235 protein-coding genes, 4 tRNA genes, 1 pseudogene and 1 CRISPR repeat array (2 of these 241 cut by a window edge) are annotated in these 223,678 nt (G+C 63.4%); of the genes and pseudogenes, 118 read left to right on the forward strand and 122 right to left on the reverse strand.

Annotated features, from left to right (window positions below; translation table 11 throughout):
• From cas1 to SG26_RS14250, 3 genes are all read left to right on the forward strand, one after another.
• Nucleotides 1–951, forward strand: partial view of a CRISPR-associated endonuclease Cas1 gene (gene cas1, locus SG26_RS14240; protein ID WP_050037908.1) — the 3' portion only. It extends 45 nt beyond the left edge of the window; the window shows 951 of its 996 coding nt (coding positions 46–996); the start codon falls outside the window, past its left edge; its stop codon occupies nt 949–951.
• A complete protein-coding gene (gene cas2, locus SG26_RS14245; protein ID WP_050037909.1) occupies nt 948–1,220 on the forward strand; it encodes a CRISPR-associated endonuclease Cas2 in 273 nt (90 codons plus the stop codon). The genes cas1 and cas2 overlap by 4 nt, the downstream gene beginning before the upstream one ends.
• A gap of 116 nt (nt 1,221–1,336) precedes the next feature.
• A CRISPR array of direct repeats spans nt 1,337–3,976; the repeat unit is 37 nt; unit sequence GTCGCGACGGGGCAGAAACCCAATGCGGGATTGAAAC.
• A gap of 111 nt (nt 3,977–4,087) precedes the next feature.
• A complete protein-coding gene (locus SG26_RS14250; RefSeq protein WP_050037910.1) occupies nt 4,088–4,684 on the forward strand; it encodes a site-specific integrase in 597 nt (198 codons plus the stop codon).
• A 199-nt stretch (nt 4,685–4,883) separates the two neighbouring features.
• Here the strand turns inward: SG26_RS14250 and SG26_RS14255 are convergent, their stop codons facing one another.
• Nucleotides 4,884–5,141, reverse strand: a complete 258-nt coding sequence (locus SG26_RS14255; RefSeq protein WP_050037911.1) for a hypothetical protein — start codon at nt 5,139–5,141, stop codon at nt 4,884–4,886.
• Nucleotides 5,142–5,296: 155 nt separating this feature from the next.
• Between SG26_RS14255 and SG26_RS14260 the strand changes: the two genes are divergently transcribed.
• From SG26_RS14260 to SG26_RS21990, 18 genes are all read left to right on the forward strand, one after another.
• Entirely contained in the window at nt 5,297–5,476 is a 180-nt protein-coding gene (locus SG26_RS14260) for a hypothetical protein (RefSeq protein WP_050037912.1), read from the forward strand.
• Nucleotides 5,473–6,069 carry a hypothetical protein gene (locus SG26_RS21985; protein WP_050037913.1) on the forward strand — a complete coding sequence of 199 codons (597 nt, stop codon included), beginning with the start codon at nt 5,473–5,475 and terminating at the stop codon, nt 6,067–6,069. Before SG26_RS14260 ends, SG26_RS21985 begins: the two co-directional genes overlap by 4 nt.
• On the forward strand, nt 6,066–6,323 hold the full coding sequence (locus SG26_RS14270) for a hypothetical protein (protein WP_050037914.1): 258 nt from the start codon (nt 6,066–6,068) through the stop codon (nt 6,321–6,323). Before SG26_RS21985 ends, SG26_RS14270 begins: the two co-directional genes overlap by 4 nt.
• On the forward strand, nt 6,316–6,462 hold the full coding sequence (locus SG26_RS21165) for a hypothetical protein (RefSeq protein WP_154020799.1): 147 nt from the start codon (nt 6,316–6,318) through the stop codon (nt 6,460–6,462). Before SG26_RS14270 ends, SG26_RS21165 begins: the two co-directional genes overlap by 8 nt.
• Entirely contained in the window at nt 6,459–7,973 is a 1,515-nt protein-coding gene (locus SG26_RS14275; protein WP_050037915.1) for a hypothetical protein, read from the forward strand. The genes SG26_RS21165 and SG26_RS14275 overlap by 4 nt, the downstream gene beginning before the upstream one ends.
• A gap of 43 nt (nt 7,974–8,016) precedes the next feature.
• The gene (locus SG26_RS14280; RefSeq protein ID WP_050037916.1) at nt 8,017–8,463 is read left to right on the forward strand and encodes a hypothetical protein; all 447 of its coding nucleotides are present in this window, start codon (nt 8,017–8,019) and stop codon (nt 8,461–8,463) included.
• Between the two features lie 43 nt (nt 8,464–8,506).
• A complete protein-coding gene (locus tag SG26_RS14285; protein ID WP_050037917.1) occupies nt 8,507–8,887 on the forward strand; it encodes a hypothetical protein in 381 nt (126 codons plus the stop codon).
• Complete coding sequence (locus tag SG26_RS14290; RefSeq protein ID WP_050037918.1) at nt 8,884–9,366, forward strand: hypothetical protein; 483 nt, start codon at nt 8,884–8,886, stop codon at nt 9,364–9,366. Before SG26_RS14285 ends, SG26_RS14290 begins: the two co-directional genes overlap by 4 nt.
• Entirely contained in the window at nt 9,366–9,677 is a 312-nt protein-coding gene (locus SG26_RS14295) for a hypothetical protein (RefSeq protein WP_050037919.1), read from the forward strand. The genes SG26_RS14290 and SG26_RS14295 overlap by 1 nt, the downstream gene beginning before the upstream one ends.
• A gap of 70 nt (nt 9,678–9,747) precedes the next feature.
• Nucleotides 9,748–10,197 (forward strand): hypothetical protein, encoded by a 450-nt coding sequence (locus SG26_RS14300; protein WP_154020800.1) that lies wholly within the window; start codon nt 9,748–9,750, stop codon nt 10,195–10,197.
• A gap of 33 nt (nt 10,198–10,230) precedes the next feature.
• The gene (locus tag SG26_RS14305) at nt 10,231–14,214 is read left to right on the forward strand and encodes a hypothetical protein (RefSeq protein WP_050037921.1); all 3,984 of its coding nucleotides are present in this window, start codon (nt 10,231–10,233) and stop codon (nt 14,212–14,214) included.
• Nucleotides 14,214–15,971: a hypothetical protein gene (locus tag SG26_RS14310; RefSeq protein WP_050037922.1), complete on the forward strand. Its 1,758-nt coding sequence runs from the start codon at nt 14,214–14,216 to the stop codon at nt 15,969–15,971. Before SG26_RS14305 ends, SG26_RS14310 begins: the two co-directional genes overlap by 1 nt.
• Entirely contained in the window at nt 15,971–16,801 is an 831-nt protein-coding gene (locus tag SG26_RS14315) for a hypothetical protein (RefSeq protein WP_050037923.1), read from the forward strand. The genes SG26_RS14310 and SG26_RS14315 overlap by 1 nt, the downstream gene beginning before the upstream one ends.
• 2 nt (nt 16,802–16,803) lie before the next feature.
• Nucleotides 16,804–17,946: a hypothetical protein gene (locus SG26_RS14320; protein WP_050037924.1), complete on the forward strand. Its 1,143-nt coding sequence runs from the start codon at nt 16,804–16,806 to the stop codon at nt 17,944–17,946.
• A gap of 292 nt (nt 17,947–18,238) precedes the next feature.
• Nucleotides 18,239–18,574, forward strand: coding sequence for a hypothetical protein (locus SG26_RS14325; protein WP_050037925.1), 336 nt, complete (start codon nt 18,239–18,241; stop codon nt 18,572–18,574).
• Nucleotides 18,571–20,397 carry an ATP-binding protein gene (locus SG26_RS14330; protein ID WP_050037926.1) on the forward strand — a complete coding sequence of 609 codons (1,827 nt, stop codon included), beginning with the start codon at nt 18,571–18,573 and terminating at the stop codon, nt 20,395–20,397. Before SG26_RS14325 ends, SG26_RS14330 begins: the two co-directional genes overlap by 4 nt.
• Complete coding sequence (locus tag SG26_RS14335) at nt 20,394–20,939, forward strand: hypothetical protein (protein WP_050037927.1); 546 nt, start codon at nt 20,394–20,396, stop codon at nt 20,937–20,939. The genes SG26_RS14330 and SG26_RS14335 overlap by 4 nt, the downstream gene beginning before the upstream one ends.
• A gap of 224 nt (nt 20,940–21,163) precedes the next feature.
• Complete coding sequence (locus SG26_RS21990) at nt 21,164–21,556, forward strand: hypothetical protein (protein ID WP_050037929.1); 393 nt, start codon at nt 21,164–21,166, stop codon at nt 21,554–21,556.
• A 42-nt stretch (nt 21,557–21,598) separates the two neighbouring features.
• Here the strand turns inward: SG26_RS21990 and SG26_RS14350 are convergent, their stop codons facing one another.
• The 8 genes from SG26_RS14350 to SG26_RS14380 form a co-directional block, all read right to left on the reverse strand.
• Complete coding sequence (locus SG26_RS14350) at nt 21,599–21,967, reverse strand: hypothetical protein (RefSeq protein WP_050037930.1); 369 nt, start codon at nt 21,965–21,967, stop codon at nt 21,599–21,601.
• A 127-nt stretch (nt 21,968–22,094) separates the two neighbouring features.
• Nucleotides 22,095–22,313, reverse strand: coding sequence for a hypothetical protein (locus SG26_RS14355; protein ID WP_050037931.1), 219 nt, complete (start codon nt 22,311–22,313; stop codon nt 22,095–22,097).
• Nucleotides 22,314–22,648: 335 nt separating this feature from the next.
• Nucleotides 22,649–24,283, reverse strand: a complete 1,635-nt coding sequence (locus SG26_RS14360) for a helix-turn-helix domain-containing protein (protein WP_050037932.1) — start codon at nt 24,281–24,283, stop codon at nt 22,649–22,651.
• Nucleotides 24,280–24,810, reverse strand: a complete 531-nt coding sequence (locus SG26_RS14365) for a hypothetical protein (protein ID WP_050037933.1) — start codon at nt 24,808–24,810, stop codon at nt 24,280–24,282. The genes SG26_RS14360 and SG26_RS14365 overlap by 4 nt, the downstream gene beginning before the upstream one ends.
• Nucleotides 24,810–25,091: a hypothetical protein gene (locus SG26_RS21170; protein ID WP_154020801.1), complete on the reverse strand. Its 282-nt coding sequence runs from the start codon at nt 25,089–25,091 to the stop codon at nt 24,810–24,812. The genes SG26_RS14365 and SG26_RS21170 overlap by 1 nt, the downstream gene beginning before the upstream one ends.
• Nucleotides 25,092–25,424, reverse strand: a complete 333-nt coding sequence (locus SG26_RS14370) for a hypothetical protein (protein ID WP_050037934.1) — start codon at nt 25,422–25,424, stop codon at nt 25,092–25,094. It lies immediately after the preceding gene.
• Between the two features lie 226 nt (nt 25,425–25,650).
• Nucleotides 25,651–25,721 (reverse strand) — tRNA-Pro (locus SG26_RS14375).
• A gap of 95 nt (nt 25,722–25,816) precedes the next feature.
• Nucleotides 25,817–26,902, reverse strand: coding sequence for a nitrous oxide reductase family maturation protein NosD (locus SG26_RS14380; protein ID WP_050037935.1), 1,086 nt, complete (start codon nt 26,900–26,902; stop codon nt 25,817–25,819).
• A 113-nt stretch (nt 26,903–27,015) separates the two neighbouring features.
• On the opposite strand from SG26_RS14380, the gene SG26_RS14385 reads away from it, so the two are divergent.
• Together SG26_RS14385 and SG26_RS14390 are read left to right on the forward strand one after the other, a co-directional pair.
• Nucleotides 27,016–28,350, forward strand: a complete 1,335-nt coding sequence (locus SG26_RS14385) for a DEAD/DEAH box helicase (protein WP_050038293.1) — start codon at nt 27,016–27,018, stop codon at nt 28,348–28,350.
• Between the two features lie 90 nt (nt 28,351–28,440).
• Complete coding sequence (locus tag SG26_RS14390; RefSeq protein ID WP_050037936.1) at nt 28,441–30,018, forward strand: DUF790 family protein; 1,578 nt, start codon at nt 28,441–28,443, stop codon at nt 30,016–30,018.
• A gap of 79 nt (nt 30,019–30,097) precedes the next feature.
• On the opposite strand, the gene SG26_RS14395 is transcribed toward SG26_RS14390, so the two are convergent.
• The 4 genes from SG26_RS14395 to SG26_RS14410 all read right to left on the reverse strand — a co-directional run bounded on the left by SG26_RS14395 (nt 30,098) and on the right by SG26_RS14410 (nt 33,368).
• The gene (locus SG26_RS14395) at nt 30,098–31,321 is read right to left on the reverse strand and encodes a nucleotidyltransferase family protein (protein ID WP_050037937.1); all 1,224 of its coding nucleotides are present in this window, start codon (nt 31,319–31,321) and stop codon (nt 30,098–30,100) included.
• Entirely contained in the window at nt 31,315–32,229 is a 915-nt protein-coding gene (locus SG26_RS14400) for a hypothetical protein (RefSeq protein ID WP_050037938.1), read from the reverse strand. Before SG26_RS14400 ends, SG26_RS14395 begins: the two co-directional genes overlap by 7 nt.
• A 424-nt stretch (nt 32,230–32,653) precedes the next feature.
• On the reverse strand, nt 32,654–33,169 hold the full coding sequence (locus SG26_RS14405; protein ID WP_318526335.1) for a lasso peptide biosynthesis B2 protein: 516 nt from the start codon (nt 33,167–33,169) through the stop codon (nt 32,654–32,656).
• Entirely contained in the window at nt 33,072–33,368 is a 297-nt protein-coding gene (locus SG26_RS14410) for a PqqD family peptide modification chaperone (protein ID WP_023843231.1), read from the reverse strand. The genes SG26_RS14405 and SG26_RS14410 overlap by 98 nt, the downstream gene beginning before the upstream one ends.
• Nucleotides 33,369–33,518: 150 nt before the next feature.
• Between SG26_RS14410 and SG26_RS14415 the strand changes: the two genes are divergently transcribed.
• On the forward strand, nt 33,519–35,327 hold the full coding sequence (locus SG26_RS14415) for an ABC transporter ATP-binding protein (RefSeq protein ID WP_050037939.1): 1,809 nt from the start codon (nt 33,519–33,521) through the stop codon (nt 35,325–35,327).
• A 33-nt stretch (nt 35,328–35,360) separates the two neighbouring features.
• On the opposite strand, the gene SG26_RS14420 is transcribed toward SG26_RS14415, so the two are convergent.
• On the reverse strand, nt 35,361–35,861 hold the full coding sequence (locus tag SG26_RS14420; RefSeq protein ID WP_050037940.1) for a hypothetical protein: 501 nt from the start codon (nt 35,859–35,861) through the stop codon (nt 35,361–35,363).
• Nucleotides 35,858–36,769, reverse strand: a complete 912-nt coding sequence (locus tag SG26_RS14425) for an RsmB/NOP family class I SAM-dependent RNA methyltransferase (RefSeq protein WP_050038294.1) — start codon at nt 36,767–36,769, stop codon at nt 35,858–35,860. The genes SG26_RS14420 and SG26_RS14425 overlap by 4 nt, the downstream gene beginning before the upstream one ends.
• 51 nt (nt 36,770–36,820) lie before the next feature.
• Between SG26_RS14425 and SG26_RS14430 the strand changes: the two genes are divergently transcribed.
• The 4 genes from SG26_RS14430 to SG26_RS14445 are packed head-to-tail and all read left to right on the forward strand — an operon-like array spanning nt 36,821 to nt 40,506.
• Nucleotides 36,821–37,594, forward strand: coding sequence for a proteasome assembly chaperone family protein (locus SG26_RS14430; RefSeq protein WP_079980829.1), 774 nt, complete (start codon nt 36,821–36,823; stop codon nt 37,592–37,594).
• Entirely contained in the window at nt 37,594–38,589 is a 996-nt protein-coding gene (gene sppA / locus SG26_RS14435; RefSeq protein ID WP_050037941.1) for a signal peptide peptidase SppA, read from the forward strand. The genes SG26_RS14430 and sppA overlap by 1 nt, the downstream gene beginning before the upstream one ends.
• Nucleotides 38,590–38,629: 40 nt before the next feature.
• On the forward strand, nt 38,630–39,751 hold the full coding sequence (locus tag SG26_RS14440; RefSeq protein ID WP_050037942.1) for a DUF373 family protein: 1,122 nt from the start codon (nt 38,630–38,632) through the stop codon (nt 39,749–39,751).
• A 35-nt stretch (nt 39,752–39,786) separates the two neighbouring features.
• Nucleotides 39,787–40,506 carry a diphthine--ammonia ligase gene (locus SG26_RS14445; RefSeq protein WP_014040163.1) on the forward strand — a complete coding sequence of 240 codons (720 nt, stop codon included), beginning with the start codon at nt 39,787–39,789 and terminating at the stop codon, nt 40,504–40,506.
• A 28-nt stretch (nt 40,507–40,534) separates the two neighbouring features.
• Here the strand turns inward: SG26_RS14445 and SG26_RS14450 are convergent, their stop codons facing one another.
• Complete coding sequence (locus SG26_RS14450; protein WP_050037943.1) at nt 40,535–41,503, reverse strand: sugar phosphate nucleotidyltransferase; 969 nt, start codon at nt 41,501–41,503, stop codon at nt 40,535–40,537.
• Between the two features lie 84 nt (nt 41,504–41,587).
• Here SG26_RS14450 and SG26_RS14455 point away from each other — a divergent pair, with 84 nt between their 5' ends.
• On the forward strand, nt 41,588–42,235 hold the full coding sequence (locus SG26_RS14455; RefSeq protein WP_050037944.1) for an NUDIX hydrolase: 648 nt from the start codon (nt 41,588–41,590) through the stop codon (nt 42,233–42,235).
• Between the two features lie 25 nt (nt 42,236–42,260).
• Here the strand turns inward: SG26_RS14455 and mce are convergent, their stop codons facing one another.
• Both mce and SG26_RS14465 read right to left on the reverse strand, forming a co-directional pair.
• Complete coding sequence (mce, locus tag SG26_RS14460; protein WP_014040166.1) at nt 42,261–42,650, reverse strand: methylmalonyl-CoA epimerase; 390 nt, start codon at nt 42,648–42,650, stop codon at nt 42,261–42,263.
• Between the two features lie 81 nt (nt 42,651–42,731).
• Nucleotides 42,732–44,414: a methylmalonyl-CoA mutase gene (locus SG26_RS14465; protein ID WP_050037945.1), complete on the reverse strand. Its 1,683-nt coding sequence runs from the start codon at nt 44,412–44,414 to the stop codon at nt 42,732–42,734.
• A gap of 128 nt (nt 44,415–44,542) precedes the next feature.
• Here SG26_RS14465 and SG26_RS14470 point away from each other — a divergent pair, with 128 nt between their 5' ends.
• Complete coding sequence (locus tag SG26_RS14470) at nt 44,543–45,016, forward strand: peptidylprolyl isomerase (protein ID WP_014040168.1); 474 nt, start codon at nt 44,543–44,545, stop codon at nt 45,014–45,016.
• Between the two features lie 19 nt (nt 45,017–45,035).
• Here the strand turns inward: SG26_RS14470 and SG26_RS14475 are convergent, their stop codons facing one another.
• Nucleotides 45,036–45,620, reverse strand: a complete 585-nt coding sequence (locus SG26_RS14475; protein ID WP_050037946.1) for a GNAT family N-acetyltransferase — start codon at nt 45,618–45,620, stop codon at nt 45,036–45,038.
• A 108-nt stretch (nt 45,621–45,728) separates the two neighbouring features.
• On the opposite strand from SG26_RS14475, the gene SG26_RS14480 reads away from it, so the two are divergent.
• A complete protein-coding gene (locus SG26_RS14480) occupies nt 45,729–46,433 on the forward strand; it encodes a helix-turn-helix domain-containing protein (protein ID WP_050037947.1) in 705 nt (234 codons plus the stop codon).
• A 28-nt stretch (nt 46,434–46,461) separates the two neighbouring features.
• On the opposite strand, the gene SG26_RS14485 is transcribed toward SG26_RS14480, so the two are convergent.
• From SG26_RS14485 to SG26_RS14505, 5 genes are read right to left on the reverse strand one after another with little or no spacing between them, the layout of a single operon-like run.
• Nucleotides 46,462–47,199 carry an ABC transporter ATP-binding protein gene (locus SG26_RS14485; protein WP_014040171.1) on the reverse strand — a complete coding sequence of 246 codons (738 nt, stop codon included), beginning with the start codon at nt 47,197–47,199 and terminating at the stop codon, nt 46,462–46,464.
• Entirely contained in the window at nt 47,192–47,947 is a 756-nt protein-coding gene (locus SG26_RS14490; protein WP_014040172.1) for an ABC transporter ATP-binding protein, read from the reverse strand. The genes SG26_RS14485 and SG26_RS14490 overlap by 8 nt, the downstream gene beginning before the upstream one ends.
• Nucleotide 47,948: 1 nt before the next feature.
• Complete coding sequence (locus SG26_RS14495) at nt 47,949–49,097, reverse strand: branched-chain amino acid ABC transporter permease (protein ID WP_050037948.1); 1,149 nt, start codon at nt 49,095–49,097, stop codon at nt 47,949–47,951.
• Nucleotides 49,097–50,041 carry a branched-chain amino acid ABC transporter permease gene (locus tag SG26_RS14500; protein ID WP_050037949.1) on the reverse strand — a complete coding sequence of 315 codons (945 nt, stop codon included), beginning with the start codon at nt 50,039–50,041 and terminating at the stop codon, nt 49,097–49,099. The genes SG26_RS14495 and SG26_RS14500 overlap by 1 nt, the downstream gene beginning before the upstream one ends.
• Nucleotides 50,042–50,050: 9 nt before the next feature.
• Complete coding sequence (locus tag SG26_RS14505; protein ID WP_050037950.1) at nt 50,051–51,400, reverse strand: ABC transporter substrate-binding protein; 1,350 nt, start codon at nt 51,398–51,400, stop codon at nt 50,051–50,053.
• 245 nt (nt 51,401–51,645) lie between these two features.
• Between SG26_RS14505 and SG26_RS14510 the strand changes: the two genes are divergently transcribed.
• Entirely contained in the window at nt 51,646–52,515 is an 870-nt protein-coding gene (locus SG26_RS14510) for an SDR family oxidoreductase (RefSeq protein WP_050037951.1), read from the forward strand.
• 143 nt (nt 52,516–52,658) lie between these two features.
• The gene (locus SG26_RS14515; RefSeq protein WP_050037952.1) at nt 52,659–54,680 is read left to right on the forward strand and encodes an AMP-binding protein; all 2,022 of its coding nucleotides are present in this window, start codon (nt 52,659–52,661) and stop codon (nt 54,678–54,680) included.
• Here the strand turns inward: SG26_RS14515 and SG26_RS14520 are convergent, their stop codons facing one another.
• Entirely contained in the window at nt 54,681–55,871 is a 1,191-nt protein-coding gene (locus SG26_RS14520) for an MFS transporter (RefSeq protein WP_050037953.1), read from the reverse strand.
• Between the two features lie 702 nt (nt 55,872–56,573).
• Complete coding sequence (locus tag SG26_RS14525) at nt 56,574–57,551, reverse strand: phosphoadenosine phosphosulfate reductase family protein (RefSeq protein WP_005534748.1); 978 nt, start codon at nt 57,549–57,551, stop codon at nt 56,574–56,576.
• A gap of 136 nt (nt 57,552–57,687) precedes the next feature.
• Between SG26_RS14525 and SG26_RS14530 the strand changes: the two genes are divergently transcribed.
• Complete coding sequence (locus SG26_RS14530; RefSeq protein WP_014040179.1) at nt 57,688–58,305, forward strand: stage II sporulation protein M; 618 nt, start codon at nt 57,688–57,690, stop codon at nt 58,303–58,305.
• Nucleotides 58,306–58,378: 73 nt separating this feature from the next.
• Here the strand turns inward: SG26_RS14530 and SG26_RS14535 are convergent, their stop codons facing one another.
• Together SG26_RS14535 and SG26_RS14540 are read right to left on the reverse strand one after the other, a co-directional pair.
• A complete protein-coding gene (locus SG26_RS14535) occupies nt 58,379–58,981 on the reverse strand; it encodes a hypothetical protein (RefSeq protein ID WP_008309489.1) in 603 nt (200 codons plus the stop codon).
• Between the two features lie 195 nt (nt 58,982–59,176).
• Complete coding sequence (locus SG26_RS14540) at nt 59,177–59,509, reverse strand: 2Fe-2S iron-sulfur cluster-binding protein (RefSeq protein WP_014040180.1); 333 nt, start codon at nt 59,507–59,509, stop codon at nt 59,177–59,179.
• A gap of 183 nt (nt 59,510–59,692) precedes the next feature.
• On the opposite strand from SG26_RS14540, the gene SG26_RS14545 reads away from it, so the two are divergent.
• Both SG26_RS14545 and SG26_RS14550 read left to right on the forward strand, forming a co-directional pair.
• A complete protein-coding gene (locus SG26_RS14545) occupies nt 59,693–61,111 on the forward strand; it encodes a geranylgeranyl reductase family protein (RefSeq protein ID WP_050037954.1) in 1,419 nt (472 codons plus the stop codon).
• Nucleotides 61,112–61,354: 243 nt separating this feature from the next.
• Nucleotides 61,355–61,807 carry a type IV pilin gene (locus tag SG26_RS14550; RefSeq protein WP_079980830.1) on the forward strand — a complete coding sequence of 151 codons (453 nt, stop codon included), beginning with the start codon at nt 61,355–61,357 and terminating at the stop codon, nt 61,805–61,807.
• A gap of 5 nt (nt 61,808–61,812) precedes the next feature.
• Here the strand turns inward: SG26_RS14550 and SG26_RS14555 are convergent, their stop codons facing one another.
• Both SG26_RS14555 and SG26_RS14560 read right to left on the reverse strand, forming a co-directional pair.
• A complete protein-coding gene (locus SG26_RS14555; RefSeq protein ID WP_050037956.1) occupies nt 61,813–63,084 on the reverse strand; it encodes an amidohydrolase in 1,272 nt (423 codons plus the stop codon).
• 64 nt (nt 63,085–63,148) lie between these two features.
• Nucleotides 63,149–63,481, reverse strand: coding sequence for an uS10/mL48 family ribosomal protein (locus SG26_RS14560; protein ID WP_008309480.1), 333 nt, complete (start codon nt 63,479–63,481; stop codon nt 63,149–63,151).
• Between the two features lie 95 nt (nt 63,482–63,576).
• Between SG26_RS14560 and SG26_RS14565 the strand changes: the two genes are divergently transcribed.
• From SG26_RS14565 to SG26_RS14575, 3 genes are all read left to right on the forward strand, one after another.
• Nucleotides 63,577–64,008, forward strand: coding sequence for a bis(5'-nucleosyl)-tetraphosphatase (locus SG26_RS14565; RefSeq protein WP_008309479.1), 432 nt, complete (start codon nt 63,577–63,579; stop codon nt 64,006–64,008).
• 367 nt (nt 64,009–64,375) lie between these two features.
• Nucleotides 64,376–65,041 (forward strand): DUF4013 domain-containing protein, encoded by a 666-nt coding sequence (locus SG26_RS14570; protein ID WP_225306753.1) that lies wholly within the window; start codon nt 64,376–64,378, stop codon nt 65,039–65,041.
• Nucleotides 65,042–65,081: 40 nt separating this feature from the next.
• Nucleotides 65,082–66,128 carry a DUF5787 family protein gene (locus SG26_RS14575; RefSeq protein WP_050007300.1) on the forward strand — a complete coding sequence of 349 codons (1,047 nt, stop codon included), beginning with the start codon at nt 65,082–65,084 and terminating at the stop codon, nt 66,126–66,128.
• Nucleotides 66,129–66,151: 23 nt separating this feature from the next.
• Here SG26_RS14575 and SG26_RS14580 read toward each other — a convergent pair whose 3' ends face one another.
• From SG26_RS14580 to SG26_RS14590, 3 genes are read right to left on the reverse strand one after another with little or no spacing between them, the layout of a single operon-like run.
• Nucleotides 66,152–66,631: a DUF5797 family protein gene (locus tag SG26_RS14580; protein ID WP_004516865.1), complete on the reverse strand. Its 480-nt coding sequence runs from the start codon at nt 66,629–66,631 to the stop codon at nt 66,152–66,154.
• Nucleotides 66,632–66,677: 46 nt separating this feature from the next.
• Entirely contained in the window at nt 66,678–67,913 is a 1,236-nt protein-coding gene (locus tag SG26_RS14585) for an ABC transporter permease (RefSeq protein WP_050037957.1), read from the reverse strand.
• A complete protein-coding gene (locus SG26_RS14590; RefSeq protein WP_050037958.1) occupies nt 67,913–68,620 on the reverse strand; it encodes an ABC transporter ATP-binding protein in 708 nt (235 codons plus the stop codon). The genes SG26_RS14585 and SG26_RS14590 overlap by 1 nt, the downstream gene beginning before the upstream one ends.
• 116 nt (nt 68,621–68,736) lie before the next feature.
• Between SG26_RS14590 and SG26_RS14595 the strand changes: the two genes are divergently transcribed.
• Nucleotides 68,737–69,756 carry a hypothetical protein gene (locus SG26_RS14595; protein ID WP_050037959.1) on the forward strand — a complete coding sequence of 340 codons (1,020 nt, stop codon included), beginning with the start codon at nt 68,737–68,739 and terminating at the stop codon, nt 69,754–69,756.
• Between the two features lie 24 nt (nt 69,757–69,780).
• Here the strand turns inward: SG26_RS14595 and SG26_RS14600 are convergent, their stop codons facing one another.
• The 3 genes from SG26_RS14600 to SG26_RS14610 are packed head-to-tail and all read right to left on the reverse strand — an operon-like array spanning nt 69,781 to nt 72,428.
• A complete protein-coding gene (locus tag SG26_RS14600) occupies nt 69,781–70,245 on the reverse strand; it encodes a Mut7-C RNAse domain-containing protein (protein WP_023843238.1) in 465 nt (154 codons plus the stop codon).
• Nucleotides 70,238–71,974 (reverse strand): DNA polymerase/3'-5' exonuclease PolX, encoded by a 1,737-nt coding sequence (polX, locus tag SG26_RS14605; RefSeq protein ID WP_050037960.1) that lies wholly within the window; start codon nt 71,972–71,974, stop codon nt 70,238–70,240. The genes SG26_RS14600 and polX overlap by 8 nt, the downstream gene beginning before the upstream one ends.
• A gap of 1 nt (nt 71,975) precedes the next feature.
• Nucleotides 71,976–72,428: a DUF5788 family protein gene (locus SG26_RS14610; protein ID WP_014040192.1), complete on the reverse strand. Its 453-nt coding sequence runs from the start codon at nt 72,426–72,428 to the stop codon at nt 71,976–71,978.
• 226 nt (nt 72,429–72,654) lie between these two features.
• On the opposite strand from SG26_RS14610, the gene SG26_RS14615 reads away from it, so the two are divergent.
• The 5 genes from SG26_RS14615 to SG26_RS14635 all read left to right on the forward strand — a co-directional run bounded on the left by SG26_RS14615 (nt 72,655) and on the right by SG26_RS14635 (nt 79,018).
• On the forward strand, nt 72,655–74,739 hold the full coding sequence (locus SG26_RS14615; RefSeq protein WP_050037961.1) for a caspase family protein: 2,085 nt from the start codon (nt 72,655–72,657) through the stop codon (nt 74,737–74,739).
• Nucleotides 74,740–75,351: 612 nt separating this feature from the next.
• On the forward strand, nt 75,352–76,296 hold the full coding sequence (locus SG26_RS14620) for a response regulator (RefSeq protein ID WP_050037962.1): 945 nt from the start codon (nt 75,352–75,354) through the stop codon (nt 76,294–76,296).
• A gap of 86 nt (nt 76,297–76,382) precedes the next feature.
• Nucleotides 76,383–77,327 carry a rhomboid family intramembrane serine protease gene (locus SG26_RS14625; protein WP_050037963.1) on the forward strand — a complete coding sequence of 315 codons (945 nt, stop codon included), beginning with the start codon at nt 76,383–76,385 and terminating at the stop codon, nt 77,325–77,327.
• Between the two features lie 2 nt (nt 77,328–77,329).
• Nucleotides 77,330–78,151 carry an endonuclease V gene (locus SG26_RS14630; RefSeq protein ID WP_174878658.1) on the forward strand — a complete coding sequence of 274 codons (822 nt, stop codon included), beginning with the start codon at nt 77,330–77,332 and terminating at the stop codon, nt 78,149–78,151.
• A gap of 42 nt (nt 78,152–78,193) precedes the next feature.
• Entirely contained in the window at nt 78,194–79,018 is an 825-nt protein-coding gene (locus tag SG26_RS14635; RefSeq protein ID WP_050037964.1) for an SDR family oxidoreductase, read from the forward strand.
• Nucleotides 79,019–79,050: 32 nt separating this feature from the next.
• On the opposite strand, the gene SG26_RS14640 is transcribed toward SG26_RS14635, so the two are convergent.
• The 5 genes from SG26_RS14640 to mct form a co-directional block, all read right to left on the reverse strand.
• Nucleotides 79,051–80,139, reverse strand: a complete 1,089-nt coding sequence (locus SG26_RS14640; protein WP_014040199.1) for a TRC40/GET3/ArsA family transport-energizing ATPase — start codon at nt 80,137–80,139, stop codon at nt 79,051–79,053.
• A gap of 288 nt (nt 80,140–80,427) precedes the next feature.
• On the reverse strand, nt 80,428–82,875 hold the full coding sequence (locus SG26_RS14645; protein ID WP_050037965.1) for an ATP-dependent DNA helicase: 2,448 nt from the start codon (nt 82,873–82,875) through the stop codon (nt 80,428–80,430).
• A gap of 146 nt (nt 82,876–83,021) precedes the next feature.
• A complete protein-coding gene (locus tag SG26_RS14650) occupies nt 83,022–83,582 on the reverse strand; it encodes a TATA-box-binding protein (protein ID WP_004516850.1) in 561 nt (186 codons plus the stop codon).
• 203 nt (nt 83,583–83,785) lie between these two features.
• The gene (locus SG26_RS14655) at nt 83,786–84,226 is read right to left on the reverse strand and encodes a TRAM domain-containing protein (RefSeq protein ID WP_014040201.1); all 441 of its coding nucleotides are present in this window, start codon (nt 84,224–84,226) and stop codon (nt 83,786–83,788) included.
• A gap of 70 nt (nt 84,227–84,296) precedes the next feature.
• Nucleotides 84,297–85,487 (reverse strand): succinyl-CoA:mesaconate CoA-transferase, encoded by a 1,191-nt coding sequence (gene mct, locus SG26_RS14660; RefSeq protein WP_050037966.1) that lies wholly within the window; start codon nt 85,485–85,487, stop codon nt 84,297–84,299.
• Between the two features lie 121 nt (nt 85,488–85,608).
• Here mct and glmS point away from each other — a divergent pair, with 121 nt between their 5' ends.
• Genes glmS through citE form a run of 5 tightly spaced genes read left to right on the forward strand, consistent with a single transcriptional unit; the run spans nt 85,609 to nt 90,879 of the window.
• Nucleotides 85,609–86,049, forward strand: coding sequence for a methylaspartate mutase subunit S (gene glmS / locus SG26_RS14665; protein ID WP_050037967.1), 441 nt, complete (start codon nt 85,609–85,611; stop codon nt 86,047–86,049).
• 2 nt (nt 86,050–86,051) lie between these two features.
• The gene (locus SG26_RS14670; protein WP_050037968.1) at nt 86,052–87,515 is read left to right on the forward strand and encodes a methylaspartate mutase subunit E; all 1,464 of its coding nucleotides are present in this window, start codon (nt 86,052–86,054) and stop codon (nt 87,513–87,515) included.
• Complete coding sequence (locus SG26_RS14675; protein ID WP_050037969.1) at nt 87,505–88,773, forward strand: methylaspartate ammonia-lyase; 1,269 nt, start codon at nt 87,505–87,507, stop codon at nt 88,771–88,773. The genes SG26_RS14670 and SG26_RS14675 overlap by 11 nt, the downstream gene beginning before the upstream one ends.
• Nucleotides 88,766–89,842, forward strand: a complete 1,077-nt coding sequence (mch, locus tag SG26_RS14680; RefSeq protein WP_050037970.1) for a 2-methylfumaryl-CoA hydratase — start codon at nt 88,766–88,768, stop codon at nt 89,840–89,842. The genes SG26_RS14675 and mch overlap by 8 nt, the downstream gene beginning before the upstream one ends.
• Nucleotides 89,839–90,879 carry an L-malyl-CoA/beta-methylmalyl-CoA lyase gene (gene citE, locus SG26_RS14685; RefSeq protein WP_014040206.1) on the forward strand — a complete coding sequence of 347 codons (1,041 nt, stop codon included), beginning with the start codon at nt 89,839–89,841 and terminating at the stop codon, nt 90,877–90,879. The genes mch and citE overlap by 4 nt, the downstream gene beginning before the upstream one ends.
• 15 nt (nt 90,880–90,894) lie before the next feature.
• Here the strand turns inward: citE and SG26_RS14690 are convergent, their stop codons facing one another.
• Both SG26_RS14690 and SG26_RS21685 read right to left on the reverse strand, forming a co-directional pair.
• A complete protein-coding gene (locus SG26_RS14690) occupies nt 90,895–92,013 on the reverse strand; it encodes a pyridoxal phosphate-dependent aminotransferase (protein ID WP_050037971.1) in 1,119 nt (372 codons plus the stop codon).
• Nucleotides 92,014–92,051: 38 nt separating this feature from the next.
• Nucleotides 92,052–92,195: a hypothetical protein gene (locus SG26_RS21685; RefSeq protein WP_004961837.1), complete on the reverse strand. Its 144-nt coding sequence runs from the start codon at nt 92,193–92,195 to the stop codon at nt 92,052–92,054.
• Between the two features lie 79 nt (nt 92,196–92,274).
• Here SG26_RS21685 and SG26_RS14695 point away from each other — a divergent pair, with 79 nt between their 5' ends.
• Together SG26_RS14695 and SG26_RS14700 are read left to right on the forward strand one after the other, a co-directional pair.
• Nucleotides 92,275–92,784 (forward strand): CinA family protein, encoded by a 510-nt coding sequence (locus tag SG26_RS14695; protein ID WP_050037972.1) that lies wholly within the window; start codon nt 92,275–92,277, stop codon nt 92,782–92,784.
• Nucleotides 92,785–92,820: 36 nt separating this feature from the next.
• Nucleotides 92,821–93,327: a metal-dependent hydrolase gene (locus SG26_RS14700; RefSeq protein ID WP_050037973.1), complete on the forward strand. Its 507-nt coding sequence runs from the start codon at nt 92,821–92,823 to the stop codon at nt 93,325–93,327.
• Here SG26_RS14700 and SG26_RS14705 read toward each other — a convergent pair.
• A complete protein-coding gene (locus SG26_RS14705; RefSeq protein ID WP_008309438.1) occupies nt 93,324–94,085 on the reverse strand; it encodes a PHP-associated domain-containing protein in 762 nt (253 codons plus the stop codon). The genes SG26_RS14700 and SG26_RS14705 overlap by 4 nt on opposite strands.
• A 115-nt stretch (nt 94,086–94,200) precedes the next feature.
• On the opposite strand from SG26_RS14705, the gene SG26_RS14710 reads away from it, so the two are divergent.
• A complete protein-coding gene (locus SG26_RS14710) occupies nt 94,201–94,500 on the forward strand; it encodes a hypothetical protein (RefSeq protein WP_004516837.1) in 300 nt (99 codons plus the stop codon).
• Nucleotides 94,501–94,627: 127 nt separating this feature from the next.
• On the opposite strand, the pseudogene SG26_RS21175 reads toward SG26_RS14710, so the two are convergent.
• The 8 genes and pseudogenes from SG26_RS21175 to SG26_RS14745 form a co-directional block, all read right to left on the reverse strand.
• Nucleotides 94,628–94,699 (reverse strand): annotated as a pseudogene (locus SG26_RS21175) (transcription elongation factor Spt5); the annotation flags it as partial.
• 134 nt (nt 94,700–94,833) lie between these two features.
• Entirely contained in the window at nt 94,834–95,271 is a 438-nt protein-coding gene (locus SG26_RS14715; RefSeq protein WP_004516836.1) for a transcription elongation factor Spt5, read from the reverse strand.
• 4 nt (nt 95,272–95,275) lie between these two features.
• Nucleotides 95,276–95,455, reverse strand: coding sequence for a protein translocase SEC61 complex subunit gamma (locus tag SG26_RS14720; protein ID WP_004592944.1), 180 nt, complete (start codon nt 95,453–95,455; stop codon nt 95,276–95,278).
• 146 nt (nt 95,456–95,601) lie between these two features.
• A complete protein-coding gene (locus SG26_RS14725; RefSeq protein WP_050037974.1) occupies nt 95,602–98,055 on the reverse strand; it encodes a methyl-accepting chemotaxis protein in 2,454 nt (817 codons plus the stop codon).
• On the reverse strand, nt 98,052–99,290 hold the full coding sequence (locus SG26_RS14730; protein ID WP_228841561.1) for an ABC transporter substrate-binding protein: 1,239 nt from the start codon (nt 99,288–99,290) through the stop codon (nt 98,052–98,054). The genes SG26_RS14725 and SG26_RS14730 overlap by 4 nt, the downstream gene beginning before the upstream one ends.
• Before the next feature lie 128 nt (nt 99,291–99,418).
• Nucleotides 99,419–100,579 (reverse strand): cell division protein FtsZ, encoded by a 1,161-nt coding sequence (gene ftsZ / locus SG26_RS14735; protein ID WP_004592941.1) that lies wholly within the window; start codon nt 100,577–100,579, stop codon nt 99,419–99,421.
• A 103-nt stretch (nt 100,580–100,682) separates the two neighbouring features.
• Nucleotides 100,683–102,038, reverse strand: a complete 1,356-nt coding sequence (locus SG26_RS14740) for a D-aminoacyl-tRNA deacylase (RefSeq protein WP_050037976.1) — start codon at nt 102,036–102,038, stop codon at nt 100,683–100,685.
• Entirely contained in the window at nt 102,038–103,399 is a 1,362-nt protein-coding gene (locus tag SG26_RS14745; protein ID WP_007190461.1) for a sodium:calcium antiporter, read from the reverse strand. The genes SG26_RS14740 and SG26_RS14745 overlap by 1 nt, the downstream gene beginning before the upstream one ends.
• A 133-nt stretch (nt 103,400–103,532) precedes the next feature.
• On the opposite strand from SG26_RS14745, the gene SG26_RS14750 reads away from it, so the two are divergent.
• From SG26_RS14750 to SG26_RS14770, 5 genes are all read left to right on the forward strand, one after another.
• Nucleotides 103,533–104,330: a shikimate dehydrogenase gene (locus tag SG26_RS14750; protein ID WP_050037977.1), complete on the forward strand. Its 798-nt coding sequence runs from the start codon at nt 103,533–103,535 to the stop codon at nt 104,328–104,330.
• 50 nt (nt 104,331–104,380) lie between these two features.
• A complete protein-coding gene (locus tag SG26_RS14755) occupies nt 104,381–104,968 on the forward strand; it encodes a helix-hairpin-helix domain-containing protein (RefSeq protein WP_050037978.1) in 588 nt (195 codons plus the stop codon).
• A gap of 70 nt (nt 104,969–105,038) precedes the next feature.
• Nucleotides 105,039–106,508 carry an aminodeoxychorismate synthase, component I gene (gene pabB / locus SG26_RS14760; protein WP_050037979.1) on the forward strand — a complete coding sequence of 490 codons (1,470 nt, stop codon included), beginning with the start codon at nt 105,039–105,041 and terminating at the stop codon, nt 106,506–106,508.
• Nucleotides 106,505–107,254: an aminodeoxychorismate/anthranilate synthase component II gene (locus SG26_RS14765; RefSeq protein ID WP_014040216.1), complete on the forward strand. Its 750-nt coding sequence runs from the start codon at nt 106,505–106,507 to the stop codon at nt 107,252–107,254. Before pabB ends, SG26_RS14765 begins: the two co-directional genes overlap by 4 nt.
• On the forward strand, nt 107,239–108,111 hold the full coding sequence (locus SG26_RS14770) for an aminotransferase class IV (RefSeq protein ID WP_050037980.1): 873 nt from the start codon (nt 107,239–107,241) through the stop codon (nt 108,109–108,111). Before SG26_RS14765 ends, SG26_RS14770 begins: the two co-directional genes overlap by 16 nt.
• Before the next feature lie 75 nt (nt 108,112–108,186).
• On the opposite strand, the gene SG26_RS14775 is transcribed toward SG26_RS14770, so the two are convergent.
• Nucleotides 108,187–109,488, reverse strand: coding sequence for an alpha-amylase domain-containing protein (locus SG26_RS14775; RefSeq protein ID WP_014040218.1), 1,302 nt, complete (start codon nt 109,486–109,488; stop codon nt 108,187–108,189).
• A 259-nt stretch (nt 109,489–109,747) separates the two neighbouring features.
• Nucleotides 109,748–110,806 (reverse strand): trans-acting enoyl reductase family protein, encoded by a 1,059-nt coding sequence (locus tag SG26_RS14780; protein ID WP_050037981.1) that lies wholly within the window; start codon nt 110,804–110,806, stop codon nt 109,748–109,750.
• A 217-nt stretch (nt 110,807–111,023) separates the two neighbouring features.
• On the opposite strand from SG26_RS14780, the gene SG26_RS14785 reads away from it, so the two are divergent.
• Nucleotides 111,024–111,440, forward strand: a complete 417-nt coding sequence (locus SG26_RS14785; protein WP_050037982.1) for a Rieske 2Fe-2S domain-containing protein — start codon at nt 111,024–111,026, stop codon at nt 111,438–111,440.
• A 36-nt stretch (nt 111,441–111,476) separates the two neighbouring features.
• Here SG26_RS14785 and SG26_RS14790 read toward each other — a convergent pair whose 3' ends face one another.
• Nucleotides 111,477–111,767 carry a transcriptional regulator gene (locus SG26_RS14790; protein WP_004592932.1) on the reverse strand — a complete coding sequence of 97 codons (291 nt, stop codon included), beginning with the start codon at nt 111,765–111,767 and terminating at the stop codon, nt 111,477–111,479.
• Nucleotides 111,768–111,892: 125 nt separating this feature from the next.
• Between SG26_RS14790 and SG26_RS14795 the strand changes: the two genes are divergently transcribed.
• Nucleotides 111,893–112,759 (forward strand): universal stress protein, encoded by an 867-nt coding sequence (locus SG26_RS14795; RefSeq protein ID WP_050037983.1) that lies wholly within the window; start codon nt 111,893–111,895, stop codon nt 112,757–112,759.
• A gap of 71 nt (nt 112,760–112,830) precedes the next feature.
• On the opposite strand, the gene SG26_RS14800 is transcribed toward SG26_RS14795, so the two are convergent.
• Nucleotides 112,831–113,466, reverse strand: a complete 636-nt coding sequence (locus SG26_RS14800) for an FAD-dependent oxidoreductase (RefSeq protein WP_050037984.1) — start codon at nt 113,464–113,466, stop codon at nt 112,831–112,833.
• Between the two features lie 205 nt (nt 113,467–113,671).
• On the opposite strand from SG26_RS14800, the gene SG26_RS14805 reads away from it, so the two are divergent.
• The 4 genes from SG26_RS14805 (at nt 113,672) to SG26_RS14820 (ending at nt 118,804) form a co-directional block, all read left to right on the forward strand.
• Entirely contained in the window at nt 113,672–115,432 is a 1,761-nt protein-coding gene (locus SG26_RS14805) for a 2-oxoacid:acceptor oxidoreductase subunit alpha (protein WP_050037985.1), read from the forward strand.
• The gene (locus tag SG26_RS14810) at nt 115,429–116,292 is read left to right on the forward strand and encodes a 2-oxoacid:ferredoxin oxidoreductase subunit beta (RefSeq protein WP_014040224.1); all 864 of its coding nucleotides are present in this window, start codon (nt 115,429–115,431) and stop codon (nt 116,290–116,292) included. The genes SG26_RS14805 and SG26_RS14810 overlap by 4 nt, the downstream gene beginning before the upstream one ends.
• 256 nt (nt 116,293–116,548) lie before the next feature.
• Complete coding sequence (locus SG26_RS14815; protein ID WP_050037986.1) at nt 116,549–117,334, forward strand: methyltransferase domain-containing protein; 786 nt, start codon at nt 116,549–116,551, stop codon at nt 117,332–117,334.
• 99 nt (nt 117,335–117,433) lie between these two features.
• A complete protein-coding gene (locus SG26_RS14820) occupies nt 117,434–118,804 on the forward strand; it encodes a deoxyribodipyrimidine photo-lyase (RefSeq protein WP_050037987.1) in 1,371 nt (456 codons plus the stop codon).
• A 22-nt stretch (nt 118,805–118,826) separates the two neighbouring features.
• Here SG26_RS14820 and SG26_RS14825 read toward each other — a convergent pair whose 3' ends face one another.
• The 3 genes from SG26_RS14825 to SG26_RS14835 form a co-directional block, all read right to left on the reverse strand.
• The gene (locus SG26_RS14825; RefSeq protein ID WP_014040227.1) at nt 118,827–119,312 is read right to left on the reverse strand and encodes a metal-dependent hydrolase; all 486 of its coding nucleotides are present in this window, start codon (nt 119,310–119,312) and stop codon (nt 118,827–118,829) included.
• Complete coding sequence (locus SG26_RS14830) at nt 119,312–119,860, reverse strand: hypothetical protein (protein WP_050037988.1); 549 nt, start codon at nt 119,858–119,860, stop codon at nt 119,312–119,314. Before SG26_RS14830 ends, SG26_RS14825 begins: the two co-directional genes overlap by 1 nt.
• A 68-nt stretch (nt 119,861–119,928) precedes the next feature.
• The gene (locus SG26_RS14835) at nt 119,929–121,095 is read right to left on the reverse strand and encodes a hypothetical protein (RefSeq protein WP_008309399.1); all 1,167 of its coding nucleotides are present in this window, start codon (nt 121,093–121,095) and stop codon (nt 119,929–119,931) included.
• 111 nt (nt 121,096–121,206) lie between these two features.
• Between SG26_RS14835 and SG26_RS14840 the strand changes: the two genes are divergently transcribed.
• The 4 genes from SG26_RS14840 to SG26_RS21180 all read left to right on the forward strand — a co-directional run bounded on the left by SG26_RS14840 (nt 121,207) and on the right by SG26_RS21180 (nt 124,124).
• Nucleotides 121,207–122,442 (forward strand): digeranylgeranylglycerophospholipid reductase, encoded by a 1,236-nt coding sequence (locus SG26_RS14840; protein ID WP_014040230.1) that lies wholly within the window; start codon nt 121,207–121,209, stop codon nt 122,440–122,442.
• A gap of 54 nt (nt 122,443–122,496) precedes the next feature.
• Nucleotides 122,497–123,210, forward strand: a complete 714-nt coding sequence (locus SG26_RS14845; protein ID WP_050037989.1) for an NAD(+)/NADH kinase — start codon at nt 122,497–122,499, stop codon at nt 123,208–123,210.
• A gap of 41 nt (nt 123,211–123,251) precedes the next feature.
• A complete protein-coding gene (locus SG26_RS14850) occupies nt 123,252–123,713 on the forward strand; it encodes a hypothetical protein (protein ID WP_008309394.1) in 462 nt (153 codons plus the stop codon).
• Between the two features lie 234 nt (nt 123,714–123,947).
• Nucleotides 123,948–124,124, forward strand: a complete 177-nt coding sequence (locus tag SG26_RS21180; protein ID WP_129755103.1) for a UPF0175 family protein — start codon at nt 123,948–123,950, stop codon at nt 124,122–124,124.
• Nucleotides 124,125–124,168: 44 nt separating this feature from the next.
• On the opposite strand, the gene SG26_RS14855 is transcribed toward SG26_RS21180, so the two are convergent.
• The 8 genes from SG26_RS14855 to SG26_RS14890 all read right to left on the reverse strand — a co-directional run bounded on the left by SG26_RS14855 (nt 124,169) and on the right by SG26_RS14890 (nt 129,348).
• Nucleotides 124,169–124,438 (reverse strand): hypothetical protein, encoded by a 270-nt coding sequence (locus tag SG26_RS14855; RefSeq protein WP_004517812.1) that lies wholly within the window; start codon nt 124,436–124,438, stop codon nt 124,169–124,171.
• Between the two features lie 10 nt (nt 124,439–124,448).
• Nucleotides 124,449–124,748 carry a hypothetical protein gene (locus tag SG26_RS14860; RefSeq protein WP_050037990.1) on the reverse strand — a complete coding sequence of 100 codons (300 nt, stop codon included), beginning with the start codon at nt 124,746–124,748 and terminating at the stop codon, nt 124,449–124,451.
• A 110-nt stretch (nt 124,749–124,858) separates the two neighbouring features.
• Nucleotides 124,859–125,623: a cytochrome bc complex cytochrome b subunit gene (locus tag SG26_RS14865; RefSeq protein ID WP_014040233.1), complete on the reverse strand. Its 765-nt coding sequence runs from the start codon at nt 125,621–125,623 to the stop codon at nt 124,859–124,861.
• A 4-nt stretch (nt 125,624–125,627) separates the two neighbouring features.
• Nucleotides 125,628–126,431, reverse strand: a complete 804-nt coding sequence (locus SG26_RS14870; RefSeq protein ID WP_008309387.1) for a cytochrome bc complex cytochrome b subunit — start codon at nt 126,429–126,431, stop codon at nt 125,628–125,630.
• A 3-nt stretch (nt 126,432–126,434) separates the two neighbouring features.
• Nucleotides 126,435–127,301: a Rieske 2Fe-2S domain-containing protein gene (locus SG26_RS14875; RefSeq protein WP_014040234.1), complete on the reverse strand. Its 867-nt coding sequence runs from the start codon at nt 127,299–127,301 to the stop codon at nt 126,435–126,437.
• A gap of 1 nt (nt 127,302) precedes the next feature.
• Nucleotides 127,303–127,722, reverse strand: coding sequence for a hypothetical protein (locus SG26_RS14880; protein ID WP_050037991.1), 420 nt, complete (start codon nt 127,720–127,722; stop codon nt 127,303–127,305).
• Complete coding sequence (locus tag SG26_RS14885; protein ID WP_014040236.1) at nt 127,722–128,378, reverse strand: halocyanin domain-containing protein; 657 nt, start codon at nt 128,376–128,378, stop codon at nt 127,722–127,724. The genes SG26_RS14880 and SG26_RS14885 overlap by 1 nt, the downstream gene beginning before the upstream one ends.
• A gap of 64 nt (nt 128,379–128,442) precedes the next feature.
• Entirely contained in the window at nt 128,443–129,348 is a 906-nt protein-coding gene (locus SG26_RS14890) for a hypothetical protein (protein WP_014040237.1), read from the reverse strand.
• Nucleotides 129,349–129,435: 87 nt separating this feature from the next.
• Between SG26_RS14890 and SG26_RS14895 the strand changes: the two genes are divergently transcribed.
• Both SG26_RS14895 and SG26_RS14900 read left to right on the forward strand, forming a co-directional pair.
• Nucleotides 129,436–129,918, forward strand: coding sequence for a hypothetical protein (locus tag SG26_RS14895; protein ID WP_008309382.1), 483 nt, complete (start codon nt 129,436–129,438; stop codon nt 129,916–129,918).
• 90 nt (nt 129,919–130,008) lie between these two features.
• A complete protein-coding gene (locus SG26_RS14900) occupies nt 130,009–130,515 on the forward strand; it encodes a universal stress protein (RefSeq protein ID WP_050037992.1) in 507 nt (168 codons plus the stop codon).
• 15 nt (nt 130,516–130,530) lie between these two features.
• Here the strand turns inward: SG26_RS14900 and nth are convergent, their stop codons facing one another.
• Complete coding sequence (gene nth, locus SG26_RS14905; protein ID WP_050037993.1) at nt 130,531–131,214, reverse strand: endonuclease III; 684 nt, start codon at nt 131,212–131,214, stop codon at nt 130,531–130,533.
• A gap of 117 nt (nt 131,215–131,331) precedes the next feature.
• On the opposite strand from nth, the gene SG26_RS14910 reads away from it, so the two are divergent.
• Nucleotides 131,332–131,850 (forward strand): GNAT family N-acetyltransferase, encoded by a 519-nt coding sequence (locus SG26_RS14910; RefSeq protein WP_044951813.1) that lies wholly within the window; start codon nt 131,332–131,334, stop codon nt 131,848–131,850.
• A gap of 55 nt (nt 131,851–131,905) precedes the next feature.
• Entirely contained in the window at nt 131,906–132,445 is a 540-nt protein-coding gene (locus tag SG26_RS14915) for a GNAT family N-acetyltransferase (RefSeq protein ID WP_044951815.1), read from the forward strand.
• Here the strand turns inward: SG26_RS14915 and SG26_RS14920 are convergent, their stop codons facing one another.
• Nucleotides 132,446–132,901: a redoxin domain-containing protein gene (locus tag SG26_RS14920; protein WP_014040242.1), complete on the reverse strand. Its 456-nt coding sequence runs from the start codon at nt 132,899–132,901 to the stop codon at nt 132,446–132,448.
• A gap of 285 nt (nt 132,902–133,186) precedes the next feature.
• Between SG26_RS14920 and SG26_RS14925 the strand changes: the two genes are divergently transcribed.
• Complete coding sequence (locus tag SG26_RS14925; RefSeq protein ID WP_008309371.1) at nt 133,187–133,486, forward strand: PRC-barrel domain-containing protein; 300 nt, start codon at nt 133,187–133,189, stop codon at nt 133,484–133,486.
• Here SG26_RS14925 and SG26_RS14930 read toward each other — a convergent pair.
• Complete coding sequence (locus tag SG26_RS14930) at nt 133,483–134,946, reverse strand: DHH family phosphoesterase (protein WP_023843248.1); 1,464 nt, start codon at nt 134,944–134,946, stop codon at nt 133,483–133,485. The two genes, SG26_RS14925 and SG26_RS14930, sit on opposite strands and share 4 nt — an antisense overlap.
• 255 nt (nt 134,947–135,201) lie before the next feature.
• On the opposite strand from SG26_RS14930, the gene SG26_RS14935 reads away from it, so the two are divergent.
• Nucleotides 135,202–135,275 (forward strand) — tRNA-Lys (locus tag SG26_RS14935).
• Nucleotides 135,276–135,708: 433 nt separating this feature from the next.
• On the opposite strand, the gene SG26_RS14940 is transcribed toward SG26_RS14935, so the two are convergent.
• Together SG26_RS14940 and SG26_RS14945 are read right to left on the reverse strand one after the other, a co-directional pair.
• On the reverse strand, nt 135,709–136,500 hold the full coding sequence (locus SG26_RS14940; RefSeq protein WP_050037994.1) for a YihY/virulence factor BrkB family protein: 792 nt from the start codon (nt 136,498–136,500) through the stop codon (nt 135,709–135,711).
• A 136-nt stretch (nt 136,501–136,636) separates the two neighbouring features.
• Nucleotides 136,637–137,077 (reverse strand): GNAT family N-acetyltransferase, encoded by a 441-nt coding sequence (locus SG26_RS14945; RefSeq protein ID WP_050037995.1) that lies wholly within the window; start codon nt 137,075–137,077, stop codon nt 136,637–136,639.
• Nucleotides 137,078–137,164: 87 nt separating this feature from the next.
• Between SG26_RS14945 and SG26_RS14950 the strand changes: the two genes are divergently transcribed.
• Nucleotides 137,165–137,389, forward strand: a complete 225-nt coding sequence (locus SG26_RS14950; RefSeq protein WP_014040247.1) for a hypothetical protein — start codon at nt 137,165–137,167, stop codon at nt 137,387–137,389.
• Between the two features lie 205 nt (nt 137,390–137,594).
• On the opposite strand, the gene guaB is transcribed toward SG26_RS14950, so the two are convergent.
• Nucleotides 137,595–139,079 (reverse strand): IMP dehydrogenase, encoded by a 1,485-nt coding sequence (guaB, locus tag SG26_RS14955; RefSeq protein WP_050037996.1) that lies wholly within the window; start codon nt 139,077–139,079, stop codon nt 137,595–137,597.
• A 413-nt stretch (nt 139,080–139,492) separates the two neighbouring features.
• Between guaB and SG26_RS14960 the strand changes: the two genes are divergently transcribed.
• From SG26_RS14960 to SG26_RS14975, 4 genes are all read left to right on the forward strand, one after another.
• Nucleotides 139,493–140,380 carry a DUF5794 domain-containing protein gene (locus SG26_RS14960; protein ID WP_014040250.1) on the forward strand — a complete coding sequence of 296 codons (888 nt, stop codon included), beginning with the start codon at nt 139,493–139,495 and terminating at the stop codon, nt 140,378–140,380.
• A gap of 41 nt (nt 140,381–140,421) precedes the next feature.
• Nucleotides 140,422–140,649 carry a DUF5795 family protein gene (locus tag SG26_RS14965; protein ID WP_050037997.1) on the forward strand — a complete coding sequence of 76 codons (228 nt, stop codon included), beginning with the start codon at nt 140,422–140,424 and terminating at the stop codon, nt 140,647–140,649.
• Nucleotides 140,650–140,703: 54 nt separating this feature from the next.
• Nucleotides 140,704–140,884: transfer RNA gene (locus tag SG26_RS14970), tRNA-Trp, on the forward strand.
• 304 nt (nt 140,885–141,188) lie between these two features.
• Nucleotides 141,189–141,869, forward strand: coding sequence for a carbonic anhydrase (locus SG26_RS14975; protein ID WP_050037998.1), 681 nt, complete (start codon nt 141,189–141,191; stop codon nt 141,867–141,869).
• A gap of 5 nt (nt 141,870–141,874) precedes the next feature.
• Here SG26_RS14975 and SG26_RS14980 read toward each other — a convergent pair whose 3' ends face one another.
• Both SG26_RS14980 and SG26_RS14985 read right to left on the reverse strand, forming a co-directional pair.
• Nucleotides 141,875–142,168, reverse strand: a complete 294-nt coding sequence (locus tag SG26_RS14980) for a chorismate mutase (RefSeq protein WP_008309354.1) — start codon at nt 142,166–142,168, stop codon at nt 141,875–141,877.
• Nucleotides 142,165–143,043 carry a shikimate kinase gene (locus tag SG26_RS14985; protein ID WP_014040253.1) on the reverse strand — a complete coding sequence of 293 codons (879 nt, stop codon included), beginning with the start codon at nt 143,041–143,043 and terminating at the stop codon, nt 142,165–142,167. The genes SG26_RS14980 and SG26_RS14985 overlap by 4 nt, the downstream gene beginning before the upstream one ends.
• 139 nt (nt 143,044–143,182) lie before the next feature.
• Here SG26_RS14985 and SG26_RS14990 point away from each other — a divergent pair, with 139 nt between their 5' ends.
• On the forward strand, nt 143,183–143,620 hold the full coding sequence (locus SG26_RS14990; RefSeq protein WP_050037999.1) for a hypothetical protein: 438 nt from the start codon (nt 143,183–143,185) through the stop codon (nt 143,618–143,620).
• Between the two features lie 148 nt (nt 143,621–143,768).
• On the opposite strand, the gene tnpA is transcribed toward SG26_RS14990, so the two are convergent.
• The gene (gene tnpA, locus SG26_RS14995) at nt 143,769–144,167 is read right to left on the reverse strand and encodes an IS200/IS605-like element ISHma7 family transposase (protein WP_007190416.1); all 399 of its coding nucleotides are present in this window, start codon (nt 144,165–144,167) and stop codon (nt 143,769–143,771) included.
• A gap of 95 nt (nt 144,168–144,262) precedes the next feature.
• Here tnpA and SG26_RS21690 point away from each other — a divergent pair, with 95 nt between their 5' ends.
• Both SG26_RS21690 and SG26_RS15000 read left to right on the forward strand, forming a co-directional pair.
• A complete protein-coding gene (locus SG26_RS21690) occupies nt 144,263–144,406 on the forward strand; it encodes a hypothetical protein (protein WP_023843275.1) in 144 nt (47 codons plus the stop codon).
• Nucleotides 144,403–145,677: an RNA-guided endonuclease TnpB family protein gene (locus tag SG26_RS15000; protein ID WP_050038000.1), complete on the forward strand. Its 1,275-nt coding sequence runs from the start codon at nt 144,403–144,405 to the stop codon at nt 145,675–145,677. The genes SG26_RS21690 and SG26_RS15000 overlap by 4 nt, the downstream gene beginning before the upstream one ends.
• 51 nt (nt 145,678–145,728) lie before the next feature.
• On the opposite strand, the gene SG26_RS21995 is transcribed toward SG26_RS15000, so the two are convergent.
• Nucleotides 145,729–145,863: a hypothetical protein gene (locus SG26_RS21995; RefSeq protein WP_255355527.1), complete on the reverse strand. Its 135-nt coding sequence runs from the start codon at nt 145,861–145,863 to the stop codon at nt 145,729–145,731.
• A 132-nt stretch (nt 145,864–145,995) separates the two neighbouring features.
• On the opposite strand from SG26_RS21995, the gene SG26_RS15005 reads away from it, so the two are divergent.
• Nucleotides 145,996–146,679, forward strand: coding sequence for a TrkA family potassium uptake protein (locus SG26_RS15005; RefSeq protein ID WP_014040256.1), 684 nt, complete (start codon nt 145,996–145,998; stop codon nt 146,677–146,679).
• A gap of 1 nt (nt 146,680) precedes the next feature.
• Nucleotides 146,681–148,375, forward strand: coding sequence for a potassium transporter TrkG (locus SG26_RS15010; RefSeq protein ID WP_050038001.1), 1,695 nt, complete (start codon nt 146,681–146,683; stop codon nt 148,373–148,375).
• Nucleotides 148,376–148,391: 16 nt separating this feature from the next.
• Here the strand turns inward: SG26_RS15010 and SG26_RS15015 are convergent, their stop codons facing one another.
• Nucleotides 148,392–148,751 carry a hypothetical protein gene (locus tag SG26_RS15015; RefSeq protein ID WP_014040258.1) on the reverse strand — a complete coding sequence of 120 codons (360 nt, stop codon included), beginning with the start codon at nt 148,749–148,751 and terminating at the stop codon, nt 148,392–148,394.
• 73 nt (nt 148,752–148,824) lie between these two features.
• A complete protein-coding gene (locus tag SG26_RS15020) occupies nt 148,825–150,360 on the reverse strand; it encodes a TrkH family potassium uptake protein (RefSeq protein WP_050038002.1) in 1,536 nt (511 codons plus the stop codon).
• Nucleotides 150,361–150,632: 272 nt separating this feature from the next.
• On the opposite strand from SG26_RS15020, the gene SG26_RS15025 reads away from it, so the two are divergent.
• Both SG26_RS15025 and SG26_RS15030 read left to right on the forward strand, forming a co-directional pair.
• Nucleotides 150,633–151,073, forward strand: a complete 441-nt coding sequence (locus SG26_RS15025; protein ID WP_050007113.1) for a universal stress protein — start codon at nt 150,633–150,635, stop codon at nt 151,071–151,073.
• The gene (locus SG26_RS15030) at nt 151,070–153,334 is read left to right on the forward strand and encodes an amino acid permease (RefSeq protein ID WP_050038003.1); all 2,265 of its coding nucleotides are present in this window, start codon (nt 151,070–151,072) and stop codon (nt 153,332–153,334) included. The genes SG26_RS15025 and SG26_RS15030 overlap by 4 nt, the downstream gene beginning before the upstream one ends.
• Nucleotides 153,335–153,346: 12 nt before the next feature.
• Here the strand turns inward: SG26_RS15030 and SG26_RS15035 are convergent, their stop codons facing one another.
• The 4 genes from SG26_RS15035 to SG26_RS15050 all read right to left on the reverse strand — a co-directional run bounded on the left by SG26_RS15035 (nt 153,347) and on the right by SG26_RS15050 (nt 157,827).
• On the reverse strand, nt 153,347–153,769 hold the full coding sequence (locus tag SG26_RS15035; protein ID WP_050038004.1) for a hypothetical protein: 423 nt from the start codon (nt 153,767–153,769) through the stop codon (nt 153,347–153,349).
• A gap of 22 nt (nt 153,770–153,791) precedes the next feature.
• Complete coding sequence (locus SG26_RS15040; protein WP_050038005.1) at nt 153,792–154,538, reverse strand: cell surface protein; 747 nt, start codon at nt 154,536–154,538, stop codon at nt 153,792–153,794.
• A 45-nt stretch (nt 154,539–154,583) separates the two neighbouring features.
• Entirely contained in the window at nt 154,584–157,250 is a 2,667-nt protein-coding gene (locus SG26_RS15045) for an alkaline phosphatase PhoX (protein ID WP_050038006.1), read from the reverse strand.
• A 289-nt stretch (nt 157,251–157,539) separates the two neighbouring features.
• Complete coding sequence (locus SG26_RS15050) at nt 157,540–157,827, reverse strand: hypothetical protein (protein WP_014040264.1); 288 nt, start codon at nt 157,825–157,827, stop codon at nt 157,540–157,542.
• A gap of 87 nt (nt 157,828–157,914) precedes the next feature.
• Here SG26_RS15050 and SG26_RS15055 point away from each other — a divergent pair, with 87 nt between their 5' ends.
• Both SG26_RS15055 and SG26_RS15060 read left to right on the forward strand, forming a co-directional pair.
• Nucleotides 157,915–158,205, forward strand: coding sequence for a PadR family transcriptional regulator (locus SG26_RS15055; RefSeq protein ID WP_023843250.1), 291 nt, complete (start codon nt 157,915–157,917; stop codon nt 158,203–158,205).
• Between the two features lie 87 nt (nt 158,206–158,292).
• The gene (locus tag SG26_RS15060) at nt 158,293–158,547 is read left to right on the forward strand and encodes a hypothetical protein (RefSeq protein WP_050038007.1); all 255 of its coding nucleotides are present in this window, start codon (nt 158,293–158,295) and stop codon (nt 158,545–158,547) included.
• On the opposite strand, the gene SG26_RS15065 is transcribed toward SG26_RS15060, so the two are convergent.
• Both SG26_RS15065 and SG26_RS15070 read right to left on the reverse strand, forming a co-directional pair.
• Nucleotides 158,544–159,692, reverse strand: coding sequence for an acyl-CoA dehydrogenase (locus SG26_RS15065; protein WP_050038008.1), 1,149 nt, complete (start codon nt 159,690–159,692; stop codon nt 158,544–158,546). The genes SG26_RS15060 and SG26_RS15065 overlap by 4 nt on opposite strands.
• 105 nt (nt 159,693–159,797) lie before the next feature.
• Nucleotides 159,798–160,655 carry a 3-hydroxyacyl-CoA dehydrogenase family protein gene (locus SG26_RS15070; RefSeq protein WP_014040268.1) on the reverse strand — a complete coding sequence of 286 codons (858 nt, stop codon included), beginning with the start codon at nt 160,653–160,655 and terminating at the stop codon, nt 159,798–159,800.
• A gap of 269 nt (nt 160,656–160,924) precedes the next feature.
• Between SG26_RS15070 and SG26_RS15075 the strand changes: the two genes are divergently transcribed.
• Entirely contained in the window at nt 160,925–161,800 is an 876-nt protein-coding gene (locus tag SG26_RS15075) for a class 1 fructose-bisphosphatase (RefSeq protein WP_050038009.1), read from the forward strand.
• Between the two features lie 16 nt (nt 161,801–161,816).
• On the opposite strand, the gene SG26_RS15080 is transcribed toward SG26_RS15075, so the two are convergent.
• Complete coding sequence (locus SG26_RS15080) at nt 161,817–163,826, reverse strand: PKD domain-containing protein (RefSeq protein ID WP_050038010.1); 2,010 nt, start codon at nt 163,824–163,826, stop codon at nt 161,817–161,819.
• A 107-nt stretch (nt 163,827–163,933) separates the two neighbouring features.
• Here SG26_RS15080 and SG26_RS15085 point away from each other — a divergent pair, with 107 nt between their 5' ends.
• The 5 genes from SG26_RS15085 to SG26_RS15105 all read left to right on the forward strand — a co-directional run bounded on the left by SG26_RS15085 (nt 163,934) and on the right by SG26_RS15105 (nt 169,378).
• Complete coding sequence (locus tag SG26_RS15085) at nt 163,934–165,697, forward strand: acyl-CoA carboxylase subunit beta (RefSeq protein WP_050038011.1); 1,764 nt, start codon at nt 163,934–163,936, stop codon at nt 165,695–165,697.
• 128 nt (nt 165,698–165,825) lie between these two features.
• Nucleotides 165,826–166,209, forward strand: a complete 384-nt coding sequence (locus SG26_RS15090) for a DUF5658 family protein (RefSeq protein WP_050007112.1) — start codon at nt 165,826–165,828, stop codon at nt 166,207–166,209.
• Nucleotides 166,210–166,518: 309 nt separating this feature from the next.
• Nucleotides 166,519–167,775: a Glu/Leu/Phe/Val dehydrogenase gene (locus SG26_RS15095; protein WP_014040272.1), complete on the forward strand. Its 1,257-nt coding sequence runs from the start codon at nt 166,519–166,521 to the stop codon at nt 167,773–167,775.
• A gap of 63 nt (nt 167,776–167,838) precedes the next feature.
• A complete protein-coding gene (locus tag SG26_RS15100) occupies nt 167,839–168,324 on the forward strand; it encodes an SRPBCC family protein (protein WP_014040273.1) in 486 nt (161 codons plus the stop codon).
• Nucleotides 168,325–168,475: 151 nt separating this feature from the next.
• Nucleotides 168,476–169,378, forward strand: a complete 903-nt coding sequence (locus SG26_RS15105) for a DMT family transporter (protein WP_050038012.1) — start codon at nt 168,476–168,478, stop codon at nt 169,376–169,378.
• 17 nt (nt 169,379–169,395) lie between these two features.
• Here SG26_RS15105 and SG26_RS15110 read toward each other — a convergent pair whose 3' ends face one another.
• Entirely contained in the window at nt 169,396–170,190 is a 795-nt protein-coding gene (locus SG26_RS15110; RefSeq protein ID WP_014040275.1) for an RIO1 family regulatory kinase/ATPase, read from the reverse strand.
• 83 nt (nt 170,191–170,273) lie between these two features.
• On the opposite strand from SG26_RS15110, the gene SG26_RS15115 reads away from it, so the two are divergent.
• Entirely contained in the window at nt 170,274–171,413 is a 1,140-nt protein-coding gene (locus SG26_RS15115) for an acyl-CoA dehydrogenase family protein (protein WP_014040276.1), read from the forward strand.
• 15 nt (nt 171,414–171,428) lie between these two features.
• On the opposite strand, the gene SG26_RS15120 is transcribed toward SG26_RS15115, so the two are convergent.
• Both SG26_RS15120 and SG26_RS15125 read right to left on the reverse strand, forming a co-directional pair.
• A complete protein-coding gene (locus SG26_RS15120) occupies nt 171,429–171,845 on the reverse strand; it encodes a universal stress protein (RefSeq protein ID WP_050038013.1) in 417 nt (138 codons plus the stop codon).
• 55 nt (nt 171,846–171,900) lie between these two features.
• Nucleotides 171,901–173,364 carry an RNA-splicing ligase RtcB gene (locus SG26_RS15125; RefSeq protein WP_050038014.1) on the reverse strand — a complete coding sequence of 488 codons (1,464 nt, stop codon included), beginning with the start codon at nt 173,362–173,364 and terminating at the stop codon, nt 171,901–171,903.
• 220 nt (nt 173,365–173,584) lie between these two features.
• Here SG26_RS15125 and SG26_RS15130 point away from each other — a divergent pair, with 220 nt between their 5' ends.
• From SG26_RS15130 to SG26_RS15145, 4 genes are all read left to right on the forward strand, one after another.
• On the forward strand, nt 173,585–174,109 hold the full coding sequence (locus SG26_RS15130) for a DoxX family membrane protein (protein ID WP_050038296.1): 525 nt from the start codon (nt 173,585–173,587) through the stop codon (nt 174,107–174,109).
• Nucleotides 174,110–174,123: 14 nt separating this feature from the next.
• A complete protein-coding gene (locus SG26_RS15135; RefSeq protein ID WP_050038015.1) occupies nt 174,124–174,420 on the forward strand; it encodes a hypothetical protein in 297 nt (98 codons plus the stop codon).
• A 191-nt stretch (nt 174,421–174,611) separates the two neighbouring features.
• Nucleotides 174,612–175,304, forward strand: a complete 693-nt coding sequence (locus tag SG26_RS15140) for a metal-dependent hydrolase (RefSeq protein WP_023843252.1) — start codon at nt 174,612–174,614, stop codon at nt 175,302–175,304.
• Between the two features lie 70 nt (nt 175,305–175,374).
• Nucleotides 175,375–176,061: a protein sorting system archaetidylserine synthase gene (locus SG26_RS15145; RefSeq protein ID WP_050038016.1), complete on the forward strand. Its 687-nt coding sequence runs from the start codon at nt 175,375–175,377 to the stop codon at nt 176,059–176,061.
• A 25-nt stretch (nt 176,062–176,086) separates the two neighbouring features.
• Here SG26_RS15145 and SG26_RS15150 read toward each other — a convergent pair whose 3' ends face one another.
• The gene (locus SG26_RS15150) at nt 176,087–176,863 is read right to left on the reverse strand and encodes an alpha/beta fold hydrolase (RefSeq protein WP_050038017.1); all 777 of its coding nucleotides are present in this window, start codon (nt 176,861–176,863) and stop codon (nt 176,087–176,089) included.
• 147 nt (nt 176,864–177,010) lie between these two features.
• Here SG26_RS15150 and SG26_RS15155 point away from each other — a divergent pair, with 147 nt between their 5' ends.
• Both SG26_RS15155 and SG26_RS15160 read left to right on the forward strand, forming a co-directional pair.
• Nucleotides 177,011–177,256, forward strand: a complete 246-nt coding sequence (locus SG26_RS15155; protein ID WP_014040284.1) for a hypothetical protein — start codon at nt 177,011–177,013, stop codon at nt 177,254–177,256.
• Nucleotides 177,256–179,529: a CDC48 family AAA ATPase gene (locus SG26_RS15160; protein WP_050038018.1), complete on the forward strand. Its 2,274-nt coding sequence runs from the start codon at nt 177,256–177,258 to the stop codon at nt 179,527–179,529. Before SG26_RS15155 ends, SG26_RS15160 begins: the two co-directional genes overlap by 1 nt.
• Before the next feature lie 77 nt (nt 179,530–179,606).
• Here SG26_RS15160 and SG26_RS15165 read toward each other — a convergent pair whose 3' ends face one another.
• Nucleotides 179,607–180,359: a TrmB family transcriptional regulator sugar-binding domain-containing protein gene (locus tag SG26_RS15165; protein ID WP_050038019.1), complete on the reverse strand. Its 753-nt coding sequence runs from the start codon at nt 180,357–180,359 to the stop codon at nt 179,607–179,609.
• 131 nt (nt 180,360–180,490) lie between these two features.
• Between SG26_RS15165 and SG26_RS15170 the strand changes: the two genes are divergently transcribed.
• Nucleotides 180,491–182,026, forward strand: coding sequence for a histidine kinase dimerization/phospho-acceptor domain-containing protein (locus tag SG26_RS15170; RefSeq protein WP_050038020.1), 1,536 nt, complete (start codon nt 180,491–180,493; stop codon nt 182,024–182,026).
• 61 nt (nt 182,027–182,087) lie between these two features.
• The gene (locus tag SG26_RS15175; RefSeq protein ID WP_014040288.1) at nt 182,088–182,648 is read left to right on the forward strand and encodes a DUF420 domain-containing protein; all 561 of its coding nucleotides are present in this window, start codon (nt 182,088–182,090) and stop codon (nt 182,646–182,648) included.
• A gap of 85 nt (nt 182,649–182,733) precedes the next feature.
• On the opposite strand, the gene SG26_RS15180 is transcribed toward SG26_RS15175, so the two are convergent.
• The 5 genes from SG26_RS15180 to SG26_RS15195 all read right to left on the reverse strand — a co-directional run bounded on the left by SG26_RS15180 (nt 182,734) and on the right by SG26_RS15195 (nt 186,297).
• On the reverse strand, nt 182,734–183,294 hold the full coding sequence (locus tag SG26_RS15180; RefSeq protein ID WP_050038021.1) for a GNAT family N-acetyltransferase: 561 nt from the start codon (nt 183,292–183,294) through the stop codon (nt 182,734–182,736).
• A gap of 61 nt (nt 183,295–183,355) precedes the next feature.
• Nucleotides 183,356–184,798, reverse strand: coding sequence for an amidophosphoribosyltransferase (gene purF, locus SG26_RS15185; protein WP_050007107.1), 1,443 nt, complete (start codon nt 184,796–184,798; stop codon nt 183,356–183,358).
• A gap of 14 nt (nt 184,799–184,812) precedes the next feature.
• A complete protein-coding gene (locus SG26_RS20780; RefSeq protein WP_004517916.1) occupies nt 184,813–184,986 on the reverse strand; it encodes a 50S ribosomal protein L37e in 174 nt (57 codons plus the stop codon).
• Entirely contained in the window at nt 184,983–185,165 is a 183-nt protein-coding gene (locus SG26_RS15190; protein WP_004517917.1) for an LSM domain-containing protein, read from the reverse strand. The genes SG26_RS20780 and SG26_RS15190 overlap by 4 nt, the downstream gene beginning before the upstream one ends.
• Before the next feature lie 73 nt (nt 185,166–185,238).
• Complete coding sequence (locus SG26_RS15195; protein WP_050038022.1) at nt 185,239–186,297, reverse strand: M20/M25/M40 family metallo-hydrolase; 1,059 nt, start codon at nt 186,295–186,297, stop codon at nt 185,239–185,241.
• 114 nt (nt 186,298–186,411) lie between these two features.
• On the opposite strand from SG26_RS15195, the gene SG26_RS15200 reads away from it, so the two are divergent.
• Nucleotides 186,412–186,693, forward strand: coding sequence for a hypothetical protein (locus SG26_RS15200; protein ID WP_050038023.1), 282 nt, complete (start codon nt 186,412–186,414; stop codon nt 186,691–186,693).
• Between the two features lie 478 nt (nt 186,694–187,171).
• On the forward strand, nt 187,172–188,122 hold the full coding sequence (locus SG26_RS15205; RefSeq protein WP_014040293.1) for a zinc-dependent metalloprotease: 951 nt from the start codon (nt 187,172–187,174) through the stop codon (nt 188,120–188,122).
• Nucleotides 188,123–188,158: 36 nt separating this feature from the next.
• On the opposite strand, the gene SG26_RS15210 is transcribed toward SG26_RS15205, so the two are convergent.
• A complete protein-coding gene (locus SG26_RS15210) occupies nt 188,159–188,689 on the reverse strand; it encodes an Rrf2 family transcriptional regulator (protein WP_023843253.1) in 531 nt (176 codons plus the stop codon).
• 76 nt (nt 188,690–188,765) lie between these two features.
• Nucleotides 188,766–190,310, reverse strand: a complete 1,545-nt coding sequence (locus SG26_RS15215) for an alkaline phosphatase family protein (protein ID WP_050038024.1) — start codon at nt 190,308–190,310, stop codon at nt 188,766–188,768.
• A 121-nt stretch (nt 190,311–190,431) separates the two neighbouring features.
• Between SG26_RS15215 and SG26_RS15220 the strand changes: the two genes are divergently transcribed.
• Entirely contained in the window at nt 190,432–190,857 is a 426-nt protein-coding gene (locus SG26_RS15220; RefSeq protein ID WP_050038025.1) for a DUF5796 family protein, read from the forward strand.
• Between the two features lie 41 nt (nt 190,858–190,898).
• Here SG26_RS15220 and SG26_RS22000 read toward each other — a convergent pair whose 3' ends face one another.
• Nucleotides 190,899–191,033 carry a hypothetical protein gene (locus SG26_RS22000; RefSeq protein WP_004517924.1) on the reverse strand — a complete coding sequence of 45 codons (135 nt, stop codon included), beginning with the start codon at nt 191,031–191,033 and terminating at the stop codon, nt 190,899–190,901.
• An 85-nt stretch (nt 191,034–191,118) separates the two neighbouring features.
• On the opposite strand from SG26_RS22000, the gene SG26_RS15230 reads away from it, so the two are divergent.
• Nucleotides 191,119–193,236 carry a CDC48 family AAA ATPase gene (locus SG26_RS15230; RefSeq protein ID WP_050038026.1) on the forward strand — a complete coding sequence of 706 codons (2,118 nt, stop codon included), beginning with the start codon at nt 191,119–191,121 and terminating at the stop codon, nt 193,234–193,236.
• A gap of 264 nt (nt 193,237–193,500) precedes the next feature.
• Here SG26_RS15230 and SG26_RS15235 read toward each other — a convergent pair whose 3' ends face one another.
• The 5 genes from SG26_RS15235 to SG26_RS15255 form a co-directional block, all read right to left on the reverse strand.
• Entirely contained in the window at nt 193,501–194,520 is a 1,020-nt protein-coding gene (locus tag SG26_RS15235; RefSeq protein WP_050038027.1) for a DUF4349 domain-containing protein, read from the reverse strand.
• A 78-nt stretch (nt 194,521–194,598) separates the two neighbouring features.
• Entirely contained in the window at nt 194,599–195,417 is an 819-nt protein-coding gene (locus tag SG26_RS15240) for a carbon-nitrogen family hydrolase (RefSeq protein ID WP_050038028.1), read from the reverse strand.
• Entirely contained in the window at nt 195,414–195,845 is a 432-nt protein-coding gene (locus SG26_RS15245; protein ID WP_008309269.1) for an SRPBCC family protein, read from the reverse strand. The genes SG26_RS15240 and SG26_RS15245 overlap by 4 nt, the downstream gene beginning before the upstream one ends.
• A 67-nt stretch (nt 195,846–195,912) precedes the next feature.
• Nucleotides 195,913–196,140: a hypothetical protein gene (locus SG26_RS15250; RefSeq protein WP_004592831.1), complete on the reverse strand. Its 228-nt coding sequence runs from the start codon at nt 196,138–196,140 to the stop codon at nt 195,913–195,915.
• A 63-nt stretch (nt 196,141–196,203) separates the two neighbouring features.
• Nucleotides 196,204–196,407, reverse strand: coding sequence for a hypothetical protein (locus SG26_RS15255; RefSeq protein WP_004961543.1), 204 nt, complete (start codon nt 196,405–196,407; stop codon nt 196,204–196,206).
• A 114-nt stretch (nt 196,408–196,521) separates the two neighbouring features.
• Here SG26_RS15255 and SG26_RS15260 point away from each other — a divergent pair, with 114 nt between their 5' ends.
• Entirely contained in the window at nt 196,522–197,709 is a 1,188-nt protein-coding gene (locus tag SG26_RS15260; RefSeq protein ID WP_050038029.1) for an LEA type 2 family protein, read from the forward strand.
• A gap of 24 nt (nt 197,710–197,733) precedes the next feature.
• Here the strand turns inward: SG26_RS15260 and SG26_RS15265 are convergent, their stop codons facing one another.
• The 6 genes from SG26_RS15265 to SG26_RS15290 form a co-directional block, all read right to left on the reverse strand.
• Nucleotides 197,734–197,964, reverse strand: coding sequence for a HalOD1 output domain-containing protein (locus SG26_RS15265; RefSeq protein ID WP_050038030.1), 231 nt, complete (start codon nt 197,962–197,964; stop codon nt 197,734–197,736).
• 143 nt (nt 197,965–198,107) lie between these two features.
• Entirely contained in the window at nt 198,108–199,142 is a 1,035-nt protein-coding gene (locus SG26_RS15270; RefSeq protein ID WP_004592822.1) for a phosphate uptake regulator PhoU, read from the reverse strand.
• A gap of 106 nt (nt 199,143–199,248) precedes the next feature.
• On the reverse strand, nt 199,249–200,319 hold the full coding sequence (locus SG26_RS15275) for an ATP-NAD kinase family protein (protein WP_050038031.1): 1,071 nt from the start codon (nt 200,317–200,319) through the stop codon (nt 199,249–199,251).
• 196 nt (nt 200,320–200,515) lie between these two features.
• The gene (locus tag SG26_RS15280) at nt 200,516–201,211 is read right to left on the reverse strand and encodes a molybdopterin-binding protein (protein WP_008309260.1); all 696 of its coding nucleotides are present in this window, start codon (nt 201,209–201,211) and stop codon (nt 200,516–200,518) included.
• An 80-nt stretch (nt 201,212–201,291) separates the two neighbouring features.
• A tRNA-Glu gene (locus SG26_RS15285) sits at nt 201,292–201,366 on the reverse strand.
• Nucleotides 201,367–201,506: 140 nt separating this feature from the next.
• Entirely contained in the window at nt 201,507–202,715 is a 1,209-nt protein-coding gene (locus tag SG26_RS15290) for a hypothetical protein (protein WP_050038032.1), read from the reverse strand.
• 319 nt (nt 202,716–203,034) lie between these two features.
• On the opposite strand from SG26_RS15290, the gene SG26_RS15295 reads away from it, so the two are divergent.
• Genes SG26_RS15295 through SG26_RS15310 form a run of 4 tightly spaced genes read left to right on the forward strand, consistent with a single transcriptional unit; the run spans nt 203,035 to nt 207,005 of the window.
• Nucleotides 203,035–204,150, forward strand: coding sequence for a branched-chain amino acid ABC transporter permease (locus SG26_RS15295; RefSeq protein ID WP_014040303.1), 1,116 nt, complete (start codon nt 203,035–203,037; stop codon nt 204,148–204,150).
• A complete protein-coding gene (locus SG26_RS15300) occupies nt 204,147–205,430 on the forward strand; it encodes a branched-chain amino acid ABC transporter permease (RefSeq protein WP_014040304.1) in 1,284 nt (427 codons plus the stop codon). The genes SG26_RS15295 and SG26_RS15300 overlap by 4 nt, the downstream gene beginning before the upstream one ends.
• Entirely contained in the window at nt 205,423–206,253 is an 831-nt protein-coding gene (locus SG26_RS15305) for an ABC transporter ATP-binding protein (RefSeq protein ID WP_050038033.1), read from the forward strand. The genes SG26_RS15300 and SG26_RS15305 overlap by 8 nt, the downstream gene beginning before the upstream one ends.
• Nucleotides 206,250–207,005, forward strand: a complete 756-nt coding sequence (locus SG26_RS15310) for an ABC transporter ATP-binding protein (RefSeq protein ID WP_014040306.1) — start codon at nt 206,250–206,252, stop codon at nt 207,003–207,005. Before SG26_RS15305 ends, SG26_RS15310 begins: the two co-directional genes overlap by 4 nt.
• Nucleotides 207,006–207,029: 24 nt before the next feature.
• Here SG26_RS15310 and SG26_RS15315 read toward each other — a convergent pair whose 3' ends face one another.
• The 3 genes from SG26_RS15315 to SG26_RS15325 form a co-directional block, all read right to left on the reverse strand.
• Nucleotides 207,030–208,397 carry an ABC transporter substrate-binding protein gene (locus tag SG26_RS15315; protein ID WP_050038034.1) on the reverse strand — a complete coding sequence of 456 codons (1,368 nt, stop codon included), beginning with the start codon at nt 208,395–208,397 and terminating at the stop codon, nt 207,030–207,032.
• A gap of 188 nt (nt 208,398–208,585) precedes the next feature.
• Nucleotides 208,586–209,197, reverse strand: a complete 612-nt coding sequence (sod, locus tag SG26_RS15320; RefSeq protein WP_008309249.1) for a superoxide dismutase — start codon at nt 209,195–209,197, stop codon at nt 208,586–208,588.
• A 182-nt stretch (nt 209,198–209,379) separates the two neighbouring features.
• Complete coding sequence (locus tag SG26_RS15325; RefSeq protein WP_050038035.1) at nt 209,380–210,777, reverse strand: deoxyribodipyrimidine photo-lyase; 1,398 nt, start codon at nt 210,775–210,777, stop codon at nt 209,380–209,382.
• Nucleotides 210,778–210,820: 43 nt separating this feature from the next.
• Here SG26_RS15325 and SG26_RS15330 point away from each other — a divergent pair, with 43 nt between their 5' ends.
• Nucleotides 210,821–211,678, forward strand: a complete 858-nt coding sequence (locus SG26_RS15330) for an enoyl-CoA hydratase/isomerase family protein (protein ID WP_014040309.1) — start codon at nt 210,821–210,823, stop codon at nt 211,676–211,678.
• Between the two features lie 149 nt (nt 211,679–211,827).
• Complete coding sequence (locus tag SG26_RS15335; RefSeq protein ID WP_014040310.1) at nt 211,828–212,346, forward strand: Lrp/AsnC family transcriptional regulator; 519 nt, start codon at nt 211,828–211,830, stop codon at nt 212,344–212,346.
• An 80-nt stretch (nt 212,347–212,426) separates the two neighbouring features.
• On the opposite strand, the gene SG26_RS15340 is transcribed toward SG26_RS15335, so the two are convergent.
• The gene (locus SG26_RS15340) at nt 212,427–212,708 is read right to left on the reverse strand and encodes a UPF0058 family protein (RefSeq protein WP_004517945.1); all 282 of its coding nucleotides are present in this window, start codon (nt 212,706–212,708) and stop codon (nt 212,427–212,429) included.
• A 71-nt stretch (nt 212,709–212,779) separates the two neighbouring features.
• On the reverse strand, nt 212,780–212,995 hold the full coding sequence (locus SG26_RS15345; protein ID WP_004517946.1) for a ribbon-helix-helix domain-containing protein: 216 nt from the start codon (nt 212,993–212,995) through the stop codon (nt 212,780–212,782).
• Between the two features lie 267 nt (nt 212,996–213,262).
• Here SG26_RS15345 and SG26_RS15350 point away from each other — a divergent pair, with 267 nt between their 5' ends.
• Nucleotides 213,263–214,600: an isochorismate synthase MenF gene (locus SG26_RS15350; RefSeq protein WP_050038036.1), complete on the forward strand. Its 1,338-nt coding sequence runs from the start codon at nt 213,263–213,265 to the stop codon at nt 214,598–214,600.
• Nucleotides 214,597–216,375 (forward strand): 2-succinyl-5-enolpyruvyl-6-hydroxy-3-cyclohexene-1-carboxylic-acid synthase, encoded by a 1,779-nt coding sequence (menD, locus tag SG26_RS15355; RefSeq protein ID WP_050038037.1) that lies wholly within the window; start codon nt 214,597–214,599, stop codon nt 216,373–216,375. Before SG26_RS15350 ends, menD begins: the two co-directional genes overlap by 4 nt.
• 3 nt (nt 216,376–216,378) lie before the next feature.
• Here the strand turns inward: menD and SG26_RS15360 are convergent, their stop codons facing one another.
• Nucleotides 216,379–217,332 carry a J domain-containing protein gene (locus SG26_RS15360; protein ID WP_014040314.1) on the reverse strand — a complete coding sequence of 318 codons (954 nt, stop codon included), beginning with the start codon at nt 217,330–217,332 and terminating at the stop codon, nt 216,379–216,381.
• Nucleotides 217,333–217,386: 54 nt separating this feature from the next.
• On the reverse strand, nt 217,387–217,704 hold the full coding sequence (locus SG26_RS15365) for a hypothetical protein (protein WP_050038038.1): 318 nt from the start codon (nt 217,702–217,704) through the stop codon (nt 217,387–217,389).
• 95 nt (nt 217,705–217,799) lie between these two features.
• Here SG26_RS15365 and SG26_RS15370 point away from each other — a divergent pair, with 95 nt between their 5' ends.
• Nucleotides 217,800–218,717, forward strand: a complete 918-nt coding sequence (locus SG26_RS15370; protein WP_050038039.1) for a 1,4-dihydroxy-2-naphthoyl-CoA synthase — start codon at nt 217,800–217,802, stop codon at nt 218,715–218,717.
• A 39-nt stretch (nt 218,718–218,756) separates the two neighbouring features.
• On the opposite strand, the gene SG26_RS15375 is transcribed toward SG26_RS15370, so the two are convergent.
• The 5 genes from SG26_RS15375 to SG26_RS15395 are packed head-to-tail and all read right to left on the reverse strand — an operon-like array spanning nt 218,757 to nt 223,445.
• Complete coding sequence (locus tag SG26_RS15375; protein ID WP_004517952.1) at nt 218,757–219,107, reverse strand: hypothetical protein; 351 nt, start codon at nt 219,105–219,107, stop codon at nt 218,757–218,759.
• A gap of 27 nt (nt 219,108–219,134) precedes the next feature.
• Nucleotides 219,135–219,872, reverse strand: coding sequence for an NRDE family protein (locus tag SG26_RS15380; protein ID WP_050038040.1), 738 nt, complete (start codon nt 219,870–219,872; stop codon nt 219,135–219,137).
• Between the two features lie 51 nt (nt 219,873–219,923).
• Entirely contained in the window at nt 219,924–221,450 is a 1,527-nt protein-coding gene (locus SG26_RS15385; RefSeq protein WP_050038041.1) for an AMP-binding protein, read from the reverse strand.
• Entirely contained in the window at nt 221,443–222,489 is a 1,047-nt protein-coding gene (locus SG26_RS15390; RefSeq protein WP_050038042.1) for a mandelate racemase/muconate lactonizing enzyme family protein, read from the reverse strand. Before SG26_RS15390 ends, SG26_RS15385 begins: the two co-directional genes overlap by 8 nt.
• Nucleotides 222,486–223,445, reverse strand: a complete 960-nt coding sequence (locus SG26_RS15395; RefSeq protein WP_050038043.1) for a 1,4-dihydroxy-2-naphthoate polyprenyltransferase — start codon at nt 223,443–223,445, stop codon at nt 222,486–222,488. Before SG26_RS15395 ends, SG26_RS15390 begins: the two co-directional genes overlap by 4 nt.
• A 134-nt stretch (nt 223,446–223,579) precedes the next feature.
• Between SG26_RS15395 and SG26_RS15400 the strand changes: the two genes are divergently transcribed.
• On the forward strand, nt 223,580–223,678 hold the beginning of the coding sequence (locus SG26_RS15400) for a long-chain-fatty-acid--CoA ligase (RefSeq protein WP_050038044.1). The gene runs 1,521 nt beyond the window's last position; 99 of the gene's 1,620 nt are visible here — the first part of the coding sequence; it begins with the start codon at nt 223,580–223,582; its stop codon lies beyond the right edge, outside the window.

A 223,678-nucleotide genomic window follows, 5' to 3' on the forward strand; every position in this document is an offset into this window, starting at 1 on the left:
ACCACACAGGGAACACAGGTCCGAACAGACGGTGGTCAAATTGTCGTTCACGATGTCGATGGTGGTGAAGGTGAACTAGGAACCTTTCCAACTGCCAAAGTAGAGACCATCAACGTCTTCGGTGGCGTAAACTTCTCTACACCCTTCGTCGCCGAGGCGAACGAACATGGCATTGTCCTCAACTACTTTACCCAGAACGGGAACTACCGGGGGAGTTTCGTTCCCGAGCGGAACACGATTGCTGAGGTTCGACGTGCCCAGTACGCGTTGGACGATCAGATGGAACTTGAGGTTGCAAAAGCGATGATCCGGGCGAAAATACGGAATGCACGCACACTACTCTCACGGAAGAGCGTCGCTGGCACGGACGTTTTACGAGACTTAGGTGAGCGTGCCACCCAAGCAGAGTCTAAAGATGATCTCCGCGGAACCGAAGGTGAGGCCGCCGAACGGTATTTTGACCGGCTCGACGAGACATTAGTAGAGGGGTGGACATTCGAGACGCGGAGCAAGCGTCCACCAGAAGATCACATCAACTCACTGTTATCGCTGACCTATGTGATGATGAAAAACGAGGTGCTCACTGGGCTCCGGAGCTACAACCTTGACCCGTTCCTTGGAGTCCTGCATGCTGACCGCCATGGACGACCATCACTGGCGCTTGACCTTCAGGAGGAGTTTCGGCCGCTGTTCTGTGACTCGTTCGTTACGCGTGTGGTGAACCGTGGAACGTTCAGCCACGACGACTTCCGAGACGACAATCACCTTCGTGACGAAGCCTTCCAGACATACCTCTCGAAGTTCGACGCGTACATGGAGGAGACACTGACTCACCCGTATTTTGAGTACGAGGTGAGCCGACGAAAAGCGATCCACCAGCAATCGATTCTCCTTCGAAAAGCGATCACTGGGGAGCTTGATGCATACCACCCGTTGGAGGTCAGTCGGTGAGACTCGCAATTACCTATGATGTTAGTGACGACGCGAACCGGCGCCGAGTGTACCAGACGCTCGAACGGTATGGCGCGTGGCGGCAGTACAGCGTCTTTGAGGTTGATGTTTCGAAGGCGGAACGGGTCGAGTTAGAGGACGAACTTTCGAATCAAATCAACGAGAGCGACGGTGATCGGATCCGAGTGTATCGTTTATGCGAGTCGTGTCTTGATGATATCACTGACCTCGGTTCCGGCCCGCCCGATGACCAATCGAACGTGATCTAAGGGTAGTCTTCGTGGACCTTTTTTAATTCTGTGTACAGCAGGGGTCCACGAAGAACAGTTCTTGAATGACTCACCAAGCGCAATCTATAGGGCCTATGAAAGATATATTACCCCCTGTCGCGACGGGGCAGAAACCCAATGCGGGATTGAAACGGGTTCCACGTCACGTCAGTCCAGGCGATGTCTGATGTCGCGACGGGGCAGAAACCCAATGCGGGATTGAAACTCGCCCGTAACGGTATAGAGCTTCTCTGTACTGAGCGGTCGCGACGGGGCAGAAACCCAATGCGGGATTGAAACCGGTCTTGATGGCGCGACGGTGGGATTCGCGCGTGCGTCGCGACGGGGCAGAAACCCAATGCGGGATTGAAACTCCGTAGTCGGCTGGGCTGCAACGACGTTCCAGACGTCGCGACGGGGCAGAAACCCAATGCGGGATTGAAACTATCCGAACCCCATGCCCGATCTCGAGCAGCAGGAGTCGCGACGGGGCAGAAACCCAATGCGGGATTGAAACATCACGACGTTGATTACCATAACGATAGCCAGCGCGGTCGCGACGGGGCAGAAACCCAATGCGGGATTGAAACCCGTCCTCGAAGCCGTCAAAAACGACAGTCTGGTCGCGACGGGGCAGAAACCCAATGCGGGATTGAAACTGTTGTTCATGTGACTCTCTCCGCCGTCTCACGGGTCGCGACGGGGCAGAAACCCAATGCGGGATTGAAACCGCAACTTCGCGAGCGACGTTCTCGAACCCGGCGCGGGTCGCGACGGGGCAGAAACCCAATGCGGGATTGAAACATCGTTCGCGGCGCGGAGGACTCCAACGGCAACCGGTCGCGACGGGGCAGAAACCCAATGCGGGATTGAAACCGACCAAATCATCTCCCGTCACCCTCCGGTTCGGGTCGCGACGGGGCAGAAACCCAATGCGGGATTGAAACGCGTCTTCGCGAGTGTCAAGCCGCGCGACGGTGTTGTCGCGACGGGGCAGAAACCCAATGCGGGATTGAAACTTATCATAGTGCGCTGGCTCATCGCAATAGATGTCGCGACGGGGCAGAAACCCAATGCGGGATTGAAACATGGCGAGTAACACCGACCGTACCGGCGGCGCAATCGAGTCGCGACGGGGCAGAAACCCAATGCGGGATTGAAACCGTTCTCCGACGCGATCAACCAGGTCGAGCAGGTGTCGCGACGGGGCAGAAACCCAATGCGGGATTGAAACGTCCTGTTGGCCGACCACAAAGGGTATGAGTTTGGTCGCGACGGGGCAGAAACCCAATGCGGGATTGAAACAGCAGGCGTGAGCCTATCAGACTACGGAGCGCGGTCCGTCGCGACGGGCAGAAACCCAATGCGGGATTGAAACTCGTTGGAGCGAGCGGATACGCGCCATATGTCCCGGTCGCGACGGGGCAGAAACCCAATGCGGGATTGAAACATGGCGATGAGTGAGAACGAACTTGAGGAGGTGCGTCGCGACGGGGCAGAAACCCAATGCGGGATTGAAACCGTCGGTATCGAACTCGGTGCCACACTCGTCGCAGCGGTCGCGACGGGGCAGAAACCCAATGCGGGATTGAAACACACGCGTGATGGGGCCGCCACGCTGGTCGTCGCTATGTCGCGACGGGGCAGAAACCCAATGCGGGATTGAAACTGCTAGCCGTCACAGTGTTCTCGGCGGCGCTCGTGGTCGCGACGGGGCAGAAACCCAATGCGGGATTGAAACCGGTTTTGCGAACAACTCGCCAACCGCCGCGATGACGTCGCGACGGGGCAGAAACCCAATGCGGGATTGAAACAGGCCCGGGGCGGTTCTCCTGCGGCCACGTCTCAAGTCGCGACGGGGCAGAAACCCAATGCGGGATTGAAACAGGATGTCCTGCTTGCCCCGTGGGCCAAAGAAGGTCGCGACGGGGCAGAAACCCAATGCGGGATTGAAACATTATCTTCAAGATAGCTACCACCGAGGTAGCCAACAGTCGCGACGGGGCAGAAACCCAATGCGGGATTGAAACGGGCCGTCCGACTCGCGGAGCTTTTCGAGCAGGTCGCGACGGGGCAGAAACCCAATGCGGGATTGAAACGCTAAGTGGCTGTATCACCGAAACTGGGTAACAGTCGTCGCGACGGGGCAGAAACCCAATGCGGGATTGAAACCATATACGGCGGTTTAAGCCGCCGTCCGTTGCTCTGTCGCGACGGGGCAGAAACCCAATGCGGGATTGAAACGCGTCGTATCGCGACGCTGGCGTTCGGTAGCTATGTGGTCGCGACGGGGCAGAAACCCAATGCGGGATTGAAACGCGTCGTATCGCGACGCTGGCGTTCGGTAGCTATGTGGTCGCGACGGGGCAGAAACCCAATGCGGGATTGAAACAGACTCCGTTAGATGCGGTTTGTAGCCGCCAGAGCGTCGCGACGGGGCAGAAACCCAATGCGGGATTGAAACCATCTCCGCGAGTGGGAAATCGAACTCGTCGAACGTCGCGACGGGGCAGAAACCCAATGCGGGATTGAAACATCACCCTCGGGTCGGAGGGAAACGACTGTGCGGCCGGTCGCGACGGGGCAGAAACCCAATGCGGGATTGAAACTCTCTGGCCTCACTGTGTCGGATAACGCAGGGGCCTCGTCGCGACGGGGCAGAAACCCAATGCGGGATTGAAACAGCATGGCAATGATGGCGCTGGTCGTTCGCTCCGCTGTCGCGACGGGGCAGAAACCCAAACCGGAATTGCGACTTATTAAACAAGTCGTAACAGATAGTCCGATTTCCACTCGAAACACGCTGTGTCTACGCACTGATCACGCCGTCCGCAACCACTATCCTAACGGAAACTGAAGTAATCGTAATGCGAATCGAAGCTACCGACGGGAACGAACACAAGGTCTGGCTCACCGACAGCGAAATCGAGGACCTTCGCCGCGCCACGAACAGCCAGCGCGACGACCTTATCATCCAACTGGGCGCGTTCGTCGGTCTCCGCGCTTTCGAGATTCCACAGGTCCGCCCTGTTGACGTGAAGGCGACCGACAGCGGACAGTACCGCCTCCGGGTTCGCGCCGGCAAGGACACCAGCGGCAACGGCGGGAAGCCCCGTGACGCCTATCTCCCCGACAGCGTCGAGCGGGACCTCCAGCGCTACCAGAACGAGCACAACATCGCTCCGAAGGACTCGTTCATCGACCTGAAGCAACCCGGCGTCCGCGCGGTCGTCCGGCGCACCGCTGCCCGAGCTGCCGACGCCACTGGTGACGACGACTTCGAAAAGGTGAGCACGCACGATCTCCGCCGTCGCTTCGCCCAGCGGCTCCTAGTCGACGAGCAGGTGAACCCGCGTGTCGTGATGGCTGTCGGCGGCTGGGACTCCTTCGCCGCTATCGAACCGTACCTGAACGCTCCGAGTGAAGACGTTATCGACGATGCGTTTGAGGAAATTGGACTATGAAATGGAGTAAATCGCTACAATTCGGGCGATAGGTAACTTCTGCCCTGGCGGTTGCAGAGACCAGAAGATTGATGGCTGTTTTGAAGCTACGTCGGGCACAGGCATCATATCTTGAATCCATCTGGTGTCTGTAACCCCACCCCCACCCCATCGGTGCCGGCACTGGCCGGCACTTTTACTGCGTTCGTTCAGAAGGTACTTACTCGCCTTGTTGCTGTCCGAACACGTCTTCGTCGAGCATCCGTTCGGCAGCAATACGTTGGATGGCTTCACACTCGGTGAGTTCAGGTACGTCACCGTCACACACTCGTACAACGTAGGCTCGCTCACCCAGTCGGTCAACAGTCAGATGTGCATCGTCGGGTTCGCCGGCGTCGTCGACTAACCCGTCTCGTTCGAGAAAGGTCTTTGGCAGTGTCACCAGTCCAGACCCGCCCCGGTTCTGTAATTTCTGCATAATTGAAGAGTTGTATACTGGTTATTAAACGTAGCTTCTCTGGGGATATCATGTAACAACAGTCCCTCTTTTCTGTATTTCAGCGCTGCATATAACCCCTGATGGGGACATCGCCGGCCAACCCGCGGCCCAGCCGCGGGGGAGTACCCCTACCCATGACAAATAAACGGGCCGGCGGCCGAAGTTCGCCGGATAGCGCGGCCGAGACCGCGCATCGACCGTATCGAATCGACTGGCACAACGTCGACGAGCGCCGCCGCGAGCGAGCCCGGCACGAAGCCGCCGGTGCGAGTCGCGAACTCCCAACCGCGGAACTGGCCGGAGGTGGCGCGTGAGCCTCATCGAAGTCGACACTGCCCGCAGGTCAGACCTCTCCGTGCTGGGTTGGCTAGGCGTCAGCCTCACTGTCGGCGGCCTGGCCTACGCCGCCTGGACGCTCATGACTGCAGTGACCGTCGGCGGCGGGGTCGTCGAGGGACTCCTGGTCGGCACTGGAGCCGTCCTGCTCGGCGGGGCGGTAGCCTACGAAAGCGCCACACCGGAGATGGACGCCTTGTGCGACCACTGCGGCGACCGAGTGGTCGCTCACTCCAGTCACGACGGCCACGAAGAGCACATCGAAGCCTACTGCAGTTCGGACCCGCGGCGGGGCCGACTGGGACCGCTCTCGGTGGTGCTCCAGCGCCGGACGGCGACTTTTCACTACTGCTCTGGTGACTGCGCTTCGGCCGATGCTGACCGACGTCGGATGCAGATCCCATCCCGAACCGACACGGAGTCGACACCGGCCGCCCGTCTCGCGGCAACTGATGGTGGCGCCGACCGAGTCGACCAGCTCATCGAAGTCGTCGACCAGGAGGGTAGCGGTTCCGTCCGCGACGATGTCCTGCTTACCGAGCTCGAGCGCCTTCGGGAGGGCCAGCCGTGACTGAGACCATCAGACGCGTTCGCGATGGTTGGGGCAGTGTTGACGAGTCCCTGCATACGGCTGCAGACCGACTCATCAACTCGTTTGCTGGAGCGGCTGTCGCCGGGATCAACCTCGGTTTTGGGTTTTTCTTCGTGCTGGCTACCGCGAGGCAATCGGTGTCGACTTCGCCGGCGATGACGGCCCTCGCTGGTCTCCTCTCGCTGAGTATCCTCCTATCAGGATTCATGCTCGCGTGGGGTGACGATGTCTGACCTACCGGACATCCGGATGTCCGATGCGTTCCGGGAGTACATCCGCGAACTGCGTGATGCGGAGTTGTTCGACTTTTCAGACGTACATGCCGACAACCAGGGGATCGCCCACCCGACGACGGGCACACAATTCAAATGACTAACAAACCATTCACAGCAGCCCGCTCGCTGTTTCTGGTCGTCTTACTGGTCGTCTCGGCAGTCGCCGGGACCGGCACGGTGGCGGCCCAGCAGAGCGGAACGCCCGTAGCGGACACAACTACCTCTGGCGAGGTCACGATCCAGTCGTATAACGTCAGCTGGGATCCTATCCAGTACGAGAACAACAACGGCGAGCTCGTCGCCCATCCTTCGCATGTGAACGAGTCGGTCGACAACCCGTACTCGTTCGTCGCGACGGACATCGAGGTTGCTGACTACGGCGTCTTCCCACGGAAGAGCGCCGAATCCGACAACTCGGCGAGTGCGCTCGACGCGAGCGAGTGGTCGACCACGGTCAGCGACACGACGAACACGGCCCTCTCCGCGAGCGACGTTGAGACCGCACCCGGCGTCGACGCGGTGAACATCGCAACGGGTGGCTCGATGGGGGCGGGCGATACGGCCACGGCGACCTATTCGAACTTCTCGGTCACGAGTGACGAGAAGAAGCGATATCTGCAGGTCGCGATGGACGTCAACCAGCTTGACACCGCCGCCACCGTCGACGTGCGAGTCGTCGACGAAAACGGTGACTACTACGTCGCCGAGGTGAACGCCTCCCGGAGCTCCGGCGAGGACCTCATCGGAAGCGCGCAGGGCGAGGGCTACGTGTTCCAGCGCCAGCTTGGCGATATGGAACTCGTTGCAGCCGGTGACGGGACCTTCGACAACATCGAGAAGACGGAAATCGTCATCGCCGATGCTGACGCGGATGTCTCCGTCGCGGCGGTGAACGTCCAGAAGATGTCAACCTGGGACCTCGGAACCCAGCTGGAAGACACGGACGGCGACAGCGAGCTCGAGGAGTCGGACATCTTGGAGATCTCGTCGCCGGGCGCTGTGTCGATCACCTCGCTGGATTCGATGGGGCAGACGTTCCAGAAAGGAACCATCCACGACCTCACGATTGACTTCGCCAGCAACCGGAGCGACCGCGATGCTGACGAAATCGTGACCGAATTCAACCAGACCAACCAGCGGCCCGGGTACTACGGGACGGCGACGATCTACATGCCCACCGGCCTCCCATCAGCGTACGAACTGTCGTACGCGGACGTCAAAACGACCCAGACGCAGGCGTTCCTCGCCGACCGGTACATCGAGGTCAGCTACGCCGAAGGGGTAGGTGACACAGCGCCGAAGAACATCAGCTCCTGGACGGACATCACGTCCTCGTTCAGCTCGCAGGGCGCAAACGTCACCGTCGACGACACGCTCCAGCCGGGCCAGACGAACTACGTCGTTCTCAATCTCCAGTTGCAGGAGAACGAGTTCAAGAACACCAAGAATGCCTTCGCGACCGCTGGGGCCGCCGTGATGGGTCCCGGCGGTAGCGGTGGCGGCCTCGGTAGCATCCCGCTTGTTGGTGGCGCGCTGGCCACGCTGGGCAGTCTCTGGGCGTACGTCAAAGGCCTCGTTCCGTTCATTGGGCCATCGCGAGGGGCGTGATTCCGATGACGGACGCCACACCCCCGCCAGGAGGTGAGCGCTGATGGGGAAGTGGACAGATCGGCTCAGGGAGATTGCGAACGTGTCCAACGGTAACTGGACGAATATCCTCCCGAAGACGCTACTGCTGCCGGTGATTGCGTTCTTCGCGTCGTTAGCGGACGCAATCGGGGCGTTCTTCGATATCCCGATCAACACCGGGCTCGCGCTCGGCGAAGGGATCGGCGGCCTCATCGATTCGTTCCTTGGTGGCGGCGCGAACATCATCCAATCCGGTGCAGCAGAGTCTGCATCATCGCTTGGCAGTGGTATCTGGGCCCAGTTTGGCCCGTTGACGTTCGCTGTCGCAATCGGTTCGGTGGTCCTCGGCGCGCTCATCATTGCTCGGGCCCGCAGCGAAGAGTCGACGTCGAACATCTTCCCCGGGGCCGGTGGCATCGACGCGCCAGAATGGCTCCCCTTCGTCGGAGCAGAGGAGGGCGAGGAGTGATGGTTCGGGGGCCGTCGGCGTCGAGACGCGGAGGTGAGGCCGAGTGAGTGGTGACAGCGGCCGCGCTGCGAGGTTGCTCGACGGCTCCACGAATCCGTTGACGACCGACGGTGGGACCTCGGTTGACTGGAGAAGTGTCCTGATGGCGTCTCTGGGGGCCATCTCGACAGCGTATTTCTCGTCGGCCGCCGATCTCATTGGGACGTTCTTTCAGTCCTGGATCATCGGCCCGGCCAGCGAGTATGCGACGGTAATGGAGAAAGCCGTCGGGTTGCTGGTCCAGAGTCCCGGCGTGGCTGTCGATGCGGCATTCCAGCAGACCGAACAATTCATCGATGGCCTCGGAATCTTCGCGTTCATCGGCGCGCTCGCGTTCGTCGTGCTGATGGCACTCGTGCTTGCGGAGGCGCGGTCACGACTATGAGCGAACAGTCGTTAGTCGACAAGGCCGTAGACAGGGTACTCGACTCGAGCGAACTGGACAAGCTCATTAGTCGCCGGATCACTGAGTACGTGATCGGCGCAGTCGCGGCGCTCGTGTTCCAGATTGTGGGTGTCATTGAGAGCGGCTACGGAATCGTCGAGAATGCTATTAGCGCTGCTGGCGGGTCCTTGTCCGAGACTGTGTCCATGTTCGGTGACGGACTGACGCTGATGGCAGAGGGTTGGCAGTCGTTCCTCGTCTCCATCGCTGTCGCGTTCGGGCCCGCAGCGCCGCTCGTGTTGTTGCTTCTCTGGACGGCGACGTTTGTCGCGATCGTGCTGGCCATCGTTGCGTTCGGACCAGCAGTCACGGACCTCCTGGGTGCGATCCCAGTAGCTGGGTCGGTCCTGGATGCAGTGCTGACGTTCGTCCAGGAATGGGCGTATCGTCTCATCGAGTTCGCACGAGGTGACGGCTGATGGGTGTCCGAGAGTTCCTCAAGACAGTGTCTCGCCATCCGCTCGCGAAGGCAACCGGCGTCTCTGCGCTGGTTGGCATCATCATCAAACTCCCGCTGGTGGTCGCACTGGTCGGGACGCTCTGGGCACAACTCGGGACGCTGTTCACGGCGTTCTCAGTGACGGCGTTCTCGATTGCACCGCGTGTCCCGTTCATACCGACCGGGATCGCTCAGAACACTGCGCTGGTCATCGGCGGCCTGTTCGTGGTGAAACTGGTCGTCGTGAAGGTGCTGCACAGTTTCTACAAAGAAATTCAGAAATCAAACTAAGGAACATGACAACTCAAGACACCGCACAACTGACGAACCGAGAACAGACGCCGAAGGGAGGTGAGTAGTCGTGGCACTGGACGTGCTGATGGGACTCCTTACCGGGTCGTTCGTCGCTACGATCATCGGCCTGCTCGCCGTGGGGGCGCTGGCCCTCTGGGCCTTCGAAGAGTACGAGGAGGCCGATGACAACACGGAACTGGTCGAACGCGTTGGCGAGCGGGCCCGCGTGACCACCGGTGGAATCACAGGCGGCTTTGGTTCGCTGGCGGTGGTCGTCACGTCGATCATGGTGACGATCGGCCGGGAGCTAGCGATGGCGGGCGGCGAACTTGCTCCGCTCATCAAGGCCGCACCGGCACTGACCGGTGAAATTCTCCTCGGCGTGCTGGCCTATCTCCAGATCAAGGGCTATGTCCCACTGCAACCGTGGCAGCTCGGAGCCATCGTCATCGCCGTCCTGGTCGTGACGATTGTCGCTCGGTACGGTACGAGCGGAGCCAGCACACGGAGGGCCTAACGCGCCTGTCGGGCATTCCATTCCTTTCAGTACATGACCTCAAAACTACTCACGACTCTGGCGGTTGCGCTGGTGGTGCTGGCTGGGATTCCAGCCGGGAGCATCGGTGCTGTGGCGGCGGACAGTGGTCCCTCCGGTATGTCCGCGGTTCCGGATGGGAATATCGATGTGGACGTGCCCGACGGACAGACGCCGGCCATCCCGGCGGAATCGCTACGCGGAGCGACCTATGCCGGGTCGAATGCGTCCTCGATGTCGGTGACGGTGACGACACCCGATCGGGCTGAGGACCTTGTTGGTTTGAACGCGAATCTCATCGGCGCGGGCGACCTCGCGCTCATCCTTGGTGACGACCAGCACCACGCTGGTCGTGAGGTCGCGCTGCCAGCTGGGGCCGTGCATGAGCAGCTGGGGTACACGCCGAAACAGGTCCGAGGTGTCCACTCCAGCGGGTCGACTTGGACACGAGAAGTTGCCTACGAAAACGGATATCTCGTCTTTGAAGTACCTGAGTTCAGCGAGAACGGCATCACGTTCTCCGGTGAAGTCCAGATCACGGCTTCGCCGGCGACAGATGGATTCATATCCGCCTACGGCGTGGGCGACAAGGACGCGGTCAATGACTTCACTGCCGATGTGACTGGCATCACGAATACGGAAACGGACACGGAGAGTGCATCGTCGCTGACTGATGGTGACACGCTCTCGTTGTCTGTCGCGGGGAATCTCCCACCGACCGGCCCATCAACGAACAACGAACCAGAAATTGTCTTTGAAGGGACCGAGAAAAAAACAGAGTGGTCGGCGTCGGCGACGTCGTCGAGTAGCGGGTCGACGAAGTCTGTCTCGGTTCCTGGTAACGTCGATCCGTCGAGTGAATCAGTCGAGTTCGTTGGAAACGAACAGACGACGGCGCGAACCGTCTCGGGGTCGAGCCTCGCTAGTGGCGATACACTCTCGTATAATGTGGGCGGAAATATCCCGGCGACGGGTGCGGAAGTTACGTTTACCGGCGGTTTGTCATCCACATCCACCTCCGCGAGCGGCACGGGTAGCGGGTCGGTCAGCGTCGGCGGCAACATTGACGCGGTTGACGAGGGTGTTTCGGTCACGGGACGCGAAAGCACTTCCAGCGCGTCGGCCTCCGGCTCTCTCTCGCCCGGCAATTCAGAGTCACTCAATCTTAACGGCAATCTGGACCCGACAAACGAGCAACTGACCGTTACTGCTGGCCAGAGCGTTAGCCAAGGTGTAGACAATTACCAATACGCCATCTTAGATGACAATGCAAAACTCCAATCCGAGTTTTCGCTGGAACCAACGCCCAGCGAACCCATTACGTCACTCAAATTACCGAATGACGCCGCTGGCGACGGGTCCGGCAAGGCCGACATATATCTCGTCCGCGAAGGAGTTGACACAACACAAAAAGAGGGGACGTTAGTCGCCAGCGACGTGCAATTTACGACTTCCAATGAGGAAGTTGACATCGATGCATGGGACCCGAATGGGGCGTCCGAAGTCACCGTCGAAATTGTCCAAACGAGCCTAGCGAGTACGACTATCACAGTGGGGAGGAGCGACGGTACCGACGCCGCAGACGGTAAAGTCTACGGCCACGCGGACGATAGCCCCAGCGATTCGACCGCCACCGCCACCTATAGAACGGGCGCAGATGTGACGGTTGAAGCGGCCGATACCGGGGCTTCAAAATCGTTCTCCGTCGGTGGTGGCAACTCGGAAACAAAATCGTTCAGCGTCAATCGGGCCGATACCATATCCGCTAGCGGGTCCGGGAGTTTCGACTACACGCTCGATTACACCGCCCACACTGGCACGGAGGACCCGAGCGTCGACGTTGACGGCGACGGGTCCGCTGAGGCGTCGTGGTCAGGCGTGTATACGTCCGGCGAGACACCATCGAGCAAGAGCGTCGACGGCCTATCACCGGGAACGAACAGTATCAGCACCGAAACGACGAACGGCCCACAACCGGACTGGACCCTGTCGTGGACTGAGCGCACAGCCACCGAGGACCCGTCGATTGACGTCGACGGCGACGGCTCGACGGACGCGAGTTATACGGGGGTTCTGAAATCGGGAGAGACCCACACCGCGAGCGTTTCGGACCTCCCGACCGGCTCGCACACGGCCAGCGTCTCGACGGGTCATAAGGTCGACGTCGATATTGATATGACCGAGCGAACAGCGACCGAGGACCCAGGCCTCGATCTCGACGGCGACGGGGCGACCGACGCGAGTTACTCGGGTATCCTGACTTCGGGACAGTCGATGTCTGTCTCGGCCGAGACACTGTCGAACGGCGACTCGACTGTCGAGACCTCGCTGACGGCCGGGACTGTCGACTATACAATCTCCGCTGACGGGACCTACCACACGGAAGACCCTGCAGTCGATGTCGACGGAGATGGCGTCACTGAAGCGGGCTACTCGGGTATGCTCGCACCTGGCGAGACGGCGACGGCCGAACTCCCCAGCATCGACCGGCAAACGAGTGATGTGAAGATATCGACTGTCGGAGGATCGGCTACGACCGCCCAGGTGACGTATACAGAACGGACCGAGACAGAGGACGTCAGTCTCTACGTCAACGGCAACGAGACGAGCTATGCAGGCCGTTTGGGCGATGGTGAAACCACGTCGCTGACGACTGACTCTGCGTGGGTTCGTGAAGGGACGAACAACGTCACGCTCGGGCTGGCTCAGCAGTCGGCGGATGCGCCGGCAACACAGGTCCAGCTGACCTATCGCCACGAGGTCCAGGACAAGCAGACGGTCACCTACACTGCGGAACAGTTGACCTCTCGCTACAACGTCTCGAAGTCCTTCGCCGGCGACCGCTCAGCGGCATCGCTGACGATCCCCTTCGAGCGCAACGTCTACGAGGTCCGTAATCTCGAAGTCCGAACCAACGGCGGGACGTGGTCAGAGGTAGCTCCGGCAGACTACGAGCTCAACGACACGACGCTCAACGTAGAACTTGGCTCGGTCAGTGCAGGCGACACGGTTACTGTCCGAGCGGACGGGTCGATGGCACGGGTCAACAACGGCTCGATACAGGTTGTTGACCCGAGCGTCCGGGGATCGACGTTGGACTCCCGTGTCAAACTGACCGACTGGAACGGCGACTCGTACATGCGGCTGCCAGACGGTGCTGAGCGGATTCACTACGCCTACGACGAACCGTGGGCCGACGAGAGCGGGGAGTACGCGACAGTCGAGGCCAACGGCACGCAACGGCTCTACCTGCCGCCGTCCGATGCTGGCTACGAGTTCCAGCTTGCGACAGTGCCCGTGACCGCGACGCCGACCAACGGCGACGTCCAGATATCGGTCACCGACGCCCCAGATACGAACGAACCGTCGCTTGAGATCGGGGCGGGCAGTACCTACGGCGACGAGGTGGAGTTCACTTTCGTCGACGCGAAAGACGACCAGAAGTACATCCTCTACAGTACGTCCCAGGGCGTCGTTCGGGACTCTGGGACGGCGAATTCGCCGCTGACGCTGTCCGACGACGACAGCGACGAGACCCTGCAGTTCCAGGAAGAGAACACGACGTCTTCGGCGACCGATTCGACGAGCGGTCCCTTCAACGGGCCGACGATGGGACCGATCACGGCTCCCGAGGAAGGGATTCCAATTCCGCTCATCGTCGGCGTCGTACTCCTGTTGGCACTGGCTGTGCTGGTCCGGCGGTTCGAGTTCATTACGCTCCCGTCGGCAGTCCCAGAAGGCACACTCCCGGCGGCTGCGGCCGTCTTGGTCGTGGTTTATATCATCGACTGGGCCAGCGGGCACGTCATCACGCAGTCACTCGGCAGCGGCCTACAGCCGCTCGTCCCACTGGCAGGCCTAATCGGGCTCTTACTGACGGCATACTACCTCTATAAGACCTATATCAAGGGGCAGGGACCACGGCCCATCCAGATCGTTTCGAACGGCGCGAGTAGGGTTCGTGACGGCTCGAATCGACTTCGCGGAGGGAACAACTGATGTTCGGACGGAAAACTCAACACGGCTTGCTTGTCGTACTGCTTATCATCAGCGCGCTGTCGGTCCCGCTGTCTGTGAGTGCTGACGCACAGTCATCGACGGACCAAGAGTGGACGCTGCAGGAACTCCAGACCCAGGGCACAGTCACCGACGAGCGCTATCCCTCACTCCGGACGGCCGGTGAGATGACTGCCTTCTGGATGGTCCGGTATCCGCCGCGTGGTACCGGAACATACGGCCAGCGCTCGTCACAGGAGTTCCTGACGCCCACGACGACGGTTCACCGGAATCAGGTGCGGCTGTATGGAAGCTTCCCGTTCGACGGCCAGAATCGTACCTTCTCGCTCACGAAGATCTACTGGCATCCGGACACGCGCAAAACGGAGACCTCCAACGGGACGGTCATCACCGAGCGCTACGCGAACGTCACGGCGGTTGGCGAGCAGGAAGTAACTTTCCAGTCGGGGATGCGACGGCACAACGACATCCCCCTACGTGGCCATTATGACGACGCTGAGCGGGTGACGATGCTGATGGACCTGCCCAGCGGTGACACACTCCGCTGGACGTTCAAGCACAAATCCATCGCGACGGCGAAGGCTGCACCCGATATCAACACTCGCGGCGACCTGAACGAGTACATCCTGCTGTGGGTGGTTCTACCGACGATCGTGCTGTCGCTGCTCAGCTATACGTATGTCCCGAAGTTCCGCCGGAAGGCTCTCGCTGGGACCGGCCGAGGCGCGATGGCGTGGATCGCCATCGGCTTCATATTCGCCGTGGGTGCGTACTTCGTGGGCTACTACGCGCTGGCGTCGCTGACTGCCCACTTCCCGATTGTGTTCAGCGTGTTCATCGCCTATGTCGTGGCGGTGATGCAGCTCGAGGACCACGACGACGCTATCGAGAACTGGGGCTTCATTCGGATGGACCCGGAGACCGCTACCAGCCCACTCGACGACAAGAGCGAGATTCTCGATTCTGGTGATATCGAGATCGAGGGCTACGATGTCGTGTTCGACGAGGACGGCGCGCCGGTGCTGTACTCGGAGGGCCTGCTGTCGATGTGGGCCCGTTACAAAGGCTGTTACGCTCGGCTGAACATCAACAACAAAGAAGCTGAGTGGGACTGTGTCGGCGACTACGACAAGGTCGTCATCGTCGACCAGGACGCACCGGGGCTGGTCGAACACCTGCCTTCGCGTGTTATTTTCACATGGCCGTGGCGGACCTACCAGCCACCCCGCAACGACGAAGGCACTCTCCTCGAGGACGAACTGGACCCGGGAAAGCTGCGAGCGCTGCCCGAGTCGATTGGGAAAGAACAGTACTTCCAGGCCGCCGGGATGCTCGTGATTCCAGCCATCTCAGCGTACGCATCGCTGGATTTCGTCGGCGCGTGGCAGTGGGGCCTTCTGGCGTGCCTGCCGTTCGGGCTCCTGTTCGCCGAGCCCATCGAAGGGAAGGCCCAGTCGTGGGTCGCTCCGGGACAGGCGCGGAAAGCGTGGACCACGGCCTGGTACGTAGACTTGAACGTCCGCCGGTTCGGGACGATCGACGCGGTCCTGGAGAAACTCATCGAGAGTGAGAACAAGCAGTACGACGTCGAAAAGTGGCTGCAGGACCTTCGCGATGAGGGCCTCATTGACGAGGCACACAACCGGGAGGGCAAACCGTTCGACTCGGTCTTGTCCGATGAGGACCCAGCACTGGACCGCGACGAGCGACCGTCTGCCGCTGCGGGAGGTGACGACTGATGTCGAGCCATTCCATCCGGACATCGCTCGATAAGGTTCTCCAGGAAGTTCAGGAGGACGACTCTGCTGATGTCGCGACCTCCGAGATTTCGTTCACGCCAGCGCTGGACAGCCTCAATCAGGACCAACACGACTGGCTCCAGCGCTGGACCGTCGAAGGCTATGACTCTCGTCGAGAGCTGGTGCTGTCACTCCATCAGATGCAGTTCTGGGCGCTGGGTCGGGTTCCGGACGGCTGGTTTGTGAACGTCTGTTCCCGGCCTGTGCCGCTGTCGGTAGTCATCACGTCGGAGAACCGCCAGCAGTGGCGGGAAGACCCAGTCGGGCTCGCGACAGCCGAGCGAGAGCGCCGTTACCTTGCGGCCAAATACGTCCGACCGGCGTTCCGGGCCGCCTACCGGACGCTTCGGACCGACGCCCAGCAGTACACCAACCAGTCCGAACGTGTCGAGAATCCCGATAAGACGGAGTTCTTCGCCATGCGGCCAGCGCTGGATGAACTTTACCGAAAACAGAGTGACTTGCTGGTCTCGCTGCTGGACGGCTTCGAGGACATGACCGCCGTCGACGAGTGGCTGTCTCGGTTGGACCGGGGCACGCTCGGTGAGCTGTATCGTGTTGAACCGGACTTCGACTGGAAAATCCATGACCGGGCCAGCGCCCAGCGTGTGTTACTCCGGGACGGGGAGAAGTTCGCCCGCGAACGCGAACTGTGGGCAGCGACCTACCTCCTGCCGGCGTACAACCGCGCTGTCGAACGCTGGGCTGGCGAGGCTGACGAACACCGCGAGGACGAGAACGGCGAGCACGAACCAGCGAGGACGATGTAACCATGTCTGAGATGCACGATCCACAGGATCTGGGATTCGAAGAACCGCACTACGGAAGCGAACAGTGGACCGATGACAGCCGCCGGCATTCGGATGGCCGCCACCTTCGCCGGCTCCATGGTATGCCGAAGTTTAATCCCGACCAGTTCGACGAGGATGGTCTCGTTCCGGCCTTCTGGGACCACACATGGGACGGCGGCCGGAACCAGCCCAGTGGCGGTGTCGAGTGGTTCGCGACAGGCCCGCCGAACTCGGGGAAGACGACGCTTGCACTCCGGGCCGCCCAGATTGACATGGAAGTCAACAACTCCCGTGTGGTCTGGCGAGCTGCGACGGGTTCGCGGTCGGAGTGGCTCCCCTACGCGCCGGTCGCACATGTGTGCCTCCCCAAGGGGTACGAGGTGACCGCGCGTGTCGTCCCGAAGGGAGGGAACCGGAACTCGATGGGCAAAGAGGTCCCGCTCGAGGACGTCGTTCGGAAGGTCACGTACTACAGCGATATCATGGACCTGAACCTGAACGTTTTGCAGGACGGTGTGTTTCACGTCGTCTACCCAGACCCGAAGATGCGAGGGTGTCAGTGGGTCTACGAGGAATCTGACAAGGTCATCGACGGCGTCGAGTTCCAGGAGGGCGACCCGGTCGACCACTGGTGGTTCGGCTGGGCGCTATCACTCGTCGAACGCGGACCCTTCGACTGGACGACTTGGATTTGCGACGAGGTCGCGTCGCTCGCTCGGGAGGGCGTCTCGAAGGACAAGTATGCCACACTCCAGAAAGTCCAACTCGCTGGGACGGCCGTCGAGGACTTCCGGAAGAACGGGATCATCGGCCTGTTTTTCGGCCACAAGGACAAACACCTCCACAACCTCTGGACGGACCGGATTCGCTGGCGTGTCGCGATGAACGGTACCGCGAACCCTCACGGCGGCTCCGCGCCGAAAGGATTTGAGACTGTCCAGATGGAGGAAGACCTAACTTCCGATCTTGACATCGGCGAGGCTGTCCTCTACAACGAACAAGCGTTCACTTGGCCGCCGATCACATGGCCGGAGATTTCGAAGCCAATCCACGGCGACCTGAAAGTGTATCTCTCCGAGACGAACTCAGAACGAGCTGCAGTCCCGGGGGGTGCGTCGGCATGATCGGCCCGACCCCAGAGTCCAGTCGTCGACGATCTTCCTCGGCGCCACAGAGTCTCGGCTGTAATCTCTCAGTTTTCGAAGACGAACCCAGGGGGCCGGACTACCGGAAACCGTTCCCCGCACCGATTTCGCGGCGAGCGGCGAGATTTTTCGCGCGCGCGGAATTCCAGACAAGACATGAGTACCCCCCCGTGTGGGCAGGCGCATTATGCGACGCGAACGTGCGTCGCTGGCTGGTCGCGAGCAACACTCGAAAATCTGAGAGTTTTCGACGAGTCGGAGGTGTCCAGTAGTGCTGATTACGCCGCTCGATTTGCTTCGCAGCCTGTTGCAGTTCGGACTTGAGAACTTCGGACTGACTGGGCTCGGCGTGGGCGTTGGGACGTTGATGACGACCGGACTCTGGCTGTGGTGGGGCTTCAAACTGAAAGGGATCGCTACACTCGTCGCGACGGTCGGGCGGACGGCAGCTCGGCACGCGCTCGTTTCGGTCCTCTTTTCGGCAGGGCTGTTCGGACTGCTGTTCTGGACAGGCATCATTCCCGGCTTCGACATCCAGGCGACCATTGACATCCTCAGTGCTGGCGTCGACGTGATCGTGGAGAGTCTCAAGGAGATGATGAAATGAGCGTCGACGCTGACTCGCTCCCGATTGTCGACGACGTCGATGTCTACCATGTCGGCGAACACTACGCACGCACCGTCAGCCAGACAATCGCCGTTCGCGGCCAGATCCGACAGCGGTCCTCGGTAGATCCAAAACTTGAGGAGGCGACCTTCGAGTGCCACCGTTGTGGAACCCTACATCGCATTCCGCAGGGCTTCGGTGCGATTCGCCAGCCAACGGTCTGCGAAGGCTGTGAGAAACGCGGTCCGTTCAGATTGGTCAACGAACAGTGTCTTTACGTCGATTACCAGGCACTCCGACTCCAGCCCGTTCCCGAGCGCGTTGAGGAGGGCACGGAGACGATTGACGCTCATCTCACCGAACAACTGGCGCGACGCGGAGTCGAGTCCGGCGAAGTCGTGACACTCGTCGCGGAGTACAAGGCCGTCCATCCTGACGGCTCGACGGTCGGTGAGAAGATCCTCGATGTCGAGGAGGTCATCGTCGAGGAATCGGCCCGACAGCAGATCGACCGTGACGCTCACCGTGACGTTATCGACGAACTCGCCGATATCCATGATCCAATCTCAACGCTGGTCGCATCGATTGCGCCGACGCACTACGGCGATGAGCACATCAAAGAGAGTCTCATTCTCCAGTTGGTACGTGGCAATTCGCCGGACGCTGAAGGGACGAATCATCGTGGCTTGATCCATCAGTTGCACCTGGGCGACCCTGGAACAGGGAAAACGGACTTCGGCGAGGCGCTGACAGCGCTGAGCCCGCGTGCCCAGAAGACATCGGGCAACGAGGGCACGTCGGCCGCTGGCCTGACCGCCGCGATGACGAAAGATGGGTTCGACGACCGCGATCTGACCGTGACTGCCGGCGCGATCCCGAAGTGTTCCGGCGGCGCCGTATTCATCGACGAACTCGACAGCGCCGGAAGTGCCGAACAGAACGCGCTCCTGGAGGCGATGGAATCGGGCAAGGTGACCATCGAAAAAGCCGGCGAACGTGCGGTGTTGAACGCCGAGACGGCTATCCTAACGGCGGCCAACCCAGAGGACGGCCACTTCCGAACCGACGAAAGCCCGATTCAACAAACGGATATCATCTCCCCGCTGCTGGACCGGTTCGACCTGATGTGGGTGCTCCGGGAGCGGACCGACCGCGATGAAATCGACGACCTGGCTGGCCACATCATCGACGGGCGAGATGTTGCCACGAGACAAGAGCGGGGCGACGAGGTTCCCGATGAGCTCCTTGAGGACGTTGACGGCGAGCTTCCGATGGACGCGCTGCGGGCGTACCTGCAGTCTTGTCGCGAACTCACGCCCACGTTCGCGAGCGACGCGGTGAAAGACGCGCTACGCGAGTGGTACGTAGCCGTGAAGACGCGACTGGTCGCTCGGGAAGACGAGGAGGGACGCACGATCCCGGTCACACCGCGGTCGCTACTGGACCTCATCAGGCTGGCCGAAGCGTCGGCGAAGGCCCGTCACTCCGAAACCATCGAGATGGTCGACGCCGAGCGAGCCACGCGGCTGAAAAGCCGGTCGTTCCGCGAACTGGGCCTCGATCCGGGCCCGGACGTGGAAGTCGAAACCGACGACGACGGCCAGCTTGTCGTTACCTCGGATGCGCCGACCGCCGTCGTGACCGAGGTCGTCGAGGAACTCAAATTCGACGGCGCTGGCTACGGCGCGGACCGAGGCGACGTGGTTGACGCTGTCGTCGAGGAGGCCGACGACGTAGATCACGACGAGGCCGAACAGCTTGTTGAGGAGATGCTGACAGCCGAGACGATTGATGAAACTCCTGACGGGAGACTCATTGCATGATACAAGCACTGAACTCGCTCTTTTCCACGGTCGTACAGGGCGCGACTGACGCGACTGGCGTTGATGACGGATTCATTACAGCGGGTGGTATCCTCACCGCACTGCTGGTTTTGATTCTCATCCTGATCCAGCACTTTACTGAGCGAAACATCTGGAACTTCTTGGCTCGGATCGACGGCATCGGTCTCATCGCTATCGGGACAGCTGGGACAGTGCTGGTGACCGTTTCGAATGCCGATTTCGGCGCCCTTCGTGTCTACGGCGCATTCGTCGCCGGTGGACTCGTCTTGCTGGTCGCTTGGCGGTCCGATGCTGTCGATACAGTCCCAGAATACGTCTGGTGGTTCAGTATCGGCGGCGCCCTACGGATGATACTCGTCGGGTCGATGGTGACGACACTCATCACCTTGCTCACACGCGGGCCGTCAGGAATCGGGCCGATATCGTACCTTTCCGGGTTTCCAGTAGCTGGGATTGCGATGCTTATCACAGTCGCGACTACCCGGATAAGCGACCTCACAAACCCGTTCACAGACGACTAGGAGTTACGGAAGGAATCCTCGTACCGGTCGGCAAACAACCCTCTGTTCAAAATATCCGAGAAACTACGCCCGTCGTGCATCTCTCGTGCTATCAACACCCCATAAAAAATGAAAACTAAGAAAATCCCTATCAGAGATGCCATGAGCTCAGTCGTCATCTCGAGGCCAAGGATCATACTAAATCGTAGTAGCGGACGAATCTTAGAAGTTCGGGTGAGACGCCGATGATCGACGGTCTCTGGCTCATTGTAGCGGGATTGTGGGCCGTCGCAGTACTCGTTTCGCAGGTCGAAGATGTGATCGACCGCGTCACTGGTTGGGTGACAGGCGATGACCCGGAGCCGACCGCCGTCGACGAGGTTCATCAGCTGTACCTGAACGACGAAATCGACGAGGACGACCTCGAGGAGCAACTTGAAGTTCTTGTCGACGATCGGGCGCGCACGATTCGAGACCTCGCTGACGACGAGCATGGGATTGGGGACGAAATCTCTTGCAGGGTGGCTCGTGAGTTCAACACCGTTGGAGAGTTTGTTGCTGCCGATGTTGAGAATCTCAAAGTAATCGACGATGTCGGCCAGGAACGCGCTGAAACGTTAGCTCGGGTTGACAGGTAGAACTGAGGACACCACGGCTTCCGCTGTTCTCTATCTACAGGCTTACAGTCGTTCCTGACAGCCGGTAATGAACGATTTGAGACGTGATCCGACAGTTGGATCCACACTCAATAGGATGCTGTGACACTGTTCGTGCGGGAATTGGAAGACGTAAGCTTCCTCGTGGTAGTGGACAAGTGACTGCTTGCTGCCCAGAGGCGCGTCTTCAGTTTTTGACTCTGTTAGTTCTGGAATCTCTCGAAACGTATCGGCAACTGCGTAGTACTCTTCTTTTGAGTACTTGCCTTTGAGATTATCCCGGATATAGACTACTTCACAGCCATCTTCGTACAATATAGCTATTGTCCGTAGAGCCTCATCCACAGTACTGTGGGCGTAGTCTTCTAATTCAGCGGTGGACTCGTGGGGCATGTATGAAACTCTCTTGACCACTCACTTAGATGTGCAGGCAACTACCACTGTTTCGCTCGCTTCAACCGGTGTTTCAGTGCGCGGTAGAAGTTGTGAAGCGGACCGTCGAAAAATGGTCTGAGACCTGCTATTCTTCCGGATGATCTACGAGTGAGGTGTAGACAGCGGGCTCTCTACCCTTACCGCCTTGTTTCGCTAATACTCCTGACTCGTGCATCGTTTCGAGACAGTCCCTTGCTGTTCTCTCACTGACACCGATTGCGAGAGCGAAGGCTTCGGGACGAATTTCATCGGTTTTCTTGAGCGCAGTGTTCCATATCTTGTCTCGGTTGGTCCACTTGGTCATGTGGAAGATATCTTCTTCACAGGGTTGTAAAGATTTGGAATGATCTGCTGTTAGTGATCTCAAGAGGCGATAAAACAAACGTTGGAATATATCTTCTACACAACCGATAGCGGAACGGTGCGGTGTGTATTTTTGCGCCCCGCAGGGGCGTGGCCTTAGCCACACCCGCTAAGGGGGTTTGCCCGCCGGGCGGGAACGAGACCAGCAACGAACTGCTGAGAGACGCAACACTAGACAAGAAGCGACTCGAAGCAAGACCGTGGTCCGTGGTCAAACGCGAGATTACTTATAAAAGAACACACCGTAGAACAGTGATGCCTCTCAGCTGTCGGACGTTACCGGAGGGTCCGAACCGGGCGCTCCCGTCGCGAGCCGTCGATGCTGACCTCGACAGTTGCGTCCAGCAGGGTCTCTGGGTCTCGACTGTCCTTCCGCCACGCACGCATCATTTCGGTGATGACCTCTCCGACGAGCGGCTTATCCGTTGACCGCAGCTCGGACAGCACTGTATCGATGCGAACGACGGGGCGCTGTCCGTCGTGATCGGGGGCTTCGAACTCAGCTCCGTACTTGGCGAGCCATCGGTCGAACGCGCTCGATGCCGACTGTCGCACATCGATGTCGACGATGCGCGCCGCCCGGTCGGCGGCAGAGTCTATCGCGTGCTCGACCGATTCGACAAGGCCACGAACCTCCTGCCGGAGCTTCTCGGAGACGAACCGAACGTGCCCGTTGTCACTGGTGACGACTCCCTCTAATCGCTGCAACATTCGATAGACAGTCGACAGCGACGTGTCCGTGGCGTCGGCAAGGTCCTGGGCGGGCATCCCACCGTCGGTGGCAAGCGTCTCAGTCAGGTCCTTATCTGACGGCGTCATGTCGCGCAGGACGGACATCAGGATATGTTCTTGCTGTGCCTCCAGGCGGGGCAGCGGGTCCTCGTGGATCGGGACCGGAGAGTCTGCGGAGGCTGCCTCGAAGTGATCGTCGACGACGAACGTGGTTCCGCCAGCCTCGGTCGGCACGTCTGCCCACGAAAGTAGCGACAGTAGACGTTCATCGAGTTCCTGAAGCACGTCGTGGCGGTCTGTCCACGAGACCGAACCCGTCGACGTCCGCCCCGAGACGAACTTCACGCCGAGCTTTGGATGATACAGTGGATCGTCGGGACTGAAGTTCTCGGGATTCTCTGGCAGATAGCTCTTGATTTGCCCGCCAAGACGGTGGTTCGGAACCAGTTCGCGGGCGCTGACAGACCCGTGTCTGAGTGCGTGGTGATGGCCGCGTTCCTCTTCGTTGTCCCACTTGTACTCGCCGACGGTGCCATCCGCGTCGGACAGCAGCATCGTCAGCCGGTCGAGGACGCCACCAGTCCCGATGAGCTTCTCGTTCATCGAGCGCGTGAGGCGAATATACCGCTCGACAGCTGTGATATGACCGTCGAAGGGCGCGTCGAAGTACCCGTGGTAGAGACCAACGCCAGCGTCGTCGGCCAGCTCGAAGATCGCCCGCGCCAACAGGCTCGGGAGTTCGTCGAGGTCGATGTTCGATGGCTGGGCGTGAACACTCACACCGGATTCAGCTGAACTGTGGTGGAACGGGAACGTCAGCACTTCACCGTCCGGTTTCCGCATCTCCGGGAAGCGCGGTGAGACGTTGAAATTGCACTTGCGCTCGCCCTCCCCGTCGACGTGGATGTCGAACTCGTACAGCGTGTCACTGTCGACGGGATCGGTCGGCCGTGGTGCGATACCAGAAGCCGAGTAGTTCAGCCGGAGGTCGCACACTTCGCCGTCGATGACGACCTCGGAGACCTCAGCGTAGCCGTCGCACTCGTTGATAAGCAAGTTGGCGAGCGCCCAGTATGGGTCGAGACCGTCGTAATCGTCGGCTTTGCTGTTGCCGGCGGCGACCGGGCCGTAGTACAGCCACGCGTCGGCCTCGTGGATGTGTGGCTCGACGTGCGTCACTGTGCTTCGCCCCCGTCGGTCGCGAACGCCCCGAGCGTCGACGCCTCCGTTTCCGGACTCGTCTCACTCGTATCGACGCCGCCGGCTTGGTAGCTCTCAACGAGTCGCTGGGCAGCCGCCTCATCGCGTTCCCGCAAGTCCTCGGGCGTGACCGCAGACTCCCCATCGCAGCAGTCACACGGCCGACGTGGGCCACAGGGCAGCCGATCTGGTCGCTCGCCGTGGAGTTCGAGCCACTCTTCGCGCTGTTCCAGACGCTGCATGATCTTCGCCCGCGGTTTTTCGAGCGGGTTTCGCGCTTTCTCGGCAACACGGTCGCTTGCGAGTTTTCGCTCAGTGCCTCGCCAAGCACGGATCCGCTCGATACTGTCGATGCCGTCGATGAGCGAGAAGACCAGTTTGCGGCGATCCGGGTGCGACAGCAGGTCCTGATCCAGCCACCGGGCCGGATCCTCGCCGATATCCTCTACGAGCTTGGGACAGCGCAGTCGCTTGCGGCGGTCTCCCGCTTGGTTTTCTGACGGCATTACGCACCGTCTCCTCCGGGGCAGTCAGATTCCGTGCGGACTGTATCCCCACTGTCGGGCACCGCCTCGCCGCCGTCAGGATGGGCACGTCTCTCGCGATTTGCTTTCGCGCGAACGCGATTGGCCTGTCGGGGCTGAGATTCACAGAACCACCGCCAGATGTAGGTCCAGCGCCGTTCGCAGGGGCCGCACATCTCGCGGGTCTCGCCATCGGGCCACCGCATTCGACAGGTTCGACCGACGGAGCCGCAGGAGTCACACTCGTCGTCGTGGGAGACCATTTACGCGTCACCTCCCTGCTTGTCCCACTCGAACTCGTGATCGAGCGACGCACCGCCAGCGAGTTTGGCGGCGAGCGTCTCGTCGGGATAGTCGTGATTCCCGAATTGGCTGGTGTCAGCGTCGTCGCCGGTGTCGATGCTTCGGTGGAGCTTCGACCCGTTTTTCGCTGTAAACAGGAACGTCCCGACGTCTTTCTCGGAAACTGTGTCCCAGCCGTCAGGGAAACACTGCCCACAAAGGTCGAATTCGGCGACGCGTGTCGAGTCGGCCGGGAGCCGCTGCCAGTGTCCGTTCGCTAGACACGGAGTTTCCAGCGTAACCTCGAGCGTCATGGCCGACACACCCCCTCGGTAAGAGCGAGGCAGTCCTGCCCCTCCTCGGTGATGGGGAAGCCGCAGAACTCGCAGATGAGGTGGCTTTCTTCCCCACTGGAGGTGTGCGAACTCATGCTGCCCACCCCCTACTTAAACGAGGGTGTTCTATTCGTCGCGGAACGAATAGGAATTTGGTTAGCGAAGCGCTATACTGCTCGTAATTTCCATCCGGGTAGAAATGTAGTGGGACCGCCGAGATTCGAACTCAGGTCCGACGGACCCCATCCGCCGAGGATACCGCTACCCCACGGTCCCGCACTCTGGGAGAGGGGGGTGTTTTAATTAAGGGCTTCGCTTTAGTGACGAGAGTGGCAGCCCGTGACGGGGAAGCCAGTGTCGGCACGGGCCCTTCATTCGGCGACTTCGATACCGGGACTGTCGATGGTAACGTCATTGAGCGACCAGCCATCGCTCGCGGCCCGGGCGTCGACACCGATGGCATTCTGCTCGGCGGTCACGGAGATGGTCGACCCAGAGACAGTCCACGACGCGTTGGTCTTGACGGCGTGAATGCCCTGTTGTCTGCTTTCGATGGTCGTATTCTGGATGGCCCACGCGCCGGTCGTTCGAGCGGTGAATACCCCGATATCCCGGGTTTCGAGGGTGGCATTTTCGAGCGTCCACGCACCGCCCGAGAAGGCGGTCACGAGGCCGGTGTCGCTCCGCCGGACCGTCAGGTCGGTCACCGACCAGTCTCCACCGCTGTCGATAGCTTTGACGCCGGTATCGCTCCGGCGGACCTCCGTGTTCTGGACCGACCAGTCACCAGTTGTCCCGGAGGCGTCGACGCCGTCCGCGCCGGACCGGTCAACGACGACTGCTGCGACCGTCCAGTCGCCGGAAGACCTGCGGACGTCGGCACCGTCGCCGCCGACAGCGACGAAGCGAGTGTCGCGAATCGTCCAGTCGCCGCTGGTCCCGCGGGCGAACACGCCGCTGTAGGTCGTGCTGGCGACGGCGGCGTCCTCGATAGTCCAGTTCCCGGACGAATTCGGCGCGTAGACGCCGACGTCGGCAGCGATAACGGTCGTATTACTGACCGTCCAGTCGCCATTGGTCCCGTTGGCCATGACACCGAAGCGGTAGTTCCGCACGGTAAATCCGGTGACGGTCGGTTCGGCTGGGCCGGCCACCGTAACGCCGGTACCGTTGACGAACCGCGAGCCGTCCAGTATCGCCCGGTCGGGTGCGACGAGGGAGATGTTCTCGTTGATTCGGACTTCTTCGTAGTAGGTGCCCGGCCGGACCTCGACGGTGTCACCGCTATCGGCGGCGTCCACGGCGGCCTGTATCGACCGGTAGTCGGCACTCCCGTCTTTGTCGACGGTTAGTGTCTCCTGTGCCGTCTGTGTTCCTGCTACGCTTGCCGGTACCACGGCGAGGGTCAGCACTGCCGACAGCAAGAGGGCAATTACTGCTGCTCGTGCGTCGTCCATACTAAGAATAGTGGGTGCGAACGGACGTAAACTGTATTGTTATTTTACCCGGTGGTGCCCCCGGCGATGTGGCCCACGAAAGCGTTATCGGCCGGACCGGCGAACCCCGGAGTGTGCTGGAGTTGACGTACGAGTCGGGGACCATCCGCGTGACGGGGGACCCGTCGTCGGACCTGCCCGGCGTCGAGTACGACGAGCGCTCGCAGACAGATCGAGCGCCGGCCTACCGGTACGCCGAACTCGTGAACGCACTCGACGAGCGCGGGCTGGCATACGAGGACCACGTCAGTTCGCTCCCGTCGCTGTCGCTCTCGACGACGTACGACCTCAGAGCGTACCAGCAGGCAGCGCTGGACGCTTGGCGAACGACCGGCGATAGAGGCTGTCTGGAACTCCCGACGGGGAGCGGCAAAACCGTCATCGGCATCGCGGCGATGGTCGCGCTGGGGACGCCGACGCTGGTCGTGGTCCCGACTATCGACCTGCTGGAGCAGTGGCAGCGCGAGCTACAGCGGGAGTTCGACCAGCCGGTCGGCCGCATGGGCGGGGGCGAACAGCGCGTCGAGGACATCACGGTGTCGACGTACGACTCGGCGTACCTGCGGGCCGACGAACTCGGGGACCGATTCGGACTCGTGGTCTTCGACGAGGTCCACCACCTCGGCGGGGAGGGGTACCGGGACATCGCTCGGCTGCTCGCCGCGCCGGCACGGCTCGGGCTGACGGCGACGTTCGAGCGCCCGGACGGAGCCCACGAGGTTATCGAGGACCTCGTCGGGCCGCTCGTCCAGCGAGTCAGCGTTGACGACCTGGCGGGCGAGCACCTCGCGGACTACGATATCAAACGAATCGAAGTCGCGCTCACGCCGGACGAGCGGGACCGCTACGAGGAGTCTCAGAGGACGTTCACCGACTACCTGAAGCAGTCCAACATCCAACTCCGGTCCGGCAGCGACTATCAGGAACTCGTGAAGCGGTCCGGCAACGACCCGGCGGCCCGGGAGGCGCTGCTGGCGAAACAGCGCGCCCGCGAAGTGATGATGAACGCCCAGCGGAAGGTCGACCGGCTGGCGACGATTCTGGACCGCCACCGTGAGGACCGCATCATCGTCTTCACCGCCCACACTGACCTCGTGTACCGCCTCTCCGAGCGGTTCCTTATTCCAGCGATAACACACGAGACCGGTGCGAGCGAGCGTCGGGAGATCTTAGAGCGGTTCCGCGACGGGACCTACTCCCGGGTCGTGACGGCGAACGTCCTCGACGAGGGTGTGGACGTGCCCGACGCCAACGTCGCCGTCGTCCTCTCGGGGAGCGGGTCAGAGCGGGAGTTCACCCAGCGACTCGGCCGGATTCTGCGGCCAAAAGCCGACAGCGGGCGGGCGCTGCTGTACGAACTCGTGACTGAGGAGACCGCCGAAGAGCGCGTCGCCAGGCGACGCAGATAGCGGGCGTCGCAGCATCGAGGTGCCCCTAAGTATGTTGAGAGATTGCCCTGACTCCCCGTGTTTTTGTCGTTCCGTCGCGGAGACACGCGTGTGCTGACGAAAGACCTCCTGCGGGTGTCTCGGGCGGGCGGCGGCTATCACCTGCAGTTCGCCGATGCCGATGTGGAGCGACTGGCGGCCCGCGTGCTCGGTATCTACCAGGGCCACGTCGGCGAATCCCGTGAGACGCTGGAGACGGCGCTCGCGGACGTAGAGCGAGAGGCCGACGATTTCAAACTCGTCCGCGGGCTGGCGAAACTCGTCGAACGGGAGGCTGCCTTCGAGACGCAAGCTCTGGTCGACCCTGTCCGCGCCCGCCGTCGGGTGTTCGAAGCCGCTGCGGACGTCGGCGTCGTGACCGAGGCCGAGCGCCAGCAGGCACTCTCCGAGGCGGCCGACCACTTCGGCACGGATGCCGAGACGCTGGCCGACACACTGTACGCCGACCGCGACTCACGACAGATTCTCACCGATGTCGACTCGCGCTGGGGGCCGGCCGAACTGCGGACCCAGTACAACCTCTCGCTGGCGCAAACGGCGCTGTTCGACGCGACCGAGGTTCGGGTCCGCTCGTCAGACCCGAACACGCTCGTCTCGGCGGTCAAACGCCTCCGGCTGATGTACGAGATCCGGCGGACAGAAAGCGGTCGGGAGGTCGTGGTCACGGGCCCGGACGCGCTGTTCTCGAATACACGCCGGTACGGCACCCGCTTCGCTCGTCTCCTTCGGACAGTCGCGGCCGCGAGCGAGTGGGAATTGACGGCGACCATCGATGACCGGGGTACCGAGCGGGAACTCACCCTTTCAGATGCGGATGTCTCCGTTCCCGGCGTCGAGCCCGTAACTGAGGTCAGCTACGACAGCGGTGTCGAAGCCGACTTCGCCGGGCGGTTCGCCGCGCTGGACCTCGACTGGGACCTGATCCGGGAACCGGAGCCTCTAGCGGCAGGGGAACACGTCATCATCCCGGATTTCGCCTTCGAGTGGCGACCCGGCGCTGATACCGGCGTTCGGGACACCGGGCGCAGTGGCGGGGGCTCGGACGGGGCTGACGGGGCCGCCAGTGACGCTCCCTTCCGGATTTTCTTCGAAATTATGGGTTTCTGGACGCCGGAGTACGTCGAGAAGAAGCTCGCCCGCCTCGACGCGCTGGCGGACGTGGAGATGCTGGTCGCCGTCGACGAATCGCTCGGTGTCGGGGACGAAATCGAAGCGACGGATAACCGAGCGATTCCGTACGCCGGGACGGTCAGCGTGAAAGACGTGCGGGATGCCCTGCGACCCTACGAGGAGCGGCTGGTGCGCGAGAGCGCCGCGGAGATACCCGATGAACTCCGGCCGGATGCCGACGTTACCTCGCTCGCTGACCTCGCCGCGGAGTACGGCGTCAGCGAGGATGCGCTGGAAGACGTGGCCTATCCGGCCCACGAGCGCGTCGGGCGCACGCTCGTTTCCCCTGCCGTGTTAGACGACCTGGCCGAGGAGATCGAGCCCGGAATGGCGTACGAGGCGGCGAGCGACAGACTGGCAGACTACGGTATCGAGGATGACAGCGCCGCCCTCGCACGCCTTGGCTACCGCGTTGCCTGGGAAGGGCTGGGTGAGGGGACAATCCAGCCACGGGAGTGAGCCGCCTGTGGGATACCGCTGAGAATCAGCCCCCAGATACAGCGAATCGTCGCCGGAACGAAGCGAGCGACTCGGCTGTTCAGGTCGCTTCGTCAAGTGGCTCTTCGGACCGCTGTCGCTGCCACTGTGGCACTTCGAGGAGGAGTCGGAGCGGCCAGATGACGTAGTACAGCGGATGCAGCGGACCGGGGAGCGGGCAAAACTGGTACTCCGAGTAAGTCGGGTGAAGCGACGAATGCAACAGCAGGAGCGGCACCAGCGCAGTTGCCGAATCGCTGGCAGCCAGGTGAAACTGAGCGGCCTCGAACTGCGTGGGTGCCTGTGGCGTCCCAGCGGCCAGCGATTCGACGACGGCCTCGGTTAACTCGGTGACGCGGTCGTCCGTGCGAAGGCGATCCAGTATCGGCGTTGGGAGGGCATACCCGAAGACAGTACGTGCGAGCGCGGCCCCGAGCAGTAGGTTCCGCTGGACGCCAGTTTCCCGCGCCCGAGCGAGGACGTGTGACCAGTCGGCTTCCGTCGACTCCAGCGCCGCAACGAAATCACAGAGCCACTTCAGGAGATACCAGCGGTGCTTGGTTCCGTGGAACGCTAACACGAGTAGCCGGTCTGGCTGTGCAAGCGCCGGAAGCGGTTGGCCGCCGACCGCGACTGTGTCGCGGCGGTCCCAGAGTTCACCGAACGGTGTGGTGAACGGTCGCTCGGCGTCGCCCACGCGCCAGCGGAGTTCCACGTCGAACTCCGGACCTCGCATCTCGTACTCGTGAACGATTGCCTTCGTCACGGGACCGCCCAACAGCGCGGCGTCGTCCAATCGCGGCGTGCCCCCGCGCCACTCGTAGCCTCGCTCTTCCAGAATATCCGCGGCGACAGTGATATCTTCAGGATGGACGAGCAGATCCAGATCGTTGTACTCCCGCACCGTTGCGTCGTCGTAGGTGGCGGCCGAAAGCACCGGTCCCTTGAACGGTACCGCGCGTACACCGCGTGTCTCAAAACTCTCGATTATCTCCTGTAGCTCGGTCGTGAACGCGAGATTCCGCATCCGCTTTCCCTGTACTGTGCTGTTAAGTCGTGTCAACACGGACTCTGGCACGGTGAACGCAGCACTGCTCTCGCGTGCCATCGGTTCCAGCCCCTGATAGAGGAGTTGCACGACGCCGTGATACTGAGCGAGTTCAACGACGCGGTCCCAGTCTGGCGTGTCATCCAGCGCGGGAAGCTCGGGGGAAGCGTCGGTGACGATTGCGGTACGAACACAGTCGACTACCAATTGGAGTTCGGGTTCAGCCTCCGTTAGCATGGCTTACTCTCGAGATCAGACTGAATCCGGTCTACGACCTCCGGGAGTATATCGAGATCGAACGGTCGGCGGAGCCGTTTTATATCTGTCATATCGACGATCTCCCCGCAAGCACTGAAATTGGCCACGGCCTGGCCGTCGGCATCCAGCGCGCCCAGCGTGTACGTGTTATCGACGAGCGCCATGACCTGTTCGTCCGGCCTGACTGAGTCCACCCCGATAGATTCACCGTCTTCGAGCAGATAGATGCGTTCTAGCGGCACCGGAGTCGCGGGCTGGTCGTGTCTGAGCCCGTAGAAGTGTCGCGGGCGCCCGCTGTGGACCTGTTCCGGCGGCTCGACCGGGGGGTCAAACGCCGCAACTGCCTCCGGGTCGAGTTTCATCGATGGGTAGCCGCTCCGAACGACTGGTCCCGCATTATCCAGCGTTATCGCAGCCACGTCGTCGCTCAGGACACGGTGCCCGTCAAGCAAACAGGCCATCGCAGTCGTCGTTTTTCCGACCCCGGACTCCCCGACGAACGCCACTGCACGCCCGTCGATGCTGACAGTACTGGCGTGCAGTACGAAGTAGCCCCGCTGGTCCAGCAGGTGGTTCAACGCCGGGCCGACCAGTACGTGGCGGAGGACTTCGCTTGGCACGTCCGAGGCCGGGTCTACAGCGATGGACGTCCCGTCGAGAATTCTGACCGTTGCGGCGTCGTATAGAAGGTAGTATTCGCGCTCGTCTACCGCGTGAAAGGTCGATTCGGAGTCAGCCGACAGTGGGCGAGGGAGCCGTTCTTCAGTGATGGTGACGTCGGCCCGCCCGTCGGGCTCTGTCTCAGCGGGCGGAAGCTCCGGTATGTCGAATGCCGAGCGGACTGTCAGTCCAAAAGCTTCGTACGTGGCTGTGCTTACTGTTGCCATCCTGCTAGGTCCCTCCCTGCGTAGTTGTCCATCGATTCCGTCCGTGCTGAAACACACCCCATCTACGACACCCCTGGTTCATACCAGATCGCTTGACTGCTGTGGTGGATAAGAATGCGCTCTCTACTTCCGACACACAGCCACGAAACCGTCACGACGTAGCCATTGACCGGTGCCAGTGTCGAGGATCAATAAAGGAGGGATCAGTTAGATACGTGAACCGACTGCGGACTTTAACTCCACTTCCCGTATCCGTCGTCGTGGTCCCACCAGTTCGTCTTTTCTTCGACAGTTCCATACGTTTCGACCGACGGCGTTTCGTATTCCTTCATGGGTTACCCCCGCCTCTGGTTTCAGATGTAGGTGTATTTGTTATAGTATCCATTACCGTTGAATTCACACAGAATAGCGTGTTTACTATCCGTTAGCCACGTACTTCGCGTTCCGTGAGTGTGCGGAAGCGCCCGAAGTCGTCGACATCCCCGATAAGGACAGCCCCGTTAGACTCGATCCAAGCGTGAGCCTCGAACGTCTCGGACTGGGTGTCCACGCCGAAGCGGAGACGATGCGGCAGGTTGTTGGCTACCAGCAGTGTGCTACCAGTGAGCGCTCGGTCAAGACAATCGTAGGTACCCGGAAGACGTGATCCCGCTGTCAGAACCGCCCACCGCACTGACTCTGGTGACCCGGACTGACGATGACACGGGAGGTACTGAGAGACTATACCGAAATATCGCTCTGCGTCCTCCAGCCCAGCGACTGCAAGCAATACCTTGCTCGCAACGATCAGTACCACAGCTTCACAGAGCAATAGCTTCTGCGCCCGTGGCAACGCCCTGAACTCACGGAGTCGGGCTCGCATCGATCTTGACGAGTTGCTCCGCGGCAAGCGTTTCCAGGAATCGTTCCACGTCAGTTGCCACTCGGTCTCTGTCGACATCGTACTCCTCGACTAGCGTTGAAACGATAGCCGCTGGTTCCGTCGGTTCCTGGATTCGGTCCCAGATGTCCGGGCCGACGCCCGACAGGCCCTGGTACCGCCCCGTCTCGTTGTTGAGCAGCACGATCTCGCCGTCGATAGTCGTGGTCACACAGTTATCAGTTGCGACGACAGTCGATCCAGAATCTATCGCGACCATATGAGGACTCCAGGGATACTCGCACTATTTGTTATGGCCTCTTTTCGTCGCCGTCACAACCCAGACAGGTGGTAGACGCTCCCTTCGCTCCCGTACTGCCCAACCGTAGTGAGTCGGTAACTATGTTACATAGCACTCGCATCCGGAACAATGACTGATACTCCCTCCGTCAGTGAAAAATACGCATCGCTGCGCCGTGTGGCACTGTATCGTCCGGCGCTGACGGGGAGTATCGTCGCCGCCAGCCTCTTCGTGATGCTGCTGGAGGGCGTTGGCCTCTCGTTCCTGTTTCCCATACTCGACGCTGCACAGGGCGGGCAAGGCCTCCCACTGCAGGCGGACGGCGTCACCGGCCAGTTCCTGTCCGCGTACGCCGCCGCCGGACTGCCGCTCACGCTCGAATCCCTGTTACTCGGTCTCGCGTGCGTGATGGTCGTCCGGTTCACGGCATCGTTTGCGGTGAAGTGGCTCGCGGCGAAGCTTACACAGACGTACGAACGCGATCTCAAGAACAGGGCCTATGAACTGGCGATGGGCGCGTCGGTCGCCTACTACGACGACAAGGGCTCCGACGACATCATGAACACGATTCTGACACAGACCCGGTACGCTGGCCGTGTCATCGGCCGGATTATCCAGTTCTTCCAGCAGGCAATCCTCTGTCTAGTGTATATCGGGATCGCACTCGCTATCGCTCCGGTGCTGGCAGTCGGTGCAGCTGTCGCTCTCGGCGGTGTCACGGCGATCATCAGATACGGCATCGAGCCCGGGTACGCCGTCGGCGACCGTGTGGCGACGGCAAACGAACGGCTGCAGGAGACAACACAGGCGGGGACACAGGGTATCCGTGACGTGAAGCTGTTCGGTATGCGCGACGGACTGCTTGCCGAGTTCCGGGCCACGCTCGACCGATACACCTCGACCAGCATCGCCGTTCGCCGGAACGAGGTCGCAATCGGTAGCTTCTATCGGCTCTCGGTCTCGCTGCTCCTGTTTGGGCTCGTCTACGTCGCAATCAGTTTTCGGGCGCTGTCTATCGCGGAACTCGGCGTGTTCCTGTTCGCGATGCTCCGACTCGCGCCCCGACTGAGTTCGCTCAATTCTACCATCTACGCCGTCGAGGGAGAGCTCCCACATCTGGTTCGCACCCACCAGTTCATCGACCGCCTCGAAACCCAGCAGGAGCCCACTGGCGGGCAGCCAGTCCCGGACTGCATCGAGGAAGTCGCGTTCGAGAACGTCTCGTTCGCCTACGAGGACGAGCCAGTGCTCGCGGACTTCTCGATGGCTGTCGAGCGAGGCGAGTTCGTCGGTATCGTCGGTGAGTCCGGTGGTGGCAAATCGACAGTCGTCTCGCTGCTCACTCGGCTCTATGCGCCGGATAGCGGTGACGTTCTGGCGAACGGGACGCCGATTTCGACCTATGCCCTCGACGAATGGCGTGACGCTGTTGCGATGGTCCGACAGGACCCGCATATCTTCAACGACTCCTTGCGGTACAACCTCACCGTCGGCAGGGATATCTCCGACGAGACGCTGTACGAGGTCGCCGAGAAGGCCCTCGTCCTCGAATTTCTCGATGACCTTCCGCAGGGGCTCGACACGGTGCTGGGCGACGACGGCGTGAAACTCTCCGGCGGGCAACGCCAGCGCGTCGCACTGGCCCGCGCGCTGCTGACGGACGCAGAGATACTCGTACTCGATGAAGCCACCAGCGACCTCGACTCGAACCTGGAACGGCAAATCCATCGAACCGTCGAGACGCTCGACGGGGACCAGACCGTGATCGCAATCGCCCATCGGCTCTCGACCGTCTCTAACGCCGACCGAATCTACACCGTCGAGGACGGGCAGGTCACAGAACGGGGCAGCCACGCCGAACTGCTTGACGACGACGGCACGTACGCGGAGTTGTACGCGATGCAGGGAACGCCGGCCGCGAAGTCTTCCAGCGGTTGAGCCGCTCTCACCTGCCCGGTTGTACCGCCCGGTTCAGACCTCTCGCCGACGACCCTTCGGCACCTGGGACCTGAGTTCGCCGTACACGTACAGGCCGACGCCGACCGGTTCGGCCTCGCCGGCGAGGTCGTGGGTAACGACGAGATACCCCCAGTCGCCGTCCCAGTCGAGTTCCTGATCCTCGCCCGCGACGAACGCTCGGGCAGTGTCCTCGTCGAGGTGAATGACGTTCTGGCTGGCGTGCTCGCCGAATCGCTGGACGGCCTCCAGCGTCGGCTTCCAGTGTTCCTGGCGCGTCCGCAGGAACGTCATTCCAAGGCCCTCGATGTCGACAGGCGATGGCGGACTCCCCTGATACAGCCACAGTTTGCCAGCGCCGCGTTCCCAGAACGTGTATCCCTCGAAAGTCTCCGGCGGGACGCCGAACCGCTCGGTCCAGAAGTCGAGGACTTCCTCGCGGGTCGCCCGCTCGGGGCCTTCTCGCTCTTCGTCTGTCTCTGGGAGCCGTGTGAACTCCGTGCTCTGGTCGCTCATTCCGCGGGTACCTCCAGTTTCGCACAGAAGAACCCGCCCGTGTCGTTGTGATGCGGGTAGATGCGCTTGGCGTCGGCGACGCTGGGGTCGAATGTCTCGTCCTGCCACTCGGTGATGCCGGGGGCGTGGTCGAGCGGGAGGTCGTAGTCCACAATTTCGCAGGCCGTCTCGCCGAGAACGAAGTCCAGTACGGCCTCGTTTTCCTCCGGGGCAAATGTGCAGGTGGAGTAAACGACGGTTCCGCCGGGTTCGGTCACTTCGACGGCTCGCTTGAGGATTCCTTTCTGGACGCCGGAGATGCCTTCGACGTGCGAGAGCGTCCAATCTTCCAGCGTATCGGGGTTCTTTCGAATGGTCCCTTCACAGGAACAGGGGACGTCGACGAGTGCCCGGTCGTATCCCTCGCCGCCGAAGGGCTTGAGCGAGTGGTTGCGCCCGTCCTCGTGGGTGACAGCGACCGTGGTCGCGCCCAGCCGCTCAGTGTTGGTCCGTAGCGCCGAAATCCGTCCGAGGTTGTTGTCGGTTGCGACGACTTCGCCGGTGTCCTCCATCAGCGCGGCGAGCTGAGTCGTCTTGCTCCCCGGTGCCGCACAGGCATCCCAGACTCGCTCGCCAGGCTGGGGGTCCAGTACGGTCGCCGGAATCACGGACACTTCCTCCTGCCCGTGAATCCAGCCGTGGAAGTACGGCCAGTTCGCGCCGGGGGAGTCCTCGGGCAGGACGAACAGGCCGTCGTGCCAGTCGACGGGTTCGTAGGCGATGTCCGCGTCCGCAAGCGCCGTTCGGACCCTCTCGACGGAGGCTTTGATGGTGTTGACCCTGACAGCCGACGGTAGCGGGCGTTCACATGCGTCGATGAACGCCTCGAAGTCGTCGATGATGGGTCGGTAGCGGTCGAGTGGTTCCATTGTCCGGCGTTCGCTGGCGGTCGGTTTGTGGGTTTCGAACGGCACTGGCCCATGGCTTTCAAGCCGCCGGCGGCCGATACCACAGACATGGCACACATACAGGTCCACCGCGACGACATTTCGCTCGATTCCCCGACACTGGTCGAGGGGCTCCCGGGCGTCGGACTCGTCGGCAAGATAGCCGCCGACCATCTCGTCGACGTCTACGATATGGAGTACTACGCGTCAGCCCACTGCGAGGGACTGCCAGAAATCGCCGTGTACGGGACGGACGATCCGGACGTTCGCCCGCCGGTCCGACTGTACGCGGATGAGGGCCGTGACCTGCTCGTCCTCCAGAGCGATGCACCGATCTCCCCGTCCGGCGCGAAGGAGTTCGCCGGCTGTATGGTCAGCTGGTTCGAGGCCAACGACGCGACGCCGATCTACCTCAGCGGCCGTCCTGCCGAGAAAGACGGTGTACCGGACGTGTACGGCGTCTCAACCGGCGACGGGGCGGCGATGCTGGAGGAGGCGAACGTGGACTCGCCCTCGGAGAACGGCGCGATCACCGGGCCGACCGGGGCGCTGGTCCACGAATCACAGCGGGTCGGGCTGACGAGCATCGGGCTCATCGTCGAGGCCGATCAGCGCTTTCCTGACCCGGAAGCGGCGCGGGCGCTCCTGCAGACGGCGATAAGCCCGCTGGCCGACTTCGAGGTCGATACCGAGGCACTGGTCGAGCAGGCCGAGGAAATCGGTCGAGCCAAGGCGCAACTCGCACAGCAGCTTCAGGAAAATCAGGAGGAGAGCACGAGCGCACAGCCGCTCGGGATGTATCAGTAATGGCGGGCACAGACGACATCGTTCGTGGGTTACTGGTCGTAATTGTGGTCGGTATCGGCACGGTCCTGGGCTGGGTGCTGTTCGTCAGAACGCCCGACAACCTCGCCCAGTTGCTCGGCGTCCTGCTGGTCGTCGCTGTCGCCGTCGCCACCGCCCGTATCGGCAGCAACATCGCCGGTTCCCTCCTCCCGGCACACAACGTCGCGGAGGTCGCCGTCGAAGGGCCGATCAGCCGTGACGGCGGTGGCGGCATCACCAGTCCACCGGTGGGCGCGTCGGCCGACGACATCGTCGAACAGATAGACCGTGCCGACGCGGACCGGGGCTCAGAGGCGCTGCTCCTGAAACTGAACACGCCGGGCGGCGAAATCGTCCCCAGCGAGGACATCCGCATCGCCGCCGAGGAGTTCGACGGCCCGACCATCGCCTACGCCACGGACGTCTGTGCCAGCGGCGGCTACGACATCGCCGCCGGCTGTGACGAGCTCTGGGCGCGCGAGGGCTCTATCGTCGGCTCGATCGGCGTCGTCGGCTCGCGGGTCAACGCCAAGGAACTGGCAGACCGCCTGGGCCTCTCCTACGAGCAGTTCACCGCCGGCGAGTACAAGGACGCCGGCGTGCCGTTGAAGGAGATGACCGAGGACGAGCGCGAGTACCTCCAGGGTATCGTCGACGACTACTACGATCAGTTCATCGACACCGTTGCCGAGGGCCGCGAGATGGACGCTGAGACGCTCAAAGATACCGAAGCGCGCATCTTCCTCGGCGACGAGGCGGAAGAACGTGGGCTCGTCGACCGGCTCGGCACGCGTGATGACGTCGAGGCGAGCCTGGAGCAACGGCTGGGCGAGGCTGTGACAATCAAGGAGTACGAACCCGAGCGCGGCCTGACCGGCAAACTCCGCGGAGGCGCACAGCAGGTCGCCTTCGCCCTCGGCGCGGGTATCGCCGGCGTCGCCGACGGCGATATCGAGGGCCTCTCCTTCCGGCGATAGCTCGGGAGGTTTTTTATTCGGGGACCGCCTTCGCCGTAGTGTGACTACGCTGGTGGTGTGTATCGACAGGGACAGTCCGGCCGCAGCGGCGTGTCCCGTCGTCGGCCGCGACGCCGTCGAGTCACTCATCACGCAGACGGGCGTCGTAGACCCGGAAGACAGCCGGGTCAACTGTTTGCTGGAAGGGCTCGCGGTCGCGGACGAACTCGAAGCCGAGGGGTCCTCGCCGGTGCTTGCCGTCGTCGGCGGCGGGAGCGACAGTGTCGGCTCGGACCGGGAGATCGCCAGCCAGATCGACGACCTGGTCGCCAAGCACGACCCGGACTCCGCGGTCGTCGTCGTCGACAGTGCCGACGACGAGCGGCTGGTTCCCATCATCGAGAGTCGCGTCCAGGTCGACGCCGTCGACCGGGTCGTCGTTCGTCAGGCCCGCGACATCGAATCCACGTACTACCTGCTCAAGCAGTTCCTGGCCGACGAGGAACTGCGCAAGACGGTGCTGGTCCCCGTCGGGATCATCATGCTCGCGTTCCCGCTGTTGCTCGTCGTCACCAGCCCGACCATCGCCGTCGGCGCTATCGCGGCCGCCGTCGGCGTGTTCCTCATCTACAAGGGACTGGGTATCGACGCATACCTCTCCCGACTTCCCAGCCAGACCCGGGAAGCCCTGTACTCGGGACAGGTGTCGCTCGTGACCTACGTCGTCGCCGCCGGCCTCTCGCTCGTCGGCATCTTCGCCGGCGTGCTGGGCGTCTCGGCGGTCGGCGATATCAGCCCCTTCCTGCTTGCGAACCGCTTTGCCTTCGCGTCCGTGCCGTGGCTGACCGGCGCGGCGCTGGCCGCTTCGCTCGGTCGCCTGCTGGACGAACTCATCCAGCAGGAAGGGGTCCGGAGCGCGTACGTGAACCTCCCCTTCGGTGCGGTCGCGGTCGGGCTGGTCGTTCGCGGCTTTTCTGCGTACTTCCTCGAACGCGGTGGCGTGTTCGAGCCGTTTCAGGTGCCGGAGACGAACCTCGGCATCGTTCAGGTCCAGGGGTTCATACTGGAGGCGGGGACCCGCCTCGGGCTGTTCATCCTCGCAGGTATCCTCATCAGCATCGTCGGCGTCCGGGTGGCGACCTACGTCAGCCACACCGATATCGAGGACGAACTGGTGGAATAGACAGCGATTTACGCCGCCGCCGGCTACCGGCGGCTATGACAGACGGCGCGTGGGTTTCGCTGTTCTCCGGCGGCAAAGACTCCTCGTGGGCGTTGTACCGGGCACTGGAACGGGGCCACCCTGTCGAACATCTGGTGACGGTCCACCCGGAGGGCGACTCCTACATGTACCACGTTCCGGCGACTCGACTGGCCCGCCTGGCCGCCGAGAGCATCGGTATCCCACTGGTGGAAATCGAGCCCGATGACTTCGAGGCCGACGACGTGCTCGACTCCGGCGACCAGGGCGACGCCGAACTCGAACCGCTGGAGGCCGCGCTACGCGAACTCGACGCCGAACTGGACGGCGGCATCACCGGCGTCACCGCTGGCGCAGTCGAGAGCGAGTACCAGACGACCCGCATCGAATCGATGGCCGACCGCCTCGAAGCCAACGTGTTCGCGCCGCTGTGGCAAGAGAACCCACGCGACCTCGCCGACGCGATGCTCGACGCCGGCTTCGAGATACGGATCATCCGCGTGGCCGCCTACGGGCTCGATGAGTCCTGGCTGGGTCGCACGCTCGATGCCGACGCGCTCGACGAACTGGAGGCGCTCAACGACGAGTACGGCGTCCATATTCTCGGCGAAGGCGGCGAGTTCGAGACGCTCGTCACCGACGGGCCACACATGGACCGCCGGATCGAACTGGAGTACGAGACGGAGTGGGACGGCAGTCGCGGGACGCTACAGATCGAAGACGCGTGGCTGGCGTAATCGGGAGAATCAAGACGGCTAGGCGGAGTCAGTCGCCGTTCGTCAACTGTGTGTGTGCGCCGATGAGCGCTCCGGCGAGGTCCAGACTCTCGACCTGCGTATCCCGGTCGATAATCGACTCGCGGATGTCCGAATCGAGGATGGTCGTGTCCGGGAACACGATGGTGCCGTCGAGGCTGGAGTTGACGATTTCTGCCCCCGAGAGGACGTGGACGTTCTCGCCGAGCGTGGTGTTCTCGATGGTGGCGTCCTCTGCGACGACGTTGTCGCCGTCGAGTTCCCACGCGACGGCCTCCAGATAGCTTTCGGGCGTCCCGATGTCGTACCAGGCGTCGTCGAAGGTGAACGCCCGGACCGGACCGTCGTCGACGAGCCACTGGATGAACCAGCCGGGTTCGTCGGGGTTGTTTCCATCTTCGAGATACTCGTTGAAGCGAATCGCATCGGCCGGGAACGCGTAGCAGGCAATCGAGACGAGCGTGCTGTTGGGGTCGTCGGGCTTCTCTTGAAAGTCCATGACTTCCTCGCCGTCCAGTTCGATGAGGCCGTAGGAACTCGCCTTCTCCCGCGAGCCGACGTCGTAGGCGGCCAGCGTGGGGTCGTCGTACTGCTCGAAGTAATCGACGAAATCGGCGATGTCGAAGCTGATGAGGTTGTCGCCAGCGATGACCAGCAGGTCCTCGTCGCCGAGCCCCTCCCGGTCGACCAGTTGGGCGAGCGCGCCGACGACGCCGAACTTCTCGTCCTCTTCGGCGGTTTCCTCGACGGTCAGGGACGGCTTCTCGAAACTACTCGCGGCGATGTGGTCCCGGAAGTCGTCGGCAAAGCGCTGATTCGTACTGACGAACACGTCCGAGATGCGATCGTCCTTCTCCAGTTCGCCCAGAATCCGGTCGATGACAGTCGTCTCACCGACTGGAAGCAGCATTTTGGGCCGGTTCTTGGTGACAGGCCAGAGCCGGGTGGCGTACCCGCCTGCGAGGACAATCGCTTTCATGTCCGGAAGCAGACAACCAGAATACAAGTTCTTTTTCATCGGCTGGACCGCGGCACTTATCGGTGGCCCGCAGTATCACCTCGTATGACTGGCGACGACACCCCGGCCGACGCGGAGGCCGGCGACGCGAACCTCACAGAGAAAATCAACCAGACGAACGTCGACAAGCGCATTGCGAGCCTGGAAGCGGCCTACGACGAGGTTCCGGTCACCGAGGAGGCCTTCGAGCTGTCGCCCGACGAATACGCTAACGTGTTCGCTGCGACACGCGGGACCGGCTACTCCGGAAACAGCGTCGTGTTCGTCACTCGGGACGGCTCCGAGTTCCCGGAGCTAAGCGACCAGATACCCGATCAGGCGGCCGGCGACACCCGCAACCGCGTTCTGCTGGTGCTGGGCCGCGGCGCTGATATGTGGGCGCTGCCGGGCGGCGGCAAAGGCGACGAATACGAATCGGTACAGGGGACCGCCGTCCGCCGCGTCAACGAACAGACCGGCATCCGCTGTACGGTCACCGGCGTCGCAGAGGTCGTTCACTCGAAGTACTATCCGGATACCGACGCACAGGGATCGGTACACACGCTAGACATCTACCTCGAAGCGGAGTACAAGAAGGGAAGCCTCGATGTGGACGAGTCGGAACTCGTTGGAGCGGCGTGGTTCGCGGAGCCGCCCGAGCGGCTCACGCCCGGTGCCGAAGAACGGTTTGCAGCGTTGCTCGACGACGAGTGAATCCGGGCCCGGGACGAGAAGCCGATTAGTGTTCGACTAACTCCACGAGCACCCCGCCGGTCGTCTTCGGATGGAGAAAGGCCACGTCGTGTCCCCACGCGCCGGGCCGCGGCTTCTCGTCTATGAGGTCGATGCCGCAGTCACTGACTGTCTCTAGCGCGGCAGCGATGTCGTCTGTCTCCAGGGCGACGTGATGGATACCCGGGCCGTTGCTGTCGAGATATCTGGGAATCGCGCCGTCGGCGTCCGGCAGCGGTTCCAACAGTTCGAAGTACCCGTTGCCCATCTCCAGAAACGTCACCTGCAGGCCGTCGAACGTCTCCTCGTGGACGACCGGTGTTTCGAAAGCCTCGGCGAACAGTTCCACGAGCGGAGCGGCGTCGTCAGTTGCGATACCGGCGTGGTCGAATCGCATGGACGGCCGTACACCGGGGTAGCTTATAATTCTGGAGCACAGATGGCTCGAAAACAGGACGGTCCCGCGTTTCGACCGACCTTACATCGACGAACCGGGCTGGTACTCGCCGAACACGTCCCGGAGCACGTCACACACCTCGCCGGTCGTGGCGTACACCTTCACGGCGTCGATGATGTAGGGCATGACGTTCTCGTCGCCCTCGGCGGCCCCCCGGAGCGCGTCGAGTTTCGCCTCGACGGCCTCCTCGTCGCGCTCCTCCCGGACGGTGGCCACGTTGTCTTGCTGGGCCTGTTCGACGGCCTCGTCGACTTCCTCGATGTCCTGTTCGCCCTCTTCTTCGACCTGATACTCGTTGACGCCGACGATGATGCGCTCGCCGGCCTCCTGTTCGCGCTGGCGCTCGAAGGCCACGTCCTGGATCTGGCGCTGGACCCACTGCTCCTCGATGGAGCGGCGCATCCCGCCGCGGTCGTCGACCTCCTCGATGAGGTCGCGGGCCTCGGCTTCGAGTTCGTCGGTCAGCGACTCGACGTAGTAGCTGCCGGCTAACGGGTCGATTGTGTCGGCCGCGCCGGATTCGTGGGCGAGTATTTGCTGGGTCCGCAGCGCAGTCCTGACAGACTGCTCGGTCGGCAGGCCGATGGCCTCGTCCTTGCCGTTGGTGTGGAGGCTCTGGGTCCCGCCGAGGACCGCCGCGAGTGCCTGGTAGGACACGCGTACGACGTTGTTCTCGATCTGCTGGGCGGTCAGCGTCGAGCCGGCGGTCTGAGTGTGGAACTTCAGTTGCTTGGACTTGGGGTTCTGGGCGTCGAAGCGCTCGTCCATGATTTTCGCCCAGAGGCGACGCGCGGCCCGGAACTTCGCCACCTCCTCGAAGATGTTGTTGTAGGAGGCGAAAAAGAACGACAGTTGCGGGGCGAACTCGTCGACATCGAGGCCGGCCTCGATGGCTGCCTCGACGTACTCGATGCCGTCCCCCAGCGTGAACGCGATTTCCTGAGCAGCCGTCGAGCCGGCCTCGCGGATGTGATACCCCGAGATGGAGATGGTGTTGAACTTCGGCGTCTCGGCGGCGCAGAACTCGAAGATGTCGGTGATGAGCCGCATCGACGGCTCCGGCGGGTAGATGAACGTGTTCCGGGCGATGTACTCCTTGAGAACGTCGTTCTGGATGGTCCCGCGGAGTTCCTCGCGGTCGACGCCCTGCTTGTCGCCGACGGCGATGTACATCGCCAGCAGCACCGACGCGGGGGCGTTGATGGTCATGCTGGTCGACACCTCGTCCAACGGGATGCCGTCGAACACGGTCTCCATGTCGTCCAGCGAGTCGATGGCGACGCCGGTTTTGCCGACTTCGCCGGCAGCCATCGCGTGGTCGGAGTCGTAACCCATCTGCGTCGGGAGGTCGAACGCCATCGAGAGCCCAGTCTGGCCCTGGTCGAGTAGGTAGTTGAACCGCTCGTTGGTCTCCGTCGCAGTTCCCATCCCGGCGTACTGGCGCATCGTCCAGAGTCGGCCTCGATAGCCGGTCGGATACACGCCGCGGGTGTACGGTTCCTGGCCGGGGAAGCCCAGATCCTCTTCGTAGTCGAGATCGGAGATGTCTTCAGGGGTGTACAGACGGTCTACTTCGTGTCCCTCGGTGTCCGTGGTGAACGTCTCCTTGCGTTCGCCAAAGCGGTCGACGGTGGGCTGGACGTCGTCTTCCTCCCACTGAGCCTTCGACTCCCGTATCTCTTCCAGCTCGTCGGGGTCAAACATGGACGGATTGTCGGACGGCGGAGGCTTAAGGGTTCTTAAATCCTTCACGGTTTATAATGCATCCCGTCACGATACGGCAGCGCGCTGTTCCGAGGTGGGTTTATATCGTCGGTATCTATCGAGGACGTATGCCAATCGAACCGGGAGACGGCGTCACCATCGAGTACGTCGGCCGCTTCGAGGACGGGAGCGTCTTCGATACGTCACGTCCCGAAGTCGCCAGAGAGCACGGACTCATCGAGGCACAGGGCGTCGAGGCGAGCGAGTACGCACCGCTTTCCTTCACCGTCGGTGCAGGGGATATCATCGAAGGGATCGACGAGGCCATCGTCGGAATGACTGCGGGTGAGGAGGCCACTGTCACGGTGCCTCCGGCGAAAGCCTACGGGGAGTTCCAGGCCGACCGCGTCCGCGAGTACGACCCCGAGACGTTCGAGGGTATGGTCGGAAAAGAGCCGGAGGTCGGGCTCCACGTCGAGGCCGAGAACGGCCTCCACGGGGACGTGACTGCGGTCCGAGACGACGCTGTCGAGGTGGATTTCAACCACGAACTGTCCGGCAAGACGCTCGTGTTCGATATCGAAGTCGTCGACGTCAGATAATCCGTCCGTCGTCGGATAATCAGTCGCCCGTGTCGTACTTGTAGGTCGCTTCGTCGGGATCGATGCCGAAGTCCTCGGGTCCCTCCTCCGGCTCGGGTTCCTCGGACTCGCCGGCACTGGCCTGCTTGAACCGTTTGCGGAGGTGCCCCGGTACTTCGAAGCGGTCGATGGCCACCCGGAGCGGCACCGCGTCGGGCTGGATGTTCTCCTGTTTGGTCGCGAGCCGGTCCCGGAGCCGGTCGGGGAGTTGCGCCGGTTCGATGCGCTCGAAGCCGAACTGGGAGAGATACTCCGAGGCGTTCGTCAGCGAGTAGACTGTGTCGAACCCCTCGTCGCCGGCGTACTCGACCAGGCGCTCGATGACGTGTGCGCCGACCCCCTGGTTGCGCCACTCCGGCAGCACGCCGATACTCGTCAGTTCACAGACGGACTCCTCGTCGCTCTTGTGAATACGGATACGGCCGAACCCCGCCTTCTCGTGGCTCTCCTCGTCGATAGCGACGACGTAGTCCCGGGATCTGAAAGCCGTCTCGTCCAGCCCCATCTCCTCGATACGGTCGAGCAACCAGACTTCCTCTCGGTTTTTCGCATCCCGGACGTACATACTCGAAAGTTAACTGCCGCAGTCAAAAGGGTTTGCGGCGTGACTGGCACGGTCGGGTTACGTGGCGGATAGGCAATCACTAAGAGAGTTCAACATGATTGATTACCCATGATCTCGCTCGAGATGGACATGGTCCAGTACGACTGTCCGTATATCGACACAACACGGGACTACGAAGTGTCGTTTCTGGCCAAGCAGTGGGATTTCCACCCTGTCGAGCGGGAGTTGGAGACGCGGATCATGGTCAACGGCGCGGACCGGGAGGAACTGGATCGCGGGCTGAACGCACTGGAGACGCACGACCACATGGAGTCCTATCAGCTTCTCCGCCGGAAGGGCGACCTGGCGCTCATCCGCTCACGAATCGACGAGACGAACGCGATGAGCGTCATCCGCGACCACAGCGGCTACATTACCGGGCCGTTCCGCATCCGGAACGGGTCGGAAATCTGGCACGTCGGCTTCGATACCGAACGCGTCGCGGAGGGCACCCTGTCTGAACTGGAGCGGGACAACGACTACACCATCCGGTCCCGCGAATCGGTCGACCTCGAAGACTACTACGACCTGCTGCAGAACATCGACTCGGCAAAGCGGCTGGTCGATGGCTGCCGGGAGCTGTCGGATGTGGAGCGGGACACGCTGGAGAAAGCCGTCGAGGGCGGCTACTTCGACACGCCGCGGGACGCCACCCTGTCGTCGCTCGCCGAGGAGTTCGATGTCTCTAAGATGGCTATTTCGAAGAATCTGCGCCGCAGCCAGCGGAAAATCCTCGACCGCGTCACGACGGCGATGAACGACGTGACCGAGTAGGCCACCGATCCGGCGCTCCGGTTTTCCGCTACTCCGTACCGCTCCCCTGCATCAATTTCTGGATGTCTTCGTCGGCCGCCAACTCCTCCGGGTCGCCGCTGGCGACGATGTCGCCCCGTTCGATGACGTACAGGCGGTCGACGACATCGGGGACGTGCGTGACGTTGGACTCCGCGATGAGCACCGCGATGTCGCGGTCGTTAATCTCCCGGATGTAGCGTTTGAGGCTCTCGACGACGACCGGGGCTAGCCCCTCTAGCGGTTCGTCGAGGATGAGCAGGTCGGGCTGAAGCGCTAGCGCCCGGCCAATAGCGACCATCTTTGCCTGGCCGCCACTGAGGTTCTGGACCTTCGCGTCCCGGCGGTCGTCGAGTTCGGTCAGCACGTCGTAGACGCTCTCGATGACCGCGTCCTCGTCGTCGATACCGCGGGCCTTCCCACTGGTCCAGATGGGGAGCCGGAAGTTTTCGTCGACAGTCATCCCGGTGAACAGCTTCCGGTCCTCGGGCTGGTAGCCGATGCCCCGCTTGGGAATCAGCTCCGATCGGATGTCGGTCAGCTCCTCGCCGCGGAACCGGACCGAGCCGCTCCAGACTGGCGTCAGGCCCATGATGCCCCGGAAGGTACTCGTCTTGCCGGCCCCGTTCCGGCCGACGAGGCCGACCGCCTCGCCGGCGTTTACGTCGAGGTCGACGTCCTCGGTCACCTGAAACCCCTCGACGGCGGCGTTGAGACCGCGGACGGACAGCAGGGCGTCGCTACTCATCGTCACCCACCCCCAGGAGGAGCCGTCGGAGTTCGTCGTCCGTTTCGAGCATCGTCGGCGGACCGACCCCGTGGACGGTCCCCTGATGGAGGGCGACGACGCGGTCGGCGTACTCGGTGACGATGTCCATGTCGTGCTCGATGGTGACCGTCGTGACGCCCTCGGCTCGGCCGACCTCGACGATGGTCTCGATGACGTACTCCTTCTCGCGGGTCGACACCCCGGAGGTCGGCTCGTCGAGCAGGAGGTAGTCCGGGTCGAGACCGAACGACATCGCTACGTCCAGTAGCTTCCGGTCGCCGTGGGGCAGTTCCTCGGCAATGGTATCGGCCGCGTCTTCGAGCCGGAACTTCGCAAGCAGTTCATCGACCTGTTTTTCGACCTCCTCGTGACCGTCGGCCATCGAGAAAAGGCTCCAGGTCTTGCCCTGTTCGGTCAGCACCACCGTCCGGAGGTTCTCCCGGACCGTCATCTCCTCGAACACCTTGACGACCTGGAAGCTCCGGGCGATGCCGGCGTCGACGCGCCCGTTTGCCGACATGCCGGTGATGTCGTCGCCGTCGAGGACGATGGAGCCCTCGTCCGGCGAGAGAAAGCCGGTCAGCAGGTTGATGAACGTCGTCTTCCCGGCCCCGTTCGGGCCGACGATGAAGACGAGTTCGCCGTCCTCTTTCCCGAACTCAAGCGTGATGTCGTCAGTTGCGACCAGTTCACCGAAGGACTTCCGCAGATTGCGTGCTTCGAGCATATCAGTCGACTCCGAAGAGGATTATTCGCAGGCTGGTCAGCGACTCGGCCACCTTCTGCTCTATCGATTGCACGGCGGTCCGGCCCCACGATGACAGGACGGAGGGCTCTCGACGCAGTTCATTGAGCCGCGTGTTGACGATGCCGCCGGACCGGAGCGAGCCGACGATTCCCCGCGGGAAGCCGTACACCAGGATCAGGAGCACCACACCGGTCAGGAACTCGTAGTACTGGGTCACGTCTTGCCCCACGTCCTGCAGGAAGACGAGGACGACACCGCCGATGAGCGGGCCGACCAGCGTCCGGAACCCGCCCAGTATCGCCATGAACAGGATGTCGCCCGACCGGAGGAAAAACAGCGTCCCCTCCGGGCGAACGTACTGGCGGACGACGGCGTACAGCCCGCCCGCGACGCCGCCGTAGATGCCCGAGATGACGAACGCGGCCCAGACGTAGCGGCGGACCGGCAGGCCGATGAACCGCGCCCGGGTCCGTTCCTGCCCGATGGCGTCGAGGGCGTTTCGGAACGGCGACTGCGTGATGCGGTACATCACGAACAGGCCGATGAGGATGACGACCACTGTCAGGTAATACGTCAAGATCTGGTACACGTCGGGGCTAAACGCGGTCCCGAACAGGAGCGGCTGGTTCGCCGGCCCCGGCCGGATCGGGAGCCCGTCGCTCCCGCCGAGCGCGCTCTGGCCGAGCGCGATGGCGTACAGGAGCTGGCCGAAGGCCAGCGTCAGGAGGGCGAAGTACAGCCCGGTGTGTCGCAGGGATAGCACTCCGATGATGGCCGCCATCACCGTCGCGGCGGCGATGGCCCCGAGCAACAGCAGGCCGACGCTCTGGACGCCGGCGTAGCGGGCCAGCACTGCGGTCGCGTACGCGCCGGTGCCGAAGAAGGCCGCGTGGCCGAACGACGTGAGCTTCGTGTGGCGAAGCAGGAGGTTCAGCCCGACCGCCGCGAAGCCAAACAGCAGGCCCTGGTGGATGACGCTGAGCTGGAGGCTGTCCGAGAGGCTCGCGACGTCGGGAATGATGAACAGGAACACCACCCCGAGGGCGAGGAAGGCCGCCTCCCGGCGAGTCACTTCGACCCCGAGGAAGCGGTACGCCGGCGTCCCGTCGCGGTCGACGCGCTCCGGCATCACGCCGTCTCACCCCACGTCCCGAACAGCCCTTCGGGCTTGACTAGCAGGATTAGCGCCATGATAGCGAACGGGGCGGCGATCTCGCCCGGCGGGTACAGCGTAATCATCCAGCTCCGGATGACACCGACCAGGAGCGCGCCGACGAATGCCCCCCGGAGGCTGCCGAGGCCGCCGATGACGATGACGACGAACGAGAGCACCAGCGGGTTGGTGCCCATCTCCAGGGTCGCCGACGTGGGCGGGACCGCCATTGCACCGGCGAAACCGGCGAGGAAGGCTCCGAGCGCGAACACCAGCGTGAACACGCGGTCGGTGCTGACGCCGATGGCGGTGGCCATCTCGCGGTCGATGGCCGTCGCGCGGATGATGCGCCCCGTCTTTGTGCGCTCGAAGAACCAGAACAGGCCCACGACGACGACCGAGCCGACGAGGATGACGAACACGTTGTAAGTCGGGTAGTTCAGCCCGACGAGTTCGCTCGTCGGAATCGTGTTGATGGCGCTGTACACGGCGTCGGTCCGTATCGAACTGTCCCCCCAGATGAACTTCTTCACGTCGAGGAGGATGAGCAAGAGGGCGAAGGTCAGCACCAGCTGGTACACCTGGTCGCGGTCGTAGATCTGCCGGAGGAACACCGCCTCGAAGAGGGTCCCGACGGGGAGGAGGATGGCTGCTGTCACCAGAACGGCTGCGAGAACCGCGAGAACGAACACGGCGGTACCGACGACGTCGCCACCCGGTGGGCCGACGACACCGATAATAAACCCGAACACACCGATGGCGGTGTACGCGCCGATGGAGAACAACTCTCCGTGGGCCAGGTTCAGGACGTCCAGGATGCCCAGGATGACGGTCAGGCCCGAGGCTATCATGAACAGAATGAACCCGAACTGGATGCCGTTGAGCGTCTGGACGAGCGCGGCTGTGGGTGTTACGGCCATGGCTCGGTATCAGGCGCTCCAGCTGTCCAGCCAGTCGCTGCCGGTGACGCCCGGCGGCGGCGCGGTCTCGGTCGCCGCGTAGGTGTTCACGTCGTCGAGCCTGGCCGCGCCGAGGTCGTCGTCGTACACCATCTGGCCGGCGAAGGAGTTCGACGCGCCCTGGTGGTCCTCGGCCATGTTGTGGTAGCCGGCCGGTGTGAAGAAGCCGTGACCCTCCAGAACCTGCGCGATTTGCTCCTGGCTCGGGTAGGTGCCCAGCAGGTCGATGGCCTTCTCAACGGCCGTCGCCCACGCGGTGACCGCGCCGTAGCCGCTCATGTAGTGAGCCGTCGGGACCGTCACGCCCTCTTGCTGTGTCGCGGCGTCGAACAGCTCCCGGCCGGGCTGCCAGTTGCCCAGCGCCGGCTTCCCCCAGTAGTAGTTGCGCGACCCGGAGTAGATATCCGCCCCGGCCAGCGCGTCGCCCGGTACGTCGCCGGCCGCGCTGTACAGCGTCGTGCCGAACACCGTCGTGTTCTCGAACATGTCGTTGGCGTTCGCTTGTCGCACGAATGTCGTCACGTCGCCGCCCCACAGGCTGGAGAAGGTCACGTCCGGCTCCTCGTTGTTGATCGAGGTGATGTGGTTCGACATGTCGCTGGCTCCGAGTTCCGGGAACCCCTCGTAGACGATTTCGGCGTCCGTGAGTTTCTGGATTGCCTGCGTGAACACCCGCATCTCGTCCTCGCCGAAGGAGTAGCCGGGGTTGACCCCGGCGACGGTCGAGATGTTGTCCGCACCGATGCGCTCGACGGCCTCGCGGGCCATCGTCACCACCTCCATGATGTCGTAGTTCTGGAAACGGAAGGAGTAGGTCGGGTCAGGGACGGTCTCCTCGTAGAGCGTCGTCACCGTCCCGTCGGTGCTGACGTTGATGATCTCGTTTTTCTCGACTTCGGGGGCGATCTGGCTGTGCGTGCCGCTGGAAATCGGGCCGAACGTGACCTCTTTTCCCTCCTCGATGAACTGGTTGTAGCTGTCGAGCGGGTTCGACCCCTCGTTGACGACGTCCAGTTCGATTTCGCGTTGTCCACCGACACCGCCGGCTTCGTTGATGCGCTGGACGGCGAGTTCGGCCCCGCGCTGGGCCTGGATACCGAGTACGCCCGGTGCGCCACGTGTGAACGTCAACAACCCGGCCTGTATCGGTTCGTCGGAAATCTCACCGCCGGACTGCTCGCCCTGATCCGCTGTTTCACCGTCGCTCAGCAGCGTCGAGCAGCCAGCGAGTGCTGCGGCGACGGCCGAGCCGCCGACGGCGGAGAGCAGTTTTCGCCTGCCGATGCCACCAGTGTCATGGTCCGTTGTCGTTTGTTCCATAGGTGTGTCCCAATACGCCCCGGATGAGTCCGGGATGTCTGGTCACGCGGTGTGTGCCACGCTCACAGGGATGACTGATTCTTCCGACGTAACCCCCGAATAACGGGAGGTTTACACGTAAACCACGTCGTCGGTGAGACAGCGGAGCAGCGTTCTCGCGCCGGGCTGTGACAGCACCACACGGTCAGTCGGGTATACATGTCAACCCGCCCCTATTCGGACATGTCTAGAGAACGTGTGACTGAATGGCATCCAGCACCTCTCACGAACGGCTCGAAGTCGAGCCCATCGACGAGTCCTCGATACTGTTCGTCGACGACGACCACTACACGAGCGACACTGTCTGTCTGGTGACCGGCGGCGGATCGGGCATCGGCCGGGCGACAGCGCTGGCGATGGCCGCCAACGGGGTGACTGCCGTCGCCACGGATATCGACGAAGACGGTCTCGCTGAGGTCGCGGACACGGCGGCGGACCTCGACCTTGATGGGGCCGTCGAGACCGTGGCCGGCGACCTCGCGAACGACGCGGATATCGAGTCCATCGTCGAGACCGCGGCCTCCCACGGCACCATACGGTATCTCGCGAACATCGCCGGCCTCCAGCACATCGACGCCATCGAGGACTTCCCGATGGAGACGTACGACCAGATGCACGACGTAATGCTTCGCGCGCCGCTCGCGCTGTCGAAGCGCGTCATCCCTCACATCCGCGGGACCGACGACGGCGTAGGTGCCATCGGGAACATGGCATCGGTCCACGGCCATTACGTTACCTCGGATAAGGTGGCCTACAACGTCTCGAAGTTCGGCCTGCGGGGACTGACACAGTCTATCGCCGCGGAAGGCGGTGACGGGCTCCGTGGGTTCTCTATCAGTACCGGCTACGTCAAGACGCCGCTGGTGGTCGACCAGATTCCCGACACCGCCGAGCAACGTGGCATCAGCGTCGACGAGGTCATCGACGACGTGATGCTGGGCCAGGCGCGGGTCAAAGAGATGATGGACCCCATTGACGTGGCGAACCTCTTCGTGTTCGGGCTCTCGACACACGCCGACCATCTCAACGGCGGGGACCTGCTGTTCGACGGCGGCATGACAACGACCTACGAGTGAGACAGTGGTGTGTGGACATGCACTGTCCCTGCGCCACACACAAGCGACGCGGAGTCGGGCTACCCCGACCGACCAACGGACGCACGGGGCAGCGGCGGTACGAGTTTATACCAGACGGCCAAACACTACGGAATACTGACGCTATGAGTGAACAAGACCACGTAGACTCCATCGTCCACGAACCGAGCCACGCGTTCGTCGAGTCGACGAACGTCTGGGAGTTCATGCAGGAATACGACATCGACAACTACGACGAACTCATCGAGCGAACGACCACGGACCTGCCAGAGGAACCAGAATCCGGCGTCGAGTGGTTCTGGGACCTGCTCCCGGAGTACCTCGACATCGAGTTCTTCGACGCGTACGACGAAGTCCGAGACGATAGTGAGGGACCACAGTTCACCGACTGGTACCCCGGCGGGACCATCAACGCCGCCCACAACGTTCTAGACCGCCACGCTGCGCGGGACAGCCCGACTCGAAACACAGTCGCGCTCATCTGGGAGGGTGAACCCGGCGACGTTCGGGAGGTCACGTACCACGAACTGAACCGGCAGGCCAGCAAGGTGGCGAACTACCTGGAATCCGTCGGCGTCGGCACCGGCGACACTGTCGGCCTGTACATGCCGATGGTCCCCGAGGTGGCGTCGATACTGTACGGCTGTCTCAAGGTCGGCGCGATCGCCGTGCCGATCTTCTCCGGGTTCGGCGTCGACGCGACGGCGACCCGCATCGCCGATGCCGAGTGCTCCGTCCTGTTCACTGGTGACGGCTTCTATCGCCGGGGCTCCGGTGTCCACCTCAAGGAAAGCGCCGACGAGGCCATCAAGCAGGCCGGCGAGGAACTCGTGACGACACCGGTCGAACACACTGTCGTCTATGACCGCCTCGGTATCGCGGACGACCCCGACGAGACCATCCGCTGGACCCGCCGCGACGAGTGGTGGGACGAAGCGATAGAGACCGCCAACGACGAGTACGCGGCGAAGGAACTCCCGAGCAACCAGGAGTCGATGCTGCTGTACTCCTCCGGGACGACCGGGAAACCGAAGGGCATCGTCCACACGCACGCCGGCGCACTCATGCAGGCGGCCAAGGAGATCTACTTCGGCTTCGACCACAAGCCAAGCGACCGTTTCTTCTGGGTAAGCGACATCGGCTGGATGATGGGGCCCTGGACGCTGCTCGGGAACCACGCCTTCGGCGGCACCGTCTTCATGTACGAGGGTGCGCCGGACCACCCCGAACCGGACCGCTTCTGGGAAATGATCGACCGCCACGACATCACCACCTTCGGTGTCTCGCCGACCGCGATTCGGGCGCTCCGAAAGAAGGGAGACGAGTGGCTGGAGGGCCACGATCTCTCCAGCCTTCGGCTGCTGGGATCGACCGGCGAACCCTGGGACCCCGAGAGCTGGCAGTGGTTCCACGAAAACGTCGGGAACGAGGACTGTCCAATCATCAACATCTCCGGCGGGACCGAGATAATGGGCTGTTTCCTCATGCCGATGCCGATTCAATCGCTCAAACCCTGCACACTCGGCGGTCCGGGACTGGGGATGGATATCGACATCGTTGATTCCGATGGCGAATCGATAGCCGACACCCACGAGCGCGGCTATCTGGTCGCCAGGGACTCTTGCCCGTCGATGACCCGGTCGCTCTGGTCGGGCGACGACCGCTACCTGCATGAGTACTGGTCGACCTGGGACGACGTCTGGGACCACGGCGACTGGGCGCAGAAAGACGAGGACGGCCTCTGGTTCCTCCACGGCCGATCGGACGACGTGCTCAACGTCGCCGGGCGGAAGGTCGGGCCGGCGGAGGTCGAGGGTGCGGCGATGGAACACGACGCCGTCAATCAGGCCGCCGCCGTCGGTGCGCCGGACGACACCACCGGCACTGCCGTCGTCCTCTACGCCGTGCTGGAACCCGGCTACGAACCCGACGACGACCTCCGGGACGACATCCGCGCCGCCGTCGGCGAGGAACTCGGCAAGCCGTTCCGGCCCCGAGAAGTACTGTTCGTCGATGAGTTCCCCAAGACCCAGAGCGGGAAAATAATCCGCCGGGCAATCGCCGGCGTCTACCGCGGCGAGGACCTGGGCGACATGTCCAGCATCGAGAACCCGGACGCACTGGACGAGGTCCGCGAGGCGTCGTAGTCAGCCCCCGACGGCGTCCTCGGCCGGCTTCTCCAGCCGGAGTAATCCAGGGAGCGCGAGCACCGCGAGGACGACTTCTGTCCCGCCGGCGACAAAGAACGCGACTGCGTAGCCGAAGGCTCCCGCGACGGTACCGCCGATGAGGATGCCGGCGAGGAAGCCGACGCTACCGAAGATGTTGAACCCGGCCATAGCGGTCCCGCGCTCCGTCTCGCCGGCGAGGTCCGAAACGAGCGCCATTGTCGCCGGAGCCATCAGTGCGCCGATGACACCGGTCAGTACCATCCCCGCACCGGCGATGGTCACCGTCGGCGCTTGCCCGACGCCGATAACGGTGAGCCCGTACAGTACCGATCCGGCGACGATGGGTGCGGTTCGACCGATGCGGTCCGAGAGCACGCCGAAGGGGTACTGCAGGAGGGCGAACGGCGCGAAAAACAGCGCCAGCATGACGCCGGTTTCGCCGGGTCCCAGTTGGAACGTCTCCCTGAAGTACAGGGTTCCGACAAGCGCGAAAAATCCCGCGGTGAGCCGGTCGATGAACCCGAAGGCGTACGGCACGCCGAGGGTCGGTCGCTGTTTGAGCCCGGACACGGTCGCAGCCAGGCCCGACCGCCCGTCCGACGGTGCGCGGTCGGTCACGAGCAGGGCGGCCACTGCGACGACGAGCGACAACGCGCTCGCCACGTACAGCGGGAGCGTGGTCTGGATTTCGTACAGTTGGCCGCCCAGTGGCGCACCGAGCGCCGTTCCACTGCCGATAGCGATGCCTGCCGCCCCCATGTTCTTGCCGTGGCCGCCGCCGAGATCCATCAGCATCGTCATCGCCAGCGAGAACGCCGCGATGGTGGCTCCGCCCTGAAGCGCTCGCAGGACCAGTACGCCGGCAAACGGGAGCGAGACAGCGCCGGGGAGCCACGCGATGAGGGCGTACAGCACTGCGCCGGCGCCCGCCCCGCCGATGATGAACGGCGTGCGCCGTCCGGTGGCGTCGCTGAGCACGCCCCATACGCCAGCGAAGACGACGAAAGACCCGAACTCAGCGGCCAGGAACCACATGCTCGCGTTCAGGTCCGTCGTCGCACCCAGCGACCGGACGAGCCTGTCGATACCCGGATACAGCAAGACCTGCGCCAGTAAAACGGCGAAGATAACGCCCGCGAGAACGCCCCGGTCTGTGCGGTCCGTCACAGACAACGGATACAGCGAGCCGAGAAAAATAGATGTCGACCCGAATACGTGACGCTAATCGTAGGATTCCACAACTATCTACCACAGAACGTCGCAGCCGCTAACTCGGGCCAAACCGCCTTACTCAGCGCTATGCGGCGGAACGAAACCGCAGTCCGAACAGCCGTTGTGCTTCGTCGTCTGGTAACTCAGTTCCGCCCCGCAGTTTGGACAGTTATACTGGTCTGAACTCATTCACCTACTCGTAATGTTCGACAGTACCTAAACCTTTTCTCGACAATCGTCTATAACATTTTTTCGGCCGCGTTACGGGACGTAGCGAGGCTTAGACTGCAATCAACCGGCTTGTGGGACGGATAATTGCATCGTTCAGAAAGGATGAACAAGGGTCTAAAACGGGTATTGGTCGCCGCCTGTAGCCGTTGCCGCGCACATAACGGCAGCCGTGTCCACTCTGTGCGTTCGACCACACCGGGTTCGGGATTGCTGCCGGCGCGGAATACATCGACTCCTGTCGAAGTGTTAGAGTGACAATATTCAGTGCTGATAGGGGCTTCTGTGCTCCGGGGGTCAGCTACCGGCGACCACTCGTCTCGGTCGACAGGCGGATTCGGCCGTGTATTTACTGTTTGTCGTGGCGAACGTCGCTACTGAGACAGCAAGAGAAACAGCGATACGGAACCGGCGTCGTTCCGTGGCCGTTTACATGTAGCCGAGGTCGCGCAGGCGCTCCATCAGGTCTTCCTTGTCCTGGGCGCGGCCGGCGCGCTCGGTCGTGTTCGCCATGTCCTGCAGCCAAGCGGGCTCTTCGGCGGACTTGTCGGTGCTGACCTCGCTCCCGAGCGAACGGAATCCGGCGAAGTACTTCGGCGAGACCGGCACGTCTTCCTTCTCGATGCCCTCAGGCAGGTCGTCCTGTCCCTGCGGGACGTAGCCGTCGTCCGGGTAGCCCTCGACGGTGTCCGGGACGACGAAGTTCCAGAAGGCCTCCCACACATCGGCTTCCGCGAACTGGAGAATCGACTGGATGCGGTCGTGCGGTGGGTAGATGTCCGGGTCGTGACGCGGCGAGAAGAACGTCTCGTCGGCGCGGGACTCCTGCTCGTCCCAGCGGATGCCCGACAGGATGCCGTCGACGTCGTGCTCCTCGATAGTGTCGTTGAGCGCCACCGTCTTCAGGAGGTGGTTGCCGACGTAGGTGTCGAGCAGGAACGGGAACGTGTCCTCCTCGTATTCGAGGATGTTCCGAATGTGGTGCTGGTTGTGCTCAGAGAGTTCGTCGACGGGGATGTCGTCACCCGGTTCGAGGCCGTTTTCGTCGACGTAGTTGCCCACGTCCTCGTTGCGCGCCCAGATGACGTCGAGGTCCCACTCGTCGGCCCAGTGTTCGACGAAGTCGATGAGTTCGTCGAAGTGCTGATAGTGGTCGATGAAGACGACCGGGGGTACTTCGAGGTCGAAGCGCTCGGCGACTTCCTTGACGAAGTACAGCGTCAGCGTCGAGTCCTTGCCGCCGGTCCACATCACGACAGGGTTCTCGTACTCTTCGAGGCCGGTCTTCGTGACCTCGATTGCCTTCTCGATCTTGTGGTTGACAGTCGGGTACTCTTCGGGGTCTTCGCCTTCCCCGTCAGTGTAATCAACGTCCAGATAGTCCGGGAACTCTGCTGATTCGGACATAGTGTAATGAGATATAATTACGAGTGCCAAGTACTTTTTGGATGGCCGACAGGTGTGTGAGGCGGTGGCAAATAAAACGGCGGCCGCGCCCGTTCAGGTCACTCGGGTTTTTTGCTGCCGGCGCGAAAGGCGTGGTATGGACGACCGCCCAACCCTCCCGGCTCGCCTCTTTCACCGCTGGCTGTTGCGCTATGTCCCTGTAGCCGCGCTGATCCTGATAGTCAGTGGACTCCTCGGGTACGGACTCGGCAGTCAGGTACCCGCCGAGTGGCTTCAGAACCCCGGAACGACCGGCGAGAATCCCTTCATGCCGGCTGAGCTCACGACAGTCTCTCTGACCGTTAACAACCTCGGGGCGTTGCTCGTGATGGCACTCGGCGCTATCTCGCTCGGTTCGATGACGGTCCTGTCGCTCGTCTTGAACGGCCTGCTCATCGGGGTCGTCGTCGGTATCGCACTCAAGCAGGTCTCGCCCGTCGTCGTCGCCGCACTCATCGTTCCACACGGCCTCATCGAGATCCCCGCACTGCTCATCGTCGCCGCCGTCGGTCTGCGGTTCGGATGGCGTACGATACAGTACATCCGCGGCCGCACGGACGAACTGGTCACCGGACAGGATCTCCGGGAAGCCGGCTGGCTGCTTGCGACGGCCGCCGTGCTAATCGTGATTGCGGCCTACATCGAAGCGAACCTCACAATCGAAATCGCGTCACGGTTCACGGACGCCGATCTCTCGGGCATCACGCCAGCGTAGCGGTTCGGACCGTCCGCTATTCTGTGTTGAGCTACGGCTCAGCAAAATTGAATCCGTGACCGGACTACGCGCGTTACGAGATGAACTCGTTGTCGCGCCAGTTGACGCCCTCTTCTTCCTCGCCGTCGCGGGGTTCCTCTGCAACGTTGATCGCGGCGGGCCGCTCTTCCCCATCGACGATGCGGACGGCTTCGAGTTCCTCGTCGACCGCCGCAATCGCCGTCAACGTTCCTTTCTCAGCGACTTTCGCGACCTCACACAGAACCTCGAACATCGCGTACTGAAGCGCGGTGTTCTGGAGCACGGTCTCGCGGTCGCCCTTGAAACAGGCGTACTCGACGAGTTCGGACTCGATTTCTTCCTCTTCCTCTTCGAGTGCGCCCCACTGAGGGCCACCGCCCGAGCTTCCGGTACTCGCGGCCCCGGGCGGTCCCATCTCGTCGGGGTCCTCCTCGTACACCCGATTCTCCGTGACGCTGGCCTTGAGCTGGGCCGTCGGGGTGTACTTACTCATGGAGTCGTCTTTGGCGACAGCGCTGACGATTAGCGTATTGTTTCGACGGGTGATGTCGATGTCAGCGATTTCGGGGGGAAGGTCCGGATCCTCGAAGAAATCGTAGGCGTCTTCCAGTGGCAGTTCAAGTGTCGAGTGAAGTCTGTATACGCGGCTGGTCATGGTTGGGGAAGCGTGTATCAGTCGTCGAAGGCCGTCCGCTGACGCTGTAGTCACTACTCTATAGGGGCCACTTGCTTATATGACCTGTCCTTCATTCGCGGTTTCACCGCTCTATATCAGGCAATATATCAGGCGTATGTTAAAGGTATTTACAGACCTTCTAGCAGGCTATATGGTAGTGGTATTCAGTGCCTACTAGTCGTCCGCAGGCGTGGGATCGCCGTCCTCCAGGTCGACATCCGCTTCAATACTGGGCGGGTACTTCCCGCGGTCGAGTTTCAGGTCCGACTGCGGCCGCGCCATGCAAGTCAGTGCGTAGTCCTCCCGTTCCCGGTCGGTCAGTCCGCGGGCGGCAGGCTGGGTAACCGACCCCTCGACAATCTTCGCCGAGCAGGCCAGGCACATCCCCACGCGGCAGGAGTACTCCTGGGCGATACCCTCCTCGATACACCGCGAGAGAATCGTCTCCTTCTCGGAGACGGTGATTTCCTCGCCCGTCCCCACGAACGTCACCGTGTACTCGGTCATGCTCGGCCCTTTGACACCCCCCAGCAAAACTCTTTATCACCGCTGTCCCGGAGTGAAACGGACCGCTGTCCGTCAATGCCGCATGACGCACCCGTAGTCGGCTGTGCATCGCAGAAACAGTTATAGCAGTGCGTAAAACCGATAGTCGGAATAATTTTCTCTCTCCGGGCAGGACGGGAGTGCATGACCACACACCAGGACGGCAACGCCGGCGGAGCGTCGGCGACTGCACGGACCGTTTCCGTGGACGTTGTCGTCGTCGGGGCCGGGACATCCGGCTGTTACGCCGCAGCGACCATTGCGGACGCGGGCTACGACGTCGTCGTCGTAGAGCGAAAGGACGAGACCGAGGCCGGCCACATCGCCTGCGGGGACGCGCTCAAGGGAGCCAGCGACTTCCCTGAAGCGATTCCGAAGTCACAGCTCGAACCGGCGTTTACCAACACCGATGTCGACCACGGCCGGTTCGAGATTCCACAGGAGGACACCGTTCTCGAAATTCCCGTGCCGGGCGAACTCGCCGTCATCGACCGCTGGGAGTACGGTCGCTGTCTCATCGAGGGTGCAAACGACAGCGGTGTGGAGTTCCACTACGACACGGTCGTTCAGGACGTGTTGCAGGACGACAGCGGCCGCGTGACAGGCGTGAAAGCCATGCGGAAAGGCGACCCCGTCACATACGAGGGTGACATGGTCATCGACGGGGCCGGCGCGCTCTCGATTCTGCAGGACAAGACCGACCTCGAAGACGCGACCTTCGACACGAACGTCCAGTACTCGCAGTTTTGCTCTGCCTACCGGGAGATTATCGAGGTTGACGAGCCGGTCGAGTGGGACGACGCGCTCGTGTTCAAGCCGACCGAGCGCTCCGCCGGCTACCTCTGGTACTTCCCGCGTACGGACACGGAGATCAACGCCGGCCTCGGTTTCCAGATGAACGAGGAGCCGATGGAACTGGTCGACGACCTCAAGCGCGACCTGCAGGGCCGAAGCGAGTTCAAGGGCGCGGAGGTACAGGATAAACTCGGCGCTGCGCTGCCGACGCGCCGGCCATACGACTCCGCCGTCGCGCCCGGATTCATGGCCGTCGGGGATGCCGCTGGACACGTCAATCCAACCACCGGCGGCGGTATCGCCGGTGCGGCCTACGCCGGGACCTACGCCGCCGAACAGGCAATCGAGGCTATCGAATCCGGCCGGACGGACGACGAAGCCGCGCTCTGGGAGTACAACGAGCGCGTGATGGAGCACTTCGGCGCCCGGTACGCGGCGCTTGACGTGTACAACATCTTCACCACCGCCTACGACGTCGACGACCTGATGGCGCTGCTGGCCGCGTTACCCGGCGAGAAGCTCGCCGAGGCGCTGTACGGCGGCTCGACCAGCATCGGGCTCGGACTCAAAATCAAGATGGCAGTCAAGAGCATTGGCCACCTCGGGACCATCCGGGACCTCTACCAGACGAAAAAGGCTGCCGACCGGCTGCTGGACCATTACCAATCCTACCCCAGCGACCGCAGCGGCTTCGAGGCCTGGCAGCGCGAGCGTGATTCGATTATGGACGATATCTACGAAGTCACTGGCGCAGAGCCCAAGTACTGATTCCGCGGCTCGTTGCGTTTTCCGTTTGATTCTGATATTCTGGCGCGGGGTTGCCAGCAGCAGCGACGGCGTTTCGAACAGCTATTCGGATAGTAGTTGCTGAAATCATGAACTATAGTTCTGAACAACAAGTTTTATTATTTAACAACATGATATCAAAATGAAGTCACACTGGGGTCGGTCGACCGGGGGGTCACCGAGACGGAGACAGCGTGTCGACCGTCGCCCGAGTGGGGGTCAATCATGCTAGCACGCAGATTCCAATCCGACGATAGTGCAGTCTCGCCAGTTGTTGGTGTCATTCTAATGGTTGCAATAACAGTGCTGTTGGCGGCGACAGCAGCGACGTTCTTCCTCGATTTCGGTTCTGGGAGTCTCGGCCAAAGCGCGCCACAGGCGGCGTTTACGTTCGATTACGACGCGGGTAGTCCCGACAGCCTGACAATCGAGCACCGGAGCGGCGACTCTATTCAGGCCGGGAATCTGTACATCACCGTTAGCGGGGCTTCAACCGCCAACGGACAGCACGATTTCCCGAGTCTCGGCGGCGCACCGGCGGCCGGTTCGGAAATCACAGCCGGGTCGAAGGTAACGTTTTCGAAGGCCGCTGATCTCTCGGATGCGACGGTCACGCTGAACTGGAAGTCGCCGGATAGCGGCAAATCGATCCAACTCGCCAGCTGGGAAGCGCCGTAGCGTATTCACTCACTCAGTTGGCTAATCGCTTTACTGACGACATCGATACCGATTGCCAGTGAATTCTCGTCGACGTCGAACGTGGGCGTGTGGTGGCCGCCGGGGTGGTCGGTCCCGATACCGACGAACGTCGCCGTCCCGCTGCGGCCCTGGACGCGGTCCATCAGATAGGTCGCGTCCTCGCTCCCACCGAGGTCGTCGGTCCGAAGGCGGCTTGTGACGCCGGGAACTGATTCTGCTGCGTCGTACACTACACCCGCAAGCGCGTCGTCGCTCACCGCACTCGGCGCTTCTGCGGTCGTCTCGACAGCGACTTCGCAGTCGTGCATCTCGGCCGCGGACGACATGACGGTGTCCGCCCGTTCGCTCATGTATTCCTTGAGCGAGGTCGTCTCACCCCGGACTTCTCCTTCCAGCGTCGCTTCCTCGGGGACGATGTTCGTGGCTGTGCCACCCTCGACGACCCCGGCGTTGACCCGGGTCGCGCCGTCGCCGTGCCGTCGAATCGCGTGAAGGTTCTGGACGGCAGTCGCCAACGCTTGTACGGCGTCCCGTCCCTGTGCGGGATGCCCTCCAGCGTGCGCCGTCTCGCCGGTGAACGTCGCCTCGAACTGCCGAACTGCGAGGAAGCCGCCGACGCCGGCGACGATCTCACCGGTCGGATGATCGAGACCGATATGTATCGCCAGCAAGTGGTCCACGTCATCCAGATGTCCACTCTCGGCGACGGCCTTCCCGCCGCCGATAACCTCTTCGGCCGGCTGGAAGACGACTTTGAACGTCCCCTTGAAATCACTCTCTTTCACTGCCTCCAGCACGCCAAGGCCAATCGTCGCGTGGGCGTCGTGCCCGCAGGCGTGCATGTACCCCTCGTTGGCTGAGCGGAACTCCTCCGTCACCGGGGCATGTGCCACGCTGTCTGACTCCGTTATCGGAAGCGCGTCGATGTCGACCCGGAGCGCGACGGTCGGCCCATCGCCCTGTTCGAGCACAGCGAGGGCACCGGTGAATCCCCCAGTGGCGGCCTCCAGCACGTCCTCACGAGCCCCGGCCTCTCGGGCCTTCGCCTGCCAGTCTTCGAGTTCATCAGCGTCCGGGACTGCCATCCGCGCGTCGCCGTCCACGACATCCTGACCGAGATGCAACTGGTCGACGCCGATCCGTTCGAGTTCGTCGACGATGCGACTGGTGGTGTAGAACTCCCGCCACGCGGGTTCGGGATAGCTGTGTAAGTCGCGCCGAACGGACCTGAGCCGTTCCTGTTGAGACTCGTTCATGCCGGCGAAACGGGGCACAGCTACTTATACGAATCCACAGGAGCGGACGACAGTCACTCCGGGGCTACGACCCGCTGCCGACCTGCGTCCGCTGTTCGACGCCGGCCTCGACGTGGATGGCGTTCGGGAAGGTTCGCTGAGTAACGTTCCGAGCGAACTCCTCGTACCCGACGATCTCTATCGTTCGGGTGTAGACGGTGTGAGTCCAGGACTCGAAGCGGCCGCCGCTTGGCCCCAGTGACTTCGACTGAGGAACCCGCAGCTCCTGTGGCTGCTTCGGATGCGGGCCTTTCAGTTCGACCCCCTTCTGTTCGGCGCTCTCTTTGATCTCTGTGACAATGTCCTCGAGGCGGTGTCGGTCCCCACTGGTGAAAGTCAGCGTCGTGACGAAGGGCATCTGTAGACGAACACTCAGCCGCGAGTGACAAAAGGCCATCTGTTTCCGTTGTGTCTCCGATATTCTCTTAAGTAGCGGTGTCATAAAATCCGATAATGATAGAGGCCACGAGCGCGGGAGCCATCCTCTTTCGCGATACGCGTGGCCGGCGGGAGTACCTCCTGCTCAAGAGCCGACCCGGCGATTGGGAGTTCCCCAAGGGCGGCGTCGAGGGCGAGGAAGAGCTCCAGCAGACCGCCATACGCGAAGTGAAAGAGGAGGCCGGCATCGGTGATTTCCGGCTTTTAGACGGGTTCCGCGAAGACTACGACTACGTGTTCGAGGCGAACGGCAACACCATCCACAAGACGGTCCACCTGTTCGTCGCGAAATCGTTCGAAGCGTCAGCCGAACTGTCCACAGAACACCGCGACCTGCAGTGGCGCGACTACGAGCAGGCCATCAACACAGTCACGCAGGACGGCCCCCGCGAGATACTCGAACAGGCAGACGAGTTCCTCGACGAACGAGCGGACGACGAGGAGTAGAGAGAGCGGCGACACTCGGCCGGATTCATCCAGCACCGACGCGGCGCTCTGGATAGCTACCGCTCCGTCGTCGCTTGCTGACCGGCTCAAGTGACCTCACCGGATAACCAGCCCATGAACACAGATCCCCTAAACTACCATATAAATTAAAATACAGAATTACATTCGATAGTAAAATGCACGACTGCCCACCCCATATGTAGCCTAACCTTTATTTCCGCGATATCATCTGCCGTTGAGATAATTACGAATGGGGATTTATTTTATAAACAGTATTTCCCCCAATACTAACAGTATTTTTAAATAGGATAAGATTACAGTTTTCAAAGAGGCGTCTAAAATGTTAGAAGACGGACTATCGTACCCAATGCAAGGCGACAGTTGGATAGCACAGATGTTGATCGGCGGCGTACTGCTGGTGTTCTTTTTCCTCCTGATCCCAGTGTTCGCGTTCAACGGCTACTTGCTTCGTGTGATCGGAACGACCGTCGAGGGCGAATCCGAACCACCTGCCTGGGACGACTGGGGTGAACTCATCATCGACGGAGTCAAGTTCAGTATCGTCGGTCTCGTGTACTCTATCGTTCCCATAGCTGTCATCTTCGGTATCGGGAGCGTCCTCCTCGGATTGGGTGGTGCTGCTGGGAACTCTGGCGGCGGAATCATCGCCGGCTTCGGGCTCATGACACTGCTCCTTCTGATTCCGGTAATGTTTCTCATTTACTATATTGTCCCGGCAGCACTCGCCAATATGGCGGTCGAAGGCAGCCTTGGAGCAGCGTTCGACTTCTCGCTGCTGAAAAATGTCGTCCTTACGAGTGACTACTTCATCGCAGTCCTGATGCCGATTGTCGTTGGCATTATTACGAACCTCATCAGCAATATTCTGGCGTTTACTGTCATCGGACTCGTTCTCGTTCCGTTCGTCACCTACTACGGGCAGGTCGCCGTCTTCCGTATGTTCGGAACGGCATTCGCAAGCCAGACGAACAAGAGCGCACAGCAGGTAACAGGTCCGACCACGTCAGCCTAACCCAGCAGTTCTTACGCGGCCGGCTATTTTTTCGAGATACGTGACATCGAGTGGTGGAGCCGATTCAGACTCCGAGTTCGCCTTCGAACTGGCCGTCTGTCAATGGGCCGAGCGAGCGTGGTCGCCGTCCGACGATGCGGCGGTGCTGATCGCCAGACAGTTCGGGACGAAACACCGACGCTGGGACACGATTGTACTGGAGTGTGACCCCGACGGACTCCGCGAGCGAGCGACGTTCGGCGGAGACGCGTTCGACTCGGACCTCCTGCACGTCCTGCAGAACGCGCCGGCCGACTGGACGTACTACCGCGACGCGCTGCCTGACCCGGGCTATCCGTGGCGGTACGTCCGGGAGTCGATTCACGAGGCGGCCGACCGGGACGCCATCGAGACCCGAAAGCGGGGCAACCGCATCGAAATCCGTCGGGTGCGACCCTATCCCGACTGGCTCCGTCGGGTCGTCGCCATCGAGAACAAGCCCGACCTGACGGCCAGCGCCGCCAGGAATCTCGTCCCACAACTGGAGCGGGACATCGCGCTGTCGCTGGCCGACGAGGTGTGGGTCGCGACGGCGACGACCGACGAGCGCGTGGAACCGGTCCTGCTGGCGGACCTGCCCGCGGCCGCCGGCGTGCTGACTGTCGATCCCGAATCCGGCACAGCCGAGGCGGTCTGGCAACCGCGGTCGCTGTCAGTGACCGACCCCGGAACGCGCATTCTGGACCGACCGGACGACGACACCAGCGCGGCGCGGTTCGAGTACGCGAGTCCTGATTGGAAGCAAGAGCGGCGGCTCGCCATCGCCGAACGGGCATACGATCGCGGCTGGCGCGCGTACGCGGACACGATGCGCCCCGACTGCAGGCACTTCCAACTCAGCGCCGACGAAACTGGCGTCTATCCACACTGCGCCGCGAAAGGGTGTCTCCCGACGGCGGCGGAGTGTCGGGGGCAGTGTCCGTCTTACGAGCCGGAACCGCCGGCGTGGCGGTCGAAGGACTGGCCGCTCGACGGCGGGCCGGGCAAAGCAATAAAACGGGTGTTAGCGCGGCGACGCCGCCGCCAGCGGCCGGGGCTGTCGGAGTAGCGGACCGACACCGCGACCCGGACTTATTCTTCGGATAGCTCGATGTCGAGTTCGTCCCGGGGAACGGCGAGCCTGAACGTCGGCACCGTCTTCTCGACCGTCTCCACGATACCTTTGTCTGCGAGGCTGCGGAGCGCGGAGCGAACATCGTCGGTGTCGCGGTCCTCACCGACCTCACGGAGGGCGTGTAACACGGCGACGACGCTCTGGCTCTCCTCGTCGGGGCCGGCAATCACGTCGACGATAGCCTGCTGGAGCGGGGTGACTGTCACCGTCTGTATCCGTTCGGAGTCCTCCCCGTCGATGAGCGTCGTCGCCTCCGGCGTCGCACAGATGAGGCTGTTGTCGTTGCGGTAGTAGTACTCCTTGAGTTCGGATTCGAGGTACTGGTGGACCTCGCTCCCGCTGTCCATGTCCCAGCGCTCCTGTAGCTCGCCGTTTTTCGTCGGCTGGAGTTCGACGATGTCGGCAAGCCGTTCGCGGGCCTCCTCCGAGAGGGTCATCGCCCGACGGTACGATGACCACGTATTTCGGTGTTCTGAATCCCGCTCACTCGTGTCTGAGCGCGTCGATGGGGTCGACCCGCGCCGCTCGCCACGCCGGGTAGAGGCCGGCGACGACGCCGACCAGCACGCCCACGCCGACTGCAAGCGCCATCCACAGCGGCGCGAGCGAGAACGCGACCTCGGCGTACCGGGTCGCACCGTAGCCGACGACCAGGCCGAGCGGGACGCCGAGAAGCGAGCCGATAGTCCCGAGCAGTGCGGCCTCGACGAGGAACACCTGCATCACGTCGCGGTTGCGCGCCCCGACGGCTTTCATGATGCCGATTTCGCGGGTCCGTTCGGTGACGCTGACGAGCATCACGTTGGCGATGCCGATAGCGCCGACGACCAGTGCGATGACGGCGATGCCGGTGACGAAGCGCGTGATGCGCTCGATGACGTCACTGATCTCCTCGACGAAGTCGTTGCCCGAGCGAGCGACCAGTTCCGTGTCGTCGGCCGACAGCGACCGCGCGTCAGAATTACCGGAGAGGTACGTCTGAATCGCCGACTGCGTTTCCGGGATCGCCCGAGGATCGACGACGAGGGTCACCTGCGGATACGCACGCTGTCGCACGCCCGCCGAAGGACTCTCGACGACGGAGTCGTAGAACGGGTCGATGGGGACGTACACCCGTGGCTGACGAGCGAACTCGCTGACCGGGACCTCGCCGCGGGTCCCGTTGACGACGCCGACGACGGTGACAGTCCGCTCACTACCGTCGGGCATCGTCATCGTGAGCCGTTCGCCGGTCGTGAGGTTCTCGGAGAACGACCCGGCCATGCGCTCGTTGACGACGACTGCTTCTTCGTCAGCCTCGAAGGAACGGCCCTCGACGAGGACACCGTCGGTGATGCTGGCCGGTCGCGTCGCCGTGACCTGCTGTCTGGCGAGCGTCCGATTCCCGTGCTGTATCGATTGTGTCTGGACGATCCCGCGCGGGAGCACCGCCTGTACGCCCTGGATTCCTTCTAACTGCTGAATGTCGTACTCCGTGAACACCGGCTGGAGCGTCCGGTCGAAATCGTCGTCCTCCGCCGGCGTTCCGAACACGTAGATGTTGCCCGCGTTTGACGTCTCGATGTCACCGACGATCTCGGCCTCGACGCTGGCCCCGAACGTGGCGAAGGTGATGACCGACGCGATGCCGATGACGACGCCGACGACAGTCAGCGCCGACCGGAGCTTGTGCGCCCTGATTGACCGGAGCGTGATGCGAACGCTCTCGCCGGTGTCCATCAGTGCTCGCCTCCGGAAACGTCCTCGACGGACTGGATGTGGCCGTCCTCGACGTGGACGATGCGCTCGGCCCGCTCGGCGACGTGGCGCTCGTGGGTCACCAGCAGGAACGTGTTGCCCGCCGCGTGGAGGTCGTCGAACAGGTCGAGTATCTGCGCGCCGGTGTCCGTGTCGACGTTACCGGTGGGCTCGTCGGCGAGTATCAGCGCCGGGTCGGTCGATAGTGCGCGGGCGATTGCGACCCGCTGGCGCTGGCCGCCGCTGAGTTCCGAGGGGACGTGGTCGGTACGGTCGGCGAGCCCCACCTCCGAGAGGAGCGACACTGCCCGTTCGCGGCGACGGTCGCGGTCCCAGCCGTCGAAGACGAGCGGCAAGGCGACGTTCTCCACCGCGGACAGTCGCGGCATGAGGTTGAACGTCTGGAAGACAAAGCCCACCTCGGTGCCGCGGATGTCAGCCCGTTCGGCCTCGCTAGCCGACGAAACGTCCTGTCCGTTGACCACGACCTGCCCCGACGACGGCGTGTCCAGCCCGCCGATGAGGTTCAGGAGCGTGCTCTTGCCGGAACCGCTTGGACCCATCACCGCCGTGTACGACCCCGCCGACAGGTCCAGGCTCACGTCGTCCAGCGCCGTCACCGTCCCGCCGAGGTCGTACTGCTTGCTGACGCCGTCGACGCGGACAGTCGTGTTCGCTGACTCGCTCACAGCCCGGCGTACGGACTGGACAGCAATGAGGGGTTCGCCGGGTGCAGATTCCGCCGGATACAGTCCGTTTTCTGACAAGAGGAACCCACTTACCACTCCAGTCCTAAGGCCGGGCAATGACAGCCGATACCGGACGGAGACTGGCTATCGTCGCGGTGTTCGTCACCATTGGACTACTGGCTGCTGGGGCGGTCGCCGGCGTGTCCGGCCTCAGCGAAATGGGGCAGCCGTCCGGCGACGACGTGCTCGACCGAACCGAGCAGCGCTACGATGCGGCCGAGACAATTACCGGGACCGCGACAGTGACCGTCACGAACGACTCGGAATCGAAGACTTCGACGGTGGAGTACGCTGCCGCTGAGCCGAACAAGACGTGGGCCGCCGTCACGAGTGAGAACCGGTCCTACGAGATGGGGACGAACGGAACCGTCGTCTGGGCGGTCGGCGAGAACCAGTCCTACGGCCGCGAACTGCCCGAGGAAGCCGCGGCGATGAACGACACTACGGACCCGGTTCCCGAGGAGAACGTCACTGCGACGCTCCGCGGGACCGCCGAAGTCGACGGCGAGTCGACGTACGTCCTGGACCTCGAACCGACGAACGAGAGCATCGACGCGCCGAACACGACGCTATGGGTCGATACCGAGGACTACCGGGTCCACAAGCTGACCACCGACGACGGGACGAACCGGACGGAACTCACCGTTGAGGAGACGAACTTCAACGTCAGCATCGACGACAGCCAGTTCGCTCCACCGGCTGACCGGGTCGCCGTTACGACCGTCGAGAGGTACGACTCCTACGACGCGGCCCAGTCCGCGACGGACCTGGACCTGCCGAAGTACGAGAACGGGACGTTCGAAGAGGCACGGTACATCAGCCGGCCCGAGAGTACGGCTGTGGCCCAGCAGTACGACGCTGACGGGGAGAACGTGACAGTTCTGACCGCTACCGGCGCGTCGAGCTATCTTGACGACGTGGAGAACGGGACGGCAGTGCAGGTGAACGGGCAGAACGCGACCGCAATCGAGCGCGACGACAGTGCTGTCGTCTACTGGACCGAGGACGATGTCACGACCGGCGTGGTCGTCGAGGGGACGACCGAGGAGGCCGTCGCCGCGGCTGAAGAACTGTAGCGACGCCCGCTGACTTTCTACGTTCTACAGGCCGTCCAGCGTCGCCTGAACTGACGCCCAGTGGCTCCCTTTCCAGAAGTGCTGCCCGCAGTCGGTACAGCGCCAGACCGTCTCGTCGTCCGCGTTCGGTGCGTACTCCGGCGTCGGTGCCACCGGATCGACCTGTTCGACCGGCCCGTTGCAGACGCCACAGTGGGCCGGCTCCGGAGCGAGTGAAAGATGAAAGCCGGCATCGGCGAGTTCCCGCAACTGGTCCTCGACTGCCCGCTCGGTGAGGAGCACGCTCTCGGGTGCGCGGGCGGCGAGGTCGCTGTCCCGAGTAATCACCAGCCGGTCCTCACGTTCCGCTATAGCGAGGAGGTCGTCATCAGCCTCGGCGTCCCGGTCCAGCGCGTACGCCGTGTCGTAGCCACACATCCGCAGATAGGTGGCGAGCTTGCCGAGCATCGCATCGAGCACGAGCCGGTCGCTTGGGGAATTCTCAGGCATCGAGGAACTCGCGGAGGTCCTCGGCGTCGCGGGTGTTCAGCACGTCGTCCGTCTCGACCCAGCCCCGCCGCGCCGTGTGGACGCCGTAGCGCAGGAGTTCGAGATCGCGTGGGCTGTGTGCGTCCGTGTTGATGGCGATTGTCGCCCCGGCTTCGAGGGCCTGCTTGACCGCGCCGCCGCCGAGGTCCAACCGGGCGGGGTTGGCGTTTATCTCCAGCGCTGTGTCGCTGGCAGCGGCGACTTCCGCGAGGCGCTTGATGTCGACGTCCAGCCCCTCACGACGGTTGAGATACCGGCCTGTCGGATGGCCAATGACGTTCACGTCGGGGTGTTCCGCTGCGGCGACGAGGCGGTCCGTGCCGTCCCCGTCCAGCGCGGCGTGTGGCGAGGCGACGACCACGTCCAGGTCCGCCAGCAAGTCGTCGGCGACCGAGACGCTGCCGTCCGCGGCGATGTTGGCCTCGACGCCGGTGAACACGTCGATGTCGGCGTCCGCCGCGACCGACTCGACCTCTACTATCTGCTCGCGGAGTTTCTCGTCCGGGACGCCGACGCCGCCGACCATCCCCGGCCCCGTCGCGTGGTCCGTGACCGCGAGGTAGTCGTGACCGAACGCGGCGGCCCCTTCGACCATCTCCGCAATCGTGTTGCTGCCGTCCGACCAGTTCGTGTGGGTGTGGATATCGCCGCGGACCTCGCCCTCGGCGAGGAGGTCCGGGAGCGACCCGTTGGCGGCGGCTTCGACCTCGCCGCGGTTCTCGCGGAGTTCCGGCGGCACCCACTCCATGCCCAGCGCGTCGTACACTGCGTCCTCGGTTTCGCTGGCCACTAGTTCACCGGCCCGCTGGTCGTCATCCTCAACGCCCTCGACATCGAAGACCCCGTACTCGTTGACCTTCAGATCCCGCTCGATAGCGCGGTTGCGGACCGCCACGTTGTGGTCCTTGCTGCCGGTGAAATACTGCAGCGCCGCGCCGAACTCCGATGGGTCGACGATCCGCAGGTCGACCCGAACGTCGTCCGCGTAGGCGCTCGCTTTCGTCTCGCCGGACTCGATGACCCGGTCGAGTCCCTCCCAGTCGGCGAACCGCTCGACGACGGCCTCGGGATCGGTGCTCCCGACGAGCACGTCCACGTCGCCGATGGTCGGTCGCCAGCGACGAATCGATCCACCGAGCGCGCACTCCTCGACGGCGTCGCCGCCGGTCATGTACTCTCGAATCCGGTCGCCGTACGGCCGCGCCTCGCCGAGCAGCGACCGCTCGTGGGCCTCGCGGGCGAAGTCGATGTTGTCGAGGATGTTCTGCTCCGTTTTCGCCCCGAAGCCCGAGACTTCCTGTATCCTGCCGGCTTCGGCAGCCGACTCCAGTTCGTCGAGGGTGGTGATGCCAAGCGCCTCGTACAGCGAGCCGACGGATTTCGGTCCCACGCCCTCGACCGCCGTGAGAGCATCCATCTCGACGGGGAGTTCCTCGCGGAGTTCGGTTAGCTCCTCGATTTCGCCAGTGTTGACGTATTCAACGACCTTCGAGGAGATTGCATCGCCGACGGCGTCGATTTCGCCGACGCTGTCTTCCCCCTCCGCGGCGAGGCCCTCAATAGCCCCGGGGAAGTCCCTGATGTTCTCGGCCGCCCGGCGGTAGGCTCGGGGCTTGTACTCCACCCCTTTCGCGTCCAGCAGGTCGGCAAACTCTTCGAGCAGTGTCGCGATTTCGTCGTTCCGGCTCATATTAGTAGCTCCGCCCGGCACGACCCGTGCCGGAGTCCGCGTCCTCGTGACCCAGTGCTTTCTGGAGGAACTTCATCCAGCGCTTCCTGTCGGCCGTCTCCTGGGTCTGCGCTTCCTGTTCGATGTTGGCCGCACCGAGCTGTTCGAGCGCGTTGAGCGCCCGGTCGATACCGATGATGGCCGTGGCAAGCTCTTCGCCGCGCTCGTAGCTCACTTCGTTGTCCTCGATCCGCTGCTTGCGCTGGAGGCGCTCGCGCCGCAGGTTCTTTTTCGCCTGCTCGACGCGTTCGCGCTCGCCCCGCGGAATCGTCTCCCGACGCTTGATTTCGAAGACGAACGACTGGAGTTCGATCTCCTCGCCCTGCACGGTGATCTCATCGGGGATATCCGCACCGACGGTCGCGCTGTCGCGTTCGATGCGCTCCAGCAACTGTTTGCGCTCGAACTCTTTCACTACCTGAGTGTTAGACCGGGGTGCCCTTACCCGCTTCGCCCATCGGCTACCAGGGTTTCCACAGCGGTGCCTGTTTCGCACCATCCGCCTGAGCCCGGTCAGCGCCCTGTTTCAGGCGACTCTCGTGGGCGGCCCCGACCGATAGAAAACGAAGTCGGCGATATCTTTTTCATGGTTTCTGTCGTTCTCATTGTACGAGAGTAATACCGTCCCCCTCGCTTATTACATGACTCTAACGTTCGAACCGCTTGACGACCGCCCTGGACTTGCGGTTATTGATCAGATCGAGCGCCAGCGCTACCGGATACACACGCCGACCCCCGTCGCGCTCCGGGAGGCAGCGACCGACGTGTTTCAGTACCCGGTCGGGGACGCTGTCCGGATCCGAACGCGCGCTATCGAACTGCCGACAGTGGTCATGGTGTACGTCCGTGACGATGCCGGCGCGATAGCCGCCGAGGTTGCCCAGTTCGAGTCTGAGACGCTGCCGCCGGATGACTACGTGCTGGACCCGCTGACGCAGATCAAGACGTATATGCGGGTCGAGGACACCGCGGTAGAGGTCACCGTCGACTCGGACCGGACCCGTATCGAGTTCGACGCCCCGACAGACCTGCTCATCGGCGCTCGCTCCCAGCACGACCGGCCGGCGGCCACGGTCACGACGACCGAGCAACCGACCGACGTGATGGCCGCGGTCGAGACCTTCGGGTCGGCGCTCAAGGCCTACGACCCCGAGCGCTCCTACCCGACGCTTCGCGGCCATCCACCGGCGCTTGAGGTCGGAGACAGTCTGGACATCCCGTCGGATATCGACAGGCCGGACACTGGTGTCACGCTCGAACTGCCGCCTGACCTCGCTTCGATCTTCGTCGCCGCACCGCTGTCGTACTACCTCGGGGCTTCGCTCGTCCCCGCGTCCGAGCCGCGGCTCACAACCGACACAGGATTCACGTACTCGCTCGATACCGCACGGGGTTTCGAATCCGAGGTCGGACGCACGCTCAAACGCCTCTTCTTCCTCGATTGTGTCACGCGCACCGAGGGATTCCACCAGATCGACTTACACGAGCGAGCGGCCATCGAACCGTACGTCGACCTCAACTTCCAGTCGCTGTATCAGCAGCCGCTGGCGGAGCAGGTCGCTACCTATCTGCAGGTCCCGTACGACGTTATCGAGGACCATATCCCGAAGTGGCGGTTGACGACGCACATCGACCCGGTGCCGGCGAACGCGGAACAGCTCCCGTACGTCGTCGACGACCTGGCTATCGTCCGAACGCATCAGCAACAGCGGCTGAATCAGGCGAGCGTTCCGGCGGAGGTCGAGGCCGAATTCACCCGGGACGACGTCATCACCCGCGCCGCGAGTTCCGACGCTGCGACCGCTCCATCTGAGGCGGACTACGTCGAACCGCAGGCCGAGGACTCATTGGAACAGGCCTGGATCGGGGACAGCATCCCGATCGGTGCGAGCAAGCTGACCAAAGCGGCGTTCGAACACCGACTCGACCGCGACACGAACGCCGAGGACATCACGATTCGCGTCGTCCAGAACGACGCTCGCATGGACGAGGAACGGCAGGTCGTCGACGACGTGTACGGCACCCGCGACGACTTGCCGTTCGATGTCACGGTCCACGACGACCTGACGACGGCGGAGCTCAGGACCGTTCTCACGACCGACGCGGAGTTCTTCCACTACATCGGCCACACCGAACACGACGGCTTCGTCTGCAGCGATGGCAAACTGGACGTGACGGCGGTCGACTCTGTAGGGGTCGATACGTTCCTGCTGAACGCCTGCAACTCCTACAACCAGGGGTTAGCGCTCGTCGAAAAGGGTGCAATCGCTGGCATCGTCACGCTTAACGAAGTGCTGAACGACGGCGCGGTTCGCATCGGTCAAGCGGTTGCTCGACTATTGGATTCTGGCTTCCCCCTCCGAGCAGCGCTTACTATCGCACGCGGTGAGAGTGTTCTTGGCGGGCAGTACATCGTTGTCGGCGACGGCGGTGTGACAGTTGCACAAACAAATGGCGGGATGCCGAACCTGCTAGAGGTTCAAACCAGTGAAACCGGCTATAGCGTAGAGATGAAGGTTTATTCTACAGATGATAAAGCGTTAGGGGCCATTATTTTTCCACACATTACGAGTTCTGAGAAGCATTACTTAGTACCGGGTAGAATAGGTACATTCAATCTTTCCAGTCAGGAGCTAGAAGAGTTTCTGCAGATGCAACAAATACCGGTTAGAAATAGTGGGAATCTGTATTGGAGTGATTCGATAGATCTGAGCTCTATACATTGAGTATTTGCGCCAACCAATAATTCCGTTAACACGAAGGGGCCGCTCGATTGGAATAACTTGCTCTACCTTTATGGACCAGGGTATGCACTATTATTAGCTGCTGCAGTCCCCGCCTGTGACAGTAGCATCAGGAGGGTGAACAGTGCGCCGGCCATTTTCGGGTGCTCTGCGAGGTATTTGCGCATGGTAGTATCGGACATGATACGATTTTGATGTAGGTCGGAGAATAATTAAATTTATCTGAAGAGTACCTACATATTACATATTGTATTAAGTATAGAATTAAAAGATAAATCCAGAAACCAACACAGACAGCGGTTGTATCGACCGTATAGCGATTAAATAACACGAACGGGTGAAACGTTCAGAAGAAGGCCCACAGCGATACACCCCATCAGTAGCGTTTAGTAGACTGGTATGTAACTACTGGCCAGGATTAGGTATTGATGCCTAGATGGAATTCGCCTGACTATTATTTGAAATATATACGTCCTGCTGGCTCGCTTCGGGGACCAGACGTAGGGGGGTCGGGGTATACAACAATCACTACCGGCCTGACTGAATGGCTGATTGCGTTCGACTTCTGTACTATCGACAGCACCGGGAGAAAAGATGACCTCTGAGGAGGAGTGGCGGCTCGGAGACAAGATAGTGGAACTCTCCAGCGAGGCCATCAGCGGAAGTCGCCGCGCGACGACGCGTCACACACCGCTTCTCCGGACCGAATCAGCGGATCAACACGACGAAATGCAGACAGAGGTACCGATTCCGCTGGCGAAGGTCGAGCAGTCCCAGCAGTGTACTGTGTTGCACGTCGACGACGACCCACAGGTCGGTGAACTGGTCGAGATGTATCTCGAACGCATCAACGACGACTTCGACGTCGTGACGAAGACCAGCGCCGTCGCCGCGCTCGATTTCCTCCGGACCGAGCAGGTCGACTGTATCGTCAGCGACTACGACATGCCAAACACCGACGGGCTGGAGTTTCTGGAACTCATCCGCGAGCAGTACCCGGACATCCCGTTCATTCTGTTCACCGGCAAAGGGAGCGAGGAGATCGCGAGCGAGGCCATCGCGTCGGGCGTGACGGACTACATGCAGAAGGGAGGCCGGTCAGATACGTACGACGTCCTCGCCAACCGAATCGAAAATGCTGTCGAGCAACACCGCACCGAACAGCGGTTCTGGAACGCCCTCTCGTGGTATCAACGGCTCGTCGAACAGGAGCTCGCGGGCGTCTGTATCATTCAGGACGGGACGTTCGTCTACGTGAACCAGAAGCTGGCCGACATTTTCGGCTACGACCAGAGTGAACTCATCGACGAATCACCGACTATACTCACTCCAGAGGGCGACGAAAGCCGATTCCCCGGCGCACTCCGAACGGCAGAGTCAAACGAGCTTGATACGTTCCATTCGGAATTTGCGGGGCAACAGGCCGACGGCGAAACGCGCACCATCGAGGTGTCCGGCGGGTCAATCGAGTACGACGGCGAACCGGCGTGGATCGGCGTGCTCCGGGACGCTGAAAGCAACCCTGACATCGGCGAATAAGCCGCTGCGTCGCGAAACCCGTCACAGACTGACAGCCGACAGTATAAGCACAATCCCTTTCCACCGCCCACTCCTACCGTAGGACAATGTCGGAGTGCGATGCCTGTGGAAAGCAGGAGAACATGCCGTACCAGTGTGGGCACTGTGGCGGGACCTACTGTGCGGAACACAGACTGCCCGAGGCCCACGATTGCCCCGGACTGGATAACTGGAGCGATCCGGGCGGCGTGTTCGACAGCGGGTTCGACGAGAGTGTAAACACTGGCCAGACCTCCGGGGGCGGCGGCGTCGCCGACCGGCTCGGTATCGACACCGGACCCGGCGGGCCGCTGGCGTACTTCCGGGGGAACGTCACGTACCTGTTCCTGGCGATCATGGGTATCGTGTTCATCCTCGAACACGTCGTCATCCTTTCCCTCGGTCGCGAAGCCTTCCAGACGCTGTTCGTCCTCCATCCGAACAATCCAGAGTACGTCTGGACCTGGGTCACGTCGGTGTTCTCACACGCCCCATTTGGATTCTACCACATTTTCGGGAACGGGATTATCATCTACTTCTTCGGCCGACTCGTCGAGCAGCAGATCGGGTCGAAGAAGTTCGCGATTTTCTTCCTCGTGTCCGGCGCGCTGGCTGGCCTCGGACAGATCGCAATTCAGACCGTGCAGGGAACGTCCGCCGGCGTCCTCGGAGCCAGCGGTGCGGCGCTAGCTATCATGGCGTTCCTGACCGTCCTGAAGCCTGATCTCCGCGTGTACCTGTACTTCTTGATCCCGGTCCCGATCTGGGCGATCACCGGCTTCTACTTCCTGTTGAGCATCTTCGGGTCGCTCAATCCGATGGGGGCCGGCCTGCTCGGCGGGAACGTCGCCCACCTCGCCCACCTCATCGGCCTCGTCATCGGCCTCTGGTACGGCCAGAAAATCAAGGGGCAGACCCGGATGCCCGGCCAGATTCAGTTCGGCGGTGGCGGCGGCCCAGGCGGCCCCGGTGGCCCGGGCGGTCCCGGCGGTCCGGGCCGGCGTCGTCCGTGACGATGGACCCAGTTCGCCCCGATTTCATCCCCGACCCGTCGCTATCTCAGGCGGAGATGGAGGCGCTGCAACGCGACATTGCCGAGGTCGCGCGGTTCGAGGACGACCTGGATGTCTCGCCAGCGGCCATCGCGTCCGCTGGGGATGCACCGGACGACGACCAGACGACGCTGAGCGCCAGCACCGACGACACAACGAACCCGCCGCTCGTCGCCGGCGTCGACCAGGCGTTCGTCGACGACAGAGCCGTCTCGGCTATCGTCGTACTACGGAACGGCGAGGTCATCGAGCGGGTCAGCGCCGTCGAGCGAACCGAGATTCCATACATTCCCGGCCTGCTGTCGTTCCGCGAAGGCGGCGCAATCCTGGCCGCGTTCGCGGAGTTGGAGGCCGACCCGGACGTGGTACTCGTCGACGGCAGCGGTCGAATCCACTTTCGGGAGGCCGGCCTGGCGACACACATCGGCATCACACTGGACGTACCGACCGTCGGTGTCGCCAAGAGCCTCCTCTGTGGCGCGCCGGAGCAGTCCCTCGACGAGACGTACCCGGAAGGGACGCGGATTCCGATTGCAGCCGACGACAGCGTCGAGACCTGTCCCGACGGGACGGTCATCGGCCACGCACTCCAGACGCGGCAGTACGACTCGCCGAACCGGTATATCAATCCACTTATCGTCAGCCCCGGCCATCGCGTCAGCGCAAGTACGGCGGCGGACATCGTCGAAGCCACCGCCGACGGCTACAAGCTCCCCGAGCCGACCCGGGTGGCCGACAGCTACGCCGACGAGGCAAAGGCAGCCGTGAATAATCCGTCCGAATAACCGACAGTATAACTTCCCGGGGTGTGTTCTCCCGGCCAACACATGGCGAAGACGGTGCTGATTACGGGTGCGTCCTCGGGTATCGGGCGGGCGAGTGCCGAGGCGTTCCTGGCCGACGACTGGACTGTCTGGGCGACCGCCCGCGAGGAATCGGACATCGAAGACCTCGGCGAAGACGGCTGTGAGACTGCCGAACTCGACGTGACGAACCCGCGCGAATGCGAGCGGGTCGTCGAGGCGCTCATCGAGGCCGAGGGACGGCTCGACTGCCTGGTGAACAACGCCGGCTACCCGCAGTTCGGCGCGGTCGAGGACGTGTCGACGGCGGCGCTCCACGAACAGTTCGACGTGAACCTCTACGGCCCGCACCGACTCATCCGCGAAGCGCTCCCGCATATGCGTGCCCGGGAGAACGGGACCATCGTCAACGTCTCCAGCGTCGCAGGCCGTATCGCGTTCCCGAATCAGGGTGGCTACGCCGCTTCGAAGTTCGCCCTGGAGGGGCTCAGCGACGCGCTCCGGATGGAGGTCGAGGAGTTCGGCATCGACGTGGTGCTCGTCGAACCCGGACCGGTGGAGACCAACTTCGACGACCGCGCCGAGGAAGAACTCGACGAGCTCGACAAGTCCGGCGCGTACGACTGGCTGTACCAGGCCCACGAGGATTCGAACCTCGTCGGCATCCAGGACGCGCTGTCGGTCACGCCCGGCACGGTCGCGCTGACTATCCGTGACGCCGCCAGCGCCAGCGACCCCGAGCCGCGGTATCCCGTCGGTCAGGGCGCACAACTGCTTCTCATGCTCGATTACCTGCCGGCGCGGTGGCGCGACGCGGCCTTTGGCGTCATCCGGAAACTGACGAGTTAAGCAACGACTGCCGCCCGATACACCAATCCGTCTCAGTCCAGACAGGCCGCCACAACCGACAGCAACCGCTCGCCGCGCACTTCCTCGGCGAACAGCGGGACGCGGCGCACATCGTGGCCGCGGAACATGTCCTGTGACCGGGCCAGCGCGTCCTGCTGGACCTGCCAGCGCCGGGCACAGAACTCGCAGTCGGCGTGGTTCGGGCCGGCGATGTCTACGTCCTCGCCGAGCACTTCGCTCGGGTCCTGCATCACCCGGTTGACGACGACGGTGCTGACGGGAATGTTGAACTCGCCGAGCTGGGCGAGCAGTCGCTCGGACTCGACGACTGAGAGTTCTTCGGGCACCATCACGATGCGGAAATCCGTCTTTTGCGGGTCCTGTAGAATCCCCCGGAGGTGCTCTATTCGGTCCGAAAGCTCCTGCAGGTCCTCGATGCCGGCCTCGGCGTCGACGTCCTGATCGTCGCCGAACATGCCGGTGAGGTTGTCCATCATCCCCGAAAATCGCTCGCGGAGTTGCAGAATCTTCCCAACCATCGAATCCATCGTCTCGGGGAGTTCCAGCAGTCGGAGCGTGTGACCGGTCGGGGCGGTGTCGATGACGACGCGGTCGAAGCGGTCGTCGTCGACGTAATCCAGCAGGAGGCGAAGGGCCGCGGCTTCGTCGGCCCCGGGCATCGACCCGCCGAGGAGTCCCTCCTCGCCGCCGAGGGGGTCCTCGCCCTGGCCTGCGCCTGCTGCGCCGCCTGCGCCACCGCCGAACATGCCGTCGCCGCCGAGCAGTTCGCCCACGCCGCCGAGTGCGTCCTCTTCGACGCCGAGCGGCCCTTCACCGACGGCGGCCTCCGGATCGATTTCTGCGGCGTACAGCGGGATGTCCTCGCGGATGCGCGTCGGTGTTGCCGGGATATCTGCCTCCAGCGTGTCCGACAAGGAGTGGGCGGGGTCCGTAGAGACGACGAGCGTCGCCGTGTCGTCGCGCGCGGAGGCCAGCGCGGTGGCCGCGGCACACGTCGTCTTGCCGACCCCGCCTTTCCCGCCGTAGAGGACGTACTCCGCCGCGTCGATTCCCGCGGGTGCGTCGATGTCGTCGACTGCCTCGACGTCGAGTTCGCTCATGCCAGAAGCTACGCTCGTCCGGCCTTGAGTACTTCCCGAAAAGGAGTTATCCTACTGCCTCGAGGAACGTGCTTCACGGACGTCCGCGCCGTCCCGGAGTTTGTCCTCGCAGTTCGGACAGACCCGGGGGCCATGGCCTTCGACGGCTTCTGGTGTAAAAACCCGTACGTACTGCTCGGTTACGAACTCGCCGCAGTTCTGACACTCGGGCATCTATAGGTACACTCGTTCCACGATGTAAATGCTTTCCGCTGACAACGAAATCTTCCGGTTAATCAACAGGCGGCACTACTGGTGGTCGGCCCAGAACGAACCCAGTTGGCTCGCGAGGAAATCGGGTGTCATCCGGGTGAACTCCTCGCGCTCGCCAGCGGGCAGGTACTGATACACCGAATGGCGCGCGTCCGGCGTGTATCGGCGGCCGACTAGCGCCCGCACGCCGACCTCGTCGACACCGCGGATGACGCGACCGATGGCCTGGCGCGCGCGCCGCACGGCCGGCACTGTCAGGGCGTACTCGAAGGCGTTGTCCTCGCCGAAGGCGTCGCCGTATGCTCGCTGGACACCCCGGACGCGGGGCGACCCGATATTCACCAGCGGGATGCCCACGACGGCACAGGTCGATAGCTTCTCGCCGTCGTAGTCGACACCCTCCGTCAGCGTCCCGCGCGTCGACGTGACCATGACTTTCCCGTCGCCGCTGAAGAACTCGCGTTTCAGCCGTTCGGTCTCCTCGTTGCTCGATGACTCGTCCACGAGGACCGACTTCTCGACGGCTTCTTGCAGGTATGCGCCGGCCCAGCGCGCTTCCCGATAGTTCGGCATCGCTATCATCACATTTCCGGGTGAGCGACCCAGCGCGCGCAGCGCCTGGGCGTACTCATCACGCGTCGGGTTCCAGCTGTCACCGAGCGGCCGCATCGTCTCGGGGTCGCCGCGGTTGCGCGCGGTAAACGGCGTCGCATCGACGAGATACGACGCCCGGTTCTCGGACGGGAACGGCAGATCGTACGTGGTCGTGCGGACCGGTCGTCCGTCGCCGGAATCCTCGTCGGGGGCCGTCGACCCCGTCTCGGCCATCGAGTCCAGCCCGGAAACGCGGGTGAACACGTCCAGCGGCTCCAGCGTCGCGCTCATCAGGATACCGCCCCCGAGGTCGTCGAAGACGTTCCGCAGGGCCGTCGCGGGCATGCAGTTGTAACACAGCAGGCCCGGCGTGTACACGGCCTGGTAGTCGGCGTCGAGGCTCTGCCCGTGATTGGGCGAGTGCTCCAGTTCGATCTCCCGGAGGAACGTCGCGTGGTCGCGCTCCCACCACTGCCCGGCCAGCACGCCGACGGCGGCACAGACCGGCTGGCGGGTCAGCCCGAGCTGGTCGATCGCGTCCTCGACGGCGGCCCCGACCTGGGACAGCGAGCGCCAGAGCGACCCGTCGTAGCCCTTGCGCTCGGCCCACTCGGTCAGTTCGTCCTGCTCGACCGTGTCGGGGTCCCGCAGCGGGATTTCGCGGTCGTGCTCCGGCAGGGTCGACGGGTCCGCACGCCACCCCTCGTGTTCGGCGTCGAGAAACGCCTCGACGCGGTCGTCGAGCCACCGCACGAGGTCATCGTAGAACTTCCGGGCCTGGTCGACTGCGTCCAGCGGGACCTCGCGGGCCGACAGTACCTCGCGGACCTGCGCCTTGTGGTCGGCGCTCTGCTGGGCGCGCTGGATGAGCGTCGTGCAGTCGTTGCGCGCCTGGACGAGCGTCTGGCGGCCCAGACGGTCCGACAGGAGGTCCCGCACGCGCTCTTCGAGCCGGTGGGCCTCGTCGACGATGACGAGCGTCTGGTCGTCGAGCACGTCCGACAGCAGGGGTCGAGAGCCCGGGTCGAACAGGTGGTTGTAGTTCCCGACGATCACGTCGGCCTCAGAAAGCATGACGCTCATGACCCGGTGCGGGCAAGTCCCGCGCTCCGTCGCCGCCGGGAGGTAGTCGTCCATCGTTACGACGTGTTCCTCGCCGGCCGAGAAATCGACAGGCGACCCCTTGTTGCGGGCGTACCAATCGGCTTCGAACGGACAGTACAGCGGCGGGTCCGATCCGTCGGCCATCGACTCCGGGGCGGTCGGCTGGGCCTGTCGGTACGGCGAGTTCGCACCCGCTGTCGAGAGCGTGTTGTCGCCCAGCGTCGCCTGGTCGGCGGCGTCGGGACGCGCGACCGCGGCGAGGTCCTGGCCCTTCCGCGGGTCCCACCACTGGTCGTCGTCGGCCTCACCGGCGATTGCGGCGTCCGCGACGGCTGCGCCGTCCGAGCGCCCGCCGTCCTCGACCAGCCGCGCCGTCGCCTCCCTGAGGTCCTCACAGCGGTCGTGCGTGCTCACGTCGTCGGGGAACTGCCCTTCACGACCGTACGGGCAGAGGTCGCGCTTGCCGACCAGCGAGATACCGTCGAAGGGCTCCTCTATTCCAGCGTTGAGCGTCCGAAGGTCGTCGACGAACTGCTGGAGCTGCTGTTTGACCGGGGTGACGACGACCATCCGTTCGTACAAATCCGTATCGCGGACCAGCGTCGCGCCGGCGGTGAGCGCGGCCATCGTCTTGCCGGTCCCGCAGGGCCCCTCCATCGCGAGAAAGCCGCGCGCCTTGCCCGCCTCGATGGCTCGTTCGACGGCGTCAGCCTGGTTCTCGTATGGCTCGTCGAAGCCGAAGTACGTGCGCCAGGACTCCGTACCCGTCGAGGCGGGGTCTGCCATTGGGCCGGGATTAGTCGTCCCGGTATTTGAACCGCGGGGTTCGAGTCCATCGCCGTCGCTCCCGCTCTGTGTGAACAGTGTCGAGACCGCAATGAACGGAAAAACGGGCAGTGACTGACCGCCGCCCAGTCACTAGCACCGAGCCGTTAGTCCAGCAGGCCGAGATCGCTGAGTCGCTCGACGATAGTGTCGACGGCTTCCTCCGCGTCCTCCTTTCGCTTCCCGCCGGTGACGACGAGCTTCCCCGAACCGAACAGCAGCGCGACCACGTCGGGCTCGTCCAGTCGGTAGACGAGGCCCGGGAACTGCTCCGGCTCGTACTCGATGTTCTCGAGGCCGAGGCCGATTGCGATGGCGTTGAGGTTGAGCGAACTCCCGAGGTCCGCGGAACTGACAATGTTCTGGACGACGATTTCGGGGTCGTCGTCGACCTGGATGTTCAGGTCGCGGAGTTTGTCGAAGACGATACGCAGGCTCTGGTGGACGTCGTCCGTGGATTTCGCACCCGTGCAGACGATCTTGCCCGACCGGAAGATGAGCGCGGCGGATTTGGGGTCCTGTGTCCGATAGACGAGGCCCGGGAACTGCTCGGGGTCGTAGTCGGCCCCCTCCAGGTCCATCGCGACGCTCTCGAGGTCGAGTTCTTGTCCGATACCGGTCGAAGCAACGACATTTTCGATGTCAATGCTCTCTTTTGGGTCGACCATATAGTGTTTTAAATACCGGATTTAAATCATATAAACGTTTGTGATGCTGTGATTACTAGTCGTTCTTCGACCTCTACCGCGTCCGACAGATTCCATTCAAGTAGGGGCACGTCGGCCGAGCGACCCGCTGTGACTGTTTGTTCCGGCCCTGTAAGGACTGCCAGCCCGGCGGTCACTGGGCCGCTGAAAACGGAACTGTTCCGCTATACGGTCCGTCCGTCGTTGTCGACGACGCTCGCAAACGCCACGTTCTCCTGTACGGTCTCGATCTCGACGGTCGGCGAGTCGCCCGGTTCGCCGTCGGGGACGATGACGACGTAGCCCCGCTCGACCTTGGCGATGCCGTCGCCCTGGTCGCCCAGCGATTCGATGGTGACGTTTCGGATCTCGCCCTCGTCGACCGGTGGTTGCGGGACGCCGGTGTCGGCTCGCTCCGGGTCGGTATCCTGTGTGGGCGTCTGTGGCTGGGCTGGCGCCGACGAACCGGCATCGACCTGTGATAGCAGACCGACGCGGTAAGTCTCGCCCGGCGAAATCGCGCCGTGGGACACTTCGCTTTTCGGAATCTCGACAATATATCGGTCCCCGTCAGTCTCTACTCGCGCACTGAACAATGTACTGAGTGCATCTGGAACTTCGACCATAGCCTATTCTACGGCTCATGATAGATAATGGTCCTGCCCTGATGTGGTGAAAATTGCCGGCAGTTGGCGATCAGTCGTCGCTTTCGACGCGATTGGTGCCCGTACCGACCCCGGCCTCGTCAAGCAGTTCCGCCCTGTGCTCGTCTAGCAGCGGCGCGCGACCACCGGGCGAGGGCATGGTTTCGGTCATCTTTATCGGACTGCCGGCGATGGTTATCTGTTCGTCGGCGCCGGGCTGGTCGACATCGGTGAGCATCTCCCGGTCGTGGATGTGGGGGTCGTCGAAGATGTCGGCGGTGTTCTGGACCGGCGCGGCCGGCACGCGCCCTTCAAGCAGGTTGAGGAGCGTCTCCGAATCGATGGTGGCTGTCCAGTCGGCGATTTCGCGGCGCAGGGACTCGCGGTTCGCGATCCGACTGCCGGCGTCGGGGTAGTCCGCGGCGAGGTCTGGACGCTCCATCGCCTCGCACAGCGTCTCCCAGTGGCCGTCGGCAAACGCCGCGATGACGACGTGGCCGTCGGCGGCCTCGAAGGAGTCGTACGGGAACAGCGTCGGGTGAGAGTTCCCCTGCCGGGTCGGCGACTCGCCGTCACAGGAGTACTGGTACACCGTTCGCTCACACAGCGACACCATCGAGTCGTACATCGCCGTATCGACGTACTGCCCCTCGCCAGTGCGTTCGCGGTGATGCACGGCCGCGAGGATACCGACGGCGTTCAGCACGGCAGTGAAGAGGTCGCCGACGCCGGGGCCGACCTTCGTCGGCGGGCCGTCCGACTGCCCCGTGATTTCCATGACCCCGCCCAGCGCCTGCGCGATGAGGTCGAACGAGGGCTGGCCCTGCCGGTGGGTTTCGCCCGTCCGCGGGTCGCCAAAGCCCCGGATGGAGGAGTAGATGAGGTCCGGGTTGTGTTCCCGCAGCGTCTCGTAGCCGCAGTCGAACTTCTCCATCGTGCCAGCCTTGAAGTTCTCGACCACCACGTCTGCGCGCTCAACGAGCGAAAGGAACGCCTCGCGATCTTCATCGGTCCCCAGATCGAGTTCGAGCGAGCGTTTCCCGCGGTTGACGCTCTGGAAGTAGCCGCCGTAGGCTTCTTCGTCACCGTCGCTCACGAACGGCGGGTTCGACCTGATGAGGTCGCCGCCGGGGCGTTCGACCTTTACCACGTCCGCGCCCATGTCTGCGAGCAACATCGTACAGTACGGTCCGGCGAGGACCTGTGTCAGGTCGAGCACACGCAAGTCGTCAAGCGCACCCATGGGAAAACCACGACGGGGCGGCCGCATAAACCTTCTTGAATGTCCGTTATAAATTCCTTAAGGCCATATTATCATGAAAGACCATTAGGTTTATCACTACCCGCCGATGACGGGGTAGTACATGCCCCGGACCGTTATCCTCGGCGTGATTGGCTCCGACGCGCACGTCGTCGGCATCACGATTCTAGAGCAGGCGCTCTCGGCCGCTGGCTTCGAGGTCATCAACCTCGGCGTCCAGACGTCACAGGACGAGTTCGTCTCCGCCGCGAAATCTCACGACGCCGAGGCAGTACTGGTATCCTCCCTGTACGGGCACGCCCGTCAGGACTGTGAGGGGCTTCACGACGAGCTCGACGACGCCGGGCTCGACGTGCTCACCTACGTCGGCGGGAATCTCGCTGTCGGACAGTCCGACTTCGAGGAGACGCAGGCGACCTTCCGACAGATGGGTTTCGACCGCGTCTTCGACGCGGAGACGGACCCGGAGGAGGCAATCGAGATGCTCCGCGAAGACTTGCAGCTATCCACAACAGAGGCGGAGCAGATCAGGGTTGACGGGTGACTATGCCAACTGACGAGCGACTCAGCGACGACCAGCTACAGCGCATCGCAAACGAACTCAGGGACAACTGGCACACGGGCCGGGAAGTCGACTTCGAGGAGGCCATCGCCTTCCACGAGTCGCTGCCGGCCTCGAAGCAGTTCGCCCAAGTGCTGGAGTCCGCCGACCAGCCGCTCCTCCAGCCGCGAGCGGGCGTCCCTTGCCTCGAAGAACAGATCGACCTGCTGCGGTATCTACAGGACGAGGGCGGTGCGGACCTCCTGCCGACGACCATCGACTCGTACACGCGCGACAACGAGTACGAGAAGGCCGAGGAGGGACTGGCCGCCTCCCGCGGCAGCGACGAGAACGAACTGAACGGCTTCCCCGCGGTGAACCACGGCGTCGAAGACTGCCGGCGGCTCATCCGGGCGCTCGACGCACCGGTCGAGGTCCGGCACGGCACGCCTGACGCCCGGCTACTGGCGATGGTCACGCTTGCCGGCGGCTTCCAGAGCTTCGAGGGCGGGCCGATTTCATACAACATTCCGTACACGAAGCGGCACGACCTCGCGACGACTATCGAGCACTGGCAGTTCGTCGACCGGCTCTGTGGGGCCTACACCGAGCGTGGCGTGACAATCAACCGCGAACCGTTCGGCCCGCTGACGGGCACGCTCGTCCCACCGAGCATCGCCATCGCGGTGATGCTCGTCGAAGGCGAGCTTGCTGCGACACAGGGCGTCCGGTCGCTCACGCTGGGCTACGGGCAGGTCGGAAACCTCGTGCAGGACGTGGCGGCGCTGCGCGCCCTGCGGAAGCTCGGTAACGAGTACCTCCGCGACGAGGTGACCGTCACGACCGTCTTCCACGAGTGGATGGGCGGCTTCCCGCCGGACGAGGCCCGCGCTAACGGCGTCATCAGTCTCGGCGGCGCGACGGCAGCCGTCGCCCAGCCGGACAAAGTCATCACGAAGTCCGCCCAGGAGTTCCAGGGCGTGCCGACGAAGGAGGCCAACGCGGCCGGGTTGCGGACGACGAGACAGCTTATCGATATGATGATCGAACAGGATATCGACCTCGGGGGTATCGACGAGGAACAGGCGCTCATCGAACGGGAGACACGGGCGCTGATGGACGCTATCTACGAGGCCGGCGACGGCGACGTTGCACAGGGGGTCATCAACGCCTTCGACAGCGGCGCGCTGGATGTTCCCTTTGCGCCCAGCGACGCCGCCAAGGGCGCGGTGCTGCCGGCCCGAGACGATGACGGCCGGGTCCGCATCTTCGAGTTCGCGGACCTCGCGCTCCCGGACGACATCAAGGAGATCCACGCCGCGCGGCTCGGCGAGCGGGCCGAGACCGAAGGCCGCGACCAGTCGTTCCGGATGGTCGCCGACGACGTGGACGCCATCAGCGACGGGAAGCTCATCGGCCGTCCGACCGGCGACAACAGCCCCGCAGGGGGTGCCAGCGATGCGGATTGAGGACGTTCGAACGGTTCCGGGCCTCTCCGGGTTCTTCTTCGACGACCAGCGGGCCATCAAGGACGGGGCGACCCAGAGCGGGTTCGCCTACGACGGCCAGCCGGTTACAGAAGGGTTCGACCGCATCCGCGAGGCCGGCGAGGCGCTCATCGTGGAAATCGAACTCGCCGACGGCTCCATTGCGACAGGCGACTGCGCCGCAGTCCAGTACTCCGGGGCCGGCGGGCGCGACCCGCTGTTCAGGGCCGAGAAGTACCGCCCCGTCGTCGAGGGCCCGGTCGCCGACGCGCTCCGCGGACAGGACGCGACGCAGTTCGGGGCCAACGCGACGATGCTTGAGGAGATGGACGCACAGCGGTCGGGCGGCGACCAGCTCCACACTGCGGTTCGGTACGGCGTTTCGCAGGCGCTGTTGAACGCCGCCGCGCAAGCGCGGGGAGTGACGCCGACGGACGTGCTCGCAGACACCTACGACACCGAGCCGGCGACCTCGCCGGTCCCGGTGTTCGGGCAATCGGGCGACGAGCGCCGTATCAACGCCGAGAAGATGCTCATCAAGGGCGTTCCGGTCCTGCCCCATGGCCTGTTCAACAGCGTCGAGAAGGTCGGCGAGAACGGCGAGGGGCTGCGCGACTACCTCGCCTGGCTCTCGGACCGGGCCACGGCGCTCGGGCCGGAGCCGTACTCGCCGCGCTTCCACGTCGACGTGTACGGCATCCTCGGGAAGGTGTTCGGGCCGCCGTACGACCGGACCGAAGTTACCGACTACTTCGAAACGCTGCGGGAGGCTGCCGCACCGTACCCCCTTCAGGTCGAGGGGCCAATGGACGCTGGCGGCCGGCAGGCACAGATAACCGCGATGGCCGAACTCCGCGAGGGACTGGCCGACGCCGGCGTCGATGTGGACATCGTCGCCGACGAGTGGTGCAACACCTTCGAGGACGTGCAGGCGTTCGTCGACGCGGAAGCGGCCGACTTGGTCCAGATTAAGACGCCGGACCTCGGCGGCATCCAGCGCTCGGCCGAAGCGGTGCTGTACTGCGATGGCACGGACACCCGGGCCTACGTCGGCGGGACGTGCAACGAGACCGTGACTTCCGCGCGGGCCTGTGCCCACGTCGCACTGGCGACCGATGCCGCCCAAGTGCTGGCGAAACCCGGAATGGGCTTCGACGAGGGGTTCATGGTCGTCACGAACGAAATGCGGCGGGCGCTTGCCAGGCGAGACGCCGCCCGGGAGGTGCCAGCCGATGACTGACTGGTCTGACCCCGACGCGCTGGACCTCTCGGACGGCGAGACGTTCGACTCGCTGCTTGACCGGGCCGATACCAGGGAGAAGGGCCACTTCTTCGAGTTCTTCGCGGAGGGCGACGAACTCGCTCACGACCCCGGTCTCCGACTCTCCCACCACGGCAGCGAGCAGTGGATGGGCCAGACACTCAATCACGACCCGGCGTACTGGCGGGCAGACACCGCCCGCGAGCGCGGCTTCGAGGAGCGCCCGGTTCACCCGGACTACCTGCTGGCGTGCGTGATGGGCATCACCGTCGAGGACCTCTCGGAGAAGGGCGGCTACTTCCTCGGCCGAGACGACGTGGAGTTCCACCAGCCCGCGACGGCCGGGACGCCGCTGTCGGTCACCTCGACCGTCGTCGACACCCGAACGTCCTCCTCCCGGCCGAAGTACGGCATCGTCACCTGGGAGACGGAGGGTCGGGACCGCGAGACTGGCGAGACGCTGGTCTCCTACCGGCGAACGAATATGATTCCGCGCCGCGAGCCTGCGGCGACCGACGGCGGCGCTGTCGGCGAACAGGACGAGGGCGGACCGGCAATGCCTGACACTCTCCTCTCGCCCGACGGCGAACGTTTCGGGGATTTCCAAGCGGCACTCGACACCGCCCGCGAGGAGAACGCCGCCGTCGCCTACCGCCACGAACGCGGGCGGACGATGGACGACCAGCTGGTCGCCGGCCTGCCGCTTTCGACGCTCAACACCGCTCGCCAGCACCACAACCGCGACGAGATGGCCGACTCGCCGTCGGGCGACATCGTCGCCTACGGCGACGTGACCCGCTCGATTGCGCTGGCCCACGCCCGCTCGGACGAGGCGACTTACCGCGAACAGCGGTTTGCTGACGAGCGGTTCCACGATTTCGTCACGCTGGGCGACACCGTCTACGGCTTCACCCGCGTCCTCGACTGCGACCCAGACGCCGGGCCGGAACGAGCCGGCGCGGTCACGTTCGAACACGTCGCGTTCAATCAGGAGCAGACCCCGGTCTACTCGGGCCGGCGAACCGCACACATTCAGCGACACCAATGACACGACTCTGCCGAACCTTCCAGACCGCACCGGCCGCGATACCGAACGACAACAGCGCGAAGTTCCTCGTCTCGGGACTCACCAGCGAGGGATTTCAGGCCCCCGACTGGCTCGTTCCCGACATTGAGGACGGCACCGCCCCGTCGATGAAAGACGAGGCCGTCGACAACATCGTCGAGCACGTCCCGGACCACGCCGACGACTTCGCCGGGGACATTCTCCCGCGGGTCGAGTGGGCCTACGACGACGCCGACGCCCGCGAGCGCGGCATCGAGCAGGTGACCCGCCTCGCGGCCGAGGTCGGCGAGGAACTGGACGGCTTCGTCTTCCCGAAGGTCGGCCGCCTCGACGACGTGCGCGACGCCGCGGGCGTCGTCGCCGACGCGGAGCGCGATGCCGGGCTTCCCGAGGGGACGCTGGAGATGGCGATCATTCTGGAGACCGCTCCCGGTCGCTCGGACCTTCGCGAGATCTGCCAGTACGCCACAGACTCCCGGCTCTCCGGGCTCGTGTTCGGGCCGGTGGACTACACAGCGGAACTCGGCGGCCGCGCGCTCAACGGCGAACGGCCCCGCTGGGACGGCCTGCTCGAAGCTCTCTCGAACGAGACGAGCGCCGCTGACATCGTCGCCATCGGCGGCCCCTTCGACCAGTTGTTCCACGAGCGCGCCGGCGTTACCTACTACAACGCCGAGGGGTACGCCGACCAGGTGGAACACGAGGCGACCATCGGCATCGACGGCTCGTGGTCGCTGCACCCCAAGCAGACCGAGCAGGCGAATCGCATCCACATGCCGACGGTGGAGGAACTGGAGCGAGACCTCCACAAGATCGAGTCGTTCAACGAGGCCAAGCGCGAGGGGACCGGCGCAGTCGTCGTCGACGGCCAGATGGTCGACGAAGCGACCTACAAGAACTTCGCCAACACCGTCAAAACCGTCCGGGCTATCGACGAAACCCATCCCGCCCAGACCGAGGAGTACTACGACGACGACCTGCTGGCGCGGGCGAAAGACGTCGAACTGATCTTCGGCTAAGCCGGCAGTCGCTTTTTACTCGAAATAGTTCGCCAGCCGTTGGGCTGCCTCGTCCACCCGAGGCGTCACGAGTGCGAATCGTATCCAGTCACGCCGAGACTCGCCGAAGGCCTCGCCGGGCATCCCGGCGACGCCGGCCTCGTCGATAAGTTCGTACACGTTCTCGAAGGAGCCCGGGAAGCCGGGGAACCGCGCCATCACGTAGAAGCCGCCATCGGGGCGGTTGTACTCGGCCCCGACTTCCGCCAGCGCAGCGCAAAAATCGTCGACGCGGTCTTCGAGTCGCCGTCGGCACGCGGCGTAGTAGTCGGGACTCGTGGTCTTCAGCGCCCGCAGGACGGCGTACTGCGCCGGCCGGCTCCCGGTAACGTTCGTGAGCATGTGCTGGGTGCGAGCGCGTTCCAGAAGTGCGCCGGTCGGGCCGTCCTCCGGCGGGAAGATTGCATAGCCGACCCGGAAGCCGGTGATCGCCATCGTTTTCGAGAGGGAGTTGGTGGCGACGACGTGGTCGGAGTCGGCGTGCAGCGCCGAACTGAACCGGCCCGCGTAGTCAAAGTGGTCGTACACCTCGTCGCTGAGCAGCAGCGCGTCGTACTCCTCGGCGATGGCTGCGAACTCGGCCATCGCGTCGGCGTCGTACACCGCGCCGGTAGGGTTGTTCGGCGAATTGACGACGATGACCGCCGTCTCCTCGCTTGCGGCCGCCCGAACGTCCGCGGGGTCCAGTCGGTTGCGCTCGTCGACTGGGACGAAGGAGATGTCCGCGCCGACGAAGTTTGCCCGGCCGGCGTAGTAGGGGTAGACCGGGTCCGTCAGGAGAATCTCGTTTCCGTCGAAGTGGTGGAGTCCGCCGGTCATCGCGAGGTGGTTTGCCTCACCCGCGCCGTTCGTGATGAGGACTCGGTTCCGGTCCACCCCACGCCGAGCGGCGATTTCATCGCGGAGCGGCGTCAGCCCGACGCTGGGCGGATACTGGTAGTCGTCGGCCGGAGCCTCGGCGTAGTCTCTGAGCCCGTCCCGAAGCCCCTCGGGCGGGTCCCAGTCGGGGTTGCCCGACACCATGTCCACCACGTCCCGGTCGGCCCGGGCCGCATACTGCATGACCCGGAAGAACTGGGGTTCCGTGTAGTCCATACCCGGTCTCGGGCTGCCGGCCCCGTTTGCTTTTCTGTCTACTGGCGGATGTACAGCGTCAGTCCGCCGAGGACCAGCAACAGCATCCCCCACAGGAGGTCCGACCCCGGCAGGACCCAGAGGAATAGCGTCACGAGACCCGAGGTAACAAGTGACCAGCCAAGCGTCGTCTGATAGCTCATACACGCAGTTGTGTCTCCGAACTGAAAGTATTCCGGCCCGCCCTGAACGCTTATTCGCCCATCGCGACAACTACCGCTAATGACAGACGATACAGCGGACCCAGTCGAGAAGCGCGTCGGCAAGCGTCTCCGAGAAGCTGATGCCACAGTCGCTACCGCGGAGTCCTGTACCGGCGGCCTTGTCGGGTCGAAAATAACGGACATACCCGGTTCGAGCGACTACTTCGACCGCTCGCTGGTTACCTACTCCTACGAGGCCAAGCGAGAGCTGCTCGCCGTCTCGCGGGAATCGCTGGACGCCCACGGCGCAGTCTCAGAACCGGTCGCTGTCGAAATGGCTCAGGGCGCTCGTGATACCGCCAGGACAGACTGGGGCGTCGCCACGACTGGCGTGGCCGGGCCGAGCGGCGGCTCGTCGGAAACGCCCGTCGGGACGGTGTACATCGCCGTCGCCGAGGCCGCCCCGTGGGGGACCAACGAGTCCGGCGTGACAGTGTCCCGCTACGAGTTCGATGGCACCCGTCGCGAGGTCAAGGCGGCCATCGCGACACAGGCGCTCCGGGACCTGGAAACCACCTTACAGGAGTAGTAAGCTCTTTCAGTTGGGACACGGACGGTCAGGTAGATGAACAAACGTGGGCACGTCCTGAACGCCGTCCTCTTGAGCATCGGACTGGGATACGTTCTTGACCCCTCGGGCGACGTGACGACCTTCGCAACAATCGCGGAAGTGTTCCTTCCCATCGTCTTGGGCGCACTGTTTCCCGATGTCGACACCGCCTTCGGCAAGCACCGCAAGACCCTGCACAATCTCCCCGTCCTCATCATATTCTTGGCCCATCCGCTGTATCACGGCGGCAATCTCCAGTGGGTGTGGCTCGGCGTCCTCACCCACTACGTGCTGGACTACTTCGGTTCCCGCCGGGGCATCGCGCTGTTTTACCCCATCTCGGACAAAGAGTACGGGTCACCGACGGGTGTGACGACTTCCAGTGAGTATGCGGAGGTTGTCACCGTCGCGATTACCATCTTCGAACTGGCCGCGGTCGGGCTGTTGATACATGTGCTCCCACAGTACCTGCCGCCGTCGGTCCGTACCTTCGTCGTCGAGAACAGCGCGTTTCTGGTTTAGTACACTTTCACATCGTCGAACCGACCGCTGTACGCGACGTGGTCCGGATGAGTTGGCTCGGTGCCCTGTAGCATCAGCCGGTCGAACTTGCCCCAGGTGTTTTCCAGCCCCAGGTGCGCCCACTCGACTGCCCGGCGGATGTCGTGTGAGAGGCCGTCACGATGGAACAGCGACCGCTCCACGTCGTCTTTCAGCGCTGCACTGAGCGCCGCCACGTCGTCGAACGCCTCGGCGAAGTTCACGTAGGCCTCGCCGACGGTACCACGAACGTGGGCATACGACGAGACGAACGGCTCGTGGCCGGTCTCCGACGTGAACGACTGCGCGCGGTCTCGGTGGTGGGACAGTTGCTTGGGGTTGTACACTTCCAGCGCGTCGATAACGTCGTCGTACGCTTCGATGTCGTCCAGTCCGAGGCTCACGTTGAGAAACCCGGGGTGGGGGACGAGCACGGCTGCGCCCTGACGGTCCAACTCTCGCATCGCGCCGTCGAAGGTGATGAAATCCGGGATCGGCTCTTCGAGGCCAATCGCCAGCACATGCCTGCGCTGTTGCCAGGTGCCAGTAAATATCTCTCTGGCTGGAAACACAGTCAGCTCTTCGTCGGAAAACGCCTCTGCTTGCCGCCGTATCTCCGGTAGCCGCGTGAAATGCGGCGCGTACACCAGCGCGTCGAGGCCACGTGCCTTCGCGCGCTCGACGACCCCGTCGTCGAGCACTTTCACGTGGAGATCAACGGCGTACCCCTCGGGTTGCACGGTGAACGCTAACTCCGTACTGCCATTAGGGGTTTCCGTTTCGGCAGCCTTCGGGACAGACCGATGACAGGTGGCAGCCAACGTTTTTAACCCCGCGTCGCATGCCACTGAGCAAATGCCACGCTGGGAGTGCGACATCGAAGGGGACGACAGACAGTTCGACCGCGTCGAGGAGCTTATCATCCACCAGTCGGTCGAACACGACCGCATCGAGTGCAAGGTCTGCGGTGCCGTCGTCCCCGACGGCTACTTCGCTATCAAGCACGCCTTCGACGAACACTCCCGCGCGGAGTACGTCCGCGCCTACGACGCCTCTGCCGCCGAGGTCCGCCGCCGCGAACAGATCAAGGAGTCCGTCGAGGCCGCCGCCAACATGAGCGAGGTCATCGACCGACTAGAAGGCGGCGAAGCGTAGCGACTACGGGTTTTGAAACGTCGGCTGACCAGCCCCGTGTCGACTGCTAGCTGATCGAGGAACTACCGTTCCCGCCCTCCGACGGGCCGCTTTGCACCCTGTTCGAATTAAGCGAGAACCGCCTCGCTCAGCGCTCTTCGGAGTCGAGAACGCGAATCTGGTCGCCACGCACGGTGACCGGAATCGGGACCGTCGCTTCCTACTGCTCCACCTTTTTCTTCGTCGGGTACGCTCACTGTGTTCGCGCACCACTCCTCGAAAAACGTGGGCGAAAAAGCGGGCCCTCACGTCGTTCGGGCCAGTGAACCACCGGCTCCGCCGGTGGATATGTGCCTACCGCTCTTCGGAGTCGAGAACGCGAATCTGGTCGCCACGCACAGTGACCGGAATCGGGACCGTTGCCTCGTACAGTTCGACGGTGACCTGATCCTTGCCTTCGTCGATGCGCTGGACCTGCGCCTTCTCGCCCTTGAACGGGCCGGCGATGAGTTCGACGATGTCGCCCTCCGCGATGCCTTCCACGTCCGGTTTCGGCGAGAGGAAGTGCTCGACTTCCGCCATCGAGGACTCCCCCTGCACGACGCCGTTGGCGTGGGGTATCTCGTCGAGGATCCGGTCGAAGACGTTGTGATCGTCCGCTTCGACCATGACGTAGCTCGTGAGCGAGTCCGGTGCGAGCGCGGCGTGGATCTCGTCTTCCTCGCGGGAGATGATCATGTCCGCGACGGTGCGTTCCTGACTGGCCGTGGTTTTGACTGCGTAGATTCCCATCGGTTTACACCGGCTTGCTGCCAGGGATGAAGGTCATCACGGCGAAGATGATGAACCCGAGCAGTCCGACCAGCGCGATGCCCGCGCCGGCGATTTTCGCGATCTGGGAGAACTCCTCCCACGACGGCGTACTCGCCAGTTTGAGTACGCGGATGTAGGAGGTGAGATCGTATGGAACGTCCATAGCGGGTCGTACCCACTGGTGGCTTTTCTATATTGTGGTGCGCGGCGACGAGTCCGCACCTCTCACAGAGCGCTTTGGGTACACCGTCGAAAAAAGTAGTCGACAGAGCGAAGCGATGGCCGAAACGGGCGTTCCGAACTCGTCGGTTAGTCGTCGGTCAACGCAGTCCCGTCCGATCCGTGTGCTCCCAGTTCACTGCCGTCACCGGCATCGCCGGTTTCGAACTGGTCGATGAGCTCCTTGAGGTCTGTCGCCTGACTGGAGAGCGACTGTATCTTCTCGGTGACCTCCGTGATCGACGCCGTCTGTTCCTCGGCGGACGCGGCGACGTTCTCGGCCTCGGCGGACGTCTCCTCGCTGATCGAGCCGACTTCCTCGGCCATCGAGACGACCTCTTCCATCGAAGCCGCCTGCTCGTCGGTCGCGTCGCTGATAGCCTGGACGCCGTCGTTTGCCTCGTTGACCTGCTGGACGATACTGGTCAGCGAGTCGGTCGCGTTTTCGACCGTTTTCTTCCCGGTGTCGACGCTCTCACCCATCTCCTGCATGTCCTCGACAGTGGTGTCGGTCCGGGACCGAATGTCGTCGATCATCGACTCGATATCGGTCGTCGCTTCCTGGGTTTCCTCGGCGAGCGTCTTGATCTCGCGGGCCACGACGGCGAACCCTTCGCCCGCCTCACCGGCCCGAGCGGCTTCGATGTTCGCGTTGAGCGCGAGCATGTTCGTCTGCTCCGCGATTTCGTCGATGAGCGTCGTGACTTCGCCAATGCGCTCCATCTCCTCTGCGAGGGACTCCACCTGTTCGATAGCTTCGGTGGACTTCCGTTCGAGCGCCTCGATTTCGGCGGCGGCCTGCTCGGCGTATTCGCGGCCGGACTCGCCGTCGTTGACGGCCTGCTGGGACTTCGACGCGACTTCGTCGGTCGACGAGGTGATTTCCTCGACAGTCGCCGACAGGTCGGTCATCTCGTCGCTCACCTGCTGGATGTTCCGGTTTTGCTCGTCAGCGCCTTCGGCGATCTGTTGCACCGACTCGCTCACCGACTCGCTAGCCGACCGCACTTCCTGTGCGCTCGCGGAGATCGTTTCCGTCGAACTGTCGACGGTTCCGGCGAACCCTTCGATGCGGTTGACCGTCCGTTCGAGCTCCGTGATCATCTCGTTGAAGCTCTCTGCGATGTCGACCATCGCGTCGTAGTCGCTGTCGGTGGCCATCCGCTGGGTGAGGTCCCCGGCCGCCGACTTGTCCATCACGTCGCTGAACTCGGCCGCCTTCGCTTCGAGGGCGGACGCCATCGCCTCGGCGTCTTCCTTCGCCGCCTCCGCCTCGTCTCTGGCGGCTTCGACGTCGGTAATCAACGTCTGGATGTCCTCGCCCATCTCCTCCAGCGCCGCGCCGAACTCACCGGGGATGCTCTCGTCGAGCGCCGGGTCGTCGAACCGCTTGTCAGCGAGCGCGTCGGCCTGGTTCGCAGCGGTCGTCAGGTACGTCTGCATCGACGCGAATGAGTCGTACAGTTGCCCCATCTCGTCGACGCGCGTGGTCTCGGGGAGGGTGCTGTTGATCTCACCGGCGGCGATGTCCTCGGCGCTTTCGGCCACGCGGGAGAGCGCGTTCGCGGTTCCGCGCCCGATTGTCACGCCGACGACGAACAGTGCCCCCACGGCAAGCGCCAGCAGGAGCGCGATGTTCTCGGAGACAGCCGACTGCAGGGCGAACGCGCGGTCCTGCGGGACGTGATACAGCAACGCCCACTCAGTGCCGGTGACCGGCGTGTACGCCATCACGTACTGGCCGTCTTCCATGCCCGTTCTGGCGGAGACGGACTTGTAGCCGGTTTCGCCGTTCAGTGCTGCTTCGACGCTCGTGTCGGTCGCGTCCCCGGTCGCTGCGTACTCTTCGAGAATAGAACTCTTCCGGTTGTCGAGAATGATCTGTCCGTTCGACCCGACGACCTTCACGTCGCCGGTCGCAAACGGTGACGTGAACTCGTGGGAGCGCGCTTCGAGCGACGCCGTCAGCACGACGTATTCGTCGCTGCCGGAGACAGGCTGGACGAACGCAATAACCGATTCGTTACTGCTCTTGTACGCTTCGGACGTGCCCGTCGGACCCGACGAGACGACTGCACCACTCGCGTCGGTCCACGGATCGTCGACGTTGCTCAGTGCGACGCCGTTCAGTTCGTCGTCGGTGCTGGCGGTGACTGTACCGTCAGCGGCGTCGACGTAATGAAGCGCCCGGACGTCTCCCGGTAACCCAATGAGCTTCTGTTCGAGCCACCGCTGGTGTTCTCTGTCAGAGGTGGACTCGGACCGATCACCGATAGACGCCGCGAGAAACGACGCTGTCGACTGCTTGTTCGAGACCCAAGTTGAGACGGAACTCGATTGGGACTCCGCGACACCGCGGATTTGATCCTCTGTCTGTGACTCAACTAGCGCCCCCGTTTCGAGGTTGATGGCTGCCCCACCGAGTGCGAGCAAGACGACCACGCCGAGCAACAGGACGCCGAACTTCGCCGCGTACCGACGCCGAATGACGTCAGGGAGCGCACGCTCCGTTGCCTGAACCAGCCGGCTCGGGAGCGAACTCATCGGGACCCTCCCGATTTGAAGAACTGTGGTTGCAATAGCTCCAGCGACTCGACTGACCCGTTAGTGACCCGCTCGATCAGGTACGAACTCAGCGGTTCGAGGTCAGCCGTCAGGTCGACGCTGCCGGACGCACCCTGGTAATTCACTGCCCGGCCTGCTTCAGTGAGTGACCGAACACGACCGAAGTCGCCGACAGAGACAGTGTGTCCAGACCCGCCGGAGACTGACTGAATGGTCTCGGCGATTGCCGGACCGCTGCTTTCGCCGGCCTGTTCGGCGGCACACGCCATCAAAAACAGCGCGTCGTACGCGTTGACCGAGTACGCTCGGGGATCATCGATATCCGGGAGCCGGCGGACCAGTTCGAAGTACGCCTGCGTTCGCGCAGAGGACAGCGACGCGCTGTAGAACCCGTCGTAGTACGACGGGAGGTCACCGCCGAACATCCCCGCAGACAGCACCCATGGAACGTCGTACTCCGACTGGTTGTACGCATCAAGGATACCGCGCTCCTGGCCGGAGACGCTGGTGAAGCTGACGGCATCAGGGTCGTTCTGGAACACGTCTGCGAGCGTGTCGTCGAACGATTCCGACGACGGGTCATATCGGATATCGGCGACGATATCGGCGTTCAGTGCCTCACGCTGTGCGTCCGCCAGTCCGGCACCGAAGGAGTTGTCGATGCTCAGTAACGCGACGGAGTCCGCATCGATGTACAGCGGGTCGTCGACGGCCTTCGCCATTACCACCGCTTGCGTCCCGTCGCTCGGCACTGTTCGGCCGAAGTATTTCCGGCCGTTGGCCCGGCCGGCAGTCGATAGCTGCGGGGCAGTACTGGCGGGGCTGACCTCCATGATTTCGTCGCTGGCTGCTTCCGGAGCGAGAGCGAGCGACGCATCACTGACGAGGCCGCCGACGAAGCCGATGACACCACGGTCGACGAGTGATCCGTACTGCTCTACCGCGGTTTCGGCGTTCGCCTCGGTATCAAGAATGGTCACTTCGACGTCGTTACCGCCGATACCACCGGCGGCGTTGACGTCGCTTGCTGCCTGCTCGACCATGCGCTTGCCGTGTTGTCCGAGTGGGGCGAGCGCACCACTGAGTGGGAGGAGTGCACCAAACTGAACAGTGTCACTGCCTCCGCTCAGAGAACCGAGACAACCGGATGAGAGTCCCAAGCTCCCAACGGCCAGACACTTTTTGAGAACATTACGCCTCGAATCTGAGTACATGCGAAGAGAGTTAGAATTTCCGGATAAACGCTTTTCGGCGAGAGTATCATTTATGATAGCAAACGTGTGGAGATAAATTCATTTACTGGCAGCTAGGGAGAGTCAGAAAACTGAGACAACGAGGCAGTTCAGTCGACGTAGTCGATGTCTTCACCGAGTTGCTGGGCGGCCTTCTCCTGTTCGGCCTCGCTCTGGCCGTATATCTGCGGGCTCTCGACGCCGGTGACGACGATCATCGTCTCCATCTTGCCCTCGAACTCGTTGTTGACCGACGCGCCCCAGATGATGCGAGCGTCGGGGTCGATGCGGTCGTAGATCTCCTCGACGACGCCCTCGGCTTCCTCGATGCTCATGTCGGGGCCGCCGACGACGTTGACGAGCGCGGAGTTCGCACCGTCGAACTCCACGTCAAGTAGCGGCGAGCGGAGCGCCGAGCGGATGGAGTCCTGTGCCTTGTTCTCGGAGTCGGATTCGCCGAGGCCGATCATCGCGACACCGCCGTTCTCCATGATGGTCCGAACGTCGGCGAAGTCCACGTTGACGAGGCCGGGCTTGGTGATCAGTTCGGTCATGCCCTTGACCGAGCGCATCAGCACACGGTCGCAAATCTTGAACGCGTCCTGCAGCGGCATCGACGGCGCATAGTCCAGCAGGCGGTCGTTCGGCACGACGATGACCGTATCGGAGACCGAACGGAGTCGTTCGAGGCCAGCGTCGGCGTTGGCACGGCGGCGTTCACCCTCCGCGGTAAACGGAATCGTGACGATAGAAATGGTGAGTGCGCCGGCTTCCTGCGCGGCCTGTGCGACGACCGGGGCCGCGCCGGTGCCGGTGCCGCCGCCGAGACCTGCGGTGACGAACACCATGTCTGAGCCGTCGATAGACTGCTGGATGTCCTCGATGTCCTCCTGGGCGGCCTCCTCGCCGATTTTCGGGACCGAACCCGCGCCGCGGCCGCCGGTGCGCTTGCGGCCGATGAGAATCTTGGTGTCGGCGGCCACCTCGTCGGCGAGGTGCTGTGCGTCGGTGTTTGCGGCGACGAGTTTGGCCCCGTGGATGCCCTCCTCCATCATCCGGGTGACCGTGTTCCCGCCAGCACCGCCACAGCCGACGACCGTGATCTTCGTTTCCAGGTCCTTGACGACGCTTGCCAGTTCCTCGTCGGACATCGTCCCGGACGTGGACATGTCTTGAGACGGCGTCGATGTCGTTTCGTCGACAGTTCCGCCAGCCGCGTCCTCCCCGTCTTGTTCTGCCTCGTCGATAGCGTCGTCAATTATCGAATCCATAATTTAAAACCCCCTTGCAGACGAACAGTTATTAGTTTTCCCCCTACGTCTGACGCACGTCTGACGTGTTGAGTCATAGTTTTACCGGCTGACGCGCCAGTGTTCACAGCGTATATCGACGTATACGCTCGCGCTGGAACCGCTCCGGGTCAATCTCTTCGCCGTCGATTTCGACGGATTGGCCCGAGGCGAGTTTCCCGAACTTGGGCCCTTCGGGGATACCGGCCGTTCGTGCGAGGTCCGGGTCGAACGCCGTCTCCCGGGCGACCAGTTCGTCCGCGGTCCAGTCGACGCTGTCGAAGCGCCGTTCGAGGATTTCGACCAGCGGTTCGACGACCGCTTCTATTTCTGTCGCCGCCGGACAGACAATCGGTCCGGTGAGGACAGTCCCGTTTTGCTCGGTCGCGTACGCGATGGACTGGCGTTCGATAGTCTCACGCAGTGCCTCGCTATCGACGCCGCGCACGTCGGAAATAAGCTCGTTCGGGAGGTCGATTACGGTCCATTCCCCGTCGTACCCGGACGCAAGCTCTCCGAACCTGAGACCATCGTCGACCGGCCGGACAGCGTCTTCCAGCGTCTCGACGAGGCCCAGGTCGACACCGGTCGTCTCCCGAACGAACGTCTCACTGACGACGCGGTAGCCCAGCGACTCGATGGCGGCCGTGAGGTCCGGCCGGTCGCCCTCCATGAGAGCGTAGTCGGCCGCGCTGGCCCGGAAGGCGCGGTCGAGCACTGTGTCGCGCTCCGCGTCGCTGTCGGCCCACTCCGCCAGCGCGTCCAACGACCAGTTGGCGGCGATGTGGCCGACCGCCCAGTCCGTCTCGCGGACGACCCGCTCGAACCGCGGGGCGTAGTGGCCGCCGCCGACGCCGAGGAGGTGGCGGCGCGTCCCGTTTTCCCGCGGCTTGTCGGCCGGCTCGTCGGCGAGGTCCAGTATCGCCCTGGCGGCGGCTTCGGCGGCGTCGGGGTCCTCCCACTGTGGCTCCGCACTGCCGACCTCGACAAACATCGACGGGACACCGACTGCTGTCGGGCCGTGGTGCGTACACTCCATCCCGACTTCGTAGTCCGGCGGAGCGTGGCGCTGGAGTGCCGACACCACGGCCTTGTGAGCCCCGGGACAGGCGCGGGCGAACTGCCCGTCTTCGCCGCCGTACTCCGCGACACCGAAGTTTCCGGTGTGGTGGGCTGTCAGGAGCTCGTCCGTCTCGCCGGCGTGTTTTGAGGCGAACACCAGCAGGTCCGGGTCGTCGAACGCTGCCGCGACGTTTTCGATGTCCAGATGTAACGCCTCGAACTCGCGGAGTTCCACGCTGTCAATCTGGTACACCGTACCGCCGCCTTCGTCGTCGGGCCGCGTTTCGTCGACGCTCGTTTCCCAGTCCCGCAATGAGCGCAGGTGCTCTCCGATGTGCATCGATGCCGCGTCGGCGTGTGAGACAACGATTCCGAGCATCAATCGGCGTTCTCCAGATGGACCGGTTCACGACCCACCGCGGACCGGACGGCGTCACCGGCCAGCCCAAGCAGGTGTTTCAGCGCTTCGCGGCGCTGGACGAACAGTCCGACCCCGAGGAGGACGTACAGCCCTGTATACGCCAGCAGAAGGTCGTGACTCGATATCGGCAGAGCGAGAAGGTCCCTGATGATGGCGAACTCCAGAACCACCTGCGAGATGAACAGCGCGAACAGCCCGATTGCTTCCCGGATACTGATCTCGAAGTTGACCAGAATGGCGAGCGCAAAGAAGGACTGGGCCGCTGTAATCCAGATCTCCGCGCCCTGTCTGGCGTCGAACGGCAGGACGCCGTACCCGCCGAGTGCGATGGAGTACACCACTGCGATGGTCCCGATGAGCAGCGTCCACTGATTGAGTTTCGAGGAAATGAGGGCGTTGAACCCCGCCGTCGAGCGGGCCTTGTTGACCAGCACGGCGACGACAATGAGCTCAGGTGACTCACTGGCCAGCGGGGCGACCCACTGGATCATGAAGAACTCGGGAATCCCGTTCGCGACACCGATCTCTTCGAGACCGTGGGCGAACGGCTCAACCGCGGTGAAAATCATTGCGCCGGAGTAGCCAAACAACGCCAAGACGACGAGTGGCCGCCACGGCAGCGACCACTCCTGGAAGTACTTTGGGACGCCGACGGTGTGCTCGCTGTGTTCGATATCGGACTTGAGCACGAGGCCGATGTACGCGACGTAGAGGCCGACCAGAAACAGCGTATCGAAGATACCGATACCGCCGCCGAGAGGGACAAGAAACGCCCACAGCGTCGCCAGAAAGAGGAAGGAGATCTCGGTTGCGATGTCGGTGTCCAGCTGGACGGCGTCTTTCAGGAAGCCGTCGCGTTTCGTGACTGCGGGGTCCCGTGTCTTTGCGGCGCGCCAGACGGTGAACACGGCGATACCCGCCCAGCCGATACCGATGAGGATGCGGTTCGCGCCGGTCATGTTCGCAATCGCGAGGTTCGCGTCGTGACAGGCGCGAGCGAGCCCCCCGCTTGCGGACTCGATTTCTGCCGCCGTGAACTGGCGACAGGCCTCCGTCGTCGCCCCACCAGCCCCGGCGTTCCAGGCGTACAGCGCGTCAACGGCGTACTCGGGAGCCACGGCGAGAATGGCGAGGACGGCGATAGCGAACGCCCTCGGTACGTCTTTCTCGGCGGTTTCAGCGCCCCAGGCCAAGAGGAACGACGCCCCGAGGACGGCGAGCCCACTGACCGCGACGGTGGTCACGTTCCCGACCTCAATGCCGGAGATAAATAGGTAAATCCAGCCGACAGTCAGGGCCAGCGCGACTGCGACTTGCATCAGTGGATGGCGAAAACGACTCACTGTCGGAAGTGTGGCTGGGTCTGGCTGAAAAGCTTGCGAAAGTGTCGGCTGCAGACCGTGCTTCCCACAGAGCGTGGCGTTCATACGACCGGGGCGCGCTGGCGTTGGTATGGACGTTTACGGACTCATCGGGAACCCGGTCGGGCACTCGCTGTCGCCGCCGATGCACGAGGCGGGCTACGAGGCACTGGGACTTGACGCGCGCTACGTCACGTTCGAACCGTCGGCTGACGCCGGTGCCGAAGCCGTCGAAGCGGCGGAGACGCTCGGAATCGACGGCCTCAACGTTACCATCCCGTTCAAGCAGGACGTACTCAACGCCGTCGACCCCGCGCCGCTCGCCGAGCGCATCGGCGCGGTCAACACCATTGATTTCGCGGGTGAGACGCCGACAGGCTACAACACGGACGCCGTCGGCGCGGTCCGAGCACTGGCACACCACGACGTCTCGCTGTCCGGCACTGCTGTCGTCGTCGGGGCCGGCGGCGCGGGACGCGCAGTCGCGTTCGGCCTCGCCGACGAGGGGCTGTCGGTGCGGATAGCAAACCGAACCGAATCTAAGGCGCACGCGCTGGCCGAGGACGTCCCGGACGCGACGGGCCACGGCCTCGATTCGCTCGCTGACCTGCTCGCAGACGCCGACATCCTCGTCAACTGCACCAGCGTCGGCATGGAGGAAGACGAGACGCCGGTCCCCGCTGACGCGCTGCACGGCGACCTCGCGGTGCTCGATGCGGTGTACACGCCGATAGAGACTCGTCTGCTACAGGACGCGGCAGCCGCTGGCGCGACGACAGTTGACGGCGCGTGGATGCTCCTGTATCAGGGGGTTGAAGCGTTTGAACGCTGGACTGGCGAGGACGCACCTGTAGACAGGATGAACGGCCGATTGCGCGAACACTTGTAACGGAGCGGTCACCAGCAAGAGATTTGTGTTGGGGATAAATACGTTCATGTATGGGTCTGCTTCAGAAATTGAAATCTGCCCTCGGGCTTGACGGGACTGGGTCATCCACGTCGGGAACCAATCGCGACGTGGACGTGACCGTCGAGCGAGAGCCTTCTACTGAAGACGAAGACGCTGTGAAGGGGACGAACACCGCGACGACTACCGAGACCCACACATCCGATACCGCGGACGGGGCCGGGACTGAATCAGGGGATGGGAGTGCAACATCTGCTCAGACGGCCGAGTCGGAGACTGCGGCGTCACCGACTGCGACCGACGACGAATCGACATCTGCGACCGATGCTTCTCCAGCAGGGTCCGAGCAAGAACCAGTGGTCGACGACGAAGCCAGCGACTCGGAGGCCACCGCTGACGAAGAACCGGCCGAGGCTGATGCCGAGACTGAGGACGAGGAAAGTACTGCCCCAGTCACGGAAATAAAGGGTATCGGTCCCGCCTACGCCGACCGACTCGCCGATATCGGTATCGAGACGGTGGGCGAACTGGCCGCTGCGGATGCAGCGGACATCGCCGCAGACACCGACCTCTCAGAGAGCCGCGTTTCGGGCTGGATCGAGCGGGCCGAAGACTTCTGAAACCGTTGACGTTCCGTCTTTTTGCGCCGAACCGCAAGGGAATTAGTCGCCGCACTGTTTTCGTTCGGTAATGCAATCGGTCGAAACCGACCGGACCACGTTCACCGACCTTGCGGCCGACGCGCATCCAGCGGCGCGCGTCCCTGTCGAGGTTCGAGTGGACGTCGATGACCCGTTTCTCGCCTATCGTCGGGCGCGCGACGAAACTGGCGGCGTGTATCTGGCGACGACCGGCGGCCAGTCGGGGTGGGGTTACTTCGGGACCGCTCCGGCGGACTTCCGCGAGGTCGACCCCCGAGCTGGCGGGACCCTCGCCGCACTGACTGAGTTTCTCGACGGCGAGCGGCTGGTCCGTGGTGACTGCGACGTACCGTATCCCTGCGGAGCCGTTGGATGGCTCTCCTACGACGTGGCGCGGGAACTGGAGTCACTGCCCGACAGCGCCGATGCCGACCGCGCGCTCCCAAACCTGCAGGTGGCCCGCTACGACCGCTTCGCCGCTTGGGAGGAACCCCGCGGTGAGTCGGTGACGCTGCGCGTGACAGCCTGCCCGCGGGTCGACGACTTTGAGACGCCCGAACTGGCCTACGAGTTCGGCAAGCAGCACGCGCTGGACTTGGCGCGGGCAGCGGCACAGGGCGACCCCAGTGTCGAGGATCCGCCGGTCGAGACCGATGAAGCAACCTTCGAGAGTGACTGCACGCGCGAGTCATTTGCTGACCGAGTCCAAACGGTCAAGCAGTACATCCGCGACGGCGACACGTTTCAGGCGAACGTCTCACAGCGTCTCCGCGCACCCGCCGCAGTCCATCCCGTCGAGGCGTTCGACGCGCTTCGAACTGTGAACCCCGCACCGTACTCTGCCCTGCTTGAGTTCCCTGGCGTTGACCTCGTCAGCGCCAGCCCGGAACTCCTCTTGCACCGCGACGGCGACCGTATCGAGACCGAACCCATCGCTGGCACCCGCCCGCGGGGCGAGACGCCCGACGCTGACGACCGACTGGAAGCGGACCTGCTCGACGACGGGAAGGAGCGGGCCGAACACGCGATGCTCGTCGATCTGGAGCGCAACGACCTGGGGAAAGTGAGCAAATTCGGGAGCGTGGAAGTGTCTGACTACCGCCGCGTCGACCGCTACTCAGAGGTGATGCACCTCGTCTCGGTCGTCGAGGGCCGACTCCGTGACGGCGCGTCCCTGCAGGAAGCCATCGCCGCGGTGTTCCCCGGCGGCACCATCACCGGCGCACCGAAACCCCGGACGATGGAGATCATCGACGAGGTTGAGGCCACGCGACGGGGGCCGTACACCGGCTCTATCGGCCTGTTCGGCTTCGACGGCCGGGCGACGCTGAACATCGTCATCAGGACCCTGGTCCGGTACGCCGAGGAGTACCACCTCCGCGTCGGCGCGGGCATCGTTCACGATTCGGACCCGGACAGCGAGTATCAGGAGACGCTTGACAAGGGCTGTGCGCTGGTCAACGCCGTCGACGAAGCGCTGGGGAGACGCGTCGACCTGGCGATGGAGGACCAGCAATGAGCGGCTCCCGTGGTAGCGACGGCAGCGACGATAGCGACACCAACGCCGCGGGTGGCCCGACGGCGGACTCGCTGGCTCCGACCGTGCTGGTCGTCGACAACTACGACTCGTTCGCGTACAACCTCGTCCAGTACGTCGGCGAGGTGGTCCTCCGACTCGGCGGGACTGAGGACGACGTCATCGTCCGGCGCAACGACGCCATCGACATCGAGGGTATCCGCGAACTGGACCCCGACGGCATCGTCGTCTCGCCGGGGCCAGGGACGCCCGAAGAGGCGGGCGTCTCGATGCCGATCTTCGAGGAGCTGGACTACCCGACGCTGGGCGTCTGTCTCGGTCATCAGGCGCTGTGTGCGGCCAACGGCGCGCCAGTCGGCCACGCCGAGGCGGTCGTCCACGGCAAATCGTCGTCGGTTACCCACGACGGAACAGGCGTGTTCGAAGACCTGCCGGACCCCGTCGAGGTGGGTCGGTACCACTCGCTCGCGGTCGACCGCGAGGACCTTCCCGACGTGCTGACTGAGACGGCGTACACTGTTGGCCACGACGATGCCGACGGAGCCACAGAGACGCCAGACTCGTCCGAACCTGCCACCGCCGACGGCACGGACGAGTCCCAGGTCGTCATGGGCGTCCGCCACAGCGACCGCCCGCACATCGGCGTCCAGTTCCATCCCGAAAGCATTCTGACCGACCACGGCAAGACCATGATCGAGAACTTCTGCCTGCTATGCAATACCACGTAGACGGCGACCTCGTCCCCGAAGACGAGGCGACGGTGTCAGTGCGCGACCGCGGGTTCATGTACGGCGACGCGGCGTTCGAAACGCTCCGGGCCTACGGCGGCGAGCCGTTCCGGTGGGACGCCCACCGCGAGCGCCTCCAGCGGACGGCCGAGACGCTGGGGTTTGCCGACGCCGTGCCTGGTGACCTCCGGGAGCGCGTCGACGAGACGCTCGCGGCCAACGACCTCGACGAGGCGTACGTCCGGCTGTCGGTCACGCGGGGCGTCCAGCCCGGGAAGCTCACGCCGGGGAGCGATGTCGACCCGACGGTCGTCGTCATCTGCAAGGGGCTCCCGAGGGGCGGGCTCAACGGCGAGTGCGTCTGGGACGAGCCGGCGTCGGTCCAGACGGTCCGGACCCGGCGGATTCCGAGCGAGGCCGTCCCGGCGGACGCGAAGACCCACAACTACCTCAACGGGATTCTCGGCCGGCTCGAACTCCGAAAGGCCGCCGCTGGCGGCGAACCAGCCGACGAGTGTCTCATCCGGGACACGGACGGGAACCTTGCAGAAGGGGCGACGAGCAACCTCTTTTTCGTCACGGACAACGGCCTCCGGACGCCGAGTACGGATCTGGACCTACTGCCGGGGGTCACCCGCGACGTGGTAATGGACATCGCTCGCGGCGAGGATTTCCCTGTCGAGACCGGTCACTATTCGCTCGATGCCCTGCGTGACGCCGACGAGGCGTTTCTCACCAACTCGACGTGGGAGATCCGCCCCGTTTCGACCGTCGACGGTATCTCCGTGGGGAGCGGGCCGATGACGAAGCTCCTTCAGCGGCTGTTCGACGAGCGAATCGAGGAGCGGTACTACTGATCGCGCTGAAGGTAGTGGAAAGCGAGCCAGCGCGGGTCGCTGGCGTGCCAGCTTACTGGTGTCCGCGTCCGCGGTCTACTCGGGTGCGTAGCAGACCCAACTTGTCGCGGGAACGGTGATCTGGACCCAACTATCGCCGTTGGTCGAGATATTGCCCGCGTTGCCGCTGTAATCGTTGAGTGTCTGGTTCGTCCAGCTCGTGGGGACCCACTTGCTCCGCTGGCCGCTCGCACGGTTCAGGCCGACGAGGAGGTTCCCTTCTCGCTCGTAGACGTACAGGTCCTGGTCGACGTGGCGGGTCTGTGAGCCGCCGCTCGCGAGGTTGTTCCGGATCCAGAGGAGGTTCCGGATATCGTCGTCGTCGACGCTGATACGGTTGCTGTACACGCGTGGATACCCCTCGTACGTGAGGATGTAGGCGTACGCGAGTTTCTCGTAGTCCGGCGGCCCGCTGTCGTGGTTTGAAACGAACGTAAACGCCTGGAACGGCGACTGATTCACCATGCCGGCGCCGTCGAGCGCCTGCATGTTGCCGTCGCTGTGGAACGCCTCCTCTTTCATCGTGTAATAGAGCGGGTAGTCGGTGACGGACATCCCCGTGTCGGCGTACCCTTGGCAGACGCCGATATCGCCGTCGAGCACCTCACCCACTGTCCAGAGATCGAGGTCGTCGGCCCACTGGTTCGCGTAGTCGGCGAAAAACGACTCGGGGACGTGTTTGGCGGCGTCCCAGCGAATACCGTCGACGCCGAGGTCCGCGTACTTCTGGACGTAGGCCTGCAACTCGCCGCGGACGTACGCGGACTCCTGTTTCAGGTCCTTCAGCCCGACGAGCCAGTCGTCCTCGACCGATTCCGGGTTGTCGTAGTTAATGTCGTCTTTCGGGTGGAAGTCGCGTTCGCTGAACCGGGGGAGGTCCGCGAACGTAATGCCCGGCGCGTCCCGGAAGTCGTCGTTTGCGGCCATGTGGTTGATGACCGCGTCGGCGACGACGTCGAGGTCCTGATTGTGGGCCTCCTGCACCATCGCCTCGTACTCGTCCTCTGTGCCGAACACGCTGTTGAAATCCGTCAGGTCGACGGGCTGATAGCCAAGCGGTGGGTCGGTGACGCCGTTCTGATGGCTCCGGTCGAGGCGGCTCCGCTGGGCCGGTGGGACCTGAATCGCGTCGTAGCCCTGTTGTGCGACTGTTTCCAGCGTCGCTGTGATCTCTGTCCAGTCTGTGTGGTAGTACTGGTACACCGCGCTATCGCCGACAGCCGCGCTACTGCCGACTGAGGCGGCGGTGCCGAATACTGCGGCACCGAGCACTCCGATTCCTTTCAGAACGGTTCGCCGAGACGCCTGCTTACTGCCGGTAATTCGGGGTCGATTCATTTGCTCTCCGAGGTATGTCTCATGTTATCTACCATGCTTTTCCGCAAAAGATGATGAGATTCTACATCACAATAAATAGTTGGCATATATGATTTGTTACATATCGGAAGTCAATCACACCTGAACAGTAATATAGCGATGATACGGGGACTGAACCACTATCTCTACCGCGTTTCCGGCTCCCGGAAGACACACTTCGACGCTCCTATTTTATTTGTGATATATACCCGACTTTCTCACCAACCTCGAAGTAGTCCGTTCACACCACGTCTTCGCGCTCGACACCGTCGACAGCGAGAATGAGGTCGGGACCGTACGCGCCGGCGGGCGTCTGGAACCCGGCGGGCGCGTCGCCGTCGATGACCCGCTGGGTGATTTCGACCGCCGTCGCCGCCGTGAGGTCGTAGGTGTGTGGCCCTCGCAGTCGGGACTCGACGCGGTCGCCGTCGTCAGTTCTGGCTTCGCCCCAGACGAAACTGGGCACACTTGCGCGCTCTTCAGCGTCGGGTCCCTCGGTCGTCTGCTCGATAAACCACTTGAGCGTGGCTTTCACCGGCGGGAGACCGAGTACGGGCGCGAACAGCCCCGCAAATCGCTGCTGTCGGGCCGCCGACGGCGGCATCGACATGTACACGGTCACGTTCGGTATGCCGGTGGTGTGGTACGCCGTCGACACGTCGCCCCACGGGATCGAGACGGTGTTCATCCCATCGTGTCCCCAGCCGAAGTCTATCTCGCGCGATTCGCTCCCGACGGTCACTCGCTCTATGCGGCCGTCGCGGCGCACCGCCCCGCCTGCGTCGATGTGTTCGACCATCGTCTTCGCGGTTCCCTTCGAGACGCCCATCTCCGCGTGAAACGCCAGCGCCAGCGTGTCGGCGTCGGGCAGCCGGTCGGCGAGGTGTGCAGCGAGGCAGTCCGTCGGGACCACGTCGAAACCGACACCAGGCAGGAGCATGATCCCGGCCTCCCGTGCTTCGCTGTCCCGCTCGTGGATGGCCTCAAACACGTCGAGCTCCCCGGTGATGTCCAGGTAGTGCGTCCCGGTTCGCAGGCAGGCCTCGACCATCGGCTCCCACGTCCGGCTGAACGGGCCGGCGCAGTGGACGACGGCGTCGGCGTCGTCGAGCAGCACGTCGAGCACTTTGGGTTCATCCAGCCCGACGACTTCGGACTCACAGCCGAGTTTGATCGCCTGCGTCGAGAGTTCGTCCCGGTTCCGGCCGGTCAGTACGGGCTCTAATCCCCGGTCGATGGCCGCCTGTGCGATGATGTTGCCGGTGTAGCCGTACGAGCCGTAAATGACGACATCTCCCATAGCGTCGCGTTCGCAGCGTCCCCCGATAACAGTTGACACTGACTCGACAGCCTGGCCAGTGACCGCTGGCCGCTCACTTCACGAGAGCTTTGGCCGCGCTCTGGCCTCGCTTCTTACTGCACGGTGCCGTTTCCGTCTGAATAGCCCGTGGCGCTTCACGCGGTTACTCGCCGGGATCGGCGGTTTGAAACGGGTTACGTCCGTACGGATGCGTAGTATGGACGAGGACAGCCGTATCGTCGCGCTGGACGAGGTGCCCGCTGACGGAACCTTTCTGTTCACTGTTCGCGACGGCTTCGACACGAAGGAGGCGATTATCGTCGAGTTGTCCGACGCGGTCGTCGCGTTCGAGAACTACTGTCCACACTGGACAGACGTCCGACTCGACAAAGGCAGTGGGGCGACTGTTCGGAATGGGGAACTGGTGTGTGAGAAACACGGGGCGACGTTCGAATCCGATTCGGGGCTGTGTAACTACGGCCCTTGCGAAGGAGCGGTTCTGGAGGAAGTTTCGATTACCACCGAGGACGACGTCGTCTACCTGACCGACGAGCGCTACGAGTTCGAAAACCAGGGGCCGTCCGGCGACCACGACCTCTCCTCGCGCGGTCGCATCGGCTTCTCCGGGAACTGAGCGGCTGGAATCGGCTTCTCCGGGACTCCGTACCGGTTAGCTGATCCGGTACGCCGGCTCTGAGACCGCTTCGCATTTACACTCCGGACACCGGCTTGGTCGGTTTGTCAGGTCGTCGAAGTCCGTGAAGCCGCACTCCTCGCACTCCGGCGGCGCGACGAGGAGCTGTTCGTCGGTCGATTCCAGGGATTTCGAAATATGCTCTACGTGCGTGAGCGCGTCGCTGGTCTGTATTTCGAACTCGTTCGCGATTGTCCCGGCGGCCATCGCTTCGTCGCGTAGTTGGTCAGCGATGCGCTGGCGCGTCGTCCGACTTGCCTCGCGCATGGGAGAAGTTGGCATCCGATTGTTATAGGCTTTGTTCCGGACTCACTGCGTCGCAGTGACGCTCTCCCACGTTCCTGTACCAGCCACGATACTTTATCACCGACGGCGGTGAATAGCGACACCCAATGTTCGACAGAATCCTCGTTCCGACCGACGGAAGCCCCGGTTCCGAGCGCGCGTTCGAGGTCGCCGCGACGCTCGCCAGCACTCACGATGCAGCCGTCCACGTTCTCTCGGTCGTCGACGAACACGGGCCTACGGACGACTGGGACTACGACGGCGACTCCCCAGCAGAAGCGTTCATCGAGTCCCAAGCCGACCACGTCGACACCGAGGGCCTGTCCGTCACCACCGCGGTCCGCGAGGGAGTCGTCCACGACGCGGTTCTCGACTACGGCGACGAGAACGAGATCGACCTCATCGTCATGGGGACTCACGGCCGCACCGGTGTCCGGCGCTTCCTCCTCGGCAGCGTTACCGAGAAGGTCGTCCGCCTCGCCGACGTACCAGTCCTCTCGGTCAAAGCCGACGCGGAGCCGGGGACCGTCTCGTTCGACGACATTCTGCTCCCGACTGATGGCAGTAGCGGCGCGGAGGCAGCTATCGAACCGACGGGCGCGCTCGCAAGCGCGACCGATGCCACTGTCCATCTCGTCTCGGTCGTGGATACGCGATCACTCGGCATCGATGTCGGGTCGAGCGTTATCGTCGACGAACTGGAGTCTGTCGCGACGGATGCTGTCGGAGATGCGTCCGATCGACTCTCCGGGATGGGAGTCGAGACTGTCGAGACAGCTATCACGCACGGTGTCCCGTATCGGGCCATCCTCGACGCCATCGAGGAGACTGATGCCGACCTCGTCGTCATCGGGACCCACGGTCGCACGGGTGTCGACCGCTACCTGCTGGGCAGCGTTGCCGAAAAACTGGTCCGAACCTCGCCGGTTCCGGTGATGACCGTTCGAGCGTCGGACGTCGGCGAGGAAAGCTAACACCGCTCCCAGCGGTGTATCGTGGAATTATAGCCAGCCGGCGAGACGACGCTCGGACGGCACTCGACCGCCTATCCGAAGTTCTCGACTTTCGCGTCGTCAGTGCTGACGCCGGCAGCTTCGAGCGCTTCCGTGGCGGCGTCGAGGAAGTCCGCGAAGCCGTAAATGAACACCTGGCCGCCGTCTTCGATGGCGTCGGCGACTGGCTCAGTCAGGGATTCCTCGCTGTCGATGACCGAGACGAGCGCCCCGGCCTCGGCGAGCGCGTCCAGTCGGTCCTCGTGGACCGGCGCATCGTCCTGATACACGACTGCAGCCTCGTTGCCGTCGTCCAGTGCGCGCTCGGCGATACCCACGGCTGGACCGACGCCGGGCCCACCGGCGAGGACGACAGCGCGACTCTCGCCTTCGTAGTAGTCCGACCCGAACGGCCCGGCGATGCGGACACCGTCGCCCGCTTCAAGCGCGCCGAGTTGGGGGGCTAGCTCGCCGTCGGGGTCGATGCCGACGGTAATCTCGAACGCCTCGTCGACTGTCGGCGAGGAGATTGTGTAGAACCGCGAGATGTCCTCCCCGTCGACGCCCAGCGTCAGCTTGACGAACTGCCCCGGCTGTGCGTCGAAGGCCTCCGGTGTCTCGAAGTCGATCGCCACGGTGTCCGGTCCGACATCTCGGACGGCAACCACGTCGAGGACTCGTTCATCCATACCTGAGAGTTGCCGTGACTGGGCAAGGGGGTTACGGTCGCGGAGTTTCACGTTAGCCAGCATATGTTGCCGGTGTTTTCCCACATACGGGGGATTATGCCGGTATTCCCTCGAAACTACGGCGGAATTCACTCGAAACCGAGTAGTGCGCGCGCGGGCGGTTACGGAAGGCTTTTCCTGCCACGCTGGCTACCCGAGGGATATAATGCCAGAGGACCTGAACTGGGCCATCGGCGGCGAAGCCGGCGATGGAATCGACTCCACCGGGAAGATTTTCGCGCAGGCACTCTCCCGGGCTGGTCGACACGTCTTCACCTCAAAGGACTTCGCCTCCCGCATCCGCGGCGGGTACACTGCCTACAAGGTACGGACGTCAGTCGACCGGGTTGAGAGTGTCGTCGACCGCCTGGACATCCTGATCGCACTCACCGAGCGCACGATCCACGAGAACGAGGACGAGCTCCACGAGGACTCCGTCATCATCTACGACGGCGAGCGCTCGACGATGCAGGACGTGGAAGTGCCCGGCGACGCGACGGCGCTCGAAGTACCGCTGAAACGACTCGCCGAGGACGCGGGTGGGGCCATCATGCTCAACGTCGTCGCCCTCGGTGCGGCGTGTGAGGTCACCGGCTTCCCCATCGAGAACCTCGACGAAAGCCTCGAAAAGCGCTTCGGCGACAAGGGCGAGGCCATCGTCGAGAACAACAAGGAAGCCGCCCGGAAGGGACAGCACTACGTCCAGGAGGAGTACGGCGAGTTCGACTACGACATGGAGACCACCGACGAGGACTACGTGCTCCTCAACGGCGACGAGGCCATCGGCATGGGCGCTATCGCCGCCGGCTGTCGCTTCTACGCCGGCTACCCCATCACACCGGCGACGGACGTGATGGAGTACATGACCGGCCGCGTCGACCAGTTCGGCGGCAAGGTCGTCCAGGCCGAGGACGAACTCTCCGCCATCAACATGGCCCTCGGTGCGGCCCGCGCCGGTGCCCGAGCCATGACCGCTACGTCCGGTCCGGGTATCGACTTGATGACCGAGACGTTCGGGCTTGTCGCCACCAGCGAGACGCCGCTGGTCATCTGTGACGTGATGCGTTCCGGTCCTTCGACCGGGATGCCGACCAAGCAGGAACAGGGCGACCTCAACATGACGCTGTACGGCGGCCACGGCGAGATTCCGCGCTTCGTCGTCGCGCCGACGACCGTCTCGGAGTGCTTCTGGAAGACCGTCGAGGCGTTCAACCTCGCCGAGAAGTACCAGACGCCGGTGTTCCTCGTCTCGGACCTCGCGATGGCCGTGACGGAACAGACGTTCTCCCCCGACACCTTCGACATGGACGAAGTCGAAATCGACCGCGGGAAGGTCGTCGACGAGAACGAGATCGACGCCTGGCTGGACGAGAAGGGGCGCTTCCAGGCCCACTTCGCGGCCGCAGACGGGGTCTCACCGCGTGCGTTCCCCGGGACGACCGACGGCGCGCACATGACGACCGGCCTCGAACACGACGAACTCGGCCGGCGGACCGAAGACACGGACGTGCGTATCGAGCAGGTCGACAAGCGCCAGCGGAAAGTCGAGACCGCCCGCGAGCAGGAGGACTTCGACTACCGCGAGTTCGGCGACTCCGACGCCGATACGCTCGTCATCTCCTGGGGCTCCAACGAAGGAGCCCTGCGCGAGGGGCTGACACTGCTGGAGGAGGACGGCTACGACGTGCGGTTCCTCTCGGTGCCGTATATCTTCCCACGGCCGGACCTCTCCGAGGAGATCGAAGCCGCAGACGACGTCATCGTCGTCGAGTGTAACGCCACTGGCCAGTTCGCGGACGTCATCGAACACGATGTCCTCGAACGGGTCCAGCGCATCAACAAGTACAACGGCGTCCGGTTCAAAGCAGACGAACTGGCAACCGAGATCAAGCAAACGCTTGACACACCCCCGGAGGCAACACAATGAGTTCCGACGTTCGCTTCACAGACTTCAAATCCGACAAGCAACCGACCTGGTGTCCCGGCTGCGGTGACTTCGGGACGATGAACGGCATGATGAAGGCACTGGCAGAGACGGGCAACGACCCCGACAACACCTTCATCGTCGCCGGTATCGGCTGTTCCGGTAAGATCGGGACGTATATGCACAGCTACGCCCTTCACGGCGTCCACGGCCGCGCCCTGCCGGTGGGCATCGGCGTGAAGATGGCCAACCCGGACCTCGAAGTGATGGTCTCGGGCGGCGACGGTGACGGGTACTCTATCGGTGCCGGCCACTTCATCCACGCCGTCCGCCGGAACGTCGACATGAGCTACGTCGTGATGGACAACCGCATCTACGGGCTGACCAAGGGGCAGGCCTCGCCGACGAGCCGCGAGGACTTCGAGACCTCGACCTCGCCCGACGGGCCGAACCAGCCGCCGGTCAACCCGAAGGCGCTGGCGCTGGCCTCCGGTGCCACGTTCATCGCGCAGTCGTTCTCCTCGAACGCCCAGCGCCACGCCGAGATCGTCAAGCAGGCCGTCGAACACGACGGCTTCGGCTTCGTCAACGTCTACTCGCCGTGTGTGACGTTCAACGATGTGGACACCTACGACTACTTCCGCGACGCCATCGTCGACCTCGACGAGACCGACCACGACCCGTCCGACCGCGACCAGGCCAAGGACAAGATCCTCGAAAGCGAAAAGGAGTACATGGGCGTCCTGTATCAGGACGAAGACTCCGTTCCCTTCGAGGAACGCGAGGGCGTCGAGGGCTCGATGGCCGAGATCCCCGACGGCGCGCCTGAAGGTGCGATGGATCTCGTCCGCGAGTTCTACTAGTACCTTTTTCGACGGGGGGTTCGCGCTCGCCACTGGCGAGCGCTCAACCCCCGCCCAAAAATCTACGCTAAAAAGGCGACTTCGCGGCGCGCCGCGAAGTCGTGAAACGGCGGCCTGCGGCCGCCGTATGCTGGTGGTTCTATTTGAACCGGTAACAGTGACGGTTTCTCAGTAGTAAATCCCAGGGCCGAGTTGAGTCGAGTGCAACGCTACCGAATGGTTTTATTTATGACAGCTGAATGGGCAGTGTACGGAAATGGGCGGCACACTCGACTACGACGAGGCGGAAGCCCGGCAAGAGGAAGCGATATACAGCACGCCGGCGGCCGTGGCGCGACGGGAGCGAGTACGGGACCTGTTCGCGCCCGAACCAGGCGACAAGGTTCTCTCTATCGGCTGTGGGCCGGGCTTTGAGCCGGCGGAGATCGGCTGGGCGGTCGGCAATGCGGGACACGTTCACGGTATCGACCGGAGCAAGGCGATGCTCGAACTCTCCCGAGCGCGCTGTGCCCCGCTACCGCAGGTGACCCTAGCACAGGGAAACGCCGATGACCTCCCAGTGGCCGACGAATCGGCTGACGCGGCCGTTGCGGTGCAGGTGTTCGAGTACCTCGAAACAGTTGCTTCGGCTGTTTCGGAACTGGCCCGAGTTCTGCGGCCCGGCGGGACAGCTGTCGTCTGTGACGCCGACTTTTCCTCGCTGGTGTGGCGCAGCCCCAATCCCGAACGAATGGCGCGCGTTCTCGATGCCTTCGACGACCACTGCCCGCACCCGCGGCTGGGTTCCCACCTTGCCCCGCATCTTCGCGGGGCCGGACTGACGATTGACCGGGTCGAACCGAACACCATCGTCAACACCAGCCTCGACGACACCTTCGCGGCCCACCTCATGACGTTCATCGAGGACTACGCGGCCGACCACGAGGCAATCGGGCCGAGAGAGGCACAGGCCTGGGCCGATGACCTCCGAGAACAGGCGGCTCACGGGGAGACCTTTTTTAGTTTCACGCAGTACTGCTACCTCGTTCACAAGCCCGCGTAGCGGTCTCAGTATCCCGACCACAGACTGTGCTGTGGCCTTGATTCCCACACACAATAGAATCGGGTTCGGACCCATATGCAGGTATCCCCAATGAAAGGTATGCACGTCTTCTGGCACCAGCGTGACCTCCGGATACCGGACAACCGGGGGTTGACTGCCGCCGCCGCAGACGACGAAGTGTTACCGGTGTACGTTATCGACACAGACCTGCTGGCAAGCGTCGGGAAGCGCCAGCGGGCGTTCCTGCTGGCCGGTGTGCGAGCGCTGAAACAGGCCTATCGGGACCACGGTGGGGACTTGCTCGTCAGGAAGGGGGCCGCCGTCGATGTGCTTTCGGACGTCGTCGAAAAGTACAACGCTGACCGCGTGTACTACAACGAGCATTACCGTCCCGCGCGACGCAACCGCCAACGCCGCGTCGACGACGCGCTCTCGACGAAATCGCTGACCGACCTCGTGCTGGTCGACCCGGCCGGACTTGACCGCGAGTACGAGAACCACAGTCGCTTCTACGACGACTGGCAGGCCCACCACAAGCTACCGCCGGTCGGGAGTCCGGACTCGGACTCGCTCGTCGATGTGTCGGACCCGACGACGGCCCCGACCATCGATACGGATATCGACCTGCCGACGCCCGGCTACGAGGGCGCACGGCAGCGGTACGACGACTTCCTCACCGGCGGTATCGAGACCTACAACGACACCCGCGACGACATGCGGGCCGCCGTTGAGCGGCCCACCAGCGCCGTCTCGCGTATGTCGCCGTATCTCGCAGCGGGGATGATCGGCATCCGCGAGATGTGGCGCGACGCGTCCGACCGCCACGCCGAAGCCACCGGCGACGCCCAGCGGAACATCCAGAAGTACCGCTACGAACTCTCCTGGCGCGAGCAGAACTACCATCTACTGTACTACAACCCCACATTGCTGTCGGAGAACTACAAGGCGTTCCCGAACCCCATCGAATGGGAAAACGACGCGGATGACTTCGAGGCCTGGAAGCGCGGCGAGACGGGGTATCCGCTCGTCGACGCGGGGATGCGCCAGCTCGAACGGGAGGGGTACATCCACAACCGACCGCGTCAGAACGTCGCTTCCTTCCTCACGAAGCATCTCCTCGTGGACTGGCGCGAGGGGGCCCGTCATTTCCGCCGGAAGCTCGTTGACCACGATCCCGCCAGCAACGCCGCGAACTGGCAGTGGACAGCATCGACCGGGACCGACTCCGTGGACGTACGTATCTTCGACCCGGTCGCACAGATGAGCAAGTACGACAGCGGGGCGGACTACGTCACGGAGTATGTGCCAGAGCTTCGCGACGTTCCGGCGAACATGATCGTCGACTGGCCGACGCTCTCGAACGGCGAACGCGAGGAACTGGCACCGGAGTACCCACATCCAATCGTCGACCGGAACGCCGCCTACGAGCGAGCCCAGCGCGTGTTCGAGACAGCGCTGGGGAAACGCTGAGGGAGGGTCGAGGGAAGTGGCGCTACGCTCTGTACTGCACAAAGAGATAGGCCGCCACTGCAACGGACCCAGTGACGCCGGTGAGCCAGATATCCGTACTCAGATACAGCCCCGGCGTCGGCGGGTGGTACTGCGTCAGTGGCCACAGCACTTCGTAGGACCGCCCAGAGGCTTTCAACAGGAGCGCATCGGCAAACAGATGGCTGGTGGCTCCAAGCGACAGCAGACCGAACACGCGCCGTCGGTCGGAGCGGTTCACGACGACCACGCCAACGAGGACGGCGACGAGAGCGCCGCCGAGCGTATGGACGCCCAGCCAGTCGAACGGGATATCCAGTGTTGCCTCGACGGTTGCAGCATCCACGAGAAGCTTGATCTTCGCCATGTCCGGGATGAACGCGCCGGCCATCCCCACGGTGACGTACTCTCCAGAGAGCCAGTCGTACCGCAGTGACAGGAGGGTGCAGATGGTGAACGCGATGAAAGCGTGCGAGAGCAGATCCGGCATCAGGCACGCACCTCCCGCATCATCGTAAGGAGCGCTCGTATCGGCCTGAGCGGCTCTTCACGCCGGCACAGTGCCCCCGTTTGCCAGTCAAGCCGCCAGCCACAGATCAGTCGCCCGAGGGTCCACAGGCCGGCGAGGGCAGAAACGAGGTACATCGCAACGTAGTTTGTCGCGGGCACACTCACGCTGTTCTCCGCGGTGATGGTCCAATCCGGGCCGAGCGTCCCGTACACCTGCAGCGATTCGCCTTCGGCGACGGCTCTGTCGACGTTCCGGACCGTGACTGTGAGCGTCCCGCTGTGGCGCTCGCCGCCAGTAGCGTACTCGTACTCGACGGCGATTTCGACGGGGCTGGTCCCACTGACCGTGCCGGTCACCTGAACGTACTCGCCGACGTGGCTGTCGTAGTCCTCGGCCAGTGCGTCCTCGGCTGGGTAGTCACCCAGCGCCGGAGCGGGCGTGGCCGCACCGAATCCGACCATGAGCGCGAACAGCACGGCCAACAGTCCACAGATAGCGACGACCCTGCCCACCCACGAGTGAAGCATTCAAATTCCGGTGCGGGCGGCGGGATATAAACTCTGGCGCTTGGGTCGAGTCGCTGTCGTTCGTGCGCCTACTCGGGCTTGCCGGGTAGGACGTCCGGGTCGCCGGAGCGGTAGATGTACTCGACAGCGACGCCGGTCAGCGGCGAGTCGGCGGCCGTCGCGTACGACTTCGCGAGGTCGAGATACTGTTCGGTCACGTCGACGACGCGCCGATAGGCGGCTTCGTCGTCGGGCGCGAGCAGGTACTCGGCGGTGACTGGCGTCAGTTGCCCCTCCGCGCGGTCGTCCTCGTAGTCGTCGACGTCGTCGAGCCACACCTGCGCACCGATGATGGCGAGGACGATGGCCTTCGCGAACTCGTCGTCGATATCGAGGCCGGCGAGTCGGTAGAGGTCCAGCATCCCGTCGTAGAGGACGCCGACGCGGGCGTACTGGGTCTTGCTGTAGGGGAGTTCCTTTTCGGTCTCGGTGAGTGTCGCCGGCTCCTCGTCGTACTCGGCGAACTTGTACTCCTCGCGGATATCGGTCAGAGAGTCCTCGTCACCGTCCTCGGCCGCGGTCATCAGCTCCCGGAAGTAGCCGTCGCGGTCCTGATGGGCCTCGCTGTAGTCGACGGCCCACTGGTAGGCGTTCTCGACGACAGGTGGCATATCCTCCAACAGGCCGTCGAGGTGGGACTGTAGCGCGGATTGGGCGACCTCGGCGACGCGGCGGCGGTCGGCTTCACTCGCGTCAAAGTCAACCTCGAAATCTTCGAACTCGTCGTCGTTGATGGCGTCGCGCATGTCGCCGTCGATGAGCGCCTCGATGGAGAGGCGGGTCATCTGCTCGGCGCGGACGACCATCTCGCGGGGCGCGAGGTCCTGTGCCGGCCCCTTTTCCAGTGCCGTCTCGTCGACAGTCGGCACGCCGTCGGCGATAGCGTCGATAACGGGGTCGCCGGGTGCCTGCTGACGGGCGTTGCGGTAGACGTAGCCGAGCGTCAGCTGCGCGGGCAGGATGAGCTTCGTGTCATAGGAGAACTCGACCGGACGGCCGAACTCGTCTTCGAGGGCGTCCTCGATGCGGTCGGTCACGTCGTCGACCATCGCCTCGGTGCGGTCGTCGATCTCGGATTTCAGCGAGAGGCTGCCGGCGTCGAACACGCCGGTGTCCGCGTAGTATCCCAGTACCGCCCGTACGGCCGTGGGAAGCCGCCGCCTGTCCGCGAGCACGCCCGCGCCTGTCTTGAACATTGTATGTCGCCCCGGGTGTTCCCGTCATGGTAGTGGGGCCGTCTTTACCCTTTCGAGACCGCCCTCGGTGTATTCGGAAAGACTGATTACCGACAGGGAATACCCACAACCATGCGCGAGCGCTTTGACGTGGTGATAGCCGGAGCCGGGCCCGCTGGAGCGCAGTGTGCCCGTGATCTAGCGGAGCGAAACTACGAGGTGCTCGTTCTCGAAACCGAGTCCGAAGACGAGTTCCCGCGTCAGAGCAACAAGTCCACCGCCGGGACGTTCATGTCGGCGATGACGGGCTTTGCGATTCCCGATGACGTGGTGATGAACTACACGGACGACGTCGTGCTCGAATCCCCCAACGACCACTACGTCCGCAATCAGACCGGAGCGGTCCTGGAGTTCGCGGAGTTCAAACAGTGGCTCGTCTCGGAGGGTCGGAGCAAGGGTGCGACCTACCGCTTCGACGCCCGTGTCTCAGCACCGATCATGGAGAACGGGGAGATCGTCGGCGTCCGGTACGACGGCGACGAGGAGGTGTACGCCGACATCGTCATCGACGCCACCGGCCCTGCCGCGCCACTGGCGAAGAAACTCGACGTGTGTAACCTCAAGCGGGATCATCAGGCTATCGGTGTCGAGTACGAGTTCGAGGGCGTCGAAGTCAACCACGACGACTACGCCGACCTCCGGGACGCGATGATGCTCCGCCTGGATCACGACCTCGCCCCGGGCGGCTACTCCTGGATTTTCCACACCGGTGAAGACACAGCGAAGGTCGGCCTCTGTTACATCCAGAACGGCTCTCACCAGAAGTACGCGAAAGACGGGATGGGCATCGACGACTATCTGGAGTACTGGCTCGACTCGGACCCCAGATTCGACGACGCCGAAAAGATCGAGGGTACGCAAGCCCACCGCGGGTCGGCCCACATCCAGCCCCCGGATTCGATGAGCACGGACAACTTCATGGCTATCGGCGACACCGTCCCGACCGTCGACCCGCTGTGGGGCGAGGGCATCCACAAGGGGATGAAGTCGGCCCGCGCCGCCGCCGCGACAGCCGATTCGGCGCTCAAGCCCGACGAACCCGACACCTCCGCGGAGAACCTCTCTGTCTACGATCAGCTCTGGCACAGCGAGGTAGCCCCGAAACACAACGCCCGCCTGATGATGACGGAGCTGCTGTATCTCGCTCCTAACGAGCGGTACGATCAGCTGATGGACGACCTCCGGAGCACCGGACAGGACACCCTCAGGCAGATCAACGGCGGTGACCGTCGGGCGATTGCGAAGCTGACCCACCTTTCGGATATGCCGATTCTCGTCGAATACGCGCGCCGTCGCCTCGATATTTGAAGTGACCGCGCGGAGTGCGGCAGGTTTTTTTCCGCCGGCCCGGAGTTTCAGATGATGGGAACCCCCGTTGGTGTGGTCGGTGACGACGCCATAGCAGACGAACTTCGAGACGCTGGCGTGGCTGTTGAACGGGGTAGTGACGGCACTGTTCCGAAGACCGACCGGGTCGTGGCAGTCGGTGAGGACGCCGTCGCTGCAGCGGCGCGGGTCGACGGTGACCCGCTCGTGTTGCCGGTCGCGGCTGGTCGCGGCGTCCGATCAGTACCGCGAGACGACGCCGTCGCCGCTGTGTCAGGGCTTGCTGACGCCCGGGTTGAGACGCATCCGGTCCTCCGCGTGGCGATGCCTGACGGAACGGTCGAACAGGCGTTCTGGGACGTGACTCTCGTTACCGCCGACGCGGCCCGCATCTCCGAGTTCACTATCGCGTCGACGGCCGACCGCATCGGGCAGTTCCGGGCCGACGGCGTCGTAATCGCAACGGCCGCTGGCTCACCGGGCTACGCCCACCGCGTCGGCGGCCCGATTCTGGCGCCGTCGGACCAGGCAGTGGTGGCACCGATCGCACCGTTTGCGACCGACCCGGATCACTGGGTGTTGCCTGTCGCCGGACTCAGTGCTTCGGTGGAACGCGACGAGGCGACCGTCGAGTTACTCGTCGATGACCGCGTATCGCAGCCCGTGGGCTATCAGGAGAGTATCACGATCTCGCTCGGCTCCCCCGTTCGGACCGCCGTCGTCGACGAGAGCCAGTCCAGGTTCGAGTGAGATTGGAAAGACACTAATGGACGGTGGACAGAGCTTTGCATATGCAGCCATCCGTAACGTTCTTTGGGCCACTGGATACCATTCTGGGGAGCCCCACGGTCGGCGGCGCGCTCCTCATCGAATACGTCATCTTCGGAGTGGTAATCGTCAACTTCCTGACCCGGCAGCTCGCCCACAGAAGCCACGTCAAACAGTACGAAAACGATGGCGCGGACGCGGTCAGCCGCCACCCGGCACACACGTTCACCAACATTGCACTGGTCGTGCTGTCGTTTTTCTACATGACGCTCCACCATCACGGCGGGATGGTCTTGTCGGTACTCGTCCTCGGCGCAGTCATCACTGACTTCTTCGAGTTCGAATCCCGGAAAGTCGAGGCGCGCCGTGACATTCCGCTGGAACGGCCGAAAGGGGCCATCGTCGCTGCCCTCGTAGTGTTCATGTACGCGGGCTACCAGAGCCTGTTCTGGGTCATCAAGGGTCCCTGGAGCGCCATCATCTAAACACGGTTTCTCGTTCTGTCGTCTTCGAGTGCCTATAATCCGCTAGTCGCGCGTACTGATAGCCCTACGTGTGTGGTCGGCAAGCAATACTGGGTTCAATATCTTACTTTTGTACACATTCTTTCCTTTATTGGCCTCATATATTCACTTTTCTCCGGATAGTCTGGCTGATTGGCTTAGAAGTAGGCGAAATAGTTTAATACTCGCACTGTATTTGTATCGGTGTAGACGAAGATGTCACACAGGTCCCTCACAACGGCACTGACACTGTATCGCGGGGAAACGCTCACGCTCGAAGAGGCGGCGACGTACAGCGGGGTGTCACCAACAAAATTCGCCGCGGCGCTTCGCTCACGCGGGATCCAGGTGCGTGACGAAGACGGTGCGCCAGTCGACCATACTGCGAACTGAGAGCGGCGTCTATTTCGCCTTCAGAGAACAGCTACTGCGTACTGTTACGCCGACCGCTCGTTGAGATACGCCTGGAATTCACTGATCAGCGGAAGCACGACCCAGAAGGTCAGCGCGCCCAGCACCGCGAACCAGAAGAACGCGTCGCCCATGAACAGGGCGATCTGATCGAACGTGGTCGGTTCCTCGATAGTAAGTTCGCCGGTGAGCTGTGCCCCCTCGAAACTCGGCGTGTTGTACCAGCCCTTGATGGTCATCCAGCCCAGTCCGCCGACCATGAGGCACGCGAACCCCTTCATGAACTCGTCAGCCATTATCCGAACGTTAGGTAGCGTCGTCTTTAGACTTTCCCATTTCCTCGGTACGGAAGCGCGTCGAGAACGCATAGATGACTGTGCCAGCGAGGATGCACGCGATCCCAGCGATGCCGACCGGAACGTCGATCTCCGAGGCGGGCGCCGAGGCCCGCTGTGTCGCCACGTCGACGAGGATGAATCCGGCGACGACGCTGACGACCGCAAACAGCGTCGAAAACACCGTCACGGCCTTGTACACGCGCAGCGGCACCACAACGTCCCGCCGCTCCGAACCGTCCTCAGCCCCCGCTGACTGGTCCTCTGTCATCGTCGCTAGTACGGGCGGGAGCCACTTTACTGCGGCGAGATGCAGTCGCAACGCTCGCGGTAGTAGTAAGCAGAGAATGTAAAAACCGACGGAGAAATCGACCGGTCAGATTACTTCGGCGGCCGCAGCCGGTAGTACCGACGGTTGAGGTCGAACATGTAGCCCTCGCGCATCGTCTTGAGCACCGCGTAGGTGATGGTCGCGCTGACGATAGGGACGAGGAACGTCAGGTCGAACAGCAGGTGCGAGTCCATCGGGACGAGGTTCTTGATGGACAGCGCGGCGATGGTCAGGCTGAAGATGACGCCGGACATCCCGACCGCAGCCCAGAACGGCTGCTCGACGGGACGGCGCGCGGACCCCTTGTTCAGGAAGGGGACGATGGCAACGAAGCCGACGACCACGACGTTTGCCAGCACACCGTAGGTTCGGTCAGCCATGAGCTTCGAGCCGCCGAGGATGCTCAGCTCGGGGTTCAGCGGGCCGAGCTTGAGCAGGCCAAAGGACCAGTAGAGATACCAGTCCGGCAGGATAATTGCCGGCGTCACAGCGGAGTTAGCGGGGTTCGGCATCTCTGGCGGTAACGTCGCCGAGACGAACAGGATCATGCCCACGAAGAACGACGTCAGCGCGATGTTGCGCATCATCTCGTGGGGCCAGGCCGGGAACGCGAGCACGTCACGCTCGACGTAGTCCGACTGCTGGCGAAGGTCCTGGTCCTCGCGGCGCGCCCGCTCGAAGTACTCGTAGGTCAGCCGGGAGAGCCCCTGGGTCCGCTCCTTTCGCTCGGACCATGCGGGAGTCTCGTCGTCCGGCGAGACGATACCGGTGCCGGAACCGTCCGTGCGAACGTCGTCTGTGTCGTTGTCGCTCATAGTATTAGTGTGGCTCAGCGATCCCCTGCATCCAGACGATGCCGATGTGGACCGCGATGATAGCAGTCGTGATGAACGGCAGGAAGAACACGTGCAGGATGTACATGCGCTGTAGCGTAGCCTGCGAGAGCGTGAACCCGCCGAACATCAGCTGTGCGACCCACTCACCGATAAGCGGGATGGAGAGGGACATCTCGACGCCGATCTGGCCGGCCCAGAACGAGAGCTGGCTCCACGGCAGCAGGTAGCCGGTGTACCCGAACACCAGCGTCAGCGAAATCAGGACGATGCCGATGAGCCAGTTCAGCTCCCGCGGCTCCTTGTACGCTCCGGTGAAGTACACGCGGAGCATGTGGAGGAACACGGCGGCGACCATGATCTGTGCGGCCCAGCGGTGGACCGAGCGCAGGAAGTAGCCGAGGTTGAGCTGGCCCATGATGAGCATCACTGAATCGTACGCGACCGTCGGCGACCCGTCGGCAGCTGCGGCGGCCGGTGCGTAGTAGAAGCCCAGCAGCGCGCCGGATATCGCGGCGACGACGTACGCAACTGTCGAGAACGATCCGAGTGCGTACAGTGGGTACCAGTACCAGAACTTGTTGTCGAGATTGTACTGTTCCGTGTGGCTCTTTGGCATCTGCATGTTGACCTTGTAGTAGAGATCTTCGAGGATCTCTAGGTAGTCAACGACGCGCAGTCGCCTGTCGAGCCAGATGAGCACGGTCAAGTACACCGATTCCACCGGCGTCAGCTCGCGCGATTCCATCCAGCCTTTGTGGTCGTGTTCGTCTTTGCGTTCGAGACTCATTGATTACTCCGTTTTTGGTGGGCGTGGCAGCGCCACGAACGTCGATTGCACAGGACTGAACGGGTCGTACACGGACTGGTGGCACTGACAGTAGATGTCGTTGGCTGCGGCGAAGTTAGCGCTTCCCTCCTGTGTCTTGAACCCGGGCACACAGCAGAAGTGTGTACATTTGTTCAGCCAAGCGATGAAGCCCTGGTCGGTCGCCTCGGAGACGAACGACTGGACGTTTCCGGGAAGGTTCGCGTACTCGCCCTCGCCGTTGGCCATCTTCTCGACTTCGACTGACCGGATTATCTGCACTGGGGCGCCGTTCTTGCCCTCGCTGTTGGTCCGCCAGACGACGCTTGCGGGCTTCCCGACGCCAGGGTCGCCGATGCCGTTGCCCCACTCCTGGTAGTCGTCGAACATGTCGACCGTCATCGGCTTGCCGGACTCGTACTCCCCTTGCCAGGAGAAGGATCCAGTACTGTTGAGGAACGTGTTGTTCCGTTCGGATTGCGGGTAGATAGCCGCAGTACTCTGGATACCACAGTACTGGAACCACTGCGAGGAGTAGTCGATACCGCTCCCGCCGAAGTCGGATGCGACCGCCGCACCGGCGTTCTCGTCGTATTCCGGCCAGATACCGCTGATTTCGCCGCCGTTGATCTCGATGGGGATGATCGGCATTCCTCGCGGAGCCGGTCCGTCAGTGTTCTCGACGGCGACGAACGGCGTCGTTCCGCCACCTTCGCCGGCGGCATCCGTCGTCGCGTCGACGGCTGCGGCGCCACCGACGCCGACGCTGGAGAGTGCCGCACTCCCGACGACGCCCTTTACGAAGCGACGACGGCCTGTTTCAGCCGGATATTTGTCTTCATCAAGTGGCATATTATTTCTTGTAGTATGGGTACACTGCGCGTTTGAATGTCTCTGCAAGCTTGTCGCCGTCCGCCATCGTCGTGCCGTCGACGTCTTCCTGACGGATGTAGAGGTCTTCCCACTTGCGACGGCGCTTCTTGACGATCATCACGTCGGGGAGGAACTCCTTTCGGTACAGCAGCATGATGAACGCCAGATCGATGAAGATCGCCGTCAACACGCCGCCCATGAACATGTTGGCCTCGATGAGACGGACCGTCAACACCGTGCCGATGCCGGACGCCCATCCGGCGATCATGCCGTAGGTGAAGAGGCCGACGAGGCCGACCTGAATCACCGTCAGAAGTACGATACCGACAGCCGCTGCTGTGCTCTCGCGCGGCGGTTCGTACCGGTGGATATCACCGTACGTGGAGCCTTCGGACGCCATTAGTTGTTCCCTCCGCTAGTGTGGGGCGACTCGCCGTACTTCAGCTGGAAGAACGTGAATATCAGCGGGATGATGACTGCGAGGCCAGCGCCGAACCCGACGTAGTGTGGCTGAATCGGGACGCCGGCGTAGTGCGGGTCGACTTCGACCGGGCCGCCGCCACCGATTGTCTGCGTCGGGTACTCCTCGCCGACGACGATAGCGCCCTTCATGTTGAGTCCCTCGTGGGGGACACAGAGGTACGGGTAGATGCCGTCCTCCTCGAAGGTGTGCTCGTAGTTGACGCCGGCACTGGAGGCTGTGCTGCCGGAGTCCAGCGGTCCGTCGCCGTCCGAGACGACGTTGTGGCCGCCGCCGTTGCCCGTCCATTCGAACTGGACGGTCGCGCCGTTGTCCACATGGACGGCTGGCGGGCCGAACCCGTACGCGCCGCCGTTGGCCTGCACGCCGACCTCGACAGTTACTGTGTCCTGCCCGGTCGCGTCGACGGTCGACCCGTCGAAGTTCCCGACCGAATCCAGGAAACCGCCGTAGTCCGGGACGGTTTTCGCACCGTCACCGCCTTCCTCCTGTGCGGCGGCTGCGCCGGTGGCACTGAGGGTCGCCGCAGCACCGGCGGCCCCCCCTGCTGTCCGGACGAACTCCCGTCTGTTCATATACACTCTGGAATCAGGACTGAGTTTGTATAAACCCACCGAATACCACCCGCAGGAACCGTCATTACCCGGCTTCGTCAGTCTCGGTCGCCCCGTCTTCAGACCCCGAATTCTGTGGGTCGAGCTCCGGAACGAACTCCGGTCGTTCGCCGTCCTCGAGTCCGATAGCCCGGAGTCTGTCCCGGTACTCTTCGGCGCGGAACGTGTCCGAGAGCCTCGCGTTTGCGACGGTGAAAAAGAGGACGAGCGACACACCGATGAAGGCAGCGCCAGCCACGACCAGGAGCGCAATGCTGGTTCCCCTGTTGCCGATGACGCCAGCGGTCGCGAGCACTGCGCCCCCGAGCAGGGCAATCCCGGCCAGGAGCTGCGCCCCGGCAATCGCCTGTAACATCCAGTTACCGAGTTCGCCGCCACCCTCGGGAACTGACTCCGGTTCGGGAAGGGGCCTGTCGGGGACGTTCTCTGGCACGTCGTAGGAATCCATGGAACACAGCGCGACCGTGGGCTTCACGTCACGCATGACAGTCCCCTCGCCTTCGAGGCTGCCGTCCGGATAGACAACCGCGTAGCCTTCGTCGGAGTACGCGAGAACTCGCGGCGGGTCCCGATGGCGTTCGATGCGGGCGAACACGTCGCGGTTTGCAACGCGGTTCCGCAGGTCCCGCGTGACCCGGTCGAGCAGGTCGTCGCCGGTGATCCAGGAGTCCTCGTCGAAGGCAACGTCCCATTCCTCAGCAGTCATCTCGGCCATGTCCGCCGGGCCGAAGTTGTCGAAGTCGTACTTCTCTTCGACCTGCTTCCGGAGTGCCTCCGTGTCGAGTTCCTCGCCCGACTCTCCGTCGTCGGCCGTCTCGCCGCCGTCATCCTTGGCCCCGTGTTCGCCGGGCTCGGTTTCGGCAGCTACCGCGTCCGCAGGGGTGTTCCCGCGCTCGTCCTCCGTGGGAGACGTCGAGTCCGGGTCGGCCATTGCCCGGGTGTACGGACCGCGACGGCTTACAAGTTCTGACCTTCTGCATCCGGCAGTCTTTAGCGAGCACTGTCCCTAGGTCGGCCTATGGTGTCGGACGGCCTCGTGGCCACAGTCGTGTTACTGTCGGTGAGCCTCAGCCTCCCCTGTTTCCTGTACGGCGCGTATTACATCATCGAGACGGAGCCGGTCACCTGGGACGTGCTCGTGCACCATCTGAAGTTCGTCACGACGGGGCTGGTGTTGACCACAGTCCCGATGGTGTTCTGGATGATTCCACGCCTGCCGGACCAGCTCGGTGGCTTGTCCGCCGTCCACGCGATGCTCGGCCTGCAGGCCTACGCGCTGCTTGCCTTCGGCGGAACCGGAATCGTTCGCATCTTCCGCGCAAAGCGGGAACACGACCTCTACAACGAGTACGACGAAGACCTGTTACTGGACGAAATCGGGGACGAGACGTTCAGCCACTGGCGCTCGCGGCTCCGTATCGGCGTGTTCGGATACGTCATCTTCTGGCTGCTGGCGTATCTGGTCGGTATCGCTCGGTACGCCCTCCGCTACGTGGCGTGAGCGCCGTCGATAGCGGATCTGATTCTCGGAATCTGCGAACGGACTAGATGTTTCATTAGCATTGCATGTCCATCGCTAGCTGTGGTTCCAATGTACGAACACATCCTCTTTCCGACGGACGGTAGTTCCGGAGCAGAAGCCGCGCTGGCACACGCACGCACTCTCGCCGAAACGCACAACGCGACGTTACACATCATGACCGTCCTCGATACGTCGTCGCCGCATATCGGGATGACTGCCGCAGGCCCGGAAGGGGCAACGACCGGCATGACTGCGGAGGAGCACGACGAGTCGGAGTCGGGGATGGTCAACGAAGAACACAACATCGAATCGTCGCTGCGGGAGCGGTCACAGGCCATCGTCGACGCGGCGGCAGACGAGGTCGACGGAGTCGACACCGTCACCGCCGTCGAACACGGCCCACCGCACAGCGCGATCCTCGACTACGTCGACGAGAACGACATCGACCTCATCGTTATGGGGACCCACGGTCGAACAGGAGTCGAGCGATATCTCCTCGGTAGCGTCGCCGAAAAAGTCGTCAGAACGTCCGATGTGCCTGTTCTCACGGCGCGCCTCGGAGAGGACGACAGCTGAAGCCCTCGCGCGGGGCTACCACGCCTCGCCGCTAGCGAGGTCGACGTCGCTGTCTCCTTTCTCGGAGGGACAGATGTCCGCGAGCACGCACGCTCCGCACTCCGCGGAGCGCGCGCCACACACCGCTCGCCCGTGGTCGATAAGAAGGTGCGTGAACTGTTGCCACTCGTCGCTGGGCACCACGTCGAGCAGGTCCTGTTCGATGGCTTCCGGACGCTCTTCTTCGGTAAGGCCCAGTCGCCGCGACAGGCGCTGGACGTGCGTATCGACGACGATGCCTTCGACAATGTCGTGGCCGTGCTGGAGGACGACGTTCGCCGTCTTCCGGCCCACGCCCGGGAGGTCGGTCAGCGCCGACATCGTGTCAGGCACCTCGCCGTCGTGTTCCTCGGCCAGAATCTCACCGATGCCCTGGAGGTAGCCGCCCTTGTTGTTGTGGAACGTGATACCGTAGATGTCCTCGGCCAGTTGCTCCTCGGGGGCTTCGGCGTAGTCCTCGGCGCTCTGGTACTTCTCGAACAGGTCCGCCGTGACCTCGTTGACTCGCTCGTCGGTACACTGCGCGGAGAGGACGACGGCAATCAGCAGTTCCAGACGGCTGCTGTAGTTCAGTGAGATAGTCGAATCGGGGTATTCCTCGTGCAGTCGGTCGACGACCTCTGTTGCCTGTTCTTCGCGTGACTCCAGCGGCGTTCCCATACCGCAGAGCAGTGCTGGGTTCCCTTTGGCGTGTCGTTCTTCGCTGTCTGGACTACAAATGGTACCATTACACATACCACGGCAACACCCTTGTGTCAACTGTGAGCACTCTTGTGCGTGCCAGGACCAGTGTTCATCCACGGCGAGCAGGTGACACTCCACCCACAGCAAGCAACCGACAGCGACCTGCTACAGCGACTATTAAACGAGCCGCAGGTCCGGCAAAACATCGGGTTCACCGAGCCACTCTCCGAGCCAGCCGCCGAAGACCTCGACAGCCGCGATGCCGACACGCACTTCGTCGTCTGTGTAGACGACGAGCCGGTGGGGACGTGTTCGCTTCACGAAGACTACCACCCGTGGGGGTTTGGTGTGCTCGGGTACTCGATGTGTCCGGACCGCTGGGGCAACGGCTACGCGACTGACGCTGTCGACTGCCTCGCACAGTACGCGTTTCAGGAACTGCGATTGAACAAACTCGGAGCGGACTGCTATGCCACCAACCCGGCTTCCGCGCGTGTGCTGGAAAAAGTCGGGTTCCAGCAGGAGGGTCGACGCCGCGACCACGCCTTCGTCGACGGCGAGTACGTCGACCTGCTGGAGTATGGCCTGCTCGCTGACGAGTGGTGTCCTTGAAAATATCTCACACACCTACCGAAGCTTCTTTCACCATCCCTTCGTCGGCTTGTGTATGCCCGGACCAACATTCCTCCGGGGCGAGACAATCACGCTCCGAACGGTCGAAGACGAAGACGTGTCGTTCCTGCAAGAGACCATCAACGACCCGGATGTCAGACACGGCCTCTCGGCCACGGAGCCGATCTCCGAACGGGCTGAACGCGAGTGGGTCGAATCCGTGGCCAGCGGCGAGTCCGATGACGTCCACCTGCTCGTCTGTGCTGACGGCGAGGCGGTCGGTATCATCGGGCTGAACGACGTCACGGACCGAATGGGTATGGCCGAGGTCGGCTACTGGCTCACGCCGGACGCGTGGGGCAACGGCTACGCGACCGACGCCGTCCGGACGCTCACCGAGTACGCCTTTCAGGAGCGGCGGTTCCACCGGGTGTACGCGAAGGTCTTCGCCGGCAACGAGGGGTCCCAACGCGTGCTCGAAAAGGCGGGGTTCAAGCGGGAGGGGACGATGCGGGACCACTGGTTCCGCGACGGCCGCTACGAGGACGTGTATCTCTATGGACTGCTAGAGGGCGAACTGGACCGCGGTGAGTAGCTACAACTCGGCGAGGCCACGCAGAACCGTGTCGAGGTCCGGTACAGTCCCGTCCAAATCATCGAATGCTGTCGCCGCCCGAACGCGACATCGCTTGTCAACGACGAACGCCGCTCGCTGCATGCTCCCGTCCTGTTTTCGGACGCCGAACTGCGCAGCGACGCCGTGGGTGTCGGCCAGCAGGGGGTAGGGAAGCGACAGCGCCGCCGCGAGTGACTGGCAGTCGTCGATACCCGCCGGGAGAACGCCAAAGACTGCTACAGCGTCCGAGACGCCTGCCCAGTCTGTCTCGGCTAACTCGGTGAGGAGGGTCCGCGAATCGGAGGCGTCGCCGGGAGCGAAGGCGACGACCGCCGGCGCGCGGTTCGTTGCGGCCGACAGCCGATAGGTACCAACACCTCCGCCAGCGGTCCCCTGCAGGTCGAAGTCCGGGGCCGGATCGCCAGGGCTGAGCATACCGAGCGAACGGGGAAGCGGGACAAAAGTCCCGCGACCTATAGTAGCCATTGAAAATCAGTGCACACCTGCTCGCACGACGGCAGTGCGATCAGTGTGTAATTCGTTTCAATTGTTACTATAGACAGGCGACTGCTCCCTGTGTAGGGACGCTGGCAGCGGCATCAGAGTGCGGCCAGCAGTCGTTGTCCGGGGGCATCTCGTAGCATTTGCTCCCCCGAGCTGGAGACGTTTCAGTCGCAAAGAAGCTTTATAAGCCGTCCGACCAACCACCGTCGTATGGGAATGGAGAATCTACCACAGGAGATTACAGCCCTCGTGGGTCGCGAGGTGTATTCGAAAAACGGCGTGTTCGTCGGCGAAGTCGAAGACCTTCGGCTGGAACTCGACCGCAAGGAAGTGACGGGGCTGGCACTCACCCAGCTCAACACGGAACTGTTCGACGAAGAAGTGAACACAGCCCGGGGCGTCATCATTCCGTACCGGTGGGTCCAGGCTGTCGGCGATGTCGTCATCGTCAGCGATATCGTCGAACGGCTCCGCCAGCCCGAGGCCGGCGACGAGGAAGAGGAAGTCCCCGCCTAGTTTCCGTTCGAACTCTCGCTACTGCTGTCGACACCCATCGCTTCGAACAGTTTCCGCTTGACTGCTTCTTCAGTGAGTTCTAGCAGGGTGTCTCTGTTGTCGTCGCTCGTATCTAAACCGGTGAAGATGCCGAGCGGTATCTCGACGCTGGCGTCCGTGGAGTGACCCGCCGTCTCGCCCATCCCGCCGAACGCGTCCGACAGCACTTTGCCGATGTTCATCCGGATATCCTTCGAGCGCGCGGCGAGGTAGATGGTGTCGTCGGCGATGGCAAACACGGCTGTGGTCGTGATGCCCTCCAGATTGAGGAGGTGCTGGGCCGCCTGCGCCAGCGCGTCGCGGTCCCGAATGAATCCGGCGTTGGAGACGAGATGGCTCCCCTGAACCTCGCGGTTCCGGATCGCTTCCGCGAGCACGTCGAGCGTCTCCGGACTCATCGACGGCGATTCGACCTGTTCGAGCGTGTCGTGGTCGGCGAACGGATACAGGTACGCCGCGGCGGTCAGGTCCGCCGGCGTCGTGTCCCGTTTGAAATCCAGCGTCTCGGCGCGGATGCCGTACAGCAGCGCTGTGGCGACGCTCTGGTCGAGATTGAGGTCCAGTTCCTGAATGTATTTCGTGAGAATCGTCGACGTGGCCGAGATGTTCGGCCGGATATCGGAGAAGGCGGCGTCGTGTTCTAGTTCGTGTTCGTGCTCGTAGTGGTCGACGACGATGTCGACCGAGTCGATGGCCGGTTCGCCGCCCTTGGCAACGTCCACCAGCGCGAACGTGTCGTATTCGTCGAGGTCGACGTCCTCGTTCGATGTCAGTTCGATACCGAGGAGATTGACGAACGCGCGGTTCTCCTGGTGGCCAATCTCGCCCTCGTAGATGATGTCGGCCTCGACGTCGCGGCTCGCAGCGATGGCCCGCAACGCGGCCGCTGAAGCGATGGAGTCCGGGTCCGGCGACCGGTGGATAAGTATCGCCATGCGTTCCTCGGTCCCGTCGATGACGTCCCCGAGCTGTGAGGCCTTGTACTCCAGTTCCCCGGTTTCCAGCGCTCGAAGCGCCGAATCGGCGATGACCGCCGAGGGGTTGATGACCACGTCCGCACCGAGCTCAGTGAGGTCGTCGGCCGACACCGGGTCGTCGGCGCGGGCGACGATGAACTGCTCGCCGCCGGACTCCCGGATGTTCCGGACTGCTTCGGCGTTGGCGTTCACGTCCGGGGACATGATGAGCACCACGTCGCGGTCGGCGACCGTCTGGGCGACGTCAGTCTCGCAGATGTCTGCCTGCTGTGCGTTGAGGTCCTGATCGCGGAGCGCCTCGACTCGCCCCTCGTCCGCGTCGAGGATGAGTACGTCTTTCCCCTCCTCGACGAGTTCTTCCGCCACGGCGTGGCCAACACTCCCACACCCGAGGATGGCGTAGGTCGACATAGAGGCCATCGTGATGCCGCTGGCTGTACTCATTAGTGTCTGTATCGCTTGGCGTCAAGCCTCTTTAATGCCAGCTATTTCTCCAACAACTGGGAACGGCTCCCCGAAAGATCGGTTCGAGAGGGCGTCAAAGGGCGTCTAGTGTGGGCATAGTCGGACCCTGTGCGATTGGTCTCTCAGTTCAGCACCGCTAGCTGACTGGTGTGTACAAGAAACGTGAGACCGACCGACACGAGGCGTCCGAATGAAAACCTATTTTACCGGGCCGTCCAGAGCAATGAGTGCACTGGGCCGGTAGCTCAGTCTGGCAGAGCGACGGCCTCTTAAGCCGTCGGTCGAGGGTTCAAATCCCTTCCGGCCCGCTTTTGCGACGAACACTTCGTGAGGAGCAAAGCGGCTACGAAGCGGTTTTGAACGATGGAGCGAGCGACCTGTGGGAGCGAAGTTCCGGTGGTTCAAATCCCTTCCGGCCCGTATTCTTGCGCCGCGAACGAAACCGTGAGCGGCGCGAATTCGATAGGAATGGGTTTGAATGACGGCACGAGTGAGTGTCAACGAGCGAAGTGCAGGTAGTTCAAATCCCTTCCGGCCCGTTTTCCTGCGAACGACGGTGAGAAGTGAAAACTCCAGAAGGATTTGAAGTAAGGAGGGCGTGCACAGCGAAGCGAGCACGTCCGACCGTGGTTCAAATCCATTCCGGCCCGTTTTTGCGACGCCCTCTCTGTGAGAGCGAAGCAGCTACCGGGCGGAGTGAACGATGGAACGAGCGGCGGAAAGGGGGCGACGTTTACAGACTCAGCCACTCACGTCGTACAGGTCGTCAGTGTCGGTTGCGAGCACTGCGTTGACGACGACGCCGACCATCAGGACAATCGCGGCCACGTACGTGCTCGTGAGGATGAGGATGAGCCCGCTGAGAACGCCGTAGATGGCGTACTGTCCGGCGTTGGCGGCAAAGAACTGGATTGCCGCGTGGAGAGCGGTCCAGCCCATTGCGGTCGTCATCGCGCCGGGGAGGGCATCTTGTGGCGAACTCGCGACGCGTGACGGGACGAAATACAGGGGCAGCAGCGTAACGGTCAGCGCGACGAACAGGACGGCGAACCCGACGAGTACGCTCAGCGGGCCGGTAGCAAAGAGAGCCAAAAACACGCTCTGGACAAGTATCACCAGAACGGCGGCCGTAAGCGTCCCGAGGACAGTTGCGGCGTCACACACCTGCCGCGCGAGTGGCTGCTCTGTCACCGCCTCGATACGCTCGACGACGGTCAGGACGCCGACGGCGACGTTGGCACCGCTCCACGCCAGCACGACCACGGAGAGGACAGTCGCCGCTGTCCGGCCCGTCGCCGCCGTCAATCCCTCGTACAGCAGTTGCTGTGTGTCAGGGGTGAGAAACTGCGCGCCCGTGACTGAAACCACGCCGGCCAGTTGCCGGCCGAAGACGATGAAAACGAGCAACAGCACCGGCATGAGCGAGATGAACGCGTAGTACGCCAGCGACGTCGCGATGTACCTGATGTCGCTCTCGTACGCGATGCTGGCGACTGTCTTCGCAGTTGCCACCCACTCGGCTCGTCGCGCCATATCCCGAAAAGGGTGGAAGCAGGGAAACATGTTTGTGCTGAGATAACTGTGGTCGAGGGACAGCTACGACTGGTCGTCCGCAGACCGTCCTCAGCCCTCACGACGTACTGCGCCTGCAGGGCCACGTATGGTTAGCTCAGCCGTCCAATCGCTTTCGCATCTCGACGTGTGGGATGCCGGCTTCCTCGAATTCGTCGCTAACCGTTTCGTAGCCGAGTTGCCCGTAAAACGACTCGACGTGGGTCTGTGCGTGGAGTGTGAGCGTAGTCGCGCCGTCGTCGCGAGCGGCGTCTTCGACGGCTCGCATCAGCGCTGCGCCGACGCCGTCGCCCCGATAGGGCTTGCGGACCGCGACCCGTTCGACCTTGCCGACCGTGGACTCGGGGAACCGGAGCCGGGCGGTGCCGACAGGATACTCGCCGTCACGGGCCAGAAACTGGACGGCGTCCGAGTCGTTCCCGTCGAGTTCTTCGTCCTCGGAGACGCCCTGTTCCTCGACGAACACCGCTGTTCGGACGGCTGTTGCCGCGTCTTCGAACTGGTCCCAGGTCCCAACCTCGACAGCGTAGTCGCTCATGACCGCAACTTCGAGCGGGTCCCCTGTATGTGCTGTTACTGGGAATCGCCGAAACCATCAACACAGACCCGGGTGTAGCGGGCATGCATGACGTACGACTACGCTCGCGACCACGAGCACGAACTGTCGGCGGAGTATCTGTACGCCTCTGACGCAGAGGTTCTGGGAATCTACGACTCCGATGACTCTCTACAGGTCGACGTGGCCGTCATCTGCCCCGAATGCAGCGAGACACTCTGCCTGGAAACGACCGTCGACAAAGTCACGTCGTCCGGGACGGATCTGCCACTGGACGAAGACTACTACGACTAATCGACGTATCCGCAATAATTTTTTCCGCGGCGCGAGTACGGCCGTCCGCTATGTCCGACTTCGACACGTTCGAGTGTTCGAGCTGTGGTGAGTCGTTCAAAGCGTACCCCGACGCGAATGCAGCACGGAAAGAAGCGTGTAGTCCGGCCTGCGAAACCGCGGTATAATCAGCTGCGGCTTTTTACATCCCCTTCGGTTGTCAGCGTTAGCTGTCGGGGCTGTAGTTGGGCGCTTCGTCCGTAATCATCACGTCGTGCGGGTGGCTCTCCTGCTGTCCGGCCGCGGAGACCCGCACGAACTCGGCGCGTTGCTTGAACTCGGGAATCGTCTCGGCCCCGACGTAGCCCATCCCGGACTGCATCCCGCCGACGAGCTGGTGGAGTTCGGAGGCCAGCGAACCCTTGTACGGCGTCGCGGCTTCGACGCCCTCGGGGACGAACTCCTCGCCCTCCTCGTCGTCCTTGAGGTAGCGCTCGCCGCCACCCTCGTTCATCGCGCCGACGCTGCCCATCCCGCGGTACTGCTTGTACTTCTTGCCGTTCATCGTGATGACGCGGCCCGGAGCCTCGTCGGTCCCGGCGAAGTACGAGCCAAGCATCACCGCGTCCGCACCCGCGGCGATGGCCTTGATGGCGTCCCCGGAGTAGCGGATGCCACCGTCGGCGATGACCGGCACGTCGTGCTGGCTCGCCACGTCAGCGACCTGCGCGACGGCGGTGATCTGGGGCATTCCCGCACCGGTGACCACGCGGGTCGTACAGATGGAACCGGGACCGATACCGACCTTGACGCCGTCGGCGAAGTCGACGACGGCCTCGGCGGCTTCCCGGGTGCCGATGTTCCCGACGACCACGTCGGCGTCTACTTCGGCCTTGATCTCGCGGGCGCTCTCGATGACGTTCGCGTTGTGGGCGTGCGCGCAGTCGATGAACAGGATGTCGACGCCGGCCTCGTCTGCGACCTGCGCGCGGTCCATCTCGAAGGGACCGACGGCGGCACCACAGCGGAGCGAGCCGTCGTCCGCGCGGGCGGCCTGGTCGTACTCGCGGCGCTGGAGGATGCCCTGCATCGTGACCAGCCCGACGAGCCGGTTCTCGTCGTCGACGATGGGGACGCGCTCGATCTTGTGGTCGTACATCAGTTCCAGCGCCTCACGGGGCGTCACGTCCTCGGGGGCGGTGACGACTTCGTCGGTCATCGCGTCCGTGACGGCGTCGTCCTCGCCGACCTCCAGATACGGCCGGATGTCCGTCCCGGAGATGATGCCCAGCACTGCGCCGTTGTCGTCGTCGACGACCGGCGCGCCGGAGACACCCTCGTGTTCCATCATCTCGTCGACCTCACTGACGGTCTGGTTCGGGCTGGCCGTCACGACGTCGCGGATGATGAGCTCGTCGGCGCGTTTGACTCGCTCGATCTCGGTCGCCATCTCGTCGGCGTTCATGTTGCGGTGGAGGACGCCGATACCACCCTGTCGCGCCATCGCGATCGCCATGTCGCTCTCGGTGACGGTGTCCATCGCCGCGGAGAGGACGGGAACGGTCAGCTCGACGGATTTCGAGACCCGCGTCGTCGTGTCTGCCTCGTCTGGTTCGACCCGGGACTCCTTGGGTCTGAGGAGTACGTCGTCGAACGTCAGCGCCTCCGGCACTCGGAGCTTCTCTGAGAAAGGCTCGGAATCGTTCGCCATGTAAATCGTCCACGACGGCCCGGCAAAAACGTTGCGAGACTCGGCGCTACGTGGGGTTCGATGCCACACTTGTCTCGGGAAGCCCGTTCCAGAAATACGCCCGTGATGCCGCACTTGTCATTCCCTGCTCTCGAAGGTGAGACATTCGTCCACAAACATCGAGGTATTTCGGAGAATCGGTGGCGTATGTGCGCAGTTCTCACGCAACGGTTATGTGGGAATGAAGGATAATTAAAAACATGCGACTCACCGAACCCGCACGGAACGGTACTGCCCGCCAGATGACGCCTACAGCGTCGGGCAACACAGCGTTCGCGTGGTTCGGTACCAAGTTCTGGCAGTTCTGTCGTGTTTGTCAGGACCGAGTGAGAACCTCCCGACGGGAGTTGGGTTACGCTCGACCGTAACACGACATGAGTATCTCCAGACACCCGATTGCACTCGACATCGAGCAGCAGGTCGGCCGCGGTGGCCGGCTTCTAGCGACAGTCATGGGTCTGCCGCTCGTCGACGGCATCTTCCCGGTGCTCGTCCTCGCGGGGGCACTCTCGACCTGGATGGGCGTCCTCGAAGTAGGCTTGCTGGTCTTCGGCGGGTCGGCCACCGTCGCCGTCGTGCTGGCCGAGCTCGAAGGCGGTCCCCGCCAGCAGGCCCGCGCGGTACTCATCATCGGAGCCGTATTGATGCCGATTGCGCTCATCGAAGCAGCGCTCGCACCGACGATTGCGGGGGTTGTCAAACTGGGCACCCTCGAACGATTCGCCGGCCTCGTCATCCTCGCCATCGCCGCACAGACCGCAAGCGCCCGGATCGGCGAGTACCTGCCGCGTCCAGCCGTCATCGTCGTGCTCGGCCTGCTGGCCAGCCTCGACCCCGCCGGCGCGACGCTGGTCACCGCCATCGAACCCGGCGTCTTGCTCCGGGCGGCCGCTACCACTGGCGTCGGTATCGGCTTCGCCCTCGCCGTCGCGCTGGCGAGTCCGTGGCTCCGCAACGCCGTCGACATAGACCGGTTCCGCTTCGGCAGCGCTGTCGCGCTCGGCGTGCTCGCCCTCTCCGTCCTCGGCGTGATGCCGACCGACGCACCAGTCGCGCTGGCCGTGCTCGCCGTCACGGCGCTGCTGTCGTTCGATCCGGAGAACGCCCGCACGCGCCACACGGAATACCGCCCCGACGCTGTGGACCTCACCGCCGCCTTCGCCGACGGCGGCGCGTCCCAGGGCGTCGCAGCCGACGAACAGACCGACGAAGGGGCCGCGGTCGAGTACGAACCGGATCAGGAACGCGCCCCGTGGCTGTGACGAGGGAGAACTTTTAGGCCTCTCAGGCCCGGTCGTCCGGTATGAGCGACAATCGCGTGGTCCAGGGCCGGATGCAGACTCCCGAGAGCCTGGCCGAACTCATCGAAGGCGAGGACGTCATGGACGCAGAACCCATCGAAGACGCCGACGACGACTGCCCGGAATGTGGTGAGAACGTCATTTCAGTGGGGTATATGCCCTCTGCGCTGGAGTTTGTTACTGGATACAAGTGCCAAGAGTGCGACTGGTCCGACACCGACCGCGACTGAGCGCCGTCTGCCAATCGAAATCCCTTTAATGCGAGTCGGCTTACGCCGGAGTGCGGGGTCGTGGCCTAGTCCGGGAAGGCGGCTGACTCCAGAGGCCACGCGCCTGGGACGACACTTCGAGGGCTGATATACTGAGCGGCCGGCTGATCACCGGTTCGCGACGATGACCCTCTGGAGTTCCGAGGCGCAGGACGGAGATATCAGCCGATCGGGGGTTCAAATCCCTCCGACCCCATTTCCTGCCGCGAGCTATAACGCGAGCGGCAGAACTGTTGAGAGGTGGATTTGAGCCACGCGAGACGAACGAAGTGAGTCTCGCAGTCAGGTGAATAATCTCCGATCCCATACTGTTACTCTTCCAGATCCGTCTGTTCGTTTGTTTTCGCCGTAGTCGTACGTCTAAGCCCCTTCAGTCTCGGTTTTCACCCTCTCGACGCAGCCAGAGCGTTCCGAACACGGCTCCGAGTCGGCGTCAGGTTTGGGAGGGCAACACTGCCCCAGTCCAATGAGTTTACTTCATGGCGGCTATCTGCCCACGCATGAGCCAGTTATTACGCGATTTACTTGCCGGAAACGCCGACCACGCGGCGGAGTTCCGGGACCGGTTCGACCAGGTCCAGAACTCGCAAACGCCCGACGCTGTCACGGTCTGTTGCTCCGATTCGCGGGTGCTCCAGGACCATATGTGGGGCAACAGCGAGCCGGGGCATCTCTTCACCTGTAGCAATATCGGAAACCGAGTCATCCAGCGGACCGCGTCCGGCGAGGCGGTCTCGGGTGACGTGTTGTACCCCATCGAGCACACGATGACCGAAACCGCCATCGTCGTCGGCCACACCGGCTGTGGAGCGGTGACGGCGACCTACGACGACCTGACGGACGGCCTCGATGAGCCGGCCGGTATCGAGCACTGCCTCGGCGTTCTCAAACCGCATCTCGAGCCCGCGCTGGAACACCTTCCCGAAGACATCGAGCGGGCGGCGGCTGTCAACCGACTCGTCGAGTACAACGTCGACAGGCAAGTCGAGTTCCTCCGCAGCAGCGACGACGTTCCCGACGCTGTGGACGTGTTCGGCGTTGTCTACGACTTTCAGGACGTGTACGGCGGCCGACGGGGCGAAGTCCACGTCATCAACGTCGACGGTGAAACCGATGTCGACGCACTCCGAGCGGCCCATCCCGCTATCGACTCGCGGATTACCCGCCTCTGGGAGTACTAGTCCCGCTATCGACTCTCTCTTTGTTCGACCTTGTTCAGTTCGATCAGGAGTCGGAAAATCGCTTTCACGAGGTTCTCGTCAACGTCGAACTGCTCCGCGTTGTCGCCGGCGCGGTCCATGACGGCTTGCTCCTGTTGCTCGTCGGTCGTCGGCAGCCCCTTCTCGTCTTTGACCTGTGCGATGGTGTCGGCCACGTAGGTTCGCTGTGCGATCTTCTCGACGATCTCCTGGTCGATAGTCCGGATTTCGTCGCGCAGTTCGTCCAGCGACATGTCCTCTGGGTTCGGGTTCGTGCTCATACTGTGTGTGTTCCCTTGGTCTGTGTCGTCGTCAGCCAGGTCGCTCCGGGTCGCTCGTCCCAGGCGTCCTGTACGGCTTCGAGTGCGGCCCGCTCGCCAACGGCAGTGAACGACGGCCCCGTCCCCGACAGCGAGACGCCTTCGACGTGCTGGAGCGCGTCGAGTACCGGGTCCGTCTCGAAGTCCAGCGCGGCCGAGAACGCGAGGCCGTTGACCGTCATGGCCCGCTGATAGTCGCCGTCGAGTGCGAGGTCCTCGACGAGGCGGGCCATCGGTGCGATCTGGCGGCATCGCTCGACATCCGCGTCAGCACTGAACGACTGTTCCGGCGGCGTCCAGACGAGCACGTCCCAGTCGATTTCCTCGCGGGCAAGGAGCGCGTCGTCCTCGTTGTCGGTGACGGTGACACCGCCGAGCATCGACGCCGACGCGTCGTCGAAGGCCCCGGTGACGGTGACGCCCACGTCGCGGGCGGCCATGACGCCGAGGCGGGCCATGTCCTCGCGGCTCATCCGCTCAGTCGCGTCGAGTGCGTCGAGCGTCGCCATGACGGTCGCGTTTGCGGCCGCACTGGAGCTTTTGAGCCCCGACGCCATCGGAACCTCGCTCTCTGTGCGGACAGTCCCGCCGGAGACCGCCGGGACGCCCACGTTCTGTGGGCCGCCGTGGGCGTCGATAACGTACTCGACACACCGTTCGATGAGCCGCGTGTCGGCGTCCGGAGCACCATCCACCTCGCCAGTGACACCGTCGGTCTCAGTCGAGAGCGTGACGGTCGCTGTCGTGTACTCGTCGATAGCAAACGCCGCACCGCGGCCGGTCGCGAGCGCGTTGAGGACCGTCCCTGCTGCGGGCGCTGCTGCCTTCCCTTCCATCGACGTGTACTCCCTCGCGGACCTATTTACTAACTGCGATACCCCTGTAGCGGCACGTTGACCGCAGTACGAAGCAGTAGCGTCGCAGTAAGACGGACAACACTATACCGATCAGTTCGAAGGGAACCAGCAACGGGAAATGAGCATCGGGAACGCACTCCGGGGACTCACCGCAGGCATCGCGGTTCTGGGCTACGTCAGCCTGTTTCTGTTGTTGCAGGTCCGGGCGGCCTCAGTGTCAGTGCTGGCGGGAATTGCGGTACTCGCTACTGCTGTACTCGCCGTCGCTGGCGGCCGGCCCGCAGTTCGCCAGGTTCTGGGTCGCGGGTCGTCATCTCAGGAGGACGCGACCGGGTGGTGGCTCGCTCGCGTCGAACCCGCGCTCGAAGACGCTTGGAACACGTATGCGGACCTCGTGCTAACGGTCGGCCTGTGGGGCATCAGTATCGGCTCCTTCGGCGGACTCGTAACCTATCCCGGCGACGAACCGCCGTTTGGCCTCGCTATGACCGGGTTCCTGTCGATGGTCTGTGGACTCATCTCACTCGGATTTCTCATCGATTCGAGGTACGAGTAGCGGCCGGTGGGACGGCTTCGACGCATACGGATTGTTTGCGCGATGTCCCGGTCTGTTCCGACGCCGGGGGCTACCCGGAACCAATCTACTGCCGGAGCAGGCCGAGTGCCTCGGGGCTTGACCCCGAGGGTGAAGGCCGTAAGCCCCGTTAAACGTGTTCCGTTCGCTCGATATACTGCTCAATCGTGTCGGTCGAAACATCACCCGCCGTCCCCACGTAGTACGATTCCTCCCAGAACCCACCTCCCCACAGATACTCCTTCAAGTACGACTCGTGCTGTTCCCACATCTCCCGCGCCGTGATGCTCTTGACCGTTCGCACAATCTCGCTCGGCGCATGCTTCGGGTGGGCTGACAGGAACAGGTGTACGTGGTCGGGTGAGATGTGGAGCGACAGTATCTCGTAGCCGTACTCGTCGCACATGGCACGGAAACTCGCTTCCAGCGAATCCTCGATTGGTTCGAGAATGGTGTGGCGGTACTTCGGACACCACACGAAGTGGTAGTTAATGTTGTACACCGTGTGGTTCGACCGCTTCTCGCCCATACATACCAATACAACGACCAATCGAAAGTATTCTTTGAAGTGACTCACAGACCACCACAAGTAAACTTTTAACTGTGGAAGAATAAGGGGTAGACGTGACGAAACAACTCAAGGTATCCGACACCGTGTACGACGACCTTGACGAACTCAAGGACGAGGAGGGCCACACGAGTTTCGACAGCGTACTCCGCACGCTCCTCCTCCACTACCGTCACGTCCAACCCAACGAGCAAGAATGACCGACTCACAGGCTCTCGTCAAGACGCTGGACTTCCAACTCGACATCCAGAGTGACAACGAGAGCCTGCTGTACGACGCCACCCTCGAAGCGCGGTCGGTGTACAACGAAACCATCCGTCTCGCCAAGCAAGGCGTCGACTGGGACGCGATTCCCGACCGTGTAGCCGACGACGCCAACCTCGTGAAAAACACGACACAGCGCGTCGTCGCCAAAGCACTCGGCGCGATGGAGAACTACTACGAGTACGACGACTTCGGCAAACCCAGTCACACCAAGGACGGCGCGTACCCCCTCCGAGCGAACTACGAGGAGGGGTACAACCTGTCGCTCACCGACGACGGCGACGTGGCGTTCCGCATCAGCGCGAAGCCGTACAAGCACGTCACGGGCGTCCTCAAAGGGAGTGACGCCAACCTCGACATTCTCCAGACCGCACTCGAAAGCGATGAGTGGAAGATTGGGACGGCGGAAGCCCTGTTCCACAACGACAACGCTGAGTTGCACGTCAACGTCACCAACACCGAACAGACCGTTCGAGACAAGCAGGACTCGCGGACGGTCGTCGGTGTGGACGTGAACGAAGACAACGTGGCTCTCACCGCTCTCTCCGAGGATGGCATTGAGGACTCGTTGGTTATTGACTTACCCGAAATCAAGTTTGAGCGCCACCGCTACTTCACGATGCGGAAGCGCGTCCAGAACGCGGGGAAAGACAGCATCCACGACACGCTGGAAGGGCGTGAGGAACGGTTCGTCCGTGACCGACTCCACAAGGTGTCTCGACACATCGTGGAGTGGAGTCGTCAGTTCGAGAAGCCGTGCATCGTCTTTGAAGACCTCAAAGAGATGCGCGACAGTATCGACTACGGCACGCGGATGAACCGACGCTTGCACCACCTTCCGTTCCGCGCCCTCCAGTTCTATACGTCGTACAAGGCGTCGTTCAAGGGGATTCCGACTGCGTGGATTAACCCCGAGTACACGAGCCAACGGTGTCCGATGTGCGGACACACGGAACGTGCGAACCGTAACAAGAAACGGTTCAATTGTCGGGACTGTGGGCATCAAGACCACAGCGACCGTGGTGCAAGCGCCAACATCGCCGTGAAAGGCGTGAAGAAACTCGATTGGAATGTGCCTGCTCTCAACAGCCTTCCCGTTGTTCGGAAGGTGCGACGGCGGGCATCGGGGGCCGTGGACGCCCCGACCGTGACCCAACCGACCGCCCGAGGCTATCAGGCCGATGGTCGGATGGGAGTGTCCGACTAAACCACGGGAAGCCTCGGGGCTTGACCCCGAGGCGGTTCACACCGTCCCGTCTCAGGCCGGGAACAGGAAGTACGGAACGACGAACAGTAACAGGAACATGAACAGGAGGACGAGGCCGTAGCCGGCGAGTGTTCCGGCGGCTGTCAGCCAGGCCGGATGGTCGAACTGCTCGGTGATGTTTGCCATACCGAGCAGTTCAATCGGGGACAGTATAGTGGTTTGGGAGGAGAAGGCACTGACAGACCGAACTACCCGCAATGTCCTGCTTGTGATTGATAACGGTAGTCTTTCAACCATCGGTTCAGTACACTGGCAAAAATGTATATCGTCATCGTCGGCGCCGGTGATATCGGGTCGCCGTTGCTTGAAATCGCGACAGCAGGCGGCAACGAGGTCGTTGCCATCGAAAGGGACGAGGAGCGAGCGGAACGTGCGTCGAGACAGTACGACTGTCTCGTTATCAACGACGATGCGACGTCGAAAGACACGCTAGAGGACGCCGGTGCGGACCGTGCCGATGCGCTCATATCGACGACCGATCAGGACGCGACGAACATCATGGTCTGTCTGCTGGCACAGGAACTGGAAGTGCCGGACATCGTCTCGGTCGTCCACAACCCCGAGCACATGAACGTGTTCCGCCAGATCGGCGTCAACACGATGCAGAACCCACAGCGGCTCATCGCCGAGTACCTCTATCGGGCCGTCAAACGGCCGTCTATCGTCGACTTCATGCGCATCGGCGACCAGGCGGAAGTGTTCGAGATCACTGTCACACCCGGCGCACCGATTGCGGGTAAGACGTTGCAGGAGGCCAATACGGAAGGCCTCATCGGCGGCCAGACGCTCATCGTGGCCATCGAGCGCAACGGCGAGGGCGACCCGATAACACCCCGCGGCAATACACGTATCGAGGCCGACGACTTGCTAACGGTCTACTCGGGCGAGGGGGCGACACCGGAGGTAACCGACATCTTCGGTCACTCCGAGGACCACAACTGACATGTCGCGACGGAACGGCGGGCTACTCCCGACGGACCTGAAAACAATCGCCCGTGATATCGGCTCGCTCCTGCTGATGGAGGCCGGGCTGATGACGATTACGGCCGCCATTGCGCTCGGCTTTCAGGAGTTTCACGCCGCTCTCGGGTTCTTCACCGCGGCCGGGGTGACCGCCGCCGTCGGCGGTCTCGCGAACCGTGGGTTCACCGACGCGCCGGCCCCCCAGATGAAACACGGCATGGTCATCGCCGCCGGCGGGTGGCTGCTGGTCGCCACGTTCGGCTCGCTGCCGTTCCTGTTGACCGCGTGGTTCACGCCCCCCGCCGTCATGGATACGTTCGTTCCAGTCGGAGCGGACACGAGTACGTGGGAGCCGATCAGGGTCGGCGGGACGACGACGCTCTCCAGTCTGGCGTACTTCCGGAACCCGCTTCACGCCTTCTTCGAGAGCATGAGCGGATGGACCGGGAGCGGCCTGACGATGGCGATTCACGAGCCCTCGCTCCCCCGCGCAGTTCAGTGGTGGCGGTCGTTCATCCAGTACGTCGGCGGCGTCGGCGTCATCGTCCTGACCGTCTCCATCCTCTCGCGGCCCGGCAGCGGCAGTTACGCGCTCTACCAGAGCGAGGCCCGCGAGGAGAAGATCCACCCGAGCGTCGTCTCCACCGTCCGAACGGTCTGGAAACTCGTCGTCGGCTACACGGTGCTCTCGTTCGCGCTCCTGTTCGGTGCCATCCTCGCCAGCGATAGCGAGTACGCCGAGTCGCTCCCCCTGTGGGAGGTCGCCTGGCAGGCGCTCAACCACGCCATGACCGGGCTCACGACTGGCGGGTTCTCGGTCACGGACAACTCGATTGCGACGTACAACTCGCCGCTCGTCGAAACCGTTCTGTTGCCGATCATGATTCTCGGTGCGGTCGCGTTCCCGGTCCACTACGTCGTCTTGCACGACAGGCAGATTCGCGAACTGGTGTCGGACTTACAGACTCGCTGGCTGTTCATCCTGCTCGCGCTCGGCGTCGTCGCGCTCTCGGCACAGAACGTATGGTCCGTGCCCGCGACGACTGAGGCGTTTGCCACCCAGTCGTTCCTGCCGTTTTCGGTGCCGATGCTCGACGCCGCACAGCTCGATGCGGTCCGGGACTCGACGTTCCAGTGGGTCAGCGCCCTCAGCTGTACCGGCTTCCAGTCGGCCCCGATCGGCCGCTGGCTCGCTGGCGGGAAAGTGCTCGTGGTCGGCGCGATGGTGCTCGGCGGCGCTGCCGGGTCCACCGTCGGCGGCATCAAGATCATCCGTGGCTACACCATCGCTCGCGGCATCATCTGGCAGTTCTCGCGGGTGTTCCTCCCGACGAACGCGGTGATTACGGCCCGCATCGGGGACCGGACGCTTGACCGCGAGTCGATGGAACGGGAGTTCAGCGAAGCGGCCATCGTGACGCTGCTGTGGCTCATCATTCTGGTGACCAGCAGCGTCGTCCTCACCAACGTCGCGGGACCGGAGTTCGGCTACGCCGATGCCCTGTTTGAAGTCGCCAGCGCGCAGGGGAACGTCGGCCTCTCCTCGGGCATCACCGGCCCGTCGATGCCCCCGCTTGCAGAGGGGATGTTCGTGCTGAATATGTGGGTCGGCCGGCTGGAAATCATCCCGATACTCGTGTTCATCCGCGCTGGACTGTACGGGCTGGAACCGTAGTTGAGCGGGCGGCCCCTTACTCTCCGTCGTCGGGATAGACCTCGCCGAGGAACATCCAGCGTGCCTTCGTTCCACCCTCGGGCCGGGATTCCTGTTTGACGTGGTAGAGATACGGACCGTGGGGACAGTCGTCACAGCCCTGAGCACAGGAAGCCAGCTTTACCACCTCAGTGTAGCCGTCGCGTTCGGTTGCCCGGATGATGTCTTCGTTGGGACCCGGTTCTATCGGCGACGCCGTCTCGTCGTGGAACTGCAGCAGTTCCTGCGCGTAGATGATCGTGTTGCGGAGTTCTTCAGGCGTCAACTCCGGTAGGTCCGTCGCCACCCGGTCCGGAACCCCCTCAGGTGGTGTCGGTTCGTCTGCAGGACTGGTCATACCGAAGTCTCCGTCGGGTAGGTACATAACTGAACTGCCAGCTAGAACTGCCGACGGAACGAGTCTCCCGGACTCACTCGTTCCAGAACGCGCCGGTGAATATCACGAACACCGGGATGATCTCCAGTCGACCGATCCACATCAGGAATATCATCAGCAGTTTGCTGGTCTCCGGGAAGAGTTCGTAGGTCCCGAACGGCCCCAGAAACCCGAACCCGGGACCGATGTTCCCGATGGTCGCCAGGCTTGCGCTGATGGCTTCGAAGACAGTCAGGTCGAGCCCGACACGGCCCGCATCGAGGAGGAGAAACACTGTCGCGACACCGAACGTGAGCAGGTACAACAGCGTGAACCCGTATATCGCGTTGATGACGTCCTCGTCGATGACCTGCCCGCCGAGCCGAACTGGTTTGACAGCGCTGGGATGAGCTGTCGTGAACAGTTGGCGTCGGATGCTCTTGAGCACGACCAGCCATCGGACTATCTTGACACCGCCACCGGTCGACCCTGCGGAGCCACCGATGAACATCGCGAACAACAGGACTCCCTTTGCGGTGTTACCCCATTCGGCGAAGTTACTGGTCGCGTACCCGGTCGAGTTCAGCAGCGAGGCGACCTGGAATGTGGCTTGCCGGAGCGAGTTCTCCAGTGCTCCCTGTGTCACACCGCCGAGTTCGAGCGGCGGCGCGGACCCGGTAAAGAGCAGTCCCCAGAGGATGACGGCCACGCCGGCGTTCGCACCGAGGTACGCCTGGAGTTCGCGGTCCTGAAGGAAGGCGGCGTACTCGTCCTGTAACAGGAGGTAAAACAGCGCGAAGTTCATCCCGGCGATGAGCATGAACGGGATGACGACCCACTGGACGGCCGGTGAGAAGTAGGCGATGCTCTCGGCCTGGGGGGAGAACCCGCCGGTGGGCAGCGTCGTGAACCCGTGTGCGACGGCATTATACGCATCCATGTTCGGTGCGTAGCCCGTGTAATGGAGGCCGAGCAGAATGAGGATATACAGAACGGTAAAGCCCAGATAGAACAGCCAGAGGAGCCGTGCGGTTTCGGCTATCTTCGGCGTCAGCTTCTGGAGTTCGGGGCCGGGCGCTTCGGATTCGATCAACTGCGCCCCGTTGACGGCCGCTTCCGGAAGAATGGCGACCATCAGAACGATGATACCCATCCCGCCGAGCCACTGGGTGAGCTGTCGCCACATCAACAGCGCATGCGAGTGGCGGGCAAACGAGATTTCGTTGGTGACAGTCGCCCCGGTCGTCGTGAAGCCGGACATCGACTCGAACAGCGCGTTCACGGGTTCACCGAGCGCTGATTCGGTCCCGTACCCGGCGATAACGTAGGGGATCGCGCCGATAACCGCGACAGCACCCCAGGAGAGGCCGACGAACAGCAGCGCCTCGCGTGGCCCGAGTTCGTGACTGTCGCTGGCTTGCTCCAGCGCTATGCCGAGCGTGATGGCGATCGCGATAGAAATCAGGAAGACGACGGTATCTTCTCCGTACAGAAAACTGATCCCGAGCGGGACCAGCATTGCGACGGCGAGATACTTGATTACTGTGCCGGTCAGGGCGACACTCTGTCGCCAGTCGACGCGAACCGACATCACTGATCACCGACCATTAACTGACGCTCACACTCCCGATATGAAAAAGCCCCACGTTCCAACAGCGCTGCTTCTGACGGAGATACTCGGGAACAGCGCTGCTGTAGGGTTTTCCCTTCCGCCACGGAACTCGCTATATACTGACAGGTACCGATCCGAGTGTTCCGTTGACGACGATTGGTTTTCCGAATTCGAATATCTATATTTAAATAAGGTTCGAATATACGATATAAGTAGACACATTCTTACCGACCTATCTACTCCGTCTGTGTATGAACAGTAGCACCAACGAGACAACCACGGACATTCTTGCACATGTCTTGCTACCGGTTGCCAACGAGGACGACGGGCTTACGACGGCGACTGCGCTCGAACCGTACGAGCCGGAGCAGGTGACGGCGTTACACGTCGTCGAAAAAGGCGAGGGTGTTCCGGACAAGACGCCAGTCGAGCAGTCAGAAGAGCTGGCGGCAGAGTCGTATGCGGCCGTCAGGACGGTGTTCCCTGACGCCGACGACCGCACCGCGTACGCTCGGGACGTCGTCGAGGCTATCTTCGATGTCGCCGAGGAAGTCGAGGCGAGCGCCATCGCATACCGGTCCCGCGGTGGTGGTCGCCTCATGCAGTTCCTCTCCGGTGATCTCTCGTTGAAGCTTGTGACGAACGCGGAGGTACCGGTGATTGCACTTCCACAGGCGGACTCGAAGGAATGAGCGACGAAGAACTGGCGAAAGACCTCGGGCTGGTGTCGGCGATGACCATCGGCATCGGGACGATGATCGGTGCCGGTATCTTCGTCCTGCCCGGCGTGGCCGCGAACGCGGCCGGTCCCATCGTCGTCGTCTCGTTCGTCGTTGGTGGACTGATTGCGATGGTGAACGCGCTATCGGTCTCGGAACTCGGCACGGCGATGCCGAAGGCGGGCGGCGGGTACTACTACATCAACAAGTCACTCGGGCCACTGTTTGGCTCGATAGCCGGAATGGGTGACTGGATGGGCTTGGCCTTCGCCTCGGCGTTCTACTGTATCGGGTTCGGCCAGTATCTCGCCGTCTTCGTCCCACTCCCTGAAATCGCCTTTCTCAATCCCATTCAGATAGGGGCGCTCATCGCTGGGGCGATATTCGTCGCCGTCAACTACATCGGCGCAAAGGAAACCGGTGGCATCCAGACGGTGATTGTCTTTATCCTGCTCTCTATTCTCACCGTCTTTGCCATTGCGGGCTTCTTTTCATTCGACTACGCGACCCTCGCCGGCGAGGACGGGCTCGCCCCGTTCGGGACCGGCGCGATTCTCCCGGCGACGGCGCTCGTATTCGTCTCTTTCCTGGGGTACGCAAAGATTGCGACCGTCGCTGAGGAACTCAAAAACCCGGGTCGGAACCTGCCGATTGCTATCATCGGAAGCGTCGGCATCGTGACCGTCATCTACGCCATCCTCGTGTCGATGATGCTCGGCGTCGTTCCGTGGCCGGACCTCAGTCAGGATGCCCCGGTCGCACAGGCCGCGGAGGTCGCGTTCCCGGCATCTATCGGACCGATAGGCGGCGTGGCCGCCGGTGCCGCGGCGATTATGACCGTCGGCGCACTGCTGGCGACAGCGTCCTCCGCGAACGCGTCGATTCTCGCCTCGGCCCGGATCAACTTCGCAATGGGCCGGGACAAGATCGTCACGAACTGGCTCAACGAGATCCATCCCAACTACGCCACGCCCTATCGCTCGATTCTGGTCACCGGCGGGCTCATCATCGTCTTTATCGCGTTCCTCGGACGGGACATCGAGGTGCTGGCGAAGGCGGCCAGCGTCCTCCACCTCATCGTCTACGCCCTGATGAACGTGGGACTCATCGTCTTCCGCGAGGCCGACGTGCCGGAGTACGACCCGGATTTCACCGTGCCGCTGTACCCCATCACGCCGATACTCGGTGCGGTACTCTCGCTCGGCCTCGTCGCGTTCATGGACAGTATCGAGATTGCGCTGTCGGCCGGATTCGTCCTTGTCGCGGTCGCATGGTATTTCGTCTACGCGCGCGGCAAAACCACACAGCAGGGTGTGCTCTCCGACTACATCAGCAACCGCGAGGAGCAGCTCCCGGACCAGGTGGTGAACGCCGCCGACGCGGTCGCACCGAACGGAACCGGGGGACCGACGATCATGGTGGCACTTGCGAATCCCCGCACCGAGAGCGCGCTCATCACCCTCGCAGGTGCGCTGGCGAAACACGAAGGCGGACGGGTGCTCGCGACCCACATCGCGACGGTGCCGGACCAGACCGCGCTCGAAACCGCCGCCGCGAACCGGAACCAGATAGACGCTACCTCGGAAAGCCTTCTGGACGCCGCCAAGGCCGACGCGGAGGCCTTCGACGTGCCGATAGAGACGAAGACGATCCTCTCACACCGCGGCATCGGGGAGGTGTTCGACGCGGCCCGGACGAACAACGCCGACACCGTCGTGATGGGCTACGGCGGCACCCAGTTCGCCGGCGGTCGCGCCGAAGGCACGCTGGACGAACTGGCCCACGACTTGCCGTGTGACTTCCTCGTGCTGGACGGGCAGGACCTCGACCTCAGTGACGTCCTGGTTCCGACCGCTGGCGGTCTCTCGTCGGACCTTTCCGCGGAGGTCGCCAAAGCGCTCCAGGAAACTGTCGACGTAGCCGTCGACCTGCTCCACGTCGTCGACCCCGGTGCAGAAGAGAGCGGTCGCACGTTCCTGCGCGAGTGGGCGGCGGAACACGACTTGACCGACGCCGAGATACGCATTGAAACCGGTGACATCGAGAGGACCATCGAACGGATCGGCCGCGACTACAGCCTCGTCATCGTCGGCGCGACGGAACGAGGCCTGCTATCACGCATCGTTCGCGGCTCGCTAGTGTTCGACGTCATCGAGACGCTCGATACGCCGGTCCTGCTGACCGAGCGCCCGTCGTCGCGGTCCCTCCGAGAGCGGCTGTTCGGTCGGGAGTAGCCACACGGCGTGTCAGGCGTGGCCCCGTTCTTTCGCCCCTTCGCGGATTTTCTTCGACCGCTTGCGGACGCGTGAGACGTACCGTTCGATTTTCTCCGGTTTCTCGCCGTAGAACGACGCGGCCCAGTGAACGTCGACGCCGTCCTGCGTGAGGAAGTACGCCACGAGCGTATCACGGCCAGCCTGTATGACTGTCGGCGGCACGCCGCGGTCGCCGGTCCCGGCCTCCTGGAAGCCGTTCACGTCGAAGTACACGTCGGCGTACAGCGTCGCCATCTCGGGGTCGGCGAACTCGATCCCCTGGTGGTCCGGGGCCTCGAATCGGTAGCGCGTGTCGCCGTCGCCTGTCGTTCGCTCGACGATACGTACGTCGAGGATGTACTCGCGGTAGGTCGAGCTATCCGTCGGTGCAGCGGTGGTGTCTGGTTGTGGCATGATAGGTTGGACTGGTCTACGGTCATCGGCTCGTTCTGGCTGCGAGCGCCGCCACCGCGGCGAGTGCGGCAATGGCCAGCGCTATCGGGAGTGGACCGTTCGCTCCGGTCGTCGACTGGTCGCCGCCGCCCGCGGAGTCGTCCTCTGTGGCACCTGCAGCGCTCGCGGCGCCGGCTGACTCGGCTGTGGACTCGCTGGCGGGTGACGATGCTTCGGTCACGGCGGCCACTGTCTCCGTCGTCGCGCCCGGTGACACTGCGAGCGCCGCCGGTTCGGTCGCTGGCTCGACTGCGCCGCCGCCGTCGGCGTCGACCTGGTTCGATGCGACGGTCACCTGCGTCTCACCGCCGTCGACGCCAGTAAGCGAGACCGTCGCGAGTACCACGTCGCTGGCTCCGGGCTCGATCTGTCCGTCGAGGTCCGCCGCTTCGAGCGTGACCGTCCCGCCGTCTGAACTGACGACGGGGTCGGTCGTGAGTCCGAACCGGTCGGGGTAGCTCGCGTTCTCGAACCGGGCGACAGCGGGGTCGTCGACGGCGAGTTCGAGCTGGTAGCCGGCCAGTCCGTCCGGCGCGCTCGTCAGGACCACTGGAACGGTCGTTGTCTCGCCGGCGGCGACGGAGCCGGCCTCGATGCTGATTGTCGGCGTGCTCTGCCCTGTGGCGAGCGCGGGGACCGTCCCCGCGAGGAGGACGAGCGCGACGAGCGCGAGGGGGCGACTGGCGGTTCGGACGCGACCGCGTATCGAACAGGTGGTGTCGTCGGTCATTGTGTTGCTGTATCGAAAGATGGGAGGATGGCTCGGTCGCGGCAGTCAGTTGACCTCTTCGTAGAGCGCTGTCACGTCCGCGAAATCGATCTTGCCGTTCTCGTTGAAGTCGTACGCTCCGGTGTTCAACTGGATGCTGTCGGAGTCCATGTTCGAGAACAGCACCTGCACGTCCTCGTAGTCGAGACGGCCATTACCGTTGAGGTCCTCGAAGTGGCCGTCGCCGTCGGGATCGGTCGGCGCGGCGTCGCCGACGACCGTCTTCGGGCCGCCCACGACGATGCCGTTTCGGACCTCTGCCTCGATGGCGTTGCCGTTCTCGTCGTCCATCTGCTCGATGGAGACGGTCAGGTCGGTCGTGCCACCGCCGTTGGCGCGGACGTCGAGCGTTGCGAGTGGCACGTCCATCGCACCGGACTGGACGTTCGTGTTGACGTCGGCAACCCGGATTGTCGCCGACGAGCCGTCGTCGCTGATGGAACTCTCGGTGAGTCCGAGCGCGTCGGGGAAGGAGACACCGGTGATAGACGCGATTTCGGGGTTCGAGACGCTGACGGTGAGCCGAGCGCCGGAGAAGCCAGCGGGGAGCGACGAGGCGGTCAGCGGGACGCTACCCGTCGACCCGCTGCCGACCGCGGCGGAGTTGGCGCTGACGACGACGTTGGGCTGGTAGACATAGAGGCCGTCGTTCGGATACGAGCGTGCGGGGCCGCCGAAGCCGTCTTCACAGCAGATGACGCGGCCGTCGCGCATCGTGTAGACGTTGTCGATGTTCCGGAGCGCGTCGTTTGCGTCTTCCGGCGAGTCGGTGAAGTCGGGGCCGGTGATGACCGGTTCGAGCGTCGAGACGTTGTAGTCCGATTCCAGCACCCCGCGGTAGACGACGCCGCCGTCGACGCGGTCCATCTGGATGTCGCCCTCGTCGTCCGCGAGCGCGTCGTTGAACTCCGAAATGCCGAAGTAGATGAAATCGCCGGGCTGGGAGTCGTCGACGCTGTCGACGCCCTCGGCCTTGTTGAACTCGATTGACGCGCCGATTTCCTTGGCGGCCGCGCGGGTCTCCAAGAACGGGACGCGCCGGAGGTCCTCGTCGACGCCGTCGGGACCGTTGGCCTCGTACTGCTCGGCCCACTCGACGATGTCCTCGTTCGTGATGTAGTTCTGATTCCCGTTCTCGATGACGGAGAGATCGGCTTCCTTGATGGCCGCTTCGGTCACCTCGTCGCCGTCTTCCCAGTCAGCGTGTGCGCTGAGGTAGTCGGCCTGGGTCACGTCGTCGTACTCGGCGACCCAGGACTCGACCTCGCCGTTCGTGGCGTGGCCGAGTTCTATCCACTCGATTTCGAGCGGGGTCTGTGCAGGGGAGTTCCGCTCCCCGGCTTCGGCGGCGTTGGCCGCGTCGTTCGTGATCTTCGGTGCGTACAGCGTCCCGGCGACGTCCATTGGGTCGTCGTACTCCGGAATCGGCTCGTCGGCAACGAACTTGTAGATGCCCTTGCTGTCGCCGTCGGAACAGCCGTAGACGGTCCGCTGGTCGCCTTCGATGTCGGGTGCCTCCCACGAGGCCCGCCCCATCACGTAGTACTTGACCGCTTCGGGTTCGTCGGCGGTCGGTTCGCGGAAGTCGACGAAGTACCCGTACCGGTACGGGTTCGGATACACGTCGTCGAGCAGCGTCGTTGCGAGGTTCTCGCCGTCGCCCTGGTCATCGCGCTCCGCGCCGAGGTAGTACGCGAGGAACTCGACGCCGGTCAGCGCCCAGTAGCCCTGCGGGCCGAAGTTCTCGTCGAGGTCGCCGCTCTCGGCGTAGGACTCGATCGCGCCCGATATCTCGCTCGGGTTCGGCCGGTTCCAGAACTGACATCCGCCGATGAGTCCCTCGCCCGACCCCGCCTCGACGATGTCGCTCACCGTCGCCGTCAGACTGACGCGGGGGTGTGCGTAGTTCTCCTCGGCGGAAATCATCGTCTCCCACGGACTGAGGTCCCCGTAGCAGTTGATCCGCGTCCCGCCGTGTTCACGGAGGGAGTCGGTGTTGGTCAAGTTCATTGCGTTCCCGGAGTCCGCACTCCACTCGCCGTTTTCGTCCTGGCTAAGCGGGACCCGCGAGACGCATCCGGGGCTGTTCTCCCAGTTCGTGAACAGGTATCCCTCGGTCCCCTCGTCGTTGGTCGGGACGAACTGATTACAGTCGGGGTTCGTCGCCGCACCGCCGTACTGGGTGCCAGCGAAGTTCTCCTGGGTGATATCCGTCCCGTCGGGCGTCTGGACTACACCGAGCCGTTCCGCCCCACCGTTGATGGGTTCGCGTCCCTGCACGAGGATTTCGTAGTCGCCGGCTGCGGACCGGACCTGACGTTGTTTCTCCTCGGTGTCCGGAACCCCCACCTCCGGGAAATCGTCGTTACTCCCGTCGAACTCGAACTGGAAGCCGCTGAAATAGCCCACCGCAGCCCGTCCAAACGGTTCGGGGTTCTCCCCTTCCGGGTGCTGGAGACTGTACAGTAGTGACCCGTCTTCGAAGACGAACGGGCCGGTCACTTCCGCGCCGAACGCCGTCGTCGAGAAGCGTTTGAGACTCCCGGCGACGCTCGGAGCGCCCGGTGTGTCTGTCTCTTCGACCTCTTCCCCACTTGCCACGCCGATGACGCTGGCCCCAAGTGCAGCAGCCACCGACTGTGAAAGCACCTGCCGTCGAGTGAAATCGACCATGCGAGTGAGGGGTAGCAGTGATTATTAAAGCAAGTTTATAATATTCGTATGATGTTTTTAGAGCGGTCATATTGCCTCGGTTCGATACGTACTGCTAATGAATTAGACGTATCAGAAATAGTGCTATTTTGTCGGGATGGGTACTGAATAGCTCTGATTGCAGTCGTTCACGCACTGATTCGTCCTCACCTACGTACCAGTCCGCTTCGAGTAGCTGGCACAGTGTCGCCCCACTCCCGACCGAGTCACGAGTCAAACAAGTAGTCGCTGTGGCGGGCGAGCCGGGTGGCTACATCCCCATGTCGGCAGCCGGCTCTGGGACCGGAAGCACATTCGGGGATACGCCCAGCAGTTCCGCCGCGTGGTCGAGCGCCATGTCGAAGCCGTAGTATCGCTCCAGTTCGTCGCCGTCCGCGGTCGGTCGGACCTTCAGCATCGCGTACCCCTCGATGTTCTGTGCGACCGCGGCGCTCCCGCCGTCGCTCTCGAATGTCAGCAGCCGTTCCTCGTCGGTCTCTCGATAGGTGGCCGTGATACCGTCCGCTGACGCCTCGACGGGGAGTTCGGAGTCGGTCATCGGCGGCTCTAGGGAGCGGGGGTATGCGAACCTGGCGGTCCGCTCGGAACCGCAAACGCGAAACCGGACGGCTGTGACGAGACACATATGGCGAAGTGGCTTCAGAGCGGCCGTCGGCGCGATATGTGCGTCCTGCTGGCCGCCGCCGAGGACGGCGAACTCTCCGGCCAGCGGCTGAAGACGCGGCTCGAACGCCGCTACGACACGCGAATCGAACCGAAGAGCTTCTACGGCGCGCTCGACGCGCTGGAATCGGCCGGGTTCGTTACCCACCGCGAGGACGGCATCGCTGACAAGTACTCACTGACCGACGCCGGTGAGCGGCGGCTTCGAGACCAGTTCGAGTGGATGCGCGAAGCGCTTGGTGAGGACGGTTGACGGCGCTGCTTGCCAGCCTCTGCTGGATTTCGTTGCGCCGCCGTTGATGGGGTACCCTTTTTGTGACCGCTCCCACAGAACACAGGTATGTCCCTGTCCCGCTCGCTCCTCCTGGCAGGCTTGGACGCCCTCCCGTTCGCGGCGCTCGCCAGCGTCGCAACGTACGTCTTCGCACGCACAGCTGTTCAGCCGTCGGAAATTGTCGGGATGCTCGCCGGGACCGTCGGCGTGGCGGTACTCCTCACGCTCGGAACAATCAGTGCGAACCGCTACCGTGCGGACGGAAAGCCGTTTTACTTCACGCGTGCGGTGGTCGTCGAAGCGCTCCTCTCGATTCCCTAATCGAGAAGCTCGCTGGCAATGGTATTGCGGAGGACCTCGCTGGTGCCCTCGTAAATCTCGTTGAGTTTCGCGTCGCGGTAGAACCGCTCGGCCGGGAAGTCCTTCGTGTAGCCGTAGCCGCCGTGGACCTGAATGCCCTCGTTCGCCACTTCACGGGACACCTCTGAGGCGTACAGTTTGGCCTGGGCGGCCTCTTTGACGAACGACTCGCCGGCCATCTTCTTGTCGGCCGCCTGATGCATCAGCAGGCGGGCGGCCTGCGTTTTCGTGTCCATGTCGGCGAGCTTGTGCTGGATGGCCTGGAAGTCGCTGATGGGCTGGTCGAACTGCTCGCGGTCCTGCGCGTACTGCAGCGCCTCGTCCAGTGCGGCCTGGGCGATGCCGACGCCGCGGGCAGCGATAGTGATGCGGCCGCCGTTGAGCGTCTTGAGCGCGTGGACGAACCCGCGGCCTTCCTCGCCGAGCATACGGTCGGCGGGGATGCGCATATCGTCGAACCGCAGTTCGGCGGTCGGACAGCCCTTGTCGCCGAGTTTGTGCTCGGTCCCTTCGACGATGAAGCCGTCGTCCTCCTCGGGGCGGACGATGAACGAGGAGATACCCTTGTTGCCGGCCTCGGGGTCGGTCTTCGCGAACAGGACGACAGTGTCGGCGACGGAGCCGTTGGAGATCCAGAGCTTCCCGCCGTTGACCAGATAGGCGTCGCCGCCGTCGACCGGTTCGGCAGTGGTATCCATCGCCGGCACGTCACTGCCCGCGCCTGCTTCGGAGAGGGCGAACGCGCCGATCTCCTCGCCTTCGGCCAGCGGCGTGAGGTAGGTCTCTTTCTGAGCCTCGTTGCCGAACTCGTAGATCATGTTGCAGGCCAGCGAGATGTGGGCGGCGACGATTGTGCCGAGCCCGCCGCTTCCCCGCGAAATCTCTTCGAGGGCCATCGCGTAGCTGTGGTAGTCCAGTTCGGCCCCGCCGTACTCCTCCGGAATCGGCATTCCCATCAGGCCCAGATCAGCCATCTCGTCGACGAGGTCCCACGGGAACTCGTCGGTTTCGTCGATCTCCGCCGCCCGCGGCTTGACCTCGTCGTCGACGAACTCCGAGACCATTTCCTGTATCTGGCGTTGTTCCTGTGTGGGGCTAAAGTCCATGACAGATTCTAACGCGGGTTGGGTCTTTACTGTTGGCCAACGCGCGGCCCGTTGCCGGGTATGGTACTCGGCTCGCTACTATCTGTGCTCGCCACCGCAGATCTATCAGTCGTAGTCGTAGAAGCCCCGCCCGGACTTTTTGCCGAGGTCGCCGGCCGTGACTTTGCGTTTGAGCAGGTATGCGGGCTTGTAGCGGTCGCCCAGTTCCTCATACAGCGTTTCGGAGGCATCGAGGACCACGTCGAGGCCGATGTGGTCGGCCAGTTCGAGCGGCCCCATGGGGACGTTCGTTCCGAGAGTTAGCCCGCGGTCGATGTCGGCCTTATCCGCGACGCCCTCGTCGTACGCCCGGATGCCCTCGTTTATCCAGGGCATCAGCACCCGGTTCACGACGAACCCGGGCTTGTCGTCGGCCTCCCAGGTCTCCTTGCCGATGTCGTGTGCGAACTCGCGGCCCAGCGTCACCGTCTCGTCGCTCGTTTTCTCACCGACGACGAGTTCGACGCCTTTCATGATCGGTACAGGGTTCATGAAGTGCAGTCCGAGGACCTGTTCTGGCCGTTCGGTGACGCTAGCGATGGTCGTAATCGAGAGCGTGCTCGTGTTGCTGGCTAGCACCGTGTCCGGCCCGCAGACGGCGTCGAGCTCCTCGAACACGGACTGCTTGATGTCCATGTTTTCTGTTACGGCCTCGACGACGAGGTCGGCATCCGCGAGGTCCTCCATCTCTGTGGTTCCGGTGATGCGGGCTGTTGCCGCTTCTGCTTCCTGTTCTGTCACTGTGTCGCGCGCAACGAGCGTCTCGAAGCTCGACTGGATCTCCTCGAACCCGGCGGCAACCAGTTCGTCTGTTACATCGCGCATGACGACGTCGTAGCCGGCCGTCGCTGTGACCTGTGCGATACCGTTACCCATCGTTCCGGCTCCGACGACGCCGACGGTGTCGACTGTTTCGAGATGCATACCCGCGCCTTCGTCCGGCGGTCGTGTAAGTCTGCCGACGGTATCGGATCGGCATGGCGGCCCCAATCCGACCGAGTCAACCTGTCACAGGCTTACCGGCAAGCACTGCCCCGCGGCTGAATATTCACTCGAAATGTAGTAAATGTCAGCAAAAAGATACTTATGGTGTGCCGGGGAACCTACTGGTGATGAGAGACCCTGCGGGCAGCAGGCTCGGAGAAAAATTCGACTGGTCACCGGATGGCCAGTCCCTGCCCCTAATCTGACAAATGAGTAAGTCACTCGACATTTCGACCACCGAAGCCGAGCAGACAGTCACGGCAGTCATCGAGACCATCGCCGCGACGACACCGGACGTCCGCCGCGCCATCGCCGACCACCGTGGCCAGAGCAACTCGGTCAACCCCACCGGCGACGACCAGCTCGCGGCTGATCTGCGCGCCGACGAACTGTTCGAGGAGCGGGTGCTTGACATCGACGGTGTCGCCTCCTACGCCAGCGAGGAACGCGCGGACGTGAAAACGACAGACGGTCGCCTCCACGTCGCCATGGACCCGCTCGACGGGTCGAGCAACCTCGAACCCAACAGCGGGATGGGGACGATTTTCGGCGTCTACAGCGAACAGCCGCCGACGGTCGGCACCAATCTACTCGCCGCCGGGTTCGTCATCTACGGCCCCATCACCTCGATGGTCGTCGCCCGGGACGGCAGCGTCCACGAGTACATCCTCGAAGACGGCGACAAGCGGGTCGTCGACGACGACGTGACGGTTCCGGAGGACCCCACAGTGTTCGGGTTCGGCGGCGGGGTCGACTCCTGGACAGACGAGTTCGAATCCTACGCCGAGGACGTCCGTCACGAACTGAAACTCCGATACGGCGGAGCGATGGTCGCGGACATCAATCAGGTGCTCACATACGGCGGTATCTTCTCGTACCCCGCACTGGAGTCACGCCCCGAAGGAAAGCTCCGGGTCCAGTTCGAGGGACAGCCGATGGCCTACATCCTTGAGTCGGCCGGCGGTCGGTCCTCCGACGGCGACCAGTCGCTGCTCGAAATCGAGCCCGACAAGCTACACGAGCGGACGCCGCTGTATCTCGGGAACGACGACCTGATCGACCGGCTCGAAGCGACTATCGACTGACGGCTCGGATATTGTTTCAGTAACCGAGATATATCGCCAGCGCTTTGAGAACGCCGTACAGCCCGACAGCGACGCCCAGGAGCCCGCCAAGAACGGTGCCGACGATGCCGTCGGGCCACAGCGAGAGCGGGTTCGGAATCCCGATGGACGGCAACGCGGGAATCGGCAGGCCACCGCTGCCGCCTGTCACGTTCCCGATGCGTTGCCCGTCGACCATTAGCTCACCAGTCTTGTTTGCGGGTACCGAGCGAGCAAACTCCGTCGTTCGTGTCTCACCGGCAGGGACCGTGACCGTCCGCGTCGTCAGTATCGAGGTGTTGAGCGCGACGATCACGTTGTGGTCCCCGCTCGCAGTTCCCCGGTTTTCAAGCTCGACGGCGATGACGGTTCGCTCGCCGGGGCCGAGTTCCGATGGAACTGCCGTGGCGTTCGTGACCACGATATCCGGCTGTCCGGGTTCTTCTGTCTGTGTCTCGGTCGTCTCGGGTTCGGCCGTCGACGTTTCCGAGTCGGTTGTCGCCGCCTCCGCATCCATGTCTGTCGCTGCTGTCTGTTCGACTCCGACGACGAACGTCGAGAAGCCCGAAGAGTCAGCCCGGTAGACGATGTGTGACTCGCTCCGGCCGGCGATGTCGGTCGCTAACGGCGTCCACCCGTCGTCTTTCCGGAACAGCGTCACAGCATCGGGTTCCGCGTCGACCGCCGCCAGCGCGTCACGGTCAACAGTAAACGTGAACGTCGCGTCCTCGGCCGGAACGGAGCCGTGGTCGATATCGAACCGGCTGACGCCGGTGTGCCCGGTGGCAGTCGTAAACGCTGGCGTGGGCTGGCGGGAGCGGACGGTGAGTGTGGCGGATTCGTTACGCGGGAACGACGCGGCAAGCCGCTCCAGCGTTCCGTTCTCACTGGTGACGAGTGGCCCCTCCGAGGGCCGAATCTGCTGTGTCTGGCCGGATCCGTTCACCGAGACGTTCGCCACGGTCGCGTTCGGCTGCCGCACAGTCACGTTCCCGGCGGTTCCATTGCCCGTCACAGACACGACTCTGGTCACAATTTCCGTGTTCCCGAGCGGATCGGCGGCGGTCACTGTGACTTCGTGACTGCCGGGCGAGGCGAAGGCCACGGTGATGTTCTCGCCGGTCAGGATCGTATCGCTCCCCACCTGCCACCGGACCGACTCGACGCCCTGATCGTCTGTCGTCCCCGCCGCGGAGAAAGTCACCGACTCGCCGACCGTCGCGTTCTCCGGCCCGGCAACGGTGACGTTCGGTGCGGAATCGTCATAGAGGAACGTCCGCTGTCGGCCAAAGGAGTTCTCGTTACCGTTCTCGTCGGTCACCGACATCAGCAGCAGCGAGTACTCACCCTCCTCCGGGAACGTGTACTTTCGTGTGTACGTGATCGTGTTACCGGTGCGTTCGGTGAATCCCGAGATATTGAGTGTGTCTAGCGATGGGCCGCCGACGGAGATTCGAAGCTGCTGTATCGGTTCGTGAATCCCAACAGAGATGCGGGCGGTGGAGCTATTGACGCGGCGTACCTCGAACGACTGGTACTTCGGCACGACGGCGTCCATCCCGGTGACGGTGACCGACTCGTGGGGAAGTTCGTTCCCCGCTTCGTCGGTGACACTGGCGGTGTCACGGAGGCTGACAGTGACGTTGTCTGTGTCGACTTTTCTCTCTAGCAGCAGGGAGACGCGCACCCCGGTCCTGTTTTCGCCGGAGGCGTTGATCGATGCGACCGAGACGTTCTCCACTCGACCCGCGGTTAGCTCGAAATCCGCTGCCTGAATCGTACTCGTGTCCACCGACCCACCGTCGTCGTACAGGGACACCTCGATAGTCGTCGCGTTGCCCCGCGTCGCATTGCCCCACTCCGGCGACTCGGTGTCTTCGGCCGCGACCGTGCCAGAAGCGACTGCAATGAGCAGCGGGAACAAAAGGAATACCGCGAGAAGCAGGAGCCACCGGCGACGACGCCTGGCCGACGGCGGCGTCTCTCGGGGGTGGCCGGTGGCACTCATGGTACATGAGTAGTCCGGCACCCGATATCAATGGTGCGCCACCATTACGAGAGGTGATAATCGCACGCGGGGTAACTACTGTGATCCCCGGGTCCGTTGGGTGTGGTATGAAAGTGCATATCACGGCCGAGGCCACGCGCGACGAGGCGTCGGCCATCGCGGCCGCTGTCGCCGAACACACCGGCCGAACTGTGGAAGTGTACGTCGGCGACGAGGAAACCCCCACGCTAGTCCGCGAGGTGACCGATGAAGATGGGGCCGAAGATACAGCCGTGGACGGCGATTCGGCGGACGCTGCACCGACGGAACGAGAGAAACGCCTCCGTGAAGAGATCGCCGACATCGAACGTGGCGGGCCGCAGAAGTACCGCGACCGCCTCACCGAGCAGGGGAAGCTGTTCGTCCGCGACCGACTCGAACTCTGGTTCGGCGACGATGGCTTGGACTTCGAGGACGGCCGGTTCGCGAACTTCGACTCGTGGCATCCCAGCAGTCCCGACGTGGACGACGAGGACGACCGGCTGCCGGCTGACGGACTCATCACCGGCGCGGGGACCTTCGAGGGCAGACAGGTACATGTCGCCGCCAACGACTTCACCGTCAAGGCGGGATCAATCGCTCGCCACGGCGTCGAGAAGTTCCTCCGACTGCAAGAGCGCGGGCTGAAGAGCGGACAGCCGTTACTGTATCTGGTCGATTCCTCGGGCGGCCGTATCGACCAGCAACGAGGCTTCTTCGCCAACCGCGAAGGGATCGGGAAGTTCTACTACAACCACTCGCTGCTATCTGGCGCGGTTCCACAGATATGCGTCCTATACGGCCCGTGTATCGCTGGCGCGGCCTACACACCGGTGTTCGCCGACTTCACCGTCATGGTCCGTGGCATGAGCGCACTGGCAATCGCATCCCCCCGAATGGTCGAGATGGTCACTGGCGAGGACATCGACCTCGAAACGCTCGGCGGGCCGGACCTGCACGCCCGTCACTCCGGCAGCGCGGATCTGGTCGCCGACGACGAGGACCACGCCCGCGAGCTCGTGGCGCAACTCATCACGTATCTGCCCGATAACGCTGACGAGAAACCGCCACGGACCGACGGGACCGCGCCGGCAGTTGACCCTGCGGGCCTCGACTCGGTCATCCCCGCAGAACCGAACAAAGGCTACGATATGCACCGAGTTATCGAACACATCGTCGACGCCGACTCCTTCTTCGAACTGCAGTCGGAGTACGGGGCCGAAATTCTGACTGGATTCGCCAGAGTCGACGGCCGGCCCGTCGGTATCGTCGCCAACCAGCCGAGCCAGCGGGCCGGCGCAATATTCCCTGATTCGGCCCGCAAAGCGGCCGGCTTCGTCTGGACCTGTGACGCCTACAACATCCCACTGCTGTACCTCTGTGACACGCCGGGGTTCATGGCAGGCTCCTCGGTCGAAAAGGAGGGCATACTGGAAGCCGGGAAGCGGATGATCTACGCTACCTCGCAGGCCACCGTTCCGAAGCAGTGCGTCGTCGTCCGGAAGGCCTACGGCGCGGGCATCTACGCCATGTCAGGTCCCGCCTACGACCCCGAAGCGACCCTCGCGCTCCCGGGCAGCGAAATCGCGATTATGGGTCCCGAAGCCGCGATAAACGCGGTGTACGCGAACAAACTGGACGCAATCGACGACCCGGAAGAGCGGGCCGAGCGCGAGCAGGAGCTACGCGAGGCGTACCGCGAAGGCATCGACGTCCACCGGATGGCGAGCGAAGTCGTCATCGACGAGATCGTTCCGCCGGGTGACCTCCGAGACGAAACCGTTGCCCGGTTTGACCTATACGAGGACGTCGAAAAGGACCGACCAGAGAAGAAACACGGGACGATTCTCTGACTGTATTCGTGGCGGCCCATACACCCGTGTTTCTCGGGAGTAGACAGCCCCTACCCCTTCCGTTTCAGTAGTAAACACTGTGTATTTAATACACTGGGTGAAAACAGGATAACAGACCACGTGGGGGCGTGGTTGCGGAGGGTGACGTGTTCACAACGGACCGAACGGTCCCGATAGGGATCATCGACAGGTGGTGTAGCGCCCTGCTTGACGAACTAGCGGCCGTCGAGCGAGAGCTATGGCTGGTAGTCGCCGTGACGCTCATCGTCGACGTGTGGCTGACACACGTCGGCCTCCAGCACGGCCTCCACGAGGGAAACCCCGTGATGCGGGCCGCGATAGAGACGTTCGGGATCGCCGTTCTCGGAGCGACGAAAGTCGGCGTTCTCGGGCTTGCAGGGCTGACCCGCCAGCTGCTGAACGAGCAGCGCGGCGTCGTCGTGCCGCTCGGGCTAGCGCTCCCGTGGGTGGCGGCCGTCGTGATAAACGCGGTCCTCTTGATTAGCCTGTAGCCGTCTCGGGGTTTCCGTCCTCCGATTTCAGTCGTCTGCACGGTGGACAAAGGCCGTCCGCTCGAACGTACAGACGAGCGTGTCGTCCTGGCTGTAGGCGTCGACCTGCATCGTAGCGATACCACGACTTCGTCGCCGGTCAGTCGCTTGTACAGGACCGCCGTTTCCGCACGGATCGTATCGCCATGGACGACCGTGCTCAATCGCCAGCAATCCATGTGGCCGACTAGTGCCGTTGTGGGTATCGCTCGTCTAGAGAATCCCATGGACGGCGGTACTCTTTTGCCCACAGTCTGAGACATTCCGCGTATGTCTCCAGAGGTAAACCCGTTTGAGAGTTTACAGGAGCAGATCGACGACGCGTCGGACTATCTCGAATATTCGACCGACGTGCTCGAACGGCTGAAACACCCCGAGCGAGTGCTGGAGACGAACCTCTCCGTGGAGATGGACGACGGCTCCGTCGAGGTGTTTCGAGCCTATCGCTCACAGTTCAACGGCGACCGAGGGCCGTACAAGGGCGGAATCCGCTATCACCCGCAGGTCACACGCGACGAGGTCAAGGCGCTGTCAGGCTGGATGGTGTACAAGTGCGCCGCCGTTAACATCCCCTACGGCGGCGGGAAAGGCGGTATCGAGATCGACCCGCGCCAGTACTCGGCCGACGAGATAGAGCGGATAACGCGGTCGTTCGCGAAGGAACTTCGCCCGATCATCGGCGAGGACCGGGACATCCCCGCGCCCGATGTCAACACCGGACAGCGCGAGATGAACTGGATCAAAGACACATACGAGACGCTGGAGAACACCACCGAGCCCGGCGTCATCACCGGCAAGGCCCCGGAGTCGGGCGGCAGTGCGGGCCGCGTCGAGGCGACGGGTCGTTCCGTGATGCTCACCGCACGCGAAGCGTTCGACTATCTCGGCAAGGACATCGAGGACGCAACCGTGGCCGTGCAGGGCTACGGGAACGCCGGCTCCGTCGCGGCGAAGCTCATCGAGGACTTGGGCGCGAACATTGTCGCAGTGTCCGACTCCTCCGGTGCCGTCTACAACTCCGACGGACTCGACGCACGCGACGCGAAGGCGTTCAAAAGCGAGACCGGGTCGCTAGCCGGCTACGAGGGCGCGACGGAAGAGCTGACGAACGAGGAGCTGTTGACGATGGACGTGGATCTGCTCGTTCCGGCGGCGCTCGAAAACGCCATCGACGGCGACCTCGCACGCGACGTACAGGCCGACATCGTCGTGGAGGCGGCAAACGGCCCGCTGACACCGAACGCGGACGACGTATTCACGGAGCGCGACGTGGCCGTGTTCCCTGATATCCTCGCCAACGCCGGCGGCGTCACGGTGTCGTACTTCGAATGGGTCCAGAACCGCCAGCGGTTCTACTGGTCCGAAGAGCGGGTCAACGACGAACTGGAGACCATCATTACGAACGCGTTTGACGACCTCGTCGAGACCTACGAGGAGACCGGCGCGCCGAACTTCCGGACGGCGATGTACGTCGTCGCCATCCAGCGCGTCGTCGCTGCCGCAGAGGAAGGCGGTATCTGGCCCTGACTCCGTCCCGGCATCGGTCGTGGCTATCGCGGGTGTTTTGCCGGCGCTTCCCCTACTGCGTGTATGAACGTTTACGAGCGGCAGGTTCGCGTCGAAGCCCCGCTGTCAGAAGTCTGGAAGTTCCACGCGACGGGCGATGGGCTGGTCGCGCTGACTCCCGACTGGATGAACATCCGCATCGAGGCGGAGCGGGGACCGGATGGCGAGCCGAATCCCGAGGAACTGACCGCCGGGTCGGTTGTCGAATCCTCAATCAAGCCGTTCGGCGTGCCGCCGCGCCAGCGCTGGGTCTCGAATATCGTTGCGCGGGAGGAGGGCGAGGACGAAGCGATGTTCCGCGACGTGATGGAGGAAGGGCCGTTCCCCCACTGGGAACACACGCATACGTTCAAAGCGCTGAGCGACAGGGAGACGCTCGTCCACGACCACGTCGAGTTCGAACTGCCTGGCGGACCGCTGGGCCAGGCGCTCGGCCCCTTCGGCTGTCTGGGGATGGAGCCGATGTTTCGGTATCGCCATCAGCAGACGAAGGAACTGCTCGAAGGCTAGCGTATTCGGGTCCGCGGACGGCACGGTCCCGACTATGGTCTCCGGTGTTTCTTTATCCCCGTGTCGGATACTGCCAGAGGATGAGTAGACGCGCCGTCGCGGTAACTGATGAAGTCGTGGTGTCTCCGCGCCACAACGGAGCGAAACGGACGTGACGGAGCCGCGAGTCGACCCGCGAATCGCGCTGGCTGTCGCCGTGCTCGCAGTCAGTACGAGCGCAATTCTCGTCCGCTGGAGCGCGGCAGCGGCGTCGGTCGCGGCCTTTTATCGCGTCCTGCTGACGACCGCGCTGCTGGCCCCGCTGGCGCTGGGCCGGCATCGGTCGGCGTTCGGACGGCTCTCCCGGCGGGATGTACTGGCGGCTGCGGCGACTGGCGTCGCGCTCGCGGTTCACTTCGCCGCGTGGTTCGAGAGTCTGGCGTGGACGAGCGTCGCGGCGTCAGTCACGCTGGTCCAGTGCCAGCCGCTGTTCGTCGCCGTCGGGGCGTGGGCGCTGCTGGACGAGCGCGTCACGCGCGGCACGACGGCGGGCATCCTCGTCGCTATCGGTGGCATCGTCGTGATGTCCGTCGGCGAACTGCTCGGCGGCGGAGCCATCGGCCCGCGTCCGCTGTACGGCAACGCGCTGGCCCTCGTCGGCGGTGTCATGGCCGCCGGGTACGTGCTCGCCGGGCGTTCGCTCCGCCAGCGGTTCCCCCTCATCCCCTACGTGACCGTGGTCTACGGCGTCGCCGCGATATGCCTCCTCGGCTTCGTCGTCGCGTCGGGCCACCCCGTGACCGGCTACCCGCCGCAGGAATGGGCCCTGTTCCTGGCGATGGCCATCGGTCCCGGCGTGTTCGGCCACACCGTCCTCAACTGGGCACTGGCACACGTCGAATCCAGTATGGTTAGCGTCTCGCTGTTGGGTGAGCCAGTCGGGAGCGCGCTGCTGGCGCTGCTGTTACTCGCGGAGATACCCGGGCCGTCGACCGTCGCCGGCGGGGCCGTCGTGCTCGTCGGTATCGGCGTTGTCGCAAGAAGCCGGGCGGTCGGGGCAACGCCGGCGGACTGACACTGTTCCGAGCCAGTCTATGCGCGTTTTTCCACGGCTCCACGGATTTCTGCGGCGGCGAAGTCGTGGTCCGGGCGGATGTTGACGAAGTCGAGGAACTCCTCCGCGGCCAGCAACTCGGACGTATCGTAGTGGCGTGCGGCGGCGGAGACAGCCGGCGGCGCACCGATGAGCGGCTCCAACGCGCCCAGCGCACAGGCAAGGTCGTAGGCGCGAGCGTCGCTGATCGCTTCCTCGCGCACGCTCGTGGCGTCGATGAAGTACAGGTCGTCGTGGGCCACGAGCACGTTCTCACACCGGAAATCGCCGTGAGCCAGGCCGTCCTCGTGCATCCGGTGAAGAAAGTCAAACACCGTCGGGCTGTGTCGCTCGACGGTCTCGGCCGGGAGGTCGTCCAGCGGTTCGAAGTCTGGGATGTACTCCAGCACGAGTACCCCCATCCCGTCGTATTCGAAGGCCTCTATCGGCTCGGGGGCGTTGACGCCGATCTCCCGCATCCGCCGGGTCGCCGCCAGTTCGTGTTCTGCCATCTCGTAGGGCGTCCCGAAATGCTCGAAAAAACCCTCGGTCCCTGACGAGAACGCGCCGATGTTTCGGCCGGCGGTCAACAGTGTATGAACCAGCGAGTTCTGCCCCGTGATGACTTTCACGAACCACTGATCATTGACGACCAGCGGAGTCGAGAGCCAGTTGTCCGCCTCCAGAAACGCCACATGGGCCGCGGGCTCGTCGTACCGCTCCATTACCGCTCGCACCACGCCTTCGAGTTGCTCCCAGGGGACCGTCCCGCGGAGGAGTCGCCGGAACGCCATTCCACCTGAGAAAAGCCGTGGACGGGCAAATGGCTTGTGTCTGCCTCCGTGTGCTATTTAATAACACAGGACATAGATTCGGTATGGAGTTCGACGTTCCCGGCGAACACCGGATGATACGGGATTCGGTCCGCGAGTTCTGCGAGAACGAGATTCAGCCGATAGCCCAGGAGATAGAGGACGAGCACCGGTTTCCGGCGGAAATATTCGAGGAACTGGGCGAGCTTGATGTCATGGGTGTGCCGATCAGCGAGGAGTGGGGTGGTCTGGGCGGCGATACGTTGATGTACGCGCTCGTCGCCGAGGAACTCGGGCGCGTTTCCGGGAGCATCGGGCTCTCGTACGTGGCCCATACCTCGCTCGGAAGCAAGCCCATAGAGTTGTTTGGCACAGATGCACAGAAAGAGCGCTGGCTCACACCGCTCGCTTCCGGCGAACACCTCGGCGGCTGGGCGCTGACTGAACCGGGCAGCGGGAGCGACGCCAGCGACATGGACACGACGGCCGAGCGGGACGGCGACGAGTACGTCATCAACGGCACCAAGCAGTTCATCACGAACGCCTCCGTCGCCGGGTCGGTGCTAGTCAAAGCCGTCACCGATCCTGAGTCCGGCTACGACGGCATCTCGACGTTCATCGTCGGTCCCGATGACGACGGCTGGGAGGTGACGACCGAGTGGGACAAAATGGGGCTGAACGCTTCACCGACCTGCGAACTCCAGTTCGACGACTGTCGGATTCCCGCGGACCGACTGCTCGGCGACGAAGGCGACGGCTGGGAGCAGACGCTGAAGACGCTCAACGGCGGCCGCATCTCTATTGCTGCGCTCTCGACGGGGCTCGCACAGGGGGCCTTCGAGGCCGCGAAGTCCTACGCCACCGAACGCGAGCAGTTCGACCGCCCCATCTCGAAGTTCGACGCCGTCCGGGACAAGATCGTCGAGATGGACCGCAAAATCGAGCGCGCCCGCCTGCTGACCCACAAGGCGGCGACGATGTACGACCAAGGCGAGGACGTGACGCGGCTCTCCTCGCTGGCAAAGCTCGACGCCAGCGAAATCTGTCGTGAGGTCGCCGAGGACGCCGTCCAGGTGCTTGGCGGGTACGGCTACACGACTGATTTCGCGCCACAGCGGTTCTACCGGGACGCGAAGCTCATGGAAATCGGCGAGGGGACAAGCGAGATTCAGCGAATGGTACTCGGCCGGGAACTGGGTCTGTGATACTCAGAGCGACGCTTACACGTCGGACGGGCGTTCGGGGACGATAGTAACGGGCACGTCGGCGGCGTCGATGACAGCGACTGCGGCGTCGCCTTCCCGGAGTCTGCCGGCCAGCCCCTTCGGCTCGTGGCCCATGACGATGTGCCGAACATCCACGTCGGCTGCGAGTTCCAGTAGTTCGTTGCCGATCCGCGTGCCCGAACGCATCGCGGACCGACCGACGTGTTCGATGGCGACCGTCGCCACGACGGTGGCGTCGCGGAACCGCTCGCGCATCTCGTCCCGGAGTTGCATGGCCGTGCCGTCGGCGGTGTCCTCGTCGACGAGGTGGACGACGTACAGTTCCTCGTCGAGCCCGTCAGCGAGTCGAACTGCCGTATCAATGACCGCCGGAGAGACCGAATCGTTGGCGATAGCCACGAGAATGGTCATACAGGACACAAGGCCTTCGCGTGCAAATCACTTTCTGCCGAACTAACAGGTCCGCTCACTCAGTCGCCTTCAGATTATGGACGGCGTCGACGTACTCGACGACCTCGGCAGTGGGCTGGATAGCCGAGAGTATCGCGTCGGCGTTCTTGTACGCCATCGGCGCTTCGTCCCGGACGCCTTTGATGACGGACTCCGAGTAGATACCGTCCATCGCTGCGGCGAACTCGTCCATGTCGACCTCGCTGTGGGCCTGTCGGCGACTCATCACGCGACCCGCGCCGTGCGGCGCTGTCTGGTGGTACTCGTCGTTGCCCCTCCCGCGTGCGATAATCGACCCGTCGGCCATGTTGAACGGGACCAGCAGCCGCTGTCCCTCGCGGGCCGGGGTCGCCCCCTTTCGGATGGTCAGGTCCCTGAAATCGATATAGTTGTGAATCGACTGGAAGCGGTCGACGGGGTCGATCCCCAGCGCGTCGCAGACGGCGTCACTCATCAGTTCGCGGTTCCAGCGGGCGTACTGCTGGGCGAACAGCATGTCGACGAGGTAGCCGTGAGCCTCGCGGCCTTCGAGCCAGTCTAAGTCCGTGTTGCGGTCCTCGTCGTCGCTGCTGTGGATGGCGTCCTGGACCTGTCCCAGCGCGTCGAAGGCGTCCTCGATTTCCTTGCCGTCGAGTTCGCGCCGGAGGCGGTCCTTCCGGATGTAGGACTCGCCCATGCCGCCGGTGACCCAGGCGTAGAGGTCCCGCGATTCGACTGTATCGGGGTCGAACTTGAGATACTCGACGTACTCGTCGGGGATCTGCTCGCGGATCTCGCCGATGGTCCGACGGTCCGTCGCCGTCGACTGCCAGTACTCGGCGACAGACTTACCCAGATACCGGGACCCGCTGTGGATGACCAGCCAGTAGTCGCCCGACTCGTGTGCCCGGCCGAACTCGACGAAGTGGTTCCCGCCGCCCAGCGTCCCCGCACTCTTGATTATGTACCCCATTCCCTGGCGCTGGTCGGCCAGCACGCGGTCACACAGCGACTCGAAGTACTCCTCGTCGTAGCCGTCGAAATCGAACTCTACAGGGTCGATGTGCTCGCCGAACCGCTCGGCGTAGGCCGCGTCGAACTGCTCGAAGATGCGGTTGGCCCGCTCGAACGGGAACTCCTCGACGAAATGGACCGCGTCGTCGTAGTCGTGAACCGACCGCCCCATCGGGACCGCCTCGCGGACGCGGCGCTCGCGCTCTTCGTCTTCCAGCGGGAGCTCCGGCCCGAGGTTCGTCGCGGCCATCCCACAGCCGACGTCGACGCCGACGATGTTCGGGACGACGCGGTCGCCAAGCGGCATCGTGAAGCCGATGGGTGCGCCGGCCCCCCAGTGCGTGTCCGGCATGATCCGCACCGGTTCGGTGAACGCAGGATGGTCGATGAGCGTCTCTATCTGCTCCCGACACCCAGCCTCGACGAGCGATTCGTCGTCAACCATCACCCGCGCTGTGGTGTGTTCGCCCGTCAGTTCGAGTACCATTGGTGTCCTACCGTAGTTGCATGGATGGTTTGAACCTCACGGTGGCCCGTGAGTGGGTGTCTCCCCGTCGGAGGAAATAAAAACGCAACCGAACAGCTGTCGAAACGCTAAACGGCTGATACATCCCTTCTCAGGCGCTGAGATGTGTTTTCACTCGGTGGGAACGCCCGCTCCCTTATATATCATTGCGGCGCGGAACTCCATATGTGAGGTGACACAGATGTCCTATCAAGCGGCGAACCCCCTGGCAGACGACTTCGAGCTCGAGCTCGGCGGGGCCTGGACCGCGTACTGGCTGGCGTTCCTGCGTGTCGTAACCGGCTGGTGGTTCTTCCACGCAGGCGTAACGAAGCTCATCGAGAACGGGCTGGCCTACAGCTACGGGCCGACGTATCTCAAGCAGATGACTGGCACGGCACTCGGTCCGCTCCCCGTGCTGATGGGCGAATACCTTGGCTGGCTCATTCAGGCAATGGTCCCGCTGGGCGAGACGCTCATCGGGCTGGGACTGATGGTCGGCGCGCTAGTCAGGCTCGCCTCCGTCTTCGGGGTCTTCTTCATGGCCCTGTTTTGGATCGGCAACGCGGAGTTCGGCCACGGGCTGGTCAACAGCGACTTCATGGGCATGCTGCTGTTCATGACGATGATCGTGCTGGCTACCGGTCGCTACTACGGCCTCGACGCGATCATCGAGAAGACCAAACTGGTCAAACGACACCCGAAACTGAGGTACCTGCTCGGCTAAGGAGGTGACCACCAATGCAACAACACACCACCGTCATCGACAAAGCGGCGATGGCACTCAGCGGCGGACTGATGCTGCTGGGCGTCGTCGTCCTCGGCATCGTGGAGATACTGGCGGGTAAGCCCTACAGCGCGGCACCGCTGACGAACGACGCGGGCGAGATAATCGCGACTCCGATGATCGATCCGACGCTCCGGACCGGACTGGTCCTGGCCGGCCTCCTGGTCCTGGCTCTGTACGGGCTCTACAGGCTCGTCGCCCCAATGAAGAATCAGACGGCCACGGCACAGCAGGAAATCACGGCAGACTGAGCGGTTCTCGTTTTCGCTGTTTTGACTCGGTGTGTCGATACTGTTTACAGAAGTGATAGTGGGTGCCGCACCACCCCACCGATTCCCCACTAACAACGTATTTACTATGGGTATATTAATCAAGTGGGGTAGTTTCTCATTCTGATAGCGCCCACCACAACGCTCATTTCTGTGGTGGTGTTGATATCTATATGCCTTCGCTGGTGGTTCACTACGCCTTCGTTGGGTTACTCGCCGCAACGCTGCTGGGTGCTGCATTCGACAAGCGGTCGTTGCTCCTGTCGATACTTGTTGTCACGTTTCCCGATGTAGACGCGTTCGTGGGCCTCTACTGGCAGGCCGGCCACCGGGCTGCGACGACGAACCTCGTCATCCCCGCGGTGCTGGCGCTCCTCATCGCAGTTGACCTGTACGTGCGCGACGACTCGTATATCAGGGGCCGATGGGGGGCCTACGGTGTTCGAGTCAGTTGGTTCTGTGTCGTGGTGTATGCGGTGGGCCACGTCCTGCTTGACATGATTACGGGCGGTGCGAACCTCTTCTGGCCGCTGTACGACCAGTTCTATCAGCTCAGCGGCCATCTGGAGCTGTCGAGCCAGCGCGGCATCGTCCAGACGTTCGTCGAACTGCCCGAGCCGTCCTCTCAGGCTTCCGGTGGCACCGGCACGGGCGGGAGCGGCGGGTCGACCACGCAGTCGATGGGCAACTCCAGCGAGGTACAGATGAGTACCGGCATCGACCCGAATCCGGGACAACCGGAACCAGAAAACGTCGACCGCGTGTTCCCCATCGCCCGAAGCGGCTGGGAACTGGTCGTCCTCGTCGTTGGGACGCTCGCCACCACCGCTCGCCTCGTTATCGGCCACGACCTCCCGGAGGAGTAACGCGGCCGGTCGGCACTGCGTAGCGTTCGTTTTCGAGTCCTTCATATACGCCGTGGCCAACCGGGGAACCATGGGCTTCGAGGTACGCCGACGACTCAGTGTCGCCGACACGGTGACGTTGTTCAACGCCGTCGTCGGGTTCGTCGCCGGAGCCATCGCCTTCACCGACCCGCATCTGGCCGCTCGGCTCATTCTGCTGGCTGTTATCGCCGACGCTATCGACGGGATCGTCGCCCGGAACGGCGACAGTTCGGCGGTCGGCCCGCTGCTCGACTCTGTGACTGACGTGGTCTCCTTCGGCGCGACACCGAGCCTCTTTCTGTACGTGCTGTTGACAGACGCCTACGGCGGCATCGAGTCCGCCCACCCGGCCGTGTTCATCGGCCTCGCCCTGCTCGCCTCCGCGTACGTCGTGTGCTCTATCGTCCGGACCGCGTTCTACTCGACGTACTTCGATTCTCCCGACGAGCGGCCGGGTATGCCGAACACGCTCGGGAGTATCATCATCGCGACGGCGTATCTGAGCGGCGTCACGAACCCGCTCGTGCTGAGCGTCGGCGCGCTCGGCCTCTCGCTTGCGATGATTGCGCCCTTCGACTACCCCAAGCCAGGGCCGAAACACGCCATCCCGATGGGTGTCGTGCAGGCCGTCGCCGTCGTCGCACCAGCGGCGTTCTTCCGGGCTGGGCCGCGGGCGATGCTCGCCATCGCGCTGCTGTTTTTCGCGCTCGGGCCGTGGGTCTACTCCGGAGAGTAACCCCTCTCCAGCCGCTCAGGCCCGCTCAGACCGTGTCATCGATGAACTCCTCTAGGACGTCGTTGAACGTCTCGGCCTGTTCGACCATCGCGAGGTGTGCAGCGTCGGGAATAAACGACACCGCTCCGTCTTGGACCTCGCGGGCCAGTGTCTCGTGATACGCACGCGGGGTCAGTTTGTCGTGTTCGCCACAGACGGCCAGCAGGGGCACGTCAATCTCGCCCAGTCGCTCGCGCACGTCGAAACCGTGACACGTCATGAAGTCGCGGCGGGTCACCGCCTGCCCGACCGCCGCCATCTGCTCGTGGGAGCGCGACACGGCCTCGTAGTCGGTGTCGTGGAACAGGCGGTCCCGTTCGTGCAGGAACTCGACGGCGCGGTCCCAGTCGTCCGCGAGCCACTCCTGTAATCCTTCGAACACCGGGAGTTCGGGGCCGGTCCCCAGCAACACTATCGCCTCGGGCGTCCAGTCCCGCTCCAGTGCGACCCACTGGGCGACGGCCCCGCCCAGCGAGTTCCCGACCAGCACCTCCGCGTCTGTCTCCCGCCCCACAGCGACCACGTCGTCCGCGTAGGCGTCGAGTGTCGTGGTCCCGGCGTCGGTGTCGATATCGTCCGAATCTCCGTGCCCTGACAGGTCCAGTGCGACGGCGGGGTGAGCCGGTCCGGATGGCGCGTACTGACGACCCCACACGCGGTGTGTCGCCCCGCTGCCGTGGACATACAGCGCCGTCGGCCCCGATGCCGCAGGCTGTGTCTGTCTGTACGCCGTGACTCGCCCGTCGTGATTGACCCGTTCCATGCGACACCGTTCGGAAGCGGTGTGGATAAAAGGTTGGCGCGCTCAGCTGAGGTGTGAACCGCATTCAAGCAACTACACTCATTTTTCCGCCGTACAGCGTATTTCGGCGATGGATTTATATACTTGTCACGCTTACTTTGAGTTAGCATGACTTCAGAACAGCAGTTGTTCGACGAGACGCCCCTCCGCCGATTCGAGTACGACGACAGCGTCGTGTTCGCGGCGGACGTGGGACCTGCCGCCGATGCGAGTGTCGATGTGGTCGACGGGACCGTCATCGTCGTCGCAGACGGCCACCAGTACGAACAGGAGATCCCCGCTGGCGACGCACGAGCGTTTATCAACCACGGGGTTCTCACTATCGAACTGTCAGACGGCGAGGGAGATAACTGATGAGACTTACTGTTAAACCACTCAAACAGAAAGACGCTGGCCGTGGCCTCGCGGCGATTGACCGCGCCGCGATGGACGAACTCGAACTCGAGAACGGCGACTACATCGTTCTCGAGGGGAAGCAGGACAGTCGCGCTGTCGCCCGGGTCTGGCCCGGCTACCCCGAGGACGAGGGGAAGGGCATCGTCCGCATCGACGGGCAGCTCCGCCAGGAGGCCAACGTCGGTATCGACGACCCCGTCAACATCGAGAAGGCCGACGTCAACCCCGCGACCTCGGTCACCGTCGCGCTGCCCCAGAACCTTCGGGTCCGGGGCAACGTCGGTCCGATGATCCGCAACAACCTCAGCGGCCAGGCCGTCACGCAGGGCCAGACGGTTCCGGTGAGCTTCGGCCTCGGACCGCTCTCCTCGATGTCCGGCCAGAAGATCCCGCTGAAGATCGCCGAGACCGAGCCCTCCGGCACGGTCGTCGTGACCGACTCCACGGACATCCAGGTCAGCGAGATGCCCGCCGAGCAGGTCCACAGCGGCGAGGGCGCACCTGAAGCGAGCGACACTCCCGACGTGACCTACGAGGACATCGGCGGGCTCGACCGCGAACTCGAACAGGTCCGCGAGATGATCGAGCTGCCGATGCGCCACCCCGAACTGTTCCAGCAGCTCGGCATCGAGCCGCCGAAGGGCGTCCTCCTGCACGGCCCGCCCGGCACGGGCAAGACGCTGATGGCCAAGGCCGTCGCCAACGAGATCGACGCGTACTTCACCACTATCTCCGGGCCGGAGATCATGTCGAAGTACTACGGCGAGAGCGAGGAGCAACTCCGTGAGGTCTTCGAAGAGGCCGAGGAGAACGCCCCCGCTATCGTCTTCATCGACGAGATCGACTCCATCGCCCCGAAGCGTGGCGAGACCCAGGGCGACGTGGAGCGCCGCGTCGTCGCCCAGCTGCTCAGCCTGATGGACGGGCTCGAAGAGCGCGGACAGGTCATCGTCATCGGCGCGACCAACCGCGTCGACGATATCGACCCCGCCTTGCGCCGTGGCGGCCGCTTCGACCGCGAGATCGAAATCGGCGTCCCGGACAAGAAGGGCCGCAAGGAGATCCTGCAGGTCCACACCCGCGGGATGCCCCTCTCCGAGGAGATCAACATCGAGAACTACGCCGAGAACACCCACGGCTTCGTCGGCGCTGACCTCGCGACCCTCACGAAAGAGAGCGCGATGAACGCCCTCCGGCGCATCCGCCCCGAACTCGACCTCGAATCCGACGAGATCGACGCCGAGGTGCTCGAACGCCTGGAGATCAGCGACAAAGACTTCCGCGAGGCGATGAAGGGCATCGAGCCCTCCGCGCTCCGGGAAGTGTTCGTCGAAGTCCCGGACGTCACCTGGGACTCCGTCGGTGGACTCGAAGACACCAAGGAACGGCTCCGGGAGACCATTCAGTGGCCTCTGGAGTACGAAGACGTGTTCGAGTCGATGGACCTCGAAGCCGCGAAGGGCGTACTGATGTACGGCCCGCCCGGCACCGGGAAGACGCTCTTGGCGAAGGCCGTCGCCAACGAGGCCCAGTCCAACTTCATCTCCGTGAAGGGGCCGGAACTCCTGAACAAGTTCGTGGGTGAGTCCGAGAAGGGCGTCCGCGAAGTGTTCAGCAAGGCCCGCGAGAACGCCCCGACCGTGGTGTTCTTCGACGAGATCGACTCCATCGCCGGCGAACGTGGCGGCGGCACGACCGACTCCGGCGTCGGCGAACGCGTCGTCTCCCAGCTCCTGACGGAACTGGACGGGATCGAGGACATGGAGAACGTCGTGGTCGTCGCGACCACGAACCGGCCGGACCTCATCGACGACGCGCTCCTGCGCCCCGGCCGACTCGACAGGCACGTCCATGTGCCCGTCCCGGACGAGGAAGCGCGCCGCGCCATCTTCCAAGTCCACACCCGCGACAAGCCGCTGGCCGACGGCGTCGACCTCGACGACCTGGCCAGCCGCACGGACGGCTACGTCGGCGCGGACATCGAAGCGGTCGCCCGCGAGGCGTCGATGGCCGCGACCCGGGAGTTCATCAACAGCGTGGACCCCGAGGACATCGGCGACAGTGTCAGCAACGTCCGCGTGACGATGGACCACTTCGAGCACGCGCTCTCCGAAGTCGGCCCCAGCGTCACCGAGGAGACCCGCGAGCGCTACGACGAAATCGAGCAGCGCTTCGACCGGGCCGAACCCGGCGTCACTGACGAGAGCACGGCCAGTCGCACCTTCCAGTAGCGACGGTCGGCACTCGATAGCGACGGTCGACACACCGACGCTGATTGTTACGTCTTACAGGCGATTTTCTCGCTGCGTTATTCGTCGTCAGCCCTGTCCAGCGTGATCTCGCGACACTCGTAGGCTTCCTTCGTCGCACCGGCCCCGCCGACAGTGACCGGTCCGGCATCGGTCTCGATAGTGAGTGACCGTTCGGCCGGGTTCGTGCTCGATGCGGGATAGACGACGCTCTGCCGGACGTTTATCACCGGTCCCGATATCGTCGTCTCCGTCCGGTCCGCAGTCGAGATGACCCGAGCGCGAGCAGTGATCGCCGTCCCCGCGCGCAACGCCAGCGCCGCCATGAGTACCGCGAACTGGAACGCGGAGAACGTTCGCGGGAACGCACACACGCTAGCGATGTAGTGTTCCGTCCCCATCAGCCAGTGGGTGCCGAGGAACATCGCGAATTCGTCGTGAGCGAGGTTTTCGTTGTCGAACTCGGTCGCCTGATATTCTGCTATCGAGTCGGTCAGCAGTCCGGAATGCCCAGTGAGTCCGCGCTGGATATCTGCGGTCACGAGCAGTGGGGTAATACCGCTCTCGATTGTCCTGACCGCCGTTGCGATATCCTCGTATGCGGGCGTCGGTGCCGTCGCATCGCCGTGGACCAGTAACAGTACCAGCACATCCCGCTCGATAGCGGCGCTGAGTTGCGGGACAAACTCCGGGAGGGACGATTTCGGGACCGCAACCGTGAGGCTCTCCTCGGCACTGTCGATAAGAGATTGTATCGCATCGATGACTGCCGACTGGGTCCGATGGATTTCCAGCCCCGGTTGTGCCATCATCAAAGGATACGGTGCCGTGTGTATAAATCGTCCCCTGAAATGGGCAATAGCGTCGCTGAGATGGTAGAGGTGTCAACAATGGAGTATTTCGTGGTGTAACTTCTTTATGCGTGTGTCTCCTCGGAAGGGTGATGAAGTCACAGCCCACCGTCCTGTTTGTCCGTAGTCCGAGCCAGGACAGGGCCGCGATTTCGATGCTCCGGGACAGTGATCTCACCGTCCACGAATTCGACGGTGTTCGCGATCTGGAGTGTGCGCTCGGCGACTACGACACGGACTGTGTCGTCACGAACTGCGAAGTGGAGAACCCGGACGGGACACAGTATCTCGGTGGGTTGACCCTTATTGATCGACTGCAACGAAATCACCCCGAACTCCCGGTCGTCCTCTTTGCCGAGGTGACAAACGGCGACATCGCCCGCGAGGCCTACAGCCGCGACGTGTTCGGCTACGTTCCGAGCACAGTGAGCGACGCTCACCAGCGGCTTCTGGCGCGGGTCGACGCCGCCGTCGCTTCCAGCCCGGCCCGTCAACGGGCGAACAAGCGAAAACAGCTCAACGAGGCCGTCCGGCTGGTCAATCAAGCGCTCGTCCGCTCACAGTCGCGGGTGGATATCGAACGCGACGTCTCGGCGGTTCTGGCGGGCACAGCCAGATACAGCGAAGCCTGTACGGTGACCTGTCAGCACGACAGGCCGGTCGTTCGAGCGCTGGGTTCACAGCGGGACCGCGTCTCCATCACCGTGCCGGAGCCGTTGTGCCGCGCCGAGTCGGAGGACCGACTGGTCGTTGCGGATATCGACCCAGCAACGTTCGCAAATGACACAGACGCACTGGAAACGGACTGCGCCCGAGTTCTCGCTGTCCCACTGGTGTACGATGGGACATCGTACGGCGTCCTCGGAGTGTACGCCGACCGCGTCGATATCTTCGACACGGAAGAACAGGACACGTTCCGGGAAGTCGGCCACAACATCGCGCTGGCTATCGACGCGAGCCAGACGAAAGACGCGCTCCAGCAGCGGACGACGGAACTGGAACGACAAAAAGAGCGACTCCGAGAGCTCGCACAGATAATCTCACACGAGCTCCGGAACCCGCTTCAGGCGGCGATGGGACGAGTCGAACTGCTAGCCGCGGAACACGCCGCCGAGGAGTTCGACGCCATCCAGCGCAGCCACACCCGCATGTCGTTTCTCATCGACGACCTCATGGAAATCGCCCGTCAGGGTGGCCGACAGTACACCGTCGAGCCGGTAACACTCTCAGACGTGATGGCGAACGCCTGGACGACGGTCGACACCGACGGGTCGACCATCGAAATCGACTGTACCGAGACGATACTGGCCGATAGTGGCCGACTGTGTCAGCTCGCGGAGAACTTCTTCCGGTTCGCGACGGAGCAGGGCAATACCGAGAAGATAACGATCACGGACACGGTCGACGGGTTCGCCCTCGAACACGACGGCACCCCGTTGGAGACGGGAAACGAGAAACCGTTTGAACTCTACTACGCCTCCAGTGACGAAGGGGTCGGGCTCCACCTCGCCGTGATCCGGGAAATCGCACGCGGTCACGGGTGGGAAACCGCCCTCTCCAACGACTCGACGGGACGGGTCCGACTGGACGTAACCGACGTCGAGCGGCCGGCAGCGAAAACCACGTAGCGACCCCGCCTCGCCGTACGTGACTCGAAACCGTATTTTGCGTCCAGTCCGGAGTTGTGGTATGGATCTTCAGGCTCGGTATCGCGTGCCAGCACTCACTGGCCTGTTGACGGTCGTGTCGCTCGCGCTCGTGTTCGGGGCCGTTCTCGGGGCGATTCCACAGTCCGCTCTCCCGGCTGCGCCCGCGAGCGTACTCGGGGCGATCCCCCACGCCAACGCCGTGGTCAGCGCCCTCGCTATCGGAACAATCGTCGGCGGTATCCGAGCGATCCGCCGCGGCGATGTCGCCCGACACCGGAAGCTGATGCTCTCCTCGTTCGGCCTGTTCGCTCTGTTTCTCGTCCTGTACCTCTACCGGATAACGCTTGAAGGGCCGACGGACTTCACCGGCCCGGCAGTCGTCGAGACGTACTTCTATCTCCCCTTCCTCGCTATCCACATCCTGCTTGCCATCATCGCCATCCCGGCGGTGTACTACGTCCTGCTGCTGGCCTACACGTACCCCGTCTCGGAACTGCCGTCGACGAACCACCCGCGGGCCGGAAAGCTGGCCGCGGGGCTGTGGCTGATCTCCTTCTCGATGGGGATCGCCGTCTACGCGATGCTGTATCTGGTCTGGTAACGTCATAGTGATTATTGCGAGTCAGTACCACATCGACCGCACGACAGCGTGCGGTCGGAGCGGCAACCAGTCGCAATACTCACTATCAGTCGCTCTCCGTTCGGAGCAACCCAAACCACAACATGTCACGCCACGCGCCGTCGAGATACCACTCTTCGCGGTGTGTCCCTTCCTTCGTGAATCCAAGCCGTTCGACCACCGCGACGGAGCGGTCGTTCCCGCCCACAATCTTTGCCGACCACTTCCGGAGCGCCCGCTGGTCGAAGCCGTACCGGACCAGTCTGCCCGCCGCCTCAGTGGCGTACCCCTCGCCCCAGGCGTCCGGGTCAAGCCAGTAGCCCAGTTCGGCTGTGCCCCGCTCCGGGTCGTGGTCAGTCATGGCGACGAGCCCGACCGGTTCGGTTCGGTCCTCGACCCGTCCGGGACTCCCGGCCGGGTCGACACAGACCAGCAGATGAACCGAGTCCTCATTGGAAAGTGTCTCCTCATAGAACGTCTCCAGTTGGTCGGCCGTTGAGGGTTTCGCGTACGTCCCCAGCCCCCAGACCTGTTCGTGGTGGAACACCTGCCGTATCCAGTCGAGGTCGTCGCGGTCTGGTGACCGGAGGGCTGTCCGCTCGGTTTCGAGAAACGCGGGACCAGGCATGGCTGGACGCTCACCCGGAGGCAGTAAAAACGTGATGCCCTTGTGGCCGCTCACAGCCGCCTTAGTCGTCAGCTGGGCGCGACTGCGTGCCGATGTCCGGGCGGGCCACGTCGCGGTCCGTCGCCTCGCCATCAATGTCGTAGGGGTATTCGCCGGTGACACAGCCGAGACAGAGGTCAGACCGGCTCTTGTCCAGCGTTTCCGCGATGGCATCGATAGAGAGATACGACAGCGAGTCCGCCTCGATTTCCTCACGGATTTCCTCGACGGACTGGTTCCCGGCGATGAGTTCATCGCGGGAGGCCATGTCGATGCCCATGTAGCACGGGGCGACGATGGGCGGCGCGCCGATGCGGACGTGGACCTCCTCGGCACCGGCGTCTTTCAGCAACTGAATCAGTTGCGTCGAGGTGGTCCCGCGGACGATAGAGTCGTCGATGATGGTGACGCTTTTCCCCTCGATGGTCGATTTGATGGGGTTGAGTTTCAACCGGACGGCCCGTTCGCGCTCGTCCTGAGTCGGCATGATGAACGTCCGGCCGACGTACCGGTTTTTCATCAGCCCCTCTGCGAACTCGATGTCCGAGCCGTCGTCCTGTGCGGCCTCTGCGTAGCCCGAGGCAAACGCGCGCCCGGAGTCAGGAACCGGGAGCACGACATCGGATTCGACGCCGGACTCCTCCCAGAGTTTCCGGCCCAGTTCGCGCCGGACCTCGTAGACGAGGTTCTCGTCGATGGTCGAGTCCGGTCGCGCGAAGTAGACGTGCTCGAAGAAGCAGTGGGCCGTGTTCTCGGGCTCGACGAGCTGGTAGGTGTCGTAGCCGGTGCCGTCGGCGTGCAAGACGACGAGTTCGCCGGGCTTGACGTCCCGGATGAGTTCGCCGTCGAGCGTATCGATGGCGGCTGATTCGGAGGCGAGGACGTAGCCGTCCTCGAGTTCGCCGATACACAGCGGCCGGTTCCCCTGCGGGTCGCGCACGCCGAGCACCGTCTCGTCGTGCATAATCGTCAGCGAGTACGACCCGTGGATACGGTTCATCGTTCGCTTGACAGCCCGAACCAGGTCCTCCTCTAAGAGATTACGCGCGAGGTCGTGGGCGATGACCTCGGTGTCGCCGTCTGAAGTGAAGGCGTGGCCGAGGTCGGCCAGTTCGTCGCCGATCTCGTCGGCGTTGACGAGGTTCCCGTTGTGGGACAGCCCCAGCGACCCCGACTTGAACGAGACGGAGAACGGCTGGGCACAGCAGGCGTTGACGCTCCCGGCGGTCGGGTATCGGACGTGGCCGATACCGTTCGCGCCGTTGAGCGATTCCAGGTCACCGGGGTCGAAGGCGTCACCGACGAGGCCCATCTCGACGTGGCTGTACTGCTGGAACCCGTCGTGGGTGACGATACCGGCTGATTCCTGACCGCGGTGCTGGAGCGCGTACAAGGAGTAGTAAAGCGGTCGGGCGGCGTCACGGTCCTCCAAAGAGATGCCAACAACGCCGCACTTCTCGTGCATTTGTGTTGAGTGTGTTATTCGCCCGCTTTCGACTGCCACTCGTAGTCACGCCGCTTGGCCGACTTGCCGAAACCGCACGACGAGCAGACCTTCTTTTTCGTGTGATACGACTTTTCGCCACACCGTCGACACTTCGTGTGCGTCGTGGTGTTTTTCTTGCCCTGACTCGGAGTTCCTGCGCCAGTCATGGAGTAATTGAGACGACGTTATCGCCGCGTATAATCGTTGTGTCTTCATCCTCGACGACGAGGTTCATGTGTTGATCGTAGCCGGTGAGTTCTCCTTCAAAGAGTTCGCCACCTTTCAGCTGTACGGTGACTGTCTCACCGAGGGACGCTTCGAGTACATCCAGCGGTCGTCCACTCATGTACGGTTTGGATAGTGACGGGCGCTTAAACGTACCGTTTGTATGGTGGCACGCGCGAGGCCGGTCCGCTTCCCTACACGTCGACGCTAAAGGGCGCTCGGTCGGCCGCTCGGACGGCGAAGCCGGCCAGCAGGTCCGCGAGCGCGTCGAGGTCGTCGGGGTCGATGACCTCGACCGGTGTGTGCATGTAGCGGTTCGGAAGTCCGACGTTGACCGACGGAATCCCACCCCGAGAAGTGTAGAAGGCGTCCGCGTCGGTTCCGGTCCTGCTGCCCGTCGCCTGCAACTGAATGTCGATGTCCTCCTCTTTGCCGGTCTCTCGGAGAGCGTCGACGGCGACCGGATGGTTCGCGCTCCCGCGAGCGACGACCGGTCCCGCACCGAGTTCGACGCCGGTGTCGGCTTTGCCCGGCGAACCCGGCGAGTCCGTCGCGTGTGTCACGTCAGCAGCGATGGCGACGTCCGGCGCGAGGTCGAACCCGACCATCTTCGCGCCCTGCACGCCGACTTCCTCCTGCACCGTGGAGACGGCGTACACTGTCGCCTCTGCATCGGCCTCCGCCGCGCGCCGAAGCCCTTCAGCGGCCGCCCAGATGCCGATACGGTTGTCCATCCCCCGGGCCGCGAGGCGGCCGTTCTCCAGTTCGCTCAGCGTCTGGACGAACGTCACCGGGTCGCCGCGGTCGACGAGTGATTCCACCTCGTCGCCGTCCTCGGCCCCCACATCGACGTGCTGTTCGGCGATCTCCGGCACGGAGTCGTCGTCCGGGTCCCGGAGGTGAATCGCAGTCTGTCCCACGACGCCCGATACCGGCCCGTCGGCTGTGTGAATGGTGACGTGTTGCCCGCGCGAGACGGTCTTGTCCGAGCCGCCGATGCGGCCCAGTTTGACGAAGCCGTCGTCGGTGAGGTCCCGGACGATGAAGCCGATTTCGTCGCCGTGGCCCGCGAGCGCGACGGTCGTGTCGCCACCTTCGACCTTCGCGACGGCGTTGCCGTAGTCGTCCGTTCGGACCTCGTCGGCGAACTCGCTGACGTAGTCGAGCCACACCCGCTGGCTGTCGGCCTCGTACCCCGACGGGCCGGGCGTCGTCAGAAGCGATTCCAGAAACTCGCGTCGTCGTGTGTCCATACGCGGGATAATCACCCCGTGGTCATGAAAACAGCGGACGGCACGCGGTCTGGGACCGTCCCACCGTGGCTCTGGGACCGCCACGGCTAAGAGTCGCGGCGTCGAACTGTCAGTATGGCCGAATTCACTCTCCTCGAACTGCATCTCGACGGCGCTGAGTTCACTGCCAACGCCCCGTTCAGTTCCACCGACGATGACGACGAATCGGAGCGCAAATCACGGTGGTCGCGGTCCCGGACGGACGAGCAGAGCGACGAGACGGACGTTGAGGCTGACGGTGGCCGTAACGTCGGTCGCTTCGCGCTCGCGGTATTCGGTGCCGTCGCGCTCGTCGCGGTCGTCCTGCGTCTGTACCTCGGTGGGTCAGACGGCGACGACAGCGACGAAGCCCTTTGACCTCCTCCCACGCCTGAAGGCGCGGGATTCCCGCGGCACCGCACCGCTAGGTTGGGAGTTTCAGGTTTGTAGCCAGGTCGGCATGACCGGACTCCTGGCGGGGCCAAGCCGCCGTTACTCCTATCCCCGGTATGGGGATTCAGAGTTACCGTGTGTCGGAATCCACAGCCAGCGGCCCGAAAGGGATTCTTTTGGACGTAGCGTGGCCCGAATCCCGATATTATCCGTTTATCTGGGCGGCTGATCCGCCTCGGTGTGGTCATGCATACGGTGTCACCGGTTATAAAACTCCGGCTGAGTGAGGCTACAGGCGAAGCTGCCGGGTTGTCGGCTTCATCCACACCCCTGAAGGGGTGGGCTTTCGCCTTGCTCCCGCTGTAAGGGACAGCGTCCCACTCCACAGCAAGGCCACGAACCGAACGCCGGTGGTCGTTTTCACAGGGAGAAGGCCTATTTTCTCCGGCCACATTTCAGACGTATGGGAATATACCACAGCGTTCAGGCTGTCGCCGGTGCGACCGGTGACGGCCCCATCGACTGGAGTGCCGTCGCCGACGCCGCGAAGGGCGCGACGGACACGGGCGACCTCACCGTCGAGACGCCCGAACGCGACGGCTACGCCACCGACGTTCGGGACGCCAGAGATCGCGTCCGGGAGGTCGGCGAACTCGCCTTCGACCTGCCCGAAACCGTCGAGATCCAGAACCGCCACCACTGGATTGACGCCAACGTCGCCACGTTCAGCCGCGTGATGGAGCCGATTGAACAGCAGGCCGAGTACATCCCCGGCATCGCCCGCGTGGTCAACACCGGGTCGATGGCCGTTGCGCTCTCGTTTCTGGGGAACAACGTCCTGGGTCAGTACGACCCCGTCCTGCTCGCGGACAACGACGCCCACGCGCTGTACTTCGTGCGCCCCAACATCCATCGGGTCGCCGACCAGTTGAACGTCGAGCGGGACCGCTTCCGCCGCTGGATCGCGTTCCACGAGGTCACCCACGCGGCGGAGTTCGGCGCGGCCCCGTGGCTGTCCGACCACCTCGAAACGGCGATGGAGGACGCCATCGACAACCTCACCGACGGCAACATCGACCGGACGACGCTGGGCGAACTCGACACCACGATGACCGCCGTCGAGGGGTACGCGGAACTGCTGATGGACCGCGCCTTCGACGACGAGTACGACGACCTGCGCCGGAAAGTCGACGAGCGCCGGCAGGGGCGTGGCCCCATCGCGTCGCTCATGCGCCGGCTGCTCGGCCTCGGGATGAAGCGCCAGCAGTACGAACGCGGGAAGGCGTTCTTCGACACGGTCGCCGACGCCCGCGGCGTCGCTGCGGCCGGGCGCGTCTGGGACTCGCCGGACACCCTCCCCACCGAAGACGAGATAGAGACGCCGACGCTGTGGATCGACCGCGTCGACCCCTGAAAGCGCTACAGCACACTGCGTGGCCGCACGGACCGCTTATTTCTCCGGTTCTTCCACAGGCGCTTCGATCTTCGCGACGTCGAGGAGGATTTCGCTGTTCGATTCGTCGACGGCGACAACCGTCCCGGCGACGACGAGCTTCGAGATTGGCGTCGGCCCGAGAATGACGGCCTGTCCCTCGCTGAAGTCCTGCACCGAGCTCTGGAGGTGGAACCGGGCACGGCACTTCTCCGGGTCGTGGACGTTCGTGAAGTTGATTTCCTCGACGGTGACGTCGACGCGCTCGTAGTCGTGGGCAACGACGACGCTCTCGGCCTCGTCTATCTGTTGGCGGTCGATTGCGTCGAAGGCCTCGGACGTCGGCTTGTACCCGCCCGTCGGGCCGGGAATGCCTTCGACGAGTCCCAGCGAGGTCAGACTCTGCATCTGGTTCCGTACCGTTCCGGGGTTCCGGTCGATCTCCTCCGCGATTGTCTCGCCGGTAACTGCCTCACCGGTCTGTTGATACCTGTTTACCAGCGTCGTAAGCATTGTTCGCTGGCTGTTGTTCAGATCGATGCTAACCATACCGGTGTGTATCGGGAGCGGCTACTTATCCCATTGGGTTCACTCATTTGAACGCCGGTCGAACTCACAGACGGACCTACTCCATGTATCCCAGTTGTTTCAGCCGGTCTTCGACGGCGTCGCCGTCGTCGCTTCCGAGGGCGTCCTCGATACTGAGTGGGGCACGCTCGCCGACAGCGGGGTCCTGGGGGAACACCGGGAGGACCTCGCCGCGCATGTCCGTCGGCACCGCACAGCCGTGGGCGGCCAGCACCGTCGGCGCGATGTCGAGAATGCTGATTCTGTCGAGTTCGCCCTGCGGCTCGAAGTCCGGCCCGCTGGCGGCGAAGATGCCGTAGGGCGTGTTCTCGGCCGCCCAGCGGTCGGGGCCGCTCTGGACGGTCCCGCCGCCGATGCCGTCGTTGACGTGGACGCCCGGGCGCTGGTCGACGACGACCTCCGGGCCGGCGTCGACGTAGGGGCCGTTGTACACGTCCTCGCCTCTGTAGACGTCCGTGAACAGCGGGCCGTGCTCGTCTTCTACCTCGCGGAGGTCGGCCATGAGCGACTCACGGACCGATTCTACGTCGAACCGGGGGTTGATGTACACCGGCCCCTGCCCGCTGGCGACGACCTTCGTCTGTTCCAGGTCGATGGCTTCGAGCTTTCGGTCCCGTTTGACGCCGTCGCGTTGCGGGACGAGTTGCTGGATGGACTCGGGGACGACGCGGGCAAGTGTGTCGACCAGTCCAGCCCGCTTTGCGACCGCGAGCAGGTTCTCGCGGTCGAGCCCAATTTGCGTGAGAAGCGCGTCGACGCTTGTGTCCCGAACTTGGTAGCCGTTCTCGGCCAGCCACTCGTTGATGTAGAACTCCGTCTGGGTCGCGTCACAGCCGTGGTCGGACATCAGGACGAGGTTCAGGTCCTCGCGGTCGTCGAGTCGGCCGACCCACTCGTCGACTATCTTCCACGCACGCAAGCTCGGCTCGTCGTCCCAGAAGAAGTGATGCAGGACGTTGAGATAGAACAGCGTGACGTGGACGAAATCGAGGTCCCGCTCGTCCATGAGCGTCGTCGCCACCTCGAAGCGCTTCTCTAGCAGGTCCAGAATGGCCTCGACTTCCGCGCCGCGCTCGTCGTTCGAGGACAGCAGCGGGTCCGGGTGGACGCTGTAATCGAACCGTGATTCGAGTTCGTCGGCCAGTTCCGGCGGCGAGGTGTAGCCGGAGCTGATCGACCGGTATTCGCCCTCGACGGCGTCCGGACCCCCGGCGACGACGAGGTCGTCGATGTCCCGCGGCGGGTACATCGTCGGCATGTTGACGACACCGGCCGACTGCCCCTCGTCGTTGAGGTAGTCCCACAGCTCGGCGGTGTCGTAGTCGCCGCCGTTCATCACGTTGATCTCGCCCGCGGCGAGGTCGACGTTCTCGAACCAGAAGACGCCGAACCCGCCCGGGTCTTTGCCCGAGGAGTAGCACTTCCAGTTCGGGAACGTCACCGGCGGCAGACAGCTCTGCGTCCCCGCCCAGGTGCCGGTGTCCCGCAGCGCGGCCAGATTCGGGAGCTCGCCGGCCTCGATCCACGGGTCGAGCAGTTCCCAGCTCGCTCCGTCGAGTCCGACGACGAGGGTCTTCGTCATGGTGAGACGGAGACAGGCGAGTCACTAGTCCCTTTCGCACCCCGTCCAAGGGGTTGGGAACCGACCGGTCGGCTGAAACGGACAACGCGTCACTTTTGAGCGCGCCGCCGGAAGGGCCGGTATGAGCAACCGGTCGGACATCGCACCGGACACCGTCTCGGTCGAGTTGACCGAGGACGGCGTCGTCGTGGAGTACCTCGACGGCCGCCAGGCGTTCTATCACGGCGTCCCAACGGCGGTCGAAGGGAGTATCCAGACTGCGCCGGGAAAAGACACACACGTCCTGATTACCGACGAGACGGAGACGTCGGGCATCCTCGTGTACGTCAACGACCTCCGGACCCACGACGATATTCTCGAAGAGACAGGCGTCGGACGGGTCATCCTCGACGACGGCGAGGAGGACGAACTGTTCCCGGGTGTTACGGTCCGAGACAATCAGATGCGGACGGAAGTAGACGTGGACTACGACGTAACGAACGGCCGCGTGTTCGTCTTCGAGGAGGACGAACTCGGCGAGCGGAGCTTCGAGATCGTCGAGGCGTGATGCCTGTGGTGCGGGTGGCGTGACTGCGAGGGCGAGGGCCGCTACTGGATGTAGGACGGGTCTTCGTCGTCACAGTTCTCCTCGTGCTGGCGCGCGTCGCTCTGGTCGTCGAACATCAGGCCACAGGTCTCGCACTTGTACCAAGTGACCTCGTCTCGCTCGGTTTGGACAACCATACCTGAAATTCCGACGGCCGACCGTATATTATTTTCCCGCAACACAACGGGAACCCTCAAGGGAGTCGGATTGCAAGAAGGCGGCATGAGCGGGTCCACTGACGCCGGTGTCGAACTCACCGTCGAGGGTGCGAACAAGCGCGACGCCGGGCGCGGTATCGCACGACTACCGGAGTCCGCACGGACCGAACTCGGGGTGTTGAGCGGGTCGCCCGTCATCATCGAAGGCGACGACAGAACCGTCGTGAAGGTCTGGCCCGCGGACGACGACGGCTCCTTCGTCCGCATCGATTCAGACACCAGAGCGAACGCCGGGGTCAACATCGGCGACACGGTTACAGTGACCAGCGGGTCGGTCTCCGAGGCCACTGAGATCGCCGTCCAGTCGGTCGAACCGATACCGGGCAGCGAGGACTACGAGAGCCTGGTCAGGAAGCGGCTGGTCGACCAGATAATCCAGGCCGACGAGCGGACCCACATCGAAGGGCTGGGCACGTTCCTCGTTCGCAAGACCTCTCCCTCGGGGCCGGTTCGCGTCACCGGCACGACGGCAGTGACTGTGCTGCCGGGCCTCGACGGTGGCAGCGATGCGGGCCAGTCGTCGTCCGGTGAGGCAACAACGGCGAACACACCGACCGCCGAGACGGAATCGGGGGTGAGCTACGAGGACATCGGCGGCCTCGACGAGGAACTGGATCGTATCCGTGAAATGATAGAGATGCCCCTCTCGGAGCCCGAGGAGTTCCGCCGTCTGGGTATCGACCCGCCCAGCGGCGTGTTGCTCCACGGCCCGCCCGGGACGGGGAAGACCCTTATCGCGCGAGCGGTGGCAAACGAGGTCGACGCCTACTTCGACACCATCTCCGGCCCCGAAATCGTCTCCAAGTACAAGGGCGAGAGCGAGGAACGCCTACGCGAGGCCTTCGAGAAAGCGGAAGCGAACGCACCGGCTATCCTCTTCGTCGACGAAATCGACTCCATCGCCGGCTCCCGCGACGAGGACGCCGACATGGAGAACCGGGTCGTCGCCCAGTTGCTCACGCTGATGGACGGCCTCGAAGACCGGGGCCGGGTCGTCGTCATCGGGGCGACGAACCGCGTCGACGCCATCGACCCGGCGCTGCGCCGCGGTGGCCGCTTCGACCGCGAAATCGAGGTCGGCGTCCCTGGCGAACACGGCCGCCGCGAGATTATGGACGTCCACACGCGGGATATGCCGCTGCACGACGACGTGGACCTCGACCGCATCGCCGCACAGACCCACGGCTTCGTCGGGGCGGACCTCGCGTCGCTGACCACCGAGGCCGCAATGGCCGCGCTCCGGGCCGACCGCGACGACGGCGACGTCCACCAGGACGACTTCGAGACCGCGCTCGCCACCGTCGACCCCAGCGCGATGCGGGAGTACGTCGCCGAGTCGCCGACGGCGACCTTCGACGACGTGGGCGGGCTGTCCGAGGTCAAGCAGACGCTGACGGAGGCCATCGAGTGGCCGCTGTCGTACACTGAGCTGTTCACCGCGACCAACACCGACCCGCCGAGCGGCATCCTGCTGTACGGCCCGCCGGGGACAGGCAAGACGCTGCTGGCTCGGGCCGTCGCTGGCGAGAGCGACGTGAACTTCATCCACGTCGCCGGCCCCGAAATCATGGACCGCTACGTCGGCGAGAGCGAGGAGGCGGTCCGGGAACTGTTCGAGCGCGCCCGCCAGACCGCGCCGAGCATCATCTTCCTCGACGAGATCGACGCCATCGCCAGCCACCGCGGTCAGGGCAACGAAGTCACCGAGCGCGTCGTCTCCCAGCTACTCGCTGAACTCGACGGCATCACCGAGAACCCCAATCTGGTCGTACTGGCTGCGACTAACCGCCGGGACATGATCGACGATGCGCTCCTGCGACCGGGTCGCCTCGAACAGCACGTCGAGGTCCCGAACCCCGACCGTGAAGCCCGCGAGGAGATTCTCGCCGTCCACACCGACGGAAAGCCGCTCGCTGATGACACCGATATGAGGGACCTCGCCGAGGAGACCGACGGCTTCTCGGGTGCAGAACTGGAGGCCGTCGTCCGCGAAGCGTCGATGCTGGCCATCCGTGAGGTGGCGTCCGCCTACGGGCCGGAAGAGGCCACCGAGAACGCCGACGAAGTGGAGATCACGCCAGAACACTTCGGTGAAGCGCTGGAGCGGGAACGGACGCGGTAGCTCGCGTGGCTCGCTGGGAATCTTGGTCGGACTATCCGCTGAGCGGGAGCGCTTCGTCGGTAGTATCCGAAAGACGAGGAGAGGCGAAAGGGTCGACTCCGGGAGAGGAGTGAAAAGGCTGTCCGGACAGCCTTGGCGGACGAGCGACGCCGAGTGGCCGAGCAGCGAGACGGGCGTTAGCGCCGGCATCGACGTGAAAAGCGCCTTGCCGGCAGCTACTCGTAGCGAGTGCACACGCAAAAAAGGCCCGGTGTTCGGTTCCGGCTACGCGTCCTTGTCTGGCGACTCCATGTCCGATTCCTCAGTGGATTCCTGCTGTGGGGCGTCGCTTTCGCCTCCACCGGCACTGTCTTCTGTGGCGGGTTCCGACGCGCCACGTCGGCCCAGCAGCGGGACCGACCGACCGCGAAGGAGCCGTCGGCCACCGACGACTGGGACGGCGAGGACGACGAGCCACGGAGCGAGACTCGCGGCGGTCACCAGCAGCCCACGAGTGAACACGTACACGTCGGTCACTGACGAGAGGAACGCAGCGACAAGCGACCGCTCGTGGTACGGCACCTGCTGGGCCGACGGTTCCGGCGCTGGCTCGTGAATCTCGACGCGCAGCGTCGAGTAGGCGACCCGCTGTTCGAGCGAGCGCTTCTGTGCTTCGAGGCGTTCGATGTCACTCTGAACCGACGACAGTTCCTCTTCGATGCGGAGCAGTTCCGCCGTGCTGTTTGCCTGCTCGTAGAAGGTCCGCAGTCGGTCGCGGCGCTCCCGGAGGTTGGTCAGCCGCGCTTCGAGGTCGACCAGTTTGTCGGTCACGTCTTTCGTGGTCGTTTCCTCGGAGCGCACCGTCCCCTGCTCGCTCACCATCGACTGCGTCGGTTCGTACTCCTCGCTTGGCACTCTGACCACGATGTACCCGGTGTACCACGCCTCGCCGTCGCTGCGGTGGAGTTCGCGGTTGGAGTCGCTCACGTACCCGCCGGACGTGCGCGCCCGAGCAGCGATTGCGTCGGCTGTCGTGGAGTAGTTCTCCACTTCGACCACCATCCGACCGTTGCGGATGATGGCCCGGTCAGCCGCCGCGTCGCCGGCCTGAATATTCCCGCTATCCGCGGCGTTCGCCTCGGAGTCCGCTTCGACGGGTTGGCTCGACCCGCCGTCGCCGCTGGACATCTGTGCGCCGTCACCGCCGCCCTGTGCCTCGCCCGCATCGCCGCTCCCACCCATACCGGTACAACCGGCAAGGAGGAGGAGACCGACGACAGCGAGGACCCTGATTCGCGAAGCCATACGGGTCGTACTCGTCCTGAGAGCGGCATAACGACGGCGAACGCTCAAAAACCGCTTTTTGTAAAACAGCGACTGCAGTTACGGCCAGTCCGTCCGGCGGTCCGCAAGCGCCGGGAACTCCTCGCGGACCTGGTCGACGCGAGCAGGGTCGAGAGTGGCAGTCACCAGCGCCGGGTGGTCGTCGGCGCTGGCGAGCGTCGTTCCCCACGGGTCGTACACCGTTGACCGACCCAGCAGTTCCGCGTCCTCGAACTGGCCGACACCGTTCGCTGCGGCGACGTACAGCTGGTTTTCGACGGCGCGGGCGCGGCCGAACAGCTTCCAGTGCTCCACGCGCGGATAGGGCCACGCGCTCGGGACGAGCGTCAGCGTCACCCCCTCGTCGACGAGATGGCGATACAGCTCCGGGAACCGGAGGTCGTAGCAGGTGGTAATGCCGACGGTGAACCCCTCGAAGTCGACGGTCGGAATCCTCCGGCCGGCTTCGAGCAGTTGGGACTCCGCCGAGTCGTAGCCGAACAGGTGATGTTTGCGGTACACCGCCTGTCGTTCCCCGTCGCGGTCGAAGAACACGGCGGTGTTCGCCATCCCCTCCGGAGCCGGCGTGTCGAAGCCGCTATCGGCGCTGGCTTCGAGGTCCTCGACGATACTTCCGGCGAGCACCGCCACGTCGTTGTCCGCGGCGACGCCGCGGATTCGGGTGAGTGTCTCGCCCTCCAGCCCCTCTGCTTCGCGGGCGTAGCGGTCGAACGCGAAGTAGCCGACGTTGAACAGTTCCGGGAGCACGACGAGGTCCGCGCCGTCCGCGGCCGCGTCCTTGATGGCGGTGGTTGCGCGGCCGACGTTCTCTGCCACCGCGTCCGACGACACGTCTATCTGGGCAAGCGTGAGTCTCATGCTTCGACTTCGAGGTCGTCCCGCAGCGCCTGTTCGAGGTTCTGCATCTCGTCGTCGAGGTTCCGCTTGAAGAACCGCTCGACGCCCGGGAGCTTGCCGTCGACGATGAACCGGTTGGTCAGTTTCGTGCCGCCGTCGGCCGTCTCTTCGAGTTCGTGTTCGCCCTGGACGGTCATCACTTTCGAGCGACCGATGAAGCGGGCGTACTCCGGGCGGCGCTGTTCGACGTCCTCGGTTTTCACCGTCATCGTCTGGCTGACCACTGGAATCGGGAGTTCTATCGACCAGTTCGCGTGTGTGTCGTCGATGACTTCCCAGTCTGTGACGACGCTGATCGGCCGGGCCCGTTTATCCGGGTCGGTGATGAATTCCCAGACACGCTCCGGTGTGGCCGGCACAGTCATCGTTCGCTCGGCCCGGACAGTCATGGAAGGTACTCGGGACTACTGGCCGATGAATCCACCGATTGTCACAGTGCGTAAAACCCGGCAGCGGCTATCCCGTCGGTGTGACGCGCCACGTCGTCGACCGCGCTCGGCCCCACTTCTCGATTTCGACTTCGTCGGCCTCTTCAGCTAAGCGTGGCAGCCGCGCTCCCACTTGCTTCGAGGAGAGGCCGAGCTGCTCAGCGATGTTCTTCGCGCGGAAGTAGCTCTCTCCACGCGAGACGCTGTCCCGGAGATATTCGAGAATGCGTCGGTCTTCCTCGCTGTAATCGGCCATACAAGAGATACGGTCTCTGCGTTTTTAACGGTTCCCTTCACAGTCTTGCGGCTGATACCAGTATCAGGCGTCGTAGGCGTGAATCGCCACGATAGCCACAGCCGCGGCCAGCATTGCGAGCCCGAACGCGCCGCCGGACGTCACGAGCAGATTGCCGGTCTCAAGCTCCTGTGCGTGCAGAATCGCGTAGTTGTAGCTGTTGGTTGCTGTGACTACGGCCGCGCCGACCGAGACGAGTCCGAACAGCAGGGCCAGGCCCGTCCCCATGTCGCTTTTGGACGCCTTGGAACTCATGTACGACGCTTTCGGTGTTGCCCACTTAGTTCATTCGGGCTGGGGCCACAGGACATATACCGGCCCGTCGAAGATGGGTGTACAACTATGGGATGGTTGAAAATAGTTGGTGTACTGGTCGTCGCGGTCGCCGCTGTCGCAGGGGGCAGCGTCGCGCTCGGCGTTCTGGGCACACCCAGCGTCGCGTCCGTGGACAACCACTTCGCGGACGTCTCGAACCAGACGACCGCTGTGGCGACGAACCTGACCGTGACCAACCCCAACCCAGTCGGTGTCCAGCTGGGCGGTGTCGGACTCAATTACACCATCTCGATGAACGGCGTGGAGATGGCACAGGGCGACAGGCAGGGCATCGGCCTCGGGACCGGCAACTCGACGCTCGCGTTCAGCACCGAGATGCAAAACGACCGTATCCCGCCGTGGTGGGTCACCCACATCGACAACGGCGAGACGACGACGGTCGGTATCGACGCTACCGTCACCTCCTCAACGCTCGGGGGCCGGTCAGTGTCGTTCAGCCAGGAGCGGACCATCGAGACGGACCTCCTCAGCCAGTTCAACTCCACCGAGACGCGCCCCGTCGAGGCGGACCAGCCGCTTGTCTCGGACCCCGTCATCTACATCAACGAGACCCGCGGCGCGTGGGACCAGGAGAACCTCACCCAGTCCGAGACGCCGCTGAACCTCGCGTTCGACGTGTACAACCCCAAGCCGTACCCCTACACGATCACCAAAGTCGGTTACACCATCCGGATGAACGACGTGACCGTCGGCGAGGGCGAGACTGACCGTGGCTACGTCCTCAGCCCCGGCCAGGAGACGACACTCGAAGCGAACACCGCTATCCAGAACGGGAACCTCGACCGCTGGTGGGTGACCCACCTCCAGCGAAACCAGCGGACGGACCTCTACATCGATTTCTACCTCGTGCTGGAGGGCGGCGGGGAGCAGTTCCGGGTCGATCTGGACGCTATCGATTACCAACAGGAGATCCAGACGGATATCTTCGGCAACAAAGCACAGTACCCGACCGGCAACGGAACGAGCGCTGAGCCCGACAACGGGTCGGCCGACGAGTCACCGGACGGCGACGAGGAAACTGAAACCCCGACGCCGACACCGACGGAGACCGAGACGGATGACGGGCTACTGGGTGGCGACGAGTCTGAGACGGAAACCGCAACGCCAACCGAGACGGAGACAGAATCGGAAACCGCGACGCCGACGGAGACAGCGACTGAGACCGAAACCGACGACGGCGGCCTGCTCGGGTAGCCAGCGCTGCCAGTTTACTATCCCTCAGTTCTCGACACAGAGCGTCCCCGTGTCATCGACTGATACCGTATAGCCACAGTACTGGAACAGCATCGGTAACTCCTCTGACGGGGCATCCAGCACCGCGTCCAGTCGCTCACCGTCAACGACCATCTCAAGGCTCCCAAGTTGTGTAGGGTGGCAGTCCTCAAGTGCCGCGATGGTCTCTTTGACGGCGATATGAATGGGTGTCGATGGGTCGACAGGCCGCTTCATACTGGACCGTTCACGATGTCCGATGAAAGGTGCAGGTGTTTTTCACAGCAACCGATCGTGGTAGTGAAACTGCCAAATTACGTGGTAGAGTCGGAAAACAGGACTGTCGCTGCGAACCGCAACTGCGGGCAGCGGGAGCCGCCTCACTCGATTGTCGTGTGCTCGGACTCCTCGTTGAGCGCGAGGTTCGTTGCGATCTCTGCGCTCCGGACCGCGAACTCGGCCGTCTGCTGGAGGCTGACGAGCACTTCGCGCACTTCCAGTAGCGCCTCGTTGTCCATCTCCGGCAGGTCGTCGAGGATTTCGTGTTCCTTGTCGCCGATGTCCTTGTACAGCTCTCGGACCTGAATCGCGGTGTCGTAGTTGCGGTCGACAGCTGCCTGGACCGCAAGTTCGGTGATGTCGTTGACCTGGTCGGTGAACTCGCGGATGCGGCGCATCGTGGAGCTGTCGACGTTGAGCGAGTGATCGTCGGTCTCTAGCGCGATCTCGGCGATGTCCTCGGCGTTGTCCGCCGTCAGTTCGAGGTTCTTCGCAATCGAACGGTAGCCGATGAGCGGGAAGCCATCGTTGAGGCCGATAGCCCGCGCGAGGTTGGGGTTCTGGTAAGCCGTGAAGATGAGTCGTAGCAGGAGGACGAATATCTTGTTGGCCTGTCGCTCGCGGTTAAGTGCTCGCTGTGCGAGGTCGGGGTTGCCGTGGGCGAGGGACTTTACCGCCTCGTTTCGCATCGTCGAGCCGGTGGATTCCAGCCGTTCGAGGAGGTTGTTGAGCGTGAAGTCCTCCGGGTCGACGGAGCAGCGAATCGCGATTCTGTCCGGCGTCTCCTCGATGACGCCGAGGCCCATCAGTTGGGTTTCGGCGTTGTAGACGGCGTTAATGTGAGAGGATTCCAGCGTCTCGCCTTCCGGGGCTTCGACGTGGATGACGCGCCGTCCGAGCACGTACTGGGCGACGATGGCCCGCTCGACAGACGCGGCATCGAGGTTCTCTGCGTGGATGATAGCCTCTGATTCCTCGGTCTGGACGGACTCGGGCATGACTGTCAGCGTGCCTTTGCCGCCCATCCGTAGCGACACCTCGTCGCCCTTTTCGACGTCGTGCGCACTGGCCCACTCCGCCGGCAACGTCATCGCGAGCGTCGACGGCCCCAATCGCTGGACTTTCCGAGTTTCCATATGTCCTTTGTGGGGCGTGAGATACCTTAATCTTGACTATACATGATAAAATACCGGAGCCGATATATCATGGCTTACGTCTCTCGGCTGGGGAGGCCCATACAGATTAGACGACTTCGACGAGTCGACGCTCGTGACGGCCGATACGGACCCGCAGCCAGCCGCGCAGTTCCTCGTCGAGGTCCGAGTCACCGGTGTCGACCCGGAGCGTCCCGATACCGTCCAGTTTCCGCCGCGAGGCGACGACTTCGAGGTCACACTGCCTGATGACCGCCGGTGACAGTTGCTGATTCCCCCGGCCGAACACGAACCCCTGCCCACCGATGGGCGAAACCACGATGACGTTTCGGTCGCCGAGGGCGTCGAGAATGTCTGACTCGGCGGCGTCACGGGCAAGCACCTCTCCGTCGCGCCACACGTCCACGCCGAGCGTCGTCCCGTCGAATCCCAGGTGTTCCTTGATAGCGCCGACAGTGCTCCCCGGACCAAGGACGTACGTGACGCCCCCCTCGACGGCGTCGGCGACGCTCTCGGCGAGTGACTCGACGCTGCCGCCGCCCAACTGCTTGGCCGACTGGCGCTGGTCGGCAACGGGGACCGTCGCGACAGCCCGGAGTTCAGTGACCACTTCCCCGCCTCTGAAGGCGTCCTCGTCGATATCGTTGACCTCCGCACGCTCCGTCTCGGAGAAGCGGGCCACAATGCGCCCGGCCGCGCGCGGCGACACGCCGAACACGGAGGAGTACACCTTGACGCCCGCCGGGACGCCCAGAATCGGGATGTCGGCGTCCAGGTCGTCGAGGGTCGTCGCCACGTCGACGGCTGTGCCGTCGCCGCCGACGAACAGGATCGCGTCCACATCCGCCTCGGCGAACGCCCGGACCGCAGCTCGGGTGTCCTCGTTGGTCGTCTCGTCGGGAGTCGCCGGGGAGCCGACCACCGTCGGGTCGAACCCCGCCACACGAGCGATACCCTCCCCCATCGGGTCGCCGTAGGTAAGCAGTTTCACGTCCGTCCCCACATCGGCGAGTGACTCCAGCGCAGTCCGTGCGCGATCCGGTGCGCGTTGCTCCGCGCCGCGGCGGCGCGCCTCCGCGACTTTCCCGTCAGTGCCCTTGAGGCCGACGCGGCCGCCCATCCCGGCGATGGGGTTGACCACGACACCGATTCGTCGCATTCGCTTCCTCTTGGCGACCCCGCGGCAAAAGGGGCCCGGGAGCGTGCCTTTCAAGCCACCCCACGAAGAACGCACAGCTATGTCAGTCCTACTCCAGAGCGGCGTTCAGACAGGGATCATCAACGCGTCCGGCGCGGTCATCACGCTCGGTGGCCTGCTCCTGACGTTTCTCTGGCTGAACCACCTCTACCGGTAGTCACTCCGCCGTCGGTGACTCGACGCGTTCGCCGAACCACGCGGCCGCGTCCTCGACTAGCTCCTCCTCTGTTCCCTCGAACCGGACGGTTACGTGGTCGCCGGGATAGCTTCCGACCTTGACCGGGAACTGCTCCTGTACCTCCGCCAGTCGATCCAGCAGCGCGCTCTCGGGCTCATCGGCGTCGACGGTGCGAACGTACCGCTGCTCGCCGGCGAACTCACCCGCAATCTCCTCGAACATCCGCTTCATCTCGGCCGGCACGCCCGGTAAGACGTAACAGCTCTCGACGACACAGCCGGGCGCGACGCCCTCGTGGTTGGGCAGCACGCGGGACCCCTCCGGCACCTCGCCGGTTCCGTCGGTCAGATCCTCGCGCGTGTAGCCGCCGTGTTCCTCCAGCCACGCGATGGCGTCCTCGCTCTCGACGACGTCCCGGCCGAACGCCGCGGCGACGGCCTCGATGGTTTTGTCGTCGTGTGTCGGTCCAAGGCCGCCGGTGACGATGACGGCGTCGAACTCCGCATGGTACTCGTTGACCACGCGGGCGATATCCGATATCTCGTCGGGGACGACCGTCGTCCGGCCGACAGTGACGCCACGCTGCGCGAGCTGTTGTCCCAGCCACGCGGCGTTCGTGTTGACCGTCTCGCCACTGAGCAGTTCGTCTCCGACGGTGACTACCGCGACGCGCATACCGCCCGGTTGGACTGGGAGACACAAATACTGTCGGTCACAGAACGTGGTGACTGTGTATCCGTCGAATCGGAGAGAAATGCTCCGTCAGGGATTTGAACCCTAGTCATCACCGTGAGAGGGTGATATGATTGGCCGGACTACACCAACGGAGCGTACACAAATTCGTAGCGAGGAGATACGTATAATCATTGCGTTTCGGCCCCGCCCTGTGTTGGTTCCTCATACTGTTGGCTGTAACTATGGCACGGTATTCACAGTGGGAGAGTTCTGTACAGACGTACAGCCGGCGGTCTCACTCGTCGTCGAACGGTGAGCCAGCGGCGTCGGGCTCCTGACCGGCGAGGCTGATGATGTTCTCGCGGCCGACTCTGAGCTTCGAGATGTCGCCGTCGTCCTCCATGTCCGAGAGGAGCATGCTGACCTTCGACTTCGACCAGTCGGTACTGTCGACGATGTCGACCTGCTTCATTCGGCCGCCGTTTTCCTCAAGCAGTTTGCGGACGCGGTCGCTGTCGGTGAGCAGTTCCTCGTCGGGGACGGCCGGTTCGTCTGGTGTGTCGGTGGCCGCCGCATCGCCCGGCGGAGCCGTCGACGACTGCTCCGTGTCCGTAGCGGCCGACGGTGACGCAGCGGGCGGTTCGTCGTCGTCGGTTCCCAGGACCTGTCCCAGTGCGCCGGACCGCCACGCGGCCACACCGCCAGCAACGACAATGAGACCGACGATGGCGGCCGGGAGCATCCACGACGGCCCACCGGCGGCCTCGGAAGGTGTATCACCGCCAGCCGTGGTGCGCTGCTCAGTACCAGCGCTCTGGCCGGTTTCGCGCGGTTGCAGTTCCACGTAGGGCCGGCGGTCGTTGAACGACTGCTCGCCGTTCCACGTAACGCTCTCGCTGTTTTTGAGCGAGTCCGGGGTACTCTGTGAGTCAGGTTCCGGCTTGACATTGACGAATGCCAGTTCGGGGCCGCGCTCGAAGACGAACGACTGGCTCGACCCGATGTAGAACCCGCCGTCGAACACGTCGCTGACCACGATGGAGTCGCCCTCGACGACAGCGAAGTTATGCCAGCGGAACGACATCCGAACCGTGCCGGTGTTCTGGAGCGGGTCGACCGATGCCGACCGGTCGTAGTTGGTCGCACTCATGTTCCGGCCAGTCACGTTCGTCCCGTACTGTGTCAGCAGCGTCGACTGCTCGACGAAATTCTGGTACAGCGGTTGCTCCGTCTGCTCGAACGCCTCGGCGAACTCCTCAAACTCCTGCTCAGAATCGTTTACCAGTGGAGTCCTGTGGACGATTGCCCACTCGGCTGACCCGTTCTGATACAGCGTGACCTGGAACGTCGTCCGGTCGAACCTGTCGGGCGTCTGGACGCCGACGCTCTCGTCGGCCGGCTGTGACATCGCCAGCGGCGCGGCACCGCTCCCCAGCAGGAGAACCAGCACGAGACTGGCGACGACCAGGCGTACCATCTGTCGTATATCATCGATGGACCGCATAAAAGCGCTGTGAATAGCACCGTTCTCAGCCAGTATCCGGCCGGTGTCCGGTGATTTCTCGGTACGGGTACGACTCGAAGCGGTGGTGACCGAAACTGGTGGCGCGCACTCTGCGGGCGCTCGAATTCATGATCCGCACTGGGTTCGAAGTGGCGCTATTCGCCAGTCTGTACCGTGGTATCACTAGTCTCTCGCTCGACACGCGACCATGGGAGGGGGCGATTCCTGTTTTGACAGCGGTGTCTTGGCTTCTACACGGTTATTTCGCACGAATTTCCGGTGGGTTATTTAGACAGGAGGGTCCAACGAAGGGTAACCTATGGGAATTGCTGAGTTCGCAAGAGACGGCCGCGTGGTGATGGGTGACCGGCCGGGGGCAGCGGTGGTGGCCGCCGTAAGTGGCTTCCTCTTGCTGGATTTAGTTGCAAAGCTCGCTGGGACAACCGTGTTCTTCCTCGGGACCAGGTTACTGGGGGGGTCCCTCACCGTGGGCTCGTTGCTCTCGATGGTGGTGGACGGACTGCTCGTCGGACTGGCGGTCGGCCTCGCCGGAATCGGCCTGTCGATGACGTACAGTATCCTCGACTTCGCCAACTTCGCACACGGGGACACAGTGACGGTGGGGGCATTCCTGGGGTGGGTCGCCGCGTACATCACCGCCGGTCTCGGGACCGGAGCCCCGATCGCAGAACTGTTCATGCTCAACTCTGGACGGCAGTTGAGCACCGTTTCGACGTTCGTTCCGGTGCTTCTCGGTCTCGTCGTCGCCGGCGTCGGGTCGATCGGTATCGTGTTACTCATCGACCGACTCACCTATCGCCCCATGCGCGATACGGACAACATCTCCTTGCTGATCGCGTCAATCGGTGTCGCACTCGCATTGCGATACCTCATCGCGTTCGTCTTTGGCACGCAGACCAGCGGGGTCGCAAGCGGCGGGCTCCGAGTGACGGTGTTCTCGATGATCTCGGTCACCGACAACGAAATCACCCTGCTGGTGGTGTCGCTCCTGTTGATGCTTGGCGTCCACCTGCTGCTCCAACGGACGAAGCTCGGCAAGGCGATGCGGGCGATGGCCGACAACGAGGACCTCGCACGCGTGACCGGGATTCCGACCGAGCGCGTGATCCGGCTCACCTGGATTCTCGGTGGCGGTCTGGCGGGCATCGGTGGCTACCTGCTCGTGCTGGAAAGCGGCACGATATCGTTCAACTTCGGCTGGATTCTGCTCCTGCTCATCTTCGCCGCTGTCATCGTCGGCGGTATCGGCTCGATATACGGGGCGATGGCCGGTGGGATCCTCATCGGGCTGGTCGATAGCCTGGCCCTGATCTGGCTGCCGTCCGGGCTGACGCGGGCCTCCGCGTTCCTGGTGCTCATCGTCGTCCTGTTGTTGCGCCCGTCCGGCATCTTCGGGGGGGTGTCGACAGCATGAGTACTGTTGACACTGTTCGAGACCGTCTGGACGCGCTCCCGGACGTGGGGCTGGTCGTCGGCTTCATCGCCAGTATCTGGGCCGTTATGCTCGTGCTGGCAATCGCTGTCGGCGGGGCGAACTGGGCGAACCTCGCCGCCGGCTTCATCGGCAGCGTGACCGTACTCATCGGCGGCTACGCAATCCTCGCGCTGGCACTGAATCTCCAGTGGGGGTACACTGGCCTGTTCAACATCGGCATTGCGGGGTTCATGGCCGTCGGCGCGTACACCACGGCGATTCTCACTGCGCCAACTGACCCGGCCGCCGGGGCGGTCCCTGGGCTCGGCCTCCCGCTGTGGGTCGGCCTCATCGGCGGTATGGTTATGGCCGCTATCGTCGGCGGTCTTGCGGCGCTCCCGGCGCTCAGACTGAAAGCGGACTACCTCGCTATCGTGACAGTCGCGTTCTCGGAGATAATCCGACTTGTCGTCAACTGGAGCGGCCTCGCCGAGTTCTCACTGTTCGGGGTGCCGGTCGGCACCGGCGGCGCGACCGGCATCTCGTTCAAGTCCGCGAACGACGTGGCGGCGACGCTCATCAACGGCGTCGGGCAGCCGATCGTAACCGCCGCGGAGGGCGTCGGCGTCTCCGGGCCGAACCTGGCGAATCTCACGTACGGAATACTCCTCCTGCTGGTCGTGGCCGGGAGCTACTGGGTGCTCGCCCGCATCACGAACTCGCCGTTCGGTCGCGTGCTGAAGGCGATCCGCGAGGACGAAACCGTGACTCAGTCACTCGGCAAGGATACCCGCCAGTTCAAAATCAAGACGTTCATGATCGGCTGCGCGCTGATGGGGCTGGCCGGCGTCCTGTTCCGCGGACAGGCGGGCTACGTCAGCCCCCAGCAGTTCAGACCGACGATCACGTTCTACGTGTTCGCGGCCCTCATCATCGGCGGCTCCGGGTCCAACACCGGCAGTATCGTCGGGGCGGCGACGTTCTCCGGACTGCTGTTCTATCTGCCGGCGCGGCTGGGGGAGAACGTCTCGCTGGGCGGCACTCGCGCACCCGGCAACATCGTCGACGCGGTCGCCGGGTTCGCGTCACTTGACCCGCTCCCCCTCCTCGCATACACCATTAGCAACGTCAGCACGCTCCGGTTCGTGCTCATCGGCGTCGTCCTGATATACATCATCCAGAACCAGCCAGATGGGCTGCTCGGCCACCGGAACGAACCCGCAACGAGCGTGAGTCTGGACAGACCGCAGTCCGGGTCCGGAGGTGAGGCCGATGAGTGAGCCCGACGTCGCAGAGCAACGGGAAACGGCCGTCACGAGCGACGCTATTGACTCTCCCCTGCTCGTAGTCAACGGCCTCCGCAAGGAGTTCGGCGGCGTCGTCGCGGTCGACGGGGCGACGTTCTCCGTGGCAGAGGGGTCGCTCACCGGCCTCATCGGGCCGAACGGGGCCGGCAAGTCGACGACGTTCAACTGTATCACCGGCATTCACGAGCCAACTGGTGGCCGGGTCACCTTCGACGGCCAGAACATTACCGGGCTCCCGCCGTACACACTCGCAAACCAGGGACTGGTCCGGACGTTCCAGATCGCCCGTGAGCTGTCGGACATGACCGTTCTGGAGAACGTGATGCTCGCACCGGGCGGACAGGTCGGGGAATCAGTCGTCCGGTCGGTGACGCCGGGGCTTCGCGGGGACGTAATCAAGGACGAGGCGGCCGTCCGGGACCGCGCGTGGGAGACGCTGGAGTTCTTCGAGATCGACCACCTCGCCCACGAGAACGCCGGCAATCTCTCCGGTGGTCAGCGGAAACTGCTGGAGATGGCGCGGGTCCTGATGACCGACCCCGAGATGATTCTGCTGGACGAGCCGCTGGCCGGCGTCAACCCGACGCTGGAGGAGAAACTACTGGAGCGGATTCACGAACTCCGCCGGGAGCAGGGGCTGACCTTCCTGCTCGTCGAACACGACATGGACGTCATCATGAACAACTGCGAACACATCATCGTCATGCACCAGGGGAGCGTCCTCGCCGAAGGGGACGCCGAGACTATCACGTCGGACGAGCGGGTACTGGAGGCGTATCTGGGAGGTGACGTATGAGCCAGCGCGCGACGGAGTCCGAGGCTGTCACGCTCCCTGACCCAGCCGAGCGACTCCTCGCCATCCGGAACCTCGATGCAGGCTACGGCGACCTGCAGGTCCTCAGCGACGTCCACATGGACGTTGCGGACGGCGAGTACGTCGTCATTGTCGGCCCGAACGGAGCCGGCAAGTCGACGGTGATGAAATCTGTCTTCGGCCTGACGACGTACATGGGCGGGGACGTCATCTTCGACGGGACCGACATCAGCCGGCGCAATCCCGACGAAATCATTTACGAGGGGATCAGCTACGTCCCCCAGACCGGCAACGTGTTCGGCTCGCTGAGCGTGCGCGAGAACCTCGAAATGGGCGCGTACATCCTCGATGAAGTCCCAGAAGACCGCATCGAGGACGTGTACGAGCGGTTCCCCATCCTCCGGGAGCGGTCCGACCAGTCGGCTGGGACGCTGTCGGGCGGCCAACAGCAGATGCTCGCCATGGGGCGGGCGCTGATGCTCGACCCTGACCTGCTGTTGCTCGACGAGCCTTCCGCCGGGCTGGCCCCGGACCTCGTCGACGATATGTTCGACCGTATCGACCGCATTAACGACGACGGGACGGCGATTCTGATGGTCGAGCAAAACGCCAAGGAAGCGCTCCGGCGGTGTGACCGGGGCTACGTCCTCGTCCAGGGCCAGAACCGCTACGAGGACGAGGGGACGGTTCTTCTCAACGACGAGCAGGTGCGACAGGACTTCCTCGGCGGATAAAACAGGACAGCGGTTGCGGCCCCGTTACTGGTTCATCGCGCTGTTGATTTCGGACGTGTAGGAGGACTGCTGTTGCTCGAAGCCGACCTGGTTGACGATGGTCCCGCCTTCTGCTTCGAACGCGCCGGCGAACGCCTCCTGCAGTGCCTGGCCGTAGCTGTTGTTCACGTACAGCGTCGATGCGGTCTCGGCACCGAGTTCGTCCACGCCGACTTGTGCCAGGACCTGTCCCTGCAGCGCGTCGCTGGGCGGGGTGCGGAACATGTAGTCGTTGTCTTCGAGGTCGGTAATCGTCGGTGACGTGGACGCTGGCGAACAGCCGACGACGCCGCTATCGATGAGCACGTTTCTGGCGACCTGAATCGACGTTTCGGAGCTGGCCGCCCCGGTTATCGACGGATAGCCTGCGCTGACGAGAGAGTTGGCCGCGTCGATGCCCGCCTGCGCCTGCGTCTGGGTGTCACCGACCTGGTAATCGAACTCGAAGTCGACTTCGCCTTCGAGTTGCAGGGCCGGGAGTAGCGCCCCGTCGCGGATTGGCCTGCCGAGCGGCCCGAGGTCGCCGGTTTCGGGCATCAACACACCGAACTTGATCGTCCGTCCGGAGTCGCTCCCGGAGCCGTTCGGTTCCGGCTGCGGGATGTCGTCGCCCGCGTCGAAGTCGACGGTGTTGAGCGTATCGACGCCCCCACCGTCCTGAAAGCCGAAGACCTGGTACTGCGCCGAGGCCATGTCCCCGTTTTCGTCGAAGTCGACCGCGCTCGAAGCCCCCTCGTACTGAATGTTCTCGCCCGCGGCGGCCGCTTCGACGGCCGCTGGCAGTTCGGAGGGGCCGTACGTGTCGCCGCCCGGATTGGCGACGACACGCATATGATCTCGGACGGCCTGTCCGTCGTTTTCCCCGGCCAGCAGGTTGGCGAGAATCTGGACCGCTGTCGCATCGTAGGCCTGTGATGTGAACACGCCGGCCTCGTCGTAGTCGAACTCGGAGGTGAACTGCTCCGTGAACGTATCGACTCCGGGACCGGCCGCCGACGGGGCCGTGCCGCGGACGTTCGACATATCGTCGCCGACGTTACTCGGTAGCTCGCCGTCCTGCAGTCCGTCGGTGACGAGGATGTCAGCAGCGTCGTCGCCGTAGTCGGCGTAGAAGTCCTTGAACAGTTGCACACCGCTCTGTGGATAGCCGACGACCATCAGCACGTCCGGCGATTCAGGGCCGCTGTCGCCACCCGAGTCGGTCCCGGTACCGGTCATCCCACCATCACCGCCGTCGCCGCCGCCACCGTCAGTCTGTTCGGTTGAACAGCCTGCCAACCCACCAAGCAGACCCACGGTGCCTATCGCCCCAGTGCGCTTCATGAACGCTCGCCGATTGGTATCGCGACTCATACCACTTACCACTGATTCACATCTTATAAAACTATATCCTCCCGTAACCTTGCTGTTCCGTAGTCTGCTCCAGTCACGCCGATATTTTTTGTCGGCGGCGTTAGATATTAACGCCGGAGAAACCGCTATCGGCACAGACGTCACTCGGACTCTCAACACATCCGCGAAAAAACGTCGAGTGTCGCCCCTTATTCGACGCGGCCGACGACCTTGTCGTACTCTTCAGCGGCCTTGTCCCAGTCGACAACCTCGAAGAAGGCGTCGATGAAGTCGCCGCGAGCGGGGCCGTAGTCGTAGTAGTAGGAGTGCTCCCAGACGTCGAGCGCGAGGATTGGATGGGAGCCCCAGAGCGCGCCCTGGTCGTGTTTGTCGACCGGCACGTTGCGCAGTTGCTTGGCAACGGGGTCGTACACGAGCAGCGCCCAGCCGCCGGCGGCTGATGCGGCGGCTTCGAACTCGCCCTTCCAGCCTTCGTAGGACCCGAAGTCCTCCTCGATGCGGTCGAGGAGTTCGCCTTCCGGCTCGCCGCCGCCGTTGGGATCCATGTTCTCCCAGAACAGCGTGTGGAGATAGTGTCCACAGCCGTTGTGGGTGACGTTGCCCATCGCGGCCGCGCTCGAACCGAAGTCACCGGATTCGCGGTTCTCGGCGAGCGTCTCCTCGGCCGATTCGAGGCCGTTTACGTACCCCTGATGGTGGGTGTCGTGGTGCCAGGTGAGCACCTGCTCGGAGATGTGTGGCTCCAGCGCGTCGTAGTCGTACGGGAGCGGTGGCAGTTCGGGATTGGAATGTTCGGGCATATGAAAACGCCTCCATCAATACGTGTCGCGCGGCTGCCTGTTAAACGTTTAGGAGGCATTTGGTATCACTCTACAAGGACAGCGGGACGGGACCGTAACTGTCCGTTGTTGCACTGCCACATCTCGGCTCCGGCGCTGGTGTAAGTGTTCAGAAGAGTCCAGCACAGCAGAATGTTCCCATCCTAGTCGTCACCCCTGGCCCGCTCGAACATCGCCAGCGCCTGCTCGCGACGGTCGCTGTGCTTGACAACCGGGTCCGGATACTCCGGCGCGGCATTGCGCCGCTGCGTGAGCGAGCAGTCGTTCCAGTCGTGGATAACTTCTGGCGCGGCATCCCGCAGTTCCGGGACGTACTCCTTGATGTACTCGGCGTCCGGGTCGTAGTCTTCGCCCTGTGTCATCGGATTGAAGATGCGGAAGTAGGGCTGGGCGTCGGTCCCCGTCGAGGCCGCCCACTGCCAGCCGCCGTTGTCGTTGGCCGTGTCGTGGTCGACCAGCTTCTCCCGGAACCAGTCGTATCCGTGCCGCCAGTCGATGAGCAGGTCCTTGGTGAGGAAGGAGGCGACGATCATCCGGACGCGGTTGTGCATGTACGCCTCTTCCCGGAGCTGTCGCATCCCGGCATCGACGATGGGATAGCCCGTCTCGCCGTCCTTCCAGGCTTGCAACAGTTCCTCGTCGTTCTCCCACTCGATTGGGTTCTCGTAGGACTTGTAGTTCGAACTGACGACGTGGGGATGGGCAAACAGCACCTGCGTGTAGAACTCCCGCCAGGCTAGCTGGGACTGGAACTCCCGGACTGACTCCCGTCGGTCACCGCCAGTCCCCTCTTTGGCGTCCTCGGTGCGGTCGTACACTTCGCGGATGCCGATGGTCCCGAATTTCAGGTGAGCCGAGAGCCGCGAGGTGCACTCGTCGGCCGGGAAGTCCCGGCGCTCCTCGTACTCGTAGACGTTCTCCGCGAGAAAGTCATTGAGCAGGGCCCGCGCTTCGTCGGTCCCCGCCGCAGGCACGTCCGCCTCTGGCTCATCGAAGCCGAGGTCGGCCAGTGTCGGGAGCGCGTCGCCGTCGACATCAGCCAGTTCGTCGGCTGGCGGGGGTTCGTAGGGAGTCGCTTTCTCTCGGTCGTGCCACTTCCGGCCGAAGTAGGTGAAGACGCTGTAGGGGTCGCCGTCGTTCGTCGTAATCTCGCCCGGTTCGTGCAACACAGCGTTCTGGACGGCCTCGCGGGCCACGTCGGCGTCGTCGAGCGCTTGCCGGACAGCCGCGTCGCGTTCCCGTGCGAGCCCGGAGTAGTCCTTGCCCCAAGTGACCTTCTCTGCGCCGTGCTGGGCTGCCAGTTCTGGCAAGACGGATGTGGGGTCGCCCTCGGCAACGACGAGGTCACTGCCGCGGTCGCGGTACCACTCGCGCAAACTGTCGAGCGCGTCCAACATGAACGCGACCCGGGGCGGGCCGGCGTGGTCAAGAACGGCCCTGTCGAAGACGAACACCGGGACAACGGGGTCGGACGGGGCCGCCGCGGCGAGGCCGGCGTTGTCCGTCGCCCGGAGGTCACGGCGATGCCAGTGCAGGCGCATACCTAGTACACGGACTAGCCCGGGCAAAAGGTACTGCCCAACGATGTTGGTCTGGCAGGCGCTGACGGACACCACTGTTATCTTTCCGCCGGTCGAGAGCCACCACATGGAAGATGCGACAGTGACGCTGTCTGTCGACGACGGGATTGCCACAGTGACGCTGAACCAGCCGGAGTCGCGAAACGCTCTGTCGGCGGAGTTGGCCGAAGCACTCACTGCCCAGTTCGAATCGGTGACCGACAGCGACGCCCGGTGTGTCGTACTGGAGGGCGCGGGACCGGCGTTCTGTGCCGGCGGGGACATCAATGCAATGCTACAGGGAGTGAAGCACGACCGACCACCGGCCGCACAAGTCGAACTGGTGGTCTCGTCGCTCCACGAAGCGATCCGGACCGTCCACAGCTGCCCCCTCCCGGTCGTCGCAAAAATCGACGGCCCCGCCTTCGGTGCCGGTGCCGGTCTCGCGCTGGCCTGTGATATACAGGTCGCGAGCACTGCCGGCCAGATCGGCTTCGGCTTCCGCCAGGTCGGACTGGCGAGTGACTCCGGCGTCTCCTATTTCCTTCCGCGAATCGTCGGCCCGAACAAGGCCAAGGAACTGCTGTTTACCGGCGAACTGCTGGACGCCGAGGCGGCCGGAAAACTCGGGCTGTTTACCCGGGTGTTCGACGCGGAGACGTTCGAATCGGAGTTTTCGGAACTCGTCACGGACATCGCCGCTGGACCGACGGTCGCGCTCGGCCACGCCAAGCGGCTGGTCAACCGGAGTCTGGACAGTTCGCTGGAACAGGCACTCGAAAACGAAGCCACCGCACAGGGCGTCGCTTTCACGACCGACGACCACGAGGAGGGCGCAACCGCGTTCGTCGAGAAACGTGACCCGGAGTTCACGGGTCAGTAAACTGATTGCTGTGACCAGCGTCAGGACTGGTCCACCCGGCCACCACCGGAAAGACAGATGCCAGCTACGATCCATCTCACACCGGACCGAGCATCGACCGGAACCACGACTACCCGCTCTTTCACCCACAAGTGGAGGGCGACTGTAGCATGACCGACGACCCCCCGGACTGGGAGTTCAGCGAGCGGGACATGTACATTCTGCGCGAACTCTCGGCGGACCCACAGCGGTCGTCCCGCGAGCTTGCGGACTTGCTGGAGTCCGAGTACGGCATCGACGTGTCCCATGTGACGGTCAGCGAATCGATCCGGGAGATGCGTGACGCGGGCGTCTTCCGGGAGACAATCGTCCCGAACGAGGAACTGTTCAATTTCGCGCTGTTCGAGTTCAAGTTCAACCCCGAGCATTTCGCCGACTCCTGGCACGACGCGATGGTCGCCATCCGCAACGACCGACACACGCTGTTTTACTTCCTCTCCGACGGCGAATATCAGTGGAAGTCAGTGATGATGTTCCCGAGTCGGACGGCCGAATCCCGCTGGATACACGACTTCTACAAGGACCACGGCGACGTGATTCAGAACATCCGGAACTCAGTCGTCCACAACGTCCTGAAATTCAAGACGGACCCGGAGCTGTTCACCGAACTCGACGGGGAGCGGTCGTAACCAAGGGGGAGAGCGATCGTAACCAAGGGAAGACAGATCGAGATAAAGACGAGAGAGACTGCGACTCGATAGCGTCGTGCTTACAGTTTCCGCTCGGCGTCCTCGGCCAGTTCCTTCATTCGCTTGCTGACCCGGCCCGCGTCCGAGAACTCGTCTTCGCTCATCGCCGTCGCCAGGGAGTTCCCGAGCACGAACACGGCGTGTTTGTGCTCGCTTTTTGACTTGTGTACGTCCGATGGCCGCACGTCGAGTTCCTGATACGCGTCGAACAGGTCCGGATCGACCGAGTCCATGTCGTCGCGGAAGTACTCCATGATCGTCACCATCTGCTCGTGTAGCTCGAGAAGCTCGTCTTTGTGCATAGCTACAGTATGCGGTGGCACGTCCATAAGAATTGCTTGAGAAGGGATACCAGACGCTCACGCCCGTATTTTCAGAAGACGTACTCGTCGTCGTGGCCCATCATGCCGTCTTCTTCGAACCCTGGCTCCTCGTCTTCGTCCTGTGGTCCGGAGGTTTTGTACGCCTTGAGCCCGGTCGACAGGAGGTCCTCGATGGCTTCCTCGCGGTTGAGGAACTCGCCTTTCTCGACGAGCTGCGCGATCTGCATCTCCAGGTGTTCCGGGATATTGATCTCTACCTTAGGCATCGCAACATAGGGGGCTTCGACTATGCCCTATTTAAACCTGACGGGGGTGTGTTCGCAGATTGCAGAATTACAATTGTAGAACCGTGAGAGGAAATTCGTAAACTCAGAGATTAATTTCCGCGAATCTGAACCAATAGCCGGCAGAGTACGTGGCGGGCCAGAACGGCGTGAAATCGACAGTTCCACCGTGTCTCTCTGATTGATTCCGACTACGCAGAATCGAGCGTATAGTTAGGCTCAAAGGTGCGCAATCCTAAGGCATTGCTGATGGAACCACTGCGTGGTGACGAGACGACGGTTGGTGAGACAACGGTCGTCGCACGCGGGTGTCGCCTCGACGATGCACCGGTGCGGGCGGTACTGGAAACGGACGCTCGCCCCCGGTTCTTCTGGGCGGCCGGTACAGAGTCAATCGCGGCCCGCGGGAGCGCGGCGACTGTGACTGCCGACGGGCAGTCGCGGTTCGACGACGTGCGGACAGCGGTCGAAGCGCTGTTCGCTGACTGCTCAGTTCCCGACGACCTCCCGAGCGTCGCTCGACCGCGAGCGTTCGGCGGGTTCGCTTTCCACAACGGAACGCATGAAGGAGAGGACTCTCCCTGGGATGGGTTCCCCAGTGCGGCGTTTTTCCTCCCCGAAATACAGGTAACCAGAAGGGACGACGATGCCTGGCTCACAACGGTCGCGACAGGACCTGAGGCCGCGACCGAAGCGGAGGCGCTACTGGAGGAATGGCGCGACCGACTGGTCGCAGACTCCGAGCGCAATCCGGGTACACCGCCGGGAATCTCACACCGGAAGCGCACGCCAACACAGGACGGCTGGCGCGAGCAGGTGGCGGCCGCCACAGAGAGTATCGACCGGGGCGAGCTCCAGAAGGTCGTGCTCGCCCAGAGTCTCAGCGCCACACTGGACGCGGAGCTATCGGTCCCGGACGTGATGGCCCGGTTGTCGAAGACGTACCCGGACTGCTACCGGTTCATGTTGTCGCCCGACTCCGGCGGCACCTTCTTCGGGGCTACGCCGGAGCGGCTGGTGTCGGTCCGCGGGCGAACCGTCCGCACGGAGGCCCTCGCTGGCTCGACGGGGCGGGGCGACACGCCCGCCGAGGACGAGTGGCTCGCCGCCGAACTCCTCGACAGCGAGAAGGACCGTCACGAACAGAAGCTCGTCGCCGACGCGATACGGGACCAGCTGAAACCGTTCGCCTCGACGGTCCGCATCGGTGACCGGACCGTCCGCCGGCTCGCCACGGTCCAGCACCTCCGCACGTCGATAACGGCCGAACTCGACGACGACGAGCACGTCCTCTCGCTGGTCGAGGCACTTCACCCGACGCCGGCCGTGGGCGGACTGCCGCCGGACGCGGCGCTGCGGACTATCCGCGAGACGGAGGCGTTCGACCGCGGCTGGTACGCCGCGCCGATAGGCTGGGTCGACGCCGCCGGCAACGGGACCTTTGCCGTCGGCATCCGCTCGGCTGTCGCCACGGAGCGCGAGGCGACGCTCTTTGCAGGCGCGGGCATCGTCGCGGACAGCGACCCCGACCGCGAGTGGGACGAGGTCCAGCTCAAATACCGGCCGATACTCGACGAACTAGAATGACCGCCCCGAACGTCAACACGCTGTGGGCGGAGACGCTCGTTTCCGAACTCGCCGCGGGTGGCGTCGACGCGGTGTGTCTCTCGCCCGGCAGTCGCTCGACGCCGCTGACGGTGGCATTCGCCGAGCACCCCGACATCGAAGTGTTCTCCCACCTCGACGAGCGCTCGGCGGCCTTCTTCGCGCTGGGTCGCGCCCGCCGGACGGGTGAGCCGACGCCGCTGGTCTGTACCTCCGGCACTGCCGCGGCGAACTACCACCCGGCGGTCATCGAAGCGAACCAGTCAGGCGTTCCACTACTCTTGCTGACGGCGGACCGACCGCCGGAACTCATCGACAGCGGAGCAAACCAGACCGTCGACCAGGAGAAACTGTACGGCGACGCCGTCCGCTGGTATCGGGACATGCCCGAACCCGAGGCCGAGCCACGGAAGGTGCGGATGCTACGGACCACGGCGGCCCGCGCACTCGCGAAGAGTACCGGAGCCGACCCGGGACCGGTCCACCTGAACTGTCGGTTCCGGAAGCCGCTGGAGCCGACGCCGATGCCAGATGACGACCCGGCGGGCGTTCCCGCTGGCTGGGCGGGCGGCGACGACGCGGCCGAGGTTGGCCGCGACGGCCCGTTCGTCACGACGAGCCAGGGCGTCGCTGCGCCGGACGAGCGGACGGTGCGCCGGGTACAGGACACGCTTCGGTCCGCCGAGCGGGGCCTCATCGTCGCTGGGCCGGCCGACCAGGGACTCAGCGCAGAGTCGCTTGAACGGCTGGCAACAGCCACGGGCTTCCCCGTTCTGGCGGATCCGCTGTCGGACCTGCGGTTCGGCCCGCACGTCGACCGCCTCGACGTGCCGGTGTGTGGCGGCTACGACGGCTATCTCGGAAGCGACGGCGTCGACGAGTGGAGCGACCCCGATGTCGTCGTCCGGTTCGGTGCGTCGCCGACCTCGAAGCCGCTGCGTCACTACCTCCGGGACGCCGACTGCCAGCAGTTCCTCGTTGACCCGGCCGGCGGCTGGTCGGAGGCCGAGTTCACCGCCACGGACCTGCTCGTTGCCGACCCCGACGCCACCGCGGATGCGCTCGCGGCAGGGTCGCTGGGTAGCGTTGCGGCGTCGTGGCGCGAACAGTTCGCCAGGGCGGAACAGACCCACTGGGACGCCGTGAGCGAAACCGCCGCGGAAACCTACTGGGAAGGCGGCGTCCTCTCTGACGTGGCCGCGCTGGCCCCGGACCCGGCCACGCTGTTTGTCTCCAACAGTATGCCGATACGGGACATGGATCGCTTCGGCCGGCCACATGACGCCGACCTGACCGTACTGGGCAACCGGGGGGCAAGCGGTATCGACGGCATCACCTCGACGGCGCTCGGGGCCGGGAGCGCGACGGCGGACCCGCTCGTGCTCGTCACCGGCGACCTGGCGTACTACCACGACATGAACGGCCTCCTCGCGCTCGGTCGCTGTGCGGTGGACGCGACGGTCGTCTTGCTCAACAACGACGGCGGCGGCATCTTCCACATGCTCCCAATCGATGACCACCCCACCTTCGAGGACCAGTTCCGAACGCCACACGGGCTCGATTTCGAGCCGACGGAGGCGCTCTACTCGCTGGAGTTCGAGCGGGTGGCCGACCGCCGGCAGTTCCACGAGCGGTTCGCCGAGTCGGTCCGGGCCGATGGAACACAAGTCATCGAGGTCCAGTTCGACGCGGGCGACAGCCACGCGGTCAGAGCCCGGCTTGCCGAACGGGTCGCCGAAACCCTCGCTGGCGACTGATTTTCAGAGCCGCAACACGGACGCCGTCAACAGCGACAGTCCGAACGGGAGCCACGTCCCAGACAGCGCGAGCGCCCCGATGAGCGAGAACGCGCTGATGTTCAGCGTGACCAGCAGCACCGTCGTCGTCAGGCTCCAGCTCCCGAATACCATGATCGCGATAGTGGGCTCGGACTGGAGATAGCCGATCATGAAGAGGGTGCAGACCCCGATTGTCAGATTGACCCACAGCGGGAACGCCGGGAGCAGCGCGCTGAACAGCATTACCGGATAGAGCGCAAAGGTAATGGCAAACAGTGTCAGCCCCCGGCCGGTTGGCTTCTCCAAAAGCGATCCGCGGGAGGGAGTGTCGGTCTGGCGGACAGAGTACGCGGACGACGAACTCCAGGTGGCACCGCCGCCGGCGTTGTCGCTGAAGCCACTGGTCGCGGTGGTTCCGGATTGCCAGCCCGAATCTGACTCAGACGCTGTCGCCGTCTCGCTGGTCGTTTCGCTCGATTTGTCGTCGCTCGACGACGCATCAGTGTCGTCCGTCGAGCGCTCGTGTCTGTCCTCTGCGACGCGGTCCCTGGCGGCCCGTTCGCGGCGTGCCCGCTCCCGGGCGCTCGTCCGAGATGTACTGCGGTCAGTGCTCGCTTCGGCCCGGTCGCCGGCCGACGCAGACCCGTCGTAGCCCGCGCGCCGTGCCGCTTCGGCCGCGTCACTGCCGCCGCCGTCCGCTATATCGCTCTCGCCCGCGACGTAGGCGTCGTGACCCACCCGGTCGTATCGCGCCCGCTCGTCCTCGTCGGTGAGCACGTCCCGGGCTTCGATGAGTCGCTGTGTCGCCTCGCCGGCGTCGGCCGCGTCGCTCACGTCGGGATGGGTTTCCTTCAGCCGCTCCCGGTACGCCGCTTCGATAGCCGCCGTCGAGGCGTCGGTTGAAACGCCCAGTACCTCGTAGAACGTCTCCGTCATGCCGGGCGTAACACCTGTAAGCGCGCGACCGACGTTCGCTGCCAGCTACCGCACTCAATCACTCGTTCTCGACGCCCCTTCGGTCTCCGTACCGCGTTCGTACGACTCGGACGGTCGCTGGTAGTCTCCAGCGGATCCAGACCCAGCCGACTCCGACTCACGGGCGCGCGCTGTCGCAAGTCGTTCCAACGCCGTCGCGATCCGTTCAAGCGTGAGAATGAACCGTACGACCAGATACAGGAGCCAGGGGACCACAGCCACGATCAGTCCGAGCAGAATCTGCTGGACGATGATGAGACTGTACAGGACAACAACGATGGAGAGGCCCGCGAGTATCCCCACCATTGCTTTCTTGTTCGATGTGGAGGGCATCGCTAGTCGGTTCAGGTGCGCGACACCAAAGGGTTTCCTCCGCTGTGGTAGCACGTACGAGGAATCTTTTTGCGAGGGCCGTCCCGAGCCACGGTATGGTCTCTGAAATATTCGACCCGGAGCGGTGGACGGCCATCGACCGGTTCGACTTCGCCGACATCACCTATCACCGCTCGACCGACACGGGCGCGGTGCGTATCGCCTTCGACCGACCGGGGAAGCGCAACGCCTTCCGCCCGGAGACGGTCGACGAACTCGCGACGGCACTGGATCACGCCAAGCGCCAGACTGACGTGGGCTGTGTCCTCCTGACCGGGAACGGCCCCTCAGAGAAGGACGGCGGCTGGGCGTTCTGTTCCGGCGGGGACCAGAGCATTCGGGGTGAAAGTGGCTACGAGTACAGCGGGTCCGAAGAAACAGATGAGAGCGACGGCGTGGCAGACGACGCGCCAGAGAACGTCGGCCGCCTCCACATTCTCGAAGTCCAGCGTCAGATCCGCCACATCCCAAAGCCCGTCGTCGCCGTCGTCCCGGGGTGGGCCGTCGGCGGCGGCCACTCGCTGCACGTCGTCTGTGACCTCACGCTCGCCAGCGAGGAGCACGCGAAGTTCCTCCAGACGGACCCCGACGTGGGGAGCTTCGACGGCGGCTTCGGCTCGGCGTATCTCGCTCGGCAAGTCGGCCAAAAGAAGGCCCGGGAAGTGTTCTTCCTCGGCAAGACCTACGATGCCGACGAAGCCGCTGACATGGGAATGGTCAACGACGTGGTGCCCCACGAGGACCTGGAAGACACCGCCATCGAGTGGGCCAAGCGGATGAACGAGAAGTCACCGACGGCGATGCGGATGCTGAAATACGCGTTCAATCTCGACTCCGACGGGATGGTCGGCCAGCAGGTGTTCGCCGGCGAGGCGACGCGGTTGGCGTACATGACCGACGAGGCCCAGGAAGGACGGGACGCGTTCAACGAGGGCCGCGACCCGGACTTCGACGACGTGCCGTGGCACTACTAACGGGCGTGGGCAGTTGCGGGACGATACCGCCAGCGACGGTCAGTCCTCGTAGGCGAGGGTCATGACCCACTGCGAGAAGGTGTCGTCGTGGGGGTCCACCTCTTCGTCGCCGATGAACGGCGAGAGCTGGTCACCGGCCATCAGAAGCGAGAAGTCGAGGTCGCGGGCCGCGGGCGTCAGGTAGTACGTGTTGTGCCCCTCGTACACCGTCTCCTCGCGCTGGATGAGGTCCTTCTCGAACAGGGACTCGACGATGCGACTCCCCTTCCGCGAGGAGACGTCGAGTTCCTTCCAGAAGTCGCTCTGGTGGATGCCACCGGACTCCCGAATCAGTTCGAGCCCGGCCCGCTCGCCGTCAGAAAGGTCCGCCTCCGACGCTGCTGAACTCATGTATTGTGTACACCGTGAGTCGGCCGCTTAAATCTGACCTTCGACCGGGCGGTAGGGCGTCCGGCACGGTGGCCCATCTGCGTACCGGTACTCCCTGTCGGCACCCAGCGTGATGAGCGACGACGACCGCGTGCCGAACCCGTTGCCGTGGACGCAGACGCCGTACTCGTGGTCGCTGATGGTGTCGCCCGCGCGGTCCATCCACTCGTCGGCGGATTCACCGGGCTCCGGAACCAGCGCCTCGCGCAGCCGCGTCGCGTTGTTCGCCTGCTCCTCGCCGGCGTCGGGACGGTGGGCCGGAATCCGGTAGTCGCCGTCCGCGCCGACGTTGACGACGACGTGAACGCCGGGCTGGAAGTTCCGGACCGCGAGTTGGCCGTCCCATTCCAGCAGGACGGCGGCGTTCTCGTCGGCCAGCAGGAGGTTGAAACCGTCGTACTCGGCGTCCCTGGTCGCCTGTTCGACGGCGCGGGCAGCGGACTCAGCGCTCTCGTGGCTCAGCGCGTCCCGGACGAGGAGTCCGCGCGAGCGGTCGCCAGCTAGATCGGCGTCGACCCAGCGATTGGTCACCGCCGCCAGCAGCCCCTGCTCGTTGTAGCCGATCCACGTCCCGTCGGCCTCTTCGTCGGCCGGCGCGACGACGCGACTGCCCCAGTGACGCTGCTGTGGCGGCTGCGACGGCCTTTCAAGCCGCTCGTCGCGGTTCGCCGCGACCGCGACCGGCGTGTCGTCAAAGACCTGCCACGCGAGGACGATTGTACACACAGGACTGCATACACTGCGGACGTAGAAAACCGCTTGGCTCGGCGTCCCGAACTACTGGGTTGAGTCGCCAGATTCGCCATCTTCATAAAGCCGCGACCGAACCGCAGACCGGTCGACAGTCCCCGAGGCCGTCCGCGGGAGCGCGTCAGCGATCTGAACCGTCTTCGGGACTTCGTACGGCGCGAGTCGCTCGGCGCAGTGGTCGCGAACCGCCGCGGGCGAGATGTCCCCGACGACCAGCGCGGCGACGCGCTGGCCCCATTCCTCGTCGGAGAGCCCCACGACGGCAGCTTCGGCAACTGCTGAATGGTCACGAATCGCCGCGGCGACCGTGCTCGCGTCGACGTTCTCCCCGCCGGTCACGATCTGGTCGTCGACGCGGCCCTCGACCCAGAGGTGGCCGTCCGCGTCCCGGTAACCGATGTCGCCGGTCCGGAAGCCGTGGTCGCCGAACGCGCCGCCGTCGCCGTTCAGGTAGCCCGATGTCACCGTGGGACCGTCGACGACGATTTCTCCTCGCTCGCCGGAGTCGCAGGGTTCGCCGTCCGCGACGACCGTTACGTCAGTGAAAACGAGCGGCTGGCCGACGGTGCCGGACCGCTCGAATGCTGTTTCGGGCCGTGCTGTCGCTATCTGGGACGCCGTCTCGGTCATCCCGTAGGTCGGACAGACAGGAACGCCCCGCTCCCGACATCGCTCGATGAGGCTCTCGCTGGCCGGCCCGCCACCGAGCAGGACGAAGCGGAGCGAAGACGGCGGTTCCCAGCCAGCGTCCAGCAGCCGCGAGAGCATCGTCGGCACCAGCGAGACGCCCGTCACCCCGTGTTCCGCGAGCACCTGCTGTGTCGCGTCGGCGTCGAACGACCGCTGGACGACGGCCGCAGTGCCGTATAGCGCGCTCCGGATGAACGGAGCCAGTCCGCCCATGTGGTAGGTCGGTAAGCAGACCAGCCAGCGGTCATCCGGAAGCACGCCGAGGCGGTACGACGACGCGACGGCGCTAGCGACGAGGTTGCCGACGGTCAGTCGGACGCCTTTCGGCTCGCTGGTCGTCCCCGAGGTGAAGATGACCAGCTGGGTGTCCGCCCGGGAGAGGGCTGCCGGGGTCACGTCGGTGGCTGTTTCATCAGCCGAACCCGCCGCTGCTGTCTCGTCGGCGACGGCAGCCGCTGACAGTTCCCTGTGGACCGAAACGGTGGGACAGCCGTCGATGTCGGCCGCCAGCGACGCGGTGCTGTCTCCACAGACCAGCAGGTCCGCGTCAACTGTCGAGAGCTGGCTTTGGAGCGTCGCCGCGTCGAGTTCGACGTTCAGCGGCGCGAGTGTCGCCCCCAGTCGCATCGCCGCAAAGAGGAGCGTTCCGACCGCCGGCTGGGTTGGCAGGAGCGTCGCAACGGTGGCGTCCGCAGCGTCGATCCGCTGGTCGAGTTCGGCAGCCACCGAATCGACAGCGGCGTCGAGTTCCCGGTAGGTGACCTTGTTTCCAGAGTCTGCCGCGACCATCGCCGTTCGGTCGGGTGTCGTGTCGGCGCGGTGCGTTACGAGGTCCTGTGTCGGCCAATTGAGGGGGTCACGCATCGGTCCCCACCTCTGTCGGATCGATTCCCAGACCGGTCGACTGGGGGACCGACATCGCACCATCCGTTACTGTCGTCGGGTCCGTCGCGAGGTCGGCCGCCAGTCGGTCGCCGGTCGCCAGACCGCACGCGACCACGTCGGGAATCGCGGCGGCGACGTGCAGCGCCGCGAGGCGGGCAACGACGGCGTCGATGGTCGTCGTGACGACCGGCTCGACACCCTGTTCGCGTGCCCGGAGTGCCAGCGTGTGGGCGTTGCCGGGGCCGCCCAGCACCATCGGCTTCAGTATCAGCACGTCGGCCGCGGCGGCGTCGAGCACGCTGTCGACCCGGCGGTCGACGAGGGACTCGTCGAGCGCAACGCCGACCCCGTTGCCTCGAAGCCCGGCGTGTCCCGTGAGGTCATCGGCCGGGAGTGGCTGTTCAACGTAGGCCACGTCCAGCGGTGCGAGCCGGTCGAAGGCGTTAGCGGCCTCCTTGCGGGACCACGCGCCGTTGGCGTCGGCGCGAAGCGTCACGTCGTCGCCCACGCGCTCACGGACGGCCTGAACGCGCGCGACATCTTCATCAACGGTGTGCTTTCCCACTTTGAGCTTACAGCAGTCGTAGCCGGCCTCGACCGCCTGCTCGACGGCGTCGGCTGTCTCGGCCGGTGACCCGTCGCCGACCGTCGCGTTGACCGGGACCCGGTCGCATCGCCTGTCGGGCTCGAACCACTGGTACAGCGGCACGCCGTCGGCTCTGGCGTCGGCGTCCAGTAGCGCGGTCGCAAAGCCGTGTCGGGCGGCGGGGACGGACGCGGCGTCCAGCGACAGGAGAATGTCGGTGTGGCCGCCGTCAATTGCAACCGTGGCAGCGTCGTTGAGCCCGCGCTGGCAGTCGTCGACCGACTCCGTCCAGCCCGGAAGCGGCGTGGCTTCGCCGACACCCGTTTCGCCGCGGTGGTCGTAGCGGACGACGAACCCCGAGCGCTGGCTGATGGTCTCGCGGGCGGTGGCGAGCGGACTCGACAGCGGGAGCGAGAACGGGTCGACCTTCATAGTAGCTGTGGGACGGCGAGTCCCAGCGCGAACAGGACGGAGTGGACAAAGAGCGTCTGCCCGACCCGTTCGAGTGTCGGATTCAGTGCCTCGCCGTCGGTCTGTGTGAGGACTGTCTTCGAAATAGTCGCCGCCAGTGGGAGGGTCAGCAGCGGGGCCAGTGCGGGCAGACCGTACCGGCTGTTGAGGGCGAACACGACCGGGACGACGTAGGCCATCCCGACCATCAGGAGGAACTCGACGCGGCTCCACCCGTAGCCCAGATAGACGGCCAGCGTCTTCTTGCCAGCGGCGCGGTCCGTCTCGCGGTCTCGGATGTTGTTGACGACGAGAATCGCCGTCGACAGCCCGGCCGCTGGGAGGCTTGCCGTGATGGCAGCAGCAGTGACCGACCCCGGCGGGAGCGTCATCGGGAACGTACCGACGCCGCTTGCGCTCGCCACGGCCTGCACGTAATATGTGCCGGTCACAGCGACGAGACCGAAGTAAACGAACACGAACAGGTCGCCGAGACCGCGGTAGCCGTAGGGGAACGGACCGCCGGTGTAGAGAACCCCGGCGGCGATGCCCGAGAGGCCAACCACGACGATGGGGAGACCGCCGACGGCGACGAGATAAACGCCGATGACGACAGCGAGGCCGTAGGTCGCTATCATCGCCCGTTTGACCTCCTCGGCGTCGATGAGGCCGCCAGCGGTCACACGGGTGAATCCCTCACGCTCGTCGGTGTCGGCCCCCTTTACCGCGTCGTAGTAGTCGTTCGCAAAGTTCGTTCCAATCTGGATAAGCAGCGCACCCACCAGCGCCGCGACTGCCGGCAACAGAGCGAAGACACCGGCGTGGACTGCCAGGCCCATCCCAACGATGACCGGCGCGGCCCCGGCAGGCAGTGTCTGTGGCCGCGCGGCCATCACCCACGCCTGCCGCTTCGAAACGTCTGCCGTCGCTGTACTCATTGCTCAAAACTGGGGACGCTATCCTCAAAGCGACTGTGGTTCGACAGGCACCCTAAATATAACCGGTGCCGAGACAGCAAAATCAGGGGAGTATCACAACCACTTTATCATGATTAACCATACGATAGCCTGAGATGCATAAGCCACTGCTTACCACGGATTTTCTCGACCGTGCGCGGGAATACTACGGGGACAAAGAGGCTATCGTCGCCACGACCGGTGAGCGCTTCACG

Origin of the sequence: Haloarcula sp. CBA1115 (genome assembly GCF_000827835.1) — an archaeon.
In the GTDB taxonomy this organism is placed as follows: Archaea; Halobacteriota; Halobacteria; order Halobacteriales; family Haloarculaceae; genus Haloarcula; species Haloarcula hispanica.

Coding starts and splice junctions, on each gene's coding strand:
- SG26_RS14745 (WP_007190461.1), bottom strand. CDS start 103,399: ATGCAAGTCGCAGTCGCGCTGGCCCTGACTGTCGGCTGGATTTACCTA.
- mct (WP_050037966.1), bottom strand. CDS start 85,487: ATGGGTGCGCTTGACGACTTGCGTGTGCTCGACCTGACACAGGTCCTC.
- guaB (WP_050037996.1), bottom strand. CDS start 139,079: ATGGCGAACGATTCCGAGCCTTTCTCAGAGAAGCTCCGAGTGCCGGAG.
- SG26_RS22000 (WP_004517924.1), bottom strand. CDS start 191,033: ATGGTTGTCCAAACCGAGCGAGACGAGGTCACTTGGTACAAGTGCGAG.
- SG26_RS15210 (WP_023843253.1), bottom strand. CDS start 188,689: ATGGTTAGCATCGATCTGAACAACAGCCAGCGAACAATGCTTACGACG.
- SG26_RS14810 (WP_014040224.1), top strand. CDS start 115,429: ATGAGTTCCGACGTTCGCTTCACAGACTTCAAATCCGACAAGCAACCG.
- SG26_RS14895 (WP_008309382.1), top strand. CDS start 129,436: ATGGTGTCGGACGGCCTCGTGGCCACAGTCGTGTTACTGTCGGTGAGC.
- SG26_RS14635 (WP_050037964.1), top strand. CDS start 78,194: ATGGCGAAGACGGTGCTGATTACGGGTGCGTCCTCGGGTATCGGGCGG.
- SG26_RS15360 (WP_014040314.1), bottom strand. CDS start 217,332: ATGACGGAGACGTTCTACGAGGTACTGGGCGTTTCAACCGACGCCTCG.
- SG26_RS15385 (WP_050038041.1), bottom strand. CDS start 221,450: ATGCGTGACCCCCTCAATTGGCCGACACAGGACCTCGTAACGCACCGC.
- SG26_RS14925 (WP_008309371.1), top strand. CDS start 133,187: ATGGAGAATCTACCACAGGAGATTACAGCCCTCGTGGGTCGCGAGGTG.
- SG26_RS14800 (WP_050037984.1), bottom strand. CDS start 113,466: ATGGATGAACGAGTCCTCGACGTGGTTGCCGTCCGAGATGTCGGACCG.
- SG26_RS15270 (WP_004592822.1), bottom strand. CDS start 199,142: ATGGAAACTCGGAAAGTCCAGCGATTGGGGCCGTCGACGCTCGCGATG.
- SG26_RS14785 (WP_050037982.1), top strand. CDS start 111,024: ATGGACGAGGACAGCCGTATCGTCGCGCTGGACGAGGTGCCCGCTGAC.
- SG26_RS14645 (WP_050037965.1), bottom strand. CDS start 82,875: ATGGCAGACCCCGCCTCGACGGGTACGGAGTCCTGGCGCACGTACTTC.
- SG26_RS14845 (WP_050037989.1), top strand. CDS start 122,497: ATGGGAACCCCCGTTGGTGTGGTCGGTGACGACGCCATAGCAGACGAA.
- tnpA (WP_007190416.1), bottom strand. CDS start 144,167: ATGGGCGAGAAGCGGTCGAACCACACGGTGTACAACATTAACTACCAC.
- SG26_RS14655 (WP_014040201.1), bottom strand. CDS start 84,226: ATGGTCGAAGTTCCAGATGCACTCAGTACATTGTTCAGTGCGCGAGTA.
- SG26_RS14780 (WP_050037981.1), bottom strand. CDS start 110,806: ATGGGAGATGTCGTCATTTACGGCTCGTACGGCTACACCGGCAACATC.
- SG26_RS15070 (WP_014040268.1), bottom strand. CDS start 160,655: ATGCATCTCGAAACAGTCGACACCGTCGGCGTCGTCGGAGCCGGAACG.
- SG26_RS14820 (WP_050037987.1), top strand. CDS start 117,434: ATGCACGTCTTCTGGCACCAGCGTGACCTCCGGATACCGGACAACCGG.
- SG26_RS14565 (WP_008309479.1), top strand. CDS start 63,577: ATGATAGAGGCCACGAGCGCGGGAGCCATCCTCTTTCGCGATACGCGT.
- SG26_RS14600 (WP_023843238.1), bottom strand. CDS start 70,245: ATGCCTGAGAATTCCCCAAGCGACCGGCTCGTGCTCGATGCGATGCTC.
- citE (WP_014040206.1), top strand. CDS start 89,839: ATGACACGACTCTGCCGAACCTTCCAGACCGCACCGGCCGCGATACCG.
- SG26_RS15315 (WP_050038034.1), bottom strand. CDS start 208,397: ATGAGTCGCGATACCAATCGGCGAGCGTTCATGAAGCGCACTGGGGCG.
- SG26_RS14540 (WP_014040180.1), bottom strand. CDS start 59,509: ATGACCGAGTACACGGTGACGTTCGTGGGGACGGGCGAGGAAATCACC.
- SG26_RS15085 (WP_050038011.1), top strand. CDS start 163,934: ATGAAAGTGCATATCACGGCCGAGGCCACGCGCGACGAGGCGTCGGCC.
- SG26_RS15265 (WP_050038030.1), bottom strand. CDS start 197,964: ATGAAGCGGCCTGTCGACCCATCGACACCCATTCATATCGCCGTCAAA.
- SG26_RS21995 (WP_255355527.1), bottom strand. CDS start 145,863: ATGGCAAACATCACCGAGCAGTTCGACCATCCGGCCTGGCTGACAGCC.
- SG26_RS14545 (WP_050037954.1), top strand. CDS start 59,693: ATGACCACACACCAGGACGGCAACGCCGGCGGAGCGTCGGCGACTGCA.
- SG26_RS14480 (WP_050037947.1), top strand. CDS start 45,729: ATGATCTCGCTCGAGATGGACATGGTCCAGTACGACTGTCCGTATATC.
- SG26_RS21685 (WP_004961837.1), bottom strand. CDS start 92,195: ATGAGCTATCAGACGACGCTTGGCTGGTCACTTGTTACCTCGGGTCTC.
- SG26_RS14960 (WP_014040250.1), top strand. CDS start 139,493: ATGAGTATCTCCAGACACCCGATTGCACTCGACATCGAGCAGCAGGTC.
- SG26_RS14755 (WP_050037978.1), top strand. CDS start 104,381: ATGGGTCTGCTTCAGAAATTGAAATCTGCCCTCGGGCTTGACGGGACT.
- SG26_RS15030 (WP_050038003.1), top strand. CDS start 151,070: ATGAGCGACGAAGAACTGGCGAAAGACCTCGGGCTGGTGTCGGCGATG.
- SG26_RS14840 (WP_014040230.1), top strand. CDS start 121,207: ATGCGCGAGCGCTTTGACGTGGTGATAGCCGGAGCCGGGCCCGCTGGA.
- SG26_RS14295 (WP_050037919.1), top strand. CDS start 9,366: ATGGGTGTCCGAGAGTTCCTCAAGACAGTGTCTCGCCATCCGCTCGCG.
- SG26_RS14720 (WP_004592944.1), bottom strand. CDS start 95,455: ATGGACGTTCCATACGATCTCACCTCCTACATCCGCGTACTCAAACTG.
- SG26_RS14740 (WP_050037976.1), bottom strand. CDS start 102,038: ATGCTCGGAATCGTTGTCTCACACGCCGACGCGGCATCGATGCACATC.
- SG26_RS21180 (WP_129755103.1), top strand. CDS start 123,948: ATGTCACACAGGTCCCTCACAACGGCACTGACACTGTATCGCGGGGAA.
- SG26_RS14585 (WP_050037957.1), bottom strand. CDS start 67,913: ATGGACACCGGCGAGAGCGTTCGCATCACGCTCCGGTCAATCAGGGCG.
- SG26_RS14455 (WP_050037944.1), top strand. CDS start 41,588: ATGACTGGCGACGACACCCCGGCCGACGCGGAGGCCGGCGACGCGAAC.
- SG26_RS15190 (WP_004517917.1), bottom strand. CDS start 185,165: ATGAGTGGACGACCGCTGGATGTACTCGAAGCGTCCCTCGGTGAGACA.
- SG26_RS15130 (WP_050038296.1), top strand. CDS start 173,585: ATGTCCTATCAAGCGGCGAACCCCCTGGCAGACGACTTCGAGCTCGAG.
- SG26_RS15110 (WP_014040275.1), bottom strand. CDS start 170,190: ATGGCGTTCCGGCGACTCCTCCGCGGGACGGTCCCCTGGGAGCAACTC.
- SG26_RS15170 (WP_050038020.1), top strand. CDS start 180,491: ATGAAGTCACAGCCCACCGTCCTGTTTGTCCGTAGTCCGAGCCAGGAC.
- SG26_RS15065 (WP_050038008.1), bottom strand. CDS start 159,692: ATGGACTTTAGCCCCACACAGGAACAACGCCAGATACAGGAAATGGTC.
- SG26_RS15150 (WP_050038017.1), bottom strand. CDS start 176,863: ATGGAACGGGTCAATCACGACGGGCGAGTCACGGCGTACAGACAGACA.
- SG26_RS14865 (WP_014040233.1), bottom strand. CDS start 125,623: ATGAGCGACAACGACACAGACGACGTTCGCACGGACGGTTCCGGCACC.
- SG26_RS14255 (WP_050037911.1), bottom strand. CDS start 5,141: ATGCAGAAATTACAGAACCGGGGCGGGTCTGGACTGGTGACACTGCCA.
- SG26_RS15310 (WP_014040306.1), top strand. CDS start 206,250: ATGAGCCAGCGCGCGACGGAGTCCGAGGCTGTCACGCTCCCTGACCCA.
- SG26_RS14560 (WP_008309480.1), bottom strand. CDS start 63,481: ATGCCCTTCGTCACGACGCTGACTTTCACCAGTGGGGACCGACACCGC.
- SG26_RS15025 (WP_050007113.1), top strand. CDS start 150,633: ATGAACAGTAGCACCAACGAGACAACCACGGACATTCTTGCACATGTC.
- SG26_RS14885 (WP_014040236.1), bottom strand. CDS start 128,378: ATGAACAGACGGGAGTTCGTCCGGACAGCAGGGGGGGCCGCCGGTGCT.
- SG26_RS15230 (WP_050038026.1), top strand. CDS start 191,119: ATGAGCGGGTCCACTGACGCCGGTGTCGAACTCACCGTCGAGGGTGCG.
- SG26_RS14500 (WP_050037949.1), bottom strand. CDS start 50,041: ATGGCCGTAACACCCACAGCCGCGCTCGTCCAGACGCTCAACGGCATC.
- SG26_RS14355 (WP_050037931.1), bottom strand. CDS start 22,313: ATGACCAAGTGGACCAACCGAGACAAGATATGGAACACTGCGCTCAAG.
- purF (WP_050007107.1), bottom strand. CDS start 184,798: ATGCACGAGAAGTGCGGCGTTGTTGGCATCTCTTTGGAGGACCGTGAC.
- SG26_RS15250 (WP_004592831.1), bottom strand. CDS start 196,140: ATGGCCGATTACAGCGAGGAAGACCGACGCATTCTCGAATATCTCCGG.
- SG26_RS15325 (WP_050038035.1), bottom strand. CDS start 210,777: ATGCGCCTGCACTGGCATCGCCGTGACCTCCGGGCGACGGACAACGCC.
- SG26_RS15055 (WP_023843250.1), top strand. CDS start 157,915: ATGGCGAAGTGGCTTCAGAGCGGCCGTCGGCGCGATATGTGCGTCCTG.
- SG26_RS15235 (WP_050038027.1), bottom strand. CDS start 194,520: ATGGCTTCGCGAATCAGGGTCCTCGCTGTCGTCGGTCTCCTCCTCCTT.
- SG26_RS15080 (WP_050038010.1), bottom strand. CDS start 163,826: ATGAGTGCCACCGGCCACCCCCGAGAGACGCCGCCGTCGGCCAGGCGT.
- SG26_RS15120 (WP_050038013.1), bottom strand. CDS start 171,845: ATGACCATTCTCGTGGCTATCGCCAACGATTCGGTCTCTCCGGCGGTC.
- SG26_RS15255 (WP_004961543.1), bottom strand. CDS start 196,407: ATGGGGACGGGCCTGGCCCTGCTGTTCGGACTCGTCTCGGTCGGCGCG.
- SG26_RS15215 (WP_050038024.1), bottom strand. CDS start 190,310: ATGACGAAGACCCTCGTCGTCGGACTCGACGGAGCGAGCTGGGAACTG.
- SG26_RS14430 (WP_079980829.1), top strand. CDS start 36,821: ATGGCTTTCAAGCCGCCGGCGGCCGATACCACAGACATGGCACACATA.
- SG26_RS15335 (WP_014040310.1), top strand. CDS start 211,828: ATGACCGACGACCCCCCGGACTGGGAGTTCAGCGAGCGGGACATGTAC.
- SG26_RS14900 (WP_050037992.1), top strand. CDS start 130,009: ATGTACGAACACATCCTCTTTCCGACGGACGGTAGTTCCGGAGCAGAA.
- SG26_RS14580 (WP_004516865.1), bottom strand. CDS start 66,631: ATGACCCTCTCGGAGGAGGCCCGCGAACGGCTTGCCGACATCGTCGAA.
- SG26_RS14980 (WP_008309354.1), bottom strand. CDS start 142,168: ATGAGCACGAACCCGAACCCAGAGGACATGTCGCTGGACGAACTGCGC.
- SG26_RS14945 (WP_050037995.1), bottom strand. CDS start 137,077: ATGAGCGACTACGCTGTCGAGGTTGGGACCTGGGACCAGTTCGAAGAC.
- SG26_RS15040 (WP_050038005.1), bottom strand. CDS start 154,538: ATGACCGACGACACCACCTGTTCGATACGCGGTCGCGTCCGAACCGCC.
- SG26_RS14525 (WP_005534748.1), bottom strand. CDS start 57,551: ATGTCCGAATCAGCAGAGTTCCCGGACTATCTGGACGTTGATTACACT.
- SG26_RS14770 (WP_050037980.1), top strand. CDS start 107,239: ATGCAATACCACGTAGACGGCGACCTCGTCCCCGAAGACGAGGCGACG.
- SG26_RS15350 (WP_050038036.1), top strand. CDS start 213,263: ATGGAACCACTGCGTGGTGACGAGACGACGGTTGGTGAGACAACGGTC.
- SG26_RS14830 (WP_050037988.1), bottom strand. CDS start 119,860: ATGCTTCACTCGTGGGTGGGCAGGGTCGTCGCTATCTGTGGACTGTTG.
- SG26_RS14725 (WP_050037974.1), bottom strand. CDS start 98,055: ATGAGTTCGCTCCCGAGCCGGCTGGTTCAGGCAACGGAGCGTGCGCTC.
- SG26_RS14930 (WP_023843248.1), bottom strand. CDS start 134,946: ATGAGTACAGCCAGCGGCATCACGATGGCCTCTATGTCGACCTACGCC.
- SG26_RS14675 (WP_050037969.1), top strand. CDS start 87,505: ATGCGGATTGAGGACGTTCGAACGGTTCCGGGCCTCTCCGGGTTCTTC.
- SG26_RS14875 (WP_014040234.1), bottom strand. CDS start 127,301: ATGCCACTTGATGAAGACAAATATCCGGCTGAAACAGGCCGTCGTCGC.
- SG26_RS14870 (WP_008309387.1), bottom strand. CDS start 126,431: ATGAGTCTCGAACGCAAAGACGAACACGACCACAAAGGCTGGATGGAA.
- SG26_RS14415 (WP_050037939.1), top strand. CDS start 33,519: ATGACTGATACTCCCTCCGTCAGTGAAAAATACGCATCGCTGCGCCGT.
- SG26_RS15160 (WP_050038018.1), top strand. CDS start 177,256: ATGAGACTTACTGTTAAACCACTCAAACAGAAAGACGCTGGCCGTGGC.
- SG26_RS14490 (WP_014040172.1), bottom strand. CDS start 47,947: ATGCTCGAAGCACGCAATCTGCGGAAGTCCTTCGGTGAACTGGTCGCA.
- SG26_RS15275 (WP_050038031.1), bottom strand. CDS start 200,319: ATGCGACGAATCGGTGTCGTGGTCAACCCCATCGCCGGGATGGGCGGC.
- SG26_RS14715 (WP_004516836.1), bottom strand. CDS start 95,271: ATGGGAATCTACGCAGTCAAAACCACGGCCAGTCAGGAACGCACCGTC.
- SG26_RS14615 (WP_050037961.1), top strand. CDS start 72,655: ATGACTCTAACGTTCGAACCGCTTGACGACCGCCCTGGACTTGCGGTT.
- SG26_RS15295 (WP_014040303.1), top strand. CDS start 203,035: ATGGGAATTGCTGAGTTCGCAAGAGACGGCCGCGTGGTGATGGGTGAC.
- SG26_RS14510 (WP_050037951.1), top strand. CDS start 51,646: ATGGCATCCAGCACCTCTCACGAACGGCTCGAAGTCGAGCCCATCGAC.
- SG26_RS15345 (WP_004517946.1), bottom strand. CDS start 212,995: ATGCCTAAGGTAGAGATCAATATCCCGGAACACCTGGAGATGCAGATC.
- SG26_RS14990 (WP_050037999.1), top strand. CDS start 143,183: ATGAGCATCGGGAACGCACTCCGGGGACTCACCGCAGGCATCGCGGTT.
- SG26_RS14365 (WP_050037933.1), bottom strand. CDS start 24,810: ATGCCGTCAGAAAACCAAGCGGGAGACCGCCGCAAGCGACTGCGCTGT.
- SG26_RS15220 (WP_050038025.1), top strand. CDS start 190,432: ATGAGCAACCGGTCGGACATCGCACCGGACACCGTCTCGGTCGAGTTG.
- SG26_RS20780 (WP_004517916.1), bottom strand. CDS start 184,986: ATGACTGGCGCAGGAACTCCGAGTCAGGGCAAGAAAAACACCACGACG.
- SG26_RS15200 (WP_050038023.1), top strand. CDS start 186,412: ATGGCCGAATTCACTCTCCTCGAACTGCATCTCGACGGCGCTGAGTTC.
- SG26_RS15260 (WP_050038029.1), top strand. CDS start 196,522: ATGGGATGGTTGAAAATAGTTGGTGTACTGGTCGTCGCGGTCGCCGCT.
- SG26_RS15050 (WP_014040264.1), bottom strand. CDS start 157,827: ATGACCGACTCCGAACTCCCCGTCGAGGCGTCAGCGGACGGTATCACG.
- mce (WP_014040166.1), bottom strand. CDS start 42,650: ATGCGATTCGACCACGCCGGTATCGCAACTGACGACGCCGCTCCGCTC.
- SG26_RS14350 (WP_050037930.1), bottom strand. CDS start 21,967: ATGCCCCACGAGTCCACCGCTGAATTAGAAGACTACGCCCACAGTACT.
- SG26_RS14640 (WP_014040199.1), bottom strand. CDS start 80,139: ATGAGCGAACTCGACGTCGAGGCAGTCGACGACATCGACGCACCCGCG.
- SG26_RS14395 (WP_050037937.1), bottom strand. CDS start 31,321: ATGCTAACGGAGGCTGAACCCGAACTCCAATTGGTAGTCGACTGTGTT.
- polX (WP_050037960.1), bottom strand. CDS start 71,974: ATGAGCCGGAACGACGAAATCGCGACACTGCTCGAAGAGTTTGCCGAC.
- SG26_RS14290 (WP_050037918.1), top strand. CDS start 8,884: ATGAGCGAACAGTCGTTAGTCGACAAGGCCGTAGACAGGGTACTCGAC.
- SG26_RS14825 (WP_014040227.1), bottom strand. CDS start 119,312: ATGCCGGATCTGCTCTCGCACGCTTTCATCGCGTTCACCATCTGCACC.
- SG26_RS21165 (WP_154020799.1), top strand. CDS start 6,316: ATGTCTGACCTACCGGACATCCGGATGTCCGATGCGTTCCGGGAGTAC.
- SG26_RS14805 (WP_050037985.1), top strand. CDS start 113,672: ATGCCAGAGGACCTGAACTGGGCCATCGGCGGCGAAGCCGGCGATGGA.
- SG26_RS14855 (WP_004517812.1), bottom strand. CDS start 124,438: ATGGCTGACGAGTTCATGAAGGGGTTCGCGTGCCTCATGGTCGGCGGA.
- sppA (WP_050037941.1), top strand. CDS start 37,594: ATGGCGGGCACAGACGACATCGTTCGTGGGTTACTGGTCGTAATTGTG.
- ftsZ (WP_004592941.1), bottom strand. CDS start 100,579: ATGGATTCGATAATTGACGACGCTATCGACGAGGCAGAACAAGACGGG.
- SG26_RS15395 (WP_050038043.1), bottom strand. CDS start 223,445: ATGAGTACAGCGACGGCAGACGTTTCGAAGCGGCAGGCGTGGGTGATG.
- SG26_RS14850 (WP_008309394.1), top strand. CDS start 123,252: ATGCAGCCATCCGTAACGTTCTTTGGGCCACTGGATACCATTCTGGGG.
- SG26_RS14765 (WP_014040216.1), top strand. CDS start 106,505: ATGAGCGGCTCCCGTGGTAGCGACGGCAGCGACGATAGCGACACCAAC.
- SG26_RS15010 (WP_050038001.1), top strand. CDS start 146,681: ATGTCGCGACGGAACGGCGGGCTACTCCCGACGGACCTGAAAACAATC.
- SG26_RS15305 (WP_050038033.1), top strand. CDS start 205,423: ATGAGTGAGCCCGACGTCGCAGAGCAACGGGAAACGGCCGTCACGAGC.
- SG26_RS15370 (WP_050038039.1), top strand. CDS start 217,800: ATGGTCTCTGAAATATTCGACCCGGAGCGGTGGACGGCCATCGACCGG.
- SG26_RS15290 (WP_050038032.1), bottom strand. CDS start 202,715: ATGCGGTCCATCGATGATATACGACAGATGGTACGCCTGGTCGTCGCC.
- SG26_RS14260 (WP_050037912.1), top strand. CDS start 5,297: ATGACAAATAAACGGGCCGGCGGCCGAAGTTCGCCGGATAGCGCGGCC.
- SG26_RS14550 (WP_079980830.1), top strand. CDS start 61,355: ATGCTAGCACGCAGATTCCAATCCGACGATAGTGCAGTCTCGCCAGTT.
- SG26_RS14400 (WP_050037938.1), bottom strand. CDS start 32,229: ATGGCAACAGTAAGCACAGCCACGTACGAAGCTTTTGGACTGACAGTC.
- SG26_RS14315 (WP_050037923.1), top strand. CDS start 15,971: ATGTCGAGCCATTCCATCCGGACATCGCTCGATAAGGTTCTCCAGGAA.
- SG26_RS14485 (WP_014040171.1), bottom strand. CDS start 47,199: ATGAGTAGCGACGCCCTGCTGTCCGTCCGCGGTCTCAACGCCGCCGTC.
- SG26_RS14950 (WP_014040247.1), top strand. CDS start 137,165: ATGACGTACGACTACGCTCGCGACCACGAGCACGAACTGTCGGCGGAG.
- SG26_RS15240 (WP_050038028.1), bottom strand. CDS start 195,417: ATGAGACTCACGCTTGCCCAGATAGACGTGTCGTCGGACGCGGTGGCA.
- SG26_RS14700 (WP_050037973.1), top strand. CDS start 92,821: ATGAACAAACGTGGGCACGTCCTGAACGCCGTCCTCTTGAGCATCGGA.
- SG26_RS21170 (WP_154020801.1), bottom strand. CDS start 25,091: ATGGTCTCCCACGACGACGAGTGTGACTCCTGCGGCTCCGTCGGTCGA.
- SG26_RS15100 (WP_014040273.1), top strand. CDS start 167,839: ATGAACGTTTACGAGCGGCAGGTTCGCGTCGAAGCCCCGCTGTCAGAA.
- SG26_RS14940 (WP_050037994.1), bottom strand. CDS start 136,500: ATGGCGCGACGAGCCGAGTGGGTGGCAACTGCGAAGACAGTCGCCAGC.
- SG26_RS14710 (WP_004516837.1), top strand. CDS start 94,201: ATGCCACGCTGGGAGTGCGACATCGAAGGGGACGACAGACAGTTCGAC.
- SG26_RS14815 (WP_050037986.1), top strand. CDS start 116,549: ATGGGCGGCACACTCGACTACGACGAGGCGGAAGCCCGGCAAGAGGAA.
- SG26_RS15330 (WP_014040309.1), top strand. CDS start 210,821: ATGTTGGTCTGGCAGGCGCTGACGGACACCACTGTTATCTTTCCGCCG.
- SG26_RS14450 (WP_050037943.1), bottom strand. CDS start 41,503: ATGAAAGCGATTGTCCTCGCAGGCGGGTACGCCACCCGGCTCTGGCCT.
- SG26_RS15390 (WP_050038042.1), bottom strand. CDS start 222,489: ATGAAGGTCGACCCGTTCTCGCTCCCGCTGTCGAGTCCGCTCGCCACC.
- SG26_RS14965 (WP_050037997.1), top strand. CDS start 140,422: ATGAGCGACAATCGCGTGGTCCAGGGCCGGATGCAGACTCCCGAGAGC.
- SG26_RS14420 (WP_050037940.1), bottom strand. CDS start 35,861: ATGAGCGACCAGAGCACGGAGTTCACACGGCTCCCAGAGACAGACGAA.
- SG26_RS15180 (WP_050038021.1), bottom strand. CDS start 183,294: ATGCCTGGTCCCGCGTTTCTCGAAACCGAGCGGACAGCCCTCCGGTCA.
- SG26_RS15005 (WP_014040256.1), top strand. CDS start 145,996: ATGTATATCGTCATCGTCGGCGCCGGTGATATCGGGTCGCCGTTGCTT.
- SG26_RS15095 (WP_014040272.1), top strand. CDS start 166,519: ATGTCTCCAGAGGTAAACCCGTTTGAGAGTTTACAGGAGCAGATCGAC.
- SG26_RS14505 (WP_050037950.1), bottom strand. CDS start 51,400: ATGGAACAAACGACAACGGACCATGACACTGGTGGCATCGGCAGGCGA.
- SG26_RS15115 (WP_014040276.1), top strand. CDS start 170,274: ATGGAGTTCGACGTTCCCGGCGAACACCGGATGATACGGGATTCGGTC.
- SG26_RS14730 (WP_228841561.1), bottom strand. CDS start 99,290: ATGTACTCAGATTCGAGGCGTAATGTTCTCAAAAAGTGTCTGGCCGTT.
- sod (WP_008309249.1), bottom strand. CDS start 209,197: ATGCCCGAACATTCCAATCCCGAACTGCCACCGCTCCCGTACGACTAC.
- SG26_RS14495 (WP_050037948.1), bottom strand. CDS start 49,097: ATGCCGGAGCGCGTCGACCGCGACGGGACGCCGGCGTACCGCTTCCTC.
- SG26_RS15195 (WP_050038022.1), bottom strand. CDS start 186,297: ATGGACACACGACGACGCGAGTTTCTGGAATCGCTTCTGACGACGCCC.
- SG26_RS14750 (WP_050037977.1), top strand. CDS start 103,533: ATGGACGTTTACGGACTCATCGGGAACCCGGTCGGGCACTCGCTGTCG.
- SG26_RS15135 (WP_050038015.1), top strand. CDS start 174,124: ATGCAACAACACACCACCGTCATCGACAAAGCGGCGATGGCACTCAGC.
- SG26_RS15245 (WP_008309269.1), bottom strand. CDS start 195,845: ATGACTGTCCGGGCCGAGCGAACGATGACTGTGCCGGCCACACCGGAG.
- SG26_RS14535 (WP_008309489.1), bottom strand. CDS start 58,981: ATGACCAGCCGCGTATACAGACTTCACTCGACACTTGAACTGCCACTG.
- SG26_RS14470 (WP_014040168.1), top strand. CDS start 44,543: ATGCCAATCGAACCGGGAGACGGCGTCACCATCGAGTACGTCGGCCGC.
- SG26_RS15155 (WP_014040284.1), top strand. CDS start 177,011: ATGACTTCAGAACAGCAGTTGTTCGACGAGACGCCCCTCCGCCGATTC.
- SG26_RS15165 (WP_050038019.1), bottom strand. CDS start 180,359: ATGATGGCACAACCGGGGCTGGAAATCCATCGGACCCAGTCGGCAGTC.
- SG26_RS14530 (WP_014040179.1), top strand. CDS start 57,688: ATGGACGACCGCCCAACCCTCCCGGCTCGCCTCTTTCACCGCTGGCTG.
- SG26_RS15205 (WP_014040293.1), top strand. CDS start 187,172: ATGGGAATATACCACAGCGTTCAGGCTGTCGCCGGTGCGACCGGTGAC.
- SG26_RS14515 (WP_050037952.1), top strand. CDS start 52,659: ATGAGTGAACAAGACCACGTAGACTCCATCGTCCACGAACCGAGCCAC.
- SG26_RS14975 (WP_050037998.1), top strand. CDS start 141,189: ATGAGCCAGTTATTACGCGATTTACTTGCCGGAAACGCCGACCACGCG.
- SG26_RS14880 (WP_050037991.1), bottom strand. CDS start 127,722: ATGGCGTCCGAAGGCTCCACGTACGGTGATATCCACCGGTACGAACCG.
- SG26_RS15015 (WP_014040258.1), bottom strand. CDS start 148,751: ATGACCAGTCCTGCAGACGAACCGACACCACCTGAGGGGGTTCCGGAC.
- SG26_RS14405 (WP_318526335.1), bottom strand. CDS start 33,169: ATGTCGACAGAGACCGAGTGGCAACTGACGTGGAACGATTCCTGGAAA.
- SG26_RS15035 (WP_050038004.1), bottom strand. CDS start 153,769: ATGCCACAACCAGACACCACCGCTGCACCGACGGATAGCTCGACCTAC.
- SG26_RS15365 (WP_050038038.1), bottom strand. CDS start 217,704: ATGCCCTCCACATCGAACAAGAAAGCAATGGTGGGGATACTCGCGGGC.
- SG26_RS15300 (WP_014040304.1), top strand. CDS start 204,147: ATGAGTACTGTTGACACTGTTCGAGACCGTCTGGACGCGCTCCCGGAC.
- SG26_RS14410 (WP_023843231.1), bottom strand. CDS start 33,368: ATGGTCGCGATAGATTCTGGATCGACTGTCGTCGCAACTGATAACTGT.
- SG26_RS15075 (WP_050038009.1), top strand. CDS start 160,925: ATGAGTAAGTCACTCGACATTTCGACCACCGAAGCCGAGCAGACAGTC.
- SG26_RS14280 (WP_050037916.1), top strand. CDS start 8,017: ATGGGGAAGTGGACAGATCGGCTCAGGGAGATTGCGAACGTGTCCAAC.
- SG26_RS14250 (WP_050037910.1), top strand. CDS start 4,088: ATGCGAATCGAAGCTACCGACGGGAACGAACACAAGGTCTGGCTCACC.
- SG26_RS14370 (WP_050037934.1), bottom strand. CDS start 25,424: ATGACGCTCGAGGTTACGCTGGAAACTCCGTGTCTAGCGAACGGACAC.
- SG26_RS15280 (WP_008309260.1), bottom strand. CDS start 201,211: ATGCGCGTCGCGGTAGTCACCGTCGGAGACGAACTGCTCAGTGGCGAG.
- SG26_RS15125 (WP_050038014.1), bottom strand. CDS start 173,364: ATGGTACTCGAACTGACGGGCGAACACACCACAGCGCGGGTGATGGTT.
- SG26_RS15000 (WP_050038000.1), top strand. CDS start 144,403: ATGACCGACTCACAGGCTCTCGTCAAGACGCTGGACTTCCAACTCGAC.
- SG26_RS14695 (WP_050037972.1), top strand. CDS start 92,275: ATGACAGACGATACAGCGGACCCAGTCGAGAAGCGCGTCGGCAAGCGT.
- SG26_RS15375 (WP_004517952.1), bottom strand. CDS start 219,107: ATGAGTTCAGCAGCGTCGGAGGCGGACCTTTCTGACGGCGAGCGGGCC.
- SG26_RS14330 (WP_050037926.1), top strand. CDS start 18,571: ATGAGCGTCGACGCTGACTCGCTCCCGATTGTCGACGACGTCGATGTC.
- SG26_RS15060 (WP_050038007.1), top strand. CDS start 158,293: ATGTCCCTGTCCCGCTCGCTCCTCCTGGCAGGCTTGGACGCCCTCCCG.
- SG26_RS14625 (WP_050037963.1), top strand. CDS start 76,383: ATGTCGGAGTGCGATGCCTGTGGAAAGCAGGAGAACATGCCGTACCAG.
- SG26_RS14775 (WP_014040218.1), bottom strand. CDS start 109,488: ATGAATCGACCCCGAATTACCGGCAGTAAGCAGGCGTCTCGGCGAACC.
- SG26_RS15340 (WP_004517945.1), bottom strand. CDS start 212,708: ATGCACAAAGACGAGCTTCTCGAGCTACACGAGCAGATGGTGACGATC.
- SG26_RS14690 (WP_050037971.1), bottom strand. CDS start 92,013: ATGGACTACACGGAACCCCAGTTCTTCCGGGTCATGCAGTATGCGGCC.
- SG26_RS14795 (WP_050037983.1), top strand. CDS start 111,893: ATGTTCGACAGAATCCTCGTTCCGACCGACGGAAGCCCCGGTTCCGAG.
- glmS (WP_050037967.1), top strand. CDS start 85,609: ATGCCCCGGACCGTTATCCTCGGCGTGATTGGCTCCGACGCGCACGTC.
- SG26_RS14670 (WP_050037968.1), top strand. CDS start 86,052: ATGCCAACTGACGAGCGACTCAGCGACGACCAGCTACAGCGCATCGCA.
- SG26_RS14835 (WP_008309399.1), bottom strand. CDS start 121,095: ATGTTCAAGACAGGCGCGGGCGTGCTCGCGGACAGGCGGCGGCTTCCC.
- SG26_RS14860 (WP_050037990.1), bottom strand. CDS start 124,748: ATGACAGAGGACCAGTCAGCGGGGGCTGAGGACGGTTCGGAGCGGCGG.
- nth (WP_050037993.1), bottom strand. CDS start 131,214: ATGGGAACGCCGCTGGAGTCACGCGAAGAACAGGCAACAGAGGTCGTC.
- SG26_RS14335 (WP_050037927.1), top strand. CDS start 20,394: ATGATACAAGCACTGAACTCGCTCTTTTCCACGGTCGTACAGGGCGCG.
- SG26_RS14445 (WP_014040163.1), top strand. CDS start 39,787: ATGACAGACGGCGCGTGGGTTTCGCTGTTCTCCGGCGGCAAAGACTCC.
- SG26_RS14275 (WP_050037915.1), top strand. CDS start 6,459: ATGACTAACAAACCATTCACAGCAGCCCGCTCGCTGTTTCTGGTCGTC.
- SG26_RS14985 (WP_014040253.1), bottom strand. CDS start 143,043: ATGGAAGGGAAGGCAGCAGCGCCCGCAGCAGGGACGGTCCTCAACGCG.
- SG26_RS14310 (WP_050037922.1), top strand. CDS start 14,214: ATGTTCGGACGGAAAACTCAACACGGCTTGCTTGTCGTACTGCTTATC.
- SG26_RS15020 (WP_050038002.1), bottom strand. CDS start 150,360: ATGTCGGTTCGCGTCGACTGGCGACAGAGTGTCGCCCTGACCGGCACA.
- SG26_RS14595 (WP_050037959.1), top strand. CDS start 68,737: ATGACAGCCGATACCGGACGGAGACTGGCTATCGTCGCGGTGTTCGTC.
- pabB (WP_050037979.1), top strand. CDS start 105,039: ATGCAATCGGTCGAAACCGACCGGACCACGTTCACCGACCTTGCGGCC.
- SG26_RS14630 (WP_174878658.1), top strand. CDS start 77,330: ATGGACCCAGTTCGCCCCGATTTCATCCCCGACCCGTCGCTATCTCAG.
- SG26_RS21990 (WP_050037929.1), top strand. CDS start 21,164: ATGATCGACGGTCTCTGGCTCATTGTAGCGGGATTGTGGGCCGTCGCA.
- SG26_RS15145 (WP_050038016.1), top strand. CDS start 175,375: ATGGGCTTCGAGGTACGCCGACGACTCAGTGTCGCCGACACGGTGACG.
- SG26_RS14305 (WP_050037921.1), top strand. CDS start 10,231: ATGACCTCAAAACTACTCACGACTCTGGCGGTTGCGCTGGTGGTGCTG.
- SG26_RS14465 (WP_050037945.1), bottom strand. CDS start 44,414: ATGTTTGACCCCGACGAGCTGGAAGAGATACGGGAGTCGAAGGCTCAG.
- SG26_RS14650 (WP_004516850.1), bottom strand. CDS start 83,582: ATGGTCGACCCAAAAGAGAGCATTGACATCGAAAATGTCGTTGCTTCG.
- SG26_RS14790 (WP_004592932.1), bottom strand. CDS start 111,767: ATGCGCGAGGCAAGTCGGACGACGCGCCAGCGCATCGCTGACCAACTA.
- SG26_RS14915 (WP_044951815.1), top strand. CDS start 131,906: ATGCCCGGACCAACATTCCTCCGGGGCGAGACAATCACGCTCCGAACG.
- SG26_RS14920 (WP_014040242.1), bottom strand. CDS start 132,901: ATGCTCAGCCCTGGCGATCCGGCCCCGGACTTCGACCTGCAGGGGACC.
- SG26_RS14320 (WP_050037924.1), top strand. CDS start 16,804: ATGTCTGAGATGCACGATCCACAGGATCTGGGATTCGAAGAACCGCAC.
- SG26_RS15175 (WP_014040288.1), top strand. CDS start 182,088: ATGGATCTTCAGGCTCGGTATCGCGTGCCAGCACTCACTGGCCTGTTG.
- SG26_RS15140 (WP_023843252.1), top strand. CDS start 174,612: ATGCCTTCGCTGGTGGTTCACTACGCCTTCGTTGGGTTACTCGCCGCA.
- SG26_RS15045 (WP_050038006.1), bottom strand. CDS start 157,250: ATGGTCGATTTCACTCGACGGCAGGTGCTTTCACAGTCGGTGGCTGCT.
- SG26_RS14890 (WP_014040237.1), bottom strand. CDS start 129,348: ATGGCCGACCCGGACTCGACGTCTCCCACGGAGGACGAGCGCGGGAAC.
- SG26_RS14620 (WP_050037962.1), top strand. CDS start 75,352: ATGACCTCTGAGGAGGAGTGGCGGCTCGGAGACAAGATAGTGGAACTC.
- menD (WP_050038037.1), top strand. CDS start 214,597: ATGACCGCCCCGAACGTCAACACGCTGTGGGCGGAGACGCTCGTTTCC.
- SG26_RS14570 (WP_225306753.1), top strand. CDS start 64,376: ATGCAAGGCGACAGTTGGATAGCACAGATGTTGATCGGCGGCGTACTG.
- mch (WP_050037970.1), top strand. CDS start 88,766: ATGACTGACTGGTCTGACCCCGACGCGCTGGACCTCTCGGACGGCGAG.
- SG26_RS14425 (WP_050038294.1), bottom strand. CDS start 36,769: ATGGAACCACTCGACCGCTACCGACCCATCATCGACGACTTCGAGGCG.
- SG26_RS14475 (WP_050037946.1), bottom strand. CDS start 45,620: ATGTACGTCCGGGATGCGAAAAACCGAGAGGAAGTCTGGTTGCTCGAC.
- SG26_RS14555 (WP_050037956.1), bottom strand. CDS start 63,084: ATGAACGAGTCTCAACAGGAACGGCTCAGGTCCGTTCGGCGCGACTTA.
- SG26_RS14380 (WP_050037935.1), bottom strand. CDS start 26,902: ATGGACGACGCACGAGCAGCAGTAATTGCCCTCTTGCTGTCGGCAGTG.